Raw genomic sequence first — 230,686 nt, 5'->3', positions numbered from 1 at the left:
GAGCCTGCGTCCACCACATAACGGCGGACGCCGGCGGACTCCAGCACGCCGCAGACCAGGTCCACCAGCTGCCCCTTTCCGGCGGCACCAATATCGAATGTCACCGGAGCGGAAGTGCGCACCGTCACGCCCGCCCCGGAACCGCCCGCCCCGGAACCGCCCGCCCCGGAACCGCCCTGAGCCTCGGTCCAGGACACGGTTTCCGCCCACGCCGCTGCCGGCAGGGACGGTCCCCAGACACGGAAGCTGTACGCGGCGTCGTACCCCAAAACCTCCAGGGAACGCCCGACGAGGGGATTCACTGCGCCGTCGGTGAGCCGGTTCAGGGCGTCGAAAAGACGCAGCAGCCCGGCAGCGGACCCGGGCAGCTCAAAACTGCCGGCACCGTCGGCCATCCGCGCCACCGTGGAGTCGCTGCGGAAGCGGGACCAGGTCCGGTCATAGTCCTGGACCAGCTCCGCAACGGCAGCCTGCACGGAGGCTTCCAGGGGATCCGGCGTGGACAGCGTCCACGCCGTGCCGATCGCCTGGAAGCCCACGGTATGCATCGGCGGTACCTAGGATCCCGCCACGGAGCGGATCGCATCCAGTGCGCGGTTGAAGCCTTCACTGGTCAGCGAGGATCCGGCCACCTTGTGCACATCGAGCTCATCAATGTTCTTGCCCACCACCTGCTCCTGCACGTTGGAGGTGAATTCGCGCTGGTACTGCTTGGAGGTGGGATTCTTCTGTGAAGTCTTCACTTCCAGTTCGGTCACCACATTGTTTTCCAGCCGCAGCGTCACATCCACGTCTTCGGAGGTGCCCGACGGCGGGATGTAGCTTCCGGTGCCGGAATACTCGCCGTCCGCGTAAGCGCCGGAAGCGGACGCATCCGCCGTGGCGGCGGGGGACGGGGCAGCGGACTGGCTGGCGGACGGGCTGGCCGGTGCTTCGGCAGCGTCCGCGCTTTCACTGTCTTCGCCCGCTGCGCATCCGGCGGCAGAGAGCAGGGACAGGCTGGCGGCGGCACACAACAGGGACTTGCTCGCTCGGTTCACGGTTCTCCTCGTTATTGGGGTTCCGGGGATTAGGGGAAGACTGCCAGGCCACGGCTGCAAGGAGCCGGCAAACGCCTTCCCCTTCATTACATCGCATCCACTTTCCCCTTTATTACACCGCATCATTACCCCCGGCGCTGGGCGTTCGCTGGGTAAGGCCTGTCATACACAACGAGGCCAGTGCCGCACCCGGCTATGCTTAACCGGTGACTCCTGAAGAACTTTCCTCCGCCGTAACTGCCTGCCTCCAAGACGCCATCGATGCCGGTGACTTCAGCGTCGAGCTGCCCGGGGAGGTCCGGGTGGAGCGCCCGAAGAACCGGGACCACGGTGACTGGGCCACCAACATTGCCCTGCAGCTGTCCAAGCAGGCCGGCATGAATCCCCGTCAGTTCGCGGAAATCCTGAAGGGCCGGCTGGAGAAGATCACCGGCGTGGCCAAGGTGGACATTGCCGGCCCCGGCTTCCTGAACATCACCCTCGACGCCGGCGCCGCCGGTGAACTGGCCAAGGCAATTGTCGACGCCGGGCCCGCCTACGGCACGTCCGAAATCCTCAAGGGCACGCGGATCAACCTCGAGTTCGTCTCCGCCAACCCCACGGGCCCCATCCACCTGGGCGGCACCCGCTGGGCCGCCGTGGGCGACGCCCTGGCCCGGGTCTTCGAATCCCAGGGCGCAGACGTGACCCGCGAGTACTACTTCAATGACCACGGCGCACAGATTGACCGCTTCGCCCGGTCCCTGCTGGCTTCCGCCAAGGGTGAACCGGCACCCGAAGACGGTTACGCCGGCGCCTACATCGAGGACATCGCCAACCGCGTGCTCGCCGCCGAGCCCGGCATCATGGAACTGCCCGACGCCGAGGCGCAGGAGCGTTTCCGTGCCGTGGGCGTGGACTTCATGTTCGGTGACATCAAGGAGTCACTGCACAACTTCGGCGTCGACTTCGACGTCTACTTCCACGAGGACTCCCTGCACGAAAACGGACAGGTGGACAAGCTCCTCGAGCAGCTGAAGGGCTCGGGCAACCTGTACGAAAAGGACGGCGCCTGGTGGCTGAACTCCAGCGAGTTCGGTGATGACAAGGACCGCGTGGTCATCAAGTCGGACGGCAACGCCGCCTACATTGCCGGCGACATCGCCTACATCCACAACAAGCGCGAGCGCGGCTTCGACTTGAATGTCTACATGCTCGGCGCGGACCACCACGGCTACGTGGCACGCCTGAAGGCCGCCGCCGCAGCCCTGGGCCACGACCCGGAGTGCGTGGAGGTCCTGATCGGCCAGATGGTGAACCTGGTCAAGGACGGCAAGCCGGTGCGCATGTCCAAGCGCGCAGGCACGGTAGTCACGCTCGAGGACCTGGTGGAGGCCGTGGGCGTGGACGCTGCCCGCTACACCCTGGCCCGCTTCTCCGCCGACTCCAACATTGACGTGGACCTGGACCTGCTGACCAAGCGCAGCAACGAGAACCCCGTGTTCTACGTCCAGTACGCCCACGCCCGCACACATGCCCTGGCCCGCAATGCCGAGGCGGCCGGCGTCGACGATTCCGCTTTCGATGCCTCGCTGCTGAACCACCCCACCGAAAGCGCCCTGCTCGCCGCGCTGGGCCAGTACCCCGGCGTCGTCGCCCAGGCCAGCGCCTTCCGCGAGCCGCACCGCGTGGCCCGCCACCTCGAGGTCATCGCCGGCACGTACCACCGCTGGTACGACGCCTGCCGCATTGCGCCGCAGGGCGACGAGGAAATCACCGATACCAACCGCACCCGGCTGTGGCTGAATCTCGCCGCACGCCAGGTCCTGGCCAACGGCCTGGGCCTGCTGGGAGTATCCGCACCCGAACGGATGTAACTCATGACTGCTTCACCCCTGGCCCCCGCCTGGCTCAGCCACCCGGAGGACCCGAATGCCCTGCGTCCGCAGATGTGGGCACGCGACGTCGCCCGGGGGGATAGCGGCGAGCTGGAAATTTCCGGAATCCCGGTCAGCCGGATTGCCGGGGAGTTCGGCACCCCGGTGTTCGTGATGTCCGAGGATGACTTCCGTGCGCGCGCCCGGGACTTCAAGGACTCCTTCGACGCCGCGTTCGCCGGCCTGTGCGGGGGAGTGGACGTCTACTACGCAGGCAAGTCCTTCCTGTGCACCGAGGTGGCCCGCTGGGTCTCCTCGGAAGGCCTGCGCCTGGACACCTGCTCCGGCGGCGAGCTGGCGGTGGCCCGCCGCGCCGGACTGCACGGCAGCCAGCTGGGCCTGCACGGCAACAACAAGTCCGTGGCTGAAATGACCCGCGCCCTGGACATGGAGCTGGGACGCATCGTGGTGGACAGCCTGGGCGAACTGGAGCTGCTGGGGAACCTCGCAGCCTCCCGGGGCGAGCGCGCCAACGTGATGCTGCGCCTGACCCCGGGAGTGCACGCGTCCACCCACGAGTTCATTGCCACCGCCCACGAGGACCAGAAGTTCGGCCTGTCGATGGTCGCGGATCCGGACTTGGACGGGCGCTCCCCGGCTATGGCCGCCGTGGAAAACGCGCTGAAGCACGACGGCGTGAACCTGGTGGGCGTGCACTGCCACATTGGCTCGCAGATCTTCGAATCCGCCGGCTTCGAGCTGGCTGCCCGCCGGCTGCTCGGCTTCCTGGCCGAGGTGAAGGAGGGGTACGGCGTCGAACTGGCGGAGCTGGACCTGGGCGGCGGCTACGGCATCGCCTACACCGAGGCCGACGCCCCGCGGCCGCCGGCCGAGATCGCCAACGCCATGGCCGCCGTCGTCGGCAGTACCTGCGCCGAACTGGGCCTGGCCGTGCCGCGGATCTCGATTGAGCCCGGCCGCGCCATCGTGGGCCCGAGCACGTTCACGCTGTACCGCACCGGCACCACCAAGACCGTCCGGGTGGACACGAACGGCGGCGGCACCTCGCCGCGTCGCTATGTCAGCGTGGACGGCGGGATGAGCGACAACGCCCGCCCGGTGCTGTACGGCGCCGACTACTCCGCCGTGCTGGCCTCGCGGGCCTCCAAAGATGACGCGGTTATGTCGCGCGTGGTTGGTAAACACTGCGAGAGCGGGGACATAGTGGTCCGGGATGCCTACCTGCCCGGGGACGTCACGGCCGGGGACCTGCTGGCCGTTCCCGGCACCGGCGCCTACTGCTGGGTGCTTTCGAGCAACTACAACTACATTGCCCGTCCGCCCGTAGTCGCCGTGCGGAACGGCACCGCCCGCCTGATTGTCCGCGGCGAAACCGAGGACGACCTGTTGGCACGCGACGTTTCCTAACCGTTAGAGGAGTTGGCACGCACCATGAAGACCCTGAAAGTGGCCCTGCTGGGATGCGGAAACGTGGGATCGCAGGTCGCCCGGATCCTCATCGATGACGCGGCCGACCTCACCGCCCGCCTCGGCGCCCGGCTGGAGCTGGCCGGCATTGCCGTCCGCAACCCGGACGCGTCCCGCGACGTGGAGCTGCCCGCGGACCTGTTCACCACCGACGCCGAGACACTGGTGGCTGGCGCGGACATCGTGATCGAGTTGATAGGCGGGATCGAGCCGGCCCGCACCCTGATTATGCACGCCCTGGGCAACGGCGCCGCCGTGGTCACCGGCAACAAGGCCCTGCTCGCCGCGGACGGCGCTGCGCTGTACGAGAAGGCCGACGCCGCCGGCGTCCAGCTCTCCTATGAAGCGGCAGTGGCCGGAGCCATCCCGATCCTGCGCCCCATCCGGGACAGCCTGGCCGGGGACCGGATCACCAAGGTGATGGGAATTGTCAACGGCACCACCAACTACATCCTGGACGCCATGGATTCCACCGGCGCGCAGTTCGCCGACGCGCTGGCCGACGCCCAGCGGCTCGGGTACGCGGAGGCGGATCCCACCGCCGATGTGGAGGGGCATGACGCTGCCGCGAAGGGTGCCATCCTTGCCTCCCTGGCCTTCCACACCGGCTTTGACCTTTCCGCCGTGTCCTGCGAGGGCATCAGCTCCGTGACGGCCGAAGACATCAGTGCGGCGCAGGACGCCGGGTTCGTCATCAAGTTGCTGGCCATCGCCGAAAGGTTCGCCGACGATGACGGCACCGAGGGCGTGAGCGTACGGGTGCATCCCACCCTGCTGCCGCGCCGTCATCCGCTGGCCGCCGTGCACGGAGCCTTCAACGCCGTGTTCGTCGAGGCCGAGAACGCCGGGGAACTGATGTTCTACGGCCAGGGCGCCGGCGGCGCACCCACTGCATCGGCCGTGATGGGTGATGTGGTGACGGCGGCACGGCGGCTGGTCCTGGGCGGACCCGTTCCCGCCGGCCGGCCTTCCGGACACCTGCCGGCACTGCCGCTTCAGAAAGTCACCACCAGCTACTCCATTGGCCTGGAGGTGGCGGACCAGCCGGGCGTGCTGGCCGCCGTCGCCCGGGTTTTCTCCGAACACGGCGTCTCCATTGAGACCATGCGCCAGACCATCCACGGTGAAGGGGCCAGCGCCGAACTGCGTTTCGTCACGCACCGTGCTTCCGAGGCCGCCCTGGCGGCCACCGTTGAGGCCATCAAGGACCTTGACGTCATCACGAACGTTAAATCCGTCCTGCGGGTAGAAGGAGTTTGAGCCGTGGCTCACCAATGGAGCGGCGTTGTCCGCGAATACGCCGACCGGCTGCCGGTCACCGACAGCACCGAAGTCATCACCCTGGGTGAAGGCGGCACGCCGCTGGTTCATGCCAAGGCCCTCTCGGAGCTGACCGGATCCACGGTCTACCTCAAGGTTGAAGGGATGAATCCCACCGGCTCGTTCAAGGACCGCGGGATGACCATGGCCATGACCGCCGCCGTTGAATCCGGTGCCAAGGCCGTGGTGTGCGCCTCCACGGGCAACACCAGCGCCTCGGCCGCCGCCTACGCCACGCAGGCCGGCATCACCTGTGCCGTGCTGGTCCCGGACGGCAAGATTTCCATGGGCAAGCTCAGCCAGGCCATTGCCCACGGCGCGCAGCTGCTGCAGGTGCGCGGCAACTTCGACAACTGCCTGGAAGTGGCGCGCAAGCTCGCCGAGGCCTACCCGGTGTTCCTGGTGAACTCGGTAAACCCGGCACGCATCGAAGGCCAGAAAACCGCGTCCTTCGAAGTGGTGGACGCGCTTGGGGACGCCCCGGACTACCATCTGCTGCCGGTGGGCAACGCCGGGAACATCACCGCGTATTGGAAGGGTTACTCCGAGTACGCCGCGCCTTACACGAACGTTGCCGGCGAGGAACTCGCGCCGGTGGCCAGCAAGACGCCGCACATGTGGGGATTCCAGGCCGAGGGCGCTTCGCCCCTGGTGAAGGGGCACCCGGTCAGCGATCCCGACACCATTGCCACCGCCATCCGGATCGGCAACCCGGCGTCCTGGGATGCAGCCATTGCCGCACGCGATGAATCCGGCGGGCTGATCGAGGCCGTCACCGACACCGAAATCCTGGAAGCGCACCGCTGGCTTTCCGCACGCGAAGGCGTGTTTGTGGAACCGGCCTCTGCTGCGGGTGTGGCAGGGCTGCTCAAGAAGCACGCCGCTGGCGAAGTTCCCGCCGGCAAAACCATCGTCATTACGGTTACCGGGCACGGCCTGAAGGACCCGCAGTGGGCCCTGCGCACCGCAGACGGTTCCGACGTCGAGCCCACCAAGGTGGATTTCGACGTCGTCAGCGTGGCCGCCGCGCTGGGCCTGGAAGCGGCTGCCCCGGCAGCCTCCGGAAAGTAGGTACGCGCGTGCAGGTGGAGCTGCCCGGTGCCGGTCTCGCCGGTGCCCGGACGCCGTCCCGGCCGGTGACTCCGGGCCAGGACATCAGCGTCAGGGTGCCGGCGACCAGCGCCAACCTCGGTCCGGGGTTCGACTCCCTGGGCCTGGCCCTGGGCCTCCATGACACCGTACGGGTCCGCACGGTCGAGGAGGAGGGCATCCTCGTCGAAGTGGCGGGGGAGGGCGCCGGAAACGTGCCGCTGGATTCCTCCCACCTGGTGGTCCGGGCCCTGCTCTCCACCCTGGCCGCCGCCGGATACACGGCTCCGGGGCTGCACCTGAGCGCAGCTAACGCCATTCCGCACGGACGCGGCCTGGGCTCCTCGGCGTCGGCGATCGTGTCCGGCGTGCTGGCTGCCAACACCCTGCTTCCCGCGGAGGCGCGGTTGGATGCCGCGGGCCTGCTGCACGCCTGCTCGGCGCTGGAAGGCCATCCGGACAATGTGGCGCCGGCCCTGGCCGGCGACCTCGCGATCTCCTGGGAAACGGGCGGACGCTTCCGTTCCGCCCGTGCGTCGGTGCACCCGGACGTTGTGCCGGTGGCAGCCATTCCGGCCACTGAACTGTCCACCGCAAGCGCCCGCGGGCTGCTGCCCGCCAGCGTTCCGCACCGCATTGCCGCAGCAAACTCAGGGCGTGCTGCCCTGCTGGTCCACGCCCTGACCCATGACCCGTCACTGCTGCTGGAGGGAACCCGCGACGAACTGCACCAGTCGTTCCGGGCCCCGGCCATGCTCCCCAGCGCGGAATTGATGGCGTCCCTGCGCGCAGCTGGCTTCGCAGCTGTGATCTCCGGGGCCGGCCCCACGGTGCTGTGCCTGGCCGCCGGGGTTGCGGAGGCGCGCGAAGCGGAGGGACTCATCACGGAACATCTGCTTGCCGCAGGAAGCCGCGAAAAGTGGCGTGTTCTCAGTCTTGGCGTTCAGCGAGATGGTGCTAGAGTGGAAGTGCACCAGCGGTACTAACCGTTCTAGTGCTCCCGCCGGCACGGCCGTCCATCTGGATTGTGATCTGGGTTTCAAATATGACCTGGGTAACAGATTTGTTGGGCCGCCCCGGGCTTTCGTTGAAAACACCTTGCCGCCGTCAGGTGCAGTTGCACCCGTACCGGCTGGTTGTCGATTCAATTGCCTGACCAGCGGAGGCACAGTCTTCGGTGTAGCCTTCATCCGGAACCGCCAAGAAGCGGCGCGTCCCACTGAATGCCGCGTGTTCGGCAGCAACGCTGGCCAAACTCCGCGTGGATTCTTCTTAAAAGGCACCCAGCAGATTCGCCCTTCTCCGGCCCTTGCCGGAAGCAGGCGAACCCTGGCCCAATGTCTGACCATGGGCCCAGGGCCAATCACCGCGGCCGGCAATGCGCCGGACCGCCCGACGAGGGGGAAGGATCCTTCGTGACAGACACCACCAGCCTGACTGCAGGCGTGGAATCCGTATCCGCCGGCTCCGCCGGCGAGAACACTTCAAAGAGTGCAGGCCTTGCAGGCCTTAAGCTCGCACAGCTCCAGGCACTTGCCGGCCAGCTCGGCATCACCGGCGGCTCCCGGATGCGCAAGGGGGACTTGGTTACGGCCATTTCCAACCACCAGCGCGGCGGTGCAGTGGCCGACCGCCCCGTGCGCGAATCCCGGGCCGGCGATGACGCTGCCAAGGGTGCCGTGACCGCACCGGAAGCTTCGGCTCCCGCTGCACAGGAGCAGGCCGCTGAGCGCCCGGCACGTACCCGGAACCGCAACCGGCGTGCCGCCAGTGACGGTGTAGTCACCTCCGCACCGGCCGAAGCTCCGGCAGAGGCACCGGCCCAGCAGGCACCCCAGCAGGCTGAAACCACCGAAGCAGCCGACAACGGCCGTCCGGCCCGCGACGAGAACCAGCGTGAGCGCGGCAACCGCCGCACGCGCAACCGCCGCAGCGACAGCGGTGAGACCAACGCCTCCTCCAACGGTGCCTCCTCCAACGGTGCTTCCTCCAACGGTGCGGAGGCACCGGATGCAGGCGAGAAGCGGGCCGAGGGCAACGGAGCTTCCAGCAACGGATCTTCCAATAACGCTGAGACCCGCTCCGACGACGAGCGCGGAGAGCGCCGCGAACGCCGCACCCGCGACCGCGACAACAACCGCGAAAACGGCAACCGCGAAAACCGCGAGAACGGCAACCGCGAAAACCGCGAGAACGGCAACCGCGAAAACCGCGACAACGGCAACCGCGAGAACCGCGACAACAACCGTGAGAACGGCAGCCGTGACAACAACGGCAACCGTGACAACAACGGCAACCGTGACAACAACGGCAACCGCGAGAACAACCGCGACCGCGACAACAACCGCGATGACAACGAAGAGAACGGACGCGGCCGCAACCGCCGCAACCGCAACCGGAATGACCGCAACGACCGCGGCGACCGCAACGACCGTTTCCGCGACCGCAACGAACGCCGCCGCAACCGCAACCAGAACCCCGAGGTTGACGACGTCGAGGTCACTGAGGACGACGTGCTGCTGCCCGTCGCCGGCATCCTGGATGTGCTGGAAAACTACGCCTTCGTGCGTACCTCCGGCTACCTCCCGGGCCCGAACGACGTGTACGTTTCCCTGGCCCAGGTCAAGAAGTACAACCTGCGCAAGGGCGACGCCGTGGTTGGCGCCATCCGCGCTCCCCGCGAAGGTGAAAACCAGGGCGGCAACCAGCGTCAGAAGTTCAACGCACTGGTGCGCCTGACCTCGGTCAACGGCAAGCCCGCCGAGGACAACAAGGACCGCGTGGACTTCTCCAAGCTGGTTCCGCTGTACCCCTCCGAGCGCCTGCGCCTCGAGACTTCCGCCAAGGTGATCGGCCCGCGCGTCATCGACCTCGTGGCACCGATCGGCAAGGGCCAGCGCGGCCTGATCGTCTCGCCGCCGAAGGCCGGCAAGACGCTCATCCTGCAGTCCATCGCCAACGCGATCACCATCAACAACCCTGAAGTCCACCTGATGATGGTCCTGGTTGACGAACGTCCCGAAGAAGTCACCGATATGCAGCGCACGGTGAAGGGTGAGGTCATCGCCTCCACCTTCGACCGTCCCGCCGATGACCACACCACCGTGGCAGAGCTCGCCATTGAGCGCGCCAAGCGCCTGGTGGAAATGGGCAACGACGTTGTTGTGCTGCTGGACTCCATGACCCGCCTGGGCCGTGCCTACAACCTGGCCGCTCCGGCGTCGGGCCGTATCCTCTCCGGCGGCGTGGACTCCTCCGCCCTGTACCCGCCCAAGCGTTTCTTCGGTGCTGCCCGCAACATCGAAAACGGCGGGTCATTGACCATCCTGGCCACGGCCCTGGTGGAGACCGGCTCCAAGATGGACGAGGTCATCTTCGAAGAGTTCAAGGGAACCGGCAATATGGAACTGCGTCTGTCCCGCAACCTTGCGGACAAGCGCATCTTCCCGGCCGTTGATGTCAACGCCTCGGGTACCCGCCGCGAAGAGAACCTGCTGTCTCCTGATGAAGTCAAGATCATGTGGAAGCTGCGCCGCGTCCTCTCCGGCCTGGATACCCAGCAGGCGCTGGAACTGCTGACCGGCAAGATCAAGGAAACGCAGTCCAACGTGGAATTCCTGATGCAGATCCAGAAAACCACCCTGGGCAGCAAGGACGACTAGCTGCCTTATCGAGCCGCTCATGCTCGGGTCCCGGCACCAGCCGGGGCCCGGGCCTGGGCGGCTTGTCCGTTAACCCGGTGCAGCCACCGGAGCACGGGATCCCCTGCAGGCCGATAAACTGCCTGTGGGAAACACAGTCGAAAGAGGAACCGAAAACATGTTTGAGTCCATTCAGGGTCTGTTGGATGAGCACGCAGAACTCCAGCTGCGCCTCTCCGATCCGGCAGTGCACGCGGACCAGGGCCTGGCCCGCCGGCTGGGCCGCCGCTACGCCGAGCTGAGCCGGATCGTGGATGCCTACAACCGGTGGCACGGACTCGAGGACGATCTGGCCGCAGCATCCGAGATGGCGGATGAGGATCCGGAGTTCGCCGCCGAGGTTCCCGTCCTGAAGGACCAGCTGGCCGACGCCCAGGAAAAGCTGCGCCGCCTGCTGATTCCGCGTGACCCCAATGACGGCCGCGACGTCATCATCGAGGTCAAGGGCGGTGAGGGCGGCGACGAAGCTGCTCTCTTCGCCGGCGACCTGCTGCGCATGTACACCCGCTACGCCGAGCACCGCGGCTGGCGCACCGAGATCATCTCCGCCACCGAGTCGGACCTCGGCGGCTACAAGGATGTATCCATGGCCATCAAGGGGAACTCCAACGACCCGGCCGAGGGTGTCTACGCCCGCCTGAAGTATGAAGGCGGTGTCCACCGCGTCCAGCGCGTTCCCGTCACCGAGTCGCAGGGCCGGATCCACACCTCGGCCGCCGGCGTGCTGGTGCTGCCGGAAGTGGATGAGCCCGAAGAGGTCGAGATCAACCAGAACGACCTGAAGATCGACGTCTACCGCTCCTCCGGCCCGGGCGGCCAGTCGGTGAACACCACCGACTCCGCCGTGCGCATCACCCACCTGCCCACCGGCATTGTGGTGGCCATGCAGAACGAGAAGTCGCAGCTGCAGAACCGTGAAGCAGCCATGCGCGTGCTCCGCTCCCGCATCCTGGCGCACGAGCAGGAGAAGATCGACGCCGCCAACTCGGACATCCGGAAGTCGCAGATCCGCACCATGGACCGCTCCGAGCGCATCCGTACCTACAACTATCCGGAAAACCGGATTGTGGATCACCGCACCGGCTACAAGGCCTACAACCTGGACACCGTGCTGAACGGTGAGCTGGAGGCCGTGGTGCAGGCCGCCATCGAAATGGATGAACAGGCCCGTCTGGACGCCATCGGTGACGAAAGCTAACCAGCCTCAGCCCGTGCCGGACACCCGGGACGGCGCCGAACCCCTACTGGCCGAAGCCCTGCGGGCCGCCGCGGCGGTGCTGGCAGCCGCGGGGGTCCCGTCGCCCCGGGTGGATGCTGAACTGCTTGCCGCGCACCTGCTGGGCAAGACCGCCGGCCGTGTGCGTGCCTTGGCCTTTACGGATGCTCCCACACCGGCCGGCTACGCCGACCTCGTGGCTGAGCGTGCCGCACGGGTGCCATTGCAGCACATCACCGGAAAGGCCCACTTCCGCTATCTGGAACTGGCCGTGGGGCCCGGGGTCTTTGTGCCCCGCCCCGAGACGGAGACCGTGGCGCAGTTGGCCATCGATGCCGCCCGCCGCGCCGCTGGTGCCAAGGTGGTGGACCTGGGCACGGGCTCCGGTGCCATCGCCGCGGCGGTGGCCTCCGAGGTGCCCGGCGCCGAGGTCCACGCCGTCGAGCTCAGCCCGCTGGCGTTTGCCTGGGCCGAGCGGAACCTGGCACCGCTGGGTGTTCGGCTGGTCCAGGGCGACCTGCGCGATGCGCTGCCGGGCCACAACGGCTCCTTTGACGTGGTGGTATCCAACCCGCCGTACATTCCCGCCGACGCCGTACCCAACGAGCCGGAAGCCGCCGAGCATGATCCGGCCATGGCCCTGTACGGCGGGGGAGCGGACGGGATGGAACTGCCCATGGCGGCCGCCCGTACTGCGGCGCGGCTGCTCGTTCCCGGCGGCTATTTCGTAATGGAGCATGCCGAAGTGCAGGCCCATGACATTGCCCGCCGGCTTGCGGCCGATCCCGCGTGGACGGACGTGCGTTCCCACCCCGACCTCAATGGACGCCCGCGGGCGACGTCGGCCATCCGGCGTGCGGCCGCCGAACCAGAACCTATGGCATCCCCTACCGAAAGAATGTTGCCGTGAGCACCAGTTATGACTGCACCAATCCAGAGGAACTCAGCGAGGGCCTGGCTGCCGCGCAGCGGGCGATCGCTGCCAAGGCCTGCGTGGTCCTTCCCACCGATACGGTCTACGGGATCGGCGCCGACGCGTTCTCGCCCCAGGCCGTAGCCACGCTGCTTGCAGCCAAGGGCCGCGGCCGCAGCATGCCGCCGCCCGTGCTGATTCCCCGGATGCAGACCATGGACGGACTGGCCACGGACATCCCCGAAGACGCCCGCAACCTGGCCCGTACCTTCTGGCCCGGCGGGTTGACCTTGATCTGCCACGCCCAGCCTTCCCTGTCCTGGGACCTGGGCGACACCATGGGCACGGTCGCCCTGCGGATGCCCGATGACCGCATCGCCCTGGAGCTGCTGGGAGTCACCGGCCCCCTGGCCGTGTCCTCGGCTAACCGGACCGGCTCGCCCGCCGCGCAGAACGCTGCCGAGGCGCAGGCAATGCTGGCTGAGTCGGTGGAGGTCTACCTGGAAGCGGGGCACCGCCCGGTTGCCGGGAGCGACGGCGTGCCCTCGACCATTGTGGACGCCACCAGCGAGCCCATGCGTGTTGTGCGGCAGGGCGCCGTCAGCCTGGAAGCCCTGCGGGAAGTGGTTCCCGGGATTCTGGGTCTGGGCGAAGAGCCGCCTGCTGAAGAAGCTGCTGCCGAAGATGCGGCCGCCGATACCGCTGCTGGTACTGCTGAGGCGCACGGCGGCACGGCACCGTCACTGGTCAAAGAGCAGGGCTAAGCCCGTCCGCCGGACGGCAGCGTGAGGATTTCTGCGCCGCCGTCGGTAATGGCTACAGTGTGCTCGCTGTGCGCGGTCCGGCAGCCGGTGGCGCTGCGCAGCGTCCATCCGTCGGCGTCGGTCACCAGTTGCGCCGTGTCCGCCATGACCCACGGTTCCAGGGCCAGCATCAGCCCCGGCCGCAGCTTGTACCCGCGGCCCGCACGCCCGGCATTGGGAACGTGTGGGTCCTGGTGCATGGTGGTGCCGATGCCGTGGCCCCCGAATTCGGTATTGACCGGATACCCGGCGGCGCCAAGCACCGACGCGATGGCGGCGGAGATGTCGCCGATCCGGGCACCGGGCACGGCAGCGGCAATGGCTGCGTCCAGTGCCTGTTCCGTGGCGCGGATCAGTGCGACGCTTTCGGGCGGGCGGGTTTCGCCCACAATGAAGCTGATGGCCGAATCGGCTGCCATCCCATCCTTGGTGATGGCGAAGTCCAGTTTCAGCAGGTCGCCCTCGGCCAGCGAATAGTCGTAGGGGAGGCCGTGCAGCACTGCATCGTTGACCCCGGTGCAGATGTAGTGGCCGAACGGGCCGCGGCCGAATGACGGCGCGTAGTCGACATAGCAGGAGCGCGCTCCCGCGGCGGCAATCATTTCCGCTGCCCACCGGTCAATGTCCAGCAGGTTCGTGCCGACTTTCGTCCGCGCCTTCAGGGCTTGCAGGATGTCCGCAACCAGGCGTCCGGTGACCCTGGCGCGGGCCAGTTCGTCCGGGTTCAGGATCTCGATCATGGGGTGGCTTTCATCAGCATCCACCCACCCTATCCGGCTTAGGTCCGGTTCCGGGTGCTTGGCCGCCGATTCACCCGTGGGATGCCTCCTGCAGCACGTCCTGCACCCGGGGGCGGGGAACGTTGTTGGTTTCTTCGGCCCAGCCCGGCTCCTGCCGCTGCCCGAACCACATCATCTCCACGCGGCGCAGCGGGCCGTGCAGGCGTTCACCGGCCAGCGAGGACAGCCCGTAGCCCAGGCGCAGCACAGCCCGGCAGAACCAGGCCGGCAGGCGGGCCGGCCGGCGTCCGCCGGCCGCCTCCAGGACCGAAGATACGGAAGCCTGCTCCCACGGCTGCAGTACTACCGCCGGCACGGGTCCGCGGTGTCCGGCTACCCTCAGGACAAAGTCGACGAGGGAATCCACGGAGCTCACCGGACTCGGTGCCGTGCCTGGCGAGGCCACGGAGGCCAGCGGCGAGGCGGCCAGCCGGGCCAGCTTGGCGGTGGTGGCGCGGCCGGGGCCCTGCACCGAAGTGGCGCGGACGGTGGTTACGCTGCAACTGCCGGCGGTACGCGCCGAGAGGGCCTGTTCACCCAGGGCCTTGGACCGGGAATAGGCCGAGAACGGTTCGACGTGGCTGCTTTCATCCAGGAACGGGCGGTGACCCTGCACAGCGGCGCTGCTCAGGTGCACAAACCGCCGGACCCCGGCGGCGTCGGCCGCGTCGGCGATCAGCAGCGGCAGCAGCGCATTGGCGCCGCGCAGTTCGGGGGAATCCCCGGCACCTGGAGTCGCCAGCCCGGCAGCGTTGATAACGACGTCGGCGCCGGCCAGCCCGGCGGTGAGCGAAGCCCGTTCGGTGTCCAGGCCGGCAGCCCGGTCCTTCAGTGCCTGCAGGTCCGTGCCGTCGGCGTGCAGTCGAGGTGCACGGACACTGCGGACCTCAATACCACGGGCGGCCAGCTCGGAGCGGATGGCTGAACCGATGAATCCGGTGGCGCCGACAACGGCCCAGACCGGGGAGTGCGGTGCGGGAACTGATGATGTGGATGCGGAGCTCAAACCTGTTGCTTTCGGGTGGCGGGCAGGGGAGGCATGGGGGACCAGGAACGGTCCTGCAGGATGCGCCGGGCTTCGCGCCAGCCAGCCCATAGGCGGCCGGCGCCGTGCAGTGTGCGCTCCACGGCGACCAGCCGCAGTATTTCCTTGCCTGCGGTCAGGACGGTGCCCAGGGCAAAGCCGGCACGGTTGTACCGTCCGTGGACCTGCAGGTAGCGGGCCGTGTGGCCTCGGTTGCGCATGGACGTGAACCGGCCCAGGTCGCTGGAATCGTTGAGGTGCCGGATGCCCAGATCAATCTGCTTCTGGGCGCGCACCTTGCGGATCACGAAATCGTTGACGTACGCCACCGGCCGGTCGAGGGAGGCCAGCCAGCCGTAGATCAGGTCATCGCCGTTGATGAAGTAGCGGGCGTCCGGCAGGCCGATGCGGCGCACCTGCTCAGCGCTGATGAGCATTCCCTCGAAGCAGCCCAGATTGGTTTCGAACACGGGCGAGTCGCGGAAAACGTTGCCCCGTACGGGGACGTGCACGCCGAGGAAGGGCACAAAGCGGTGCTGCCAGAAGAACGGAGCACCGGAGCCGTCAAGCCGACGGCCGTGGATGCAGTCGTAGCTGCCGGTCCATTTGCGCAGCGCAGCCACGGCGCCGGGCAGTACCTCGACGTCGTCGTCCATCAGCCACAGCCAGCCTGCGCCGTCGGCCTGCGCGGCTTCCGTTCCGGCCGCGAATCCGCCGGCGCCGCCGGTGTTGGTCTCCAGCCGGAGGACGGTCAGCGGAACCGGGAAGCCCTTGCGGGCCGCTTCGAGGACCTCGGGCGTATTGTCGGTGCTGGCATTGTCCACCACCACCACGGCGGCCGGAGCGGGATCAAGCGCCTTGATGCTTTCCAACAGCCCGGAAAGGTAACCGGCGCGGTTGAAGGTGGTGATGACAATTGTCAGCTCGGCTTCACCGGCAGGCTTCGCCATTGCTAGAACCCGAAGTCCGACGGCGGTCCGAAGCGGCGCCCGCTCATCCCGGCGGCGTAGGCGCGCAGCCAGCGGACGAAGCCCTTGGGGTCTTTCGTGCGGGCGAAGTGGATCGGGTAACCGGCGGCGTCGGCCACGAAGGACTTGACCCGGCCGTAACGCCGGGTGAGGTGGCCCCGGTTGCGGTAGAAGTAGAACTGTTTGAACGGCGTATCCGGGACCAGGACATGCATCCGGTCTCCCAGCACGGGCTGCACCTCCGACCATGCGGCGGGATGCGTCAGGGCTGCTGTGGTGACGGTGCCGAAAGCGACGCCGGCGCGGCGCAGCCTGATCATGAAGTCCGTCTCGTCGCCGCGGATGAACAGGCGCAGGTCCGGCAGGCCCACCCGGTAGAACACATCGGCCCGGATCAGCGCGCCGTTGAAGAAGTGGCCCACGTTGGGCAGGAACCCCCGGGCGGCGACTGCGGCGCGGTCGTGGGTCAGTTTCCCGTCCAGTCGGAAGTGGAAGGAGAGGGTGTCCGGGGCGCCTGGGGCCACCACCAGCGGCAGGACGACGTCGAGCCCGCGTTCCTGTGCGGCGGCGAGGAGCACGGCGAGGCACTGAGGGTCCTCGGGATGGGCGTCGTCGTCCATGATCCAGATCCACTCGGCACCGGAGGCCATGGCTGAAAGAATGGCCAGGGAGAAGCCCCCGGCCCCGCCCAGGTTGGTGTTCGAACGGATGTAGTTCACAGGTGCCGCAGAGCTTTCGGCAATCTCGGCAACCGGGCTCTTGCCGGAGTCCACCAGGGCCACGGATGTGATGTTGGCAGTCTGGGCAGCGAGTGCACCGAGGAGTGTCTTGACGTCATCGGGACGGTCGAAGGTGACTGCTGCTACGGCAACGGAGTCCGGCAAGATGATCCTTTCGCAGCCACCCGCAGGAACGGCCCCGTCTAAACAGCAGGGCCGGAACAGAACAGGGTGTGCAGTTAGTATGCTGAATAGATTCCAGTCTATTACACCGGATTCTTCCACCTGTTCTTCGCACCACCGAGAAGAGAGCCGGGTACCTACCCGTTGAGGACCATGAGGCAAAAACCTACGGAGACCGCCAGCCTTCCAAGGGAGGAAAAACCTGTCCTGTGGCTGTGGTCGCAGTACATGCTGGATTCCCTGGCCTGGATCGTATCCATCGTCCTGGCGCTTGTGCTGCGGTACGAGCTGACGGTTGAGCAGATCAATCCGGGGGGACTGGCCGTGTTCTGCGGCGTGGCAGTCCTGACCCAGCTGATCGTCGGGTATTCCTTCGCCCTCTACCGCGGGCGCTACAGCTTCGGCAGCTTCCACGAGATGCGCCTGCTGGCCGTGGTGACGCTCATAGTCTCCGCCATCCTGGTCCTTGCCAGTGCCCTGTTCGGCCTGGTGATCGACATCCCGCGAAGCACCGGAATGATCGCCTTCCCGTTCGCCTGCCTGTTCATGGCGGCCATCCGCTACGTGAAGCGGATGTACGTGGAGAGCCGGGCCCGTCCGGGCGAAGAGGCCCAGCGCACGCTGATCTACGGTGCCGGGTTCCTGGGCGGTTCCCTCGTGTCCCGGATGATGAAGGATCCCGGATCCCCGTATTACCCGGTGGGCCTGATTGACGACGACCCCGCCAAGAAGCACCTGCGGCTGGCGACTGTCCCGGTCCTGGGCAAACTCACCGACCTTGCCGAGGTGGTGCACCGCACCCGCGCCACCGTGCTGATTGTTGCCATTGCCGACGTCGAAGCCAAACAGGTGCGCGAGATTTCGGACCGTGCAGAGGGCCTGGACCTGCGCGTACTTGTCCTGCCTCCGCTCAAGGACATGCTGTCCAAAGGCGAGGGCGCCGGTCTCACGGAATTCCGCGACGTCGCGGTGGAGGACCTGATTGGCCGCCGGCCCGTGGACATCCGCGTTGAGGAGGTGGCCGGCTACCTGTCCGGCAAGAAGGTGCTGGTCACCGGTGCCGGCGGGTCCATCGGCTCCGAACTGTGCCGCCAGATCACCGCGTTCAATCCGGGGGAGCTGATCATGGTGGACCGGGATGAGACCGGGCTGCAGCTCACCCAGCTTTCCATCACCGGACGCGGGCTGCTGGACGGCAGGGACACGGTTTTGGCCGATATCCGGGATCCGCAGGCACTGGAGCGCATCTTTGCCGAGCGCCGTCCCGACGTCGTTTTCCATGCCGCCGCCCTCAAGCACGTTTCGCTGCTGGAGCAGTACCCGCAGGAAGCATGGAAAACCAATGTGCTGGGCACCTCAAACGTGCTGGCCGCTGCCCGCAAGGCGGGCGTGCGCCACTTCGTGAACATCTCCACTGACAAGGCAGCCAACCCCACCACCGTACTGGGGCACTCCAAGCGGGTAGCCGAGAAGCTGACCGCTTGGATGGCGCAGGCCACCGGCGAGCAGTACGTGTCGGTGCGGTTCGGCAACGTCATTGGCAGCCGGGGGTCCATGCTTCCCCTCTTCAGCGAGCAGATCCGCCAAGGCGGTCCGTTGACCGTTACGGACCCCGAGGTCACCCGCTTCTTTATGACCATTCCCGAGGCTTGCCAGTTGGTGATCCAAGCCGGGGCAATCGGCCGCGGCGGTGAGGTCATGATCCTGGACATGGGCGAACCGGTGAAGATCCTCGACGTTGCCCGCCGCATGATCGCCATGTCCGGCAAGGACATCGATATTGTGTTCACCGGCCTGCGCCAGGGTGAAAAAATGCACGAAATCCTGGTGGGGTCCGGTGAAGAGGATTCACGGCCGTTCCACCCCAAGATCTCCCACGCGTCCGTGGCGGTCCTCAATCCCGAGGACCTGGATCTGGCCGACTGGCTGCGGCGCTGCGGGATTGCCGGCGCGCCCGCTGTTGAGGGTGGGGCCGGGGTAGTACGGCTTTCCGGGGCCAGCCCCGAGGGAACGGATTCCCCCGTGGACGGCCGCGAACTGCACGGCGGCGAACTGGACGGCGGCGAACTGGACGGCGGCGACGCCTACCGTGAACGGCGGACCGGCTGATGCTGCTGGCCGTGTGCACGGCGGCGGCGTTCCTGATAAGCCTGCTGCTGCCCTTTGTTTTTATCCCGCTGCTGCGCCGGCTGGGCGTCCTGGATGTTCCAAACGAGCGGTCCTCCCACACCACCGTGGTGATCCGCGGTGTGGGCCTGACGGTCGCTGCCGGTGTCCTGGCGGGGCTGGTGCTGTCCCTGGCTACCGGACTCGTGTCCGTTGACCGGTCCATTGTCGCCATCCTCATTGCGGTCATCGGCCTGGCCTCGCTGCTTGGCTGGATTGAAGACTGGCGCGGTGTATCCGTCCGGACTCGTGCCGGCAGCCAGCTGGTTATCGGGCTGGCGGGCACCGCTGCATTGGCTTGGACCATGGAGCAGAGCTGGTGGTGGGTGCCGGTGGGCGGGGTGGCCATTGCGGCCTACATCAACGTGGCCAACTTCATGGACGGCATCAACGGCATTTCCGGCCTGCACGGACTGGTGGTGGGAGTGCTTTATTCCATCAGCGGCGTGCTGTCGGACCATGTCTGGCTGACTGTTGCCGGTGCCGTCACGGCTGCTGCGTTTGCCGCTTTCCTGCCGTGGAACCTCGGCAGGGGACAGGTGTTCCTGGGGGACGTCGGAAGCTATCTGCTGGGCGCTTCCGTTGCGGGTACCGCTGTGGCTGCTTTTCTTGCCGGCGTTTACGTGGAGTACCTGCTGTTCCCGCTCCTGGTGTACCTGGCGGACACGTTTTCAACGCTCCTGCGCCGGGTGCGCAGGGGAGAGCGGTGGTACACGGCGCACCGCCAGCATGTGTACCAGCGGCTGACCGACGCCGGACTGAGCCATGTCCAGGTGTCCCTGCTGGTGACCGGTTGCACCCTGGTGGTGGGCCTGGCAGGCCTGTTCACAGCGGGCGCGGGGGCCGGCGCCACGTTGGCCGGAGTCCTCTTCGCCGTCGCCGTGGTGGTGTTCTACCTCGCTTCGCCGGCACTCTTCGTGCGGCGCTACGCCCAGTAGCCGCGCAGGCGGTCCGGATGGAGGCTGCCTGCGCCGCGGCCGGGCCGGGGGCTTCTTCTATGTACTGTAGAATTCAAGGGTCGCGGTAGCCCGCGCCTTTTCCAGAAGTATCCAGGCGAACCATCCAGGCAAGGAAGACTGCCCACACATGAGATCCACAGACGGTTCCCGCACCAGCGGGTTCCTGACCCCGTCCGGGCCAACGAAGGCCCCCTGGCTGGGGATCCTCGGTCGGGCCCTTGCCGTCACCGGCGGCGCAGCCGTGCTGGCTGCGGCCTCGGCGGCAGTGTTTGCGGACGGATACGCTGCGGCAAGTTCTGTGCTCGGATGGTTCCTCATTGCGGCCTTCTTCGGCATCAGCCTCTTGGTTGGGCATTTTGTCGGCCGGAGGAATCCTTCGGGCGCAATTGGAATGTTCGTAGTTACCTATGCCATAAAAGTTGTGGGTTTCGCCGTCATTCTTTTCGGATTGGGTACGCCGGAATGGCTGCACCGTGAATGGTTTGCGTTGAGTGCTGTCGGCGCCGTGGTTCTGTGGCAGGCAACGGAGATCCGTGCCTTTGCAGCAACCCGGCACCTGATCTTTACCGAAGCAGCGGAACTTTCCAGCGAAGGAGCTTCGAATGCCTGAGAAAAAGCCCGCAGTTACCCCCGCAGCCTTCCAAGCTCCCGCGTCCAGGCGCCGCGCAGCACTGCAGTATGTGCTGGCGGGAATCATCGCCTTGGGTTTGATAGGGTGGAGCCTGGATAGTCTCCTGGGAACTCGCTGGATTTTACCGGCCGGTATCGTTCTGGGCGCGGTCAGCGGCTACTATGTGGCCGCCGCGCACAGGCAGGCCACGGATGCGGACCGACCCGCCAAGGGTGGAAAACAGCCGGATACGGATAAATCGAATTGATTTCACAAAACCTGTTTAGAGGGCGCACCTCGCGCGTGCCCGCCAATGATATGCCCAACGATGGACACAGCAGAGAGGAAACGCGTTGATCGCGCTTGCGCTTCCCGCCTCCAATGACGAGGGATTCGTTCCACCCACCCTCGAAGACATGCACCTCCCTGAGATCCTTCCCTGGGGCGCCGAAAGTGGAGAAGGATTTGGTAAGCAGATGCTGCTTATCCTCCTTTCCGTCCTCATTCTCGGATGGTTCTTCGTAGCCGCTGCCCGAAAGGGCCAGATGGTCCCGGGCCGGCTGCAGTTCCTGGGCGAGTGGAGCTACAACTTCGTTCGCAACTCGATCGGCCGGGACATCATCGGTGAAAAGGACTTCAAGGCCTTCACCCCGCTGCTGTTCTCGCTCTTCTTCTTCATCCTGATCAACAACCTCTGGGGCAGCATCCCGCTGGCGCAGCTGCCGACCACGTCCCACGTGGGCACGGCTTACGCCCTGGCCGGCATCGTGTACTTCACCTGGATCATCCTCGGCATCAAGAAGCACGGCATTGCCTACTTCAAGTACGCCACGGTTCCGTCCGGCGTGCCGATTGCCATCCTGCCCCTCGTGGTGCTGATCGAAATCATCTCCACCTTCCTGGTCCGTCCGATCACGCACAGCCTGCGACTCTTCGCAACCATGCTGTCGGGCCACCTCATCATCATGCTGGCGGGTGCCGGAACCTCGTTCCTGCTGCTCGAGGCTGAGGGACTGCTGAAGCCGCTGGGTGCTCTCACCCTGATCGGCGGCGTCGCTATGTTCCTGTTCGAAGTCTTGATCCAGGTCCTGCAGGCCTACGTCTTTACCCTGCTGACCGCGATCTACATCCAAGGCTCAATCGCCGAGGAACACTAAACCTCCCCTCTCCGGGGGAAACCCCTGAACCACACAACCTGCCCTCCGGGGCATCTTGAAAGGAACAAGCCAAATGATTGGTGAAATCAACGGCAACATCAACCTCGTCGGCTACGGTCTGTCCGCCATCGGCGGCGCCATCGGCGTGGGTCTGGTCTTCGCTGCCTACATCAACGGTGTAGCCCGTCAGCCGGAAGCCCAGCGCGTCCTGCAGCCCATCGCCTTCCTGGGCCTGGCACTGACTGAAGCACTGGCTATCCTTGGTCTGGTTTTCGCGTTCGTCCTCAGCTAACTTCAGCGCGTATTTTCCTAACCAAGTAGATAGGACGGATTGAAATGAACGAGGCACTAATCCTCGCCGCTGAAGAAGGCGCGAATCCTCTGATCCCAAACATCTGGGAGATCCTCGTAACACTGCTTGGCTTCGCTGTGCTGATGTTCATCGTGGTCAAGTTCGTCGTCCCGATGTTCGAGAAGACGTACGCAGAGCGTACCGAGGCCATCGAAGGCGGACTCAAGAAGGCCGAAGCCGCACAGGCTGAGGCCAGCGCGGCCCTGGATGAATACAAGCAGCAGCTGATCGATGCCCGCACCGAGGCCAACCGGATCCGTGAGGAAGCACGCGCCGAAGGCGCCCAGATCCTCGCTGATCTCAAGGCCAAGGCAGGCGCCGAATCCGCCCGCATCATGGAACAGTCCCACGTCGCCATTGAGGCGGAGCGCCAGGCAGCTGTCGTTTCCCTCCGCAGCGAAGTGGGCACCCTCGCCACGGAGCTGGCAGGCAAGATCGTAGGCGAGTCCCTCGCCGACGATGCCCGTGCTGCCCGTGTAGTTGACCGCTTCCTTGACGACCTGGAATCCCAGAACGCAGGTGCGGTCCAGTAATGGCAGGTATATCGAGCGAGTCCCTGGCCGCGGCACAGACGAAGCTGGAAGGCATGCTTCCCGGCGCCACTGCGTCCCTGGCAGAGGAACTCTTTGGAATTCTTGGCCTGCTGGACAGCGACGCCGGTCTGGTCCGCGCACTGACGGATCCGGCTCGTGAAGCCTCCGCCAAGGCAGCCCTGGTCTCGAAGCTGGTAGGCGGCAAGGTTTCGACCAGCGCCGAGCAGCTTGTTGCTTCTCTGGTGGAGTCGCGGTGGCGCACTGCGCGTGACCTCGGCGATGCCCTGGAAACCCTGGGTGCAACGGTTGTTTCCGCTGTAGCGGAAAACAAGGGTCCCGGCCTGGCCGGGCTCGAGGCCCTGGAAAGCGAACTGTTCCGCTTCAACCAGGCCGTTGCAGCCAACCATGAGGTGCAGCGTGCCCTGCAGGAACCGCAGGCTTCGGCCGCAGCGCGTTCCGAACTGGCGCTGAAGCTGGTACCGGGCGCGGGCGCTGAAGCAAAGGTGCTGATCAGGCAGGCAGTGACCGCCCCGCGCGGCCTGCGGCCCTCGGCACTGGTCACCCGCTTCATGGAACTGGTAGCTGCCCGGCAGCAGCGGTGGATTGCCGAAGTGCAGTCCAGCCGTCCGCTGACGCAGGAACAGCAGAAGCGTCTGCAGTCCTCTCTCAACGGACTGTATGGCCGCGAGCTGAAGATCAACGTCAACGTGGACCCGGCGATTCTGGGCGGCATCCGTGTCACAGTGGGGGATGAAGTAGTTGATTCCACCGTTGCAACACGCCTGACTGAACTTCGCCGAAAGCTCGCTGTCTAGTCACGTCACGGCCGGAAACGGCCGGAGAAACAATTGAGTACCAATCACGGTCATCGGCTTTCAAGCGATGATCACAACATAGGAGAGCAGGGACTGCAGATGGCCGAATTGACCATCAACGCCGACGACGTCCGTAATGCGTTGAATGAATTCGCGGCGTCCTACGAACCCGGAAACGCAGAGCGCGTTGAAGTTGGCCGCGTAACCACCGCCAGCGACGGCATTGCCCGTGTGGAGGGCCTGCCCTCCGTTATGGCGAATGAGCTGCTTCGGTTCGAGGACGGCACGCTGGGCCTGGCCCAGAACCTTGACACCCGTGAAATCGGTGTCGTTGTACTTGGCGACTTTGCCGGTATCGAAGAAGGCCAGGAAGTTCACCGCACCGGTGAAGTCCTGTCCGTACCCGTAGGCGATGCCTTCCTGGGCCGCGTTGTCGACCCGCTGGGCGAGCCCATGGATGACCTGGGCCCGATCCAGGCCGAGGCACGCCGTGCCCTGGAACTCCAGGCACCGGGCGTTACCCAGCGCAAGTCGGTCCATGAGCCGCTCCAGACCGGCCTCAAGGCAATCGACGCCATGATCCCGATCGGCCGCGGACAGCGCCAGCTGATCATTGGTGACCGCAAGACGGGTAAGACCGCCATTGCCGTGGACACCATCCTGAACCAGAAGGCCAACTGGGACTCCGGCGACGTGCAGAAGCAGGTTCGCTGCATCTACGTCGCCATCGGTCAGAAGGCTTCCACCGTCGCTGAAATCAAGCGCACGCTGGAAGACAAGGGCGCCATGGAGTACACCACCATTGTGGCCTCTCCGGCATCCGACCCGGCCGGCTTCAAGTACCTGGCACCGTACGCCGGTTCGGCCATCGGCCAGCACTGGATGTACGGCGGCAAGCACGTCCTGATCATCTTTGATGATCTCTCCAAGCAGGCCGAAGCCTACCGCGCCGTGTCGCTGCTGCTGCGCCGTCCGCCGGGACGCGAAGCCTACCCGGGCGACGTCTTCTACTTGCACTCCCGCCTGCTGGAGCGTTGTGCCAAGCTCTCCGACGAGCTCGGTGCAGGCTCGATGACCGGCCTGCCGATCATCGAGACCAAGGCAAATGACGTCTCGGCCTACATCCCGACCAACGTCATCTCCATCACTGACGGCCAGATCTTCCTCCAGTCGGACCTCTTCAACGCCAACCAGCGCCCCGCCGTCGACGTCGGTATCTCCGTGTCGCGTGTTGGTGGCGCCGCACAGCAGAAGGCCATGAAGAAGGTCTCCGGTACGTTGAAGCTGGAACTGGCCCAGTACCGCGACATGCAGGCATTCGCCATGTTCGCTTCGGACCTGGATGCGGCTTCCCGCCAGCAGCTGACCCGCGGCGCACGCCTGATGGAACTGCTCAAGCAGGGCCAGTACGCCCCGTACCCGGTGGAAGACCAGGTCGTATCGATCTGGATGGGCACCAACGGCTACCTGGACGACGTTCCCGTTGAGGACGTCCGCCGCTTCGAGGCCGAGTTCCTGGAGCACGTACGCCACTCCTCGTCCGTCATGACCGTCCTGGCCGAGACGAACAAGCTCGAGGACTCCACGGTTGATGAGATGAAGACCCTCATCACCAACTTCAAGCAGGGCTTCTTCGGCGAAGGTGACAACCGCATGGTTGCCGCCGGCCACGAAGAAACCTCCGCCTTGGACGGGGAAGCCGTAGACCAGGAAAAGATCGTCAAGCAGAAGCGCTAACGGCTTTGGACCTCCGCTGCCGGGCACACCGCCCGGCAGCGGACCCTTGGCCCTTGCCTTAGCCCCTAGTTCGAACGCTAGGAACTGAAAGGAAAAGTATGGGAGCCCAAATTCGGGTCTACCGCCAGAAGATCGCGTCGACCACGTCGATGCAGAAGATCTTCAAGGCGATGGAGCTGATTGCTGCCTCTCGCATTGGAAAGGCGCGCACCCGTGTGGCTGCGTCACTGCCTTACTCCAATGCGATCACCCGTGCCGTTTCTGCTGTGGCATCCCAGTCGGAGATCGATCATCCGCTGACCACCGAACCGGAGCAGATCCGGCGCGCAGCCGTGGTCATCATGACCTCCGACCGCGGTCTTGCCGGATCATACTCCGCCGGTGTCCTCAAGCAGGGCGAAGCACTTAATGAATTGCTCCGTGAAGAGGGCAAGGAAGTTAAGACCTACCTTGTCGGACGCAAGGCGCAGGCGTACTACGACTTCCGCAACCGTTCCGTGGAACGGGTTTGGACCGGCGGTACCGACGCACCCGAGTTCGAAACAGCCCGAGAAATCGGCAAGGCACTCCTCGATGACTTCAATACGGCCTACGAAGACGGCGGCGTGGACGAAATCCACATCGTGTACACGCGCTTCAAGTCCATGGTTATTCAGGAACCTGCGGTCATCCGACTGCTGCCGCTGGAGGTAGTAGAGGAAGAAGCCCAGTCAACCGCTGAGTTCCTGCCTCTCTACGAATACGAGCCCGAGCCGGAAAAGGTCCTGGACGCACTGCTGCCGCGCTACATCGAGTCGCGCATCTTCGCAGCCATGCTCCAGGCCGCAGCTTCCGAGCTTGCCGCCCGCCAGCGCGCCATGAAGGCCGCAGGGGATAACGCCACGGACCTGATCAAGAAGTACACGCGACTTCGCAACAACGCCCGTCAGGCTGAAATCACCCAGGAGCTTTCGGAGATTGTCGCCGGAGCAGACGCGCTCAGCGCGTCCTAACCAGCAGCAACCGCCGCAAGAAGCTCCAACGCAAAACAAAACTTAGTCCACACGCCATCTAACTGAGTGAAGTGAGAGAGATGACTGCCCAAACTGCCGAGCACGGAGCAACCTCCGTAGCACCGGGCGCCACAGGCCGTATCGCCCGTGTCATTGGCCCGGTTGTCGACGTCGAATTCCCGGCTGACGCAATCCCCACCATCTACAACGCCCTGACCACCGAACTGACGGTCAACGGCGAAACCCGCACCATCACCTTTGAGACCTCCCAGCACCTGGGCGACAACCTCATCCGTGCAATCTCCCTGCAGGCCACTGACGGCCTGGTCCGCGGCGCAGCCGTGGTCGACACCGGTGCCCCCATCTCCGTGCCCGTAGGCGACGGCGTCAAGGGCCACATCTTCAACGTGCTGGGCGAGCCCCTGGACGTTCCGGCTGACAAGCTGGAAATCTCCGAGCGCTGGCCGATCCACCGCAAGGCACCGAACTTCGCGGACCTCGAGGGCTCCACCGAGATGCTGGAAACCGGCATCAAGGTGATCGACCTCCTGACCCCGTACATCAAGGGCGGCAAGATCGGCCTGTTCGGCGGCGCCGGCGTCGGCAAGACCGTTCTGATCCAGGAAATGATCACCCGTGTTGCTCGCAACTTCGGCGGTACCTCGGTATTCGCCGGTGTTGGCGAGCGTACCCGTGAAGGCAACGACCTCTGGGTTGAAATGGAAGAGGCAGGCGTCCTGAAGGACACGGCCCTTGTATTCGGCCAGATGGATGAGCCGCCGGGAACGCGCCTTCGCGTGGCCCTCTCCGGCCTGACCATGGCGGAATACTTCCGCGATGTGCAGAACCAGGACGTGCTGCTCTTTATCGACAACATCTTCCGCTTCACGCAGGCAGGTTCCGAGGTTTCCACTCTTCTCGGCCGCATGCCTTCCGCCGTGGGCTACCAGCCGAACCTGGCTGACGAGATGGGTCTGCTGCAGGAGCGCATCACGTCCACCAAGGGTCACTCGATCACGTCCATGCAGGCCATTTATGTCCCTGCTGACGACTACACCGACCCGGCCCCGGCCACCACGTTCGCCCACCTGGACGCGACCACGGAACTTTCCCGTGAAATCGCATCCCGCGGCCTGTACCCGGCCGTGGATCCGCTGACCTCGACGTCGCGCATCCTCGACCCGCAGTACGTCGGCCAGGCGCACTACGACACGGCTATCCGCGTCAAGCAGATCCTCCAGAAGAACAAGGAACTGCAGGACATCATCGCCATCCTCGGTGTCGACGAACTCTCTGAAGAGGACAAGATCGTCGTGTCGCGTGCACGCCGTATCCAGCAGTTCCTCTCGCAGAACACCTACACCGCCAAGCAGTTCACCGGCGTCGAAGGCTCCACGGTTTCCGTCAAGGACACCATCGAGGGCTTCAAGGCCATCTGCGACGGCGACGTGGACCACATCGCCGAGCAGGCCTTCTTCAACGTCGGCGGCATGGATGATGTCGAGCGTCAGTGGGCGAAGATCCAAGAGCAGACCGGGAAGTGAGCCCCATGGCGGACACTGCTGAACTCCAGGTTGAGATTGTCGCAGCCGACCACTTCGTGTGGTCCGGTGCGGCGAAGATGGTCAAGGCCCGCACCAGCGACGGCGAGATCGGGATCCTTCCCGGCCACTCGCCGGTGCTGGCTATCCTTGCTGAGGGTGGACTGGCCATTGAGCCGGTTTCCGGCTCCCGCATTGAGGTGAGCGTCGACGGTGGTTTCTTCTCCGTGGACAACAACCGCGTGGTCATTGTGGCCGACAATGCGAAGGTGACCAACGAAGCAACCGCCGGGATCCGCTGACCCCCACCAATGGACGGTTCTTACGTGTTCATTGCGCTGGCTGCCCTGTTCGGGCTGCTTGTCCTCGCAGTACTGCTTTTCTGGGTGCGCCGCAGTCAGCTGCGGCGCACCCTGGGGACTCTTGATGCCTCCATCTGCTTCCCGCCCGGCGGGTGGCGGATGGGGGTTTGCCGTTATACGGACACCCACTTGGAGTGGCTGCGGCTCGTATCACTGAGTCCGCGCCCGCCCTACCGTTTCCTGCGCAGTTCGCTGGAAATGGGCGGCTGGCGCGAACCCACCGAGGCCGAGCGCGCACGCATCCAGCCGGGCGCCGTAGTGGTACGGCTGAATTACGAGGGCAGCGCTGTCCTGGTGGCCATGAACTATGAGGCCTACACCGGACTGTCGTCCTGGATCGAAGCCGGCCCCGTAGTTGGCATCGGCACCTGGCGGTAGCACCGGCCGGCCAAAGCCCAAGCATCAAAGGCACAGGGATTCCCCTGTGCCTTTTGTGCTGTCCGGGCACTGTTGGCGGCCCGGACGGTGCGCCGGCTCCACCTAGAATGGAGTAATGGAAGACGTCATTGTTGTTACCGGTCCGTCCACCCTGCGCGGCGCCGTCACTGTTCCCGGCGCGAAGAACAGCGTCCTGAAATTGATGGCCGCAACCCTGCTCGCGCAGGGGCGGTCGGTCATCACCAACGTGCCCAACATCCAGGACGTCTGGATCATGGCCGAATTGCTGCGCCGGCTGGGCTGCACAGTGGACTACGACGTCGACGCCGCGTCCGTGGCGGTGGATGTGCCCCGGGAGCTGGGCCACCAGGCCGACTATGACCTGGTCCGTGCCATGCGGGCCTCCATTTCCGTACTTGGCCCGCTGGTGGCCCGGTGCCGGCGCGCCGAGGTGGCGTTGCCCGGCGGCGACGCCATCGGTTCCCGCGGACTGGACATGCACCGTTCCGGACTCGAGCTGATGGGCGCCTCGATCGGGATAGACCACGGCTACCTGGTGGCGTCGGTGCCGGAAGGCCTGCATGGCGCGGCTCACATCCTGGACTTCCCCAGCGTGGGTGCCACGGAAAACCTGATGATGGCAGCCACCCTGGCCCGCGGACGCACGGTGATCGACAACGCTGCGCGCGAACCGGAGATCAGTGACATTGCGCAGATGCTCAATGCGATGGGTGCCCGGATCACCGGCGTGGGTACCAACACGCTGGTCATCGAGGGCGTCGACGCACTGCATCCTGTGGTCCACCGCACCGTGCCGGACCGGATTGTTGCCGGAACGTGGGCGTTTGCGGCGGCGATCACCGGGGGCGAAATCGAAGTACGGTCCGCAGATGCATCGGCTCTGGCCGTGGTGCTGGACAAACTGGTCCAGGCCGGCTGCGAGGTCAGCACGGGGGAGGACTGGTTCTCCGTGAAGGGTCCGGCCACGCCGGAACCGATCAATGTATCGACCCTGCCTTATCCGGGTTTCCCCACCGATCTGCAACCGTTTGTGGTGGCCCTGAACGCGGTGTCAGCCGGTTCGGGAATGGTGACGGAGAATGTGTTTGAAGCGCGCTGGGGCTTTACGTCGGAATTGGCCCGGTTGGGGGCAGTGGTCCGGCTGGACGGCCACCACGCCCTTATCCAGGGCGTGCCGATGCTTTCCGCTGCGCCGGTTGTCGCCAATGACATTCGTGCCGGAGCTGCGCTGGTTATTGCCGGTCTTGCGGCAGACGGAACTACCGAGGTGCGCGGCGTGGAGCATATCGACCGCGGCTATGAGAACTTTATGGAAAACCTTCGCGGCCTGGGCGCCAATGTGGTGCGCCGCCGCGGATAAAGGACGAATCCTCGAAAACGTAAAAGCCCCCGGCAGCTGCCGGGGGCTTTTACGTTTTCTGCAAAACTGTTGTCCCGAAGGGGACGCGGTCCTTAGAGGGCGGTGACGCCGGTGGCCTGGGGGCCCTTGGCGCCCTGGCCGATTTCAAAGGAAACGCGCTGGTTCTCGTCGAGGGTCTTGAATCCGTTGGTCTGGATTTCGGAGTAGTGGACGAAGACGTCGCCGTCGGAGTCGTCCGGGGTGATGAAGCCGAAGCCCTTTTCGGCGTTAAACCATTTGACGGTACCCTGAGCCATTGTTTCTCCTCATAAATGGAACTTACCTGCACGCTTCGTGCCGGGTTATGTTACTGAAGCAAGAAAGCCCAAGTTCTTGCCGTTCAGCAGTTCCTTGAGGAGCTTCTCGCTCGCAACGGTCTTGCGAGCATGAAATACACCTACACAAAGACTTGGTAATAGAGTGGCATAACCGATTTCCGGGGTCAATGCCGGAAACGAAATATTTTCAACTATTTTTCCCAGTTTTCGGAGTTTCCGGGGCGTCCAGCCAGGAGCCGAGCCGCAGCACCGCGTGCAGCTGAAGATCGGGTGTAAGCACCAGTGCGTCGGCGCGCAGTCCCCGGCGAAGTGCGCCAACCTCGTCCGCCAGCCGGAGCACGTCGGCAGGCACCTCGGCTGCGGCGCGCACGGCGTCGTGCAGCGGCACGCCCGCAGCCACGGTCCGCTGCAGGCACTGCAGCAGGGTGGCCGTGCCGCCGGCAATTGATCCACCCCCGGCCAGGCGGGCGGTACCGGCACGGACTTCCACGGCCAGGTTGCCCAGCCGGTAGCTGCCGTCCTGCAGACCGGTAGCTGCAATGGCATCACTGACCAGGGCTATGTTGCCGGCGCCTGCCAGCTCGAAGACGGTCCGCACCATGGCCGGGTCCATGTGCACGCCGTCGGCAATTACCTCGACCACGGCGTCGCCCTTCCGTGCGGCCCGCAGGCAGGCAGTGGCAGGCCCGGGGGAGCGGTGGTGGAGCGGCGGCATTCCGTTGAACAGGTGCGTCACGGTGGGGCGGGGTGCGTAGCCGTCAAACCCGGCCTCGTCCATCTCGTCACGGGCCCACGCAAGCGACGCCGCGGCGGTGGCGTCGTCGGCGTCGGTGTGGCCCAGGGAGGGGGTGACGCCCCGCAGGATGAGCCGGTCCACCAGGTCCTCGGCCCCTGGAAGCTCCGGAGCGTAGGTCATGGTCACCAGCTCACTGTCGGAAGCCTCTACCAGCGCATCCACGAAATCCGGATCGGGAGCGAGCAGGTACTCGGGGTCCTGCGCACCCCGGCGCACCGGCGAGAGGAAGGGCCCCTCGGCGTGGATGCCCGCAATGAGCCCCTCGCGGGCCAGGGCGCCCAGCCGCTCCGCGGCCGCCAGGAGGGACTGGCGGGATCCGGTGACCATGCTGGCCAGCAGGGAAGTGGTCCCCGAGGCGTGCAGGAAGGATACCGCCTGCCGGATCCCGTCGGGGCCGGCGGTGGCGAAGTCGGAGCCCAGGGCGCCGTGGCAGTGCAGGTCCACGAGGCCGGGAATGATCAGCGCACCAGGGGGGACCGCCACCGGGTCCGGCCACCCGGCGTCATCAAATCCGGACGCTGGTCCGGCATACACAATCCGGTCGCCCTCGAAGGCCAGCACGCCGTCGGAAACCGGCTCGTCGGGAGTGAGGACGGTGCCCCGGAGATAGCCGCGGGTGGCGGAAGGCGCAGTAGGAGTCATGCACCGATTCTAGGCATGCCCTGAGCCGGCGGGGCAGCAGCGCAACTGCAGGCTCAGAAAAGACGGGAGTCCCGGTCATCCACTCCGCGCATGGCATCGTAGTCCAGGGTCAGGCAGGAGATGCCCCGGTCTTCGGCCAGCACCCGGGCCTGCGGCTTGATCTGCTGGGCGGCGAAGATCCCCTTGACCGGAGCCAGCAGCGGATCCCGGTTGAGCAGTTCAAGGTAGCGGGTCAGCTGCTCGACGCCGTCGATGTCGCCGCGGCGCTTGAGCTCCACGGCCACCGTGGCACCGGAGGAATCGCGGGCCAGGATGTCCACGGGACCGATGGCCGTCATGTACTCGCGGCGGATGAGGGTGTAGCCCTCGCCCAGGCGGTTGATCTGTTCGGCCAGCAGCCGCTGCAGGTCCGCTTCCACGCCGTCCTTGATGAGTCCGGGGTCAACGCCCAGGTCATGGGAAACGTCGGAGAACCGCTCATGGATGCTGATCACCAGGCGGTCGTCGGTCTTGGCGCTCTGGACGTTCCATACTTCCGTGACACCGGCTTCGGCATCCGTATCGTCCGGTTCCACGCTGCGCATGGTGGCCGGAGGGCTCATCCAGTTCAGCGGCTTGTAGGAGCCGCCGTCGGAATGGATCAGGACGGAACCGTCGGCCTTGACCATCAGGAGCCTTACGGCCAGGGGCAAATGGGCACGGAGGCGGCCGACGTAGTCAACGGAGCAGCGGGCTATTACTAAACGCACAGTTGCACTTTACCGGCTCATCTGCGGCAAAATGACTTACATGCCCCGTTCCAACCGTCCCCGCCGCGCGCCCGCCGCCGGCAGCCCCGCCGGAAGGAATGCCCGGCGCAAGTGGGCCGCTGCGGCCCCGGACATGGATCTGGAGCGTACCCGCGCCGGAATTCCGCACCATGAGAGCGGCCCCGACGGAGAATGGTCCGTGCGGCAGATCACCGCCAAGAACGCTGCCAAGGACTATCGGTGCCCCGGCTGCGGGCAGGTCATTCCGCCCGGAACTCCGCACCTGGTGGTCTGGCAGGAGGACTCGCTGCTGGGCCGGCAGGCGGCAGTGGAGGGCCGCCGGCACTGGCACAGCCACTGCTGGCGGATCCGCCGCCGATACTAGTGGTGGTCCTGGCGGGCGATAAAGACTTCCTTGAGCAGCAGCAGGATCGCAGCCGCAGTGGGAATGGCGATGAGTGCGCCGAGGACGCCCAGCAGGGTGCCGCCGGCGATCACCGCGATGACGGCCACCGCCCCGGGCACCGCCACGGCGCGCTGCATCACCCGCGGCGAAACAAAATACGCTTCGAACTGCAGGTAGGCCATGTACAGGATGGCGAACACGACAGCCGTCTGCCACCCCACGGTCAGTGCCACCAGTGACACCAGGACCAGCGCGATGGGCGGACCCACCAGCGGGATGAAGGCCAGCAGCGCCACCAGGAACGCGAGCAGCACCGAGAACGGTACCCCGGTAATCGTCATCACAATGAACGCGTAGGTGGCGTCGAGGAGGGCTACGAATCCCTGGCCAATCACGTAGTTGCCCACGCTGCCGGTGATTTCCTCGGACAGGGCTTCCACCCGCCGGCGGCGGCTGCGCGGGGCGAGCCGGTAGGCCCACTTCTTCATGGAGGGCAGGGAGGCCAGGAAATACAGGGTCAGGACCAGGATGATCAACGCGCCGAACAGGCCGTTGGCAATCACGGTGCCAACGCTGAGGACCCCGCCGAACACCCCGCCCACGGCATCACCGTTCGAGAAGAACTTCGTGACCTCCTCGTCGATCCGGTCACGTACCTTGAACTGCCGGTCAATGTTAATGAAGAAGTCCGAGGCCAGGAAGTTATCGACGTAGCCCGGCGCCTTGGAAATAATTTCCGAGGTCTGGCTGACGATTGTGGGAATCAGTGTTGCGAAGAAGGCGGCGACGACGCCGGCCAGCACCAGCACCGTGATGGCGATGCCTGCGGGACGGGGGATGCGCCGGGCCGCGAGCCAGCGGACCACCGGGTCCAGCCCCAGGGCAATGAAGAGCGCGGCCCCGATCCACACCAGCAACTCGCCCACGTTGGTGATGACGAAGTACAGCAGCAGGGCCAGCCCCACGCCCACGGTGAGCATAAAGCCGAAGTAAATGGGATGGGTACGCAGGCTGTGGACGTCGGGTTCGGCATGCTCGGCACCGCTGATGCTCAGGCGTTCATCCGGCAGCCGGACCTCTGGATCCACTACGACTTCGGGCGTTTCCTCCGGCGGAAACTCGAAGCGCCGCCGGGGCCGGGCGCCCGGCACTCCGTGGCGCAGGCTGTACCGCACCCGGTCCGATGCCGTGGAGAGGAACCCGGGCATCCGCGTCCGCCCCGCTGCCCCGCGGGTACCGCCGGTCTCCGTTGAATCGGGGTTTGCCGTGCGGGGTCCCTTCGCAGCCGGTCCGGGGAGCGGTGCGTGGACAGGCACGTCCTCGTTCTCGCTCATTTGCGTACGCTCTCCCTCTGCTGTTTTTGCCTCTTGGTACGTTGCGAAACCCTATCAGCCGTGGCCCTTTGCGGTCCGTTCCTCCCGCATCCTCGGCGGCATCCCCGCACCCGGACAGCAGCGGGCGCCGGCGGCGCGAATGGGAGGTGGAACGGGATTTCGTTACCATTGGGTTATAAAGTGCCAGGACAACTAATAAACCGCCGCGCCGGGGCCACCGTATATGAGGCCCCGCTCCCGCCTGCCCGGGGCAGGGATGCGGCCGCCCAGAGATGTCGTTGACTGAAGATAGGTAAGTTGTGCGAAACAAATTTGCAGTTCCGCTGATCGTCCTTGGGGTGTTGCTGATGCTGGTAGGCATTGGGCAGCGCACCATTTGGGCGCCCCCGGAGACCGAATCGGCGTCCGCTGCCGTCAGCGACGCCAAAGCACCGGTGACCGTCCTCGACGCGGAACTGCTGGCCGGCTATCCGGACGGCGTGGAAATCACGGTCCGCCAGGATGCCCCCTTCACCTTGGCGGTTGGCCGGGCCAACGACGTCGAAGCGTGGGTAGGCGAAGCCGCCGCCAACCGGCTGGAAGCCGCAGACGGCGACGAGCTGGCCGCAGCCTCCGAACAGGGCGAGGCGAAGACCCCGAATCCTGCCGGTTCCGACCTCTGGGTAGTAGAGGAAGCAGGGGAGGGCGAGCTGTCCTATGACTGGAAGGCGCCGGCTGCGGGCGATTGGGAGATCCTGCTGGCCACCGACGGCACCGCTGCTGCTCCCGGCGACGTGACGCTGACCTGGGAAAGTGACGCCAGCCGGCCGCTTGCCGTTCCGCTGATTGTGCTCGGTGCACTGCTGGCGGTCCTCGGCCTTGCCCTGGGCTTCCTGCGCAGCGGTGACACCCCGCGCCGCGGCGGCCGCCGCAGCGCCGGCCCGGACAACCGTTCTGTTCCCGCCGAAAAGTCACCCAGCTCCACCTCTGCTTTCACCGCCCATGCCCCCGCACGCCGTCGTCCGGCCATGGCGGCAGCTGCCGCCGCGGCGCTGGTACTTGTGGCCACCCCCGCCCCCGCGTTGGCGGAAGAGGGTTCAGCAGGCACCCGCCCGGTTGTGCTGGATTCGCAGCTGGAACGCATCCTTGCCGACGTCGCCGGCACCGTTGAGGCCGGCGATGCGGCGAAGGACGCGAACGCACTGGCACCCCGCGTCGGCGGCTCCGCCTATGCCCTGCGCGAGGCGAACTATGCGGTGGCTGCGAAGGCTGCCGATCACGAAGCTCCGGTTCCGGTGGCTGCGCAGACTCTGCGGACCCAGTCAGTTGCCGCCACCGACAGCTGGCCCCGGACCATCGTCGCCGTCACCCAGGGCGAGGCCAACCCTGTGCCGCAGGCGCTCCTGCTGGTCCAGGCCTCGGCACGCGAGAACTACAAGCTTGTATCAGCCGTCCAGATGCTTCCGGCGAGCACGTTCCCTCAGCCCCCTGCCGCCGGAACCGGCGCTGACCAGATTCCGGCCGATTCCGCCAACGGTCTCCTGATGAGCCCGCAGCAGGCCGTGGCCGCCCTCGCCGATTCGCTGACCAACCCCCAGGGCGACAACAAGGCAACATTCGCCGGAAACCGGTTCACCGAGGACGTAGTGAAGTTCCAGGAACAGGTCAAGACCGACCCCAAGAACGAGTTCGCCACGAACACGTTTACGCACACTGCCGAGCCCTCGGCTACGCACGCGCTGCGCACGGCCGACGGCGGGGCCATCGTTTTCGGCTACCTCGCCAACACGTTCTCCAGCACCCCCAAGGAAGCCGGCGACTCGATCAACTTGGAAGGGACCGTGTACCAGTCGCTCACCGGCCAGGCCAACACCGATGCAGGCATTGACGTGCGCCACGGTGAAGCGGTGATGGTCTACGTTCCTGCCGCCGGGAGCAACAGCCAGGCGCAGGTGGTGGGTGCCGCCCAGCAGCTGTTGGGCGCAACCCTGAAGTAGCTGCGGAGGCGGCGGAGCGCAAGGGATCCGGGGCAAGCCCCGCGCCGCCGGCAGGGATGCGGGCACGGGCTTGCCGGTGACGGGGCGCGGCGTAATAAGGTGAAGAAATGAGCACACCGAACCACCGCCCGTCGCCGGCGGCCCCCTCACCTGTGAACCTGCGGGGTGCAGTCGACCTCTCCGCCCTCAAGGCCCGTTCCGCCGCCCCGCCCGCTGCGGCAGCCGCCGCCCCTGGCTCCGGCCCGGCAGCTGGAGCCGCGCCCGCTTCCTCACCCTTTGTTGTGGAGGTTTCGGAGCAGACCTTCCCGCAGGTGGTGCAGCTTTCCGCTGATGTGCCGGTGGTCATCGACCTGTATTCGCATGCCAGCGCCGAGTCGCAGAATGTTTCAGCGGTCCTGGCCGCCGTCGCCGTCGAGCAGAACGGCAGGATGCTGCTTGCCCGCGTTGACGTTGACGCCTATCCGCAGATTGCCCAGGCCTTCCAGGCTATTGCGGTTCCCACCGTCGCAGCCGTGCTCAAGGGCCAGCCGGTGCCCCTGTTCGACCGGGCCCTGCCCGAAGAACAGATCCGCGCCGTCGTTGCCGAACTGATGCAGGTTGCCGCTACCAACGGCGTCAACGGCGCCCTGGACGGGGCTGCCCCTGAAACGCCGGCCGAAGAGGCCCCGCTGCCTCCGCTGCACCAGGAAGCCTTCGACGCCATCAATGCCGAGGACTATGACGCCGCCGCGGCCGCCTACCGCAAGGCGCTGGCAGAGCAGCCTGCCGACGCAGAAGCCAAGGCCGGCCTGGCACAAGTGGAGCTGATGGCCCGCCTGCGCGGGGTGGACGCCGACGGGATCCGCCGTGCAGGTGCAGAGGAGCCCGACAATGTGCAGGCCCAGCTGGCCGTGGCGGACCTGGACATTGCCGGCGGGCACGTTGAGGACGCCTTCCGGCGCATCACCGGCCTAATCGGGCGGGTGCGCGGCGAGGACCGGGAGACAGCCCGGCTGCGGCTGCTGGATCTCTTCGAAGTAGTGGGTGTATCCGATCCGCGGGTCACTAAGGCCCGTTCCGCCCTCGCCCGGGCACTGTTCTAGGAGGGGCGCTTTTTCCGTGGATACACCATCGCTTTTTGACCCGATCACCCTGCGCGGTTTGGAGCTGGCCCACCGCGGCTGGGTCGCCGCCATGTGCCAGTACTCAGCTGACGCCGTGAATCCCGCGGACCCCGCCAACGCGCCGGGTGTGCCCAATGACTGGCACCTGATGCACCTGGGTTCCTTTGCCGCCGGCGGTGCAGCCCTGATTATCACCGAAGCTGCTGCCGTCAGTCCGGAGGGCCGGATCAGTCCGCAGGATGCCGGCATATGGAATGACGAGCAGGCTGCAGGCTGGCGCCGCATCACCGACTTCGTGCACCGGCACGGTGCCGTGGACGCACGCATCGGCATCCAATTGGCACACGCTGGCCGGAAGGCCTCCACCTATGCTCCCTTTGCGGCCGGGCACGGCAGCGTTCCTCTCGGGGACGGCGGTTGGCAGACGGTGGGTCCCACAGCGGACCCGTTCGGTACCTACGCCCCTCCCGCCGAGCTGGACGAGGCCGGCATCCGCCGGGTCATCTCCGATTTCGCCGACGCAGCGGTCCGCGCGGTGGACGCCGGCTTCGACACCATCGAAATCCACGGTGCACACGGCTACCTCCTGCACCAGTTCCTCAGCCCGCTGGTCAACACACGCACCGATGCATGGGGCGGCAGTGAAGACGGACGCAACCGGCTGACCCTGGCGGTCATTGACGCGGTGCGGGCGGTCATCCCCGAGTCCATGCCCCTGCTGCTGCGAATCTCTGCCACGGACTGGATGCCCGGGGGAGTGGATGCTGAATCTTCGGTGGTCCTGTCCCGGCAGGCGCGGGAACACGGAGTGGACCTCATCGACGTTTCCACCGGCGGAGCGGTTCCGGGTGCCGCTATTCCCGTAGGACCGAACTACCAGGTGGAATACGCGGAGGCCGTCCGCCGCGGAGCGTCCGTTCCCACGGCCGCCGTCGGGCTTATTGACACCGGCGCGCAGGCCGAGCAGGTGCTGCAGGCCGGCTCGGCGGATGCCGTCCTGATTGCCCGGGCCGCCCTGCGCGACCCGCATTGGTGGATGCGAGCCGCGGCCGAGCTGGACGCGAAGCTGCCCTGGGTGCCCCAGTATGAGCGGGCCGCCCGGCCCGGCGGCTTCTAGGGCACGCCGCCCGCCCGGTGCATCCAGATCAGCCGGCGCAGGTAGTCCCCGGGAGGGAGCCTCCCCCGGGGACACGGGCGTGAATCTGGTCCTTTGTGCGGAGCACTCCGGCCCGTCCCGGCGTTAATCTGGTCCCATGACCCAAACACCAGGACCGGCCCCCGCCCTGGCGGTGCGTGGCCTCGCGAAAAGATTCGGCGGCAAGGTGGCCGTGAACGGCATCAGCCTGGACGTGCCCGCCGGTTCGTTCTACGGGCTGGTGGGCCCCAACGGCGCCGGCAAAACCACCATGCTGTCCCTGGCCACCGGGCTCCTCCGCCCGGACCAGGGCACTGCGGCGGTGCACGGCACCGATGTATGGGCCCACCCCCTGGAAGCCAAGCGGCTGATGGGCATCCTGCCGGACGGCGTGCGGCTCTTCGACCGGCTGACCGGCGAGCAGCTGGTGGCCTACGCCGGCCTGCTGCGCGGCATGGACCGGGACACGGTGGCTTCGCGCACCAAGGACCTGCTGGCCGCGATGGACCTCACCGCGGATGCAGGCAAGCTGGTGGTGGACTACTCCGCGGGCATGACCAAAAAGGTGGCGCTTGCTTCCGCGCTTATCCACGCACCGCGGCTGCTGGTCCTGGACGAACCTTTCGAGGCGGTGGATCCGGTCTCCGCCGCCAACATCCGCGACATCCTCTCCGGTTACGTCTCCTCCGGCGGAACCGTAATTGTGTCCAGCCATGTGATGGACCTGGTCCAGCGGATGTGCGACCACGTTGCGGTGGTGGCCAACGGAAACCTGCTGGCGGCGGGCACCGTGGATGAAGTACGCGGAGGCACCAGCCTGGAAGAACGTTTTGTTTCCCTCGTGGGAGGCCGTACACACTCGGAGGGGCTGGAATGGTTGCGCACCTTCTGAGACTGAAGCTGCTGCTGCTGCGCAACTCGCTGCACCGCAGCCCGTGGCAGCTGGTAGGGATCATCCTCGGCGCCCTTTACGCCCTGGGGCTGCTGGCCTTCCTGCTGGCCGCACTGTTCGTGGTCGGCGCGGACCCGGCACTGGCGCGCACCGCCGTCGTGCTTGCCGGTTCCGCCGCCATCCTTGGCTGGGCGCTCATTCCGGTCGTTTTTTCCGGGCTGGATCTGACCCTGGATCCGGCCCGCTTTACCACGTACGCCGTTCCCATGCGGCAGCTGCTGGCGGGGCTGGCCGTGGGCGGGCTCATCGGCATCCCCGGCGCCGCCACGGCGTTGGCCGTACTGGCACAGGCATTGAGCTGGTACCGTTCACCGGCCGCCCTGGCCGCAGCACTGGTGATGGCCGCGGCCGCGTTGTTCACCTGCCTGGTTGCAGCGCGCGTCACGGTTTCTGCAGCGGTGTCCCTGACCGGTTCGCGCCGGTTCCGCGAAGCGAGCACGATGCTCCTGATCATCCCGCTGGTCCTGCTGGGTCCCATCATTTCCGCTGTGGGGGAGGGCATTGCCTCCAGCGGGGACTTCCTTGTCCGCCTGGCGTCCGGCCTGTCCTGGACACCGCTCGGAGCCGTGTGGTCCGTGCCCGGCGACGTGGCCCTGGGCAACTACGGCGCCGCGGCCGCCAAGGCCCTCATCGCTATAGCCTTCCTGGCGGCGCTGGTAGTGGCCTGGAAGCTGCTGCTGCAGCGCGCCCTGGTCAACCCGCCGCAGGCCGCAGCGGCCCGGGGCAAAGCCGGCGGGCTGGGATTGTTCGCCCGGTTCCCGGGCACGCCGTCCGGCGCTGTTGCCGCCCGGGCCATGATCTACTGGCTGCGCGACCCGCGGTACAGCGCTTCGCTGCTGGTTGTGCCGCTGCTGGCCGTGGTCCTGGTCTTCGGATCCAACAGCTACGAGGGCAACGGCACCTGGCTGGTGACCTTGCTGCTTGCTCCGCTGATCGGGTTCCTACTGGGCTTTTCGCTCCACGCCGACGTCGCGTACGACAACACCGCCTTTGCCCTGCACCTGTCCACCGGCGTGAGCGGCCGGGCGGACCGGGCAGGCCGCGCCCTCGCCTGCGCCGTGTTTGCCGTGCCGGCGGTTCTCCTGGCGGCGGTGCTGCCCGGGTTCCTGACCGGCCGGCCGGAGCTGGTGCTGCCGTCCCTGGGCGTGGGGCTGGGCGCGCTGCTGGCGGGCTTGGGCGTGTCCAGCGTCGTTTCTGCGCGGTACACCTACAACGTGCCGCTGCCGGGTGAAAACGCCTTCAAGACACCGCCGGGGTCCACCGGTCGGTCCCTGCTGGTCCAGGGCGTCTTCAGCATGGTCCTGTTCGCCCTGCTGCTGCCGGTGCTGGCACCAGCGGGTGCCGCGGTGGTTACCGGCAGTACGCTCTGGGGTGTTGTGACACTGGCCGCAGGGCTGGTGCTGGGCGGCGGGCTGCTGGTTGCCGGGATCCGTGTAGGTGGCCGCTGGCTGGACGCGCGGGGTCCGGAACTGCTGCAGCAGGTCTCCGTCAACAAGTAGGTGCCGGGTACTAAGATGGTGTCCATGAGCCTGCCCCCAGATCCTTTCGAGAACGATCCCCGCCGCCTGGATGACAACGGGACCTCCACGGCCACCATCGAGCGCGAAGAACTGCGTGAAGAGCTGGAGCCCGGTGACAGCGAACGCTTTGCCCACTACGTGCGCAAGGAAAAAATCATGGAGTCCGCGCTGTCCGGCGAGCCGGTTATTGCCCTGTGCGGCAAGGTCTGGACCCCGGGCCGGGATCCGCAGAAGTTCCCGGTGTGCCCCACCTGCAAGGAAATCTATGAGGGCCTGCGCCCCGAGGGCGACAACCCCAAGGGCAAAAAGTAATACGTCCGTCCGGCCGTCTTGACCGCCCGTTTCCCAGCCTTCTTCTGCTGAAGGCAGTTAGTCCTGATGCCTGCATGACCTATGTGTTGACGCCTGCCCCTGCCGGCAGGTGCTTTGAGCTGTCCCCGTCCGGCGCCCGTACGGCAACAACCAATCGAGAAACTGGAAAGGTTGCGTTCCCAGCGTGAGTTCCGAAACGCTTTTCGGCGCCGGCGCCGGCGCCTCCCTGCCGCCCGCCTATCCTGAACGTGCCGCCTGGGGTACCGCCCCGAAGCTGCGCCAGTGGCAGGCCGAAGCGCTGGAGAAGTACTTTGCTTCCAATGCCAGCGATTTCCTGGCCGTGGCCACCCCCGGCGCCGGTAAAACCACCTTCGCGCTGCGGGTGGCCAACGAACTTGTCGAACGCGGCATCGTTAACCGGATTACCGTCGTCGCGCCCACCGATCACCTGAAGCGGCAGTGGGCCGACGCCGCCGCCAAGGTAGGCCTGGCCATCGACCCGAACTTCAAGAACGCCGACGGCCGGCACGGCCACGGGTTCATCGGTGTCGCCGTCACCTACGCCCAGGTGGCGTCCAAGCCCATGCTGCACCGCGCCAAGACGGAAGCGGCCCGCACCCTGGTGATCCTGGATGAGGTCCACCACGGCGGCGACGCACTGTCCTGGGGCGACGGCATCCGCGAGGCCTTCGAACCGGCGGCCAAGCGGCTGTCCCTCACCGGTACGCCGTTCCGTTCGGACACTGCCGCCATTCCGTTCGTGGAGTACGTCGAAGACCGGGACGGGATCCGCCGGTCCAAGGCGGACTACACCTACGGCTACGGCCAGGCGCTCAAGGACCATGTGGTCCGGCCGGTGATGTTCATGGCGTACTCCGGCCAGATGCGCTGGCGCACCAGCGCCGGAGACGAGATGGCGGCGTCGCTGGGCGAGGCTGCCGTCACCAAGGACATTACGGCCCAGGCCTGGCGCACGGCACTGAACCCCACCGGAGAATGGATTCCGGCCGTGCTCGCCGCGGCTGACCGGCGCCTCACCGAGGTCCGCCGGTCCGTGCCCGACGCCGGCGGCCTGGTGATTGCCACGGACCACGACGACGCGCGGGCCTACGCCGGCTGGTTGAAGAAGATCATGGGGGAATCTCCCACGGTCATCCTTTCCGACGATGCCAAGGCCTCGGAGAAGATCGAAGAGTTCTCCGCCGGTACGCAGCGGTGGATGGTGGCGGTGCGGATGGTGTCCGAAGGCGTGGACGTGCCGCGCCTCGCCGTCGGGGTGTATGCCACCTCCACGGCCACCCCGCTGTTCTTTGCGCAGGCCGTGGGCCGCTTTGTGCGTGCCCGCAAGCGCGGGGAGACCGCCTCGGTGTTCCTGCCCTCGGTGCCGAACCTGATGGCGCTGGCCAACCAGATGGAAGTGGAACGCGACCACGCCCTGGACCGGCCGGACAACCATCTGGAGGAGGAAGGCTTCGGGCTGGAGGACAGCCTGATGGAGGCCGCGAACCGGGAGGAGAAGGCGTCCGGTGAGCTGACCAAGCAGAAATTCGAGGCTCTGGAGTCCCAGGCGTCGTTTGACCGGGTGCTTTTCGACGGCGGCGAGTTCGGCACCGGCGGGGCGCTGGGCAGCGAGGAGGAACAGGACTTCCTCGGGATTCCCGGATTGCTGGATGCAGACCAGATGAGCACGCTGCTGCGCCAGCGCCAGCATGAGCAGCTCTCGCGCAGGGGCCGCCGTTCCGGGGCGGCCGAGGCGCCGCCGGCGGAAGCCCCGGAGGTGGTGGACCACCGCCGGCTCACCGAACTGCGGGGAGAACTGGCCAAGAACGTTTCCGCCTGGTCCGCCCGTTCCGGCATGCCCCACGGGGTGGTGCACAGCGAGCTGCGCCGGATCTGCGGCGGACCGCCCGTGGCCCAGGCCAACGAGGAGCAGCTGAACAAGCGGTTGAAGAAGCTGCAGGACTGGTTCATCGGGCGCAAGTAGCGCCGTGTACGCGTGGAAGGGCCGGACGCATATGCGTCCGGCCCTTCCACGTGTGTGTGCTGCTAGAGGTCGATGATCTCGACGCCGGCGTCTTCCAGTTCCGCCCAGGCGGCCATGGTGGATTCCCGGTTGATGCCGCGGGAAAGTTCCGGAATGACTGCGGTGGTGTAGCCGGCGGCCACTGCGTCCATGGCGGTGGCACGTACGCAGTAGTCGGCGGCCAGGCCCAGGACCACCACCTCGTCCACATCGTTGTCGCGCAGCCAGTCATCCAGGCTCAGCGTCTCTTCGCCGCTGTCCGGTTCCGCTTCGGGCTCACCCAGGGGAACCTCGACGTCCGGGGCCAGCACGCCCTCGAAGCCGGAGTAGGCCGCCTCGTACTGGCCCTTGCGGAAGAAGGCGTCCACCAGTTCGGTGTCCAGGTCAGGGTGCGGCTGGGCCCCGCGTGTGCCGGCCACGCAGTGCCGCGGCCAGGAATTGACCATGTCCGGCGTCTCGGAGAAGTGCGCTCCGGGATCGATGTGCCAGTCCTGCGTGGCGGCCACCAGGTCATAGCGGCCAGCGGAAGTTTCCACGTAATCGGTGATCTCACCGGCAAGGTCGGCTCCGCCGGAGACGGCCAGCGAGCCGCCTTCGCAGAAGTCGTTTTGTACATCGACAATGATCAGGGCACGCGCCATGCTTACTCCTCGTATTCGGTGGGGATTGCCGGTTCGCCGCGCTGCAGGCGGTTTACCGAGGTGGGCAGTTCGGCCAGGGATTCTGCGTGCCGCCGGGCGGCACGCGTGACGGCCTCGGGCCCGGTCCAGCCGGGCAGGATCTCTCCATCGGCAACGAACTGGTGCAGCAGCGGACGGTCGTTGCCGTCGTCGGCCGGGGCGTGGCCGATTCCCACCACCTCGGCGGTTGCCGTGCCGTGTTCGTTCAGCCGGCGCATGGCGTACTTGCGCCCGCCGCGCGAAGCCTTGTTCTTGGCCGCCTTGGCCACGGAAACAAACTCATGGTCATCACCCTCGCGGCTGACCAGTTTGTAGACCATGCCGGCGGTTGGCGCGCCGGAGCCGGTGACCAGGGAGGTCCCGACGCCGTAGGTGTCCACCGGCGCCGAGGCCAGGGCCGCGATGGCGTACTCGTCCAGGTCGGAGGTGACCATGATGCGGGTGCCGGTGTTGCCCAGGTCATCGAGCAGGTCCCGCACCCAGCGGGCCTGCGCCACCAGGTCCCCGGAATCAAGGCGGACGCCGCCCAGCGCCGGTCCGGCCACTTCCACCGCGTTGCGGACGCCCTGTTCGACGTCGTACGTGTCCACCAGCAGCGAGGTGCCCATGCCCAGGGCGGCGGTCTGCGCCGTGAAGGCTTCCTTCTCGGAGTCGTGCAGCAGGGTGAAGGAGTGCGCCGCCGTGCCTACGGTCTTGAGTCCGTAGCGCAGGCCTGCTTCCAGGTTCGATGTGCTGTTGAAGCCGGCAATTACCGCGGCCCGGGCTGCGGCCACGGCTGCTTCCTCATGGGTGCGGCGCGAGCCCATTTCAATGCAGGGGCGGCCGTCTGCGGCCGAGGTCATGCGGGAGGCGGCAGAGGCGATGGCACTGTCATGGTTGAGCATGGACAGCAGCATGGTTTCCAGGATGCACGCTTCCCCGAAGCTGGACTCGACAATTAGCAGGGGCGACTGCGGGAAATAGGCTTCGCCCTCGGCGTACCCGTAGATGTTGCCCGAGAAACGGAAATCCGCCAGCCAGGCGAGGGTGCGCTCGTCCACCACGTTGGTGCGGGCCAGGAAATCCAGCTGCGGTGCATCGAACCGGAAGTTTTCCAGGGCTTCCAGGATGCGGCCGGTTCCGGCAGCAACACCGTAGCGGCGGCCGTCGGGCAGGCGCCGGGCGAAAACCTCGAAGACGGAGCGGCGGGAGGCCGTGCCCGAATGCAGGGCGGCCTGGAGCATGGTCAGCTCGTAATGATCCGTATACAGGGCGGAGTTTGGGGAATGCCAAGCGGCGGGACTGTTCACAGGCAAAACTCTAACCCGCTTATCCCGATTGGGGAGAAGACGCCGCCGCGGCAGTTCGGCACTGAATCCTCACTACAATTGAAGCCATGGCTACCAGCACTGCACCCGGCACGGACACCCTGATACGTGAGGAGACCGAATCCCTTACCGCCGTGGACGTCCCTTGGGTGGTGATCGTGTGGAATGACCCGGTGAACCTCATGAGCTATGTCAGTTACGTCTTCCAGAGCTACTTCAACTACTCGGAGGCCAAGGCGCACCGGCTCATGATGGAGGTGCACCAGGCCGGAAAGTCGGTGGTGGCCACCGGCTCCCGGGAGGCCGCTGAACGCGACACACTGGCGATGCACTCCTACGGGCTGTGGGCCACCTTCCAGAAGGCGGATGCAGCTTAGCCGGCTCCCGGGCCCTTAAACAGGCACCGGTACTTCAACAGCTGCTGACGAAACGCACAACAGAACGGATATCGTGGCAACCGGATTCAAGCTCACCCGCAAGGGCATCACCGCCAACCTGGAACCGGGGGAGCGGGACCTGCTGCGCAAGCTCTTCGCCGATGTGCAGTCCCTGCTGGAACCGGACACGGCAGCGGACGCAGATCCCCTTGCGGCAATGGTGGGGATCGATCCGTCCGCCGTTGCCCCGGAGGACCCGGCGCTGCTGCGGCTGCTGCCTAACGGCACCGAGGCGGAAGACGACGCCCTGGAGTTCCGCCGGTTCACCGAACGCAGCCTGCGCGAATCGAAGCAGGCGGCCCTGCGCGCGGCTGCCCTGCAGCTGGAAACCGGCCCGCTGCGGCTGGACGCGGAGCAGGCCCGGCTCTTTGCCCGCGCCCTGAACGACGTCCGGCTGGTGCTGGGCGACCGCCTGGGCCTGGCCGACGATGAGGACGCTGAACGGCTGCACGACATAACGGACCCGTCCAAGGCACAGGACGTGGACGGCTACCTGGCCCTGGTGTACAACTTCGTCACATGGCTGCAGGAAACACTGATGCAGGCGCTGCTCGACACCCTGAACTGACGCTGAACTGGCGCTTTACCGGCCCGCAATACCGGCTTGGGCTGTGAGCAACGGCACGCGTCGGTGAATGTGCGGGCGCCGCGGGGAGGACTATTGTCGTTACATTATGAGTTCGAACCGGGTCGATCCGTCCGCTGCAGCACAACCGTCTGGGAAGTCAGAGGGCAAGTCGGACGCACCCATCGGCATTTTCGACTCCGGGGTGGGCGGCCTGACCGTGGCACGCGCCGTCCTGGACCAGCTGCCCAACGAAGCCATCATGTACGTGGGGGACACCGCCAAGGGACCGTACGGGCCGCTGCCCATTGCCGAAGTGCGGGCCAACGCGCTGGGCGTGATGGACGAGCTGGTGGACTCCGGCGTCAAGCTCCTGGTCATTGCCTGCAACACTGCCTCCGCCGCCGTCCTGCGTGACGCCCGTGAACGCTACACCCGCCGGTACGGTATCCCGGTCATAGAGGTCATCCAGCCGGCCGTCCGCCGCGCCGTCGCGGCCACCCGCACCGGACGGATCGGCGTCATCGGCACCGCCGCCACCGTGGGCTCGCGGGCCTACGACGATACTTTCGCTGCCGCGCCGCACCTGACGGTCTCCTCCGTGGCCTGCCCCGCTTTCGTCGAGTTCGTGGAGGCCGGCATTACCTCCGGCCCGGACGTGCTCGCCACCGCCGAGGAATACCTCGCTCCGCTGCGGGCGAAGGACGTGGACACCCTCGTCCTCGGCTGCACCCACTATCCGCTGCTCACCGGCGTGATTTCCTACGTAATGGGCGACGGCGTGACCCTGGTGTCCAGCGCCGAGGAAACTGCCAAAGACGTCTACCGGGCCCTGATTTCCCACGGCATCGAACGCCGTTCGCAGACACCCCCGCAGCACACCTTCGTCGCAACCGGGGATTCGGCTTCCTTCGAGCTGCTCGCCCGGCGTTTCCTTGGCCCCGAGGTCCTCAGCGTCCAGCACGTTGACCACGTGGCAGCGCATTACCCCACCGGCAGCATGGCGCGGGTCACCCCGCAGATGATTGCCGCAGCACGGGCAGACGCCCCCGAACACATGGGGGCGCAGAGCGGCGCCTCCTGGAACGGCACCGCATGAAACTGACCATTGTGGGCTGCAGCGGCTCCTTTCCCGGCCCCGCCTCGCCGGCGTCGTGCTATCTCGTGACCGCCAACGACGGCGTGCGCGACTGGCGGATCCTGCTGGACCTGGGCAACGGGTCCCTGGGGGCCCTGCAGCGCTACATGGACCTGCGGGACATTGATGCCGTCCTGCTGACCCACCTGCACCCCGACCACTGCATGGACCTGTGCGGGCTGCACGTGGCGGTGCACTGGGATCCCTCGGGCTGGAACCGGGACCGGATCAAGGTGTGGGGACCAGCGGCTACCGCAGACCGAATGGCTACCGCCTACGGCCTGGAGCTGGATCCGGGGATGCACGAGGACTTCGAGTTCAGCAACTGGACGCCGGGCGGCACCGTGGAGATCGGGCCCTTCAGCATCACCCCGTATCCAGTCCGGCACCCCGCCGAAGAAGCCTACGCGCTGCGGGTCGAAGCCCGCAGCTTGGATGCCGACGGCGTATCCACCCTGCGGACCCTGGCTTATTCCGGGGACACTGACTCCTGCCCTGGGCTGGAAGCAGCTGCCCGGGACGCCGACGTCTTCCTCTGCGAAGCTGCCTTCCACGAGGGCCGCGACGACGCGATCGAGGGTGTGCACCTGACCGGGCGCCGTGCTGGGGCTGCGGCCACTGCCGCCAATGCGCGCCGGCTGCTGCTCACGCACCTGCCGGTTTGGAATGACGCCAGCCTCAGCGTGGCCGAGGCCCGCGGCTCCTACACAGGTGACCTCGCGGTGGCCGTGGCCGGGGTGTCTTACGACGTCGGCAGTCCCTTCGCGGAGCCGTTGGCGGTGCAGAAGGCGCGCAGCGTCTAGCCGCAGTCCCGGCGATAGACTGAAGCCATGACTACCGCCTCCACTCCCGTCCCGTCCGCCGGCCTCGTGCGCGCGGACGGACGTACCCCGGACCAGCTGCGCAGCATCACCATCACCCGCGGCTGGTCGAAGCAGGCCGAAGGCTCGGCCCTGATCGAGTTCGGCAACACGCGCGTGCTGTGCACCGCGTCACTCACGCCCGGCGTGCCGCGCTGGCTCAAGGGCGAAGGCAAGGGCTGGGTCACCGCCGAATACGCCATGCTTCCCCGCGCCACCAACACCCGCAATGACCGCGAGTCCGTGAAGGGCAAACTGGGCGGCCGCACCCATGAGATTTCCCGGCTGATCGGGCGCTCGCTGCGTTCCATCATCGATACCAAGGCACTCGGCGAGAACACGATCGTGCTGGACTGCGACGTCCTGCAGGCCGACGGCGGCACCCGTACCGCAGCCATCACCGGGGCCTATGTGGCCCTCGCCGACGCAGTGGCCTGGGCCAAGGACAACAAGCTTATTGCCCGCAACGCGTCCCCGCTGCTGGACACCGTTGCCGCCATCAGCGTGGGCATCATCGACGGCGTGCCCATGCTTGACCTGCCCTATGTCGAAGACGTGCGGGCGGAAACCGACATGAACGTTGTGGTCACCGGCTCGGGCAAGTTCGTGGAGGTGCAGGGAACCGCCGAGGGCGCTCCCTTCGACCGCGCCGAACTGGACGCGCTGCTGGACCTGGCGCTGCAGGGCACCGCCGAACTGGCCGCCATCCAGCGGCAGACCCTGGGTACGGCATAAATGGCACAGGCACGCCTGGTCCTGGCCACCCGCAATCCGGGCAAGCTGCGTGAACTGCGCGAACTGCTGCGCGGGCAGGTGCCCGGGCTCGACGTGGACACGCAGGTGATCGACGCCGCGGCCGCCGGGGTTCCCGACGTCGCCGAGACAGGCGTGACGTTCGAAGAGAACGCACTGCTCAAGGCCCATGCGGTTGCCGCCGCCACGGGCCTGCCCGCGGTGGCGGACGATTCCGGCCTGTCCGTGGACGTCCTGGGCGGAGCGCCGGGCATCTTCTCCGCCCGCTGGTCCGGCCGGCACGGCGACGACGCCGCGAACCTGGACCTGCTGCTGGCCCAGTTGGGGGACATTTCCGCCGAGCACCGCGGGGCCGCCTTTGTGTGCGCCGCGGCGCTGGCCGGCCCGGACGGCTCGGAAACCGTGGAGCGGGGCGAACTGCGCGGAACCCTGCTCACCGAGCGCCGGGGGGACGGCGGTTTTGGCTACGATCCCATCCTGGTTCCAGCCGGTTCCGAGCGCAGCTGCGCGGAACTGAGCAGCGCGGAAAAGAACGCCATCAGCCACCGCGGCCAGGCCTTCCGTGCCTTGCTTCCGGCATTGGTCCGCACACTGGCTGCGGAAGGGTAGCCCGTCTCCGAATCCCGGGGCCACGGTGTGTGATGTGTCCCAAACACGCCGGGGAGGGGTCCCGGGATTCTGCCCGGCGCAGGGGGCTGGGGCAGAATTGAGCGCGAGATGACTATTACTGAAGCCGTTCCCGCAGCCACCTCCCCGACTTTCTTCGAGTTCTCCGCCGGCACCGCCGTCGTCGAGCCTCCTGCCGCTCCCGCCGCCGTCGTCGAGCCTCCTGTCGAAGGGCAGGTTGCCGCGGAGCAGGCCGCAGCGGAGCCCTCCGCCCTTGGCGGGGTCGCAGACTGGGCTGTCGGCATGATGGAAAGCATCGGTGCCCCCGGTGCAGGCCTGGCCATTGCGCTGGAAAACCTGTTTCCGCCGCTGCCGAGCGAAATTATCCTTCCGCTGGCCGGCTTCACCGCCAGCCAGGGAAGCTTTTCCCTCACGGCTGCCTTGTTCTGGACCACGCTGGGTTCGGTTCTCGGCGCGCTGGCCCTTTACGGGCTGGGTGCCTGGCTCGGCCGGGACCGGATGCGCCGGGTGGTGGCCAAGGTTCCCCTGGTGGACCTGGAAGATGTGGACAAGGTGGAGGCCTGGTTTGAACGCCACGGCTATAAAGCGGTGTTCTTTGGCCGGATGATTCCGCTGTTCCGCAGCCTCATTTCCATTCCCGCAGGCATTGAACGGATGGGCCTGCTGACCTTTTCCGCGCTCACTACTGCCGGCAGCCTGATCTGGAACACCATCTTCATTCTGGCCGGCTACTATCTGGGCGAAAGCTGGCACCTCGTTGAGGCCTACGCCGGTGTTTTCCAGAAGATCGTCATTGCAGCGGTTGTCATTGCGGCTGTGTGGTTCGTTGCTGCCAAGGTCCGCAGCTCACGGCGGAAGCCGGTGACCGGCGAAGATGCTTAACGCGGGACTGAACTTCACCGCGATCGACTTTGAAACCGCCAACGGATTCCGCGGTTCACCGTGCTCGGTGGGCCTGGTCCGGGTCCGCGGCGGACAGGTGGTCGAAGAGACTTCCTGGCTGATGCGGCCGCCCGAGGGGCACGACTACTTTGACCGGCGCAATGTGCGCATCCACGGCATTGAACCGGAGATGGTGGCCGGAGCTCCCCGCTTTGGCGAGCTTTTTCCCGAGATCGGGGCGTTCATCGGGGATGACCTCCTGGTGGCGCACAATGCGGCCTTCGACATGGGGGTGATCCGGTCCGCGCTGGAAGTATCCGGGCTGGCCGGCCCGGCGTACGACTACACCTGCACGGTGGTCCATTCCCGCCGCACCTACCAGCTGCCCTCGCACTCGCTGCCCTTCGCCGCAGAAGCGGCAGGCGTTCCGCTGCTGAACCACCACGACGCCACAGAAGACGCCCGTGCCTGTGCCGGAATCATGGTGGACATTGCCCGGCGCTGCGGGGCCTCCTCCATGCCGGACTTTTTCCTCCGCCAGGGCATGCAGGCTTCCAGGCTGCCCGCCTATGTGCCGGGCCAGCATGAGCTGTCCAAAGCCACCCGTGACGCCATGGCTAAGGGCACCGGGACGGCGGCTGCAGCGGGGACTGCCTGGACCGGATGGCCGTCCGAAGGGGAGAACCCGCCGCCCAACCCGCTCGCGGACCCCGCCCATCCCTTGTACGGGCAGACCGTGGTCTTCACCGGAAACCTGGGAATGGCCCGCCAGAGCGCCAAGGACCGTGCCGCGGAGGTAGGCGCCCGGACGGCCAGCAACGTCACACGCGCAACCACGGTGCTGGTGGTTGGCGACGGCTTCGAACCGGCGGACCTTCGCAGCGGACGCCTGACCGGCAAGGCCCGGCGCGTCCTGGACCTGCATGAGCGGGGCCAGCGGATTGAGGTCCTCTCCGAAGCGGAGTTCCTCCAGACTCTCGGCGGGATTTGGCCCCGGGCTTCGCAGTAGGGGGAGGGCGGCGCGGCCGTCCGTCTGGTGTATCGCCGCGCCGGGTGTCCTGTACCTGTTTGTATAAGTACTTTGTCCACAGGCTCAAAAACACCTGTTGTTGCGAACTTTTGCGGTTGTTATTATCGAACACATGTTCGAATCATTGCGAGTGGCGGAGTGCTTGCAGCCCGACCCCTCGGGTCCCCGACCGGCGCCTGTTTTCCGCCTTGCGCCCGCGAGTGCCTCCGCTGCGGCTCCGGCAACGGCGTCGAAGACGAAGATGAAAACGAGCGCAGGGGCAGAGGCAGAGGCAGGTGCAGGTGCAACGGCAAGGACGCCGTCCTCGTCACCAGGGCCTGGTCCGGCAGTGTGTGAACGGCCTGTGGGCCAGACCGGCCGCCTAGCCCCGGGCGAGGACGTTGCATCTGTTGTTGAGTTGGCCTCTTGGTCCCGGGCGCTCGCCTCCGGGGAATCCCTGGCCGCGATTGCTGCTGATTCGGATGCAGGGCTTGTTGACCGGCTCCGTGCTTTGGAGGAGCTGAAGGCTGCTGCGTGTGCGGCGCAGGCCCGTGCCGCGGCGGCGTTGGACGTGTCCGTGCGTGCGGCTCATGCCCGGGCCGGACTGCCCGCGGAGAAACAGGGTGTGGGCGTTGGAGCGCAGGTGGCGTTGGCGCGGCGGGAGTCTCCGGCCCGCGGCGGCCGGATCCTGGGCTTCGCGAAGGCCTTGACCCGGGAGATGCCGTGCACGCTCAAAGCGTTCTCGGAAGGCCACATTAGTGAGTGGCGGGCGACCCTGCTGGTCCGCGAGACCGCCTGCCTGTCCGTGGAGGACCGGCAACTGGTAGATCAGGAAATCGCCGGGGATCCTGCCGGGCTGGACGGATTGGGGGATCAGCGCCTGATAGCGAGGATCCGGAAGATCACGTACCGGCTTGATCAGGCCGCGTTGGTGCGGCGGGCGGCGAAGGCGGAGGCGGACCGGTTTGTGTCCTGCCGTCCGGCTCCGGACACCATGACCTACCTGACGGGTCTGCTGCCGGTGGCCCAGGGGGTTGCGGTGTATGCGGCACTGAGCCGTGCTGCGGATTCGTTGCGGGCCCGAGGTGATGTCCGCGGCCGGGGCCAGATCATGGCCGACACCATGGTCGAACGCATCACCGGCCAGGCAAAGGCTGAGCAGGCGCCGGTGGAAGTGCAGCTGGTAATGACGGACCGAACCCTGCTGGCCGGGGATCGGGAGCCGGCACACTTGACCGGCTACGGAATAGTGCCGGCGCCGTGGGCGCGGGATCTGGCAGGTAAGGGCGCCCGTCGAAGGGCTCAGAAGACAGGGAAGCCGGGGGAGTCCCCGACAGATGCCTCCCATGGCTCCGGAGATCCTTCAAGCGGTTCTACCGCCAGTGCGCCTGGCCCGACCGGCAGTGCGCCTGGCCCGACCGGATTCTGGCTGCGCCGCCTCTACACTGCCCCGAGTTCCGGGGAGCTGCTGGCTATGGACTCGAAGGCGCGTTTCGTACCTGTGTCCCTGGCCCGATTGGTCACGGCTAGGGACCAGGCGTGCCGGACCCCGTGGTGTGATGCGCCGATCCGGCACCAGGACCACATCCGGCCGCACCGTGATGACGGTCCCACGGAGGCAGCCAATATCCAGGGGCTGTGCGAGGCGTGCAACCAGGCCAAGGAAGCGCCAGGGTGGAAAGCGGCCGTCATCGGGGCGTCCGGTACTACCGGCCACCCGAGATCGCGGGTCCGGAAGGCCACTGCTGCTGCCCGTCGCCACACCGTGGACATCATCGCGCCAACCGGCCACCTCTACCGGTCAACCGCCCCACCCTTGCCGGGTACGTAGCTGCACTGCACCGGGAAAGCCGGGACAGAGCTAAGGGGCAATGGTCGTTGCCGCGAAAGCACCAGCGATTTTCTCGATGGCGCTGTGCTCTCGGAGGGCGTCGGCATCGGGCAGCGCCGACGGTCCATAAAGCGTTCCAAGCATGCTGCCGGCGACCACGGCGGCTGGCGCGCCGCCACGGAGGGCAGCCTGACGGACAGCGGCCGGCACTATGGCGCCGGCGGAGTCAGGAACCGAACTGTCAGCGGCAGCGAGGGCGATCTCCAGCCCCAGGGCAAGTGCGTCCTCTGCTGCGGCTGGCCGGGTATCTTCTCCGGTGACGGTGCCATCCACAGATGTGCCGGCCAAGACGGCCTGCAGTCGCTTCACGAGCTCGGGGGAGCCGCCGTCGTCGGACGCAACCAGTGCGGCCTGCTCCGTGGCCGCCTCCGCTGCGCCGCGCAAGGTAGCCCCGGGAGCCAGCAGTCCGTGCACCGTGGAGGCAAAGACCGCCGCGGCATGTCGGGACGCCGGGTGCCCGTGGGTCAGCGACGCTGCATCCAAGCTCAGCTTGTAGACCGTTTCCGCACCCACATAGGGCAGCAGTCCGAACGGAGCTGAGCGGACCAGGGGTGCAGCGGAACTGTTTTCGGTGTTGACCGGACGCTGCCGGGTTGCCATTTCCCCCGTGGACAGGGCCGCGAGCACTTCCGGATCCGCGCCGGCAGCATCGGCAGCGCCGTCTGCAGAGCGAAGCAGCGGTTCGGCGTCTATGGCGCGCGGCTGAGGCACCAGGCCCGCTTCGGGCAGCGGCAGTCCCCGGCTGCGGAGCCAGCGCAGGTACGCCAGCCAGATGCAGGCTGTCTCATCGGCTCCCAACCCCTGATTGGCCCACTCGATGGCTTCCTGCAGGCCATCCAGCGAGTAGAGGGCCAATTGCGTATCCGCTGTAATCCCCAGTCCCGCTGCATCCCGCGGCGGCACCGGATTCGCGAAGGCGTCGCCGAGGGCACCGCCTAACAGGCATCCCCGGATCTTGCCGGACAAAGATGCGAAGGAAGCGGACACGGGAACGGAATGCGGTTCGGAACTCACCACTCCAGCATAGGTGCTGGGCGCTTCCTGGCCCGGAGCCGGAAGGCTGGATGCACAGGGGATATTCAGGGAGTTAACAGACTGCACTGAAACGGTGGGGTAGTTTGTTGTGAGTTCGAAAACATGTCTCTGTACCGGCGGCTGCATGCCGGCGGCACCAACCACACGTTAGGAAATCTTCTTCCATGTCATCTGAGTCCTTACCCCTGAGCGGTGCGCGGGCAGTATCCGCCCGCGAAGCAGCGCCCGCAGACCGCGGCTACGACTACGGGTTTGTGGGACGCTCCGTGGCAGAGGCCATCGGATCGTTCCTGCTCGTTTTCGTTGGTGTGGCGGTCGCCATCTTCGCCACCGGCACGGGCATCACGTCCCCGCTGGCTTTCGGACTGGCGCTGGCCGCTGCCATGGTGGCCTTCGGCTACATCTCCGGCGGGCACTTCAACCCGGCCATCACCCTCGGCAGTGCCGTGGCCGGGCGGACGGCATGGAAGTACGTCCTTCCCTACATCCTGGCCCAGCTTGTGGGTGCCATTCTCGGCGTCGCCATCCTGTGGGTGGCCATCAACGGCCATGACCAGTTCGGTGCACAGACGAAGGAATTCTTCCTCAGCGCCTCCAACGGCTACGCGGAGAACTCGCCCACCGAATTCCCGCTGCCCAGCGCGCTGCTGCTGGAAGTTATTTCCGGCGCCCTGCTGACAGCCGTCTTCCTTGGTGCGACCGCCCGCCGTTACGGTGCGGTGGCAGCAGCCTTCGCCGTCGGCGTGACCTATGCAGTGCTGCTGACCATGCTGGCCCCGGTCACCGGCGGCGGCATCAACCCCGCCCGTTCCACCGCCACCGCCATCTTTGCCGGAGGCAGCGCGCTGGAGCAGCTCTGGCTCTTCTGGGCTGCACCCCTGCTGGGCGCAGTTATCGCAGGACTGATCTTCCTCAGCGTTGATATGACGGTCGAATCCCGCCGCGGCACCCACGACCACGTCCGCGCGGAAACAGCAGAGCATGTCGAGACCGCCACGCCGGCCGCGGCCAATTCCGCCACGGCGAACCCGGCAGCAGCCAAGCCCGTCACCGGCACCTCGCCGGTGGTGGACGAGGAAACCCGCGGTTTCTTCGACAAGCCCTCCGCCCGTTCCACGGATGAGGACCGTCCGCAGGACGGAACACCGGGCGGCCGCGCCTAGCACCTAAGAACCGGACAATATCGACGGGGGCAGTGGCGGACGCCGCTGCCCCCGATCCGTTAACTGTCGGACCCGGCAGGTAGCTTTGAAGACATGCGCATACTGCACACTTCAGACTGGCACCTGGGCAGGTCCTTCCACGGCGTGGGAATGCTGGATGCCCAGGCGGACTTCATCGATGCACTGGTGGACACCGTCCGGGAACGCGGCGTCGACGCCGTGCTTATTGCCGGAGACGTTTACGACCGTGCGCTGCCTGCGGTGGACACGGTCCGCCTGCTGGATTCCGCACTGGAGCGCATCACGGGTGCAGGCGCCGCAGTGGTGCTGTCCAGCGGCAACCACGACTCCGCTGCCCGGCTGGGATTCGGCAGCGCCTTGTTTGAGCGTGCCGGGGTGCACCTGCGTACCCGCTACCAGGACATTGCCCGTCCGGTGCTGCTGCCCGCCGCCGGCGGCACGCTGGCGGTCTACGGCATTCCCTATCTGGAACCGCGGCTGGCCGCGCCGGAGCTCGGCGTCCAGGAGCCGAACCACTTCTCCGTCACCGCTGCTGCTGTAGAACGCATCCGGCAGGACATCCGCACCAGGCAAGAGGCCGGCGCCCCCGTGACCTCCGTGGTCATGGCGCATACCTTCGCGAGCGGCGGCATCAGCAGCGACAGTGAGCGCGACCTCGCCGTGGGCGGGCTGGGAGCTGTTCCGCTGGATCTTTTCGACGGGTTTTCCTACACCGCGCTCGGGCACCTGCATGGACGGCAGCAGCTCAGCCCCACCGTCCGTTACAGCGGTTCGCCACTGCCCTACTCCTTCTCCGAGGCGCGCCAGGCCAAGGGCGGCTGGCTCCTGGAGTTCGACGGCGACGGGCTGGTTACCGCCGAGGCCGTCACCTGGCCTGCGCCCCGCCGGCTCGCGGTGCTGCGCGGTAAGCTTGCCGATCTCCTGGCGGACCCGGCACTTGCCGATGCCGAAGACGCCTACTGCCAGGTGACGCTGACGGACAGCCAGCGGCCGGCCAAAGCCATGGAACTGCTGCGCACCAGGTTCCCGGACACTCTGGTGCTCACCTTCGACCCCGAAGGCGGGGTCCGCGGGCCGGCCCAGACTTACAGCCAGCGGCTGGCGAAAGCCACGGATGACCTGGACATCTGCTGCGGCTTCCTGGAGCACGTGCGCTCCCGCAGCGCCGCAGAGGAAGAGAAGGACCTCTTTAGGGAAATCCTGGACAAGGTCCGCGAATCGGAGGCAGCACAGTGAGGATCCACCGCTTGGAAATCCAGGCCTTCGGCCCGTTTGCCGAACGCCAGGTCATCGACTTCGACGAGCTGGGCGCACACGGCCTGTTCCTCCTCAACGGTCCCACCGGTGCCGGAAAGACCAGCGTGCTGGACGCTGTTTGCTATGCCCTGTACGGTGCCGTCCCCGGCGCCAGGCAGCAGGCCCGCCGGCTGCGCAGCGACCACGCGGACCCGGCAACCGCTCCGGAAGTGGTGTGCGAGTTCAGCTCCGGAACCCGCCGCTTCGAGGTGGTCCGCAACCCCCAGTGGGAGCGTCCGGCCAAGCGGGCCGGCGGCCGGAGCACTGTTGCCGAGCAGGCAAAAACGCTGCTGCGCGAATACACCGGCGGAGCCTGGGTGGAAAAGTCTTCCCGCAATGATGAAGCCTCCACCGAGATCACCGAACTGCTCGGAATGAACCGGGAACAGTTCACCCGGGTGGTGATGCTGCCGCAGGGAGACTTTGCTGCGTTCCTGCGGGCTGACGCCGCCTCCAGGGAAGCGCTGCTGCAGCAGCTCTTCGGTACCTCACGGTTCGAGGACATCGAGCGCCAGTTGAAGGCCGAGCTGACCGAGGCGGAACAGCGCTTCGAAGCAGCCCGGGCACAGTCCGAGCACGTCCTGCGCCGGGCACGGGATGAAATCAGCCGTTACCGTGACGAGTTCGGCGCCCTGGCCGGGGAGGCGGACGACAATACGGCGGTGCCGGCCGAATCCGCGGCAGCCAGCGCGGGGATTGAACAGCCCGAACAGGAAATCGCCGCCTTCCGTGCCGAGCTGGGCACACGGACCGCTGCTGCCCGGGACGAGCTGGCGCAGCTGCGGGCAGTCCGGGAACGTGCCGAGAAGCACCTGCAGGACCTGGTTCACCTGCGGGCACGCGGCCTGGCCCTGGCGCAACTGGTCCGGGACGAAGCCGACCACGAAAAAACCGGAGCCGGGCTCCGGGAGCAGCGAAACGCGCTGGCAACCCATACTGCCGCTTCCGCGGTGGCCGGCTACGTGCGGACGGTGGACGCAGCGCAGGAACGCGCCTCGTCTCGGATTACCGCATGGGAGGCCGCGTGGACGGAGCTCACCGCCCACCCGTTGGCGGCCGCCTACCAGATGCCGTCCGTGGACCCGGTCCCCGATCCTGCTGCTGCGCTGCCCGAAGGACTTGTTGCCCGGACCGGGGCGGACCTGGCCGCAGCGAACGCCGCGCTGGAAGACGAAGAGCGCATCCATGCGCTCCTGGCCCGCGCAGCGACGGAGGAAGCCACTGCTGAAACCCGGCGCTCGCAGGCAGCCAAGGCAGGGGACACGGCGGCGTCCCTGCGCGAAGAGGAAACCCGCCTGTCATCCGAAGCAGCGGACCTGGACCGGCTGGCTGAGGGGGAGTCCCGGGCAGCCTCAGCTGTGACCCGGGCCGAAGAACTGGTCGCCACCATCCGCAGCTACGCCGACTCCCGCGAAAAGGCAGGGTCCGCTGAACAGGCCGCCGCTGATGCCCGGCAGCAGTACCAGGACCTTCGGCAGGCTTGGCAGGACCTGCTGCAGGTGCGGCTTGAGCAGGCAGCAGCGGAACTGGCACAGGAACTGGCGGACGGGGCTGCCTGCCCGGTGTGCGGTGGTCTGGAGCATCCGGACCCTGCAGCTCTGCCCCCGGGCCAGACCGCAGTCACCCGGGAAGCTGAACAGAACGCCAAGGCCCGTGCCGAGGCAGCCGAGGCAGCCTTCGACGCCGCGGCGCGCGTTGCGGGCACTGCCGCCGAAGCGGCAGCTGCCCTGCGGGCACGCGGCGGCGACGGAGATCCAGCCTCCGCGCAGGAACAGCTGGACGCTTCCCTGGCAGCCTTGGAAGAGGCCCGCGCCGCCGGCCGGAAGCAGGCAGAGGCTGCCGGCAGGCTGGAGCGGATCGCTGCGGATCTGGCAGCGCTGGATACGGAGCGTTCGGGGAGTCTCCTCGAAGCGGCACAGGCACAGTCCCGGGCCGAAGCTGCCCGGGAACAGGCCGCCGAGCTGACCGCCCGGGTGGCGGCGGCATTGCACGGCTTCGAGAGCATAGCCGAGCGGGTGCAGTCGCTGACGCTCCTTGGCGGTCTCGTCCGCGCCGCGCGGGAAACCGCGGCTGCCGCCGAGGCCTCCCGGGAGGAACTTGTCCGCGTCAGCGCTGAACTCCGGGATGCCCTGACCGGGACCGCTTTCAGCTCGGGCACGGAAGTCAGCGGAGCCCTGCTTGATGCCGCTACGGCCGATGCCTACCGTTCCGCACTGCAGGAATGGGAAGAGGAAGGCCGCCGTCTGCTGCTGCGGCGGGAAGGGCAAGAGGCTGCCGCGCCGGAAGACAACACCGGAGAACTGCTGCCCGTACCCGATGAGGAAGACGTCGAGGAAGCCTCCGAGGCGGCGGCACTTGCCCGCAAGGAGCAGGAGGAAGCTGCCCTGCTGGTCCGGCTGCTGGAAGGATCGGCGGTCCGGCTCGCGGAGTACTCGACGGAGCTGACCCAGGCACTGGAACGGACAGCACCTCTGCGGGCGCGCAGGGACCTGCTGCAGTCTGTGGCCGACACGGCCCGCGGCGGTGGCGAAAACGAGTACAAGATGACCCTCAGCACCTACGTCCTGGCTGCCCGCCTGGAACAGGTGGCCGCAGCGGCTACCGAACGGCTTGCCGCGATGACCGGTGGGCGGTATGCGCTGGTGCACAGCGACTCCAAGTCCGGCAACCGCAAGGCCGGGCTGGGCCTGCATGTGACGGATGAATGGACCGGCCAGCACCGGGACACGTCAACGCTCTCCGGCGGCGAAAGCTTTATGGCCTCCCTGTCCCTTGCCCTGGGGCTGGCAGATGTTGTGCAGCAGGAAGCGGGGGGAGTGAACATTGAGACCCTGTTTGTGGACGAGGGCTTCGGCAGCCTCGATGAACAATCACTCGAGCAGGTGATGGACGCACTCGAGGGCCTCCGCGACGGCGGCCGGGTGGTGGGCCTGGTCAGCCACGTCGCCGAGATGAAGCTGCGGATACCGGCCCAGCTGCAAATCCTCAAGGGACGCAACGGCTCTACCGTGCACTACACCGCGGGAGAGGCAGCCATAGCCTGATCCGCCCGGCGGCATCCGTTGCGTGGGCCGCCGGTTAGGCAGCACGCCCCGGCGTGGGTAAAATCGCGCTAGTAACAAGGGTTGTGCGCACCGGGAGGGGGGACGGTGTGCGGTTCGACGTACTTGGATACCGCACCATGACCCACAACAGTTCCTCTTCCGACCCCTCACACCCCGGCGCAGCCAAGCCGGTGCCCGCCCCGGAAACGGGCCGCTACCAGGCGATTTTTGCCCTGGCCGGACGTTCCTTCTTCACCATCGGTTTCCTTGCCCGCCTGCCGCTGGCCATGCTGACCGTGGGCGCCCTGACCCTGATCACCGAAGTATCCGGTTCCTATGCGCTGGGCGGGTTCGCCGCCGGCGGCGTCGGAATCGGTTCCGCAACCGGAGCCCCGCTGCTGGGGTACCTGGCCGACCGGATCGGCCAGCGTCCCGTCCTGTTGTCTACTGCGGTGCTGAACCCGGTGGCCATCGGGCTGTTCCTGCTCTCTGCCGCCCTGCTCGAACCGTCCGGTGCAGCGTTCTGGATGCTGGCCGCTGCGTTCTTTATGGGTGCCTCCTGCCCGCAGGTCGGGCCCATGGCCCGGGTCCGCTGGATGGCCATGACCGCCGGCCGCCCGCAGGGACGCGAGATGGACACTGCGCTCTCCTACGAAGGGACCGCCGATGAGCTCACCTTCGTGCTTGGACCGGCGCTGGTGGGCCTGCTCGCGGCAGCCGTCGCCCCGTGGCTGCCGCTGGCGCTGGCAGCCGTGCTCACAGCCGGGATGGTCTCGGCCTTCGCCGTCCACCGGACGGTGGAATCCGTGGTCCCGGCCTCCCGCCGCCCGGCCTCCCGCAAGGGCAACGCCGCAGCCCCCGCCGGTGCCGCCGCTTCCACAGCACCGGGGGTCACCCGCCCGAAGACGCAGTGGCTGGTCATTATGCTGCCCGTCCTGGGCATGGTCGCCATGGGGACCTTCTTCGGATCGACCCAGACCAGCCTGACGGCCTTTGCCGGAAGCTTCGGCGTAGCGTCCTCCGCCGGACTGCTGTACGCCGTGATGGGACTCAGTTCCGCCGTGGCAGCCCTGTCCGTAGCCTTCTGGCCGGAGCGTTTCGGACCGGCGGCCCGCTGGATGCTATGCGCGGCAGCTATGACCGCCTTTTCCCTGTTGCTGTTCCTGCCCGCCGACATCGCCACCATGCTGGTGGTCCTGCTGGTCCTGGGCATCCCGGTGGGGCCCACCATGGTGAGTATTTTCGGTATCGGCGCCATTGTGGCCCCGCGCGAACTGATGGGCACTGTCATGACCATGCTGGCCAGCGGGGTGGTAACCGGAACGGCGCTGGGCTCGGCGGTTTCCGGCCGGCTGGCCGATTCCTTCGGCTACGGCCACGCGTTCATTGTTCCGACGGCCGCGGCCGCAACACTGCTGCTGCTCAGCTTGGTTGCCTCGCGGGCAGCAGCGGCCCGCCGCAAAGCCGCAGCTTGAACCACCCGCAGGTGTCGGGTGCGCCACGGTTGGCCTAGTATCGGATAAGTAGTCCCGCGAGCACCACTAAGGAGAAATACGATGGGAAATACCGAAAAGGACGCCGGCCGGGGGGATCAGCAGGAGACAGGATCACAGGGACCCGAAGGCACCATCCCGCAGAGCGAGGACGGTATTGCCGCTGGGAGCACCAACGAAGCCTCCAACTTTGAGCCCGAAGAAGACGAAGCAGCCGACGACGGCAAATAAGCGAGTCTCTTGGACAAACGGACCGGCCCCGAAGGGCCGGTCCGTTTTGCTGTGGTGTGCTTTCCTACCCGAGGCTGGGAGCGTGGGCCGGAGGGGCGGGAATGTAGATGTTGCCGGTGGTGATCCCGCCTGTGCTTCCGGATTCACCGGTGACCGGTTCACGCAAAGCTGTCTCGACTGCGGCAGGCGAGGGAAGATCTGGTCCGTCCAACAGGAAGGCTTCGGATGCCAGGTTCCGCAGCGTCAGGGCCACCTCGTGGGCTTCGGGACGGGCATCGACCAGCCGGGAGGTCATGGCCCGCAGGATTTCCGTCCACTCGGGCCCTACCGACTCGGGAATCGCGGGGTCACGAAGGAGGCGGGCCACGGCGGCCTCCACGATGGGGCCCGGGAAGGCCTTTTCTCCGGTCAGGCATTCCAGCAGCACCAGGCCAAGGGAGTAGATGTCCGTGCGGGGGTCCACAGCGGCGCCCTGTGCCTGTTCCGGGCTGAGGTAGTTGGCCGTGCCGATGGTCGCGCCGTGCGCGGTGGCCACAGTGGCCTCGACCATCCTCGCAATTCCGAAGTCGGTCAGCCGGGGGTATAGCCGGGTGTCCTGGTCCTCCTGCGGAAAGAGCAGGATGTTGGCCGGCTTCACGTCGCGGTGAATGACGCCGTTGCTGTGCACATAGTTCAGGGCATCGGCCAGGTCGGCGCCGAGGGCAGCCGTAGCCGAGGAGGAGAGCGGGCCCTCCTTGAGCTTTCCGCGCAGGTCGGGGCCGTCCACCAGTTCCATCACCAGATAGCTTGCTGCCCGGCCCTCGTCGTCCACGCTGATGCCGGCATCGAGAAGCGTCACCAGTCCGGGATGGTTCAGGGTGGCAAGCAGTTGCATCTCGGTTTGCTGGCGGCGGGTTTCATCATCCTCGTTGACCGAGACTGCAAAGAGTTTGACGGCCACTTCGCGCCCCAGGTTCTCATCCACGGCACGGTACACCGAGGCGGCACCCCCGGAGCCAATGAGTTCGGTGGTGCGGTATCGGTGCCCTAGGAGTACATCCATGGGTGTCCTCCCTTGAGCGTGAAAGTGAAAGCGGGAACAAGCCTCAAACCATCAGCAGGCTGATTAATCTCAGGCTAGCCCACTAGCCGTTCCATCCTAGCCCGCGACAGGCCGCAATCCGGGCATATTCGAATGGACGTGACCAACTCGTAATATGGCCGCGCCGCGCCCCGGCTGGGGGTGGCTACAGCGGGCTACCCCTTGAGGAAGTCCAGAGCTGCGCTCTTGAAAGCGCGCGAGGTGACCGCATTCGCATGGGTGCGCGCCGGCAGTTCCAGCAGTTCGGCCCGGCCGCTCAGCGCCGCCAGCTCCGGTGCCGTGGCAGCAAGGTCGTCACGGTCTCCGGCGACCAGCAGCAGCGGCATGGCCGGCACAGCCGCCTCGGGGTTGAACGGTTCCTCCTTGATGGCCTCGACCATCCGGAACAGTGCGGCGAGGTTGTTTCCGGGCACCAGCTGCGCCATCCGGAGCAGTTCTGCGGTACGGGGATCCGCTACCGGCGCGCCCCCTGCTGCCGCTTCCCGCGCAGCGTCCAGGTCGAATTCCGCCAGCGGGTCTGCACTGCCCGGACCGCCCAGCACCATCCGGTGCACCAGTTCGGGTTGGGTTGCCCCGAATTCCCAGGCCAGCCGGGATCCGAGCGAATAGCCCACCACGTCCAGCCCGCTGGCCGGGTCGCCGTCGGCGAGGGGGCGGACGCCTGCGTCCTGGGCCACCTGGAGCAGGTCAGCACGGATACGGCTGGGCCGGTAGGAATCCAGGTCGGCCGGGGCGGCGCTGGCTCCGTGGCCGGGCAAGTCAACGGTGATGACCCGCCGTCCGGCCGCAACCAGGGCGCTGACCCACCCCGCGTCGTGCCAATTCAGCTGGGAGTTGGAGGCGAAGCCGTGCAGCAGCAGCACCGGGCGCAGACCGGCGTCGGCAGCGGCGCCGCCGTCGGTGCCCGGGAACTCCCGGACGTCCAGCCGGGGGTCGGTGCCTTCCACCAGGGAACCGTAGCCGGACACGGGCCTAGTCCTCGTCCAGGGCGGCCGTGAGCCGTACCCGGCGGCGCGCGGGCGCTTCCTGCGGCACGGTGCCGACAATGCCGGCGGTGTTGTCGGGCACCTCGAACACAATGAGCGGCTCGCCAACGTTGATCTTCTCGCCGGGCCCACCGTAGATCCGGGCAACTTTGCCGGCCTGCGGGGAGGGCAGTTCCACCGCGGACTTGGTGGTTTCCACCTCCACCAGCGGCTGGTTGCGCTCCACCTGGTCGCCTTCAGCCACCAGCCATTCCAGCACTGTGGCCTCAATCAGCCCCTCGCCGAGGTCGGGAAGGGGAAAGGAAATTTCAGCCACGCCGGTACTCCAATACTCGCTGGATCCCGAACAGGATGCGGTCAATGTTCGGGATGTATTCGTCTTCAAGGTCTCCTGACGGATACGGTACGTCGAATCCGGTGACCCGCCCAACCGGGGCGCGCAGGGTGTCGAAGCAATGTTCGGTGATCAGTGCGGCCACCTCGGCGCCCAGCCCGGAGGTCAGGGGTGCCTCATGCACGATGACGGCGCGCCGGGTCCGGCCCACGGATTCGGCCAGGGCGGCGGCGTCGATCGGCTTGAGCCAGCGCAGGTCCAGGACCTCCACCTCGATGCCGTCCTCCGCTGCCAGTTCCGCGACCTGCAGGCACCGGGCCACCATGGCGCCCCATGCCACCAGTGTGACGTGCTTGCCCGGGCGGACCACCTTCGCACCTTCGACGGCGCCGGCGTCGTCCAGGTACACGTCGCCCTTCTGCCAGTATCGGGACTTGGGTTCCATGAAGATCACCGGATCCGGCACCGCTACCGAGTGCTTGAGCAGGTGGTAGGCCTCGTGCGGGCTGGAGGGGGAGACCACCTTGAGCCCGGGAACGTGCGCGAACAGCGCTTCCAGGGACTCACCGTGGTGTTCGGGCGCACGGATGCCGCCGAAGCTGGGAACCCGGAGTGTCACCGGCATGGGCATGGTGCCGCGGCTGCGGTAATTCATCCGGGCCAGCTGGGTGATGATCTGGTTCACCGCCGGGTACGCGAATCCGTCGAACTGCACCTCGGGGATCGGGTGGAAGCCGGCCATGGCCAGGCCCACGGACATGCCCAGGATGCCGGATTCGGCCAGCGGGGTGTCGAAGACCCGTTCGGCGCCGAAGCGCTGCTGCAGGCCGTCAGTGATGCGGAAAACTCCGCCCAGCCGGCCCACGTCCTCACCGAGGACCAGTGCCTTGGGGTCGCCGGCGAGGATTTCGGCCAGCGCCCGGTTCAGCGCCTGCTGCATGGACAGGTGCTGGACCGGACCGTCGGCGGCGGGCACGGGTACTGCCCGCGCGGACTGCTTCGTGGCGGCGGCGGTTTCGGCGTTGGCTGCCGCAGCGTCCAGATCGGAGGAAGCGGTCGCCTCGGTGAGCTGCTCAGACATGTTCGGATTCCTCCCGCCAGGCACGGGCCTGGGCCTTCAGTGCTTCAGTGGGCTCGGCGTAAACGAAGTCGAACATTTCCCGGCCCGGCCGGACGCCGAGTGCTTCAACGCCCTCCCGGACGCGTTCGGCATTGGCCTTCGCGTCGGCAAGCGCGGTGTCCAGAAAGTCGGAGTCCGCGATGCCCTCTGCCAGGAGGCGGTCCGCCAGCAACTGGACGGGGTCCGTGCCGGCGTCGCGCCGTTCTTCCTCCAGGCTCCGGTAGCGGCCGGGGTCATCGCTGGTGGAGTGCGGGCCGCGGCGGTAGGTCATTGCTTCGATGAGGACGGGGCCGTGTCCGGCGCGGGCATGGGCGGCGGCCTCACGGGTGGCCAGGACGACGGCGGCGGCATCGTTGCCGTCCACCGTGATGGCGCGCATGCCGTACCCGGCGGCGCGGGCGGCGACGGTTCCGCCGGCCACCTGTGCTTCGGTAGGCAGCGAAATGGCCCAGCCGTTGTTCTGGACGAAGAAGATCACCGGCGCCTTCAGGACACCGGCAAAGTTCATGGCCTCGTGGACATCGCCCTGGGAGCTGGCACCGTCGCCGAAGTAGGTCAGGGCGACGCCGCGGGTATCCCCGCCCGAGAGGGTCTGGCCGTGGGCCCAGCCGACGGCGTGCAGCACGGATCCGCCCACCACTGCCTGGATGGGCGCAAGCCTGGTCTTCACCGGGTCATACAGTCCGCCGTGCCAGCTGGCTTTGTGGGTGGACATATAGGCGGTCATATCTACGCCCAGGGTCAGGGCCACGCCCATTTCCCGGTAGGTGGGGAAGATGAAGTCCCGCTGCGGGTCCATGGCGAAGGCGCTGCCCACCTGTGCCGCTTCCTGTCCCAGTTCGGGTGCGTAACCGGGAATGATGCCCTGGCGCTGCCAGGCGATGGCAGCGAGGTCCAGCTGCCGGACGGCGGTGACGAGCCGGTAGAGCTCGCGCAGTTCGTCCGCGGGCAGCGCTGCCGGTTGCTGAGTAGTGTCCATAACCGCAACCTAGTGTGTCCCGACACCTTGAGCAAACTTACCGCCAAACGTTGCACACTCTGTACAAATGTGTGACGTGCGCCGCGTTTACCCTAGGCAGTTTGCGCAGGAAGCGTCCCGCCGTGCTCCCGCCGTGCCCGTACAGCACATTCATTGGGAAGGGGGTGGAATCGGGCGGCATTGGGCGTAACGTTCGACGGACCTATCCCATGGTGAGTTAGGAGCCGGACATGTCAGGAAAGTCCCCGCAGGGATCCACTTCCAAGAAGCACGGCAAGGCACTCAAGGAGAAGCGGGCCGAGAAACGCGCGAAGAGCGCCGTCGAGTCCGAATTCCTGCCCAAGCGCCGCAAGGGCCGCTAGGCAGTTCCGACCGAACGCAGCCGGCCCGGCATCCTAGGCTGCCGGGCTAGTCTGCCGGGCCGGCTGCCGGCCGGCGCCGGGCACTGCGCTGTTCGAACCGCCACGCCAGCAGGACCAGCACGGCGCTCAGTCCCGCCGTTGCGAGCAGCTGGACGCGCACGGCGTCGTCGAAGAAACCAAGGACCACAATGCCTGCCAGCAGGGCCAGGGCAAAGTAGGACAGCCACGGGAACGCCCACATTTTGAAGGTCAGTTCGGTGCCGGCCGCGTCGGCCCGGCGCCTCAGGATGATCTGGGAAACAATTGAGATGCCCCAAACCACCAGGCAGCTGGAGCCCACCAGGTTGAGCAGGATCATCAGCACGGTGTCCGGGTAGAGATAGTTCAGCACCACGCCTATAAAGCCGAACGCCACGGAGGCCAGGACGGCCCGGCGGGGAACGCCGCCGGAGCTCAGGCGGCCAAGGGCTGCCGGGGCCCGTCCGCGCTCGCCCAGCGAGTAGGCCATCCGCGAGGCACCGTAGAGGTTGGCGTTCATCGCCGAGAGCAGGGCGATCACGATCACCACTGCCATCACGGTATCGGCGCCGGGAACCTTGGCAGCGTGGAGCACGGCCACGAACGGCCCGGTGCTCAGCGCTTCACTGTCCCAGGGCAGGACGGTGACCATCACCAGCACGGAGCCGATGTAGAAGACCAGGATCCGCCAGATCACGGAGCTGATGGCGGCGGCGATGTTTTTGGACGGTTCTTCAGTGTCTGCGGCGGCGATGGTGATGATTTCGGTGCCGCCGAAAGCGAACACCACCAGCAGCAGCCCGGAGGCGACGCCGGTCATCCCGTTGGGCATGAACCCGCCGTTGTTGAAGAGGTTGTCCACTCCCGGGGACGCCACGCCGGGCAGCCAGCCCGCAATGAACGCTACTCCGACGCCCAGGAAAATGATGATGGCGGCTACCTTGAGGATCGCGAACCAATACTCGAATTCACCCAGGCTTGCCGCCCCGGCCAGATTGACCGCGGTGAAGGCAATGATGAAGGCCAGTGCCAGGACCCACTGTTCGACGCCGGGGACCAGTGACGCCGTAATGGCCGCCGCCGCCGTCGCTTCCGCGGCAATCACGATCACGATCTGGAACCACCACAGCCAGCCGACGGTGGTGCCCGCGGTCCGCCCGAGCGCCTTTTCGGCGTAGACCGAGAAGGCCCCGCTGCTGGGGTCTGCGGCGGCCATTTCCCCCATCATCCGCATGATGAGGATGACCATGGTGCCGGCGATCAGGAAGGAAATCAGCACGGCCGGTCCGGCAGCGGCAATGCCGGCGCCGGAACCCACAAATAATCCGGTGCCGATGGCGCTGCCCAGGCTCATCAGCACCAGGTGGCGCGGCTGCATCTTCCGCGGCGCAGAGGAATCCGCAGCCCCGGCGGGCGCTTGGGTGCTGGACGGGAGGGCGGATTGTGGCATGGAAAACAGGGCCTTAGAACGTTGGACTGGCTGCCGGTGCCGCCCGCCGGCCCCGTTCAGGCGGACGTGGCAGGTCTGTACACCGCATTCCATCTTAGAGCCGGTCTGTGTACCAGCTGGTCCGGGCCCCTGCCCGAGTGGTTCTACAATTTGTACACTGCCGCCTTTCTGTTAGCCCTCTAACTGCCTCGTAACTGCCCCGAAAGGACCCCATGCCAACCGACGCGCTGGACGCCCGCATCGTGACCCTTTTCACCGACAACCCCCGGATGTCGGTGCTGGAGGCCTCCCGCCGGTTGTCCGTTGCCCGTGCCACTGTGCAGGCCCGCTTGGACCGGATGCAGCAGACCGGGGTGATCGCCGGCTGGGGTCCGCGGATCGACGCCGAGGCCCTGGGCTATGACGTGGTGGCGTACTGTTCGCTGACCATCCGCCAGGACACCGGCCATGATGCGGTGGTAGCCGCCCTGTCCCGCATCCCCGAGATCCAGGAAGTGCACACCGTATCGGGGGAGAGCGACCTGCTGGCGCGGGTGGCAGCACGCTCCAACTCGGACCTGCAGCGGGTGATCGATGCCATTGTGGCTACCAATACCGTGCTGCGGACCTCTTCGGTGATTGTGCTCAACACGCACTTTGAGGGCCGGATGCTGCCGCTGCTGAATGCGGCCGCCGTTCCCGAGAGCTGATCCGCCGTGCCGCAACTGTAGGGGACCGGGTCCGCCTGCTGAAGTGGCCTGCGCCACAGTGCGGTTACACTCGGCCCATGCTTAGCGACACCACCCCACGCACAGCCCCTGCCACAGCACTGCGCACCGGCCTCGAGGCTGCTCCCAAACTGGCCCGTCTCCTGACCTTCCGAACGGTCTCTTCGCGCGTTCCCGAAGAGATGGAACCGGACCAGTTTGTTGGTTTCATCGCCGCCCTGCCCGAGCTGTTTCCCCGCGTCCACAAGGAGCTGGAAGTGGAGCGGATCAACGGCCTGGGCCTGCTGTACCGCTGGCCGGGCAGCGACACGTCGGGGAACGACACGGCAGGCCCCGCAACTGCAGACCCGGCAACCGGCGGCTCCCGGGGCCCGGTGGTCCTGATGGCGCACTACGACGTCGTCCCGGTTGAAGATCCGCAGCAGTGGGACCATCCGCCGTTCGCGGGCACCGTCACGGAGACGTCCATCTGCGGCCGCGGCGCCCTGGACGACAAGGGCGCCCTTGCCGCCGTCCTGGAAGCGACCGAACAGCTTCTCGCCGAGGGCTTTGCCCCGCAGCAGGACCTCTACTTCTCATTCGGCAACAACGAGGAAACTGCAGGCGACACCGCTGCCGCCGCCGCGGATCTGCTGGCCCGGCGCGGCATCCGTCCCTGGTTGGTGCTGGATGAGGGCGGCGCAGTGGCATCCGGAGCGTTTCCGTTCGTGTCCGCACCCCTGGCCGTGGTGGGCGTGGCCGAAAAGGGGATCCTCGACGTCGAACTGGCCACCGAGGACCAGGGCGGGCACGCCTCCACACCCAACCGGATGGGCGCGACGGCGAGGCTGGCCCGGGCGGTTGTCCGGCTGGACCGCCGTCCGTTCCCGGCGGCCCTGCCGGACGTCACCGTGGAAATGATCGAGCGGCTCTCCGGGTCCGCCCCGTTGCTTCCCCGGCTGGTGCTGGGCAAGGTGCGGCGCCTGCGACCGGTGCTGACCCGGGTGTTCGGGCTGCTCGGCGGCGAACCCAATGCCATGACCCGCACCACCGTGGCCGTCACCCAGCTGCGCGGCAGCAAGGGCTCCAACGTCCTGGCCACCCGGGCCACGGCCAACGCGAACATCCGGGTAGCCGTGGGCTCCAGCGTGGAGTCCACACTGGCACACCTGCGCAAAATCATCAGCGACCCGAAGGTGTCCCTGCGGGTGGTGGAAGGCAATGAGCCCTCCCCGGTATCCGCTACGGACAATGCCCAGTTCGCGCTGCTGGAGGCCAGCATCCGCAGCAGCTTTCCCGACGCCGTTCCGGTGCCCTACATCATGCTCGGCGGCACCGATGCCCGCCGGTTCACGAACATCTGCGACGCGGTGTACCGGTTCGCGCCGTTCCGGATGAGCGCCGCGGACCGGGCAAGCATCCACGCCGACAACGAAAAAATAGGCATCGAAACCTTCGGTGAGGGCATCTTGTTCTACCGCACCCTGATGGGCGCGCTCTGATGCCGGCGGTGCCAGCCGCGCCGCCCGCCGGGCTGCGGATGATCGGCAGCGTCGTCGGCTTCCTGGTGCTGGTGGAACTGACCAGCGGCATCCTGCAGGGCTATTACACCCCCATGCTCACCGACATTGCCCGGCACCTGGGGATCGACGACGGCGATGTCAACTGGTTTGAATCCGCCCAGTTGATGCTCAGTGCCCTGGCTGTTCCCATCCTTGCGAAGCTGGGGGACATCTACGGCCACAAACGCATCCTGCTGGCCTCCACGGTGCTGACGGCCATCGCTTCCTGGGGCGTCGCATTTGCCCCGGATTTCTGGACCTTCCTGGCTGCCTGGTCGCTGCAGGGTTTCTACGTGGTCTGGCTGCCGATGGAAATCGCCCTGATCTTCAGCCGGCTGCGGCAGCAACCCAACCGCGCCGTGCTGACCCGCAAGGCGGCGGGGATCCTGGTGGGCGCGCTGGAACTGGGGGTCATCGGCGGCGCACTCGTGGGCGGGATGCTGGTGGAACAGTTCGCTGGCATGCTCTGGCTGACGCTTTCCATCCCGGCACTCGCTGTCACACTGTGCATTTTCGCCGTGCAGTTCGGGGTCCCTGAGTCCACCGCCCTGGACGGCGGCACCGTGGACCGGACGGGTTTTGCACTGCTCGCCTTCGGACTGCTGACGCTGACCTCGGGACTGACCTTCCTGCGGATCAACGGTCCGGAAACCTGGTGGGCCTGGGCTGTGCTGGCAGCCGGCGCGGCGGTTTTCATCCCGTTCGTCCGCTACGAGTCGGGGCGGAAGGATCCGCTGGTGGACTTCGCGATGCTGCGCAGTCCTGCCATGTGGCCGGTGCAGCTGACCGCCGGTCTGTTCGGCATCTCGGTGCTGGGAGCGCAGGCGCCCATGTCCACCTTCGCCCGCACCGACCCCGGCCAGTACGGCTACGGGCTAGGCCTGGAGGCCTCCCAGGTGTCCATCATTATCGGAAGCTATGTTCTGGCCCTGCTGGCCGGGGCGCTGCTCTTCCCGGCGGCGGCACGGCGGACCACCCCGCGCAATACCCTGGTGGGCGCGGCTGTGCTGGTCGGCGTCGGCTACGCCCTGTTCCTGCCCTTCCACGACACCCTGCCGCAGACGCTGGCGAACATGGTGGTGGCCGGGCTGGGATCCGGTGCCCTGGTGGCGGCGCTTCCGTCAGCTGCCGCGGCGGCAGCTCCGCTGAACCGGACCGGCATGGCCACCGGCCTGACCAACACCACCAAGACCATCGGCGGGTCCTTCGCCTCAGCAGTGTTCGGCATTGCCCTGGCCAGCGCGGCCGTGGATGCTCTGTCTCCGGCCGGTGCAACCGCCACTGCGGCACCGCTGGAGGGGTACCTGACGGTCTGGACGGTGTGCTCCGTGACGGCGTTCGTGGCGGCCGCGGTCCTGCTGATGGTGCCGCGGCTCGCATTTGCCGACCCGCCGTTGACGGCGGAGGAAGCGGCCGCCTGATCCCGCTAGTCCTCCAGGCTCGCCAGCACCTTATCCGTGAGTTCCTTGAGCCGGACCAGCTCCTCACCGTCCAATGCGGGGGTGAGGAGCTCGTGGATGCCGCGCACATGGATCCGTCCCAGGCGGCGCTGCACCGCCCGGCCTTCATCCGTTAGCGACAGTTCGACGCCGCGCTGGTCCTGTTCCGCCGGCCGTCGCTGCACCAGGCCCCGGGCCTCGAGCCGGTCCACCATCCGGCTGAGGCTGGGCTGGCTGATCAGCAGGTGCTCGTTGAGCTCATTTAGCCGGCTCCAGCCTCCGGGGCACCGGGTGAGGTTGAACAGGACGTCGTACTCGCGCATGGTGAGGTCCCGAAACTCAGGATCGCGCTGGAGGCGACGCATCACCCCCACCTGGACGCGGAAGAGGGATTCCCAGGTTTCGGCTGCCTGCTTCACGCTGGCGTCGTTGGAGGAGTGCATGCTCCCAGCCTACTGAACGCCGGCAGCGGCCGCCGACGGTGACGGTGCGGATGCCGGGACTGCACCGGCTGCATCGTTGCGGGCGGCCGCGCGTGCGGCGTGCGTGGGGCCGTCCGGAACGCCCGCGGGGCGTCGGCTGTCGAGTTCCTTCCGCAGCTCCGGCAGGACGTATTCGCCGAAGAGGTCCAGCTGTTCCAGGACCGTCTTGAGCGGCAGTCCGGCGTGGTCAATCAGGAAAAGCTGGCGCTGGTAGTCGCCGAAGTACTCCTGGAACGTCAGCGTCTTCTCCAGCACCTCCTGCGGGCTGCCGACGGTCAGCGGGGTTTGGGCGGTGAAATCCTCCATGGTCGGGCCGTGCCCGTACACCGGGGCGTTGTCGAAGTAGGGCCGGAACTCGTTGATTGCGTCCTGGGAGTTCTTCCGCATGAAGAACTGCCCGCCCAGTCCCACAATGGCCTGGTCTGCGCGGCCGTGGCCGTAGTGCTCGTACCGTTCGCGGTACAGTCCGATGAGCTGCATGTAGTGCTCCTTCGGCCAGAAAATGTTGTTGGCGAAGAAGCCGTCACCGAAGTAGGCGGCAATTTCGGCTATCTGCGGCGTGCGGATGGAGCCGTGCCACACAAAGGGCGCGACGCCGTCGAGCGGACGCGGCGTGGCGGTGAAGTTGCGCAGCGGGGTGCGGAACTTGCCTTCCCAGTTCACGGTGTCCTTGTCCCAGAGCTGGCGCAGCAGGTTGTAGTTCTCCACGGTCAGTTCCACTGAATCCTGCGGATCCTTGCCGAACCACGGGTACACCGGGGCAGTGTTGCCCCGGCCCAGGACCAGGTCCACGCGGCCGTCGGCCACGTGCTGGAGCATGGCAAAATCCTCGGCGATCTTCACCGGATCGTTGGTGGTGATCAGCGTGGTGGTGGTGGAGAGGATGATCCGCTCGGTCTGGGCGGCAATGTAGCCCAGGAGGGTGGTGGGGGAGCTGGCATAGAAGGGCGGGTTGTGGTGCTCGCCGGTGGCGTACACGTCCATGCCGATCTCTTCGACCTTGCGGGCGATGGCCACGGCTGCCTTGATCCGCTCACCCTCGGTGGGGATGCGGCCGGTGACGGGGTCGCGGGTAATGTCGCTGACGCTAAAGACGCCGATCTGCATGTTGGCCTCCGGAAGTTGGAATGGTCCTCAAAGTATATGCATACGCATACATTTTCCTTCCAACGGTTACCTGCCCCGGTTCATTCCCGGCTCCGGGCTGCGGCTAGGCATGCATCTCTGCCGTGCGCTCCCTGCGCAGTTGGCGCTTCTCGCGGGAACCCTCAACCAGCCGGTAGAGCACCGGCACCAGGATCAGCGTCAGGGCGGTGGAGGAGATCAGGCCGCCAATCACCACAATGGCGAGCGGGCGGGAAATGAACCCGCCCTCGCCGGTGACGCCCAGTGCCATCGGGGTCAGGGCGAACACCGTGGCCAGCGCGGTCATCAGGATCGGCCGCAGGCGCTGCCGGGCACCGCGGAAAACAGCGTCCTCCACGTTCATGCCCGGCCTGCCGTCCCGCGGCTGCCGGTACTGGTTGATCAGGTCCATCAGCACAATGGCGTTGGTCACCACAATGCCCACCAGCATCAGCATGCCTACCAGGGAAGGCAGGCCCAGCGGGACGCCGCTGACCAGCAGCAGCAGGATGGCGCCGGTGGCCGCGAAGGGAATGGAGACCAGCAGGATCAGCGGCTGCAGCAGGGACTTGAAGGTGGCCACCATGATCACGTACACAATGGCGATGGCAGCCAGCAGCGCCAGGCCGAGCTGGGTGAAGGACTCGTTCTGCTGGGTGGCGGCGCCGCTGAGTTCGGCGGTCACGCTGGCCGGCAGGTCCACCTCCGCCAGCCGGGCCTGGACTTCGGTGATGGCCGCACCCAGGTTGTCGCCCTCGGGGGAGACGGAGACGACGGCGGTGCGTTCGCCGCCGGAAGAGGAGACCGACGTCGGCACGGAGACCTCCTGGACGGTGGCCAGGTCGCGCAGCGGCACCGGACCGGAACCGGTCGGCACCGCGACACTGTTGAGCTGTTCCAGGGAAGTGATGGGCGTGCCCTCACCGATGAGCACCGGCAGGTCATCCGTGCCCAGCCGGACCGTGCCGGCCGGCAGCGGGCTGACGGTCGATGCCACCAGCCCGGCGATTTGCTGCTCATTGAGGCCGGCGGCCACTGCCTTCGCCCGGTCGATGGTCACCTGGACCACCGGCTGGGAGGAGGAAAGGTTGCTGCTGGCCTCGGCGACGCCGGGCAGGTCGGACATGGCCGCCACAAGCGCGTCGCTGGCCGGCTGCAGATCAGCCGGGTCGCCGGCGGAGAGCTCAATGTCCACAGTGTTCGACGTGCCGAAACCGCCGCCCGTGCTGCCCAAGGTGACGTTGCCGGCGTCGTCCGCGTCCTCGATGGCCTTCCGGACGGTGTCGCGCAGTGCCACCTGGTCCACGCCCTCCTCGGTGATGACCGTGAAGTTCGCTACCGACGAGCCGCCCGCCGTGAACGCGGCCAGCCCGGAGGTTGAGGTGCCCATGGTGACCTGCACGTCCTTGACACCGTCGATGCCGGAGAGGATGTCCTCCACCTTGCCGGCGGCCTCGGATGTGCGCTCCAGCGATGTGCCGGCGGGCAGTTCCTGCCGCACGCTGAAGTTGTTCTGGCCGGTGTCGCCCAACAGGTTGGTCGGAAGCAGCGGCGTCATTGCCGCCGTGGCCAGGAGGATGATCAGCCCGGCAACCACGGTGTACACCGGGTGGCGCTGGGTGGTGCGCAGGACCGGCAGGTAACCGCGCTGCAGCATGGTCCGGGATTCGCGTTCCTCGGCTTCGGCACGGTACGCCTCGGGGTCGGCCACCGGCGGGGAGGACTTCAGGAACCAGTAGGCCAGCACCGGCACAATGGTCAGGGAGACCAGCAGCGAGGCCAGGAGGGCCAGCGTGGTGGTGACAGCGAAGGGCCGGAACAGCTCGCCGGCGAGGCCGCCCACAAACGCAATGGGAGCGAACACCGCCACGGTGGTGAGCGTGGACGCCGTCACGGCGCCGGCCACTTCCCGCACGGCGGTGAGGATGGCCGTGCGTTTGTCCTCGCCGTAGCCCAGGTGCCGCTTGATGTTTTCGATGACGACGATCGAGTCGTCCACCACCCGGCCAATCGCGATGGTCAGGGCGCCGAGGGTGAGGATGTTCAGGGAGTAGCCGAAGGCCAGCAGGCCGATGAAGGTTACCAGCAGGGACAGCGGAATGGAGACCGCGGTGACCAGCGTGGAGCGGATGGAGAGAAGGAAAACCAGGATGACCAGCACAGCGAAGCCCAGCCCGAGCAGGCCTTCGGTGGTGAGGTCGGAAATGGACTGCTCAATGAAGGGCGCCTGGTCAAAGACCACGGTGAATTCCGCGCCGTTGCCCAGTTCCTCCTGCAGCGACGGCAGCAGGTCCATGACCTCGTGCGAGATGCCGACCGTGTCTCCGGCCGGGGTCTTGGTGACGGACACGGCCAGCGTCGCTTCGCCGTTGGTCCGGGTGATGGAGGTGGCTTCATCTTCGGTGATGTTTACGGTTGCCACGTCGCCGATGGTGACCGGTGCGCCGTCGCCGTTGCCGCCGGCGGACTCGACCGGGAGGGCGGAAATCTTCTCCAGGCTGTCCAGCGGTGCGCCCACCTGGATGGAGAGGGTCCGGCCGTCCTCATTAACGGTTCCGGCGGGCAGCAGTGCGCCGCTGTTTTCCAGCGCATCCACTATGGCGGCGGGCGTGACGCCCAGCCGGGCGAGGGCGGCGTCGTCGGGAAGGATGGCGACGTGCCGGGTGGATCCGCCGGTGACTTCTGCTGTCCGGACGCCTTCGATTTTCTGCAGGCGGGGAACGGTCAGGCGCTGCAGGTCCGCATTGAGCTCGGCCAACGGTTCATCGGAGGACACCGCCAGATAGACGATGGGGAAATCACTGATGCTGCCGGCCAGCGACTGCGGATTGGCATCCTCGGGCAGCAGCTGCCGGGAATTGGAGATTGCACGGTCCACCTGCCCGCGGGCCCGGTCCAGGTCCGTGCCGTAGGCAAAGGTGAGGCTGATGGTGGAGATCCCGGAACGGGACGTGGCCGAGGAATCTTCCAGGCCTTCGACGGCGGTCAGCGCCCCTTCCAGCGGTTCGCTGACCTGGGCATCCACCACCTCGGGGGAGGCGCCGGGCAGGGCAGTTATGACGCTGATCTGCGGGAACTCCAGCGACGGGATCAGCTCCTGCTTCAGGGAGCTCATGGAAATGACGCCGAAAACCGCCACGAACACCGTGATCAGGGCAATGAGCGCCCGGTTGGAGAGGGACAGCTTGGCCAAACGGTCCATGATCCTGCCTTAGGAAGGGCGAACTGGAGAAGGGGAGGTGGTGCAGCGCCGAATGCCCGGCGCCTGAAACAGAGTGCGGCGCAGGCCCGCCGTGAAGGCAGGCCTGCGCCGCGGTGCCGTTCCTAGGACAGGCCCAGGACCTTGCTCGTGTCGGCGTTGATCTCTTCCATCAACCGCTCGTTTTCGTTGAGCTTGACGCCGTAGCCCGGGATCATTTCCTTGATCTTCGGTTCCCAGCCGTCGAATTGGCGGGGGAACGCACGCTTGAGCAGGTTGATCATGATGGGCGGTGCCGTGGAGGCTCCGGGGGATGCGCCCAGCAGGGCGCCGATGGAACCGTCTGCGGCGGTGATGAGTTCGGTGCCGAACTGCAGCACACCGCCCTTCTTCGGGTCCTTCTTGATGACCTGGACGCGCTGGCCCGCTGTGATGAGGTCCCAGCCCTCGGTCTTGGCGGAGGGCATGAATTCCTGCAGTGCGGCCGTTTTGCCTTCGCGGGTCTTCAGGACTTCGGTGACGAGGTACTTGACCAGGCTCATGTTGTCCTTGGCCACGCCCAGCATCGGCACGAGGTTGGACGGCCGGACCGAGAGCGGCAGGTCCAGGTAGGAACCAGTCTTTAGGAACTTGGGCGAGAAGCCGCCGTACGGGCCGAACAGCAGGGAACGCTGCCCGTTGACGAACCGGGTGTCCAGGTGCGGCACGGACATGGGCGGGGCACCCACGGAAGCCTGGCCGTACACCTTGGCGTTGTGGCGGGCAATGATGGACTCATCCGTGGAGCGCAGGAACTGGCCGGAGACGGGGAAGCCGCCGAAGCCCTTGCCCTCGGGGATGCCGGAGGCCTGGAGCAGGTGCAGTGCGCCGCCGCCGCCGCCGATGAAGACGAACTTGGCGCTGACGGTGCGGGCGGTGCCGGTGGCCAGGTCCTTGACCTTGACGTCCCAGCCGCCGGTGGAGGAACGGGATACGTTGCCCACTTCGTGGCGGAAGTGCATGTTCACCCCGTTGGCGCCGAGGTAATTGGTCAGTTCGCGGGTCAGCGCACCGAAATCGACGTCGGTGCCGCCGACCACGCGGGAGGCTGCAACCCGCTGGGAGGGGTCGCGGCCTTCCATGATCAGGGGGGCCCACTCCGCCAGCTTGGCCGGATCCTCGGAGAATTCCATGGTCTTGAAGAGGGGCTGCGCGCTCAGCGATTCCCAGCGGCGGCGCAGGTACTCCGAATGCGCGTCGCCCCAAACAAAGCTCATGTGCGGCAGCGGATTAATGAAGTTGTTGGAGATGTGGCCTGCAGAGACCAGATGCGACCAGAACTGCCGGGAAACCTGGAACTGCTCGTTGATGCCCACCGCCTTCGCCGGGTCAACGGAGCCGTCGGCTGCGGCCGGGCTGTAGTTCAGTTCACAGAGCGCGGCGTGGCCGGTTCCCGCGTTGTTCCACGGGTCGGAGCTTTCCAGCCCTGCGCGGTCGAGGCGCTCATAGAGGGAGATGTCCCAATCCGGCGCCAGCTGCTTCAGGAACGCCCCGAGGGTCGCGCTCATGATGCCGCCGCCGATCAGCAGTACATCTGTTTTCGTTGCGGAATTATCCGCCGGGCTATTTGCAGTCAACTTCGTCTCCAGTCGCGTGGGCGCTAGCCATAGAAGCGTATCCCTGAGCAGGTGGCTTCCTAAAATTATCGCCTACTTGCACTGCTTTGCCGGGGCAAACCGCAACCGGTCCGGTAAAGGCCCCGGCGCCTCAGCGGTCCGCGAGGGAGATTCGGTTGAAGACTTCGTGGAGGACGGGGCTGGTGGGGTAGGACGCGACGCGGGGGGACAGCGCCAGGGCAGAGATGGGGAAGGCGAGCGGGATAGCCGGTACGCGCTCGGAAATCCGGTTGGTAATCGCGTGGTAGGCGTCAGTTTGATCCTGGCCCTCGCCCAGCGTGCGCGCCTTCTCGACGCCGGTGAATACTTCCGGGTCGTTGAACGCGAATTCCTCGGTGTAGCGCCCAAAAAGCGTGCCGACAAAGTTGTCGCCGGCTTCGTAACTGCCGGCCAGCCCCAGCAGGTGGAAGGCCCGGTCTTCCTTGCCATGCACCTTTTCCAAGTAGCCCTCGGACCAGTCCACCGGGACCGGGCGGATGTTGAAGCCGGCAGCGGTCAGCTGGCTGCTGAGCCGGGCATAGACCTTTTCGGGCGTGGGCAGGTAACTGCGGGTAACGTGCCGGGGATAGTAGAACGGCAGCTCCCGGCCGTCATACCCGGCTTCGATGAGCAGTTCCTTGGCCTTCTCCGGTTCGTAGCCGTAACCGGTGGCCGAGTCGGACGTCAGTCCCAGCTTTTCCGGCAGGAACTGGTTGGCAGGCTTGGTGCCGTTGAGGAACAGGCCGTCCAGGACGGCAGGCTTGTCGATGGCGTGCGCCACCGCACGGCGCATCAGGACGTTGTCCAGTCCGGGGAAGCTCTGGTTGATGCCCAGGTACAGGATGGAATACGGATCGCGCTGCTGGATCTGCTGGCCGTTGCGCGCCAGTTCGCCGACGTCGTTCACCGTAACCAGGTCGTAGCCGTCCACCTCGCGCTTCTTCAGGGCACGCAGGCGGCCCTCGGGGCTGTTGATCGTCCTGAAGACCACGGTCCCGATCTGGCCGGGTTCGCCCCAGTATTCCGGGTAGGCCGTCAGTTCAATGGTGTCTTCGTCCCATGTGCCGAAGCGGTAAGGGCCGGTGCCTACGGGATGGACGCCGTAGGCGGAAATCTTGCGCCCGTTGAGTTCCCGGGTCAGCTCGTCCGCGCTTGCCTCGGCCAGTGCCTTCGGTGATGACATGGCGAACGCCGGTGCTGCGAGGGCGGGAATGAAGCTCTCCAGAGGCTCGGTCAGGATGACCCGGACGGTGTATTCGCCTACCGGAACGCAGTCCTTGTAGACGGTGAGGGCGGGCGTATCCGAGTAGCCCCGGAATACCGACTTGTACATCAGCGAATCGGTGCGCACGGACTCGGGCATGTTGTACCAGCGTTCAAAGTTCCGCCGTACGGCTTCGGCGTTGAAGGGCTCACCGTCGTGGAAGGTCACGTCCTGCCGCAGTTCGAACGTATAGGTCCTGCGGTCCTCGGACTGCGTCCAGCTTTTGGCCAGCAGGGGTGTGGGGGCCGAGGTCAGGGCGTCCACGCCCACCAGCCCCTCAAGGACCTGCCGGGTGACCCGGTAGGACTCAGTGTCGGAGGCGAGGGCCGGATCAAGGGTGACCGGACGCGCCGCCGTCGCGAAGGTGAAGCGGGCGGAAGGGCCGGTAGGTGCGGTCGTGCCGGCTGCAGCCGTGGGCTTGTCTTCGGCGGCTTCGGCCGTGCAGCCGGCAAGCATGAAGGCTGCCGCTGCTGCCCCGGCCCTGATGATGGAACGGCGGGAGAGGGAAGGACCGCTGGGGCCGGAACTGGCCCGGGCTGGTTCCCGTCCGGGTTCTGCTGTGCCGGGTTTTACTGGGTCGGATCGGGTCACGGTGATACTCCTCCGGGACGCTCCATCCCTCCGTTTTGATGATTTCCCATTCTAAATGATTAAAAACCGGTAAACACCGGTGAGACACGCGTCACAAGAGGTGCCGGTGGGGCAGGATGGGGAAATGACTGATTTGAGCGCTGATACGCCCCTGCTCGAGGTGAGCAACCTCGCGGTTAATTTCCGCACCATGGACGGCGAAGTGTCCGCCGTCCGCAACGCCGGGTTCTCCTTGCCCGCAGGCAAGACACTGGCCATTGTGGGGGAGTCCGGCTCCGGGAAGTCCACCACGGCTATGGCCGTCATCGGCCTGCTGCCGGGCAACGGTACAGTGGCGTCGGGCAGCATCCGCTTCGACGGTCAGGAACTGGTGGGACTGCCCGAGGCGAAAATGCGGGCCATTCGGGGCCGGTCCATCGGCCTGGTGCCGCAGGACCCGATGTCCAACCTGAACCCGGTGACCAAAATCGGAACCCAGGTTGCCGAGACGCTGCTGGTGCACGGCATGGCCACCGCGAAGGACGTGGACCGCAAGGTTGTGGAGGTCCTGACCGCCGCCGGACTGCCCAACGCCGCTGAACGAGCCAAGCAGTACCCGCATGAATTTTCCGGCGGCATGCGCCAGCGGGCCCTGATCGCCATTGGCCTGGCCTGCCGTCCCCGGCTCTTGATTGCCGATGAACCCACGAGTGCGCTGGACGTAACGGTCCAGCGGACCATCCTTGACCAGATCGACCGCATGACGGAAGAACTGGGCACGTCGGTCCTGCTGATTACCCACGACCTCGGGCTCGCGGCCGAGCGTGCCTCCGAACTGGTGGTGATGCACCGCGGTGAAGTCGTGGAGACCGGACCGGCGCGCCAGCTGCTGGAGGACCCGCAGCACCCGTACACCCAGTCATTGGTCCGGGCCGCCCCCAGCGTGGCGGCGGTCCGGCTCCGCCCGGGCGCCTTCAGCGCGGCGGGGGATGCGGAGGAGAGTGGAGCTGCCGCCGGAACGGACACAGCGGACGACGCCGCCCCGGACAACATTGTCGAATTCCGGGACCTCACCAAGGTCTTCAAGATCCGCGGCCGGGCGGATGATTTTTATGCGGCCCGGAACGTTACCCTGGACATCCCGCGCGGCCGCACCGTGGCTATTGTGGGGGAGTCCGGTTCGGGGAAGACCACCACGGCGCGGATGCTGCTCAAGCTTATTGAGCCCACGTCGGGAACCATGACCTTCGACGGGATGGACGTTGCGTCGCTGAACAAGGTCCAGCTGCGCGACTTCCGGCAGCGGGTGCAGCCTATCTTCCAGGACCCGTACTCCTCCCTGGACCCCATGTACACCATTGAGCGGATCCTTGAGGAGCCGCTGAAGACCTACCGCCGCGGCAACAAGGCCGAGCGGCAGCAGCGCGTCCGGGAACTCATGGACCAGGTGGCACTGCCGCAGGAGATGCTGCACCGCTATCCGGCCGAGCTTTCCGGCGGGCAGCGCCAGCGCGTGGCTATCGCCCGTGCCCTGGCGCTCAAGCCTGAGCTGATCGTCTGCGACGAGCCGGTCTCCGCGCTGGATGTGCTGGTCCAGGCCCAGATCCTGCAGCTGCTAGGGGACCTGCAGCGCGAGTTCGGGCTCAGTTACCTCTTTATCTCCCATGACCTGGCCGTGGTCCGGCTGATCTCCGACTACGTCTGCGTGATGAAGGACGGGGAACTGGTGGAGGCAGCGACGTCGGAAGAGGTCTTCTCCAACCCGCGCCACCCGTACACGCGCAGGCTCCTGGCCTCCATTCCGGGCAATGAACTGAACATTGAGGACAAACTGGACGTGGAAGGCGAGCTGGCTTCCTAGCCATGGGAGCAGGACGGGCTGCGGAAGAAGCAGCATTGGAAGCGGAACTGGAGCAGATCCTTGCTGCCCGGAACCGGGAGGCGATGGAGCCGACCATCAGGGCCCTGCTCGACGTCGACCGGCGCTTTCCGGAGAACCCGCGCGTTCTCTACGAAGTGGGGGGTGCCTATGACACAGCGGGGGAGGAGGACACTGCAGCAGGCTTCTACGAGCGTGCGCTCGCCGGCGGCCTGGACGGCGATGTCCTGCGGCGGTGCTATCTGCAGTACGGGAGCACCCTGCGGATCCTGGGTCGGGTGGAGGAATCCCTGGCGGTGTTCGCCCGGGCCCGCCGGGAATATCCGGACTCGGTGGCGCTGGGGGTCTTCGAGGCGCTGACGCTGCATGCCGGCGGCCGGGCGGACAGCGCGCTCGCAGGCATGCTGGAACTGGTGGCGGACAACGTTTCCGCCGCGGAGCTGGACCGGTACAAACCGGCGATCCGGGGCAATGCCGGGTATCTGCGGTCCCTGGACAGTGAGTAGTAAGGCAAGACAGTGAGTAGCAAAGCAAAAGGTCCCACCCGATGCGGGTGGGACCTTTTGCTTTACTGCCGGGCTACTTCCGGCGCGTCTTGGGATCCAGCGCTTCCCGCAGGGACTCGCCCAGCAGGGTGAAGCCCAGCGCGGTGATGGCAATGCAGATGCCCGGCAGGAACGCCAGCTGGGGCGCCACGCCGAGTTCGGCCTGCGCATAGGTGAGCATCCGCCCCCACTCCGCGGTCTGCGGCAGTCCGCCGCCGAGGCCGAGGAAGGACAGGGCTGCAGCGTCGATCACCGCAGTCGCGAGTGTCAGCGTCGCCTGGACAATCAGCGGTCCGGTGCTGTTGGGCAGCAGGTGGCTCATGGTGATGGTCCGCCGGCTCAGTCCCAGCGTCTGCGCCGAGAGAATGTAGTCGGCGCTGCGCTGGGAGATCATCGAGGATCGCAGCAGCCGCGCGAAGATCGGCACCTGGGACACACCGATGGCGATCATGATCGCAGCGGAGCTCTGTCCCATCATGGCGGCGATACTGACCGCGAGCAGCAGGTTCGGAACCGACAGAAGGATGTCCACGAAGCGCATGATGACGCTGTCCACCCAGCCGCCCAGGCCGCCGGCAAGGACACCGAGCAGCATTCCGCCCAGCAGGCCGAGGGCGGTGGAAACCACACCGATGATCAGCGACGCGCGGGCGCCCCAGAGCAGCTTGGACAGCACATCTCCGCCGAAGCGGTCCAGTCCAAGCGGATAGCCGTCGATGGCGCCGGGTCCCGGAATGCTGGTGGGGGTGATGTTCGTGCGGCCGGGCAGGTCATTGCCGCCGTACGGAGCCAGCAGCGGGGCGAGAAGTGCCACCAGGATAAAGAGACCGACAATTACGGCACCGGCAACGGCGGCCGGATTGCGGCGAAGCCGGCGGAAGGCATCTTTCCACATGCCGCTTTCGGCGGCCGGCTTGGCGGTGGGTGCACCTTCGGGAAGAACGGACCCGCCTGCTGCGGGGGGCAGAGTAGTACTCACTGGACACGCACCCTTGGATCGATGAAGCCGTAGGACACGTCAACCAGCAGGTTGATCAATGAGTACGCCACGGCAATGAAGACGATGAATCCCTGCAGCACGGGGTAGTCGAGGGCAAAAATTGCGTCCCTCAGGAATTTTCCTATCCCGCTGAAGGCAAAGACGGTTTCGGTCAGCACTGCGCCGGAGATCAGCAGCCCGGTCTGCAGGCCGATGGTGGTGGTGACCGGCAGCATGGCGTTGCGCAGGATGAACCGTCCGCGGATGGTTTTTTCCATCAGCCCCTTCGCCCGGGCCGTGCGGACGTAGTCCGCACCCTGGACTTCCAGGACAGACGCGCGGGTAATGCGCACAATAATCGCCAGCGGGATGGTGCCCAGGGCGATCGCCGGCAGCACAAGGTGCAGGATGGCATCCCAGGAGGCGTCCCATTCCCGTGTCAGCAGCCCGTCCAGTACAAAGAAGTCCGTGACGTGCGTGGCATTGATCCGCGGGTCCTGACGTCCGTCGGTGGGGAACCACCCCAGCTGGATGGCCAGTACCCATTTGAGAATGAAGGCCAGGAAAAAGACCGGCACGGTGATGCCGATGAGCGAGAGGACAACGGAGGAGTGGTCCCAGAAACGTCCGTAATGCCGGGCGGCCAGGTAGCCGAGCGGAATGCCGATGCCGATGGCGAAGATCAGCGCAACGACGGCCAGTTCCACTGTGGCCGGGAAACGGGTGCCGAATTCCTCCAGGACGGAACGCCCGGTGACGATGGAGGTGCCGAAGTCGCCCTTGAGGAGCTTCCCGACGTAGGTGAAGTACTGCTCGATCAGGGGACGGTCAAATCCGTAGGCCTTATTGATGTTCGCAATGGCTTCCGGTGAGGCCTTGTCTCCGAGCAGGGCCGTGGCCGGACCTCCGGGCAAGTTGCGTACCCAAAGGAACAGCAGGATGGACAGGCCTATGAGGGTGGGAATCAGCATAAGCAGGCGTTTGCCGATGACTCGTAGCACGAGCGTCCTTTCCCAGCCGTGGAAGCTGGAGGATCTGGTGGGGAAAAAGACTGGAACACGCGTAAAGGCCGGGGACCACTGGGGTCCCCGGCCTCCGGTGCGTTACTTGGTGAGCTTGATCTGGTTGAACACTTCGTCGTTCACCGGGCTGGCGGGGTAGGACTCAACCCGCTCGGAAAAGGCGAGCGACGGCGCCGGGTGTGCCAGCGGTACGGCCGGCACAAACTGGGCGATGTCCTCGTTGATCTGCTCGTAGAGCGGGGTCTGCTCGTCGAGCTTGGAGACCTGGCGGGCTTCTTCCAGGGCGTTGAAGATGTCCGGGTTGTTGAAGCCGAACTCCGGCTTCTCCTGGCCGAAGAAGACGCCAACAAAGTTGTCGGTGTCGTTGTAGTCGCCGGTCCAGCCCAGCAGGTGCAGGCCGTGATCGGACCCGGCCTGGACGCGGTCAAGGTAGTCCGGGGACCACTTGTTCGGCTGCGGGTTGACCTTGATGCCTACCTCGGCCAGCTGGGCCTGCAGGTTGGTGAAGACCTGTTCAGGGGTCGGCATGTAGGGGCGCGAGACGCCGGTGGGGTAGTTGAAGTCCACGGTGAAGCCGTCCGGGTAGCCGGCCTCGGCCAGCAGGGACTTTGCCTTCTCCGGATCGTAGGCGTACTCGGTGACCTCGTCGTTGTAGCCGTTGACAACCTCGGGGATGAACTGTGTTGCCACCTTCGTGCCTTCGGGCAGCGTCTGGGACACCAGCGCTTCCTTATCGATGGCGTAGGAGATGGCCTGGCGAACCTTCACATCGGCCAGTTCCGGAACCTGCTGGTTCATGCCCAGGTACAGGATGGTGAACGGATCCCGGGGGATCACCTTGAAACCGGCCGCGGCCAGCTGCTCGGTGTCGGCCGGAGCCACCAGGTCATAGCCGTCAATGTCGCCGGCTTCCAGCGACTGGCGGCGTGCCTGCGGATCATCGATGACGCGGAAGATGATGTCGGTGACCTGTGCTTCCTCATCTCCCCAGTAGTCCTCGTTCAGGTCAAGGGTGATCTGGTTTCCTACGTCCCAGGCATTGAACTTGTAGGGCCCGGTGCCGGTGGGGTGGGCCTTGGCGTATTCGGTCAGCTCGGGTGCCTCGGCCGTGCCGGAGGACTCGTTGGCACCGAACTCCTCCATGGCCGAGGGGCTCTGCATGGCGAACGCCGGCAGGGACAGGGCGGCAACGAACCCGGCGAACGGCTTGTTCAGCGAGATCACGGCTTCGGTGTCCGAAGACGCCTCGCAGGACTTGTACGTCGCGGTGTCCGGGCTGTCGGAGAAGCCCTTGAACAGCATGCCGTAGTAGTAGGCCTGGCTTTCTGCCTGCTGGATACCGGAGAAGTTGTACCAGCGGTCGAAGTTTGCGCAGACGGCTTCAGCGTTGAAATCCGTTCCGTCGTGGAACGTGACGCCTTCCTCCAGGGCGAACGTGTAGGTCATGCCGTCTTCGGAGACTTCCCAGGACTTGGCCAGCAGCGGAGCCGGGTCGGCGGTTCCGGGTTCGACCCCTACCAGGCCTTCGAAGATCTGGCGGCTGACCCGGAAGGACTCACCGTCGGAGGCGAAGGCGGGGTCAAGGGACTTGGGATCGGATGAGGCGGCGAAGACAAACGTGCCGTCGACGTCGCCGGAGCCACCGCCGTCGCCCTCTTCACGGTTGCTCTGGGCGCAGCCCGAGAGCACAAGAGCGCTCAGGGCAAGGCCTGCGGTAAGGGCGGACGCGCGCTTCTTCGCGGTGCGGCCTTTCCGGACTCTGTCTGCTGGGAACATGTTTCGGTACTCCTCTGGGGCGGATGAACGCTAAGCGAGTGTTGCCTGCTGCCGGCTAACCGGCGTGAATGTGTCCTGGAACACAAACGTATGGACAGAGCCTAATGGCGAAGTGTTTCTGTTACGTGAAATTGGACACCCCCGGCGCGGTCACGATTTGGTCACGCCGGAGCGGGCCTTGGGCCGGCAAGGGATGCCCGGGGATGCCCGGGGATGCCCGGGGAACACAAAAAGCCCCGGTCCGAAGACCGGGGCTTTTTGCCGTGGACGCCCTAAGCGGGGCCGTTTGTGCGCGAGGAGGGACTTGAACCCACACGTCCGAAGACACTGGAACCTAAATCCAGCGCGTCTGCCAATTCCGCCACTCGCGCGTGGTTTCTGCCGCCGGCCGGGGGCCAGCGGGGAAACCAGCCTCCAGTGTACCCGAGGTCAGTCGAGCCCCAGATCACGCCGGAGCTTGGCAACATGGCCGGTGGCCTTGACGTTGTACTGGGCGAGGGCAACCGTGCCCTCGGGGTCAACCACCACAGTGGACCTGATCAGCCCTTCGTAGGTGCGGCCGTAGTTCTTTTTCTCGCCCCATGCGCCGTAGGCTTCGGCCACCGCGTGGTCTGGATCGGAGAGCAGCGGGAAGTTGAGGTTCTCCGCTGCGGCGAACTTTTCCAGCTTCGTAACCGGGTCGGGGGAGATGCCCAGGACCGTGTAGCCGGCGCTCTTGAGGCTGTTCAGGTTGTCGCGGAAGTCGCAGGCTTCCTTGGTGCAGCCGGGCGTGGCTGCCGCGGGGTAGAAGTACACAATGGTGTTGCTGCCGCGCGCGTCGGCCAGGGAAACACTGCTCCCGTCGGCGGCGGGCAGGGTGAAGTCCGGGGCGGTTTCGGCCGGGCTGAGGCGTGGCATGGGAATCTCTCCTGGAAATGGGTTCTGGCACGCGGTACGACTCAAACGCGACATTCCCGCGCGGGATGGCTATCCTAGTCTGTGGACAGATGCATCATCAGCCAACTGACTGTTTGCTTAGCCGTCCAGAGCCTAGAGGAAGAGTCTTATTTTATGCCGGATATGGAGCGCTGGCCCACCGGTCGTCTGCTGTCAACCGCTGCGCGCCTGGTGGAACACGCCTGGAACGAACGCCTGGTCAGCATCGGCCTGACGCATGCAGGCGTGATCGCACTGGGTGTCCTTGATTCGCAGGGACCCATGACACAGGCCCGCCTGGCGCAGTTGGTGCGCGTCCAGGCACAGACTATGGGCAAGACCCTGGCCCGCCTGGAGACCCACGGCCATGTCACGCGGGTCCGTAATGATCTGGATAAGCGCAGCCACATGGTCACCATTACCGAGCGCGGCGCTGAAGCCCTGCACGAGGCGCAGAACATTGAGCGCACCCTGCTTGACGGCGGCGAGCTGATGTCCGAAGCGCTGCGCAGCCAGCTGCGCAAGGTCATCACCGAACTGGGCAGCCCCCGGTGGCAGACTGCCGTGGACGTTCCCGGACTGCCCATCCCGCCCGAAGCCGGGCTGGAAATCCTGCCGGAGCCCGCGGCAGACGGCCGCTGACAGCAGCGTCACACACATCGACAAAGCGTCACATCCACCGACAAGAGGCACATCCACCGGATGTGCCTCTTGTTTTTAACTCCGCCGGCGGCAGGTCCGCCGGCCACATGGGCAAGGGCAGGCACATGGAACAAAGAGTGAGCGAAAAGTACCTTAACTTTGCGGGCGTCATTGATGACGCCACATTGGAGCAGAACAGGCGCACGGCGCAGATGCCGTTCATCTACCCGCACCTGGCTTCCATGCCGGATGCCCATCTGGGCAAGGGTGCCGCCGTGGGCTCGGTGATCCCGACCCTTGGCGCGGTGATCCCGGCCGCCGTCGGCGTCGATATCGGCTGCGGGATGATCGCGGTGCGCACCGGGCACCGGGCCGCGGACTTAGCCGGACTGGACCGGCGGAAGCTGCGGACATCGATCGAGGGCGCGGTTCCCCTCTCCGCCGGGCACAGCAACAAGTCCCTGACGGACACTGCACGCCGCCGCGTCCAGGTCCTGTCCGACGACGCCGCTGCCGCCGGCTTTGATCCTGGCGCCTACCTCAAAGGCTGGCAGCTGCAGCTGGGCACACTGGGTTCAGGCAACCACTTCATTGAGGTTTCCCTCGATGAAGAGGATACGGTCTGGCTGTTCCTGCACTCCGGATCGAGGGGAGTGGGGAACAAGATCGCCCAGCAGCACATCTGGGCTGCGCAGAATTACTGCGGCAAACGCGCCATCGAGCTGCCGGACCGGGACCTGGCCTACCTGGAGGAAGGCACTGAGGAGTTTGACCGTTACATTGCGGAGCTGATGTGGGCGCAGAAATTCGCCCTGCTGAACCGGGAGGAAATGATGGACAGGGTGATGGCCTGCTTCCGGGAGTGGACCGGCGGACCGGTGCAGGAAGCAGAGCGGATCAACTGCCACCACAACTACACCGAGGTGGAAGAGCACTACGGAAAAAGGGTCTGGCTGTCCCGCAAGGGAGCCATTGATGCTTCCCCCGGCCGCCCTGGACTCATTCCCGGATCCATGGGTACCGCGTCCTACGTGGTGGAGGGCAAGGGCTACCCTCCGTCCCTGAACTCCGCGCCGCACGGGGCAGGCCGGCAGTACTCCCGCACCCGGGCACGCAAAACCTTCAGCCAGGAACAGCTGCGGAAGGCAATGCGGGGAATCGAGTACCGGGACACTCCCGCGTTCATCGATGAAATCCCGGCGGCTTATAAGGACATAGACGCAGTGATGGAGGATGCCGGGGACCTGGTTTCGGTGCGGCACGTGCTGCACCAGATTGTGAACGTCAAGGGAAACTGAGTCTGGGGCGGACCACGGTAGGGTGGCCAGTCATGACCACTTCAGCAGAGCTTCTTGCCGCCTATGACCGGCAGCTGCGCACGGACGCGGAGACTCCGTCCGCCCTCGACGTCGAACAGCTTGGACCGCTGCGCCTGGTGACGTTCGACGGCGGACGGGGATTCATCACCTATGCCGGCCTGGACGGCGCCGACGCCGGCACCATAGCCGGCTGGGTGGCCGGCGCCCTCGAGTATTACCGGAACAATCCGGCGATCCGGCACATCGAGTGGAAGTCCCGCGGGCATGACTGGGCTCCCGGACTGCATGTTGCACTGGTTGGTAACGGGTTTGAGCCGGAGGAATCCGAGTCCATCATGATCGGCCGCGCAGCGGACCTCGCCGTTGACGTCCCGCTGCCTGTTGGCGTTGCCCTCCGGCAGGTCACCGAAGAGGAAGATGTCCGTGCCATGAGTGCAATGGCGGACGGGGTCTTCGGGGATCCGGTTTCCACCGCAACTGCGGACTCCCTCCTGCGCCGGCTGTCCCATGCCGACGGAATGGAACTCTGGGTGGCCGAATGCGGGGCAGAGATTGTCAGCGCCGGACGCCTTGAACCTGTTCCCGGCACGGACTTTGCCGGCATCTGGGGTGGCGCCACCCTGCCGGCGTGGCGGGGCCGGGGTATCTACCGTGCCCTCACCGCAGCCCGCGCGCGGTCCGCCCTGGCAATGGGTAAGACACTGATCCACAGCGACTCGACACCGTACTCCCGGCCCATCCTTGAGCGCTCCGGTTTCGTGAAGGTCTCCACCACCACGCCATATATTTGGCGTGCCCCGGCCTAGACACAAAAAACCGCCCGGCAGGAGAATCTCCTGCCGGGCGGTTTCCGGTTGGTGCACCCCCCGGGACTTGAACCCGGAACCCATTGATTAAGAGTCAATTGCTCTGCCAATTGAGCTAGAGGTGCGTGCTGATGCGGTCTGGCATCCGGCGCCGTGGGGCGCGGTTTGTTCTCCGCAACGACATGAAACACTACCACGTCTGCGGCCGCTGCGCGAAACGGTGCCCCGTGCGGCTGCGTCCCCCCGGCACAACAAAAAACCGTCCGGCCAGGCGAAGCGCCTGACCGGACGGTTTTGTTGGTGCACCCCCCGGGACTTGAACCCGGAACCCATTGATTAAGAGTCAATTGCTCTGCCAATTGAGCTAGAGGTGCGTATTCACTGCTGTTTTCAGGCGAATTTTCTCCGCCGTTGGCATCAGCAACGACATGAAACACTACCAGCACTTTTGCCGCGGAATGAAATCCGGGCCGGTTTTGTGGTGCGTTTCACTTTGTGCCGCCGTCCTTGGGGGACCGGGACCGGGGGAGGACCACCAGTTCCCCCGGATTTCCGTCCCAATCCGCGCTGTTGTCCACTACCCAGGTGCGCGCTGGAAGGTTGGCGGCCGGGTCGGCAGTGGTCACCGTCGTGGGCGTAGCCGGGCCCGCCGCCGAAACGGTCCGCGGTACGCGAGTTCCCGCTGCGGCGCCGCCGGACGCCAGCCGGACGGCGTCGTTATCCGCCAGCCGGTGCAGTTTCCGGGCCGCCCACACTGCTGCAGCGGAACCGATGCCAAGGGCGGTGAGGTAAACCGATGTTCGAGCCACAAGGGGATCCTTCGGTCGGCGGAAGGCACAATTCGACGGTACGGCCGCCGCTTTCCCCTGTCCATAGCCGGTGCACTGCCGGGCGTCCGCCGCTACGCTGGCTGGCATGGACCGTTCCGAAGCCCGCCCTGTCCGCACCGTCACCGTTCCGACCGCCGCACTCCTGGACGCGCTGCAACCGCTTCCCGAGGGAATGCGGGCCGCGGTATGGGATCTCGAGGGGGAGCCCGACGGCGTTGACTACGCGGACATAGATGCCGTGGTCCTGCCCTACGCATCCGGCACCGCGTACCGCTCCGCGCTGGAGCGGGTCCCGCAGCTGGCCCTGCTGCAGGCCCAGTCCACCGGCTATGACGGCCTGCCCGAACTCGTTGGACCGGGCACGGCCATTGCCAGCGCCGCCGGCGTGCATGCGGCGGCAACAGCGGAAATGGCACTGACCCTGATCCTGGCCGCGCAGCGGGGGATCGACTCCGCGCTCCGCGGGCAGCATGAGGGCACATGGGAGCAGGTCCGCTGCCCCGGACTGGCCGACCGCCGCGTGCTCCTGGTGGGGGTGGGAGGAATCGGCCGGGAGATTGCCGCACGGCTGCGTCCGTTCGACGTCGAACTCACCCGCGTGGGCAGCACGGCCAGGACGGACGACGACGGCGCCGTGCACGGAAGCGGGGAACTTGCGGAACTCGCGGCGGCAGCAGAAATCCTGGTGGTGATCACGCCCCTGAATGAGCAGACCCGGCACTTGATCGACGCGCGGATCCTGTCGGCCCTACCCGACGGCGGGTTGGTGGTCAACGTGGCCCGCGGCGCCGTCGTGGACAGCGAGGCGCTCACCAAAGAGGTGGTGTCAGGGCGGCTGCGCGCCGCCGTAGATGTTTTCGATCCCGAACCCATACCGGAAGACCACCCCCTGCGGCAGGCGCCCGGTGCCATCATCACCCCGCACTGGGGCGGGAATACCGACGCCTTCGAACCTCGGATCCGGGAGTTCCTGCGCCGCCAGGTCCGCCGGCTGGCCCGGGGTGAGGAACCGTTGAATATGGTCCGGCCGGGCCCGTGGGCCGGCAGGTCCGGTGAAAGCTAGGCCAGCTCCAGGTAGGAGTCCACGAAGGAACGGAAGTCCTCCCAGTCCGCGGCCTGCTCCAGCATCCGCGTCCCGGCCCCGGGCAGTGCTGCCTGCGGCTCCACGCTGAACCGGAAGATGCGTCCGGTGTTGGTACCCACCTCATACGCGTCCGCAGCCAGTTCGTCAGTGTGGCTGAGGTTGGTGGTGTTCACCGCGGTGGGGGCCTCGAGGCCGGCCAGGGAATCGACGTCGAACGGGGCGAAGACCAGTTCGGCTGGACGCCAGCGGTAGCCCAGGACGTAGAAACCCGGCTCCTCGTCCCCGGCGGGAGTGGCACACACCAGGTTGTAGTCCCCGTAGTTCGGGATCTGGGATTCGAAGACGCGGCGCAGCACCAGCTTCATCTCGTCGCTGTCCGTTGCCGTGCTTGACTCTTTATATGGGTCTAAGCCTGGGTTTAAGTCTGGGTTCGTGTCGGGGGAGCCTCTGTCCGATGTCATACCCCCAGTCTATGAACAGGGTCCCCCCATCCGGGAAGCACGGCCCGTCCGCGCCATAGATCTTCATCTGGTGTTCACGGGCCGTAACAACGGAAGCCGGTGTCCGTCACATGGGCGGAACGCGCAGGCTTAAGTCCTAGGATTTAGCCATGAGCGGAGAAAACACACCCGATATCAAGCCCCGCAGCCGAGTGGTCACGGACGGCATCCACGCAGCGCCCGCCCGCGGCATGTTCCGCGCCGTGGGAATGGGTGACGACGATTTCGCCAAGCCGCAGATCGGCGTCGCGAGTTCGTGGAACGAGATCACCCCCTGCAACCTTTCCCTGAACCGCCTGGCCCAGGGTGCCAAGGAAGGCATCCACGCCGGCGGCGGCTTCCCCATGCAGTTCGGCACCATTTCCGTCTCCGACGGGATCTCCATGGGCCACGAGGGCATGCACTTCTCCCTGGTGTCCCGCGAAGTCATTGCCGACTCGGTGGAGACCGTCATGATGGCTGAACGCCTGGACGGCTCCGTCCTCCTGGCCGGCTGCGACAAGTCCCTGCCGGGCATGCTGATGGCCGCCGCGCGCCTGGACCTCTCCAGCGTCTTCCTCTACGCCGGCTCCATCATGCCCGGCTTCGCGAAGATGGAGGACGGCAGCGAGCGGGAAGTGACCCTTATCGACGCCTTCGAAGCCGTGGGCGCCTGCGCCGCCGGCAAGATGAGCCTGAAGGACCTGGACTCCATCGAGCGGGCCATCTGTCCCGGCGAAGGCGCCTGCGGCGGCATGTACACCGCCAACACCATGGCCTGCATCGGCGAGGCCCTGGGAATGTCCCTGCCCGGCTCGGCGGCGCCGCCCTCGGCCGACCGCCGCCGCGACGAATTTGCCCGCAAATCCGGCGAAGCCGTGGTCAACCTGCTGCGCAAGGGCATCACCGCCCGCGACATCATGACCAAGAAGGCCTTCGAAAACGCCATCGCCGTCACCATGGCCTTCGGCGGCTCCACCAACGCCGTGCTGCATCTGCTCGCCATCGCCCGCGAAGCCGAAGTGGACCTCACACTGGAGGACTTCAACCGCATCGGCGACACCATCCCGCACCTGGGCGACCTGAAGCCCTTCGGCCGGTACGTAATGTTCGACGTCGACAAGATCGGCGGCGTCCCGGTGATCATGAAGGCACTGCTCGACGCCGGCCTGATCCACGGCGACTGCCTCACCGTCACAGGCAAGACGGTCGCGGAGAACCTGGCCGCCATCAATCCGCCGGACCCGGACGGCAAGGTGCTGCGCGCCATCGACAACCCCATCCACAAGACCGGCGGCATCACCATCCTGAAGGGCTCCATGGCCCCCGAAGGCGCAGTGGTCAAAAGTGCCGGGTTCGACGCCGACGTGTTCGAGGGCACCGCACGTGTCTTCGAACGCGAACAGGGTGCCCTGGATGCCCTCGATGCCGGGCAGATCCACGCCGGCGACGTCGTCGTGATCCGCTACGAAGGTCCCAAGGGTGGCCCGGGCATGCGCGAAATGCTGGCCATCACCGGCGCCATCAAGGGAGCAGGCCTGGGCAAGGACGTCCTGCTGCTCACCGACGGCCGGTTCTCCGGGGGCACCACCGGCCTGTGTATCGGCCATGTGGCACCCGAAGCCGTCGACGGCGGCCCCATCGCCTTCGTGCGGGACGGGGACCGGATCCGCGTGGACATTGCCGCTCGCAGCTTCGACCTGCTGGTGGACCCGGAAGAGCTGGAAGCCCGGAAGGCCGGTTGGCAGCCGCTGCCGGGGAAGTTCACCACCGGTGTGCTGGGCAAGTACACCAAGCTGGTGAACTCCGCCTCCACCGGCGCTTACTGCGGCTGAAAACTCGTGGACTCGGTTTTCTTACGAGCCGCCGAGGCGGCAGGGCTTAATAAGGCTGCAAAGGCCTGAGGGGCCCCGACGACGTCCGCTCTCGGCGGGCGTCGTCGGGGAGGCCTGTCAGCCGCGAGACACATGTCCAGATAGTGAGACGCGCGTCTCATACAATTGACACCCCCGCAGGGGAACGCGAGACTGAACGGTATGCAGATCGTACCCGTCGTCCTTATCAAGCGCGTGGCGTAACAGCCCCGACTTGTAAGACGTCACGCGCGAACCCCTACGGAGCCAACCGGCACGAGGGGTTTTTTTTATTGGCTTCGCAGCTTCACCGCTTCGCTGGGCACAGAAGAAGCCGGAACGGGCACCACCCGCACCGGCCGCCGCAATGACCATGGATCAGTATCCGCACAAAGGAAGTTCCAATGAGTAAGGGATCGCCAATCAGCCCTTCGCTGATGGCCTCAAAAGCCAATGCCGCCGCACGCGCGGCAGCGGCCAAGACCAAAGATGTAGCCACTTCTGTGTCCGCCCATCCCGACGCCGTGGATGAGCGCATCCAAGGCCCGGGCAACGTTGTTCCGCCCACCCAGATGACCGGTTCCCAGGCCATCGTCCGCTCCCTTGAGGAGCTCGGCGTCGACGAGGTCTTCGGCCTTCCCGGCGGGGCCATCCTGCCCACCTACGATCCGCTCATGGATTCTCCGAGGATCCGCCACATTTTGGTCCGGCACGAGCAGGGTGCCGGCCACGCAGCCGAAGGCTATGCCATGGTCACCGGGCGCGCCGGTGTGTGCATTGTGACCTCGGGTCCCGGGGCCACCAACCTGGTCACCGCCATTGCGGATGCGCACATGGACTCCGTTCCGATGGTGGCCATCACCGGCCAGGTGTCCAGCGCCTTCATCGGCACCGATGCCTTCCAGGAAGCGGACATCGTGGGCATCACCATGCCCATCACCAAGCATTCCTACCTGGTCACCGATGCCGCGGATATCCCGCGGGTGCTCGCCGAGGCGTTCCACATTGCGACGTCGGGCCGGCCCGGTCCGGTGCTGGTGGACATCGCCAAGGACGCCCAGCAGGCAAAAACCACCTTCTCCTGGCCGCCGAAAATCGACCTGCAGGGTTACCGGACCGTGGTCCGCGGCCACTCCAAGCAGGTCCGTGAAGCGGCCCGGCTGATTGCCGAATCCCAGCGTCCGGTGTTCTACGTGGGCGGCGGTGTGCTGAAGGCCAATGCTTCGGAAGAACTGCTGGAACTGGCCGAACTGGTGGGCGCCCCGGTGGTCACCACCTTGATGGCCCGTGGTGTTTTCCCCGACTCGCACCCCCAGCACGTGGGTATGCCCGGCATGCACGGATCGGTTTCGGCCGTGACCGCACTGCAGCAGTCTGACCTGCTCATCACGCTCGGTGCCCGCTTCGATGACCGCGTCACAGGCGTGCTGAGCTCCTTTGCGCCCGGTGCCAAGGTCATCCACGCCGACATCGATCCGGCCGAAATCTCGAAGAACCGTCCTGCCGATGTCCCGATCGTGGGTTCGGTCCGGGAAATCATTCCGGAGCTTGCCGACGCCGTGCGCGGCCAGTTCGAAGCCGACCGTCCGGACATTTCGGCTTGGTGGGCCGTACTGGACCGGCTGCGCGAGACCTATCCGATCGGCTACGCCGAACCCGAAGACGGCCTGATTGCCCCGCAGAAGGTCATTGAACGCATCGGCGCCATGACCGGCCCCGAGGGCGTGTACGTGGCCGGGGTGGGACAGCACCAGATGTGGTCGGCGCAGTTCATCAAGTACGAACGCCCGCGCGCCTGGCTGAACTCCGGCGGACTCGGCACCATGGGCTACTCCGTCCCGGCGGCCATGGGTGCCAAGGTCGGCAACCCGGACCGCGTGGTCTGGGCCATCGACGGCGACGGCTGCTTCCAGATGACCAACCAGGAACTGGCTACCTGCCTGATCAACAACATCCCGATCAAGGTCGCCATCATTAACAACTCCTCCCTGGGCATGGTCCGGCAGTGGCAGACCCTCTTCTACGAGTCCCGCTACTCCAACACGGACCTGAACACCGGGCACGACACTGTGCGCGTGCCGGACTTCGTGAAGCTGGCGGAAGCCTACGGCTGCGTGGGCCTGCGCTGCGAACGCGACGAGGACATTGACGCCACCATTGCCAAGGCGCTGGAAATCAATGACCGCCCCGTCGTCATCGACTTCGTGGTCAGCCGCGACTCCATGGTGTGGCCGATGGTCCCCACCGGAGTGTCCAACGACCTGATCCAGATTGCCCGCAACATGACTCCCACCTGGGAAGAGGAGGACTAGGACATGGCCCGCCACACCCTTTCCGTGCTGGTAGAAGACGTACCCGGCGTCCTGACCCGGGTCGCGTCGCTGTTCGCCCGCCGGGCATTCAACATCAATTCTTTGGCCGTGGGCCCCTCCGAGGTGCCGGGCATGTCCCGCATCACCGTGGTGGTCGACGCCGAAGGTGACCTGCTGGAGCAGGTCACCAAACAGTTGAACAAGCTCATCAACGTCATCAAGATTGTCGAGCTGGTTCCCGATTCCTCCGTGCAACGAGACCACATCCTGGTCAAGGTTCGTGCGGATGCCGCAACCCGGCTGCAGGTAACCCAGGCAGCCGAGTTGTTCCGTGCCTCAGTGGTGGATGTGTCCATCGACTCGCTCATTGTTGAGGCAACAGGCACCGCCGAGAAGCTCAACGCACTGCTCTCAGTGCTTGAGCCCTTCGGCATCCGCGAAATAGTCCAATCCGGAACACTGGCCATTGGCCGCGGCTCGAAGTCCATGAGTGACCGCGCGCTGCGCAGCGCCTGAGTTCCAACCCCAGACCCTTATCCAGGAAACCAGTAGGAGATAACCACAGTGACTGACATGTATTACGACGACGACGCAGACCTGTCGATCATCCAGGGCCGCACGGTCGCGGTCATCGGCTACGGCAGCCAGGGCCACGCCCACGCCCTGAGCCTGCGCGACTCCGGCGTCGACGTCCGCGTCGGACTGAAGGAAGGCTCGGCATCCCGTGCCAAGGCCGAAGCCGAGGGCCTGCGGGTCCTTTCCGTGGCTGACGCCGTGGCCGAGGCGGACCTGATCATGGTCCTCACCCCGGACCAGGTCCAGCGCTTCGTCTACGCGGAGGAAATCGCCCCGAACCTGCAGTCCGGCGACGCCCTGTTCTTCGGGCACGGTTTCAACATCCGCTACGGCTACATCCAGCCCCCGGCCGACGTCGACGTCGCCCTCGTTGCCCCCAAGGGGCCGGGCCACATTGTGCGCCGCGAATTCGAAGCAGGCCGCGGTGTCCCGGACCTGATCGCCGTGGAGCAGGACGCGTCCGGCAAGGCCAAGGAGCTGGCACTGTCCTACGCCAAGGCCATTGGCGGCACCCGCGCCGGCGTCATCGAAACCACCTTCACCGAAGAGACCGAAACCGACCTCTTCGGTGAGCAGGCCGTGCTCTGCGGCGGCGCTTCCCAGCTGATCCAGTACGGTTTCGAGACGCTGACCGAGGCCGGCTACCAGCCGCAGGTGGCGTACTTCGAGGTGCTGCACGAACTCAAGCTGATCGTGGACCTGATGGTGGAAGGCGGCATCGCCAAGCAGCGCTGGAGTGTTTCCGACACTGCCGAATACGGCGACTACGTCTCCGGCCCGCGCGTCATTGACGAGAGCGTCAAGGAAAACATGAAGGCCGTCCTCGCGGACATCCAGAACGGCGCCTTCGCCAAGCGCTTCATCGATGACCAGGATGCTGACGCCCCGGAATTCAAGGCGCTGCGTAAGAAGGGCGAGGACCACCCGATCGAGGCCACCGGCCGCGAACTGCGCAAGCTCTTCTCCTGGATCAAGAACGAAGACGATTACACCGAAGGCTCCGTAGCCCGCTAGAAGGTGACGCCCGTAACAGAAGCACCGAATCGCGCCGCCTCCGCAGGCAGGCGTTAGGCTCGAAAGGCAAGCCGAATCGGCAAGGAGGCCGGACCCGTCTGGGTCCGGCCTCCTGCACGAAAAACCCCACCTGAATCTTCCACAGCTAAAGAGGTAACCGGTGTCTGCCACCAAACCAGTCGTACTCCTCGCGGAGGAACTCTCGCCCGCCACCGTCGAGGCCTTGGGTCCGGACTTTGACATCCGCTCCACTGACGGCGCCGACCGCTCCCAGCTCCTTGCCGCGATCGCCGACGTCGACGCCATCCTGGTGCGCTCGGCCACCCAGGTGGACGCCGAGGCCATCGCGGCTGCGAAGAACCTGAAGGTCATCGCCCGCGCCGGCGTGGGGCTGGACAACGTGGACATCAAGGCTGCGACCCAGGCCGGCGTGATGGTGGTCAACGCCCCGACGTCGAACATCATCTCCGCCGCGGAACTGACGGTGGGGCACATCCTGTCCCTGGCCCGGAATATCCCGCAGGCCAGTGCGGCGCTGAAGAACGGGGAGTGGAAGCGCTCCAAGTACAGCGGCACCGAGCTGTTCGAAAAGAAGATCGGCATCATCGGGCTGGGCCGCATCGGCGCCCTCGTGGCCGCCCGCCTGCAGGGGTTCGGCACCGAGATCCTCGCCTATGACCCGTACATCACCTCGGCCCGGGCAGCGCAGCTGAACGTGCGCCTCGTGACGCTGGACGAATTGCTGGAAGAATCCGACTTCGTCACCATCCACATGCCCAAGACTCCGGAAACGCTGGGCATGCTCGGCGCCGAAGCCTTCGACAAGATGAAGGACACCGCCTACGTGGTGAACGTGGCCCGCGGAGGGCTCGTGGACGAAACGGCCCTGTTCGACGCGCTGCAGTCCGGGAAGATCGCCGGTGCCGGCGTGGACGTGTTCGTCAAGGAACCCAGCACCAACCTGCCGTTCTTCGCGCTGGACAACGTGGTGGTCACCCCGCACCTGGGCGCCTCCACCGATGAGGCACAGGAAAAGGCGGGCATCTCCGTAGCGAAATCGGTGCGCCTGGCCCTGGCCGGGGAACTGGTCCCCGACGCCGTGAACGTTGCCGGCGGCGTCATTGCCGAGGACGTTCGCCCGGGCATCCCCCTGATTGAGAAGCTGGGCCGCATCTTCACCGCACTGTCCTCGGACTCAGTGACCGCCGTCGACATCGAAGTGGCCGGAGAAATTGCCGCCTTGGACGTGAAGTCCCTGGAACTGGCAGCACTGAAGGGGATCTTCACCGATATCGTCTCCGAGCAGGTCTCCTATGTGAACGCTCCGGTGCTCGCCGAGCAGCGGGGCATCGAGGTGCGGCTGCTGACCACCCCGGACGTGGATGATTACCGTAACCTGCTGACCATCCGCGGCGCCTTGTCCGACGGCACCCGCCTGGAGGTCTCCGGCACCCTGACCGGGCCCAAGCAGATCCAGAAGCTCGTAGGCGTCAACGGTTACGATCTGGAAATCCCCATCAGCGAGCACCTCATTGTGCTGATCTACCAGGACCGCCCCGGCGTCATCGGCGCCCTGGGACGGATCTTGGGGGAGAAGGACATCAACATCGCCGGTATGCAGGTGGCCCGGAACACCGAAGGCGGCCAGGCGCTGTCCCTGCTGACGGTGGACTCCTCCGTCCCGCAGGATGTCCTGGAAGCACTCAAACTCGAAATCGGGGCCACGGTTGCCCGCGAGGTGGACCTGCAGGACTAGTTGACGGCAAAACTCCGCTGCCCCCGAGTAGACTGCTCGCGTTACCGGTGCGCTGTGCTCCGGACGCGACGGGGGTAGCGGGAATGTCAGTGGAATACGCGGGGGCGGAAAACAAACCTTGGGACCCTAAGGAGAGGCCCGTTCAGCCGGGCCCGTTGCGGCGGGGCCGGATCGGGCCCGCGCTCCTGGTGGTGTGGCTGGGTGTCTTACTATCCATGTTCGGAATGGGTTTCGACAGCTATGCCGGGTGGGCTCTCTGGGGCACAGCGGGGTACACGCTGACCGCGGCACTTGTCGGGCTGCTGATTTTCGGTCCCGTGGGCGTACCCGGGCTGCGTAACCGCGTTCTGGCCTACGCGGTCCCTGTCCTCCTTGTCTGTGCGGTGCTGCCATTCACCTCGGGGGCCCTCGCCGCGGTGGCCAGCGCCTTCCTGCCTGCCTGGGCGCTGGTCACCGCTCTGTATGGGGTGCGCGGGGGCCTTGCCAGAGGCGCCGGAACGGCCTTCACAGTGATGCTGGGCGGGATTGCCGGGGTCGGCGCAGCGGTCGGCCTGCTTTTCCTCATAGTGAGCCTGATGTTCGATGGATATGAATCGATTCCGTTGGTGATCTGTTTCCTTCCCCTTCTGCAGCCGGTGGTGCCCTTTCCGCGCGGCGGCTGGCAGGAGATCCGTAAACGCGGGATGGAGCTGGGCCTTGCGGTGCTAGTGGTTCTCGTGGGCAGCGGCTGGTTACTGCCGCTGTTCGGGGAGAGCTCGTCTACAGACGCGGTGTTGAGCAGCATGATGGGGGGACTGGCCTACATGGTTGGCGCCTTCACGGCGGGTGCAGCGGTTAAGCGGGCTGGGTGGGCATGGGAAAAGACAGTGGAGTACCCGGCGTACCCCCGCCCAGGCGACACGGCCCGGGCAGCCGAATAGTGCGAGGGGCGGAGTGCAGAACCACGCCCCTGGACCGCAGCTGGGTTACCGCATCCATGCTGTTGGTGTGGTTCGCCGCCTACGCTGTTTCCGGCGCCTCGGGTCTCCCGATACCGAGCCAGGCCGGACGTGCCCTGGCCTGCGCAACAGCGGGGGTATTGGTTGGGCTCGCGGTGTTTGTGCCTGCCAACCCCTCCGCCCTTGGCCGGCGGGTGGCGGTCTATGCGGTTCCGGTACTTGCCCTGACCCTGCTGATGGCCGCATCAACAGAAGACTTCTACACCGTGGGGGTCATGACCTACATCGTCGCTGTGGTTCCCACTGCAGCTGTGGTGACCGTGGGCCGGATTTAGGACACCGGACAGTACCAAAGCGACACGGCCCGGTAAAACAGGGTAATTTTCTTATGTGACTTCAACCGACTCCAAGACCCCGTTCTACATCACCACCGCTATCTCCTACCCGAACGGCGAACCCCACATTGGGCACGCCTACGAGCACATCGCCACCGATGCCATGGCCCGCTTCAAGCGCCTCGACGGCTACGACGTGTTCTTTATGACGGGTACGGATGAGCATGGCCTGAAGATGCAGCAGTCCGCGGATAAGGAAGGCATCACCGCCAAGGAACTCGCGGACCGCAACTCCGCCGCCTTCCAGCAAATGGAAGCGGACATGGGCACCTCCTATGACCGGTTCATCCGTACCACCGACGCGGATCACTACGCTGCCGCGCAGGCCATCTGGAAGCGGATGGAGGAGAACGGTGACATCTACCTCTCCAAGTACTCCGGCTGGTACTCCGTCCGGGACGAGGCGTACTACACCGAGGACGAGACCGAAGTCCGCGAGGACGGGGTGCGCTACTCAAAGGAGACGGACACCGAGGTGACCTGGACGGAAGAGGAGAGCTATTTCTTCCGCCTTTCCGCCTACCAGGACCGGCTGCTGGCCCTCTACGAGTCCCAGCCGGATTTCGCTGCGCCGCGCTCGCGGTTCAACGAGGTCATCAGCTTCGTCAAGGGCGGGCTGGAGGATCTGTCCATCTCCCGCACCACCTTCAACTGGGGCGTGCCGGTGCCGGGCAACCCGGACCACGTGATGTACGTGTGGGTGGACGCGCTGACCAACTACCTCACCGGCGTCGGCTTCCCCGACACCGAGAGTGAGGCGTTTCGGAAGTACTGGCCTGCCGACGTCCACGTCATCGGCAAGGACATCTCCCGCTTCCACGCCATCTTCTGGCCGGCGTTCCTGATGTCCGCGAAGCTGGAACTGCCTCGGCGGATTATGATCCACGGCTTCCTGCACAACAAGGGCGTCAAGATGTCCAAGTCGCTGGGCAACGTGGTGGCGCCCAAGGCTTGGGCGGACCAGTACGGCCTGGATTCGGTGCGGTTCTTCCTGCTGCGCGAGGTCCCGTTCGGTGCGGACGGTTCCTACAACCACGACGCCGTTGTGGGCCGGATGAACTCCGACCTCGCCAACAACCTGGGCAACCTGGCCCAGCGCTCCCTGTCCATGGTGGCCAAGAACTGCGGGGCCGCCGTGCCGCAGCCGGGGGCGTTCACGCCCGAGGACACCGCACTGCTCGAGGCCGCCGGCAACCTGCTGCAGATCTCCCGGGAAGCCTATGACGTGCAGGATTTCCACGGCGCGCTCGAAGCCACCTGGAAAGTCCTGGGCGACACCAACGCCTACTTTGCCGAGCAGGCCCCCTGGGTGCTGCGGAAGACCGACGTCGACCGCATGAATACCGTGCTCTACGTGACCCTGGAAGTGCTGCGGATCGTGGCCATCCTGATCCAGCCGGTCATGCCGGGCAGTGCCGCCAAGCTGCTGACCGTGCTGGGCCAGGACGACGACGCCGCGCGTCAGTTCAGCGCTATTGGTACGCCGCTGGTGCCGGGCACTGAACTGCCGGCACCCACGCCCATCTTCCCGAAGTACGAAGAGCCGGCCGAATAGCGGGCCATAACAAAAACACCCCCCGGCTATCCGCCGGGGGGTGTTTTTGCTGCTGGGTACGTTAGGCCTCAGGGTCCGTGGCCAGGAACCGTTCCACGGCCGTTTTTTCCATCACTTCCGCCACCGCTTCCTGCTGCCCGCGGGCCATCTCGACCAGTTCCTGCAACCGGGCCGTATTAAACCGGTGATCGGTGCCCGAAAGCACCAGCAGGGTTCGCCACAGGGATTCCTTCATCCTTACCAGCGACTGCAGGAATTCAAGTTCCAGCTGGCCGGTGGTGCCGCCGCCGGTGCTCAGCGGATTGAGCGGACCCAACTTGCCGGCTGCTGCTCCCACGGCTGCTGCGGCGGCCTTCACCTTGCTCCGGGAGTACCCCAGCGCGTGGATCAGGGACTCCAGCTCGTCGCGTTCGTCGGAGATTTCCTCCACCAGCCGGGCGAAGGTCTCCTCGAACGGGGATCCTTCCCAGGTCCGCTGTGCCGCGGTGAACAGGCGGACGCCGGTCTCCGCGCCCACCAGGTGGTCATCGAGATAGGCGGCCAGTGATTCACGGCCTGGGGTAAAGGTCCCGGGTGTAGCTTCCGTCATGCTGATCTCCTTACGGCTGCAGCCTGCCGGATCTTTCCATCCGGCATAAGCCTGCTTAGTAATTTGTCCTTCCCTGTATCCTTGCAGATCTGCGGCCCGACCGCGAGGCAGGTGCCCCGCAGCCGGACCGCGGACAGGCCGGGCCGGTGCTGCCGGTCAGTCGGCGGCCAGCCCCGCTACCGGAGAGAGCCGTGCCGCGCGCCGGGCCGGAAGGACCGACGCGGCCAGGCCGGCCAGGATGGCGACGGCGAGGACCGCGGCCAGCTGCAGCCAGGGCAGGGACGGGGCAACGGATGTAAAGGCGCCCAGCGCGGATTCAGCTCCGAGCCAGCCATACAGCGAGCCCAGCACCGTGCCCATCAGGGCGGCTACGCCGGCGATCAGTACGGCTTCCAGGGCAAGCATGCCGCGCAGCTGGTTACGGGTCAGGCCCAGCGCCCGCAGCAGAGAGGATTCCCTGGTGCGTTCCAGCACGGACAGCGACAGCGTGTTCGCCACACCTACCAGGGCAATAACCACCGCGACTCCCAGCAGGCCCGTGACCACCATCAGCAGGACGTTGATGACCTGCTCGAAGGCACCGCGCTCGATGGCCGAGCCGGATACTTCGTAGTCCTCCACACCGGCGGCTTCAGCCACGTCGGTGCGCAGGTCCATCAGCGCGCTTGTGTTAAGCCCGTCCTCCACGGACAGCCACAGCTGGGGCATGGGCGGATACTGCTCGTCACCGGCGGGTGCGGGACCGCCGATGGACTCCGCAGTCTGTGCAGTGATCAGCGGCAGCATCTGGCTGCTCTCGGAGACCACTGTCTCAAGCTCGACGCTGGAGGTTGCACCCTTCACTGTGAGGGTCTTTTCCGGGGTGTTCTGCGGTACCAGAATGGTGTTGTCTTTCAGGACCAGGGACGAATCCTGGAGCACCTTGGCGGCGTCGGCCGGATCCAGTGCGTACACCCCGAACTGATCTCCGTTTTCAGTCTCGGCCGTGGCAGAGACCGGAACGAGAACGGCTTCCCGTACCCCTTCCACTTCACGGACCGCGTCGGCATCAGCGGCGGTGACGGATTCGTCCTGACCGGAAACCGCCACATCCACGGGGTACTCCGCGGCCAGGACATCGTCCAGGGACGTTCGGACGGTTGCTGCGCCGGTCATCATCATCGTCACCAGGGTGACGCCGATCAGCAGGGCGGAAGAAGTTGCCGAGGTGCGCTGGGGATTGCGGACCGCGTTCACCGCAGCCAGTTTGCCCGGGACGCCCAGCGGTGCGGCAATCCGCCCGACCGTGCGCACCAGTGACGGGACAAACAGGGTTGCGCACATCAGCACGCCCACAAAACTGAGCATGCCGCCGGGAAGGGCGATAAGGAGATTCCCCCGGACCGCACCGACTGCAAGCAAGGCAGCACCCACGGCCAGCAGGACCAGGCCGATACCCAGCCGGGCCCGTCCGCGACGGGTGCCGGCGCGGACATCGTCTGCCGGACGCAGTGCAGCCAGCGGGGCCACTGCGGTTGCTGCCCGGGCCGGAACCAGGGCTGCGAGGACCGTCAGCAGGATGCCGGCGGCCAGACCGGCCACCACTGAGAGCGGGGAGACGGCCATGGTGGCAAAACCGCTGTCCGGCAGGGTCTGCAGGTAGGCGATAATACCGCCCACGAGGGCGATTGCGGCCGCTACACCGGCCAATGAAGCCACAACGCCGACGATGAGTGCTTCCACAATCACCGAGCGCCGGATCTGTGACCGGGCTGCACCGATGCAGCGCAGCAGGGCGAGTTCACGGGTGCGCTGGGCCACCAGCACCGAGAAGGTGTTGGAAACCACCAGGGCGCACACCAGCAGTGCCACAGCGGCGAAGGCCAGCAGGATAGTGGTGAGGATGTCTTCGCCGCCGGTGAAAGCGGACACCATGGCATCGGTTTCTTCCCGCGCGGTGCGGACCGTGATGCCCTCGTGCCCTTCGAGCTTTTGCTCCAGGGCGGTACGGACCTGCTCCACGCCGGCGCCGTCCGCCAGCGCCACCTGGATGTTGCTCAAGCCTGCCTCGGCCTCAGCGAAAAGGGCTGCCGTTGCGGTGGTGGAGTACAGCTGCGGTGTGCCCATCACCCGCGGGTTCTCGGAAGGCGCCACCACTGCCGTGACGGTCAGCTGGACTGTCGGCTGTTCAACTTCCGGATCGGCGAAGGCGTTGGTGACGGTCAGCACCGATCCCCGGGCCAGGTCCTGCCTCTCGGCGGTGTCACGGTCAACGGCCACCTCGTTGTCGGAGACCGGGAGGGTGCCTTCGAGCACATCAACCGGGAACAACTGCGCGTAGTCCGAGGTGTTGCCCAGCTCGGCAAACACCCTCTGCTTGCCCTCGCCGAAGTTAACGTAGCCCGTCTGCGCGGCGTACGTTCCAGCCACTCCCGCTGTGTCACTTACCAGGGCTGCGTCGTCGGACATCAGCGGTTCGGAGTCCGGATCGGACATGTCCCGGGTGAGGACCAAATCGGCGTTCCGGTATGACTCGCCCACGCTCTGCGCCAGGGACGCCTTGGAAGAGGAATTGATGATCAGGGTGGCGGTCAGGAACCCCACCGCAATCAGAACCGCCAGGGAAACCGCTATAAAGCGGCGGGCGTTCAGGCGCACCTGCGCCAGCGCTACCTGCAGCACGGCCTACGCCCCCAGCTTGGTCAGGGCAGACAGCACGGTGTCCGGAGTGGGGTTGGCCAGTTCGCCTACCAGTGCGCCGTCGTTCATCAGCACCACCCGGTCCGCATAGGAAGCGGCAACGGGGTCGTGGGTGACCATGATGATGCTCTGGCCCATTTCCGCGGTGGAGCGGCGCAGCAGCGAAAGCACCTCTGCGCCGGACTTCGAGTCCAGGTTGCCGGTGGGTTCGTCGCCGAACAGGACATCCGGGCGGGTCAGCAGGGCGCGGGCGACGGCGACGCGTTGCTGCTGGCCGCCCGAAAGTTCGTGCGGGCGGTGCTTCAGGCGCCCGGTGAGGCCCAGGGTTTCGGTGAGGCTGTCCAGCCATGCCCGGTCAACGGTCCCGTTGGCCAGGGCGACGGGCAGCGTGATGTTCTGTTCAGCCGTCAGCGTGGGAACCAGGTTGAAGGACTGGAAAACGAAGCCCACGGAGTCCCGCCGCAGCCGTGTGAGGGCGGCGTCGTTCAGCCCCGTCAGTTCGGTGCCGCCAATCCAGATCCGACCTGAGTCGGCGGTGTCCAGTCCGGCCAGGCAATGCATCAGGGTGGACTTGCCGGAGCCGGACGGACCCATGATGGCGGTGAATGTCCCGGTTTCGAAGCTGACGTCCACGTCCCGAAGGGCGTGGACCTGGGTTTCGCCCTTTCCGTAGGTCTTGTTCAGCTGCTGGGCGGCAGCGGCCAGGCGGGTCCCCGTGTTGGGAACAGGATTATGCTCTGCGAGTGTTTTCATACCCCCCACACTATTTTCGACCGTACCCCTGCCGCATCGGGCGGGGGGACGGTCCCTGGCCGGCGGGTCTCATACCGTGGGTGGAAGCTGGCTGCCCCTAGGGGGCGACAATCCCGGTCGCGTAGGCAATCACTACGGCTTGTACGCGGTCCCGGGCCTCCAGCTTGGCAAGGATGTGTCCCACATGGGTTTTGACCGTTGCCTCCGAGAGGAAGAGCTTCGTCGCGATCTCCGGGTTGGAGAGTCCCTGCGCGATCAGGCTAAAGACCTCATGTTCGCGCGGGGTCAGGGAGGCGACGGCGGCGGCGTGCGGACTGCCCGGGCTGCCGGCCGTGCGCAGCAGGGGAGCAACGTGGTCCAGCAGGCGCCGGGTGGTGGAAGGGGCAATCACGGCGTCCCCGCGATGCACCGTGCGGATGGCCTCCAGCAGCTCCTCCGGCGGGGCGTCCTTGAGCAGGAAGCCGCTGGCACCGGCCTGGATGGCGGAGAGCGCGTACTCGTCCAGGTCGAAGGTGGTCAGCACCACCACCTTCACATCCTCGTTGCGGACGCCTCCGGCTCCCAGCAGCTTTTCCGTCGCCTCGATCCCGTCCATGCCCGGCATGCGGACATCCATCAGTACGACGTCGGCGCCCACCGCAGCCAGCGCGGCGAGGGCCTCGCTGCCGTTGCCCGCCTCTGCGACCACTTCAAGGTCCGGCTGGGAGTTGATCAGCATGCGGAACCCGCCGCGGACCAGCTGCTGGTCGTCCACCAGCACTACGCGGATGGGATCGCCGGTTGTCCCGGCAGCATCGGATTCGGGTGTCGAGGGGGATGGGGGCACGTGCCTACGCTTCCGTATAGGGAATGAATGCTTCAACGCGGAATCCTCCGCCGGCCGCGGGGGCCGCTTTCAGGGTTCCATCGTAGAGGGCAAGGCGTTCACTCATTCCGGTGATGCCCTGGCCCAAGCCGTCCGTGGAGAGCCCGGCCGCGGCGCCGTGTCCGTTGTCGCGGACGGTGATTGCGAGGCCTTTGGCAGACCACTGCAACACCACTTCTGCGCTGGCACGCGGTCCGGCGTGCTTGAGGACGTTGGTCAGGGATTCCTGGATGACCCGGTAGGCGCTGAGCTCCGCACCCTGCGGAAGCGGGCGGCGCGGTGTTCCCTGCGTCTGGACCGAAACATCCACGCCGCCCCGCCGGACCGAGTCCACCAGAGCGTCAACATCTGCGAGGGTGGGCAGGGGTCGGGTGGAGGCCGCTTCGTCGCCGCGGAGGACGCCCAGCAGCCGGCGCATCTCCCGCAGGGAGCCCCGGCCGGTCTCGGCAATCACGCCGAGCGTCTTCGGTGCTACTTCCGGGTCCTCGGCGCTCGCATACCGTGCGCCGTCGGCCTGGGTGATTATTACGGAGAGCGAGTGCGCCACAATGTCATGCATTTCCCGGGCAATGTGGCTCCGCTCGTCGGCGGCGGCCAGATCCCGTTCCTGCTGCCGTTCCACTTCGAGCCGGTGTGCACGGTCTTCGAGCGCCTGTACGGCGAGGCGCCGGGTGCGGGTCAGGTCGCCGAACGTCCATGCCACCAGGATCACCGCTTCGAAGGCGACGAGGTCGATGGCGGCGATGACGGAAGTGCTGATCTGGACGATGTCGGGAAAGATATACCGGATCAAAAAGAGTGCCCCGCCTGCCATGGCCAGGGCCAGCCCGGCAAGGCTCGCCCAGCGCGGTGCGAAGGCTGCCAGGGAATAGACGGTGACCAGCACGAAGATGTCCGCCGGCAGGGCAGTGACCGGGACCAGGAACAGCTGGAGGATGCAGGCGGCGGCTTGGACGGCGGCGCTGGCGACGGGACGGCTGCGCCGCCAGGCCAGCGTCATGCAGATGACGGCGGACAGGGCGAATTCCATGAGGCCGCGGCCGCCCCCGGACCCGAGCAGCAGGAAGGGCACGGCGAAGATGAGCGTGGCAGCGATTGCCTGCCAGAGGTTCACTTTCCCGGGGTTCGCCTGGATCCAGGCATAGATACGTCTGTGCACGAGCATGATTACCAACTCTAGGGCTCCCCGGCCGGTCCGCGCGTCATACCGGGGGTGGACTCCTTGCCCGCGGTGACCAGCATGTGAGATGCCTTGTTCGCCATGCGGACCCTCTTCCTAAGATGGGGTCATGAGCGAGACACAGCCCACAAGCATTTCCCTGGCCGTCATCCCGGGTGACGGTATCGGCCCGGAAGTTACCGCTGAAGCGGTCAAGGTCCTCGAGAAGGCGACGGCGGCCAGTCCCGTCACATTCGAACTGACGGAATACGAACTCGGGGCAGAGCACTGGCTCGCTACCGGCGAGACCCTCCCCGATGCCACGCTCGAGGCGATCAAGACGCACGACGCCATCCTGTTCGGCGCCGTCGGGGCCGCACCGGGGGACACCACTATGCCCTCCGGGCTGATCGAGCGCGAACTGCTCCTGAAACTCCGCTTCAGCCTGGACCACTACGTCAACCTCCGCCCCTCCCGCCTGTATCCCGGCGTCGAAAGCCCCCTGGCCAAGGCCGGAGAGGTGGACTTCATTGTGGTCCGCGAAGGAACCGAAGGTCCCTACGCCGGTAACGGGGGAGTGCTCCGGGAAGGAACCCCGCAGGAAATCGCCACCGAGGTGTCACTGAACACGGCGCACGGCGTCGAACGCGTGGTTCGGGACGCGTTCCGCCGCGCCTCCCAGCGGCCCCGGCGCAAGCTCACCCTGGTCCACAAGCACAATGTGCTGGTGAACGCCGGCCGGCTGTGGAAGCGCACCGTCGAGAAGGTGGCCGAAGAGTTCCCGGAGGTCACCCATGACTACCTGCACGTGGACGCGGCAACCATCTTTATGGTGAGTGATCCCTCACGCTTCGATGTGATTGTCACCGACAATCTCTTCGGCGACATCATCACGGACTTGGCGGCGGCAATCACAGGCGGCATTGGCCTGGCCGCTTCCGGAAACCTCAACATGGACCGCACCTATCCCTCCATGTTCGAGCCCGTCCACGGTTCTGCCCCCGACATTGCGGGGCAGCAGAAGGCGGACCCCACTGCTGCCATCCTTTCGGCGGCCCTGATGCTGCGGCATTTGGGCTTCGAAGCCGAGGCCGGCCGGGTGGAGGACGCTGTGGCGGCGGACATTGCGGCACGTACCGGTGCGCACCGCTCGACGTCGGAGGTAGGCGATGCCATTGCTGCCGCGGTGTCATAAGCTCTGTACCTAACAACCAAGTAGTCGTAGAACGGGTTTTTGCCGTTCACCGTGGAGGAATCATGACCGTCAGCGCACTGGAATTCACCCAGGAGCTTTCCACCAACCCGAAGTCCGCCTCCGAGCGGGCCACCATCCTGGCCAACCCCGGATTCGGCGACTACTTCACAGACCACACCGCCGTTATTGACTGGAAGGCGGCCGAAGGCGGAGACGCCCAGTGGCAGAATGCCCGCATTGAGCCCTACGGACCCATCTCGATCGATCCGGCAGCCGGCGTCCTGCACTACGGCCAGGAGATCTTCGAAGGACTGAAGGTATACCGGCACGCCGACGGTTCCGTAGTGAGCTTCCGCCCGGAGGCCAACGCTGCCCGGCTGAACCTGTCCGCCCGCCGGCTGGCGCTGCCGGAACTGCCCGAGGAACTCTTCCTGGAGTCCATCCGCCAGCTGGTGGCCCTGGACAAGGACTGGATCCCGGACGGCGACGGCGCAGCGCTGTACCTGCGCCCGTTTATGATCGCCACCGAGGCGTTCCTGGGGGTCCGTCCGGCACGCGAAGTCTCCTACCGCGTCATCGCTTCCCCGGCCGGAAACTACTTCGGCGGAGAATTGAAGCCCGTCTCCATCTGGCTCTCCACCAAGTACGCCCGCGCCGGCCGCGGCGGCACGGGTGAGGCCAAGTGCGGCGGCAACTACGCGGCATCGCTGATCGCCCAGATGGAAGGCGAAGCCAACGGCTGCAAGCAGGTCCTCTTCCTCGACGAGTTCAATGACAATGCCGTGGAGGAACTGGGCGGCATGAACGTGTTCTTCGTCTTCAAGGACGGGCGCCTGGTGACCCCGTCGCTCTCCGGCACCATCCTGCACGGCATTACCCGCTCATCGGTTCTGCAGCTGGGCCGGGACCGGGGCATGGATGTCCAGGAACGCAAGATCACCCTGGACGAATGGCGCGACGGCGTGGCCTCCGGTGAAATCACCGAGGTCTTCGCCTGCGGCACCGCCGCCGTCATCACTCCGGTGGGCCAGCTCAAGTCCGAGACTGAGGTAATCGGCTCCGCCGATGCAAAGCCCGGCGAAGTCACCATGTCCATCCGCGAGCAGCTGCTCGGCATCCAGAACGGCACCGTGGAGGATACCCACGGCTGGCTGACCCGTCTGGCCTAGGACCGGCATGCCCGCCTCCGCGCTTCCGGAATCCGGACTGGTCCGCAGCAGTGACTTGACCCGTGTGCGCCTTGCGCCGAACCCGGGACCCATGTCGCTGGATGGAACCAACAGCTATGTGCTGACTGCCCCGGAGTCCGGAAGCACGGTGGTGGTAGATCCGGGACCGCTGGATGAGGAGCACCTGCAGGCACTGGCCTCGGCGGGAACGGTGGAGCTGGTGCTCATAACCCACCGGCATGCCGACCACACCGAGGCAAGCCGCAGGTTCGCGGAACTGACCGGTGCACCGGTGCGGGCTTTCGACCCTGCGTACTGTGTTGCGGGGGAGCCCCTGCGCCCCGACGAAGTGATCCGGGCCGCCGGAGTGGAGATCCGGGTGCTGGCAGCGCCCGGGCATACCTCGGATTCGCTTTGCTTTTTCCTTCCCGACGACGGCCCCAACGGGTCCGTCCTGACGGGGGACACGATCCTGGGCCGGGGCACCACCGTGCTGGACTTCCCGGATGGAACACTGGGCGACTATCTGTTGACGCTTTCCATGCTCTCGGACCTGGGCCCGGCCACCGCGCTTCCGGGCCACGGGCCGGTCCTGCCGGATCTGAGTTCAACGGTCCTGACCTACCGGGACCACCGGGAGGAGCGGCTGGAACAAATCCGCGCCGCACTGGAGTCGGCCGGCCCGGACGCCGGAACAGCTGAAGTAGCCGACCTGGTCTACTCCGATGTGCCGGCCAATGTCCGGGCTGCCGCGGAATTGTCCGTGGCCGCGCAGCTGGCCTATCTCCACGGCGAGTAGGCGACTGGGCAGGGGTGCGGCAGGTCACTTCGAAACGGTTTGCGGGGACCGGGCCGGGTGTGCAAAGATAGACGAGTCGCCGCGGCCGGGACGCTGAAATAAGCGCCCGAAGCATGGCGGCCAAACCCACCAAAAAACAGAGTTTCTCTGGTGCGCCCTTCACGGGGCCGGCAGGAAAGACTCCGGCTTTTTGCTGGGCCGGAACGGCGGTTGACACGCTTTCCCGGGCTTCCGATAAGGAAAACCGGGAATTGCGGAAAACGCCGGAATGGAATAAGATGGAAAACCTTGCAGCGAAGAAGAAAAGGAAAACATTGTTTTCCCGAGTATTTTCGGATTGCGTCTGTTGTTTGAGAACTCAATAGTGTGCCAAGTTTATTGATACCAATTTATTTTAATTGGTTGAATCGACTGTTCCGCCCACCCCGTGGGCTGGAATGGTTTTTTTAGCTGGTTTCGAATTTAGTGCAGTGCCTGGCGGCCAATTTTCCTTGGCCCCGGCATTGTGTCTGTATGAACATTTACGGAGAGTTTGATCCTGGCTCAGGATGAACGCTGGCGGCGTGCTTAACACATGCAAGTCGAACGATGACTTCTGTGCTTGCACAGAATGATTAGTGGCGAACGGGTGAGTAACACGTGAGTAACCTGCCCTTGACTTCGGGATAAGCCTGGGAAACCGGGTCTAATACCGGATACGACGGACCACCGCATGGCGGTTCGTGGAAAGCTTTATGCGGTTTTGGATGGACTCGCGGCCTATCAGCTTGTTGGTTGGGGTAATGGCCCACCAAGGCGACGACGGGTAGCCGGCCTGAGAGGGTGACCGGCCACACTGGGACTGAGACACGGCCCAGACTCCTACGGGAGGCAGCAGTGGGGAATATTGCACAATGGGCGAAAGCCTGATGCAGCGACGCCGCGTGAGGGACGAATGCCTTCGGGTTGTAAACCTCTTTCAGCAGGGAAGAAGCGAAAGTGACGGTACCTGCAGAAGAAGCGCCGGCTAACTACGTGCCAGCAGCCGCGGTAATACGTAGGGCGCAAGCGTTATCCGGAATTATTGGGCGTAAAGAGCTCGTAGGCGGTTTGTCGCGTCTGCTGTGAAAGCCCGGGGCTCAACCCCGGGTCTGCAGTGGGTACGGGCAGACTAGAGTGATGTAGGGGAGACTGGAATTCCTGGTGTAGCGGTGAAATGCGCAGATATCAGGAGGAACACCGATGGCGAAGGCAGGTCTCTGGGCATTAACTGACGCTGAGGAGCGAAAGCATGGGGAGCGAACAGGATTAGATACCCTGGTAGTCCATGCCGTAAACGTTGGGCACTAGGTGTGGGGGACATTCCACGTTTTCCGCGCCGTAGCTAACGCATTAAGTGCCCCGCCTGGGGAGTACGGCCGCAAGGCTAAAACTCAAAGGAATTGACGGGGGCCCGCACAAGCGGCGGAGCATGCGGATTAATTCGATGCAACGCGAAGAACCTTACCAAGGCTTGACATGAACCGGTAAGACCTGGAAACAGGTCCCCCACTTGTGGCCGGTTTACAGGTGGTGCATGGTTGTCGTCAGCTCGTGTCGTGAGATGTTGGGTTAAGTCCCGCAACGAGCGCAACCCTCGTTCTATGTTGCCAGCGCGTTATGGCGGGGACTCATAGGAGACTGCCGGGGTCAACTCGGAGGAAGGTGGGGACGACGTCAAATCATCATGCCCCTTATGTCTTGGGCTTCACGCATGCTACAATGGCCGGTACAAAGGGTTGCGATACTGTGAGGTGGAGCTAATCCCAAAAAGCCGGTCTCAGTTCGGATTGAGGTCTGCAACTCGACCTCATGAAGTTGGAGTCGCTAGTAATCGCAGATCAGCAACGCTGCGGTGAATACGTTCCCGGGCCTTGTACACACCGCCCGTCAAGTCACGAAAGTTGGTAACACCCGAAGCCGGTGGCCTAACCCCTTGTGGGAGGGAGCCGTCGAAGGTGGGACCGGCGATTGGGACTAAGTCGTAACAAGGTAGCCGTACCGGAAGGTGCGGCTGGATCACCTCCTTTCTAAGGAGCACCTCGAAGCGGATGTCCTTCCACAGTGTTGGATGTGTGCTTTGCAGGAGATGCCCATGTCGGAAGCATATGTTTTCCGGTGGGTGCTCAAGGGTGGAATATCAATGGATAGGCGCCGGCATGATTGCCTGGCATCAGTGAGTACGTTCCCTTTGGGGTTCTGGAAAGCGGTGCGGGCAGGTTACCGGTTGACCGTTTGGCACACTGTTGGGTCCTGAGACAACAGGGCTGTGGGGCTTCTTCCCTCTTTGAGGGGGTGGGGGTGTTCATGGTTGTGGTTTGTTTCTGTTTGTTCCTGCGCATGCCGGGTACATCACGGGTGCCGGTTCCCTTTGGGGGGCTGGTTGGTGGTGGGGATGGGTGTGACGGGGTTGTTGTTTGAGAACTACATAGTGGACGCGAGCATCTTAAAAATTATTAAGTGCAATTTCAGATAAACCTGGTGACCGGTTTTTACCGGCCTCCATGGTTTTCTCGATAGCGATATTAATTATTGATCTTTGTGGTCAAGTTTTTAAGGGCACACGGTGGATGCCTTGGCATCAGGAGCCGAAGAAGGACGTAGGAATCTGCGATAAGCCTGGGGGAGTTGATAACCGAACTTTGATCCCAGGATGTCCGAATGGGGAAACCCCGCCCGGCGCGCGAGTGACCGGGTGACCCGCATCTGAACACATAGGGTGCGTGGAGGGAACGTGGGGAAGTGAAACATCTCAGTACCCACAGGAAGAGAAAACAACAGTGATTCCGTTAGTAGTGGCGAGCGAACGCGGAAGAGGCTAAACCAGTGGTGTGTGATAGCCGGCGGGCGTTGCATCACTGGGGTTGCGGGACTTTCCGTACCGATTCTGCCGGATTGGTGAAGTGAGTGCAGGTGCATAGGTGAACTGGTTTGAAAGCCAGGCCGTAGAGGGTGTTAGCCCCGTAACCGGAATGTATGCTGCCGCTTGGAGAGGATCCCAAGTAGCACGGGGCCCGAGAAATCCCGTGCGAATCTGCCAGGACCACCTGGTAAGCCTAAATACTCCCTGATGACCGATAGCGGACAAGTACCGTGAGGGAAAGGTGAAAAGTACCCCGGGAGGGGAGTGAAATAGTACCTGAAACCGTGTGCCTACAAACCGTTGGAGCAGCTCTGATTGCTGTGACAGCGTGCCTTTTGAAGAATGAGCCTGCGAGTTAGTGTTACGTCGCGAGGTTAACCCGTGTGGGGAAGCCGTAGCGAAAGCGAGTCTGAATAGGGCGATGCAGTGGCGTGATCTAGACCCGAAGCGGAGTGATCTACCCATGGCCAGGTTGAAGCGACGGTAAGACGTCGTGGAGGACCGAACCCACTTCAGTTGAAAATGGAGGGGATGAGCTGTGGGTAGGGGTGAAAGGCCAATCAAACTCCGTGATAGCTGGTTCTCCCCGAAATGCATTTAGGTGCAGCGTTGCGTGTTTCTTACCGGAGGTAGAGCTACTGGATGGCTAATGGGCCCTACAAGGTTACTGACGTCAGCCAAACTCCGAATGCCGGTAAGTCAGAGCGCAGCAGTGAGACTGTGGGGGATAAGCTTCATAGTCGAGAGGGAAACAGCCCAGACCACCAACTAAGGCCCCTAAGCGTGTGCTAAGTGGGAAAGGATGTGGAGTTGCCCAGACAACCAGGAGGTTGGCTTAGAAGCAGCCACCCTTGAAAGAGTGCGTAATAGCTCACTGGTCAAGTGATTCCGCGCCGACAATGTAGCGGGGCTCAAGTACACCGCCGAAGTTGTGGCATTCAGATATTAGATAAGCCTTCGTGGTTCAGTCGTCTGGATGGGTAGGGGAGCGTCGTGTGGGCAGTGAAGCAGCGGTGTAAACCAGTTGTGGAGCCTACACGAGTGAGAATGCAGGCATGAGTAGCGAAAGACGGGTGAGAAACCCGTCCGCCGAATGATCAAGGGTTCCAGGGTCAAGCTAATCTGCCCTGGGTAAGTCGGGACCTAAGGCGAGGCCGACAGGCGTAGTCGATGGACAACGGGTTGATATTCCCGTACCGGCGAAAAACCGCCCATACCAAGCAGGGGACACTAACCGTCCGGAGCCTGCCCGAGCATCCTTGTGGTGTGAGGGTTTTGGCCGAGCACGGGACCTGATCCTGGGAGGTAAGCGTATTAACAGGTGTGACGCAGGAAGGTAGCCGGGCCAGGCGATGGTTGACCTGGTCTAAGGATGTAGGGTCCGTGATAGGTAAATCCGTCACGGTGTCTTTGATGACGTGCCTGAGATCTGACGGGACTCCCTCACGGGGGGATCCGGTGATCCTATGCTGCCTAGAAAAGCATCGGCGCGAGGTTTTAGCCGCCCGTACCCCAAACCGACACAGGTGATCAGGTAGAGAATACTAAGGCGATCGAGAGAATTATGGTTAAGGAACTCGGCAAAATGCCCCCGTAACTTCGGGAGAAGGGGGGCCCCAACCTTGATGGACACTTGCTGTCCGGAGGGGATCGGGGCCGCAGAGACCAGGGGGAAGCGACTGTTTACTAAAAACACAGGTCCGTGCGAAGTCGCAAGACGATGTATACGGACTGACTCCTGCCCGGTGCTGGAAGGTTAAGAGGACCGGTTAGCCCTTACGGGCGAAGCTGGGAATTTAAGCCCCAGTAAACGGCGGTGGTAACTATAACCATCCTAAGGTAGCGAAATTCCTTGTCGGGTAAGTTCCGACCTGCACGAATGGAGTAACGACTTCCCCGCTGTCTCAACCATAAACTCGGCGAAATTGCAGTACGAGTAAAGATGCTCGTTACGCGCAGCAGGACGGAAAGACCCCGAGACCTTTACTATAGTTTGGTATTGGTGTTCGGTGTGGCTTGTGTAGGATAGGTGGGAGACTGTGAGACCCGGACGCCAGTTCGGGTGGAGTCATCGTTGAAATACCACTCTGGTCATACTGGATATCTAACTTCGGCCCGTAATCCGGGTCAGGGACAGTGCCTGATGGGTAGTTTAACTGGGGCGGTTGCCTCCTAAAGAGTAACGGAGGCGCCCAAAGGTTCCCTCAGCCTGGTTGGCAATCAGGTGTCGAGTGTAAGTGCACAAGGGAGCTTGACTGTGAGAGAGACATCTCGAGCAGGGACGAAAGTCGGGACTAGTGATCCGGCGGTACATTGTGGAATGGCCGTCGCTCAACGGATAAAAGGTACCTCGGGGATAACAGGCTGATCTTGCCCAAGAGTCCATATCGACGGCATGGTTTGGCACCTCGATGTCGGCTCGTCGCATCCTGGGGCTGGAGTAGGTCCCAAGGGTTGGGCTGTTCGCCCATTAAAGCGGTACGCGAGCTGGGTTTAGAACGTCGTGAGACAGTTCGGTCCCTATCCGCTGCGCGCGCAGGAAATTTGAGAAGGGCTGTCCTTAGTACGAGAGGACCGGGACGGACGAACCTCTGGTGTGTCAGTTGTACTGCCAAGTGCACCGCTGATTAGCTACGTTCGGATGGGATAACCGCTGAAAGCATCTAAGCGGGAAGCCCGCTTCGAGATGAGATTTCCATACACCTTGTGTGTGAGAGGCCCCCAGCCAGACCACTGGGTTGATAGGCCGGATGTGGAAGCGGGGACTAAAGACCCGTGAAGCTGACCGGTACTAATAGGCCGATAACTTACACCACATCAACACCTGGGGAAACACGACTTCAAACGGTTTCCCAATGTAGAGGGTGTTGTGATCATGCTGCTTGCGTCCACTATGTGGTTCCCGGACAACAACCCGTCAAGGGTTGTTCCCCTGGGAACAATAACTGAATATTACTTACGTCTGATTTTTTGATGTTCGTGACCATTGTTTTCCCCACGCACACTGTTTTTGGGTGTGTGGTGCGGGTGGAAGGGTTACGGCGGTCATAGCGTGGGGGAAACGCCCGGTCCCATTCCGAACCCGGAAGCTAAGACCCACAGCGCCGATGGTACTGCATCCGGGAGGGTGTGGGAGAGTAGGTCACCGCCGGACAAATTGTGGGGTGAGGCCCGTACCAGTGTTGGTACGGGCCTCACCTGTTTAACCCGCCAACCCTGGTTGCGGCCTACAGGGGCACTGCTCCAGGGGTGCCCATGCCGGCATGGGCTGATTCTCCACTAGGCTTGTATCCATGCGTATTGCTCGATTTGTACAGGACAGCGACCCGGCGTTCGGCGTGGTCGGCGGAGAAGAAGGCAGCGAAGAAATTGCCGTCATCAAGGGAGACCCGTTCTTTTCGGGGATCCAGCTCACGGGGGAGCGGCACAAGCTCGAAGACGTTCGGCTGCTGGCGCCGATTATCCCGCGCAGCAAGGTAGTGGGCATCGGCCGCAATTACGCGGACCACGCCAGCGAGATGGGCAACGAGGTGCCGGCGGCACCGCTGATGTTCCTCAAGCCCAACACCTCGGTCATCGGCCCCAATGATCCCGTGGTGCTGCCCTCCTTCTCGGACGAGGTCTCATACGAGGCCGAGCTCGCCGTCGTTATCGGCCGCATCTGCAAGGACGTCCCCATCGAACGGGTGGACGAAGTGATCTTCGGGTACACCTGCGCCAACGACCTCACTGCCCGCGACGTGCAGCGTACCGATGACCAGTGGGCGCGGGCCAAGGGCTTTGACACCTCCTGCCCTCTGGGCCCGTGGATTGAAACCGAACTGGACCCGGAAAGCACCGACGTGCGCGGTTTCCTGAACGGCGAGCTCGTTCAGGACGGCAACACGAGCTCCATGATCTGGGGTGTCAAGGAACTGGTGTCCTACGTGTCCCAGGCCTTTACCCTCCTGCCGGGCGACGTCATCCTCACCGGAACCCCTGCAGGAGTAGGCATCATTACCGACGGCCAGCGCTTCGAGGTCGACATCGAGGGCATCGGCCGCCTGGTTAACACCGTCCGCAGCTGATGTCCTTCGGGGCTGCCAGGCAGGAAGGCCAGGGCACGTTCGCCGTGCCGGCGGCACTATGGTCCGCCATCCTCCTGGCTGCCCCGTTCCTCAGCTTCGCACCGGCTGCCGCATGGCCGTGGGGCTTAGGAGCGGCACTGCTGCTGGGTGTGTTCCCCACCGTACTCATTGCCACTCTCCGGCGCCGCGGCGACCTGCGTCCGCTGCCGCCGTCGTCCCTGCCGCCCGCTGTGCTGGGCGCGGCCGCACTGGCGGGCATGACGCAGTGGGCAATTCTGTGGCTGGACGGTCCGTTGGCGCTGTCCGCCGCCGCTTTCGGGCTGATCACTTCCGCCGTCGTCTTGATGATCGCGAACTGCTTTGCATCCTGGGACTGGCTGGACGTGTCCCTGGGCGCCGGCGTCGTCATCACCGCGGCGGAGGCCTACCTGCTGCTGCCGAGGGGTTACGGCCCGGCGGCTGCAGTGGTCCTGGCAGCAGGGCTGGGGGCCGCAGTGGCCCTGCGCGTCCGCGAAGCGGCGCCGCACCACAATTACCGGTTCCGGCGCCTCGCTGCTGCTGCTGGCGGCGCACTTGCCGGGGGAGGAGTGTTCCTCTGGCTGCTCTCACATGCCCGGTGAGGGCCCTGCGGGGCAGAAGCGACTAAACTGGGAAGCATCATGACTAATGCGCCCACTCCCTTAGCTGACCTGCCCACCGTTACCGATGACACGCCCGTGCGCGTGCGGTTCTGCCCGTCTCCCACCGGCACCCCGCACGTGGGCCTGATTCGGACAGCCCTGTTCAACTGGGCCTATGCCAAGCACACCAAGGGCACCATGGTGTTCCGCATCGAGGACACCGATACGGCCCGCGACAGCGAGGAAAGCTTCCTGCAGCTGCTCGACGCGCTGGACTGGCTGGGCATCACCTGGGACGAAGGCGTCAACGTGGGGGGTCCGCATGAGCCGTACCGGCAGTCCCAGCGCGGAGAGATCTACCAGGACGTCATCGCCAAGCTGCGCGACGCCGGCTACCTCTATGAGTCCTACTCCACTCCCGAAGAAATCGAAGCCCGCCACCGCGCTGCAGGCCGCGACATCAAGCTCGGCTATGACAACTATGACCGGGACCTGACCCCGGAGCAGATCGAAGCCTTCAAGGCCGAAGGACGCTCGCCTGTGCTCCGCGTCCGGATGCCCGATGAAGACATCACGTTCACCGACCTGGTCCGCGGTGAGATCACGTTCAAGGCCGGCACCGTTCCCGACTTCGTGGTGGTCCGCGCCAACGGCGCCCCGCTGTACACACTGGTGAACCCCGTGGACGACGCCCTGATGGGCATCACCCACGTGCTGCGCGGCGAGGACCTGCTCTCCTCCACCCCGCGCCAGGTTGCGCTGTACCGTGCATTGATCGACGTCGGAGTGGCGAAGTACATGCCGCTGTTCGGCCATCTGCCGTACGTCATGGGCGCCGGCAACAAGAAGCTCTCCAAGCGCGATCCCGAATCCAGCCTCTTCCTGCACCGGGAGCGCGGCTTCATTCCGGAAGGCCTGCTGAACTACCTGTCCCTGCTGGGCTGGTCGCTCTCGGCTGACGAGGATATCTTCAGCGTTGAGCAGCTGGTGGAGAACTTCGACATCCACAACGTGCTCGCCAACCCGGCGCGGTTCGACCTGAAGAAGGCCGAAGCCATCAACGGTACCCACGTGCGGATGCTCGAACCCACTGACTTCCGCAACCGCCTGGTGCCCTACCTGCAGCAGGCCGGACTGGTGGGGGAGACACTCACCGGCCGTGAAGAGCAGATCCTCACCGAAGCAGCCCCGCTGGTGCAGGAACGCATCACCCTGCTCGGCGAGGCCCCGGATATGCTCGGCTTCCTGTTCAAGGCCGACGACGCCGTGGACGTTGCCGATGACGCACGCAAGGGACTGCCGGCGAACCTGGCCGAAGTGCTCGACGCAGCGCTGGGTGCACTGGAACCGGTCACGGACTGGACTGCCGAGAACATCCAGGCGGCGCTGCGCCAGGCCCTCGTGGAGGACATGGGCATCAAGCCGCGCCTGGCCTTCGGCCCCGTGCGTACCGCTGTTTCCGGCCGACGGATCTCGCCGCCCCTGTTCGAGTCGATGGTCATCCTTGGCCGCGATGCCTCGCTCGCGCGCATCCGCGCCTTCCGCGACGCCGCGTAGGAGCACCTGATGGGCAGGTCCATTGATGCGGTGCTGTTCGACATCGATGAAACATTGGTTGACCTGCAGGCTGCCATGGGCAGTACTCTGCAGGCAGTAGGGGCCGCGGATCTGACCCATTTCACGGCGGCGGACTGGGACGCGTATACCGCCCTGTTCGCCGCCGACCCGCAGGGCCACTACGAGTCCTATCTTGCGGGACGGCTGGACTTTGCCGATCAGCGGGTGCTGCGCCTGCAGCACGCTCGCGAGCAGGCGGGCCTGGCGCCGCTGGACAGCGACGCCGCCCGCGCCTGGAACGACGCCTACGAGCAGGCCCTGCCGCGCTACTTCCGGGCGTTCGACGACGTCGTGCCCCTCCTGGATGCGCTGGACGCCCGCGGGATTTCCTACGGGGCGGTGAGCAACAATGTCCACGACTACCAGCGGGCCAAGCTCGACGCCGCCGGACTGGAGCGCATCAAGGTCCTGGTGGGCATAGACACAGTAGGCGTCTCCAAGCCGGACCCGATCATTTTCCATGAGGGTGTCCATCTCCTGGGCGCCGCGCCTGAGCGCACCGCCTATGTGGGGGACAACCTCCGGGTGGACGCGGCAGGAGCTGTCGCTGCCGGGCTGCTGGGGGTATGGCTGGACCGCACGGACAACCCGTCACCGGTCCGTGAAGACAGCATGCCCGTGCCGGCAGACGTGCACACCATCGGTTCGCTGGCAGAGCTGCTGGGCCTGCTCTGACAGCAGCCGGAGAGGGGTGAAAGAGCCCGTTTTGTACTTGCTCCGGAACCCGTGTATAGTAATAACTCGTGCTGAGGGGTTGAAGCCCAAAGGAACGCGGCAGGGAAACCGGCCAAACGCGTCGGCTGAAGCACAGTGGGATATGGTGTAATTGGCAACACATCGGTTTCTGGTACCGACATTCTAGGTTCGAGTCCTGGTATCCCAGCGGTAACCAACAAGGCATCTGCCGGTTGGTCTCCACTGAAAGAGTATGAAATACTCTTTCAGCCGGTTCTTCGAAACCGGCAAAGGAAGTGCGCAGGCTAATCCACCCGTTGTAACCAACGGCTAGATCCATGCTTGCGGCACTGTACACGGCCCCATCGTATAGCGGCCTAGTACGTCGCCCTCTCACGGCGATAACGCGGGTTCGAATCCCGCTGGGGTCACCAGTAACCGGCTCCGGACAATATGTCCGGGGCCGGTTTTGCATTTAAGCCCCGGACGAGGCGAGGGGCAGCGGGGGCGGCGTGATAATTTCGAATCCGCACTCCTTCCCCATACCCCCACTGAAAACCGAGGAACAGACTGTGCCCAACGAGGCCCTGACCGTGGACCAGCTCGACGAGAAGGCACTCCTGGCCCGGATCTTCCCCCGGCTGGGGCCGGACACGGCACTGCTGGGTCCGGGCGATGACGCAGCGGTGATTGCGTCGCCGGACGGGCGGACGGCCATTTCCATCGACACCCTGGTCCAGGATGCGGACTTCCGCCTGCTGTGGCCTTCGGGCTACCGGACCACCGGATTCGACGTTGGGTGGAAATGCGTGGCGCAGAACGTTTCCGACATCCGCGCGATGGGAGCCGTTCCCACATCCCTCGTCGTCAGCCTCACCCTGCCCGGCACCACGGCGGTGTCCTGGGTTGAGGATCTGGCCGAGGGGCTCGCAGCCGGCATCTCGTCCCTGGCCTTCGAACAGTGTTCAGTGGTGGGCGGTGACCTCGGCCGCGGGGACCAGATAGTGGTGACGGCGGCGGTAACCGGCGATTTGCAGGGCCGCCGGCCGGTACTGCGCTCGGGTGCACGCGCCGGGGACGTCCTGGCCCACATCGGTGCCTTGGGCCTGGCTGCAGCCGGCTTGGCTGTACTGGAGGGCAAAGTCGACATGGCGGATCCCGAAGCGGCTGACGACCAGGAGCTGGCGGGGTTGGCTATGGCCCAGCTTCGTCCGCGGCCGCCGCGCGCCGGTGCCGGTCCGGAGGCGTCCCGTGCCGGCGCCACGGCCATGCTGGACGTCTCCGACGGGCTGGTACGCGACGCGGGCCGCATTGCCCGGGCATCCGGCGTGGGCATTGACCTGGACGCGGAATACCTCCTCGCGAAGGCGGCGTCCCTGGCCCCGGCAGCTGCACGCCTGGGCGCCGATCCGCTCGTGTGGGTCCTGGGCGGGGGAGAGGACCACGGTCTGCTGGCCGCCTTCCCGCCGGATGCTGCCCTTCCGGAGGGCTTTGCGCGGATAGGGCAGGTGCACGACGGCGAGGGCGTTACCTTTGGCGGACAGGTCCCATCGGCCACGGGCTGGGACCACTTCGCCGGCTGACGTGCCGACGGGCTAGACGGCTAGCGCAGGATATGGCGCTCCCGTATGCGCTGCGACAGTGACTGCAGCTCCTCCCGGGACAGGTCGGGCAGGTGTTCCAGCTCATCGAGCAGCCCGTTCAAGGAATCCCGGGAACGGACCCGCAGGAGTTCGTTGTAGAACCCCACAATGATGCCGGTCAACAGCGCGACCACCAGGATGCCGTACAGGGCCACCACCACGGTAATCAGCCGCCCCATGGGCGTGACGGCAACAAAGTCACCGAATCCGATGGTCGTAAAGGATCCGAAGAGATACCAGAGACTGTCTCCCAGCCCGGGAATGGCCGATTCGAACAACGGGATTAGCAGGGTGGCCACACCCAGGACGATGAGGAAGCCGTAAATGATGTAATCCGCGTTGGTGACCCGGACGATGTTCCAGAGCACGCGCATCCGCTTCATCATGCCTCCCGTGCATCGGAGACTCCCAATATAGGCTTAGTCGGCGTTCTTGCGCAGGGCTTCCGTCAGCTGGGCGGCTGCCTTGGCAACGACTTCGGCGTGGATGCGGCCGGGCTGGCGGGTCAGCCGTTCAATGGGCCCGGAAATAGACACGGCGGCAATCACCCGGCCGGACGGACCGCGCACCGGAGCGGACACCGAGGCGACCCCGGGTTCACGTTCGCCAAGGCTCTGGGCCCAGCCCCGGCGTCGGACGCCGGCCAGGACGGTGGGAGTGAACCGTGCGTTGTGCAGCCCCTCGAGCAGCCGGTCATGGTCCTCCCATGCAAGGAGGCACTGGGCTGCGGAGCCGGCCTTCATGGACAGCTGGGTGCCTACCGGGATGGTGTCCCGCAGCCCGATGGGCCGTTCGGCGGAGGCGACGCAGACCCGCCATTCGCCCTGTCGGCGGAACACTTGGGAGCTTTCGCCGGTGATGTCGCGCAGCTGCAGCAGCACGGGTCCGGCCGAGGCGATCAGCCGGTCCTCGCCGGCTGCGGACGCGAGTTCCACCAAACGGCCGCCGAGGACGAAACGGCCCTGGATATCCCGTCCCACGAGGCGGTGGTGCACCAGCGCCAGGGCCAGCCGGTGAACGGTGGGCCGGGCCAGTCCCGTGGCCGAAACCAGCTGCGCGAGCGTGGTGGGGCCGGCCTCCAGTGCATCCAGCACCATGGCCGCTTTATCGATGACTCCTACGCCGCTTGCCGTGTCCATGCACTGATACTGCCGTCTCACTATCTGAGATGCAAATCCAAAAGCTGGCGCGGCGGTACGGCGTGCTGGTTCCCTTAAGGCATCAGCAGTGAATCGTTAAGGGGTATCGGTATGGGTGAGCATGTGGCAGGCAGGACGCTTGCACAAAAAGTCTGGGACGAGCATGTCGTCCGCAAAGGCGAAGACGGCGCTCCGGACCTTCTCTACATCGATCTGCACCTCGTCCACGAAGTGACCTCCCCGCAGGCCTTCGAGGGCCTCCGGCTGGCGGGCCGCGGCCTGCGCCGCCCCGACCTGACCATTGCCACGGAGGACCACAACACGCCCACGCTGGCCATCGACCGGCCGATTGCGGACCCGGTCAGCCGGACCCAGATCGAAACCCTGCGCGCCAACTGTGCTGAGTTCGGTGTGCGGCTGCATTCGCTGGGGGATGCCGAGCAGGGCATTGTCCACGTGGTAGGACCGCAGCTGGGACTGACCCAGCCCGGCCTGACCGTTGTGTGCGGCGACTCGCACACCTCTACCCACGGTGCCTTCGGCGCCCTGGCCATGGGCATCGGGACCTCCGAGGTGGAACACGTGATGGCCACCCAGACACTGTCCCTCAAGCCTTTCAAGACCATGGCCATCAATGTCGAGGGCACGCTGCGGCCGGGAGTCACCTCCAAGGACATCATCCTGGCCGTGATCGCCAAGATCGGCACCGGAGGGGGACAGGGCTACGTGCTGGAATACCGGGGTTCCGCCATCCGCTCCCTGTCCATGGAAGCGCGGATGACCATCTGCAACATGTCCATCGAGGCGGGTGCGCGGGCCGGAATGGTTGCCCCTGACGAGACCACCTTCGCCTACCTCAAGGGCCGCCCGCACGCGCCGCAGGGGCGGGACTGGGATGCCGCCGTCGAGCAGTGGAAGTCCCTGGCCACGGACGAGGACGCACAGTTCGACGCCGAGGTGTTCCTGGACGCCGACACGCTGGAGCCCTTCGTCACCTGGGGCACCAACCCGGGGCAGGGTGTGTCGCTTTCGGATGCCGTGCCGGCGCCCGCACACTTCACCGACGGGAACGCCCGGGCGGCAGCAGAGCGCGCGCTGGCCTACATGGACCTGGCCCCCGGAACACCCATGAAGGAGATCCGGGTGGACACGGTGTTCCTGGGCTCCTGCACGAACAGCCGCATCGAGGACCTGCGCATTGCGGCCGACATTATCCGCGGCCGGCAGAAGGACCCGGCGGTCCGGATGATGGTGGTGCCGGGTTCTGCCCGCGTGCGGCTGGAAGCCGAAGCCGAGGGGCTGGACCGGGTCTTCAAGGACTTCGGCGCCGAATGGCGGTTTGCCGGCTGCTCCATGTGCCTGGGCATGAATCCGGACCAGCTGGAACCCGGGGAACGCTGCGCCTCCACGTCCAACCGCAACTTCGAAGGGCGGCAGGGCAAGGGCGGACGCACCCACCTGGTCTCGCCGGTGGTGGCCGCCGCTACCGCCGTGCGCGGAACCCTCAGTTCACCCTCGGACCTGGACCCGCTGCCGGGTGCCGCCGTCGACGCCGCAGCTGCTGCCTAGGAGAGACCCCATGGAAAAAATCACCACCCACACCGGCATCGGTGTTCCGCTGCGCCAAAGCGATGTGGACACAGACCAGATCATCCCAGCCGTTTATCTGAAGCGGATCACCCGGACCGGATTCGAGGACGCACTGTTCGCCGGCTGGCGCAAGAACGAAGACTTCATCCTCAACCGGGAACCGTACAGTCGCGGCTCCGTCCTGGTGGCAGGGCCGGATTTCGGCACCGGTTCCTCGCGGGAACACGCCGTCTGGGCGTTGAAGGATTACGGATTTCGGGCCGTGCTTTCCTCCCGCTTCGCGGACATCTTCCGCGGGAACTCCGGCAAGCAGGGGCTGGTGGCCGCCCAGGTGGCCCAGGACGACATCGAGCTCATCTGGAAGGTGCTGGAAGACTCTCCCGGCACGGAAGTCACGGTGGACCTGCAGGCCCGCACGGTCCTGTGCGGCAGCGTCAGCGCCGGTTTCGAGATTGACGAGTACACACGCTGGCGGCTGCTCGAGGGCCTGGATGACATTGGGCTGACCCTGCGCCACGAGTCGGAAATCACCGGTTTCGAAGCGCAGCGGCCTTCCTACAAACCCGTCACCCTCCCGGCCCTGCCTTAGGAGGCAGGCAGCCGCCGGTTTGCCCCCGGCAGCGTTTCGTGCACCTAACCAAATCCCTATATCATTGACAGGCCCCGTCCAAGCGGGGCCTGTCCGTTTGTCCGGGCGGTGCAACGTGTCGGGAATCACCCCGACGAGGGGCCATGGCAAGGCGGCGTTATTTCAGTAAGCAGACGCTTCCTCCTATGCTTGGTTGCAGTCTCTTATTGCTTTTGGGGCCCAACTAGTTAAGAAATCAGGTGTTCATGGGTAGCGTTCTCACCATCCGAGGCGGTGTTCCTCTATCGGGGAAGGTACCGGTCCGCGGGGCGAAGAATCTGGTCCCCAAAGCCATGGTTGCGGCCCTGCTTGGCAACGGCCCGTCCCTGCTGCGCAACGTTCCGGAAATCAAGGACGTCGAGGTTGTCACCTCCCTGCTGAAGCTGCACGGCGTAGAGGTCACCAAGGACCCGGTAACCGGCGACCTCACGATGGATCCGAAGAACGCGAAAACGGCGGCGTCCAAGGACATTGACGCCCATGCCGGGGACTCGCGCATCCCGATCCTGCTGTGCGGGCCCCTGATGCACAGCCTTGGCGAGGCTTTCATTCCCGACCTTGGCGGCTGCAAGATCGGTGACCGCCCGATCGACTACCACCTGCAGATGCTGCGCAACTTCGGTGCCGTGGTGGAAAAGCGCCCCGGCGGCATTTCCATCTCCGCACCGCGCGGCCTCACCGGTGCCAAGCTTGAACTGCCGTACCCGAGCGTCGGCGCCACCGAGCAGGTGCTGCTGACCGCGGTTAAGGCCGAGGGCATCACCGAACTGCGCGGCGCTGCCGTGGAACCGGAAATCCTGGACCTGATCGCGATCCTGCAGAAAATGGGCGCCATCATTTCCGTGCAGACGGACCGCGTCATCCGCATCGAGGGTGTCACCGAGCTGACCGGGTACAACCACCGGGCGCTGCCGGACCGTAACGAAGCGGCGTCCTGGGCTTCCGCTGCCCTGGTCACCAAGGGCGACATCTATGTTGAAGGCGCGGACCAGAAGGACCTTACCGCCTTCCTGAACACCTACCGCAAGATCGGCGGCGCGTTCGACGTCGACGACGGCGGCATCCGCTTCTATCACCCCGGCGGTGCCCTGAACCCGCTGGTGCTGGAAACCGATGTACACCCCGGCTTTATGACGGACTGGCAGCAGCCCCTCGTAGTTGCGCTGACCCAGGCTGAGGGCGTCTCGATTGTGCACGAAACCGTGTATGAGAACCGCTTCGGTTTCACCGATGCACTGGTTCGCATGGGCGCCAACATCCAGGTCCACCGCGAATGCCTGGGCAGCGTCCCGTGCCGGTTCGGCCAGCGCAACTTCCTGCACTCGGCGGTTATCGCCGGCTCGGTGCAGCTGCGCGGCGCAGAAATCGACATTCCGGACCTGCGCGGCGGTTTCAGCCACCTGATCGCCGCGCTGGCAGCAGAAGGCACCTCCCGGGTGACCGGCATCGAGCTGATCAACCGCGGCTACGAGCACTTCCAGGGCAAGCTCGAGGGCCTCGGGGCGGACTTTGACGTCACATCCGGTGTATCTGCCGGACTCCGGTAGCCTGACGCCATGAAGGAATCGACTAGGTCACGGGTAGTTTTCGCATTGCTGGCCGGGACGCTGCGGCCCGTGTTCAATGTCTTCCTGAAGAAGCACTGGCAGGGGGCGGAGAACCTGCCGCAGGATTCGGGCTTTATTGTGTGCCCGAACCACGTGACCGAAGTCGATCCCGTTGTGGTGGGGCATTTCCTGTACAACCAGGGCCACCCGCCGCACTTCATGGCCAAGGCCTCGCTGTTCAAGGCTCCCGTCCTGGGCCCAGCCTTGAAGTACAGCAACCAGGTCCCGGTGGAACGCGTAACCACCGGCGCGGCCGGGTCCCTGAATGCTGCGGGGAAGGCCTTGGCGGCCGGACGTGCGCTGGTGATTTATCCCGAGGGGACACTGACCCGTGACCCGGACCTGTGGCCGATGAAGGGCCGGACCGGTGCGGCGCGGCTGGCCCTGCAGACCGGGGTCCCGGTTATCCCGGTTGCCCACTGGGGTTCGCAGGACCTGCTGCCCCGCTATGCCAAGCGTCCGTCGCTGTTTCCCCGCAAGGAGGTGCACCTGGTAGTGGGCAAACCGGTGGACCTCTCGGAGTTTGCGGGCCGTCCCATCACGAAGGCGGTGCTCGACGCCGCCACTGACCGGATCATGTCCGATCTCACCGACATGGTGGCCAAGCTGCGCGGGGCCCAGCCGCCCGCCGAACGCTGGGATCCCGTGTCCAAGGGCCAGAAACAGATTGGCCGTTCCTTTGAAGTAGATAAACCGAAAGAGGCTGGACAGTGACCGCCAGAAGTGAGCACCCCGCCGTCGTCGCCGTGCTGGGCGCCGGAAGCTGGGGCACTGCCTTCGCCAAGATCGCCGCGGATTCCGGCGCCGGACGCGGCACCGAGGTCCGCCTCTGGGCCCGCCGGGCCGAGGTGGCCCAGGATATCAACGGCAGGCACCGCAATACGCAGTACCTCAAAGACACCGTCCTGCCCGATAACCTGCGTGCTTCAACAGATCTCGCCGAGGTTCTTGCCGGAGCGGAACTGGTCGTCCTGGCCGTGCCCGCGCAGTCGCTGCGCGCCCAGCTGCAGGACGTTTTGCCCCTCATGCCCGCCAACGCGGTGGTGGTGTCCCTGATGAAGGGCCTGGAACGCGGTACCGACGCCCGGATGAGCCAGGTCATTGCCGAGGAACTGGGCGTTCCCGCCGAGCGCATCGCGGTGGTTTCCGGGCCGAACCTGGCCATGGAAATCGCCCGTCAGGAACCCACCGCCTCCGTGGTGGCCTGCACCGACCTGGATACGGCCGCATGGATTGCAGAGGCCTGCACCGCGCCGTACTTCCGGCCTTACACCAACGCCGATGTGGTGGGCACCGAGATAGGCGGCATCGTCAAGAACGTGATTGCCCTCGCCGTGGGCATCTGCGACGGCAAGGGCATGGGAGACAATACCAAGGCCTCGGTGATGACCCGCGGGCTGGCCGAGACCACGCGCCTGGCCCTGGCCCTGGGCGGCAACGCGGAGACCATGGCCGGCCTGGCCGGCATGGGCGACCTCATTGCCACCTGCTCGTCCCCCCTTTCGCGCAACCACACCGCGGGAACGCTGCTGGCGCAGGGCCTGAGCCTGGCCGAGGTCAACGCTTCCATGACCCAGACTGCCGAAGGCATCAAGTCCGCCCAGGCCGTCCTGGACCGGGCCACCCAGTTGGGCGTCTACATGCCCATCACCGAAAACGTCGTCGCCGTACTGCAGGGCGTAATTACTGTGGAAGAACTGGGCCCGCGGCTGCTGGCCCGTGAATTGAAATCCGAAGGTGTGTCCGCCCCGTGACTGTTGAACCCCTGCCCACCACTGCCGAAGAGCCCGGCCGTGCCGCCCGCCCCCGGGTGGCCGTCCTCTTCGGCGGACGATCCAGCGAGCACGCCGTCAGCTGCGTAACGGCTGCCGGAGTGCTGCAGGCCATTGATACGGCCAAGTACGACGTCGTTCCTATCGGCATCGCCAAGAACGGCCAATGGAGCCTGGTTGACGCAGATCCCGCCTCCTGGTCGCTGCGCTCCAGCACGCTGCCGGAGGTGGCCGTCTCCGACGACTCCGTGGTCCTTTCATCGCAGGACGGCAGCAGCGAACTCGTGGCCCACGAGCCCGGCAGCCTGCCGCGCAGCTTGGGCCGCATCGACGTCGTGCTGCCGCTGCTTCACGGACCATTTGGTGAGGACGGAACCCTGCAGGGCCTGCTGGAAATGGCCGATGTCCGCTACGTGGGCGCGGGCGTCCTGGCTTCGGCCGTGGGCATGGACAAGCACTACATGAAGGTGGTTTTCGCGGCCGCCGGGCTCGAGGTCGGCCCCTACGAAGTCATCACCGACAGGCAGTGGCGGCGCGACCCGCAGGCCTGCCTGGCCCGCGCCGGTGCGCTCGACTTCCCGTTGTTCGTCAAACCGGCCCGCGCCGGTTCCTCCATGGGCATCACCCGGGTGACCGATCCGGCGCAGCTGCCCGCCGCCATCGAAGCGGCCCGGCTGCACGACCCCAAAGTGGTTGTCGAAGCCGGGATCACCGGCCGGGAAATTGAAGTGGCCGTGCTGCAGGGCCGCGGGACCCAGGACCCGCGGACCAGCCAGCCGGGCGAGATCGCGGTGCGCGACGGCGGCCACGAATGGTACGACTTCGAGGCGAAGTACGTTGACGGTGCCGCCGTCGACCTCAGCTGCCCGGCGGACCTTCCGGCGGACATTTCCGCCCGGGTGCGTGACCTGGCCGGGGCCGCATTCGAAGCTGTCGGCGGCGAGGGCCTGTCCCGGGTGGATTTCTTCTACACGCAGGACGGCAAGTTGATCATCAACGAGATCAACACCATGCCCGGCTTCACACCGGTCAGCATGTACCCGCAGATGTGGGCCAAGTCCGGGTTGCCGTACACCGAGCTGATCGACGAACTGATCACCCTGGCCCTGCAGCGGCCCACCGGCCTGCGGTAGGCGGCCGCCCGGCGGGGCGGCCGGGCCCTGTCTCCGGGTAGGGTCCGCAAGTTTTCGGGTATGCCTTCCGTGGTTATTCTCAGGACCCGTGTGCCCCGTGCTGGCTACACTCGCATGTCTAGGACCGACCACGGACCCTGATGCGAGGACCGGCTATGCGTACGCACCCCTCTCCAGTTGCCCCATCCAAGGAACCCCCATCCAAGGAACACGGCCGCCGGAGGGTGGCCGTTAGGCGCGTGCGGAACGGGCTGTGGCTTGTGGCCAGCGTTGTCCTGGCCGCGGCACTGGTCCTGGGCGGCTACCTCTGGTCCTTGGCAACTGCCTTCGACGGCGGCAGGAACACCATTGTGGGGGCGCTCCCCTTGGACAAACCGCCGCGGCCTGCTGCCGCGGAAAAGTCACTGAACATCCTGCTGATGGGCAGCGAAGCAGGCAATTCCGGCAGCGCCGAGGCGGCACCGGACATGATGATGCTCCTGCACCTTCCCGGCGACCGAAGCGGGGTCTATGCACTGTCCATCCTGCCCGGTACTTCCGTGGACGTGCCCGGCTACGGCGCCCGCCGGCTCGATTCGGCCATGTCGCTTGGCGGGGTCCCCCTGACCGTGGCAAGTGTGCAGAATATGTTCAACACCCCGGTCGACCATGTAGCCGTCATCGATTTCGAAGGCTTTCGGGGGCTCACGAGCGCACTCGGCGGAGTCACTGTGAACAACGGGGAGGCATTCTCCTCCGGGGGAGCCAACGGCGACTATTTCCCCTCCGGGCCGATCACCTTGGAAGGGGATGCTGCGCTCAACTACGTCCGGACCGGTCAGGGTTTCACGGATGGCGACATACAGCAGGTGAAGAACCAGCAGGCATTTGTTGCAGGTATCGTCGACGGGATGCTGACCCGTGGTCCGCTCAACAACGCCGTGACCGCGCGGGGCGCCATCAGCGACTTTGCTCCTTTCCTCAGCGTCGATGCAGGCCTGGACTCCCGCACGCTGGGAAGCATGGCAGTGAGCCTGCGGAGCATGCGGTCCCAGGACGTGCACATGTTCGCCCTGCGGACCAGCATCGGTGCCGGGGCGGACGGCGGGCCGGTACAGATCGCGGATCCCGGCCAGCTCGCCGGTATTTCCGGTGCCTTGGCTTCGGATACGGTTGCGGACTATGTCCAGGCAGCGGGAAGCGGCGCCGACTAAGCCGGAGGCTATCCGTCCAGTTCCAGGGTGTCCTCCGGGCTGAGGCACTGCGAGGTGGGCTCGATCTTCGATACCGCGTTCTGCAGTTGGACCAGGATGGTGGAAGAAGCCACTTCGTTGGGGTTAAAGACCACCTCCACGGCCGGTTCGCGGCCGTATGTTGTGGCGGTCCAGGTGTCTTCGTTTTCGCGCAGCACCCAGTCCACGCCGTTGACCTCGGCACACGGGTCCGTGGTGGGCCCGGGCACGGGCACGCCGCACCGGAGGATCGCCTTGGACGGATCGCCCCAGGCCGCCGTTGACTGGCTGGCGGTGTCCCGCAGCCGGTAGCCGGCCATTTCATCAGGCAGGGCCACCATTACGGCGGCGCAGTCTGGATTGGCGGCATCCGGGGCGGCATCAACATTGGCTGTCGCAGTGCAGGCCGTGGCGGAGACGGCCACCAGCAGCAGTACCGCGGGCAAAGCGTAGGACTTCATGCATCAAGGGTATCCGGCACGCCGAGGGGGACCGGAATCGGTCCCGGGATGCCCATGTATATACTTCGAACCCCGACGAGCGGAGGACGACTGTGAGCGAGCACCGGCTACCACCCGAATCTGACGCTAAGCATCCCGTACGCACCGCTTTGACCGTGATGCTCAGTGTTGTACTGGTTGCCGCCCTCACGGCCGGTGGCTATCTGTGGCACCTGGCCCGGACCTTCGACTCGGGGAAGCAGACGCTTACCGGTGCCCTGCCTGCCGGCAGCCCGCAGAAGGACCCGGCTGCCGGGGATTCGCAGAATTTCCTGTTGATCGGCAGCGACAGCCGCGACCCGGGCTCGGACAACGCACGGTCCGACACCATGATGCTGGTGAACATTCCGGCGGACCGGAGCGGTGTCTACGTGATGTCGATTATGCGTGACACGTGGGTGGACGTACCCGGCCACGGCGCGAATAAGATCAACGCAGCCATGGCGCTGGGCGGTGTTTCCCTCACGGTGGAAACCGTCCAGGAGCTTTTCGACGTCCCGATCGACCACGTGGTGGTCATTGATTTCGAAGGATTCAAGGGGCTCACGGACTCGCTGGGCGGTGTCACGCTGGAAAACCATACGGCCTTCACCTCGCGTGAACCGGGCGCAGAGTATTTTGCGGCCGGAAGCATCCGGGTGCAGGGAGAGTCCGCATTGAAGTACGTACGGGAACGGTATGCCTTTGCCGACGGCGACTACCAGCGGGTGCGCAACCAGCAGGCTTTTGTGCGGGGCCTCCTGAACGGGATCATGGCCCGGGGGACGCTGCTGAATCCGGTGAAGGTCAATGAGATCGTGGGCGGAATGTCGCCGTACCTCAGCGTGGACGAGGGCCTGGACGCGGTGGCAGCCGGGCGCCTGGGCGTGAGCCTGCGCAAGGTAGGGCCGGAGGATGTGCACATGTTTACCTTGCCTAACGAAGGGGTGGGCACCTCACCGGACGGACAGTCCATTGTGCTGCCTGACTACGCTGCCATCGCGGAAATAGGGGCAGCCCTGGACGGTGGCACTATGGCCGGGTACCCGGGAGCCTCCGGCGCAGGGAAAGGGTGAATTGTTATCGGTTCTGTCACCGCCCTGCGGTAGGCTTCCTAATGACATAAACGGTTAGCGGCAAAGACGGCGAAGACCGGACGGGACGGGCCCCAGATGAGTGGCACAAGCAGGAAACGGGACTACTTTGCAGACTAAGATCACCGCCAACGCGCAAGCGCTGAAGCGATGGTTGAGCAACGCAGAGGTGTCCCTTGGCAACCACAGCGACCGCCTCAATGCCATCAACATTTTTCCGGTGGCCGACGGCGACACCGGCACCAACCTGTACCTGACACTTTGCGCCGCCGCCAAGGCAGCTGCCGAAACCGATACAGCCGACATCGGCGAACTGCTGGGAACCGCAGGCCGCGCCGCCATGGAAGATGCCCGCGGCAACTCCGGCACCCTGTTTTCGGTCTTCCTCACGTCCATGGCCGAACCCCTGGCCGGCGCCGTCCGGTTGTCCGCCCCGCTGCTCGCCTCTGCTTTGCAGCGCGCCCAGCTCCGGTCCTGGTCGGTGCTCAGCGATCCCGTCCCGGGCACCATGCTCTCGGTCCTGGAAGCGGCAGCCCATGCAGCCTCGGACAGTGAGGCCGCCGTCACCGGCGATGACAGCAACGTAGGCCTGGCAGTGACTCTGCGGGCCATGCTGGACGCTGCCCTTGCCGCCGTCGTCCACACCGAAAACCAGCTGGACGCGTTGACGGAAGCCCGGGTGGTGGATGCCGGCGGCGTCGGCTTCCTGCTGGTGCTTGACGCGCTCCGAGCCGCAGCCCTGGGCGAGGAGCTGCAGGAGGAACTGCTGGACGGCCTGCACGGCTACGATGTCCAGGATCCGCACATCCACGCGCATATGCCCCGGATGGAGGGCGTCGAAGTTATGTGCACCATCAATCTCAGTCCGCTGGACGCCGCCACCCTGCGGCTGCAGCTGGATGAGCTGGGCGACTCGGTGATCATGAGCGCCGTCAGCCCCGTTGCGGACGGTTACCGCTGGCGGGTGCACGTGCACACCCCGGAGGCCGGCGCCGCCATAGAGCTGCTGCGCGGGCTGGGCGAGCCGATGAACCTGACCATCACGGAGCTCTCCGCGGACGGACACGAAACCAAGGAGATCCCCGAGAACCAGGAAATCCCCGGGGCGCATGGACTCTAGGCTTCCCGCAGAACTGGATTTCCCGCTCGACCGCCGCATCGGCAAGCCGTCCGCCACGAAGCTGGACAAGCAGCTGGGCCTCGAGACGGTCGGCGACCTGCTGCACCACTTCCCCCGGCGCTACCTCGAACGCGGGGAGCTCACGCCCATTGCCGAAATACCCTTCGACGAAGATGTCACCCTGATAGCCCGGGTGCAGAGCAACAACCGGCGGCAGATGCGCGCCCGCAAGGGAATGATCGTGGAGGTGGTGGTCACCGATGACACCGACGGCAGCCTCGGCCAGCTGCACCTGACGTTCTTCAACGGATTCAACGCATCCAAGGAGCTGCCCGTAGGCACCCGGGCGATGTTCTCCGGCAAGGTGGGCGCCTACAAGGGCCAGCTGCAGCTCACCAACCCCAGCTATGTCCTGCTGGATGAAGACACCGTGGACGAGGAAGAGCTCAAACGCCCCATTCCCGTGTACCCGGCCACAGCCAAACTCGCCAGCCCGCAGATTGCCAAGTCCGTGGCCATGCTCCTGGACACCATGGAGACGGACCGGCTGCGCGATCCGCTCCCCGCCGCAATCCGGAGCCGGGAACGTTTTCCCGGCCTGGTAGAGGCGTATAACCGGATCCACCGCCCCGCCACCATGGAAGAGGCCTACGCCGCACGGCACCGGTTCCGCTACCAGGAAGCCCTGGTGCTGCAGACCGCGCTGGCCCGCCGTCGGGCGCTGACCGCTGAGGAAGAAGCCACGGCCCGCCCTGCCGTGCCCGGCGGCCTGCTGGACCGGTTTGATGCCTCCCTGCCCTTCACGCTCACCAACGGGCAGGCCGAAATCGGCCGGGACCTTTCCCGGGAACTGGCCGGAGACCACCCGATGAACCGGCTGCTGCAGGGCGAAGTGGGGTCGGGCAAGACCCTGGTGGCGCTGCGGGCCATGCTGCAGGTGATCGACGCCGGGGGACAGGCCGCCCTGCTCGCCCCCACGGAGGTACTGGCAGCCCAGCACTACGAATCCATTACCGCCATGCTTGGCCCGCTGGGCCGTGGCGGACAGTTGGACGGTGATCCGGACGGCACCCGGGTGACCCTGCTGACCGGTTCCATGAACACTGCGGCACGCCGGGCGGCACTGCTGGATGCGGCCAGCGGAGCCGCGGGAATCATCATCGGCACCCACGCGCTGCTCTCGGAGCACGTCTCCTTCGCCGACCTCGGCCTGGTGGTGGTGGATGAACAGCACCGGTTCGGCGTGGAGCAGCGGGACGTGCTGCGCACCAAGGGGCACAGCACCCCGCACCTGCTGGTGATGACGGCAACCCCTATTCCGCGCACCGTCGCCATGACCGTGTTCGGCGACCTTGAGGTGTCCACGCTGACCGAACTGCCGGCCGGGCGGGCACCGATTTCCACGTTCGTCTCTCCGCTGGCCGAAAAGCCGCAGTGGGAGCAGCGGATCTGGGCCCGCGCACGGGAAGAAATCGACGCCGGGCGCCAGGTCTACGTTGTGTGCCCCAAGATCGGAGACAAGGAAGAAGAGCCGGGCAGCGAGCTGGCGCTCTTTGACCCTGCCGAACCGCCGGCCGGCGGCGAACGGGCGCCGAAGCAGCAGTTGGCCTCCGTCACGGAAATGACGGAGTACCTGGCCACGGTCCCCGCCCTCGCCGGAAAAACAGTGGCGGCGCTGCACGGCCGGCTGGACCCGGCGGAGAAACACGAAGCGATGGCGGCCTTCAATGACGGTGACGTGGACGTGCTGGTCTCCACCACCGTCATCGAGGTGGGCGTGGATGTTCCCAACGCCTCCCTCATGGTGATCATGGATGCGGACCGGTTCGGCATCTCCCAGCTGCACCAGCTGCGCGGCCGGGTGGGCCGCGGCGGGTTACCCGGCACCTGCCTGCTGGTCACCAGCCTGGAACCGGGCCATCCCAGCCGGGAACGGCTGGAAGCGGTTGCCGCGACCACCGACGGCTTCGAGCTCTCCCGCAAGGACCTGGAACTGCGCCGCGAGGGCGACATCCTGGGTGCCAGCCAGTCCGGCGGGCGCTCCACACTGAAGCTGCTGCGGGCGGTGCAGGACGAAAAGGTCATCGAAAAGGCACGGGCTGATGCCGTCGCCCTGGTTGCGGAGGACCCGGACCTGCGGGAGTATCCGGCCCTGGACGAGGCGATCGAGGCGTACCTGAACCCCGAGGCCGAAGCCTTCCTGGAACGCGGATAAAGTGAAGGCATGAGCCGCATTATTGCCGGGACCGCCGGCGGATCCACCTTGTTCAGCGTTCCGGGCGACGGAACCCGTCCCACCACGGACCGGGTCAAGGAAGCACTGTTCTCCCGCCTGGAATCCTACGAGGTGCTGCAGGGCGCCCGGGTACTGGACCTGTTCGCCGGTTCGGGAGCACTGGGTGTGGAAAGCGCCAGCCGCGGAGCCGAGGCCGTGGACCTGGTGGAGCTTGCCGACAAGGCCGCGGCCACCTGCCGGCGCAACGCAGAACTGGTCAACAAGCTGCTGGGCTCCAACCGGGTGAACGTGCACCGGGCCAAGGCGGAAACATTCCTGCTGCGTGTGCCCGAAGAAGTCCGGTGGGACCTGGTCTTCATCGATCCCCCCTACGCCCTGACGGAGGCCGAACTGGAAACGGTCCTGGCGCCGCTGGCGAAACACCTGTCCGAGGGCGCCGTCGTGGTGCTGGAACGATCCACCCGCTCCGATGAGCCGGTCTGGCCGGCGGGGCTGGAACGCTTCAGCGAGCGTAAGTACGGCGAGACCACCCTGTGGTTCGCCGAGCCCGCGCAGCAGGCCGGTTAGCCGCGCCCGCTAGGATCCCGAGGCAAACACGTCCAGGTCCTCGCCCGTGAGCACCGCAGCAGGATGCGGGCCGGCGGCCAGCAGCTGCCGGGTCCATTCCTCCGGCCACGGGAACGGGGTTGCCGCCAGCACGATGTTGCCGGGGTAACGGCCGGTAAACATGTCGGCCGGGCCCAGCGCGGCCACCGCTCCGCGGCCGGCACGTTCCAGGCCTGCCGCCAGTTCGCGGATCTGCCTGCGGGCGAACGCCAGCGGCGGATCGTCTCCCACATTGACCAGCAGCACGCCGTTGGGGGAGAGCAAGGCGGCCAGCTCCGCGTAGAAGTCCGACGTCGTCAGGTGCCCGGGTGCATCGGCGCCGGCAAAGATGTCCAGGACAACGGCGTCGAACTCCTGCCCGGTAAAGCGGTCCAGCGATTCACGGGCATCACCGATCACCGTCTGCAGATCCGTTCCCTCCGGCAGCGGAAGGTGGGCCAGGACAAAGTCCAGCAGTTCCCGTTCCAGCTCCACTGCGGCCTGCCGGGAACCGGGACGGGTGGCCTGCAGGTATCGGGCAAGGGTCAGGGCGCCGGCACCCAGATGCAGGGCGCGCACCGGCTCCCCGGCGGGCCGAACCAGGTCCAGGACGTTGCCCATACGGCGCAGGTATTCATAGAAGATCTCCCCGGGCCGGGCCAGGTCTACGTGGGACTGTTCCGCCCCGCCGATGCTCAGCACATAGGCGCCCGGCGTGAAGCCGTCTTCCGTGATGGTGGCGTGGGCTCCGATGCCGCGCAGTAGCCGTGAGGCGTTCACAGGGCACCGCCCAGCCCGGCCAGGCGTTCTGATGCCTGCTCCAGAACCTCGAACTTTTTGCAGAACGCGAAGCGCAGCAGTGAGCGTGTGCGCTGCGCGCCGTCCGCGTGGCAGAACACTGCCACCGGGATGGCCGCCACACCGATCAGCTCCGGGAGCCGGCGGGCAAGCGCAGTGGCGTCCGTGATGCCCAGGGCGGAGGTATCCGCGGTGAGGAAGTAGGTTCCGGAGGAAGGCAGGACGGTCATGCCCGCTGCGCGCAGCCCCTCGCCAAGGAGGTCGCGTTTGGCTTTCAGGGTAGCCGCGGTCTCCGTGAAGTAGGCATCGGGCAGGCCCAGGCCAACCGCAACGGCGTACTGGAACGGGGTGCCGGAGGTGTAGCTCAGGAAGGTCTTGACCGTCCGGACCGCGGACACCAGCGGTGCCGGGCCGGTGAGCCAGCCGATCTTCCAGCCCGTCACGGAGAACGTCTTGCCGGCGGAGGAAATGGTCAGTGTCCGCTCGGCCGCCCCCGGCAGGGTGGCGACGGGGATGTGCTGCGGCCCGAAGGTGAGGTGTTCATACACTTCATCGGTGACGATCACGGCGTTGTACCGCGCCGCCAGGTCCACGACCTGCTGGAGCACTTCGCGCGGCAGGACGGTCCCGGTGGGGTTGTGCGGGTTGTTCACCAGCACCACCCTGGTGCGCTCGCTGAACGCGGCCTCCAGCGCGCCGTCGTCAGGCAGGAAATGCGGGGCCTGCAGGGCAACGGTGGTGTGCGTGGCGCCGCTGAGGCCGATCACGGCACCGTAGGAATCGTAGAACGGCTCGAAGGTCAGCACTTCGTCTCCCGGGCCAGCCAGCGCCAGCAGTGCCGATGCGATGGCCTCGGTGGCTCCGGTGCTGACAATCACCTCGGTTCCGGGATCCACGGCCAGGGAGTAGAAGCGGTCCTGGTGGGCGGCGATGGCCTCGCGCAGCACCGGCAGTCCCTGGCCCGGCGCGTACTGGTTGGCGCCGGAAGCAATGGCGGCGCGGGCGGCGTCGAGCATTTCCGCCGGGCCGTCCTCGTCCGGGAACCCCTGGCCGAGGTTGATGGCGTTGTGCCGGCCGGCCGTGGCGGTAATTTCTTCGAAGATGGTCACGCCCAGGTTGCCGTCTGCTGCGAGCAGGTTGGCGCCGGCGGCGGTGCGCTGCCAGGGCGCGGGGCCGGCTGCCTGCCGGGAGCGGAGCAGGGACGCGGGGGTGGAGAAACTCATTCTTCCAGTATTACCCTGCCGGACCCGGTAGATTCGACTTATGCGACGCGCTGTATGCCCAGGTTCCTTTGACCCTATCCACAACGGCCATATTGAGGTCATTGCCCGCGCGGCAAGCCTCTTTGACGAGGTCATTGTGGCGGTGTCCACCAACTATGCGAAGAAGTACCGTTTCCCGGCCGGGCAGCGCCTGGAACTGGCGGCCGAGGCACTGGGCTCGCTGCGCGGGGTATCCGTGGTTCCCATGGGGGAGGGGCTGCTGGCGGAGTTCTGCCGCGAGCACGGTGCCGGCGCCATAGTAAAGGGCCTGCGGTCCGTCCAGGACTACCAGTACGAACTGCCGATGGCCGTGATGAACCGGCACCTCACCGGCGTCGAAACCGTCTTCCTGCCCGCCGAGGGAAGCTATACCCACCTCTCCTCCTCCCTGATCAAGGAGGTCGCCGCCCTGGGCGGAGACATCAGCGGATTTGTCCCGGCAGCCGTGCTCAAGCGCCTGCTTGCCGCCGATTAGCTCTTGGCCCGCAGGCGGGTAAACTGGACCTCGGAGTTCCGTGCATGCGCGGGCTCCGTGGCTGCAGCGCAGCCGCAGTTTGAGAGATTCCGGCAAGTCAGGCTAAGATGATATGTCGGTCTATGTTCTACAGGAGTTCTCATTAGCGAATTTTCGCGGTCCAATCCGAATACACCCCTGGCAATCAACGTCAGGGACCTCGGGCGCAGCCCGGGAACGATGCGGACCTTGCATGAACATGTACCGGCACCGAAAGACTTCGGTGTTGCGCTTATCGGCGTTCCGGAAGGATCCGAGCTCGAGGTTGACTTGAGGTTGGAGGCCGTGCACGAAGGGATTCTGGTATCCGGCGTAGTCATCGCTCCCGTAAGGGGCGAATGCGGCAGGTGCCTGAAGCCACTCGCGTACGACCAAGAAGTCGATGTGCAGGAACTCTTCTACTACGAGGACGCTGAGTCCTTCGAAGAAGACGAGGAAGAAGAGCAACGCCGGATCGAGCGAGATGTCATCGATCTTGAGCCGGTATTGCGGGACGCCGTGGTTCTTACCATGCCGTTCCAGCCGGTGTGCCGGGAAGACTGCCCAGGCCTTTGCTCCGAATGCGGAGCGCGCCTAGAGGAGGATCCGGGTCACCACCATGAAGCAGTGGATCCTCGCTGGGCAGCCCTCGCAGGGTTGACCGGCACGGCCGCAGAAGATACTGCGGCACCAAGTACAGAGTCAGACGAGAGAGAAGAGAGTTAGCCGTGGCTGTTCCGAAGCGGAAAATGTCCCGCGCGAATACACGTGCACGCCGGTCCCAGTGGAAGGCGACCGCGCCCAACCTGGTGAAGACCGTGGAGAACGGCCGCGTCACCTATAGCCTGCCGCACCAGGCCAAGGTCGTCACCGATTCCGCCGGCACCGCGCTGTTCCTTGAATACAAGGGCCGCAAGGTCGCGGACGTCTAAGACCAGTGTTCGGCCCTGCCATGCACACCTTTAGGGGAACCGCTGCCAGGGCCGTGAATACTGCTTTTCGGGTTGTATCCAAAAAGTGAAGAATACTGAAGAGCTTATGAAGCGTCTCGGTGTCGATATCGACGCCGGGACGCTTCGTCTTGCGCTCACGCACCGCTCCTACGCTTACGAGCAGGGCGGCATCCCCACGAACGAACGCCTCGAATTCCTTGGCGATTCCATTCTGGGGTTCTCGGTAACCGATGCGCTCTACCGGGATAATCCTGACCTTTCCGAGGGGGAGCTGGCCAAGCGCCGCTCCGCCGTCGTGAGTACCCGCGCCCTGGCCGGCATTGCCCGCGACCTGGGGCTGGGCGAATACATCCTGCTCGGCCAGGGTGAAAAGCTCACCAACGGACGCGACAAGTCCTCCATCCTCGCGGACACCACGGAAGCCGTTATCGGCGCCGTATATCTGGACCACGGGATTGAAACCGCACGCCAGATGGTGATGCGGCTGGTGGGACCGCTCCTCTCCGACGCCGATGCCCTGGGCGCCGGTACGGACTGGAAAACGAGCATCCAGGAGATCGCCGCGAGCCGGAAAATGGGCGACATCGAATACCGTGTCACCGGTTCCGGCCCGGACCACTCACGCAGCTTCGTTGCCGTGCTCCATATTGGGGATACGGCCTTCGGCACGGGTACCGGCCACTCCAAGAAGGAAGCGGAGCAGGAAGCTGCCGCCGCGTCCTGGAAGATGATCAATTCCAGGGAAGCCGACGCCGCGGCTGCCGGTTCCTAAGCGGTTCCGCCGTGCCTGAGCTTCCCGAAGTCGAGGTTGTCCGGCGCGGACTCGCCTCCTGGGTCCGCGGCCGGACCATCACCGGCGTAGAGATCCTGGACGCCCGCTCCGTGCGGCGCCACGCTGCCGGTCCCGAGGACCTGGCAGGCAACCTTGAGGGCGCTGTGGTCACCGACGTCGTGCGGCGCGGCAAGTTCCTGTGGCTTCCGCTGGTCGAGGAGGATCACGACGGCGTGCCGTCTCTGGCGCTCATGGCGCATCTGGGGATGAGCGGCCAACTGCTGATGGAAGACTCCGCGCTGCCGGACGAGAAGCACCTCAAGGTGCGCTTTTCGCTCAGTCCGGCGGTCGACGACGCCGGTGCGGCCATGCCCTCCGAGCTGCGGTTCGTGGACCAGCGGATTTTCGGCGGCGTGTTCCTCACCGACCTGGTGCCGACGCCCGACGGCGCTCCCGGCGGCCTTTCCGAAACCGGACTGCCGCTGGTGGCGCAAGAGGCCGCGCACATTGCCCGAGATCCGCTGGATCCGGCCTTTTCCTTCGATGACTTTTACCGCCGGCTGCGTGCCCGGCGGACCGGGATCAAGCGTGCCCTGCTGGACCAGGGGCTGGTGTCCGGGGTGGGGAACATCTATGCGGATGAATCGCTGTGGGCTGCGCGGATGCACTTTGCCCGGCCCACGGACACCATGCGCCGTGCGGACGCGCTGCGGCTGATTGAAGCGGTGCAGGACGTGATGACCCGGGCGCTTGATGCCGGCGGGACGAGCTTCGATTCCCTGTACGTGAATGTCAACGGGGCGTCCGGCTACTTCTCCCGGTCCCTGAACGCCTACGGCCGGGAGGGGGAGCCGTGCCTGCGGTGCGCTTCCCTGGGGCGAAATACGCTGATCCGCCGGGATTCCTTTATGAACCGGTCCTCATACAGCTGTCCGGTGTGCCAGCCGCGGCCGCGGAACGGGCGCTGGTAGCCAACACTACCGACGTTCCACGAACTGGAGCGGATGTCCGTCCTGGTCCTCCACGAACGCCACCCGGAGCCTTCCGTCCAGGAACGGGTGGGGACCCTCAAGGTCCTTTGCGCCGGCGTTGAGGGCCTTGGCATAGGCTGCAGCGACGTCGTCGGTCCAAAGGGTGAGGCATGCCCGGTGACCCTTGGCCACCGGGGTGTGTTTATGTGCCTGGGCGGCGGGTCCGGGCAACGCCAATCCGAGTTCGAAGCCTTCCAGCGACATTTCGATTTTGAACGGCGTCGAGTCCGGTCCTGCTGCCCGGAACTTCTCCACGAAGCCGAGGGCGGCGTAAAAGCGTGCTGCCCCTTCCGTGTCGGCCACGAACAGGATGATCTGCGGGTCGAAAATCCTCACGAGTGTCCTTTTGTTGTATGCGCATGGAATACATCCGTGCGGAAGGTGGCCAGCGCGTCGGCCAGCATCCGATGTCCCTGCCGCTCGAACGCATGGTCGCCGGTTTGGTAGGCCCACACCGCGGTGGAGACTGCTTCGCGCAGCAGCGTCATATGCCAGAGTTCCATGTCGCTGTCATCTTCCCGCACGCCGTCCCCGAGGCCTGCACCGTAGCCTGCCACGAAGGCATCCTTCAGTTGCGGGTGGGTGCGCCATTGCTGCGCTGCCAGGCGGCAGAAGTCCGTGACAGCCGGGCGGAACGCAAACCGGCCGAAATCGATGATCCTCAGTTCCGCGCCATGAAGCAGCCAGTTGCGCGGCTGCCAGTCGCCATGGGTTGGCACCACCGCCACCGGCTTTGGCGAATAGGCGGCAAGGATGGTCCTGGCGTCTTCCACGTGGGACTTCTCGATGCGGTGTGGCCGTTTCAGCCAAGACAGCGCCTTGGCCGTTGCTGCGCTCTCATAGCCCTTGTTGGTATGCGAGGTCTGATCATGGAACTGACGCAGCAGCGAACCCGCCTGGTGATGAACTTCCGGGTCATGCTCGGCCGTGGTCCCCTCCGCCAGCGATCCATCGAGATATTCCGTGACGAGGACCGTCTGGGCGAGGTCCGAGCGGACGAGCCGCGGTGCACGGTTCTGCCGGCTCCATACCCGCGTCCATGATTCATGCGCCGCGATCTCGCGTCCTATGTGGTGGTTGGAAAGACCGGCGGCTTTGACGACGTACCGGCGCTCCCCGGATTCGACTTCCAGTACCGCTGTGTCCGAGAGGGCCCAGGAGAGATCCCGGATGAGGCGAACCCCCGGCAGCCACTGTTGCACAAGCTCACCCTGGCTCATGCTCAGTTGGTTCCGGTGCCAGGTTTCCATTCCAGCAGGCTAGCGGCTCTGTTGTCCGGATCTGCGTATATCCGTATGTGCGGCTTAGCATCGGAGCATCGGCCTCCCGGGCTGAGTGGCCGCGAACAGAGCAAAAACAGGTAGCGGAACAGGTACTTCTGCCCTGTTTTACCTCTGCCCCGCCGCCTAAAATCGAATACATGTTCGAATACTTGTCGCCTCAGGAGCACCGGCCGGCCGGCACTGCCGTAGCTGGCAGCGCCATGGTGCATGGCTGGGTGGAGGTGCTGGTTGACCAAGCTGGCCTGGTGTCGGGAGCGGAACCGGAGGACAGCGAACTCATCGACCGGATACGGGCACTCGAGGAACTGAAAGCCGCCGCTTCAGCCGCCCAGGCCCGCGCCTCCGCAGCGTTTGATGCTTCCCAGCGCCGGAAGCAGACCGCAGCAGGAATGCGCCGTGAGGATGTGGGCCGCGGGGTCGCTTCACAGATCGCCTTGGCGCGCAGGGAGTCCCCAAACCGTGGCGGGCGGCTGCTGGGCTTCGCAAAAGCCCTAACGTGCGAGATGCCGTGCACCTTGCAGGCCTTGACCACCGGCGCTATCAGCGAATGGCGGGCAACGTTGCTCGTTCGGGAGACGGCGTGCCTCAGTGTGGAGGACCGGCAGCGGGTAGATGCAGAAGTTGCCGGAGACCCCCGCGTGCTGGAAACACTGGGTGACCGCCAGATCATTGCCCGGGCCAGAGGCGCCGCCTACAGGCTGGATCCGAAGGCCGCCGTAAACCGGGCAGCCAAAGCCGCCTCCGAGCGGTTCGTCTCCTGCCGCCCTGCTCCGGACACCATGACCTACCTGACCGGGCTGCTGCCCATGGCCCAGGGAGTCGGCGTTTATGCGGCCTTGTCCCGTGAAGCGGATCGTCTCCGTGCGGCGGGGGATGCCCGGGGGCGGGGCCAGATCATGGCCGATACCCTCGTGGAGCGGATTACCGGCCAGACCGATGCGGGCCAGATGAAGGTGGAAGTGCAGCTGGTCATGTCGGACCGGACGCTGTTGCGCGGAGAATCGGAGCCCGCACTTGTCCCGGGGTATGGTCCCGTGCCGGCGCAGTGGGCCAGGGACCTGCTGCGGGGGAGCGGGAGAGACGGGGACAGGGGAGGGAGCAGCCCCGGGGACGGGGATAGCGGAGGGGGCAGCCCCGGGGACGGGCACAGTGAAGGGGGCGGCGCCGGAGACGAGGACAGCGGAGGGGGACGCAGCAGGAACACCGGCGCCGGCCAGTCAGGGCGGGGGCAGTCGAAGCGGGACAAAAGCGCAGAACGCTGGATCCGGCGGCTCTATGCGGATCCGTCAAGCGGGCAGCTGGTCGCAATGGACACCCGTGCCCGGCTGTTCCCTGAATCGATGGCCCGCTTCATCGCTGCGCGGGACCAAACCTGCCGCATGCCGTGGTGCGGGGCACCGATCCGGCAGATCGACCATGTACATCCGCACAAGGACGGCGGGGTCACCAGTATCGTGAATGGCCAGGGACTGTGCGAGGCATGCAACCAGGCCAAGGAAGCACCTGATTGGCGTGTCCGGCCGGTTCACCAGCCGGGGCCGCACGTGGTCGAGACCATCACCCCAACGGGGCACACCTACCAGTCCACGGCACCGCCGCTGCCCGGATCGCCTCAAGACCGGATGCGGAACGGGCCCGCCGTGGATCCAGGGCCTCCGCGCTTCGCAGGCGGAACCTTGGAAGCCTGCGTTGTGGACTACCTGAGGGCGGCTTAGCCGGCGCGCTAGTGGTCTGCGAGCTCCGCCAGGACCGCATCAGTCAACGGAGGCCAGACCTCGGCAGCCCACGGACCGAAGTCCCGGTCAGTGAGGCAAACGGCTGCTGCGCGGGCTTCGGGGTCTACCCAAAGAAAGGTACCGGACTGACCGAAATGGCCGAATGTCCTCGGGGAGCTGTTGGCACCGGTCCAGTGCGGAGACTTGCGGGCGCGGATTTCAAAGCCGAGACCCCAGTCGTTCTCCTTCTGCCGGCCGAACCCGGGAAGTACCCCCGCCAAGCCCGGGAAGACCACATGGGTCGCTTCCGCGAGCCGGCCCGGATCAGTCAGCGTGGGGGACTGAAGCTCTGCGGCAAAGCGGGTCAGGTCGGCAGCAGTCGATACCGCTCCGGCAGCGGGGGATCCCTCCAAGCGGGTGGACGCCATGCCCAGCGGGCTCAGCACACCTTCACGCATGTAGTCGGCGAATGAAATATCGGTTACTTCTTCCAACGTCTCGCCGAGCACTTCGAAGCCGGCATTGGAATACAGCCGCCGGGTACCGGGGGCATACCGGACCGTGCGCTCGCCAAAATCGTACCCGCCGGAATGGGCCAGCAGGTGCCGTACGGTGGAACCCTCCGGTCCCGCCGGCTGGTCAAGCTCCAATGCGCCCTCATCCAGGGCAAGCAGGAGCGTGTAGGCGCTGAGCAGTTTGGTGACGGACGCCAACCGGTACGGACGGTCCTGGTCGCCGGCAGTGCCCAGCACTTCGCCGTCCGCTCCGAGGACAGCTACGGAAACATTGTCCACCGGCCACGATTCAACCGCAGCGAGACTCCTCACCGGGCCACCCCGCCGCCGTAATGGAGCGCAAGCCGGGCCATACCGTCTTCGATCGACACCTCAGGCGTCCAGTCCAGCACCTCCCGGGTTTCGCGCTGGTCAAACCAGTGCGACGTCGAAAGCTGCTCGGCCAGGAAACGCGTCATGGGGGGCTCGTCGTGAACCAGCCCGCGGCGCCCTGCGGCCAGCCATACACGTTCGATGACGCTGCCTGCCTTGCGGGCAGCCACGCCGGGCACGCTCCAGCGGGGAGCGCTTACACCGGCGGCGGCACAAATCCCGGCGATCAGCTCACCGACAGGACGCGGCTGGCCGTTGGTCACCACCAGCGCCTTGCCCCGGGCAGCGTCCATCCGTTCCAGTCCCCGGACGATCGCGGAGGCGGCGTTGTCGATGTACGTGGTGTCGATCAGGGCTGCACCGGCGTCCAGCAGCGGCAGTCGGCCGGACCGTGCACGGTCAATGACCCGTTCCACCAGCTGGGTGTCACCAGGGCCCCAGACGATGTGCGGCCGGATGGCTGCCACCCGGAATTCGGCCGAATTCGCGGCCAAGGCCAGCAGTTCGGCCTCGGCCTTGGACGAGGCGTAAAAACCGCGGGCCCTTTCGGGGTCGGCCTTGCCTGCGCCGGCGCCGGCAATTGGTTCACCAAAATGGGCCACGGACGGAGAGGAAACGAAGACGACGTCGCGTACCCCGGCTTCCCGGGCTGCCTTGAGCAGTATCTGGGTTCCGAGGATGTTGGTTTCTTCGAACTCCTGCCATTCGCCCGTGAAGGACACCTTGGCGGCAAGGTGGATGACGGCGTCCATGCCCTCCACGGCACGGGCAGCAGCCTTGGGATCCGCCACGGACCCGGCCACGAAATCCGTTCCGGGCAGCCCGGGACGGCGCTGCAGGGTGCGTACCTTGTGTCCCTTGGCAGCAAGCAGCTCAGCGACGGCGCCGCCAAGCAGACCGCTGGCACCGGTCACCAGGACGTTGCTGGGCGCCAGGTTGCCGGAGGTGCTCATTGGGAAGCCTCCTCAAAGACAGGCAGCGATCCGGAGCCGCCGGCGGTACCGGCTGAGGAACCGTCAGCGCCCGCAGAAGCAGGAACCCCGGGACCGCCCTTGCCGTGCTTGCTCTGCTTTCCAAGCTTTGGCACCGGCCCCCCGGCCAGCAGCTGCGAGGCCCAGCCGGCCAGCGCGGTTCGGTCGATCTTGGAGTTGTGCCGGATGTCGGTGGGCATCGCCGGCAGCACCAGCACCGCGGCGAGGTCAATGCCGCACAGCTCCAGTACCTGTGACCGGACCTTGGCGGACAGATCCGCAGCGGCCGTTCCAGCCCGCCGGACCGGCGGCGAGGTTTCCAGTACGGCAACAGGGACCTGGGCCCCGGCCGGTCCGACGCCGACCACGGCCACCCGGCCCACGCCGTCGACCGACTCGGCAGCCTGCTCAGCGGCTACCGGCGTGCGGACGCCCTCTGCGGTGGTGAGGATGTGCCCCAGGCGGCCCTCCACCCACAGCCGTCCGTCCCCGTCGAGGTGGCCGACGTCGCCGGTGCGGTGCCAGCCGGTAATCGAAGAACTGTGGCGCTCGGTAATCCAGAGCCTGTCATACCGGTCCTTCACATGCGGGGCACGGACAAGGATTTCGCCGGTACGGTTCGCCGTGGTCAGCGGGTCGCTGCCCACCGAACCATCGGGGAACACCTCGGCAATGGCCACCTTGGCACGGGACACCGGGGTGCCAACACAGACGCCGTTGCCGGAGCCCGCAGCACGGATGCCCGCCAGGCTGATGTCCGTCACCGGCAGCGCCTCGGTCATACCGTAAGGCGTGTGCAGCGACGCGTTGGGCACCAGGTCCTGGACCATGGCCAGCAGTTGCTCGCCAATGGGAGCGCCGGCCGAAAGCAGCAGGTCCACCTGTCCCAGCGCTGTCCGCTGCGCGGCGTCCAGCTCACCGGAAGTTGCTGTCACATTGGTCAGCGCGGCGGGGGAGGCGAAAACGGTGGTGGCATTCACGGCCACTGCGGCGTCGGCAAGGGCCGAAGCGGTCAGCGTACGCGGGGAGGTTACATCCATGTCCGGAGTCACCGACGTGGCGCCCAGGGCCGGACCCAGCAGGGCAAACGGCGCGAAGCCTGCCACCAGTGAGGTGCCTGCGCGCAGGTTATAGGTGTCCTTGATCGCATCGCGCATGGCGGCAAGCTGGCGGTGGGTGTACACCACACCCTTGGCCGGACCGGTGGACCCGGATGTGAAGAGGACAGCGGCATCGGCGTCCGGTTCCGCGGGGAACCACGGCACCTCGGCTGTGCTGCCGCCGGCAATGAGCTCGGCCACCGAATGCTTGACGCCCAGCAGCCGTTTACGGGCCGGGGCCAGTTCGGTGACGCTGATCCGCGTGCCGGGCCAGCCCAGCGCCCGCGCTCCGATGAGCGCACGGTCGATTCCGATTAGGAACGCGGGACCGGCGCCCTTGATGGCGCGCCCCAGCCCCTTGGTGCCCAGACCGGCGTCGGCCACCACAATCACGGCGTTCAGCCGCAGGCAGGCGTAGATCAGCGAGGTCAGTTCAATGCCCGGCGGTACCAGCAGGTTCACCCGGGTGCCGGGGTGCACCCCGGCGGCGGCCAGTCCGGCGGCCAGGGCGTTGACCCGCTCGGCCAGCTCGGCCCAGGACAGTGTGCGCGGCTGTGCATGCGTGCCTGCTGCCCCCAGCGGGGCCATATCGACGACGGCGGCGCTCGTGTCGTCGGCGCGCTCGTCGAGTTCGGCGAGCATGGGCCGGAACGGCTCGCTGCGCCGCAGCGAGGTGTCGGCCGGGGCCTCCACGGCAGTCCGCAGCCAGGAGAACACCGGTGAGGCAATGTCCACGTCTTCGTGCAGCAGATGACCGGCGCCCTCGAAGCGGTGCACCGAAGAAGCCGGCAGCCGCTCCAGCAGGTCGCGCAGGTACCGGTCGGAGAACACCGGGTCCTTGGGTCCCCAGAGCACCAGGGAGGGAACGTTGAGACGGCGGATGCCGTCGGCCACAGTGTTCAGGGTGCGCCAGCTCGGATGCGTTTCGTCGGCCGGAATGTCTGCCACGAAGTTGGCCACGCCTTCCCGGCGGGCCGCGCTGCGGTAGGGCAGGGCGAAAGCGTTCTTCACGTCGGCGGACAGCGCCGGCTGGGCCAGGGCATGGGTGACGCGGATGAACGCGTCGGTGCTCCGGGTTCCCCACGGGTGGACGGCCGGGTGCAGGGCCAGTTTCAAGGCCGGCGGCAGGGAGAAACCTGCCGGGTGCACGGCGGTGTTGGTCAGCACTACGCCGGCAAGCTGGCGGCGGTGCCGCAGTGCCCAGCCCAGGGAAATGACGCCGCCCCAGTCGTGTCCGGCGGTGACCACCTGGCCGCTGATGCCCAGCGCGTCTGTCAGGTTGCCAAGGTCGGTGATCCGGTCCTCAAGGCGGCGGAAGGTGCCCGTCCGCTGGGAAAAGCCCATGTCCAACTGGTCGACGGCCACTACCCGCCACGGCTTCTGCGCCGTTGCGCCGGCGGCCAGCATGCTGCGCCAGAGGTAGGACCAGGTGGGGTTGCCGTGGACGCACAGCAGCGTGCCTGCCGGTTCGACGCCGGCGGCGGCCAGATCAGGACCGTTGTCCAGCACATGCCACTTGTGTACGGTGCCGGGACGGTCGACGGCGGCGGTTGAGGGTACGCGGACAAACGAGGACCAGGCGGGGGAAACGCCGGGCCAAAGCTCCTCTACCACGCAATCTCCATCATGGTGGTGTTCAGGCCGGACCCCACTCCCATGCACAGCACACGGTCCCCGGGGTTGAGGGTCTTGGACTCCTGCGCCAGGGTCATCGGCAGCGACGCCGGGCCCACGTTGCCCCAGGTCGGGAACGTGATCGGCACCTTGGAACGGTCCAGGTCCACGGCCTTGATGATGGCGTTGGTGTAGGAGTTGGACACCTGGTGGGTGACATAGCGGTCCATGCCGCTCCAGTTCCAGCCGTTTTCCTGCGCTTCATTCCAGCCGTCGACTACCAGTTCCAGGCCGCCGTCCAGCAGGCCCTTGGTGTCGGTGTACATGCCGTCCACGCCGCCCACGCACAGCTCATGGTGCTGGGTGCCTGCACGGGAGACACCGCCGAGGATGCGGTGCGAACCGGGGTGTTTGTCGGCGCGGCCGATCACGGCGGCCGCGGCACCGGAGCCCAACGTCAGGGTGGCGAATTCCCGCAGGTAGTCCTGGCGGGTGGAGTCCGGGGCGTTCAGCCGGTCGAACGTGGCCTCCTGCACGCCCTGGGAATCTTCGCCGGCAACAATCAGGGCGTAGTTGATCTGCCCCGAGTCGATCATGTTGGACGCCAGCGTGATGCCGTTCACGAAGCCGAGGCAGGCATTGGCCAGGTCGAAGTTCATGGCGGAAGAAGGCAGGCCCAGCCCGTTGTGGATCTTCACCGCAACGGAAGGCTCAAGGTTGCGGCGGGTCACCGAGGTGTTGATCAGCAGGCCTATCTCGGAGGCCTCGATCCCCGCCTCGGCGAGGGCCTTGGCGCCCGCCTCGATGGCGCCGTCGTCGAACCCTGTTCCAGGGGCCCACCAGCGCCGCTCGCTGACGCCGGCAACCCGTTCCAGCAGGCGTTTGGAGAGACGCAGCCGCTTGAGCGATGGCTCAAGCCGCTGGTCGAATTCACTTGAACTCATAACCATCGGAGCTTCGACGCTGTTCACGCTGAGGATGGCCGAATTGGAGTGCTGGAAGTTGAAGTTCCCGGTCAAAATGCCTGCCTTGTCTGCTGCTGAAACTATCGCGCTGGCGGCCGCCGTGAAGCCTGCATCCACGCCCTAAAATCATATGACTCTTTTAGAAGCCTACTTTCCGGCGCGGCGAATCAGCAGGGAAATGCCGGATTACGCTCTCCGAGTAGAGCGGAATTTTGACGCTAACCGCGTAGATTTAGGGAATCAACCCCGGCAGGAAAGATTAACCCCCGTGCACCTGAAAACCCTGACCATGCGAGGATTCAAGTCCTTCGCATCGGCCACCACCTTCGAGTTCGAACCCGGCGTCACCGCCGTGGTGGGCCCCAACGGGTCCGGGAAGTCCAACGTGGTGGACGCCCTGGCCTGGGTGATGGGCGAACAGGGAGCCAAGACACTGCGCGGCGGGAAGATGGAGGACGTCATCTTCGCCGGCACCTCCGGCCGGGCGCCGCTGGGCCGGGCCCAGGTGTCCCTGACCATCGACAACGCCGACGGCGCCCTGCCGATCGAATACTCCGAAGTCACCATTTCCCGCACGCTCTTCCGGGCCGGCGGCTCCGAGTACGCCATCAACGGCAGCCCCTGCCGGCTCCTGGACATCCAGGAACTGCTCTCGGACTCGGGGCTGGGCCGTGAGATGCATGTCATAGTGGGCCAGGGCCAGCTCGACAAGGTGCTGCATGCCACTCCAGAGGAGCGCCGCGGTTTCATTGAGGAAGCCGCCGGCATCCTCAAGCACCGCCGGCGCAAGGAGAAAACCCTCCGCAAGCTGGATGCCATGGCCGCGAACCTGGCCCGCGTCACCGACCTTACGGCCGAACTGCGCCGCCAGTTGGGGCCGCTGGGCAAACAGGCCGCCGTCGCCCGCCGCGCCAAGACGGTGCAGCAGGACGTCCGGGACGCCCGCTCCCGGCTGCTCGCCGATGACCTGGCCACCCTCACTGCTGCCTACGAGAAGGAAGCCGCAGACGAATCCGCCCTCAAGGCCCGCCGCGTGGCGGTGGAAGCCGCCGTCGCCGCAGGCCGGGAACGCCAGGCCGAGCTGGAGGCGCTGGCAGCCCGGGCAGCTCCGGAACTGAATGCAGCACGGGACACCTGGTACGAGCTGTCCTCCCTGCAGGAGAGGTTCCGTTCCCTTGCCGCCCTCGCTGCCGAACGTGCCCGGCTGCTGGGGACGGCTGAACCCGTTGCCGGCACCGGCCGGGACCCTGAACAGCTGCAGGCCTCGGCGGACCGGGTGCGCGCCGAAGCCGCCGCCCTGGAAGCGGACATCGAGGACCTGCGGGTCCGGCTGGAAGACGCTGTGGAGATCCGCGAAGCGGCTGAAGAGGACGCAACCGCCGAAGAGCGGCGCTACGCCGCCCTGCTCCGGGCCGCAGCGGACCGGCGTGAAGGGCAGGCACGGCTGGCCGGCCAGGTGGAAGCAGCCCGCTCCCGCCTGGCCTCCGCGCGCGCCGAGGCTGGACGCCTGCGGACTTCCATCGCGGCAGCCGAAGAGCGGCGCGCCAAAGCGCAGGAAGCCTTTGGCCGGCTGGAAGGAACCGCTGCCGGTGCCGAGGCCGGGGAAGCGGACCTCGACGCAGAGTTCGAAGCTGCGCAGGCAGACCTCGACGACGCAGCGGCGGCCCTGCAGCAGGTGCAGGTTGCCGAGCGTGAAGCCGTCCGCGAGACGGAAACCCTGACAGCGCGCCGCGAAGCGCTCGCCGTCGGACTGGACCGCCGTGACGGCAGCACAGCGCTGCGGGACGCCGGGCTGCCCGGGGTGCTGGCACCTTTGTCGATCAGTGTTAAGCCTGGCTTTGAACGCACCGTTGCCGCTGCCCTCGGCACAGCTGCCGACGCCGTGGCCGTAGCGGACCTTGACGCCGCCGTCCGGGCGCTGCAGTACCTCAAGGACACGGGGGAGGGGCAGGCGGATCTCCTTCTTGCCGGGTCCGGTCCCGCCGGGGAAAACGCTACGGGCGCCGTCGTCCCGGCAAGGCAGGCCGTGCTGCCTCCCGGCGCCGTGCCGGTGCTGTCCCTGATCAGTGCCGAGGACCAGGTGCAGGCGGCCCTGAATGTCCTGCTGGCCGATGCCGTAGCGGTGGATAGCCTGTCGGCTGCCGCCGTCCTGCTCGCGGCGGATCCCGCTGCCCGGGTCATTACCGCCGACGGCGACGTGCTGAGTGCCTACAGTGCCCGGGGCGGCTCGGCCACGGCTCCCGGCCTGCTCGAAATCCAGGCTGCGGTGGATGAAACTGACGCCCGGCTGCAGGCTGCACGCACCAGGGCGGAGGAAGCAGGGGCAGGGATCGGGTCCGCCGCCGCCCGGGTGGCTGCAGCGCGAACCCGTGCAGAGGCCGCGCTGGCCGCCCTGCATGAATCCGACGCACGGCTGGCAGCCACCGCCGAACAGTTGGGCACCTTGGGCTCAGCCGTGCGTGCTGCAGCCGGAGAAGCCGAGCGCCTGGCCGGACTGGTGGCTGCAGCGGACGCCAACGCCGCCGCGGAAGAAGAAAAGCTCGCGGCAGTGACCGAACGTCTGGCGGCGGCAGGAGAGGACAACGCCACCGAGGAAGAACCCTCCGCCGGACAGCGGGATGCGCTGGCGCTCGCAGCCTCCGCCGCACGGCAGGCGGAAATGGACGCCCGCCTGGGCCTGCGCTCGGCCGAAGAGCAGCTCAAGGCAGTTGCCGGGCGTGCCGAGGCGCTGGAACGCTCCGCCGTCGCCGAGCGGCGGGCACGGGAAGCCGCAGCGGAGCGGGCCCGCCGCCGCGCAGTGCAGCGGGAACGCGCCGTTGCCGTGGCGGCTGGCGCGGATGCGGTGCTGGCGCACCTGCAGGTGTCCCTGGTGCTGGCCGCCGCGGAACGGGACCGGGCCGAAGAATCCCGGGCGGCCCGCGAAACCGAACTGGCAGCAGTCCGCAGCGCCAACAACGACGCCGCCGCGGAGCTGGCACGGCTCACCGACTCCGTACACCGGGACGAGCTGGCCAGGGCCCAGCAACGGCTGCGGATCGAGACGCTCGAGGCCCGGGCGCTGGAGGAGCTGGGCATGACGGCCGAGCACCTGGTGGCCAACTTCGGACCGGACCAGCCGGTTCCGGTGCCGGCCGATGCTGCGGACGGGAAGGGTGCGGACAAGTGGGCCGCCCTGCACACCCCCGTGGACGAGCACGGCAACCCCCTGATGGAGGGCATCCCGTACGTCCGGGCCGACCAGGAAAAACGCCTGAAGCGCGCTGAACGCGATCTGGCCGCACTGGGCAAGGTGAACCCGCTGGCACTGGAGGAATTCGCGGCACTGGAGGAACGCCACCAGTTCCTTTCCACCCAGCTGGAAGACCTCAAAGCCACCCGCAAGGACCTGCTGGACATCATCGCCGACGTTGACCGCCGGGTGGAGGAAGTGTTTACGGCCGCCTACCGGGACACCGCCGAGCAGTTCACGCATGTGTTCGCGCGGCTGTTTCCCGGCGGCGAAGGCCGGCTGGTGCTCACCGACCCGGACAACATGCTCACCACCGGCATTGAGGTCCATGCCCGTCCTGCGGGGAAGAAAATCAAGCGGCTGTCCCTGCTCTCCGGCGGGGAACGGTCCCTGACCGCCGTCGCGCTCCTGGTGGCAATCTTCAAGGCCCGGCCCTCGCCGTTCTACGTGATGGACGAGGTGGAGGCAGCCTTGGATGACACGAACCTGGGCCGGCTGATCACCATCTTCGAGGAACTGCGCGAGTCCAGCCAGCTCATTGTGATCACGCACCAGAAACGCACCATGGAGGTGGCGGACGCACTGTACGGGGTGACTATGCGCGGCGACGGCGTGTCCACCGTGATCAGCCAGCGCATCGAGCGCGGGACGCCCGGGCAGGACGGGGATAACCCCTAGCGGGCGTACCGTGCGGTGAAGTTCGCCAGGATGCGCGGCGGCACGTGTACTGCCGAGCCCCGCACGGCATCCATCACGGTCTCTGCTTCCTCCGGCGGGAAATATCCTGCGTTCCGGTACACAGAGATCCGCGTCAGCAGCCCGGCCACGTCCAGCTCGGGATGGAACTGGGTGGCGTACAGGTTGGTCCGGACCCGGAACATCTGCACCGGGCACGTGGCCGAGCCGGCAAGGTTCACCGCGTTCGGAGGCAGCTGCGCCACCGCCTCCTTGTGGCCGACATAGGCCGCGAAGGTCTCCGGGATGCCCTCCAGCAAGGGATCCGCCCGGCCGGCCGGCGTCAGCGCAATCTCCACCGGCCCCACGGGCTCGCCGTACGTGCGGTCCACCACGGCGCCCTGGTGCCGGCCCAAGGTGCCCACGCCGTAGCAGGCGCCGAAGAACGGGAAGTCCCGCCCCGCAACCTCGTCCAGCAGCGCGGCCATCTCGGCCTCGACCCGCAGCTGCACGGCGGACTTGGATTCTTCCGGATCACTGGAATTGAACGGGCCGCCGCCCACAATCACACCGCTGTAGTCAGCCAGGTCCACCGGCGGCATGGGGCCGGACTCCAGGCGTACCCGGTGCAGCTGCTCCTCGCCCAGCCCGCCGAAGCGCAGGAAGGAGGCATATTCCTCATCGGCGGCGTCGTCTTCGGCCCGGGTGGCCAGGAGCAGGAAAGGCTTCATTCCTCGATGGTAGTGCTGGCCGGGGCCGCTTTCCGGGCGGGCAGGGTTTCCCGCGCGGCCAGCCACGCCACGAAGCCCAGCGCCATAATGCCCCCGGTCACTCCGAACGCCCAGGAGTAGCCCAGGCGGTCCGCCAGCATACCGGCCAGCACGGGGCCGGCAATGGCACCGGTGTCACTGGCCATCTGGAAGGTGGCCAGCACCTTGCCGCCGCTGCGCCCAGTGCCGATAATGTCGCCCACGGCGGCCTGCTGGGCAGGGTTCAGCAGACCGGTGCCCATGCCTGCAATGGCGGAAATGATCAGGAATTCCGGAACGCTGGAACTGAAGCCGATCAGTGCGGTGGCCACCGCATTGATGGCCAGTCCGAGCAGGATCATCGGCCGGCGCCCCCAGCTGTCGGCCAGCCGGCCGGAGAAGGTCAGTACGACGGCGGTGCCCGCAGCGAAGGCGGTCAGCGATATGCCGGCCACTTCCGGGCCCGCGGACAGGGCCGCGGCCGCGAACAGCGGCACCAGCGCGTTGCGGACGCCGAAGGAAGACCACCCGTTGGCGAAGGATGAGGCAAGGGCGCCCCGGTAGGCGAAGTCCTTCAGTGCTTCCCGGACCGTGAGCACCGGCAGCTTCGGGGCGGCACTCTCCTCGGCACCGGCCACCGGACGGGTGTCTTTGAGCCGCAGGAACACCACGCCGGCGGCCAGGACCAGGGCGGCGGCATAGACCAGGAACGGGATCCGCAGCCCGAAACCGGCCAGCAGCCCGCCGAGCAGCGGCCCGCCGATGTTGCCCAGCAGGAAGGACGAGGCATAGGCGCTGGAGACCCGGCCGCGTACCTCCGGGGGAGCGAGCCGGATGATCAGGGCCATGGCGGAGATGGTGAACATGGTGGACCCAATGCCGCCCAGGCCGCGGAAGACCAGCAGCTGCCAGTAGGACTGCGCGAAGGCGCAGGCAGCGGTGGACAGGGCCACGATCAGCAGCCCGGCGATGTACACCGGGCGTTCACCGAGTTTTTCCAGCAGCACCCCGCCGGCCGGGGCGAACACCAGCCGGGTGAACGCGAACGCGCTGACGATCACTGAGGACGCAGTCACGCCGACGTCGAAACTCAGGGCAAACTGCGGAAGGACCGGAGCCACCAGGCCAAAGCCGAGGGCAATGACGAAGGCAGCGGCGATCAGGACTTGGATTTCCTGCGGGATTCGGATTCGGGGAGTGCGCACCATGATAAGGCGATTCTCTCAGATCTTCGGATAGTCAAAGAGCCGTCTGTGAGAAGCTTGGAAGCGTGAATGAGACCCTATCGATAGTGATCTACGTCCTTGTCGCCTTGGCTGTGGTCGGCTCTGTCGCTGCGCTGCTGGTACGGACCCGGCGCACCCCCAAGAGCATGTACCCCACCCGCCGCGACGCCAACGACCCGGTCACCGGATCCGGTGCCGGCACTGACACGCTTGATGCACCGCCGGGTGAGACCGGCGTCGTTGTTCCCGACGATCTCCGCGACCTGGAGGAAGCCCCCGCCCCGCAGGCACCAACCGTTGAGACGCCCGAACCCGTCCAGGGCCGTCTGGCCCGGCTCCGGGCCCGTCTGGCCAAGTCCAACAACGCACTGGGCAAGGCGCTGCTGGCACTGCTTTCCAGCGACCGTATTGACGAAGACGTATGGGATGAAATCGAAGAAACCCTGCTCCTCGCGGACCTCGGCACCGAACCCACCATGGAACTGGTGGACGCCCTGCGCGCACGCGTCAAGGTTTCCGGCAGCCAGGACCCGCAGGAAGTCCACGCAATGCTGCGCGAGGAACTGATCAAACTGGTGGATCCGTCCATGGACCGCTCGCTGGCTGTTACCCGGCACGCCGAGACCCCCGCCGTCGTGATGGTGGTGGGCGTCAACGGCGTCGGCAAGACCACCACGGTGGGCAAGCTGGCCCGCGTCCTGGTGGCCGAAGACAAGGACGTGGTGCTGGGCGCCGCGGATACCTTCCGTGCAGCCGCAGCCGAGCAGCTGGCCACCTGGGGCCAGCGCGTGGGCGTGCCCACCGTGCGTTCCGAAATCGACGGCGCCGACCCGGCGTCGGTGGCGTTTGAAGCGGTCAAGGCCGGCATCGACGGCGAAGCGGACGTGGTCCTGATCGACACGGCCGGGCGCCTGCAGAACAAGGTCGGCCTGATGGATGAGCTCGGCAAGGTCAAGCGGGTCATCGAAAAGCAGGCCGCCGTGGACGAGGTCCTGCTGGTGCTGGACGCCACCACGGGCCAGAACGGCCTGACCCAGGCGAAGGTCTTCGCCGACGTGGTCAACATTTCCGGCATTGTGCTGACCAAGCTGGACGGCACCGCCAAGGGCGGAATCGTCGTCGCCATCCAGCGCACCCTGGGTGTGCCGGTGAAGCTCGTGGGACTGGGTGAAGGCGCGGACGACCTCGCCCCGTTCGAAGCCGAAAGCTTCGTGGACGCCCTGCTGGGCTAGTACCCGCCGCAGCTCAAAGCCCCGTCTCCCGGCAAGGGAGGCGGGGCTTTTGCGTACCCGGAAACGCAATGGAAACCTCCCCGTCACCGCCCTTTTACCGGACCTGCGTGTTTGTAACCTCCCGGCAACACCCCCACGCCCGGCCGGAAATCTGGCCCCGGCAAAGTTCATGGTGCGGGAGATGCCCGCCAAACGCGAAGGGACGTGAAGATGGATCTGTCAGCAGGTCACGTCTGGGTAATGGTTTCGGCAGCTCTGGTGCTGCTTATGACACCGGGGGTGGCGTTCTTCTACGGCGGCATGACCCGCGCCAAGGCCGCTCTGAACATGATGATGATGAGCTTTGTATCCATCGGACTCATCGGTGTGGTCTGGGTGCTCTGGGGCTTCTCCATGACCGGCGGGGACGGCATCGCCGGACTGTTCGGCAACCCCTTCACCTCCTTCGGCCTAGAAGACATCGTGGGCAGCGAAGACCTCATCACCGCCGGATACGGGGCAACGTTTGCCATCATCACCGTGGCCCTGATCAGCGGGGCCGTTGCGGACCGCACCAAGTTCGGTGCATGGGCGGTCTTCGTCCCGATCTGGGTGACCCTGGTCTACTGCCCGCTGGCCTTTATGGTCTGGGGCGGCGGACTGCTCGGCGCCGACGGCGCGGTGGGTTCCGTGGTGGGCGAGGCCATCGACTTCGCCGGCGGCACCGTGGTCCACATCAACGCCGGCGCGGCCGGACTGGTCCTTGCCCTGATCATCGGCAAGCGCAAGGGCTTCGGCAAGGACCCCAGCCAGCGTCCGCACAACATCCCCTTCGTGATGCTGGGCGCCACCCTGCTCTGGTTCGGCTGGTTCGGATTCAACGGCGGCGCCGCCGGTACTGCTGAAGAGGCGGGCCTCATCTGGATCAACACGCTCGCCGCCCCCGCCGCCGCCATGCTCGGCTGGCTGCTGACCGAACGGATCCGCGACGGCCGGGCCACCTCGCTGGGAGCCGCTTCCGGCGTCGTCGCCGGCCTGGTGGCCATCACCCCGGCCTGCGCCAACGTCAGCCCGCTGGCCGCGGTGGGACTGGGTGTGGTTGCCGGTGTCCTTTCCGCCCTGGCGATCGGCCTGAAGTACCGGTTCGGCTATGACGACTCCCTCGACGTCGTAGGCGTCCACCTGGTAGCCGGGCTCGTGGGCACCCTCGCCTTGGGCTTCATCGCCCTGCCGGCCGACGGCGCCGGCGGCGGCCTGTTCTACGGCGGCGGTCTCGGGCAGCTCGGCGCGCAGTTGGCCGCAGCCCTGATCACCATCGTCTTCTCGGCCGTGGTGACCCTGGTCATTGGCCTGGCGATCCACAAGACCATGGGCTTCCGGATCTCCGAAGAAGACGAGATCAACGGCGTGGACCTGAGCGAACACGCCGAAACGGCCTATGAATTCGACGGGCTCGGCACGGGCGGCGCTTTCACGCCCTTCCCGGATACGGCACGCACCACCACCACCAAGGAGACGGTCAACTCATGAAACTCGTAACCGCTATTGTCCGGCCCGAGAAGCTCGACGCCGTCCGGGGCAGCCTGGAAAGCTACGGGGTGCAGGGACTAACCGTCAGTTCCGCGAACGGCTACGGCCGCCAGCGCGGGCACACCGAGGTCTACCGGGGTGCGGAGTACACCGTGGACCTGCTGCCCAAGGTGCGGGTGGAGGTGCTGGTGGCCAATGAATGGGTCAATGACATTGTTGATGTGCTGGTTTCCACCGCCAACACCGGCCGGGCCGGCGACGGCAAGGTGTGGGTAGTCAACGTGGAAGAGGCGCTGCGGGTGCGTACCGGCGAACGCGGGGACAGTGCACTCTAGCTACTCCCTACAGGTCCGCCCGGCTGGTATTCCAGCCGGGCGGTCCCTGTGTTCCGGCAGGGTAGGACTCCATCGGGACCTCGTCGGAGGCCCATGCCTGCAGCACCGGATCCACGATCCGCCAGCACTCAGCGGCTATGTCGGCACGGACCGAAAGCAACGGATCGCCGTTGAGCACCGATTCGATCACCTCGCCGTACGGGGTCAGGTGCGACACGTGGGTGGGTCCCTTCAAGCCCGTGCGTTCAAGCCGGAACACGCTCTGCGGTCCGTTGATGTTCAGTTCCAGCTCAATTTCCGCCGGGCCGAAGGAAATCCGCAGCCGCGAAGGCAGGTCGGTGATCCCCGTGAACCCCTCCGGCAGGTGGCTGACCGGCCGGAACGTCACCAGCACCTCCTTGCGGGCACGGCTCATGGCCTTGCCGGAGCGGAGGATAAACGGAACCCCGGCCCAGCGGTCATTGTTGATCCGGATGTCCACCTCGGCCAGGGTCTCGGTGCCGCGGGAGGGATCAACACCGGGGGAGTCCGCATAAGCCTCGATCTCCCGTCCGTCCACGCTGCCGGCGGTGTACCGGGCACGGCGGCTGGCGGCCGGGTCGGCGACGGAGGCGCGCAGCGTAGCCGCCACCAGATCGCGCAGGTCGCGCTCGCCGAGGGTGGCCGGTGCCTCGATGGCCATAAACGCCATGATGTGAAGCAGGTGGCTCTGGATCATGTCCTTCAGGGCTCCGGCGGAGTCGTAGTACTTCGCCCGCCCTTCCAAGCCCAGCTGCTCGTCGAAAACGATCTCCATCTTCTCGATGTGCAGGTTGCTCCACGCCGGTTCCAGCAGGCGGTTGGTGAACCGCAGGCCCAGGATGTCCATGACCGTGGTCATGCCCAGGAAGTGGTCCACCCGGAATATATCCTCTTCGGGAACCAGCCGGGCGAGGGCCTCGTTCAAAGCAACGGCGGACGCCTGATCGCTGCCGAAAGGCTTTTCCAGCACCAGCCGGGTGTCCGGCGGCAGGTCGCCGGCCTGCAGTTTCCCCACGGCCTGCACCGCCAGGGCAGGAGGCAGCGCGAAATAGACGGCCAGGGGAGGCTCCAGGTCCCGGATCCGATCTGCCAGCTCGGCGCCCTTGGACAGGTCCAGCTGCAGGTACCGGCCGCGTTCCACCGTGTCGGCCAGATACTCGGCGGCGGATTCATCGGCAGCTTCGGAGGCTTGGGCGAAGCATGCCCGCATGCGGTCCTGCCACTGCTCCCGGGTCCATTCCCGGGACCCGGACCCGATAACGGTCAGCCCGGGCGCGCGTCCGCGGCTGACCACCCGCGCAAGGCCGGGCAGCAGCAGGCGCTCGGCAAGGTCTCCGGTGCCGCCAAGGATGAGAAGGGTCCGCACACGCTGGGGATCGGCCATGACTCCAGCGTCCCACCGCCGCGGCCGCGGAGGTAGGGCAGGGGAGGCAAATAGGCGGAGCGGCTTGGTACCCTTAACAGCTGGGCCTGGCAAACAAGGCGAAGAAACTGACGAAAGAAGTGCGCGGCACGTGTTTAATTCACTGTCTGACCGGTTGACTTCAACCTTCAAAAACCTGCGCGGCAAGGGCCGGCTCACCGAGGCCGACGTCGACGCCACCGTGCGCGAGATCCGCCGCGCCCTCCTGGACGCCGACGTCGCCGTTCCCGTGGTGCGTGCGTTCACCGCCACTGTCAAGGAACGTGCCCTCGGGTCCGAAGTTTCCCAGGCCCTGAATCCGGGCCAGCAGGTCGTCAAGATCGTCAACGAAGAGCTCAAAGCTATCCTCGGCGGCGAAACGCGGCGCCTGCGCCTGGCGAAGAACCCGCCCACGGTCATTATGCTCGCAGGCCTCCAGGGTGCCGGTAAGACCACCCTCGCCGGCAAGCTTTCCAAGCACCTGAAGTCCCAGGGCCACAGCCCGCTGCTGGTCGCAGCGGACCTGCAGCGGCCCAACGCCGTCCGCCAGCTCCAGGTCAACGGCGAACGCGCCGGCGTGCCGGTCTACGCACCGCACCCCGGCGTGTCCTCCGAGTTCGAGGCCGCCACCGGTGATCCCGTAGCCGTGGCCCGCCAGGGCATCCAGGAAGCCCGCACCAAGCTGCACGACGTCGTTATCGTAGACACCGCCGGCCGCCTGGGCGTGGACGCCGAACTGATGCAGCAGGCCGCGGACATCCGCGCCGCCATCAACCCGGACGAAGTCCTCTTCGTGATTGACGCCATGATTGGCCAGGACGCCGTGAACACGGCCCAGGCCTTCAACGAGGGCGTGAACTTCACCGGCGTTGTCCTGACCAAGCTCGACGGCGATGCCCGCGGCGGTGCCGCGCTGTCCGTGGCCTCGGTGACCGGCAAGCCGATCATGTTCGCCTCCACCGGCGAGGCCCTGACGGACTTCGAGATCTTCCACCCGGACCGCATGGCCAGCCGCATCCTGGACCTCGGCGACGTCCTGACGCTCATCGAGCAGGCGGAGCAGAGCTGGGACAAGGATGAAGCCAACCGGATGGCGAAGAAGTTCGCCGACCAGGAAGACTTCACCCTGGACGACTTCCTCGCCCAGATGCAGCAGATCCGCAAAATGGGTTCCATGAAGAAGATGCTCATGATGATGCCCGGTGCCGCCGGCATGCGTGAGCAGCTGGAGAACTTCGACGAACGCGAGATCGACCGGGTCGAAGCCATTGTCCGCTCCATGACTCCGCACGAGCGCGTGGCCCCGAAGATCATCAACGGCTCCCGCCGCGCCCGCATTGCCCGCGGCTCCGGCGTGCACGTCTCCGAGGTCAACGGCCTGCTGGAACGTTTTGTCCAGGCCCAGAAGATGATGAAGAAGATGGCTGCCGGCGGCGGCATCCCCGGCATGCCGGGTATGGCAGGCCCGGGCGGCTTCGGCGGTGCCCGCAAGAAGCAGCAGGCAGCCAAGGGCAAAAAGAAGGCCAAGTCCGGCAACCCGGCCAAGGCCGCCCAGGAACGGGCGGAAGCAGAGGCGCGGGCCGCCGGTGCCCGCAAGGCGCTTCCGACCGGCAGCGCCTTCGGGGCCCAGGACGCGGACTTCGACCCGGCGTCGTTGAACCTGCCCAAGGGCTTCGATAAGTTCCTCGGCAAGTAAGCTCTGCACCTGAACAGCCGTACACCGCCGGACACTTGTCCGGCGGTGTGTGCTTTAACCCGCGGGCTGGCCGTGGAGAACGGGAGTCCCATGCTTCGGCAACGAGTGGTTTTTGTGCACGGAGCCGGCAGCTTCGGTGCGGCCGCCTGGCCCAAACAGCACGGGCTCGCCTTGGACTATGACGCCTTGTTCCTCCGGCGCCACGGCTACGGCGCTGCCGCCGGGCCGGTGCCGCCGGACCTGGAGGCAGATATTGCCCTCATCCGCGGAGAACTGGGCGAGGGCGGGCACCTGGTGGCGCACTCAACCGGCGCGGTTCCGGCCATGCTGGCCGCACTGCGTTACCCGGGCAAGGTTTTTTCCCTGGTCCTGTGTGAGCCGGCGGTGTTCTCACTGACCCGGGACCTGCCCGTCACCACAGCGCACCGGGCGCTGCTGCAGCCGCACTCAGATGCCGCCCCGGAGTGGGACGCACCGCTGGACATTGTTCCCGGTGTTCCCACACTGGTCCTCACCGGAGGTTGGGAACCGCTGTACGAGGAAGTGGCGGAATTCCTGGTGTCCACCGGCGCGGAACACCTGCAGGTGGGCGGAAACCACCGTCCGCAGGACACGGATGCCGGGGCGCGGGCCATCCGGGCGTTCCTTGCCCGCCGGAAGCGAGACAGCTGATGAACGCCGCTTCCGCCCGCGGCAGTGCTGCCTGAGTTCGCTGCTGCGCGGTGCATCCTGGTGGCCGGACGGCCGCCTGCTGGCTTTGCCCGACTGGAGGAAGTTGACCGGCAGGCCCACCTTGAGCAGCTTTCGGTCCACCCCGACGCCGCCGGCGCGGGACTTGGGCGGGCGCTGGTGGAGGCTGCCATGGCTTGGGCGCGGGAACAGGGATACACGTACATGACGTTGTGCACGTTTGTCGATGTTCCGTTCAACGCCCCGTTCTACGCCAGTTGCGGCTTTGAAGTGGTGACTGCGCCCGAAGGTGAATTGGCGGACGTGCGGCGCCATGAAGCCAACGGCTGGGCAATACGTGAAGCTTCAAGTAAGCTCAATACATGAATCTTCAAGTAAGCGACTTGCTGCCTGCAAACCTGGCCATGGGCACAGTGATGCTCAAGGTCGGCGATCTGGCCACGGTCTCCGCCTATTACCGCGGGGCCTTGGGCCTGGAGGTGATCGCAGAAGCGGACGGGGGGCTGTACCTGGGTCGCGGCGCTGTGCCGGTGGTGCATCTGGCCCCGGCGCCGGGCCTGCAGGTCGCCTCCCGCGGGGAGGCGGGGCTGTTTCACACCGCCATTCTTTTCGAAGACCGGGCGGCACTGGCCGCGGCCGTCGCTTCGGCGGCGCAGTATGACCCCACGGCATTCGCAGGGTCGGCGGACCATCTGGTCAGCGAAGCCTTTTACTTCACCGACCCGGAAGGCAACGGCATCGAACTGTATTACGACAGGCCGCGGGATGCCTGGGAATGGGATAACACCGGCGCAGGCCGGCAGGTAAAGATGGCTTCGCTGGCCCTGTCCCCGCAGGCCTACCTCCGGGAACACCTGACCGAAGCGGCACTGGACGGACTGCGGGGCTCCGCGGCCGCCGTCGGGCACGTCCACCTGCAGGTGGGGGACACGGCAACTGCCGAAGCCTTCTACGTTTCCACGCTCGGCTTTGAGCGGACCGCCGGGTTCCATGGGCAGGCGCTGTTCGTTTCCGCCGGCGGCTACCACCATCACATGGCCATGAATGTGTGGAACAGCCGAGGTGCCGGGCCGCGCCGCGACACCTTGGGATTGGGGGAGGTGCTGATCAGCGTCCCGTCCGCGGACGACGTCGCAGGGCTGGCCGACCGCCTGAAGACTGCGGGCGTTGCCAGCCACCACACGGGTGCCGAACTGGTCTTCGAGGATCCGTGGCGCAACCGGCTGCGGGTCGCCGCGGGTTGACCGGGACCGCCGGGGAACCGCTTTGGGCCCGCCGGCGCCGTGAGTCGCAAAACGAGGAACCATCTGGCACAATGGTCAGGTACTCGATCTGCGCGGCCCCTCTCTCCGTGCATGCATCTTGTCCTTTTGAACCCCAACGTTATGGCCCGCCCCACGGGAGCAGAAGTACGGGTTCGCCCCATTTCAGATCAGGAGTGACCACAAAAGTGGCCGTAAAGATTCGCCTTAAGCGCCTTGGCAAGAAGTTCTCAGCACACTACCGCGTTGTTGTCATGGATTCCCGTGCCAAGCGCGATGGCCGTGCCATCGAGGAAATCGGACTGTACCGTCCGACCGAGGACCCGTCGTACATCGACATCAAGTCCGACCGCGCCCAGTACTGGCTCGGCGTCGGCGCCCAGCCGTCCGAGCAGGTCGCAGCACTGCTGAAGATCACCGGTGACTGGCAGAAGTTCAAGAACATCGACGGCCAGGAAGGTACCCTGCGTACCAAGGCCCCGAAGGAAGCCTTCGTGGCTCCCGAAAAGAAGTCCGTGATTGTCCCCGAGGCAATCACCCCCAAGGCCAAGAAGGAGGAAGCTCCCGAGGCTTCCGCCGAGGCTGAGGCTGAGTAAATTGCTCGCTGAAGCACTGGAGCACCTCGTGCGCGGAATCGTTGACAACCCTGAGGATGTCAACGTTTCCGCCAAGAGCAACCGCCGTGGGGAAACCCTCGAGGTTCGGGTTCACCAGGAAGATCTGGGCCGGGTCATCGGCCGGCAGGGACGGACGGCCCGCGCACTGCGCACGGTCATCGCCGCCCTTGCCAACGGTGAGCAGGTCCGGGTTGACGTTGTGGACACCGACCGGCGCCGCTGATAATCAACGGCGCAGCGGAAGCGGACAGTTCTTCCTTGCAGTACCAGCAGTAAAAGCAGTACACAGGATCCGGCCCCGACACCAGATAATGGTGCAGGGGCCGGATTTTTTGTGAGGCGGGTTCCCGCCCCACCATCCCAGGCGAGACAACCCCGACAGAGGAGATTCCATGCAGTTACAGGTGGCACGCATCGGCAAGCCGCACGGCATCCGCGGCGAAGTGACCGTCCAGGTGCTGACCGACGCGCCCGCGGACCGCTTTGTCCCCGGCACCGAACTCACCGTGGAGCCGGCCTCCAAGGGGCCGCTGACAGTGATCAGTGCCCGCTGGAACAAAGACATCCTGCTGCTCGGTTTCGAGGAAGTAGAGGACCGCAACGGCGCCGAGGAACTGCGCGGCGTCAAGCTGTTCATCGATACCGAAACCGCCGACGAAGATGACGACAACGAAGGCTGGTATGAGCACGAACTGGTGGGCCTGAAGGCGCGGGTGGGCAACGACGTCGTTGGCACCGTCAGCGGGCTGCGGACCCTTACGGTCCAGGACCTGCTGGTGGTCGAAGACACCAACGGCGCGGAAATCCTGGTGCCGTTCGTTGAGGCCATCGTCCCTGAAGTGAACGTCGAAGGCGGCTACGTGCTGCTCACTCCGCCCGAGGGTCTCTTCGAGCTGAACAAGCCCGAAGACAACAAGCCCGAAGACAAGAAGCCCGAAGACAAGAAGCCCGAAGCCGGCGCGGCCGACACGAAGGAAGCCGGACAGTAAGTGCGTATCGACGTCGTCAGTATCTTCCCGGAGTACCTCGCCGCCCTTGAGCTGTCCCTCATCGGCAAGGCCCGGCAGGACGGACTGCTGGACCTGTCCGTGCATGACCTGCGGGACTTCACCACCGACCGGCACCGCACCGTGGATGACACCCCCTACGGCGGGGGAGCGGGAATGGTAATGAAGCCCGAACCCTGGGCGGCGGCGCTGGAATCGGTTGCCGGCGACGGCGAGGAACGCCCCGTCCTGATTGTTCCTTCGCCGGCGGGCGCGGTGTTCACCCAGGCCATGGCCTACGAGCTGGCTGAGGAGAAGCACCTGGTCTTCGCCTGCGGCCGCTACGAAGGAATCGACGAACGGGTCCTGGAATGGGCCGGGGAACACTTCGACGTGCGTCCCGTCAGCCTGGGCGACTATGTGCTCAACGGCGGGGAAGTGGCTGTGCTGGCCATGGTGGAAGCCGTGGGCCGGCTGGTGCCCGGCGTCGTCGGCAACCCCGAGTCGCTGGTGGAGGAATCCCATTCCGACGGGCTCCTGGAATACCCGGTTTACACCAAGCCCTCCGACTGGCGGAACCGGCCCGTCCCCGAAGTCCTGCTCAGCGGCAACCACGGGAAAATCGCCCGTTTCCGGCGGGACGAGCAGCTGCGCCGCACCGCGGCCCGCCGCCCGGACCTGATCGAAAAGTTCGACGCCGCTGCCCTGGACAAAGCGGACCTGGCCACCCTGGCCGCCCTGGGGTACGAAGTGCGCGGCGGCCGGATCCTTCCTCCGGCCTGATGCCCCGCCCGATCCGCTCCAGCTGATTGGTGGTGCCGGGTCGGATATGGCAAAATAAAGCATTGTGCCATCTGGGTCCGTACCTGCCACAGGGGGAACGCGGCCAACAGCCAGGCACGCCGGCAGCCCAACTTCGGGTTCCTGCCGGTCCTTTACCTTCGACAGCATCCGTGCGGCCCCGGTTTCGGGACGCATTCTTGCTGCCGTTACCAAAGTGGATGACCTGTGGCGTCCACCAGGAGTGATAAACAAATGCACATCCTAGATTCTGTTGACGCAGGCTCCCTGCGTACGGACATCCCCGAGTTCCGCGCCGGTGACACGGTCAAGGTTCACGTAAACATCATCGAAGGCAAGAACACCCGTGTTCAGGTCTTCCAGGGCTTCGTGCTCAAGCGCCAGGGCGACGGCCTCCGCGCGACCTTCACGGTCCGCAAGGTCAGCTTCGGCGTCGGCGTGGAGCGTACCTTCCCGGTACACTCCCCGGTCATCGACAAGATCGAGGTTGTATCCAAGGGCGACGTCCGCCGCGCCAAGCTGTACTACATGCGCGACCTGCGCGGCAAGGCAGCCAAGATCAAGGAAAAGCGCGACTTCCGTCCCGCCAAGTAATTTACTTGTCTGCAGCATCCGCCTCCGGGGACCCCTCCGCGAAGCACACAGAACGCCGGCCCCGGATTGCGGGCTGGCGTTTTGTGCTATGTGCTCTCGCTGCGGCGGTCATCCTCGCCGCCCTTGTCCGGGCCTTCCTGTTTGACGTTTTCTACATCCCCTCGGATTCCATGCAGCCGCTGCTCGAACCCGGAGACCGTGTGCTGGTGTCCCGGATCGCGTATGCGTCGGAGGACATCCGCCGCGGCGACGTCGTGGTCTTTGACGGCCGCGGCTCGCTGGCACCCCTGCACAGTGGACGTCCCGCCCTTGAAGAGGCGGCCGTCACCGTGGCCCGCTGGGTGGGCCTGGCCGGCAGTGACACCGTGTACGTGAAGCGGGTGGTCGGTGTGGCGGGGGACCGTGTCAGCTGCTGCAGTGACTCAGATCCCCGAATCACCGTTAACGGAACTCCGGTGGATGAGCCGTACGTTTATGAAGGTGACGCCCCCAGCGAGCAGCCGTTCGACGTCGTCGTTCCCGAGGGCCGCCTGTGGGTCCTGGGGGACCACCGCTCCGTTTCGGCGGATTCCCGTTCGCTGCTGGGGGCACCGGGCGGCGGGCTGATCTCCACCGAAAGGGTGATTGGGCAGGCCCAGCGGATTCTTTGGCCGCTTGGACGCAGTACCAATATTGACCGGCTATCCTTAGGAGCCGAGTGGACAACGGAGAAATAAGAGGAAACGCAATGTCGCAGCAACCGGACCAGTCCCCCGACGGGACGCCCGGCTCCGGGGAGCAGCGGGACCACGCCGCCCACGCCATGGCACCCAAGCAGAAGAAGCGGGGGCTCGGGGCGTGGCTGCGGGAAGTGCTGACCATCGTGGTGATAGCCCTGGTGCTTTCCTTCCTGATCAAGACCTTCCTTTTCCGGGCGTTCTATATCCCCTCGGGGTCCATGGAAGAGACGCTGGAGATCAATGACCGGATCTTCGTCAACCTGCTGGTGCCGCAGCCGATAGACCTGAACCGCGGCGACGTGGTGGTGTTCAAGGACACCAAGGGCTGGCTGCCGCAAACAGTTGAAAAGCCGGCGAATCCGGTACGCGAGGCGCTCACCTTCGTGGGGCTGCTCCCGGATGAATCCCAGCAGCACCTGGTCAAGCGGGTCATCGGCACCGAAGGCGACCACGTGGTGTGCTGCGATGCGGACGGCAAGATCACCGTCAACGGCGAAGCCCTGGACGAGCCGTACCTTTACCCCGGCGCCACTGCCTCTGACATTCCCTTCGATGTGGTAGTCCCTGAGGGCAAGGTCTGGGTGATGGGGGACCACCGCAACGCCTCCGCCGATTCGCGCGAACACCAGGCCGGTGAGGGCGGCGGCTTCGTCGACGTAGGGGACATTGAGGGCAAGGCTGTAGTGACCGCTTGGCCGTTGAACCGGATCGGCGGAGTCAGCAGCTATTCCGAGGTCTTCGAAAACGTTCCGGAACCCGAAGGAAGCAGCAGCAAGTGAGCACTGCCGTAAGAGCTTCCGCGGCGTCCAAGGCACCCACCCTGCGTTTTGAACGGACCTTCGCCGCGCAGGGGCACCAAATCCTTGCCGGCTGCGACGAGGTGGGGCGTGGTGCCCTGGCTGGCCCGGTGTCGGTGGGGCTGGTGGCCGTTGACCTGGCCACGGTGCGTTCCCTGAAAGGCGTCAGGGACAGCAAACTGCTCTCCGTGGCGGACCGGAACGCCCTGGTGCCCCAGATCAAGAAATGGGCGCTGGCCTGGGGCGTTGGACACGCTACCGCTGCGGAGATCGACCTGTTTGGGCTCACGGCGGCGCTGCGGCTCGCCGGAACGCGGGCCTGGGATCAGGTGTGCCTCACCCGGCGGCCCGACGTCGTGCTTTTGGACGGCAATTACAACTGGCTTTCCCCCGAGCGGCAGGGAAGTCTCTTCGACGGTCTGGAGGCAGCCGGCGGCGTCGGCGGCGTCGGCGGTCCCGCGGCGCTGGCCCCAGGCGAGGGCTGCGACGCGGAAGTCCACACCAGGATCAAGGCAGATATGCAGTGCCTGAGCGTAGCGGCTGCCAGTGTCCTGGCGAAAGTGGAACGCGACGCCATGATGGTAGAGTTTGCCGCTGCTAACCCGCACTACGCGTGGGAGATCAATAAGGGCTATGCCACCGAGTCGCACCGTGCGGCCATCGATACCCATGGACCTACGCCGCTGCACCGCATGTCCTGGCATCTGGGCTCCAAGCCGAGGCCCGGGGAAACGGCGGCGGTGCCGGGGGACGACCTAAGCCCAGTTGGGGGGATGATAGGAACATGAGCGCCGAAGACCTTGAGAACTATGAAACGGACATGGAGCTCCAGCTGTACCGGGAGTACCGCGACGTTGTCGGTCTCTTCAGCTACGTGGTGGAAACCGAACGGCGGTTCTACCTGGCCAACCATGTGGACCTCCAGGCGCGCTCCGCCGACGGCGAGATCTACTTCGACCTGACGCTCCAGGACGCCTGGGTATGGGATGTCTACCGCTCCGCCAGGTTTGTGAAGAGCGTCCGCGTGATCACGTTCAAGGACGTCAATGTGGAGGAACTGACCCGCAACGACGACCTCACACTGCCCAAGGCGGACGAACTCTAGGCGTTACTCCACGCCCGCCGGCACGGACGGCAGCCGCCGTGCTGTGTCTGCCCAGCTGGCCGCCGGCTCCCTAGAATCACCGTTGGCCAGGGTGGAAATCCAGCCTTCAACCATCTTGCCGCGGTGGTTTAGCAGATAGGGAACGGCTATCGGTGCCGGAAACCCGCAGCGCCAGACCGTTTTGTAGCTGCCGGCGTTTCCGGCGTTCGCGCTCCAAGTCACCACGTCCCAGCCCAGCTCATCGAAGGCGTGGCCGAGTACCAGCCGCACGGCGCGGGACATCAGGCCGCGGCCGCGGAATTCCGGTGACGTGACGAAGCCCAGGTTGCCCGAGTTCGCACCCTGGAAGCGCAGGTCAATGGTCCCCGCGTAGCTTCCCCCGGTTTCCAACGCCCAGGACACGGCATTTTCCTGCGGCACCGAAATGCCCGCAAGATACTCCCGCGCCATCTCCGGCGTATAGTCCAGCGGGACCGTGGTCCATTTGATTGTGAGCGGGTCCAGGCACCGGGCGTAGACTGCGTCGAGGTCGGCAGGAGTATGCGGGCGCAGCGCCAGCGGGCCGTCGACCAGCCGGGGGATTTCGAAAACCATCCCCACATCCTAGGCACGGAGGACCGGTCTAGACTGCTGACATGCCCGAGCACCGCACCGGTTTTGATGCCAACCGGCGGCTGTATGCCCAGATGCAGCCCGACGCTGGCTCGCTGGCGCATCTGCTCGCCCTGCGGGATTCCCTGACCTCGGGTGCGCCGCGAGGGACCCGTCCGGTGCCGCGCGGCCAGCTGCACTTGACACTCATCCATTTCGGTAAAGTGCTTGACGTGCACCGGGTCATCAGTGCGGCCACGGGCATCAGCCTGCCTGACTACGGGCAGCTGCTGGCGGGATACATCGAGCGGACAGAGGCCCTCCTGCCCGAGGACTCCTTCCGGCTGCAGCCCGTGCACCTGACCGGATTCGGCGCGCACGGACGGACCCTCGTGGCGGAATACGCTCCCACCCCGCAGCTTGCCGCGCTGCACGCAGCCCTGCTGACAGAGCTGACCGGGTTCCTGGCCGCCTGCGGGATTGGGGACACTGCCGGGTTCATGGCGGGCGACCCGAACTTCATGTTCGCGCAGACGCTGCGCCCGCACATCACCCTTGCCCGCGGTTACACGGGGGAGCCGCCGGCGCTGCCGCTGGCGCCGGTAACGCTTACACCCATGCCGGTGGTCTACCCCGGGCACTGACCGCGTGCTGACGCGTGCTGTGCGAGGATGGCCGCGTGAATACCGATCAGCTGCTCGCCGGACCCAGGGGCCGCCGGCTGTGCCTGTCCCTGGCCGCGGAACTGGAGCCGCGTATCCGCATGGCCGTCTTCAACCTGGGCTATGAGCTTGACCCGGGCAAGGGGGTTTCGGTTGTCCGGTTCGGAACGGCTACCGACGCCGGGGGAGCCACCGACCTTCCGGCCGCTTCGCCGGAGGAGCTGGGTGCGCTTCTTGCTGCCGTGGACGTGCCGGATCTGGCCGAGATGCCGGTGCTAGCTGCCCTCGACGCAGCCGTGGCCACAGCCAGGTACTGGCAGGCACCGGACGGTGAGGACGTCCTGGCAGCGCTGCCGGTCATCCGGGAAGCGCTGCGTCCCGTGGCGGACCGGGTCAGGGCGTCACCGGGAGCGGGCTGGTGGGAGCAGCCCCGTGCCCGGGAACAGTGGGCCGTCGACTGGCGGGATCCGGATGCTCCCGCACCGTTGGGGCAGGACCTGCGCACGGTGCTTGCGGAGTGGGCACGGAACACACGTGCCGAGGAGCTCAGAGCGTTGGAAAGTTTCCGCTACGCCTCCGGTTCCTGGTGGTCGATCCCCGTTGGCCTCCTCGGCACGATCAGAGCGCTCCCCGTCGGATTGGACTTGGTGGAGGACGCCCCGGGGTGGCGGGAGGCCACCGCGATTCCGGTTCGAGGGGACGGCCGGACCTACGAAATCCGTACCGCGGACGACTGGGCGCAGCTGTGCCGTGCGTTCCCGCTGGAGGTCACGGCCTCCCGCCGGCGCGACTGGTTCCAGGTCACCGGCAGGGACGGCCGGTGGGTGATCCCGGACTGGGAACGCGTGGGCACGCAATGGGATGCCGTCCACCTCACGGTCCTGGGATATCTGGCCTGTGCCGGCCGGGCACTGACCGTGGACAGCGACACGGAGTCGGTGATAGCCGGTTGGGACCCGGACCGGACGATCTGGCTCACCGACGTCGTACGCGAGACCGGTGGACAGCGGCAGTCGTGGCACCGTTCCCAGCCTGGTGATGCCTGGCAGGAGCAGGCTTAGTCCCCTCCTCCCCAACGCCGCCTTCAGCGGCCGCGTCCGCCCGGGACTGCACACGGCGGATGAACCGCGGCAGGGCTGTGCGCGCCGGCGCAAGGATGGCGACATGAAAGCCAAAGACATCCTGGGCAGCCGCGGCGAGGAGCTGGCGGCCCAATACCTGGCCGCCGCAGGAATGACCATCGTCGACCGGAACTGGCGCTGCCCCGAAGGAGAGATCGACCTGGTGGCCGTGGACGGCGCCACCCTGGTGGTGGTGGAGGTCAAGACCCGGTCATCCCTTGCCTACGGGCACCCGTTTGAAGCCATTACCCCGGCGAAACTCGCCCGGTTGCATGGTCTGTCCGCGGCTTGGGTGCGCGAACATGGACGGTATTTTGCGCACCGCCGGATCGATGCGGTGGCGGTGCTCGACGACGGCACGGGGCGGCCGCTTGTAGAACACCTGCAGGCAGTGGGCTGATACCGCCCGGCGCCGTCGTATGATGAGCCCCGGCACTTAGGGGGACGGCGGGATGAAAGACATCGTAAACAGCGGACGGGAAGACCATGGGCTGGAAGCGGAAGCGGACAGGGGATTGGGCCCCGGCTTGAGACCCACTTTGAGTCCCGGTTTGGAGCCCTTGACCTTTTCGGTTTCGAAGATCCGTGTTCTCGGACTGGGCCTCATGGCACTGTTGTTCGCCGCGGGATGCGCGGCGTTGGTAGTGCATGGATTCACCGGCCATCACCATCACGGCAGCGGCCGCGTTGGCGGCGGCTTGGCAGAGGTGGTGGCAGGCTTGATCGGTGTGGCCTTCTTCGGCGGGGGCGCTTTTTTCTTCGTTTGGAAGAAACTGCGGGAGCCGGAACTGCTGACGCTCACCGAGCAGGGCATCATGGTGGCGTCGGGAGGCTTCATCCCCTGGGATAACTTCGCCGCCGTCGGCATCGGCCGGACCATGGGCGGCCCGGGCGGTGCCAAGATCATCGGAATTCGGGTGAAATCGCAGGAGCGCCTGGTCGCGACCATGTCCCCGGGCGATATCCGCGCGGTGCAGGGGGTAGCCAAGGCGGGCAGATTATTTGGCCGGATCATGCCTGGCAGGGGATTGCGCGGGCAAAGGGAAGCCTTGGGCGCTTTGCGCTCCGTGCCCCAGCACGGCCCGGTGGCCACTTTCCAGTGGACGCGCGATGTGTCCGGCTGGGACGTGAGCTGGTCCCCGCTGGTATTCAATCGCCGCAGCGCCACCGTGGTGCGGATCATTGAGGATTACCACCGGGCAGTGTTGAAGCTCCGTCCCTAGCCCAGGGCCTTTTCCTCCACAGACCCGGGATTCCTGTTCCCGTTGCTGCGCCGTCCACATCCGTGCGGCGGGCGCGTGCCCGCCGCACGTCACCGGGACATGGTGGAGGCATGAGAGCCAGTGAACCCCGCAGAGGGTGCTACCCGATCCCGGTGTTCCCGTGAGCCTGGGACGGACGTACGGAGTGGGACTGGTGGGCCTGCACGGCAGGATCGTGGAGGTGGAAGCGGACATCGGCCAGTCGCTGCCGTCCTTTGTCCTGCTGGGCCTGCCGGACGCATCGCTGAACGAGGCCCGTGACCGGGTCAAGTCTGCCGCCAAGAACGCCGGGCTGCCGCTGAGCCGGCGCCGGATCACCGTCAACCTCATGCCAGCCGATGTGCCCAAACACGGCTCCGGGTTTGACTTGGCCATTGCTGTGGCCGCCCTCTGCGCAGGCGGCACGCTGAGGAGCCCCGGACGGTGCGTCTTTCTCGCCGAACTGGGGCTGGACAGCAGGCTCCGCCCCATCCGTGGCGTCCTCCCGGCCGTCATGGCTGCTGTGGCTGCCGGGTTCACGGACATTGCCGTGGCTGCGGAGAATGCTGGCGAAGCAGCGCTTGTTCCCGCCGCCCGTGTGCGCGGCTACACCTGCCTGGCCGAGGTCGCCGCAGACCTCGGTGCAGACCCGGAGCAGCTGGTCTTTCCCCCGCCGGCCAGCCGGGCAGCGGATGACTCGCCGGCAGGGGAGGAGACGGACCAACCCGCCCGCCTTCCGGACCTTGCCGATGTGGCGGGGCAGCAGGAGGCCCGGTTTGCAGTGGAGGTCGCGGCGGCCGGCGCCCATCATCTGCTGATGACCGGCCCGCCGGGTGCAGGCAAGACCATGCTCGCCGAACGGCTGCCCGGGATCCTGCCGGATCTTCCCGACGATCAGGCAATGGAGGTTACGGCCATCCATTCCCTGGCCTGGCAGGGAAGGCCCTGCCGGCAGCTGCTGCGCCGGCCGCCGTTCGAAAGCCCGCACCACACCGCCTCCCCTGCGGCAGTGATCGGCGGGGGCAGCGGAATACCCCGGCCCGGGGCAGCCTCACGGGCGCACCGCGGAGTGCTGTTCCTGGATGAGGCTCCCGAGTATGAGCGGCGGGTCCTGGACGGGCTGCGTCAACCGCTGGAAAGCGGGCAGCTGGTGCTGCACCGGGCTGCGGGCACAGCGGTCTACCCCGCCCGTTTCCAGCTGGTCCTCGCCGCGAATCCGTGCCCGTGCGGGCTGGCAGCCGGGAAGGGAATTGACTGCACCTGCACCCCGCAGCAAAGACGCCGATATTTCAGCAGGCTTTCGGGTCCCCTGCTGGACCGGGTGGACCTGCAGCTTACGGTCCAGCGGGTGTCGCTCGGCGACTATTTCGGTTCCGATGCGGCGGAGGGAAGCGGGGCGGTCGCTGCACGGGTACGGCAGGCGCGGAGCCTGCAGCGGGAACGTCTGCTTCCGCTGGGGTGCGAAACGAATGCCGAAGTAACAGGTTCGCTGCTGAGGGATGTCCTGCGGCCGCCCTCCGCGGCCACAACGGCACTGGACCGCGCCATGGAGCGGCAACTGCTGACCGCCAGGGGATATGACCGGGTGCTGCGGGTGGCTTGGACCATCGCTGACCTTGCCGGTCACCCTGTGCCCGGGGCCGACGACGTCGGGCAGGCGCTGGCTTTCCGCAGGCAGGGAGCGGCAGCAGCATGAGCACCGTGGAAGAGGAATTGCTGCTGGCCCGTGCGGCGCTGTCCCGGCTGTTCGAACCCTCAGACACCGTGGGGCTGGCGCTGGTCTCAGCCGCCGGACCGACGGCGGCCCTGCGGATCGCCTCGGGTGAGGTTCGGCTGCCGCCTGAGGTCGCTGCCGGCATCGGGCAGATGCTGGGGCCTGCGGGTATGGCATCAGGTCCCGGAGTGTTCACTGAGGCATTGGGCCGGTGGACGCCGCGCGTGGCAGACCTGGCCCCGGGCCGGGACCTGGAAACCATCCGCCGGCTGGGCGGCGAACTGCTTATCCCGGAGGATCCCCGCTGGCCCGAAGCACTGCGGCACCTGGAAGCGGGTATGCCGCTGTGCCTTTGGGTACGCGGCAACCCGGAGGCCGCTTTTCCTGAACTGAACCGGACCGTTGCGGTGGTGGGCTCCCGTGATGCCACCGGATACGGGCTGTCGATCACCGGAGACATCTCAGCAGGGCTGGCCAACCGCGGATACACCATTGTTTCCGGCGGTGCCTACGGCATCGATGCCCAAGCACACCGTGCAGCGCTCGCAGCTTCCACCGGCAACAGCGCAGCCACCATCGCCGTGATGGCGTGCGGGGCCGACAGGTTCTACCCGGCAGGCAACGAAGACCTCCTGCGCAGCGTCGCCGACCGCGGACTGCTGCTCTCCGAGGTGCCGCCGGGGTCGGCGCCCACTCGATGGAGATTCCTGCAGCGCAACCGGATTATCGCGGCCCTGAGCGCCGCCACCGTAGTGGTTGAAGCTCGATGGCGCTCCGGTGCGTTGAACACGGCCCATCACGCCGCCGGCCTGGGACGCGAGGTAGGAGCGGTCCCGGGGTCCGTGTACTCAGCCAACTCAGCCGGATGCCACCGCCTGCTGCGGGACGGCAGCGCGGTGTGCGTGACCGACGCGCAGGAAGTCGCCGAACTTGCCGGTCCGCTGGCGGACTCCCGGACGCCGGACTCGTTGGGCCCGGCGGCTCCCTTGGAAGACCACGACGGCCTGACCGTCGAAGACCTCCTGCTCCTGGACGCCCTGCCGGTCCGCAGCTCCACCACTATCGACAAACTCGCCCGGGTCGCCGGACTGTCAGTGCCCGGAGTGCGCGCAGGCCTGGCGCGGCTGGAATTGGAAGGTCTGGCCATCCGGCCCGGCCCCGACCAGTGGCGCAGGGGGCACCGGTGACGGCACACCGGCTGCCACATCACACAGATCCATCACCAGTTACCGCTAGCGAAAGGAAACACCCGGAAATGCTCACCCATAAGATCATCACTTCTCCCCTGGGAGTGCTCACGCTCGTCGCCTTGGACGGGATCCTGACTGCCGTCCGGCTGGGAGCGCCGGCGTCACCTGCAGGTGCCGGAACCCCGTACGGGCTCGCGGCCGAGGACGGCTTCGAAGAGGCCGAACGGCAGCTCGCAGAATACTTCGACGGCCAGCGGTGCTGCTTCACGCTGCCAACCAACCCAATGGGAACCTACTTCCAACGCAGCGTGTGGGCCTTGGTCCAATGTGTCGGGTACGGCAGCACAGCCAGCTACAAGCAGGTAGCGGTGCTGCTCGGCGACGCGGCGAAAGCAAGGAGCGTGGGCGCCGCCTTGGCGCGCAATCCCCTGAATATCGTGGTCCCCACCCACCGGGTGCTGGGCTCACGAGGGGCCTTGACCGGCTATTCCGGCGGAGTGGAAGCCAAACGCTACCTGCTGGAGCTGGAGCAGGCACCGGAAACCGAACACCTGAGACTCACCTGCCGGCCGGCGGATACCGATAACGTGCCGGCCTGACCGGCGGGCACGGGCGTCCCGTCGGTCAAACCGCCCACAGAGGCTGAGCGGACCGGTGTCCCGCGAGCCTGCTTGAACGGCCGGGGTAAAGGTAGAACAGTGAGGAGGTGACATCCAAGACATCGGCAGACGGGGCACCGGAGACCGGTGCCGCCGGCACTGCTCCGGGCCCATCCGCCTGGCCCGTGGAATTCCATGCAGCCGTTGAAGGCTTTTGCCGCTACCTGGCCGCCGAACGGGGGCGTTCGGAGCATACGGTCCGCGCCTACGAATCGGACCTCTCTCAGTTGCTCGACTACGCGTTGGCTTCAGGCGCGGGGAAGCTGCAGGATCTGGACCTCGGGATCCTGCGCGGCTGGCTCGGCGAACTTAGCGCCTCCGGACAGGCCCGCGCCACGCTTGCGCGGCGTGCAGCAACGGTACGGAGTTTTGCCAACTGGGCGCTGCGGGAAGAACTGATCTCGGAGAACCCGGCACTGCGGCTGAAGGCTCCAAAGAAGGAAAAGACGCTCCCGGGCGTGCTGCGCACCGGCCAGCTCGACGAACTGTTCGCATCCCTCAAGGCAGCAGCCGCCGAAGGCGAGCCGGTGTCCCTGCGGGACCGTGCCATGGTGGAGCTGCTGTACGCCACGGGCATCCGCGTGGGGGAGTTGTCCGGACTGGACGTTGATGACCTTGATCCGGACCGGAGAACCCTCACCGTGATTGGCAAGGGCAACAAGGAACGCACCGTGCCCTACGGACTGCCGGCAGCACTGGCAGTAGACGACTGGCTGCGCCGAGGCCGCCCGGCACTGGCCGGCGCGGACAGCGGGCCGGCGCTGTTCCTGGGCAAGCGCGGGCGCCGGGTGGACCAGCGCCAGGTCCGCAGCGTCGTTGCCGTACTACTGGATGCCCTGCCGGACACCTCCGCCACGGGCCCGCACGCCCTGCGGCACTCCGCGGCAACACACCTGCTCGACGGCGGGGCGGACCTGCGGGCGGTCCAGGAAATCCTGGGCCATTCCTCGCTGGCAACTACGCAGCTGTATACCCACGTCTCCGTGGACCGGCTGCGCCAGAGCTACAGCCAGGCACACCCGCGCGCGTAGGCGCAACAGCGGCAGGTTCCACAGGCGCCGCAAGTTTCAACACGGCCCCGCAGGCCGCATTGGCACAAACCGGTAACTTGCGGCACAATGATTCACAGCGGGACGCTGGAGCCGGATATCCGCCCATGCAGCAGGTCGTTGGGGAAGACGCACCTACAGCTATGGAGGATGGAATGTCTGTTGTGATGGCGCGCGGAGTACTCTTTGTGCACTCTGCCCCTTCCGCGTTGTGCCCTCACATTGAGTGGGCCATCGGATCCGTCGTGGAAAAGCGAACGGATCTTCAGTGGACCCCTCAGCCGGCCGCGCCCGGCATGGTGAGGGCCGAGATCGCCTGGACCGGACCGCAGGGTACCGGTTCCCTCCTTGCCTCGGCCCTGCGCGGCTGGGCCCACCTCCGCTACGAGGTCACCGAGGAACAGAGCCCCGGCGCCGACGGCAGCCGCTGGGCCCACACCCCGGAACTGGGTATTTTCCACGCCGCCACCGACGTGCACGGCAACATCATGATCTCCGAGGACCGGATCCGCTACGCCTACGAGAGCGGCGCCGGAGACCCCTCCGCCGTCTACCATGAACTTTCACTCGCCCTGGGCGAGGCCTGGGACGACGAACTGGAACCGTTCCGGCATGCAGCGGACGGCGCGCCCGTCCGCTGGCTCCACCAAGTCGGCTGACTCTCTTTACTCCATAGCAAAAAGCAGGCGTCCGGTCCCCGCGGGGACCGGACGCCTGCTTTGTTTCCCGACGGGAACCGGCGTTGCCTAGTGGTTGCGCAGCACGGCGACGGCGTTGTGCCCGCCGAAGCCGAACGAGTTGCTCAGGGCGACAATGTCGCCGTCGCGCAGCTTGCGGCTGGACGTAACCACGTCCAGGGGAATCTCCGGATCCTGGTTGTCCAGGTTGATGGTCACCGGGGCCTGGCGTTCATATACAGCCAGTGCAGTCAGGACCGCTTCAACCGCACCAGAGGCACCAAGCAGGTGTCCCATCTGGGACTTGGTGGCAGAGACGGCCACGCCGTCGAGGGCGTTGCCCAAGGCGGCCTTCAGCGCGGTGTACTCAGGCTTGTCACCCACCGGGGTGGACGTGGCGTGGGCGTTTACGTGCACTACGTCTTCCGCCTGGGCGCGCGCATCAAACAGGGCCGCCTTCAGGGCCCGGGTGGCGCCAAGGCCCTCGGGGTCAGGTGCCGTGATGTGGTAGGCGTCAGCAGTAACGGCAGTGCCGGCCAGTTCGGCGTAGATCCGGGCGCCGCGTGCCCGGGCGTGCTCTTCGCTTTCCAGGACGAGGGCGCCGGCGCCCTCACCCATCACGAAACCGTCGCGGTCGCGGTCGTATGGCCGGGAGGCGCGTTCGGGATCGTCGTTGCGCTTGGACAGGGCCTGCATCGAGGCGAAGGAAGCCAGGGGCATCGGGTGAATGCAGGCCTCCGCACCGCCGGCCACCACAATGTCGGCCTTGCCGGAGCGGATCAGTTCCAGCCCCTGGTGCAGGGCCTCGGTACCGGACGCGCAGGCGGAAACCGGGGTATGGGCGCCGGCCCGGGCGCCAAGGTCAAGGCTGACCGCAGCGGCGGGACCGTTGGGCATCAGCATCGGCACGGTCATGGGCAGGACCCGGCGAGGGCCCTTCTCGCGGAGGGTATCCCAGGCGTCCAGCAGGGTCCAGACTCCGCCGATGCCAGTGGCAAACGTGACCGCCAGGCGGTCCTGGTCCACGTCTTCCAGGCCGGAGTCGGCCCAGGCTTCGCGGGCAGCGACGACGGCGAACTGGGTGGACGGGTCCATCCGCTTGGCTTCGACACGGGAAAGGACTTCAGAGGCGGGATTCGTGACCCGCGCCGCGAAGGTGACGGGCAGGGAGTACTTCTCAACCCACTCGTCTTTCAACGTGCGGGCGCCGGAGACACCCTGCAGTGCGTTCTTCCACATGGTTGGGACGTCCCCGCCGATAGGCGTGGTCGCACCAAGGCCTGTGATGACTACTTTGCGGGCCATGATTCACTCTCTTGAAGCAGTTGCTGTTGGGGTGCCGGCATCCCGGCGGTACCGGGCGGCCGCCGCAGGGCGGCGGCCGCCGGCTGGTTACGCCTGGGCGTTGGAGATGAAGTCCACGGCGTCGCCGACGGTCTTCAGGTTCTTGACCTCTTCGTCCGGGATGCGGACGCCGAACTTCTCTTCGGCGTTGACCACGATGGTCATCATGGAAATGGAGTCGATGTCCAGGTCATCGGTGAAGGACTTGTCCAGCTCAACGGCTTCGGGGGCCAGACCGGTCTCTTCGTTGACGATCTCGGCGAGGCCGGCCAGGATTTCTTCGTTGCTAGCCATGGTGGCTCCTTTTCTAGTAGTGCCGGTACGGGACCGGTCCGGTTTTCCAACCGCCGCAGCGGTGTGGTTTCAGGGCCGTGCGGGTCCGGAAGGATCCGCCCGGCGGGTGGTGCAGCCTAAGGGAGGACAACTACCTGCGCGCCGAAGACCAGCCCGGCACCGAATCCGATCTGCAGCGAAAGCTTGCCGCTCAGTTCCGGGTGTTCCTTCAGCAGCCGGTAGGTGGCCAGCGGAATGGACGCCGCCGAGGTGTTGCCGGCGTCGGCAATGTCCCGGGCAATGATGACCGATTCAGGCAATTTCAGCTGCTTGGCCATTTCGTCGATGATCCGCATGTTGGCCTGGTGGGGCACGAAGGCGGACAGGTCGTCGGCGGTGATGCCGGCGGCGTCGAGGGCCTGCTGGGCTGCTTTCGCCATTTCCCACACCGCCCAGCGGAACACGGTCTGGCCGTCCTGGCGCAGCGTCGGCCAGAGCTTGGTGTCCCGGGCGGCGAGGTCCGCGGGGCTCATCCCGCCGTCGGCCTCGGCGGCCAGGGACAGCTCGCGCACGTCAAGCATGGAATGGGTCATGCCGATTGCTCCGGACTTGCTGCCGTCCGAACCCCAGATCGAAGGTGCAATGCCCGGAGTTTCGGACGGACCAACGACGACGGCGCCCGCGCCGTCGCCGAGGAGGAAGGAGATGGTGCGTTCGGTGTTGTCGATGAAGTCCGAAAGCTTCTCCACACCGATGACCAGCACGTAGTTGGCCGCACCGGAACGGACCAGCGCATCCGCCTGGGCCACGCCGTAGCAGTAGCCGGCGCAGGCGGCGGAAACGTCGTAGGCGGGTGCCGGGGTGGCCCCCAGCCGTTCAGTGATCTGGGTGGCGGCGGACGGGGTGGCGAACGGGTGGGTCACGGTGGAAACGATGACCGCCCCCAGCTGTGAGCCGTCGATGCCGGCGTTCTGGAGCGCTTCCCGTCCGGCAGCTTCGGCCATGTCCACCACCGAGGTGCCCTTGTCCGCACGGTGCCGGGTGACGATGCCCGTACGCTGGCGGATCCATTCGTCCGAGGAGTCGATCCACTGGCACACGTCGTCATTGCTGACAATGACGTCGGGGCGGAAAGCGCCGATGCCAAGGATCCGGCTGAACTCGTTGACGGGGGATTGCTTCAGGGTGGGCGTGCTCACGCGTTACCTTCTCCGGTTGGTGCGCCGGCACCGGAATGTTCACGGATGAACTCCCGGGCGGCAGATATATCTTCTGGGGATTTCAGGGCCATGGTGGGAACCCCCTTCATGCCCCGGCGGGCCAGCCCGGTCAGGGTTCCGGCCGGCGGCAGTTCCAGGAGCCCGGTGACGCCCATGGCCAGCATGTTCTCCATGCACAGGTCCCAGCGTACGGGCCGGGAAACCTGGGCGATCAGGCTGTCGAGGTTCGCTTCGCCCGAAACCACGGCAGCGCCGTCGTGGTTGGAGAGGAGGGTCGGCAGGGGAGCTTGCGGAGAGAGGGAGGAACGCAGCGCCTCGAGGACGGTGACGGCCGGTGCCATGTGGGCGGTGTGGAAGGCGCCGGCAACCTTCAGCGGGATCACGCGCGCCTTGGCCGGTGGTGCGGCGGTGAGGACTTCCAGCTGGTTGTGCGTTCCGGCAGCCACAACCTGCCCGCCGCCGTTGGCATTGGCGGCGGTGAGCCCGGCGGCTTCCAGGACGGCGGCAACGTCGTCGGGATCCCCGCCCAGGATGGCGCTCATGCCTGTGGGCTCAACGGCGGCGGCGCGTGCCATGGCGTTGGCGCGCTCCCGCACGAAAACCATGGCGTCTTTCTCCTGCAGGGCCCCGGCGAGGGCGGAGGCAGTGATCTCTCCGACCGAATGTCCGGCCAGCACGGTGGAGGATGTCAGCTGCGACGGGTCCAGCAGCAGGCGGGCTGCCATCAGCCCTGCCGCGACAATCAGCGGCTGGGCCACCGCGGTGTCCTTGATGGTGTCCTCGTCGGAGACCGTGCCGTGGGCAATGAGGTCCAGCCCGGCAAGGTCACTCAACGCGGAAAGATGTTCCCGCACTCCGGGCAGTTCCAGCCACGGCGCGAGGAATCCTGGTGTTTGGGACCCCTGGCCGGGGCAGACAATTGCAAGCACGTATACAGCTTTCCAAACTTAGGGGACGGGACCGGGTGTTTGCGTAGACCAAGCTCCCGGGACGGGGTTGTAGGAAGTCTACAAGGCAGGATCGGCGCTTGGACAAGTTTCAGGCGCGTGCCGGAGGCTTTTCCGGCGTGGCTTTGCCGGCCGGGGCCAGCCGGCCGACCACCAGTGCGGTCTGCAGGACAAAGGCCTCGCGGGGCAGCATGGGGTCCCAGCCGGTGACGTCGCAGACGCGGCGCAGCCGGTACCGGACGGTGTTGGCATGGACGAAGAGTTCCCGGGCGGTGGCTTCCAGGGAATGGCCCAGCGAGAGGTAGGCGCTCAGGGTGTCCGCCAGCCCGTTGGAGGCCCCGAGCAGCGGGGTGTAGATGCTTTCCACCAGGGCATTGCGTGCGGTGTCATCGCCGGACATCACCCGTTCGGGCCACAGGTCGTCCGCAGCCACCGGACGGGGCGCGGCAGGCCAGGCCCGGGCTGCGGTCAGGCCGGCAAAGGCCGCCTGTGCGGACGGGCCCGCCTCTACCAATGACGAGGCCGGGGGACCGTAGACCACCGGCCCCGGCCCGAAGAGGTCCGAGAGCCGGGTGTAGGAAAATGCCTTGTCTTCCAGACCGCCCAGGACCAGGATCAGCCGCTCGCCCTGAATGCCCACGAGGGTGTCCTCGGCCAGCCGGCCGGTAGCCCGGCGCAGTTCGTTGACGAAGGTGGCGTTGGCTTCGGCCGGCGAGCCGCCCACCATCACTGTGACCGGCGCCGTCGAAGTCCACCCGACGGCGGCGATGCGGGAACGCAGCGCGTCGGAGCTTTCGCCGCGGAGGATCGCGTCAACCACCAGCGCCTCCAGCCGCGTGTCCCATGCACCGCGGGTCTCCGCCGCGCGGGCGTAAACGTCAGCAGCGGCGAACGCCACCTCGCGGGAGTAGCGGAGCACCGCTTCACGCAGCTTCGACTGGACCTCGTTGGCAGCCAGTTCAGGCACGCGGTCCTCCACGACCTGGACCACTACGCGGATCAGCTGCAGTGCCTTCTGAAGGCTGATCGAGCGGGTGAGCTCGGTGGGGGCGGTGCCGAACACATCGCTGAGCACCCAGGCCGGGGATGCCGGGCGCTGGTACCAGTTCACAAAGGAGGCAATGCCTTTCTGGGCCACCATTCCCAGGGCCGAGCGTTCGTCCGGGCGCAGTCCTCGGTACCAGGGCAGCGAAATATCCAGCTGCTGGAGGGTCGCCGTGGAGAGCTTGCCGATGTTGGCCTTCAGGCGCTCCACGGTGGACTGGTCTGCGGCCGGCGGCTTCTGCGTCGAGGCAGCGGACGTGCTGGGACTCATTGGCATACCTGCGAGCTTACGGCCTGCGTACCCGAACCACCATTTTGTGTGAAGGCTACAACTTCGCTAGGCCGGCAGCTTGGGCTTCACGCCATTGGTGTAGACACCCTCCAAAGCGTCGGCCAGGTCGGTGAGCGTAGCCGGCAGGGAGACCCAGGCGTAGTTCTGCCGAAGCCGGTTGCTGACCCGGTGTGTGGGGGAGCATGGCCGCACGGAGCTTTAAAGGCGAAGGAACCGCCGCGGGTGCGGCGGTTCCTTCGTTTTATGACGCCCTTCTGAGGCGTCATCCGGTGCTGCGCTTAGGCGTCGCCGCCCGCGTTTCCGCTGGTGCCGGCATTGACGTCCAGCAGGTGGTACTTCTCAATGGCCTCCTTGGGGGCATTGGCGTCGACTTCGCCGCGGCGCGCGAGCATCTCGAGTGCACGCACCACCATGGAGTGGCTGTCGATCTTGAAGTAGCGCCGTGCTGCTGCGCGGGTGTCCGCGAAACCGAAGTCGTCGGCGCCAAGGGTGGCAAACTCGTTCGGCAGGAACTGGCGGATCTGGTCCGGGACGGCCTTCATGTAGTCCGTGGACGCCACGATGGGACCGGTGGCCCCGGCGAGCTGCTGGGTCACGAACGGCACGCGGGGCTCCGAACCGGGATTCAGGAACGCTTCCTCTTCGGCGGCAAGGCCGTCCCGGCGGAGCTCGTTCCAAGAAGTTACGGACCAGACATCGGCCGAAACGCCCCAGTCTTCAGCCAGCAGCTTCTGGGCTTCCAGTGCCCACGGTACGGCAACACCGGAGGCCAGCAGCTGCGTGCGGGGCCCGTCGATCTTCGCCGGCGCGAGCAGGTAGATGCCCTTGATAATGCCCTCAACGTCAAGGTCCTCGGGGGCCTTGGGCTGCTGGATGGGCTCGTTGTAGACCATGATGTTGTAGATGAGGTTCGGATCCTTGGAATCCGGTCCGTACATCTCCTCGAGGCCGTGGCGCACGATGTGCCCGATCTCGTAGCCGTAGGCCGGGTCGTAGGTCTTCACCGCGGGGTTGGTGGAGGCCAGGATCGGCGAGTGGCCGTCAGCGTGCTGCAGGCCTTCACCGGTCAGGGTGGTGCGGCCGGCGGTAGCCGAGATCAGGAAGCCGCGGGCCATCTGGTCGGTGGCTGCCCAAATGTAGTCGGCCGTGCGCTGGAACCCGAACATCGAGTAGAACACGTAGACCGGGATCAGCGGTTCACCGTGCGTGGCGTAGGACGTGCCCGCAGCGGTGAACGCGGCAATGGAACCGGCCTCGTTGATGCCCACGTGCACAATTTGCCCCTGCGGGGATTCCTTGTACGCCAGGACCAGGTCCCGGTCCACGGACAGGTAGTTCTGGCCCTTGGGGTTGTAGATCTTCGCCGTGGGGAAGAACGAGTCCATGCCGAAGGTGCGGGCCTCATCGGGGATGATCGGCACAATGCGCTTGCCGAATTCCTTGTCCCGCATCAGATCCTTGAGCAGGCGGACGAAGGCCATGGTGGTGGCTGCCAACTGCTTGCCGGAGCCGCGGTTGGCTACTTCGTAGGCCTTTTCGTCCGGCAGGTGCACCGGCTCGTGCTTGACCCGGCGCTCGGGGACGTTGCCGCCCAGTTCGCGGCGGCGCTCCAGCATGTACTTGATCTCCGGAGCGTCGGGACCCGGGTTGTAGTACGGCGGGGTGTACGGATCGGCTTCAAGCTGTTCGTCGCTGATGGGGATCCGCAGGTGGTCGCGGAAGGCCTTCAGGTCATCCAGGGTCAGCTTCTTCATCTGGTGGGTCGCGTTGCGGCCCTCGAAGTGCGTACCCAGGCCGTAGCCCTTGACCGTGTGGGCCAGGATGACCGTGGGGGCACCCTTGAACTCCATGGCGGCCTTGTAAGCGGCGTAGACCTTGCGGTAGTCGTGCCCGCCGCGCTTGAGGTTCCAGATTTCCTCGTCGGTCAGGTTGGCGACGAGTTCCTTGGTTTCCGGGCTCTTGCCGAAGAAGTGGTCGCGGACGAAACCGCCGGACTCGGCCTTGTAGGTCTGGTAGTCGCCGTCGGGGGTGGAGTTCATGATTTCCACCAGCGAGCCGTCCTTGTCCCGCTGCAGCAGGTCATCCCACTCGCGGCCCCAGACAACCTTGATGACGTTCCAGCCGGCGCCGCGGAAGAAGGCTTCCAGTTCCTGCATGATCTTGCCGTTGCCGCGGACCGGGCCGTCGAGGCGCTGCAGGTTGCAGTTGACGACGAAGGTCAGGTTGTCCAGCTTGTCATTTGCGGCGAGCTGGAGCAGGCCGCGCGATTCCGGCTCGTCCATTTCGCCGTCGCCCAGGAAGGCCCAGACGTGCTGCTCGGACGTGTCCTTGATGCCGCGGTTGTGCAGGTAACGGTTGGACTGCGCCTGGTAGATGGCGTTCATCGGGCCGATACCCATGGACACCGTGGGGAACTCCCAGAAGTCCGGCATGCTGCGCGGGTGCGGGTAGGAGGAAAGGGCGTGGCCCTCGCGGGACTTCTCCTGGCGGAAACCGTCCATGTCCTCTTCGGACAGCCGGCCCTCGAGGAAGGCGCGCGCGTACATACCGGGGGAAGCGTGACCCTGGAAATAAATCTGGTCTCCGCCGCCCGGATGGTCCTTGCCCCGGAAGAAGTGGTTCATGCCGACTTCGTACAGGGTTGCCGCGCCGGCATAGGTTGAAATGTGGCCGCCGACGCCGATGCCCGGGCGCTGCGCCCGGTGCACCATGATGGCCGCATTCCAACGCAGCCAGGCGCGGTAACGCCGTTCAATCTCTTCGTCGCCGGGGAACTCAGGTTCCTGGTCCACGGGGATGGTGTTGACGTAGTCGGTGGTGGTTACCATCGGCACGCCCACGCTCTGGGAACCGGCACGCTGGAGCAGCGATCGCATGATGTACTGCGCGCGTTCGGTGCCCTGCGAACGGATCAGCTCGTCGAGCGACTCGATCCATTCTGCGGTTTCCTCAGGATCACGGTCCGGTAGCTGGTTTGTTAACCCGCTCAGGATGTCCGTTGTGTCTTCTGCGGCCACGGCCAACCTCTCTTTGTACAGATTGTGTCTGCCAGATTCTTCGTGTGGACCCGGCTGTTGTCCGCCGGATCGTCGCTTGCGCGTATGCGCGCCTGGGCGCCCAAATCTGCTTTTCTTCCACTCTAGTCCCGCGCCGCCGATGTTGCGTAGCCTGCCTTGGGCCGCATCGCTGAAGGCGTACCCGCCTCCGGGCCTTGTCCGCTGCCGTATTTCGGTGTTTCGTTGACTCTTAGACCGCGCGAATCCGGCAAATGTGTGATTCCCTTGTATTTATGCAGTCAACCAGGAGGAGTGAAGTGAGCGAGGCCGAAGCCGTCACTGAGGAAAACGTGGCGAGCAGATTGGGTTTCAAGGACGGGGACCTGGTTCAGGAGTTCGGCTACGACGAGGACGTGGATTTCGATTTCCGCGAAAACCTCGAGGACCTCATCGGGGGCGAGCTGCTCACCGAAGATGACCACGACGTAGTGGACGGTGTTGTCCTGTGGTGGCGGTCAGACGACGGCGACCTTGTGGACGCGCTGGTTGACTCACTGACAACCCTCGACGACGGCGGCGTGGTCTGGGTCCTGACCCCCAAGTCCGGCCGGGAGGGCTACGTACCGCCGGCAGACATCGAGGAAGCCGCACCCACTGCGGGCCTGCACGTGACCACGTCCCCCGCGGTATGCGAGGACTGGGCCGCCACCCGCCTGGTGAGCCGACGCAAGAAGTGACGAAGCTCGCAGGCCTGCCCCGGGTAGGTGCTGCGGCTCCGGATTTCATTCTCCCGAACCAGTTCGGCGAGCAGGTGAGCCTCACCGGCCTTCGGGGTTCCGGCGTCGTGGTGGTGTTCTTCCCGTTTGCTTTCTCCCGGGTGTGCCGCGGTGAGCTGGCAGCGCTGCAGGGCGAGCGGGCACAGTTTGAAGATGCGGATGTTCGGCTGCTGGCGATCTCGTGTGATTCGAGATATACCCTGCGTGCCTGGGCTGAACAGGAGGGTTTCGAGTTCGACCTGCTTTCGGATTTCTGGCCCCACGGCGCCACCGCGCGGTCTTACGGAGCCTTTAATGATGCGCAGGGCCTGGCAGAACGTGCCAGCTTTGTGATTGACGGATCGGGCAGCGTTAAGGCGCTCATCCGTTCCGCGCCGGGTGAAGAGCGCCCGCTTCAGCAGTACCGGAACGCCCTGGAGGCACTGTGAGCGTACAGCGTGAGGAAGAACCCCGCCCCGGGCTGGGGCTGACCGGTTTCGCCAGCGGCAGCGCGCTCGAAGCGGTGCCTGAGCCCAGCGCGGAAGAAGAGCGGCAGCTGGAACGCGCTGCCGGCTATCTCGGCGGACGGCGCATTGCCCTGCTGACCGGCGCCGGCCTCAGTACCGATTCCGGCATCCCGGACTACCGCGGCCCGGACGCCCCGCCGCGGAATCCCATGACCTACCAGCAGTTTGTAGGCGACCCGGACCTCCGCCGGAGATACTGGGCGCGAAACCATATCGGTTGGCACCACCTGCGCCATGCGGTGCCGAATCCCGGGCATGCCGCCGTGGTCCGGCTCGAGCGCCGGGGCCTGCTCTCGGGCTTGATTACCCAGAATGTGGACCGGCTGCATACCGATGCCGGCAGCGAGAATGTCATTGACCTGCACGGCCGCTATGACCGGGTGGTGTGTTTGAACTGCCGCACCGAGTTCTCCCGCGCCGACGTGGCGGTACTGCTGCAGGAACTGAATCCGGGGTACCTCGAGCGGGTACGGTCGGACGGCGGAATTGCTCCTGACGCCGACGCCGAGATTGCCGATACGGATGACTTTGTCGTGGCAGACTGCCCGGTCTGTGGCGGGATGCTCAAGCCGGACTTTGTGTACTTCGGGGAGAACGTACCCAAGGACCGGGTGGCCGAGGCGTTTGCAGTGGTGGACGCGGCCGGTGCGCTGCTCGTTGCCGGCTCGTCCCTGACAGTGATGAGCGGACTGCGCTTTGTCCGTTACGCCGCGAAGGCCGGCAAACCCGTGGTGATCGTTAACCGGGGCACGACACGGGGGGACCCGCTGGCCGACCTGAAGATCGACATGGGTGTGAGCACTGCCCTGACCTGGCTCGCCCAAAACCTTCCGGACCTGCCGCCGGCCGGGACCGCACCGGAACAGCCCTCCTCCGGAATCGCCGATTAGGCAGCGTCCGGATCTTGCGGTAATGTAATTCCTCGTGATGCAGGGCCCGCGGGGGAATCCTCCCGGACCGGCAGCACCTCTTGAGGGTCTTTAGCTCAGCTGGTAGAGCGCCACGTTTACACCGTGGATGTCATCGGTTCGATCCCGGTAGGACCCACCAAGCGGCCGCCGTTGCCTTTCGCAGAAATTGCGGAGGACAACGGCGGTTTTTTGCGTTAAGTTGACCCTCCCCGCCGGCGGCGCGCCCCGTGCAGCATCACGGGGCACAACTCAGGAAACTTTAAAACTCCGGTGCTACATCTGGTTAGGTAGGATCCCCGGCCCCGTGAGGGTCCGCGGAACGGTTCACGCAGGCGGAAGAGGTGGTGGAATGGCGGCAAAGGCGAACTCCTTCGCGGGCGCAGCGGCGGTTGTACTGATTCTGCTGTCCGCCGCAGGCTGCGCCGGACACCCGGCTACCGGGGCAAACGCTCCGGCTGTAGTGCCCCCGCCGGCCGCGGCGGCGGCTCCGGCGGGTCAGCCCGAATCCGCCGACGCTGCGGCCCTGTCTGCGGCCCTCGACCAGCTGGCAGAGGAGCGGGACGCGGATATCTCCGTGGCGGTGCTGGACAACGGTACCGGTGAGTCCTGGAGCTACAACCCCGAAGCCCGTTACCTCGAAGCCAGCCTCGTAAAGGTACCCATCCTCCTGACCCTGGTCCGCGAAGCCAGCGAAGAACAGCGCAGCTTCACCGAGGAGGAGGAGGCGCTGGCGGTGCAGATGATCGAGTACAGCGACAACGATGCCACCACGGCGCTGTACGGCATGCTGGGCGGACGGCCCGAACTGAACCGCACCTATGAACTGATCGGCGTCCGGGACACCGAAGCGGGAGAGACATGGGGTGCCACCGAAACCAGCGTTGAGGACCAGTTGAGGATCATCCGGACCGCCGCCTGCGGCGCCGACTGGCTGGACCCGGACCTGCTGGCCTTTGCGGTGTCCCTGATGGAAAACGTGTGCCCGGAGCAGAGCTGGGGAGTCAGTGCCGGAACCGATGAGGCCCAGGTGGCGCTGAAGAACGGCTGGCTGCAGGACGACGACGCCGTGTGGAACGTCGGCAGCGCCGGTATCGTGCGCGGCTGGGATAAGGACTACAGCATTGTTGTGCTCAGTTCCCGCAATTCGACGCTTGACGCCGGGATAGACGTTGTCGAGGGGGCTGCCTCGGTGATCAACGGCTACCGGCGTTAGCGGCGCGTCGGGCACCATGTGGCGGCAAGGCGGCCAAGAAGCATAGGCTGGAGCCTGAACACGGCGCAGGTCAGCCCGCGCCGGCCCCGTGCCCGCTGGGCACCCGAAAGATCCTTGGAGAGAACTTGAGTGCACAAATTGGTGTAACCGGCCTTGCCGTCATGGGCGCTAACCTTGCCCGCAATCTCGCCCGCAACGGTTACACGGTGGCCCTGCACAACCGTTCCATCGAAAAAACCGATGCCCTGCTGGCAGCGCACGGCGATGAAGGCGACTTTATCCGCACCGAGTCACTGCAGGAACTGGTGGACAACCTGGAGAAGCCGCGCCGGGTACTGATCATGGTCAAGGCCGGCGGGCCCGTGGACTCCGTTATTGACCAGCTGGTGCCCCTGCTGGAGCCGGGCGACATTGTGATCGACGCCGGCAACTCGCACTATGAGGACACCCGCCGCCGCGAGGCAGCCCTGGCCGAAAAGGACCTGCACTTCGTGGGCGTCGGCGTTTCCGGTGGCGAGGAAGGTGCCCTCCTGGGCCCGTCCATCATGCCCGGCGGCTCCCGCGAGTCCTACGATTCCCTGGGCCCCATGCTGGAAAAGATCGCCGCGAAGTACGACGGCGAACCATGCTGCACCTGGATCGGCACCGACGGCGCCGGCCACTTCGTGAAGATGGTCCACAACGGCATTGAGTATGCCGACATGCAGGTAATCGGCGAGGCTTACGACCTTCTGCGTTCGGCCGCCGGGATTGAACCCGCCGAGCAGGCCAAGATCTTCACCGAATGGAACACCGGGCAGCTGAGCTCCTTCCTGATCGAGATCACCGCCGAGGTCCTCGGCCACGTCGATGCGAAAACGGGCAAGCCGTTCGTGGACGTAGTGGTGGATTCCGCGGGACAGAAGGGCACCGGCCGCTGGACCGTGGTCTCCGGCCTGGACCTGGGTTCACCGGTCTCCGCCATCGCCGAGTCAGTCTTTGCGCGGGCCCTGTCTTCCCAGCGCGACCAGCGCGCCATCGCGCAGGGAACGCTTGAAGGCCGGGAATCCGCCGTCGAGCTCCCCGACACGTTTGTGGAAGATGTCCGGCAGGCGCTCTACGCCTCCAAGCTGGTCAGCTACGCCCAGGGCATCGACATGCTGGGCGCCGCTGCCAAGGAATACGGCTGGGACTTGAAGCTGGACGAAATCGCCTCGCTGTGGCGTGCCGGCTGCATCATCCGTGCCGAACTGCTCGATGACATCATGAAGGCCTACGCCGACGGTGAGGCTCCGGCCAACCTGCTGTTCGCTCCGGCCTTCGCGGAGTCCATTGCCGCCGCCGTTCCGGCCTGGCGCCGCGTGGTTTCCGTAGCCGTGCAGCTGGGCATTCCGGTGCCGGTGTTCTCCTCCTCCCTGGCCTACTACGACGGCCTGCGCCGCAAGCGCCTGCCGGCGGCGCTGACACAGGGGCTGCGGGACCTGTTCGGTGCGCACACCTACCACCGGGTAGACACCGAGGGCACCTTCCACACCATGTGGGGCGAGGACCGCGCCGAGGTCGAAGCAGTAGACACGCACTAGCAGCAGGAACCTGATTAAACGCAGAAGGCCCGCAGCAATGCTGCGGGCCTTCTCTTTGTCCCGGACCTGACCTGTTCCGGAACTTACGGCTTAGATGTAGATGGCCGGATCCACGTATTCCGCCGGGTCGACGGCCGGCTGCGTCATTTTGGTGTCCCGGTGGCGCCACTTGGCCGGGATGCCGGTGATGATTGAATCCGCCGGCGCATCCTTGACCACAACGGCGTTGGCACCCACGGCACTGTTGGCTCCGATGGTCACCGGACCCAGGATCTTCGCACCTGCCCCAACGGTGACACCGTCGCCGATGGTCGGGTGCCGCTTGACCTTGGCCAGTGACCGGCCGCCCAGGGTGACCCCGTGGTAGAGCATCACATCATCTCCGATTTCGGCGGTCTCGCCGATCACCACTCCCATGCCGTGGTCAATGAAGAACCTGCGGCCCACGGTGGCACCGGGGTGGATCTCGATGCCGGTGGCAAACCGTGCCAGCTGCGACAGCACCCGTGCCGGGAAGCGAAGCCCGGGCCGGGCCCACATGCGGTGGGTCAGCCGGTGCATCCAGATGGCGTGCAGGCCGGAATATACAACGAGGTTTTCGAGCGAACCCCTGGCCGCCGGATCATGCGATGCGGCGGCGTCGAGGTCTTCGCGTAGTCGGGCTAACAGACTCACAGAGGGCTTTCTGCTCGGGGGTACCGCCCCGCCGGGGGCGGTACGCGGTACTAGCCGCGGATGTCGTCGTAGAGGACTGTGGAGATGTAACGCTCTCCGAAGTCGCAGACGGTGGCAACAATCAGCTTACCGGCGTTCTCTTCGCGCTTGGCGAGTTCCAGGGCGGCCCACACAATCGCACCGGAAGAAATACCGCCCAGAATGCCTTCCTGGGTGCCCAGAGCACGGGCAGTAGCAACGGAGTCCTCGATGGAGGCGTCGAACACCTCGTCGTAGACGGTGGTGTCGAGGATCTCAGGTACGAAGTTCGCGCCAATGCCCTGGATCTTGTGCGGTCCGGGGGAGCCGCCGTTGAGGATGGCGGAGTCCTTGGGCTCCACGGCCACGATCTGCACGCCCGGCTTGCGCTTCTTCAGGACCTGTCCGACGCCGGTGATGGTGCCGCCGGTGCCGATGCCGGCTACAAAGATGTCCACCTTGCCGTCGGTATCTTCCCAGATTTCCTCGGCCGTGGTGGCGCGGTGCATGGCGGGGTTGGCTTCATTGGCGAACTGCTGCGCCCAGATGGCGTTCTCGGTGGTGGCAACAATTTCCTTGGCCTTGTCCACCGCTCCGCGCATGCCTTCGGCACCGGGGGTCAGGACAATCTCGGCTCCGTAGGCGCGCAGCATGACGCGGCGCTCGGTCGACATGGTCTCGGGCATGGTCAGGATGACCCGGTAACCGCGGGCAGCGCCGACCATGGCCAGGGCAATGCCGGTGTTGCCGGAGGTGCCCTCCACAATGGTGCCGCCCGGCTTCAGGGCGCCGGCCTTCTCAGCGGCATCCACAATGGCCACGCCGATGCGGTCCTTGACACTGTTGGCGGGGTTGTAGAACTCAAGCTTCACAGCCACCTGGGCCGGGAGGCCGGCCGCGAGCCGGTTCAGCCGGACCAGCGGAGTCCCGCCCACAAGCTGGGTCACATCGTCATATATACGAGCCATGTTTTCCTCAATTCCTCAAAATTCATCGAACAATGCCGGACGGACATTTGCCCGTTCCAGCCTATCGGCGCCGATGGCCGCGCTTAATCCTGCAGCCACCCGGAGTAATACTTGCGTGCCTTGCCCAGCTTCGGGTTGATAATCACCTGGCAGTACCCGGTACCCGGGTGCTTGGCGTAGAAATCCTGGTGGAAGTCCTCCGCCGGGTAGAACCGCGGCAGCGGCACGATTTCCGTGACGATGGGGTCCTTCCAGTTCTCCTGTGCACGTTCCAGCGAAGCTTCGAATTCCTTGCGCTGGTCCTCGTCGCGGTAGAACATCGACGAGCGGTACTGGGTGCCGACGTCGTAGCCCTGGCGGTTCAAGGTGGTCGGATCGTGCTGGGAGAAGAACATGTCCAGAATGATCTCGCCGGGAATGACATCCTCGTCGAAGGTCACGGCCACCACTTCTGCATGGCCGGTGGTGCCGGAGCATACGCTGTCGTAGTCGGGGTCGGGCAGTGCGCCGCCGGTGTAGCCGGACACCACATCGGTGACACCGCGGACCTTGCGGTATAGGGCGTCGAGGCACCAGAAGCAGCCTCCGCCAAGTACGTACGTCTTCATGTCCTTAACAATGCGTCCGGGCCCGCTTTGATTCCCGCGGACCGCCGACGGGCGCTTTGCCGGCCCGGACGCACAGTGTTCCCTGCGTCACGGCAGGTGCGGCGGAATTGAGCGGGGCAGGGCATCGGGGTAGAACTAAACGTATGGAAGCGGAGCACCCCCACGAGCGCGCCGGCGCAGATACTGCCGGCCACCAGGCACCCGAAGCCGATGTTCCCACGCTGGGGGACGTCCTGCTGGCGGCCGAAGAACTATGGCCCGAATCGCTGGCAGAGAACTGGGATGCCCCGGGATTGGTGGCAGGCCGGGCCGATAGGGAGGTCCGCAAGGTCCTGTTTGCGGTGGATCCCACCCGGGAGGTCATTGACGAGGCCCTGGAATGGGGGGCCGACCTGCTGCTCACCCATCACCCGCTGCTGCTGAAGCCGGTGAATTCCGTGGCCGCCTCCAGCTTCAAGGGTGAGGCTGTGCACCGGCTGATCGAGGGCGGCTGCGCCCTGCTGACCGTGCATACCAACGGTGACAGCGCGGTGGGCGGTGTGTCCGATGTGCTTGCAGACGCCTTCGGGCTCCGAAACGTTTCTCCGCTGGTCCCGGCTGCCGAGGGGCTGCCCGAAGAGGGGATAGGCCGCGTCGGTGAACTGCCCGAGGTGCTCAGCCTCGCTGACTTCGCTAAGCTGGTGTTCGGCCTCCTGCCTGCCGTTGCAGGCGGGGTCCGTGTGGCAGGGGACGCCGACGGCCTGGTCCGCCGGGTAGCCGTGTGCGGCGGCGCCGGGGACAGCCTGTTCGACGCCGTGCGCTCCGAGCGTGCCGACGTGTACGTCACGGCCGACCTCCGACACCACCCGGCGTCGGAACTGCGCGAGCGTGCCCTAGGCGGCAACGGCCGGCCTTACCTTATAGACGTCTCGCATTTCGGCAGTGAGTGGCTGTGGCTTACCCCCGCCGCCGCGGCGCTGGAGAACGTCCTGAATGACCAGGGCTTCACTGCTGAGGTGCGGGTCAGCGGCGTGAACACCGATCCGTGGGACTTTGTACTGACACCCGGGCTGAAGTGATGCCGCGCGGTGGCATAGGCTTAGGAGAGCCGGGCCAGGCAGGTCCGGATATACACGGAGGTTTTCGGTGGCAAAAGCATCGCCCGCGGAGCAGCTGAGGCTGCTGGATCTGCAGGCCCTGGACAGCAGGCTCAAGGCCCTGCGCAACCAGGTCCGCAACGTTAGCAACAATCCCGAGATCGCTTCCCTGGCCGATTCCGTTGCTGCCGCCGAAAAGGCACGCGTGTCCGCCGGCACCGAGGTGGCCGACATTGAACGCGAGCTCACGCGCGCCGAAGCCGACGTCGCATCCGTAGTGGCCCGGATGACCCGCGACCAGCAGCACCTGGACAGCGGTAAGGGCGGTTCCAAGGAACTGACGGCCCTGCAGGCCGAAATCGTCTCGCTTGAGCGGCGCCGCTCCGATCTTGAAGACGTGGAGCTGGACGTGATGGAACGGCTCGAAGCCGCCCGCACGCGGCAGGGCGAGGCCGGAACCGCGCTGGAGGAACTGCACGCCAAGCGCCGTGAGCTCGAGGAAAAGCGCGACGCCGAACTCGCCGTGATCGAGGCGGACAGCGCCGACGCACAAGCACGCCGCGAAGAACTGGCCGACACCTTCGAGCCGGCCCTGCTTGCCGTTTATGAAAAGACCCTGTCCAAGCACGGCATCGGCGCGGCCCGGCTGTTCCACGGCACCTCCGAGGGGTCGGGCATGCAGCTCAGCCCGGGCGACCTCGCGGACATCCGCAAGGCAGCCGCGGATGACATCGTGTTCTGCCCCGACTCCGGGTGCATCCTGGTCCGCTCGGACGAGTGGAGCAGCTGAGCAGTGACACTGTTTGACCCGGAGCCCGACTCCGGCGCGCAGTCCACGGCTGCCCGCACCCCGGCCGGCGGCCAGCGCCGCACCCTGATTGTGGAAGCCGACGGCGGCTCCCGGGGCAACCCCGGGATTGCCGGTTACGGCGCGCTCGTACGGGACCCGGACACCGGCCGCATCCTCGCCGAGAAAGCCGAATACGTGGGCCGGGTGTCCAACAACGTGGCCGAGTATTCCGGCCTCATAGCGGCGTTGGAGCTGGCCCACGGGATTGATCCCGACTGCTGGATCCTGGCCAAGATGGACTCCAAGCTCGTTGTGGAGCAGATGAGCGGCCGCTGGAAGATCAAGCACGCCGACATGCAGAAGCTGGCGGCGAAAGCCCGCTCCATAGTGAACCCGCAACGGGTGAAGTACCAGTGGATTCCGCGTGAGTTGAACAAGGACGCGGACCGGCTCTCCAATGAGGCCATGGATGCCGGTACTGCCGGCGTGCCGTGGAAACCGCGGGCAGACTCGGTTATGGCGGCCGGTCAGGCACCGGCAGCCGCCCCGGACACGGCAGCCGCCCAGGAATCTGTAGCCGCCCAGGAACCTGCCCCGGCGCCGGCCCCCAAGGGACGGCTGCATCACGCGGAGGTTTGGGTCAACGACTTCCCGGCCGCCGAAAAGTCGCTGGGCTGGCTGCTGGAGCGGCTCGGCTACGTCCGCAAGGACACCTGGGACACCGGAGCCAGCTGGCAGGGAGCGGACGGCTACATAGTGCTGGAGTCTGGTCCCGACGTCGAGCGCGGCCCGTACTCCCGGCGCCGTCCGGGCCTGAACCACCTCGCGTTCGCCGCAGGCACCGAGGCCGACGTCGAGCTGCTGGCCCGCCGCGCTGCGAGCCACGGGTGGAGCATGCTTTTCGCTGACCGGCATCCGCACGCCGGCGGGCCGGACCACTATGCCGCCTACCTCGAAAACGATGAGGGCTTCGAAGTCGAACTGGTCGCTGCGCGGCAGTAGTTACTGCTCGGGCAGGATGATGTTGAGCTGATAGGGCTTCCGGCCTGCCGGAGCCACCAGCTCGGCCTCCCACTTCTCAGCGGCGGCCGCCAGCAGCTCCTGCGGCGTGGCCGGCTCGGCCCCCTGACGCACCAGCAGGTGCCGGGCCAGCTCGCCGCGGGTGTGCTTGGCGAAATGCGAGACCACTTTGCGTTTGCCGTCCCGGATCTGGAACACGTTCACCGCAGCGGTGCGCTGCGGATCCGGCGCCCAGGCCGCGGCGTAGGTACTGGACCGGCAGTCCACCACCAGTGAAGTCCCGGCGTATTCGTCCAGGGGCCCGGTCAGATGCTGTTTCCAGAACGCGGCCAGGCGGCCCGTTTCCGGCAGCCGGACGGACATGGACAGCCGGTAGGCCGGAATGGGATCGGCGAAGCCCAGGGCGCCCCACAGAGCCGACATCACCAGCACTGCGTCATCTGCCCGGCGCTGCGATGCTGCCGGCAGCGAGGCATAGCCCAGGGCGTCGTACAGAACACCGGTGTACACCCGGTGCGCGGGCGCGCACGGCTGCTCCGCCAGCACGGTATTGCGCTGCACTTCCGCGGCCAAGGTGGCACCGACTCCCAGCACTTCCAGCGCCGCATCGGACCGGCTGGTTTCGGCCAGTGCTTTCAGGACCAGTCCGCGCGGTTCGGACAGCAGAGGAAAGTGCAGGCGCGACAGGTCCAGGGCCGGACCGGCCGGCGCCGGAGTTTTGCCTTCGGAGGGCGGGAGCAGAATCAGCACCGGTTAATCCTACGCGAGCCGGGCGGCGGGTCCGGGTCGGGTCCGCGGGGACGGTAGAGTTGACCGTGGACGGGTTGGCCAGGCAATCGCGTCGGTGCGGCTGCCTTCGGGACGCCGCTGCCGCCGAGGAAAGTCCGGGCTCCGCAGGGCAGGGTGGTGGGTAACGCCCACTCGGGGAAACCCGCAGGCCAGTGCCACAGAAAACAAACCGCCCGCAGACCGGTTTTGCCGGTCCGCAGGTAAGGGTGAAAAGGCGGTGTAAGAGACCACCAGCGTCCCGGGTGACCGGGACGGCTAGGTAAACCCCACCCGGAGCAAGGCCATACAGGACACGTTTGAGGGCTGCCCGCCCGATGTGTCCGGGTAGGCCGCTTGAGGCCGCCGGCAACGGCGGCCCTAGATGGATGATTGCTCCGTCCGGCCCGGTAACGGACCGGACGCACAAAACCCGGCTTATCGGCCAACCCGTCCACCCCCGCCCGCATTTCCCCGGGCCGCCCGGGAAACCGCTTAAGTGCTCAACAATGGCGCACCTTTTGCCGGGGTTTCCTGCAATTGGATTCGGTTTGGGCCGCAACGGGTTGGATTAATCGGGCGCTGGGCTATTCTGTGGCAATGTCCCAAACCGAGGCAGCCCGGAAACCTTTGGTTATCCGCAACGCCAATTTCCGGAGGTTGTGGATTTCTTCGACTGCCGGAATTTTCGGCGGTGCCGTAACCAGCGTTGCCCTGCCCGTTATTGCGGTGACTGAACTGGACGCGTCGAATTTCACCGTAGCGGTCCTTGCGGGCATGACTTTCCTGCCCTGGCTGCTCTTCGGTTTGCCCATAGGAGTGCTGGTGGACCGGTACCGGCGCCGGCCCATTATTGTGGCCTCCCTCGCTGTCAGGACACTGCTCCTGGCCAGCCTGCCCGTGGCCTGGTGGCTGGACCTGCTGACCGTGGTCCAGCTTTTCGCCGTTTCTTTCGGCGCCGGGCTTGCCGCAGTGTTTTTCACCCTCGCTGAGCAGGCACTGGTTCCCAGCGCCGTGGCCCGGGAAGAACTGGTCGAGGGCAACGGACTGATGACCGGTTCGGGTGCCTTCGGCGACGCCGGCGGGCGGGCCCTGGGCGGCTGGGTCACCGGCGCGTGGGGCGCTTCCAATGCCCTCCTGCTGCAGGTTGCGGCCTCCCTGGGCTCACTGGCTGCCATCCTGCGCCTGGACATCCGTGAACCCCGGCCCGACCGGCCGAAGGACCGGCGGGTGCTCCGGGACATGGGGGAGGGCGTGCGTTATGTCTTCAGTACGCTGCCGCTGCGCATGCTCCTTGTGACGGGGGCGCTGTGGAACCTGGGCGGAAACATCGTGGTCTCGTTGCTGGTCCTTCTGGTGATCCGGTCCCTGGGGGAGACGCCGGGCATGCTGGGCCTGCTGACTGCGGCCACGGCGGTGGGCGGCACCCTGGGCGGACTGTCCGTCAAACGGATAGCCTCACGCGTCGGCTCGGGCCGGGTGTGGCGGTATTCCATGTTCCCGGCCGTGGCCGGTTACGCCAGCCTGCTGCTGATTTCACCTGGATGGGGAATGACTGCCGGCTTCATCGGCCTCTTTGTGGCGGGGTTCGCCATTTCCCTGAACATCGTTGTGTCCACCACGTTCCGGCAGCGGGCATGCCCGCCGCAGATGCTCGGACGGCTTGGGTCCGCCCAGCGGATGATCACTTGGGGAATGCTGGCTTTGGCGGCGTTCGCCGCCGGCATCCTCGTGGAGCTGGTAGGCATCCGGGGTGCCATATTGACCGGCATCCTGGTGGCCGCCCTCGCGCCGCTCGCCGCGGCCCTGGGGCCGCTGCGCCGGGTCCGGGACCTCGAGGACCTGGAACCGGAGGGCACGGCGGGGAAACCGGCCGGCCAGGAAGCGTCCCGGCTCCGCCCCTCCTGAGTGTGACGAACGTCTCCGGGAGGCGTCCGGCCGGTGCGATGTGTCCTAATACACTTAGAGGCATTACTGCCAACCGGCACAACGCAGTGCCGGCTGAGAAAAGGATGTGAAGATCTGTGAGTTCCAACTCCGATACGTGCCTTGACACTTGGATGGACCGGGAAGCCCTCGCCGAGGCCATGATCCCGCTGATCGGACGGCTCTACCGGGAAAACAGCGTAGTGACCTCGGTGTACGGACGTCCGCTGGTGAACAAATCGGTGATCGAGATCCTGAAGGCGCACCGGTTTGCGCGCCAGATCGACGAAGCGGAGCTGCCCGTCTCGGAAACCTATCCGCTGCTCAAAGCCCTGACCGAGCTGGAACTCGGAGCCGCTTCCGTTGACCTCGCGCGGATGGGCAACAAGTACAAGGAGAAGGGCGGGGACCTGCACGAGTTCCTGCGGGCCGAACTGGCCGACGTCGCCGGCAAGCGGGGTGCCGATGAACGCACCAGCACCGACGTCGTCCTATACGGCTTTGGCCGCATCGGGCGCCTGCTCGCCCGCATCCTGGTGGAAAAGGCCGGCGGCGGGCAGGGCCTTCGCCTGCGTGCCATCGTGGTGCGGAAAGGCTCCGACAACGACCTCATCAAGCGTGCCAGCCTGCTGCGCCGCGATTCCGTGCACGGGGCCTTCAACGGCACCATCACCGTGGATGAGGACAACAACACCATCCTGGCCAACGGCACTCTCATCCAGGTGATCTACTCCAACGATCCCTCAGCCGTGGATTACACCTCCTACGGCATCAATGATGCCGTGGTGGTGGACAACACCGGACGCTGGCGGGACGAAGAAGGACTCTCGCAGCATCTGGCCGCCAAGGGCGTGTCCCGCGTCCTGCTGACCGCGCCGGGCAAGGGAAACCTGAAGAACATTGTGCACGGCATCAACCACGGCGCCATTACGGACGAAGACCGGATTATCACTGCCGCCTCCTGCACCACCAATGCGATTACCCCGGTGCTGAAGGTCCTCAATGACAAGTACGGAATTGTAAACGGGCACGTGGAAACGGTGCACTCGTTCACTAATGACCAGAACCTGATCGACAACTTCCACAACGGGGACCGGCGCGGCCGCTCCGCTGCGCTGAACATGGTCATCACCGAAACCGGGGCCGCCAAGGCCGTGGCCAAGGCGCTGCCCGAACTGGCCGGCAAGCTCAGCGGCAACGCCATCCGGGTGCCCACCCCCGATGTGTCCATGGCCATCCTGAACCTGAACCTCGAAACGGCCACGGACAAGGAAGAGGTCAACGCCTACCTGCGGGAGACGTCGCTGAACTCGCCGCTGCACAAGCAGATCGACTACATCGATTCCCCCGAGGTGGTCTCCAGCGACTTCGTCGGTTCCAAGCGGGCCGGGATCGTGGACGGCCTGGCCACCATTTCCAACGGCACAAACCTGGTGCTGTACGTCTGGTATGACAACGAGTTCGGCTACAGCTGCCAGGTGGTCCGGGTGCTGGAGGAGATGGCGCACGTGAATCCGCCGGCATTTCCCTTGGCACAGTCCCTGGCCTCGATCGCCGGCTAGGACCGACCGCTGACGCAGGAGGGCCCGCAGGATATCCTGCGGGCCCTCCTGCGTTGCTGTCCGCCCTAGTGGCCGAACGGGTCCGGATCCACGCCCGGCATCCAGCTGTGGCCGGGGACGGTCCAGCCCTGGGCCTTGATGACCTTTCGGGCCTTGCGGCTCCAGCGGTCGTTGAGCCGGTCCACGTAGAGCTTGCCGTCCAGATGGTCATACTCGTGCTGGATCACACGGGCAAACCAGTCCGTCGCCTCGAACTCGACCGGGGTACCGTTTTCGTCGAAACCGGATACCTTGACCCATTCCGCCCGGTTCACCGGGAAGTTCTCACCGGGAACGGAGAGGCAGCCCTCGGAGGTTTCGTCCGGGTCCGGCGCCGCGCCGGGAACCTTGGAAGTGATCAGCACCGGATTGATGAGCACGCCGCGGTCGGGAGCGTCGTCGTCGTTCTCATAGGCGAACGTGAACAGGCGCAGGCCCACGCCCACCTGCGGGGCGGCCAGGCCCACGCCGTTGGCGACATCCATGGTCTCGTACATGTCCGCGACGAGGGTGCGCAGTTCGTCGTTGAACTCCTCCACCGGCAACGCCCGGCGGTGCAGTACGGGTTCGCCGTGGATAACGATGGGACGTACGGTCATTGCTGTCTTTCTTTCGTCTGGATGGGGGAGGGCGGCCGGGGCCGCGGCGGTGCTAGCGGACGATGCCGCGTCCGATGACTTCCCGCATGATTTCGCTGGTGCCGCCGAAGATGGTCAGCAGGCGGGCAGCCAGGAACGCCTGGGCCACCGGGTATTCGAGGATGTAGCCGTAGCCGCCGTGCAGCTGCAGGCACCGGTCCGTAATGGACTTGGCCCGCTCACTGGCCCAGAGCTTGGCCTTGGCGGCAGAAACGGCATCCAGCTTGCCTTCGTTGAAGGCGGTGACGGCGGAATCCACGTACGCTTCGGTGGCTTCGACTTCGGTTTCGATGTCGGCGAGGGCAAACCGGCTGTTCTGGAAGTCGGCGATCCGCTCCCCGAAGGCGTTGCGCTCCTTGGTGTACTCCACCGTGGCTTCGAAAATCCGGCGCGCAACTGCGGAGGAGGCAACGGCAATGGCCAGCCTGCCCTGCGGCAGCTGCCCTTCGGCGTATTCCAGGCCGCGGCCGACCTCGCCCACGAGGTTCACCGACGGGACGAACACATCATCGAAGAACAGCTCGGCGGTGTCCGAGGCCTTCAGGCCCATTTTGTCCAGCTGCCGGCCGGTGCTGTAACCCTCGGTTTTCTCCACCATGAACATGCTGAAGGAGTCCCGCTGCCCGCGGCCCGTCCCGCCGTCAGTGCGGGCCAGGACCAGGGAGGCGTCTCCGCTGATGCCGTTGCCGATGAACGTCTTCTGGCCGCTGATGCGCCAGCCGCCGTCGTCGGTGCGTACAGCCTTGGTGCGGATGCCGCGCAGGTCGCTGCCCGCGCCGGGTTCGGTCCAGGCGACGGAGGTGACCTTGTCCCCGGAGACCATGCCCGGCAGCCAGCGTTCCTTCAGTTCATCGGAGCCGTAGGCGAGCAGGTGGGGGAGGACCATGTCGTCATGCAGGTGGAAGGCCAGGCCGACGGCGAGATGGTTGGCACGGGCGAATTCCTCGTCCATCACCGCGCGGAAGCGGTAATCCGGCATGCCCGCCCCGCCGAACTCCTCGGGGACAGCCAGGCCGAGCAGGCCCTGCTCGCCGGCAGCCTTCCACAGCCGGCGCGGCATCATGTGCGCGGCGTCCCAGTCCGCATACCCGGGGGCGACTTCGCGGGCGTCGAATTCCCGGACGACTTCCCGGAACAGCTCATGGTCCTCTTCGAACAGTCTGCGCTCCAAGGCGGCGCCTCCTCATTGATAAGCCACGCGTAGGCGTAGGGGTTGTTGCCGGGCTGTGCCCGCAGCGGCAGTGATCGCCCCTGAGGCTAACAGTCAAACACACACAGGAAAGGCCGCCCCGGAATCATCCGAGGCGGCCTTTCGAAGCTGTAACCGCCAGCCTCATTGGGGTGAGTAACGGGGGTTGAACCCGCGACCTCCTGGACCACAACCAGGCGCTCTGCCAACTGAGCTATACCCACCATGTGCCTCAAACGTTCATCCGCGAAGTCCAGGCGAGTGGTCTTGCGGACTCATTTATCTGAGGCAGCGGAATCAAGCTTACACGGTTTTTTGAGTGCTTCTGACACAACCGGCACCGGAGGCCGGTTTTGTGACGGAGCTAACTTCCGATTCCCGCGGCGATCTTCTTGGCCGTGGCGGAATCCGGCCCCGGAGCGGGCACGAAAACTGCCTCGCGGTAGTAGCGCAGCTCGTTGATGGAATCGCGGATATCGCCCAGTGCCCGGTGGCCGCCGTTCTTGGCCGGGGCCTGGAAATAGGCGCGCGGGTACCAGCGCCGCGCCAGTTCCTTGATGGTGGAGACATCGATTATCCGGTAGTGGAGGTAATTGATGACCTCGGGCATGTCGCGGGCGAGGAACATCTTGTCCGTGCCTACGGAATTGCCGGCCAGCTGCGCCTTTTTGGGTTCCGGCACCCACTTGGTGATGTATTCGATAACCGCGGCCTCGGCCTCAGCCATCGAAATACCGTTCGGCAGCTCGTCCAGGAGCTTGGAAGTGGTGTGCATCTGGCGCACGAAGTCGCCCATCTGGGACAAAGCGGCGTCGTCCGGCTTGATCACCACGTCTACGCCGTCGCCGAGGATGTTCAGCTCGGAGTCAGTGACCAGGACGGCCACCTCAATGAGGGCATCGGATTCAATGTCCAGACCGGTCATTTCGCAGTCGATCCAGACCATACGTTCATTAGTTATTGGCACGAATCCAATGTACCGCGTCCGCCGCCCGGCAGGCGGGAAACCGGAGGAGCCGGCGGGCGGCTACAGGCTGGAGTGGCTCCGCTGGCGGCGGTCCGGCAGCTCTGCGTCCGCCGTCACGAGGGGAGCGGGCGTTCGCGCAAGGTAGGGCTGCAGCGGGATCTGGCCCGTTTCCGGGGGGCCGAAGGTGCGCGTCCACCGGCTGGGTTCAGCCGGCATCTCATGAACAACCGGCATGGCGGCTGCACGCCGCCCGTGCGGGGCAGGACGGTCCATCCGCGCCGGCTGCGGGGCGGGGCGCAGTGCGGGGGAGGGCTGTATTGCGGAGGGCTGCAGTGCAGGGGAGGGCCGCAGTGCCGGGCGGGTTGGTGCGGCAGTGGCAGCGGTGCTGCGGGAAGCGGGTGTGGCGGCGCCCGTGGCGGGGGTGGGAACGGGTGCCTGAACGGAAACCGCGGGCGGCGCAGGGATGGAATCCGTTGCGGGAGCCGGTGCAGGAGCCAGGGCAGGTATCGAAGAACCGGTAACAGCGGCCGGGGAAGCCGGCGCGGGGGAGAAGCACCATGCGACTCCAAAGGCGAAGAGGAGCAGCGATGACGTCACCGCAACCGCGGACGGGGGTACCTCCACCCACACCATGGCGGCTGCTCCTATCAGTGTGAGGAACAACCCCCAGCCCAGCAGTTCCGGGCTGCGGCGCTGCTGCGTGTGGTTTCGGCCTGCCCGGCTGTGTTCTTTGCCTGCTTTGCCTGCTTTGCCCGGGTGGCCCGGGTGCCCGGCCGGGGCATCCCGGGTTGCGGCACGTGCGGGAACGGTCCCCGACGGATGCGCGGGTTTAGTTACAGCTTTCCTTACAGGTTCTGCCCGGTGGCGCCCCACAGCCTTTACCGCCTTGCCTTTTACTTGCATCAAAAATCACATCTGGAGCTTCAGTCTAAGCGACGCTGTGTCCGGGCCCGGGATTGACTTCGCCGCGTCGCGCGCGCCGGGTTTGCCCGGGCCGCGATGCTAATATCAGCCTATTGACGGTGCCCGGGCTCTATGCTGCCCTGCTTTAGGGTGAGGCGCCGCCCTGTCCGCCGCCAGGCCCGCAGGAATCGTGTTCACCCCAGAGATTGGAACCACGTAGATGACCGCGCAGGTCCCCGCGACCGAGCCTTCGTCTCCGGGCCCGGAGATAGCTAAAGCCGACCGTCCCAACATAGCGATCATTCAGGGGTTCATCGGCTCCCTCATGATGCTCGCTGGATCCTTCGGGGTGGGCTGGCTTTCACTGGCATCTGCCAGCCTGCGAAGCAACCCGGTGATCATTTGGATGCGTTTCGACGAGCCCTTCGGTGCCATCGTCGCCGTGCTGCTCCTGTCCACGGGCGGCATGCTGCTGGTGCGCTCCTGGCTCCGGCTGGGCCAGCGGATGAAAGGCTGGGGCCCGGAGTCCCGGCCGGTCATCCTGAAGGCGGTCATTGCCTGGGCGGCGCCCCTGTGCTTCACGCTGCCGCTGTTCAGCCGCGATGTGTTCGCCTACATCGCCCAGGGCCTGGTGATGGTCAGCGGTTTGAACCCGTACAAGGACGGCTACTCGCAGATCTCCAACTACCTGCAGATCGGCGCCGACGATCTGTGGGCACAGAGCCCCACCCCGTACGGTCCGGTGTTCCTCTGGCTGGAGCAGCTGGTGGTTCTGGTAACGAACGGCCAGACCGAGTTCTCCATCCTGCTGTTCCGGCTGATCGCCGTCATCGGTGTGGCAATGTGCGTGTATTTCGTGCCGAAGCTGGCTGAACTGCACGGGATCAATCCCAACCGCGCGCTGTGGCTCACGGCAGCGAACCCGCTGTTCCTGACCAACTTCATCGCCAGCATCCACAATGACGCCCTGATGATCGGGTTGGCGCTGGCCGGGCTCTACCTTGCCGCCACCAAGCGTCCCGTAGCCGGCATCCTGCTGGTCACACTGTCGATCGGCATCAAGCCGATCACCATCATCTTCCTTCCGTTCATCGGCCTGCTGTGGGCCGGCAAGAACGCATCCTGGCGGCGCAGGTTCACCTACTGGTTCATCACGGCCGCCATGTCACTGGGGCTGCTGTGGATCATGGGCCTGATCAACGGTTTCGGGTTCGGCTGGGTGGGTGCCCTGAGCACCCCGGGCAGTGTATGGATCTGGTACGCGCCGGTCGGTTTCGCCGGCATGCTGGTTGCCACCCTCGGCAACGCGCTGGGACTGCCCGGCTGGACCATGGCCGATGTTGTCCACACCATCGGACGGCTGGCATCCGTGGGAATTGTGCTGTGGCAGATGTTCGTGGGTGAGTACAGCCGGCTGATCCGCCGGCTGACCCTGGCCTTCGCCGCCATCGTAATGCTCGCGCCCATGATCCAGTCCTGGTACGTGGTCTGGCTCATCCCGCTCTTCGCCGTGACCGGTATCCGCGATGACTGGCAGGCCAAGACCCTGTACCTGTTCGTGTCCTTCTTTATGGTCTACGCGATCAGCGACCAGCTCGATATCTGGCCCTACTTCGAGTTCAGCCTCAGCGCGGCCCGGCAGATTGCCGCCGTGACGGCACTGGGCTTCGCGCTGTACCTGATCTTCCTGGACCCCAAGACCAAGGTCCTGTTCCGCAAGAAGCTTACGGCGCCTGCTCCGGGAGAACTGCGGCACTGACCCGGTTCCCGCCGGCGCGGGTCAGGGTGATGACCCGCGCCAGCGCCCAGCCGAACAGCACCAGCAGCAGGACGTTGCGGGCGGTCAGCAGCAGCGCCACGGCGATGTTCAGGTCGTTGTACAGGGCTGCGTAGAACATCGGATAAACCAGCGTGGTCAGGGCGGCGATGGCCAGCATCAGGATCCCGGGCACTTTCCAGTCCCTGCCCTCCCATGCCAGCCCCACCGCCGTGACGGCACCGAGCCACAGCATGAACTGCGGTGATCCAACCTTGTTGAAGACAATAAATGCGGCCACCAGGGCCAGCGAGCCGGAGATCAGCAGGGAGCGCGGATCGGCGCCGCGGCGAAGCGCCCAAATCAGCAGTCCGACGACGGCGAGGGCGGCCAGTGCGAGCAGCGGCGTCATCAGCGCGGCCACCGGCTCGCCGAGGGCACCGCGGACCTCGCGGGTATTGATGATCTTGTCCTCGTAAATATGGGCATCCGATGAACCCAGGATCGCCTGCCACAGCCCCGGCGTCGTGAACGGCGCCTCCATCTGCATCCCGCGGGCCCCCTGTTCGCCGAAGAAACTCAGCAGGTGCCGCAGGCCGCCGCCTAGGGCGACGGTGACGGCAACGGCAGCGGAGACGGCGGCACCGGTGGCGAGCAGCGTGAGCCGCTTCTTCCAGGCGACCAGCACCGCGAGGATAACGGCAGCCGGCCAAACCTTGATCCAGGTGGCCACGGACAGCAGCGCCGAGGCAAGCACCGGTCGGGTGGCCAGGAAGAGCAGGCCCATGATCACCAGGGGAGCGGTCAGCCCATCCACGCGCCCCACCGCCACGGGCCCCAGCAGGGCAGTGGCCGCGAGCCACCAGTACGCGGCAGCGGTGCCGCCGGCTCCGGCCCGGCGGGCCAGGACGGCGACCGCGCCGGCGTTCAGCGCCGTGAACAGCAGGAACCAGACGAACTGGTACGCGCCGAACCCGAACAGCGCCGCAAGCACCATGGGGGCCAGCGCGAGGACGGGATACACCCACGCAGTGTCAAAGACCAGCCAATGGCCATGGCTCAGGCCGTCAAACGCCCACTGCCGGTAGAAGTTCACATCGCTCAGCGCCCCGCCGTCGAGAATCAAGGGAGCCAGGGCGGCGAGGAAGCCCAGATGGACCACGGCAAACGCCGTCCAGAGGGCCGACGGGCTCAGTAACCGCCGCTGAAAGGTTGCCGGAATCCGGGACATGCGAGGGTGGTGCTCCTTAGCTCAAACCGTTGCCGTGCCGCACGCGGGCACAGCGATAAGGCTACCGGCGTCCGGTGCCCGGCATGCAATCCGGCGCCGGACACGGGATACTGGAACCATGACCGACCTAACTGAAGAAGTGATCGTGGCGGATTTTGACGTTTCGGAGTGGGAACCCACCCCCTATCAGGTGGAGGGAACCAACAGTGAACTGTCCACCGTCCGGGCCGTGAAGATCTTCGAGGGAGACATCACCGGCACCAGCGTCGCGGACCTCATCATGGCCGGCAACACGGTAGGGGCGGGTTATGTCGGGTCCGAGGTGTTTGCCGGCACCGTCGCCGGCCGGACGGGAACCATGGTCATCCAGCACTGGGGCCTCGCCGAAGGTACGGCCACGGCCAGTTCCGGCCATATCATCCCCGGCTCCGGCACCGACGGGCTTGCCGGTATCTCCGGGAAGGCAATTTACACCCAGGAGGAGGACGGCCAGCACCGGCTCGAATTGCGGGTAACCTTCCCGGAAATCCAAGCGTAGTACGGGCCGGGCACTTACCGCCCCGGCACCGGAAGGACCGTCAGCGCGGCGTACAGTGCTGCGGCCGCGGCAGCGGCGATCACCAGCGCGAAGCCGGCCAGCCACACGGCAGCGGGTATGCCGGTGCGCCGGGCGAGGATAAAGGCGTCCGAGCTTTCCAGGTTTCGCCGGCGGGTATGGACCCGGACCACGTTCAGCCAGTCCCGCACGGCACCCACCAGCAGGGCAACACCGGTGCACACGGCCGCATAGCCAGCCGTCACCGGCGAGGAGAACCACACCAGCAGTACGGAGACCAAGGCGCTGCCAAAGGCGATGGCGAAGCCCTGGACATTGCGGATAAACAGCAGCGCCGCCAGCAGCACCAGCGCACTGGCGGACAGCGCGGTCCCCGCCCAGCCGTACAGCGCCGCCAGAATGAGCCCGGCGCCCACCACCGCGGGCACGGGGTAACCCCAAAACCCCGCCCAGGCAGCAGGGAACCCGCCGCGGCCCAGCGAACGCATGTCGCCGGAATGGTCAAAACGCAGCCGGATGCCCTTCACCACCTGCCCGGTCATCAGGGCCGCGAAGGCGTGTCCGAGTTCGTGGACAAAGGTCACGAACAGACCAAACCAGCGCCAGGTGCTCCGCGGGATGCTGAGCAGGGCGGCTGCGGCAACAACAAGCAGCAGCACCGCCGGAGCCGGGTCGAGGGCCGGCCCGCGGCTGAAACCCTCCAGTACCCTGGACCACCACTCGGAGGCAATCCCCGGAAGGGAGCCGGGCACGGCGTCAGCCACGTGCGCCGCCGGCCCGTGCGGCCGGGTCAGGGTTCCAGCACGCCGCGCAGGATTGAATCCCCGGAGTGCGTGGGGTTGCCGTCGAACGGTTCATCGGAGATATCAACAATGGGGTACTCATTGAGGTCAAGGTTAGCCGGAATGGTGAACCTGCCCTCCGTCCCCTCCATGGTGCCCAGGCTGACCATCCGTTCAATATCGGGGGCTATCAGCCACACTTCACGGAAACCCTGCGCGTCCGCACCGCTGGCCGTCACCACCAGTTCCCGTCCGCCGTCGGCCCGCTGGTCCACCTCTGCGCGGCCACTGTCCTGATAGGCCGGCAGTGGTGCCAGGTCAACGGCAGCAATTACCTCGGTGCGGTCGGCCAGGATCCGGGAAATACCCCAGGTGCCGGCGGCGGCGAGGACTACGGCTGCCGCTGCGGCGGCCAGGATCTGCGGCAGGCGGCGCCGGTTGCGGCGGCTACGGGCTGCGTCCAGGGCAACGGGGGAAGCCTGCGGTTCCGCCGCGGGTGCGGACTGTTCCCGGGCAGGGCCGGATCCCGCCGCGCCTGAGGCAGGGGGCGTATCGAAGGGGTCCCGGCGTACGGCGTCGCCGAGGCCCAGCGAGGAATGGATGCCCTCCCAGACCGAGGCCTGCGGATGCGGCAGGGCGCCGGCAGCAGGGGCACGTCCTGCCGTCACAACGCGGCCCAGTGCTTCCACTTCGGCCGTGCACTGGGTGCACTGTTGGAGATGCGCGGTTTCTTCGGCCGTGCCCTCGCCCAAGGCGTTCAGGGCCAGCGCTTCAGATGACAGATGCTGCATCGCTGACCTCCAATCGCTGGCGTAGTTGGACAAGGCTTCTTCGGATATGGCTCTTGACGGTACCCAAGGGTAGTTTCAGTTTTTCCGATATCTGCTGGTGTGTCAGGTCCTCGTGGAAAGCGAGCCGGAGGATGGATCCCTGTGGTTCCCCGAGCCGGGCCAGCTCGGCATCGAGAACCACCCGGTCAGCAACGCCGTCGGGGTCCGGCCCGGCCGGTTCGGTCCGCTGCCCGTGGGGCAGGACCGGTTCGTCCACCAGGGTTTCGGAGCTTCGCTGCTTGGCCGTGGCCATTCCGGCCGCGACGTTTCGTCCTATGCCGACAAGCCAGGCCGCGAGCGTCGAGCGTTCCGGCGAATAACTTTCCCGGTATTTCCAGGCCCGGATGAATACTTCCTGTACCGCGTCGTCGGCAGCGCCCTGGTCAAAAAGCTTCCGCAGCGCCAGCGCACGGATCAGGGGCGAAAAGCGGCGGTAGGCATCCGCCAGCGCCGTTTCGTCGCCCGCAGCGAAGGCGTGGTCCATCGCGGCGTCGGGCTCCGTGGCGCCGGTGGGCATCAGTGCCGTTCTCCTGCCGTACTCGTGCGGGACCGGACCAGGTACGGGCCGGCTCTCTTGGGTTGCCACTATGGTACGGGCACCGCAGTGAGTACAACGTTATCTTCATAGTCTCCGACCGAGTCGAGCCACTTGCCGCCGCAGGTTACCAGCTCGAGCCGGGGTGCGCCGCCGCGGTCGAACAGATCGAACTGGTCCAGGGAAGCCTTGGGGATGTTCTTCACCTCTTGGGTGGTGTATCTCAGGACGGAGCCGTCGCTGCGGGTCACGGTAAGCGGCGTGCCTGCGGGCACCTCGTCCAGGCCGGCAATGGGAAGCTGTTCGGTACGCGAGTCCACATGGGCTGCCAGGACGGCGGCGCCGCGCGAAGATCCGGGTGCCGGTCCGAAGCGGTACCAGCCGGCCTGGTAATGGTTGTTGGGCAGGGTCATGGCCCCGTTGGGTTCCTGGCCCACGGGAATGACTTCCAGTTCGATGCCGGTACCGTCCACGCTGATGCCGACGGGATCCGGAATCTCCTCAGCCGGGGTGGGGGTGGCCTGGCGAATCGGTACCGGCTCTGCCGCGGCGGAAGGGGCTGGCGACGACGCCCCCGGCGCGGCGGTTACTGATGCGTCCGGTCCGGCCGACGGCGGCTGGCTGCCTCCGCAGGCAGCAGTGCCGGCAACAGCTGCCGAGAGGAATACTGCCGCGGCGAGCCGGCGGAGGGGAGCTGAGGGCATGGATGGTTCCTCCGGGAAGGGTGAACCCGGTGCTGCAGCGCGGAAAGGGGCGGGAGAGCGCTGCAGCACCGGGGGGTTGGGGTGGTCCGTACTACTTGCTGCCGGCTGCGGTGCGGCGGCGAAGCAGGACGGCGCCCAGGGCGAGAAGGGCGGCACCGCCGGCAGCGGCGGCAGCGACCGTGCCCTGCTGGTCCTGGCCTGCCTGCTCCAGTGCACCCGGGACTGCGTGCGGAGCCGAGGCCATCCCGTCGATGGTCTGGGTAGCCAGGGCCAGGTTTCCGGCCTCCAGCGATCCCCAGGCGTAGACGATGGTGTTGGTGCCCTCACCCAGCGCGAGGTCTGCCGGACCGATAACCGGATCGGTAGTTCCGGCGGCGGCAACGGAGGCGGAGATGGTTCCGGGGTCGACGGTGAGGACCTTTTCATTGGGATTGGTCAGGCCCTGGATCACAGGGGAACCGTTGGCCAGGACATCCACTGCGGGGGCGGCAGCCACATGGCGGACCGTGAGCCGGGACTTGCCGGCTTCCACCATGGACGTGTCGTTGGTGAAGAGGATGGCCGTGGGTTTGCCCGAGGCGTCCAGATTTGCCGTGGCAGTGTAGTTTCCGCCGGCCGCGAGGTCTGCGGAGATCGGGCCGATGATGGGCGCGGAGGCATCCGGCGCATCCGCGGCGGTGATGGCAAGCTGGTAGTTGCCGCCAGGCAGGTCCAGCGGCCCGGCCATCTGGCCTGGCATGAAGTTATCCAGGGTGAGCGTTCCGTTGACGTACACGTCAACGGTAGTGTCCGGCACAGCGTGCAGGACGGAGAGCTTAGCCGTGTCGGTATCGGCGGCGGAGGCCGGTACGGCCGAGAACGCTGTTGCGGCGCCTACGCCGAGGGCCGCGATAGCGGTTGCGGTCTTACGCATGGTCTGTGCTCCTTTTAGTTGCCGCACCCACCGGTACGGGTTTTTGACTTACACCCCTACTACTTCCGGGGCAGGCGGAATGGATGCACGGAATTCGAATTCTTTTTTTGGCGTGGCTTCCGCACGGGGGCGGGGCTGCGGCGGGAAGGCCCAGGGGCAGGGCGGGGCAGGGTCCGTAGTATCATCGTGTGGTTGCCCCCGTAGCTCAATGGATAGAGCAACGGCCTTCTAATCCGTAGGTTGCGCGTTCGAGTCGCGCCGGGGGCACTTTTTTGTGTCCGCTCCCTTACGCCATGCCCGGCACGCGCTGCGCGTGCCGGGCATGGCAGCGTAGGCTCAGGCCGGTCAGGACAGGCACGCTCAAAGGAGCTGCAGTGCCAGCCGGTTACCTCCTCACCGTTTTGCTGCTCGGGCTCAGCACATATTGCGCACTGTGGCCGCCGGGAAAGGGGAGGTCCCGGCTCTCGACCGGCGCGTACATCGTCGGAATGACCTTCAGCGAAGCTCCGGTTTTCCCGCTTCTGCTGGGTGCAGCCGCGACGGCGCTGGCGGTGGTGGAGGGGGACACGTCCACACCTGCCGGCGCGGCGGGCGCTGCCGGCATGGTCCTGGTCGCGGCGGGGCTCCTGCTGACGGGATGGCGTGCGGTCCGCAGCAGCACCGCTCCCGTGCAGGCCTTGAACGAAGGCCTTTCGGCCGGCGGGCACCGTTACTCCACGGGGCCTGAGCATGCTCCCTTCGGGCTGCGGGATGTCTTGGCCGGGATCTTCCTGCCCTTCCGGCGCCGCCTGCACGGTGTCAGGCACATCCGCAACCTGCAGTACGGACCTGCGGGGAAGGACAACACCCTTGACCTTTACCTGCCCTGGGGCGGGCCGCAGGCAGGACCGGTCTTTGTACACTTTCACGGCGGGCGGTTCGTCTCCGGGGCAAAGGACCGGGAAGCCCTGTATCTGCTGTATTTGCTGGCCTCCCGAGGTTGGAGCTGTATCAGCGCCAACTACCGGCTCGCACCCGGGGCGCAGTTCCCGGACTATGCGGTGGATGCCAAACGTGTCATTGCATGGGTGCGCACCCAGGGCGCCCAACACGGTGTGGGCACCGGACCGCCGGTTGTGGCGGGGAGTTCCGCCGGTGGCTTCCTGGCGGCATTTGCAGCTCTGACCGCCAACCGTCCGGAGCTGCAGCCCGGTTTCGAGGAAACCGACACGTCCGTAGCGGCGGCAGTATGCCTGTACGGCTATTACGGCCGGGTGGCTGGGGAGGACCCCGGCAGCACACCGGCAGCGTACGCCCGGCCGGACGCACCCCCGTTTTTTATCCTCCACGGATGCAAGGACAACGTAGTGCCCATTGGCCACGCCAGGGGCTTCGCGGACATGCTGCGGGGAGTGTCCCGCCGTCCCGTGGTCTGGTGCCCGCTTCCCGGGGCCCAGCACTCCTTTGATTACTTCGCTTCGGTTCGTTCCCGCGCGGCGGCAGCGGCTATCAGCGACTTTGCCTGCTGGGCCCTGGCACAGAATGAACCGCCGGTTTGACGCAGGGACAGCCTTTCCTCCACAGGATCCCCGGGAGGTCCTGCATCCGTCCGGCGTCCACACGTGCCCGTCTGGAGGCGGACCGGGACGGTGCAGCGGAGAAGACTGGCCGGACCCAACGACCCGAAGGCAGGACCCTATGAGTGACACCATTACGCTCCGCGGCTATGTAGCCACCGAACTGCGCCAGAACACCACCGACAACGGACTGGCCGTAGCCAGCTTCCGGATGTGCACCACGGAGCGGCGTTATGACCGGGACGCGGGCAGCTGGCTGGACGGCCAGACCAACTGGTACGCCGTAAGCCTCTTCCGCCAGCTCGCCACCAACGCGGCGTTCAGCATCCACAAGGGAGACCGCGTGGTGGTCACGGGGCGGCTCCGGCTCCGACAGTGGGCAACGGAGGACGGGCGCAGCGGTACCAGCGCCGACATTGATGCAGACACCGTGGGCCACGACCTGATGTGGGGAACAGCCAGCTTCCGGCGCACGGTCTCCGGAACAAGCGACCGCGCCGACGCAGGGTCCCGCCCTGACGGCTATCCGGTTGGAAGCCCCGATGCGGCAGCCAATCCGTTCGGGCAGGACACGGACCTCACCGATTCGTTTGGCCGGTTGGCGGATCCGCTGACCGGTGAACTTCCCGATGCAGACCAGGATGCGGATTCCCTCCAGCCCGGCGGAAGGGACGAATCACCGGGCCGAGGAGATGCTGACGCAGACGCGGACCAGCCGGAACGGGACCGTGCCGCCGCTCCGTTCTAGCGCGTTGACGTTCAGCGGGTTCGGTGGCCACTTCCTGTGCTGCATGACACAATCGCCCGGTGACACATGACCCGAGCCGAACGCCCTCCCTGGTGCCCACGGCACCCGGCACCTTCCTCCGGGTACCGGCCGTGCTCCTGTTAACCATGGCGCTCGCCGTCGGGGCAGTAGGCTGCGGGGCCGCTGCGGGGGAGTCCGGCCAGCCGGTACCGTCCGGGGCCGGCACCCAAAATGCCGGCGCCCAAACTGAGGATCCAGCGGCCCGGCAGGCCGGGGACAGCCCGGAAGCACTGGCGCTGAAGGCCCGGTTGGAAGAGTTGGCCGGGGCGGAACCGTCACCTGACCGGAGCGGCATCATGCAGGCTTTCGTGGCCGCCGGTTTTGCCGAGCCGAGCGTGGAGGTGTCCGCGGACCGAACGCCCACCGGCCTGGACGTCGATGCCATCCAGGGGGCAGCGGTCGAGGGCGGTGAATGTATCTTCGGCGAAGTCCGGGACGGCAAGGTCACGGTCAGCGTCCTGCCGGTCCTCGCCGGCGGACGCTGTTTCGTGGGGAACTGACCGATACGGATGCGTCGGGGCGGCCCGGTTGTCGTGCCGGATCCGGATAAATGGAATATATCGGCGCTGACACATTAGCCTTGTAGATATGGCGGAATTTATCTACACGATGACCAAGGCCCGCAAGGCCGTTGGCGACAAAGTAATCCTCGACGACGTAAGCATGTCCTTCTACCCCGGTGCCAAGATCGGCGTGGTGGGTCCCAACGGTGCGGGTAAGTCCACCATCCTGAAAATCATGGCCGGATTGGACACCCCCTCCAACGGTGAAGCCCGGCTCAGCGCCGGCTACACGGTGGGCATCCTGCTGCAGGAGCCGCCGCTGAACGAAGAAAAGACCGTCCTGGGCAACGTCCAGGAAGGCGTAGGCGAGATCTACGGCAAGATCCAGCGCTTCAACGAGATCTCTGAAGAGATGTCACAGCCCGACGCGGACTTCGACTCCCTGCTGGAGGAAATGGGCAAGCTGCAGGAAGCCATCGACGCCGCCGATGCGTGGGACATCGATTCCCAGCTCGAACAGGCCATGGACGCGCTGCGCTGCCCGCCGCCGGACGCCGACGTCACCCTCCTCTCCGGAGGTGAGCGCCGACGCGTGGCGCTGTGCAAGCTGCTGCTGCAGAAGCCGGACCTGCTGCTCCTCGATGAGCCCACCAACCACTTGGACGCCGAGAGCGTGCTGTGGCTCGAACAGCACCTCTCCTCCTACCACGGCGCCGTACTGGCCGTGACCCACGACCGGTACTTCCTGGACCACGTGGCCGAGTGGATCGCCGAAGTCGACCGCGGCCACCTGTACCCGTACGAAGGCAACTACTCCACGTACCTCGAAAAGAAGCGCGCGCGCCTGGAAGTCCAGGGCAAAAAGGACCAGAAGCTCGCCAAGCGCCTCACGGACGAACTGGACTGGGTGCGGTCCAATGCCAAGGGCCGCCAGACCAAGTCGAAGGCCCGCCTGGCACGCTACGAAGAGATGGCAGCCGAAGCGGACCGCACCCGGAAGCTGGACTTCGAAGAAATCCAGATCCCGCCGGGCCCGCGCCTGGGTTCACTGGTGCTGGAGGCCAAGGGCCTGCAGAAGGGCTTCGGCGACCGGCAGCTGATCGACGGGTTGTCCTTCTCCCTGCCCCGCAACGGCATTGTGGGCGTTATCGGCCCGAACGGCGTGGGTAAGTCCACCCTGTTCAAGACCATCGTTGGGCTCGAAGAGCTCGACGGCGGCGAGCTGAAGATCGGTGACTCGGTAAAGATTTCCTACGTGGACCAGTCCCGCGGCGGCATCGACCCGGAGAAGAGCCTCTGGGAGGTCGTCTCCGAAGGGTACGACTGGATCCAGGTGGGGCAGGTGGAGATGCCGTCCCGTGCCTATGTGTCCGCCTTCGGTTTCAAGGGTCCGGACCAGCAGAAGAAGGCCGGGGTGCTTTCCGGCGGTGAGCGTAACCGGCTGAACCTGGCCATGACCCTGAAGCAGGGCGGAAATCTGCTCCTGCTCGATGAGCCCACCAACGACCTGGACGTGGAAACCCTCTCCAGCCTCGAGAACGCGCTGCTGGAATTCCCCGGCTGCGCCGTGGTGGTCTCGCACGACCGCTGGTTCCTGGACCGGGTGGCCACCCACATCCTGGCCTTCGAGGGCACCGAGGAGGATCCCGCGAACTGGTACTGGTTTGAGGGCAACTTCGAGTCCTACGAGCAGAACAAGATTGAACGCCTCGGCCCCGACGCGGCCAAGCCGCACCGGGTGACACACCGCCGCCTGACCCGCGACTAGGTCTGCCGGCAGGACAATAAAAGAGCTCCGCTTCCCGGACGGGAAGCGGAGCTCTTTTTTGCGGCGGTGTTACAGCTGCGGCACCCGCACCATTCCTTCCTGCGCCACGGTGGCTACGAGCTCGCCGCTGCGGTTGAAGATCCGCCCGGTGGAAAGGCCGCGGGCGGCGGACGCGCTGGGGGACTCCTGCACGTACAGGAGCCAGTCATCCACGCGCAGCGGACGGTGCCACCACATGGCATGGTCGAGGCTCGCGATGCTCATGCCGGGCGTGGTCCAGGACAGGCCGTGGCCGCGCAGCACCGGTTCAAGAAGGGTGTAGTCGCTGGCATAGGCCAGGGCCGCGCGGTGCAGGTTCTCGCCGTCGGGCATCGGCTTGAAGGTCTTCATCCACACCGCGTTGTGCGGGGTCTTCTCCCGGCCGGCCCGAACATACACCGGGTCCATGACGTGGCGGATGTCCATGGGCCGGCGGTGCGACCATGCATCGGCCACCGGGTGGTCGAAGCCCTTCAGCAGTTCGGCGGTGGTGGGGAGGTCCTCCGGTTCCGGAATGCCCGCCGGCATTTCCTCCTGGTGGTCAATGCCCGAGTCGGGAATCTGGAAGGAGGCGATCATGGACAGGATCGGCTTGCCGTTCTGGTAGGCGTGGCTGCGCCGGGCGGAGAAGGACCTGCCGTCGCGCAGCCGCTCCACGCCGAAGGTGATGGGAACTTCGGTGTCTCCCGGCCGGAGGAAGTAGCCGTGCATGGAATGCATCACGCGGTCCTCGGGAACGGTCCGGGCCGCGGCGATGAGCGACTGGCCCAGGACCTGGCCTCCGAACACCCGCTTGCGCGGTTCGTTCTGGGAACCTCCGACGAAGATGTCCTCGTACGTCTTCGCACCGCCGGCGGAGCTCAGGTTCAGCAGTTCCAACAGGGAAGCGGTGGGATCGAAGGGTTCATCAATGGACATGCGGGACTGTCTCCTAGCAGAAAGGGGCGGCACCGCCCCAGGCGGGGCCGCAGAATACTCTTACGTTAAAAATACCGGGCGGTAACCCGGTTTCCCGCCGCGGGGCGGCTGCCGCGGCGTTTTAGGGCAAAGCTCACTGTCTGGGAGGATGGAAGGCATGCATCGTTTCCCCGTCCACCTGCGTTTCGGCGACCAGGATCCCAACGGCCACATCAACAACGTCCGGTTCGTCCAGTTCCTGGAGGAAGCACGGGTCCGGCTGGGGATGCTGCCGCTGGCTGCGCACGCCGGCGGTCCGGGATCCTTCAGGGATCTGACCGGTGACCGGACAGCCGCCCTGGTGGCCCGGCAGGAGATCGAGTACCGGGCCCCGCTCCTGCACAGGACCGAGCCGGTCTGGGTGGACATCTGGGTCACCCGCGTTGGCTCCTCGAGCCTGTCCTACGGTTTCTGCGTGGCAGACGAGGACCGCGGCACGGTTTATGCCTACGCGGAAGCGGCCATGGTGCAGGTGGACGCGGCTTCCGGCCGGCCCACCCCGCTGACGGACGGCCAGCGGCTGGTGCTGCAGCACTGGCTGGGTGAACCGGTGCCGTTCCGGGCAGCCGCGGCAGCTGCCGCCGGAAAGGTCAACTGACGTGGACAGCGAACTGCAGTTGGCCGATCCCCAGGTCAGCGCCGACTTCCGGAACTTTGTGGTGCGTGCCCGGGCTGCCGACGACGGCGCGATCCGGCTGCAGGCGGTAGGCGGGGTGCTGGCCGCCTACGTCTGCGTCCTGCGGCCGCGCATCCTGGGGGAGGATACCCCCACGGTCCTGGGGCTGCGGACCATGCCGCTGGCCGCTCCCGCCGAGCTTGACGTTACGGTGCAGCTGGCCGCGGTCGGGGACAGGCTGGCCCGCCTGGCCGGCACTGCGACGGAGCTGCAGATACCGCCGGTGACGGTAAGGGAGACGTGGGCAGGCATTACGGCGCCGCGCTCAGGCTGGCAGCCGGCAGGAGCAGTTCCGCTCCAGCTGCTGGAGCAGACCGCCCACCGCGGTATCCGGGAAGTGGCGGCGCTGCTGCCGGCAAGTCCGGGCGCCGCCGTCGTGCACAGCGCACGCACCCGGGTCTGGTCCCAGCCCATGGGCGGAACACAGGTCCCGGTTCCGGCGGGGGCGGCGTTCGCCGCGCTCTCGCTCGGCTTCCTGCCTGCCGGCCCGGAGGGGCAGGACGGCGACGCCGCGCTTTTCCGCAACGGCCGCTGGCTGCGGCTCAGCACGCCCCGGGGGCACGTGCTGACCCGGATGCCGGCCGTCCTGTAGGGCTAGGCGTCCTACCGGGCTAGGCGGAGTTGACCATCGAGTGGGCTGCCCGCTCCAGGTAATCCCACAGGGTTTCTTCATGCAGCGGGGCAAGGTCCAAGGCGTCGACGGCGGCGCGCATGTGCCGCAGCCACGCGTCCCGGGCTGCGGGGGTGACCAGGAAGGGCATGTGCCGCATCCGCAGGCGGGGGTGTCCACGCTGCTCCCCGTAGGTCTTCGGCCCGCCCCAGTACTGCTCCAGGAACAGCAAAAGCCGTTCCTTGGCCGGCCCGAGGTCCTCTTCGGGGTACATGGGCCGCATTAGCGGATCTTCGGCAACACCTTCGTAAAAAACGTCCACCAGTTTCACGAACGTCTCGTGGCCGCCCACGGCCTCGTAGAAGTTGTACTGCGGTGTGGTGAATGGCTGCTGGCCGGTTGGCTGCAGCGGCAGGGAAAAGCCCGGCGCCGGGTCCGGGGTTGGATCACTCACTTTTAGCCATTCCGTCGTTGATTGCTCCGGCGGTGCCGGGTTCGGGCTCCGGTGTTGCCTCCACGTCGCCGGTGTAGCTGCCCTGGGAGCGGTTGCCGATCTTCGCGATTTCGCCGTTGCGGATGTACCAGATCACTCCGCGCTCATCGGTGATCCGGGTAATGCGGATACCAACGGAATGCACCGTTCCCACCGTGTCACCCACCTCAATGACGTCGCCGATCCCATACTGGTCCTCGATGGTGATGAAGAACCCGGCCAGCGCGTCGCGGATCAGCTCGCGGGCACCGAAGCCCAGGGCGATACCCACGATACCGACGCTGGCCAGCAGCGGTGCGATGTTGATGCCCACGGCATCCAGCACCATGATGATCGCCACGGTCCAGATGGAGACATTCACGGCGCTGCGCAGCAGGGCCCCGATGGTGTCCGCGCGCTGGGCGCGGCGCTTCTTATCCAGATTGCGCATGACCGGCTGCGCCCATTTGAGCCTGGAGGAATGGAAGAGCGAATAGCCTTTCTGGGCGCGGGAGACCAGGCGGTTGATGACGAAACGGGCAAAGAACCAGACCACGGAGGCGGCCACGACTATTACCGCGGCTTCAATCAGGCCGGACCAGTCGAAGTCGCCGACGGTCACGGAGGAAAGGTCTATTTCGGAAGCTGAAACCACGGGCTGTTGAACATCCTTCGCTTTAGCGGAACAGGGAACTTCTTCCGGTTAAGGCTACCCGGGCGCGGGGCCGGAAGGCCGCACTTAGCTTCCCGGCAGCGTCACGGGCTGGTGGTCCACCGGGAAGTTCACGCTTCGGGCGATGAAGCACAGGCGGTTCGCTTCGGCATGCATGGGGCCGGTGGCCAGTTCGACGGCGTCGGCTCCGGCGGGCGGCGCCAGGGTGACCCGCGGGCGCAGGATGACCGAAGTGAATTCCCCGCTGCCGTCCCGGTTCAACCGGAGGGTTCCCTCGGGGGAGTCGGCATAGGCGGTAACGCGCAGTCCGTTCCGGACCGCGACATGCAGGTAGGAGAGCATGTGGCACTGGGCCAGCGCAGCAAGCAGGAGCTGCTCGGGGTTCCACCGGTCCTTGTCGCCGTGGAACGTGGGATCGGCGGTGCCCGGCAGGTCCGGGAGTCCGGCGGCCCGGATGATGTGGTCGCGGCCGTAGCTGCGGTATCCGGCGGTACCGCCGCCGCGGTTCCCCGTCCATTCCAGGTCCAGCGTGTAACGGTGCTCAGAGAGATTCACGCTCTCCAAGGTACCGTGCGCGCTGCCCGCAGGAGGGGGAACCGCGGGAAACCGCGGCAGAAACGGCTAGTGGTCCGCCGCCTGGGCCTTCAGGGCGCGCACCACGCCGTCGCGGTTCTCCAGCACAAGCCGGCGGAGGGACGGCGCATCGTCGCCCAGCTCGGCCAGGAACGCATCCGTCCGGTCCACGGTGTCCTGCCGGGCCAGCCGCGCTGGATACAGGCCAACGGCGATCTGCTGGCCTATCTCATGGGTGCGGCCTGCCCAGACATCACGGATCGAGTCGAAGTACTTCTGCGCGTACGGTTCCAGCAGGTCCGTGTTGTGCACCCGCATGAAGCCGGCGATGGCCGAGCGCTGGGCTGCGTTGGGCATGTCCGAACGCTCCACGATGGCTTCCCAAGCCGCGGCCTTGGCTTCGGCGGTGGGGATCGCGGCGCGGGCCATGGCCGCAGCCAGGGCGCCGGTTGCCGTGGCATCGCGCTCAAGCTCGGCAGCGATCTCCGCCTCGCCCATCCGGCCGCCGGCGACCAGGCCGGTCAGCAGCTCCCAGCGCAGGTCTGCATCGATGGACAGCCCCTCCAGGGTCCGGCCGCCGTCAAGCAGGCCCGCCAGGGCATCCAGGTGCTCATCCGAGGAGGCATGGGCGGCGAAGGCCTTGACGAACTGCAGCTGCGAATCCGAGCCGGGTTCCGCAGCGGAGGCCAGTTCCCACAGGCTTTCCGCGGCGGCCACGGTCATGGGGTCGCGGTCCTCGGGGTTCACGTAGAAGGCCAGCGTGGTGGCCAGCTGCCGCAGGAGGACCTGGACCACGGTGGAATCGGACTCGGACGCGATGTTCTGCAGTACCAGTTCCACATAGTTCCGGGCCGGGATCTCGGCGTCGCGTGCCGCGTCCCACGCCGCGGCCCACACAAGGGTGCGGGGCAGGGAATCGGCGATGTCGCGCAGGCTCCGCGTGGCGGTGCGCTGGGAGACGTCGTCGAGCCGGATCTTGGCGTAGGCGAGGTCGTCGTCATTGAGCAGCAGCAGGGCCGGGCGGGACTGTCCGGCCAGCTCGGGCACCTCGGTGCGTTCGCCGTCGACGTCCAGTTCCACACGGTGGGTGCGCTGCAGCAAGCCGTCCTCGTCCGGATTGTAGAAGCCGATGGCGAGGCGGTGCGGCCGCAGGACCGGGTATTCCTCGATGGCGCTCTGCAGTACGGCGAAGGAGGTGATGGTGCCGTCCGCATCGGTTTCGAACTCCGGGCGCAGGGTGTTGACCCCGGCAGTCTCCAGCCACTTGGCGGACCAGTCCTTCAAGTCCCGGCCGCTGGCCGCTTCCAGTTCGGACAGCAGATCGGATAGTTCGGTGTTCTGCCAGGCATGCTTGCCGAAGTATTCGCGCACACCGGCCATGAACTTGTCCTGGCCCACCCAGGCCACCAGCTGCTTCAGCACCGAGGCACCCTTGGCGTAGGTGATGCCGTCGAAGTTGACCTGCACGTCTTCCAGGTCGCGGATCTCGGCGACGATGGGGTGAGTGGTGGGCAGCTGGTCCTGACGGTACGCCCACGCCTTTTCCAGCGAGGCGAAGGTGGTCCAGGCCTGCTTGAATTCGGTGGCCTCGGCGGCGGCGAGGGTGGACATGAACTCGGCGAAGGACTCGTTGAGCCACAGGTCGTTCCACCAGCGCATGGTGACCAGGTCGCCGAACCACATGTGCGCCAGTTCGTGCAGGACGGTGACGGCACGGCGTTCAACGGTGGCTTCGGTCACCCGGGAGCGGAAGACATAGCTCTCCAGGAAGGTGACCGCGCCGGCATTTTCCATGGCGCCGGCATTGAACTCCGGCACAAAGAGCTGGTCGTACTTTTCGAAGGGGTACGGGGCGCCGAACTGCTCTTCGTAGAATGCAAAGCCCTGCCGGGTCAGTTCGAAAATGTTCTCGGCATCCATGTACTGCATCAGGGAGCGGCGTGCGAAAACGCCCAGCGGAATAGTGCGGCCGTCCGAGCTTGTGAGCTCGCTGCGCACGGACTGGTAGGGTCCGGCGATCAGGGCGGTGATGTAGGAGGAAATCCGCGGCGTGGGGGCAAAGGACCACGTGGAGCTCGGCTTGGAATCTGTAAGGTCGCCGGCCGGGACGGGCTCCGGGGTGGGGGAGTTGGAGATAACGTCCCAGTGCGACGGCGCCGTCACGGTGAAGCGGAACGCAGCCTTCAGGTCCGGCTGCTCGAACACGGCGAACATCCGCCGCGAATCGGGCACCTCGAACTGGGAGTATAGGTAAACCTCATTGTCCACCGGGTCCACGAAGCGGTGGAGCCCTTCGCCCGTGTTCATGTAGCGCGCGTCGGCGTCCACAATCAGCTCGTTGGACTCGGCCAGGTTCGGCAGCGAGATACGTACGCCGTCGGATACCTCTGCCGGGTCCAGCGCCACCCCGTTGAGGGTGACCCGGCGGACCGTGTCCGTGACGGCATCAATGAAGGTGGAGGCGCCCGGGCGGGCTGTAAACCGGACAACGGTGGTACTGCCGAACACCTCGTCCCCGCGGGTCAGGTCAAGATTGACGTCATAGGACTCTACGCTGATGAGTTCTGCACGTTCACGGGCTTCGGAGCGCGTGAGATTCATACCTGGCAAGGTAAGGCCTTTCGAACGGAAAAGGAGGCCGGCAATTTATATGGATGGCACGGGAATTGCCGGACACTGTTGATCTACTGAATATCATCTCATTACTAAGCAACCTGCCAAGCGCAGAACGGCGGATTGCTATGCAGCAATCCGCCGTTCAGTGTTGTTTTTTTGCCGCTCGGCTATTTCCAGGCGATGCGGCTGCCCCCGGTGGCGGACCAATGGATGGTGCCCCGCTGGAATTCCTGCGAGGCCGTGTTCGGGGCCGTGGTCTTCTCGCCGCCCACCGGGAAGCCCAGGTCACCTGACGGTCCGCCGGCGCCGAGGTACATGGCCCGGATGGCGCCGAATGCGGTATAAGCGCCGGTTGCCGGGGACCACAGGATGGACCCGCCCTGGAAGTCCTGGATCACGCCGCCTGCGGTTGGCCGCTCATTGGTTGTCGGGTAGCCGAGCGAACCTTTTTCGCTGTTCTGCTGTCCGTAGGTAACCTTCACCGCGCCTCCCACAAACTGTGCCCCTGTGGAGGGAGACCAGTACATCGTTCCGTACTGGAAGTTCTGGGTTATGCCCGAACCGATGGAAGCGGTTTCCTCGCCGGTTGGGAAACCGTAGGGGCCGGCTGGACCGTTGGCGGCCGCGAAGGCGCCGTCGACCGCGCCGAAGAGCAGCCGGGCCCCTGATGAAGGCGACCAGGCCATCCGCCCGCGCTCGAAGGACTGGATGGTCCCGCCGGCTACGGAAGCCGGGTTGCCGGTGGGGTAGCCAAGCCCATTTTCGGCCCCGGCCTTTCCGTAGGCGTCCAGGGGCGCGCCCTTCATAACGGCATAACTGCCGGTAGCTGCGGACCAGTAGAGGTTGCCCTTCTCGAACGCCTGGAACACGCCGCCCTTGGCAGCGGCGGTTTCATCTCCCACCGGGTAGCCGAGACTTCCACCGGGCCCGCCCAGGCGGGCGTATCCGCTGTCCATGCCGGCATAGACCGTTCGGACGCCTGAGGCAGCCGTCATGGTGACGCGTCCACCCTCGAAGGACTGGCTGGATCCGCCGCCGATGTTCACGGTGGACGCGGTGGGATAACCGAGGAAGCTGGCTTCAGCGCCCTTGGCTTTATATGCGTCCCGCACCGGTCCGTTCAAGACCGGGGCGCCTCCCGTCCGAGGGGACCAATAGATGGCGCCCTTCTGGAATTCCTGGGTAGCACCGGCCCGGGTCGCGAGGCCCTTTTCTACCCCTATCGGGAAGCCGAGCGCGCCGCCGGGGCCGCCGTGGTTCATGTAAGAGGCAGCCATACCCTTGTAGAGGTGCTTGCCGCCGGTTTCGGGCGACCAGGCAATGGCGCCGCCCTCGAATGTCTGAATAACACCGCCGCCTCCGGAAATCTCGTCCGAGGTGGGATAGCCCAGGAACCCGGCTTCGTAGCCCTGCGTTCCGTAGTAGGTCTGGACTGCGCCGCCGATAATGTGCGCACCGGTGGACGGTGTCCAGTAAATGGCACCCTTTTGGAAGGCTTGGACAACCCCGCCGCGGCTTCCGAGGGACCATTCGTTGCCCACCGGGAACCCCAGCGGACCTGCGGGTCCGCCCTTATTGATGTAGGCGCTCCCAATGGCGCCCAAGACGTAGCTTGCGCCGGTGTTCGCTGACCAGAAGATGCGGCCGCCCTGGAAGTCCTGGGCTGCGCCGCCGGCCACACCGTATTCGTTGCTGGTTGGATAGCCCAGGAACCCGTCCTGGTAGCCGGTGGTCCCGTAGAAGCTGCGGATGCCGCCGAAGGATATACGGGCGCCGGTGGCATCAGACCACAGGATGACGCCGTTCTGGAAGTTCTGGTAGGCGCCGCCGTTGCGCAGACCGCCGGTGACCTCGGACGTGGCGCTGCCAAGTTCCGGGTGGGCTGCCCGCATTTCCTGGATGGGAGCCAGCGCCCGTGCAGTTGCTCCTCCGCTGACGGTGACGGATGCCGACTCGTTGTCGATCCAGTTGATCTTTACCGTGGTGCCGGTATGGGCAACGAAGGTCTGTCCTGCCTGCCAGGTGCTGTTCGCGTTGGTGTAACCGGCAAAGTCGCGGGTATTCGGTGCGATGACCAGGGAATTGACCGCCCAGTTGTTGGCAAGGTCGGCCTTGACAATCTTGACTCCGCGGTTTCCGCCGACTGCCGTGGAGGAGTCATTGCCAACGGGGAGCCGCAGTTCCAGATAATAAGTCTCTCCGGAGGTGTCACGGAACTTCACGGCCCGGTTTGCGGACGATCCCGCCCAAGGACGCAGGATATAGGTCGCGGACTGGGCGGGCGTGCCCGCGTTGTAGATTTCGTCACCGCGGCCGAACGCCCCGGAGTCCCAGAAATAGGAATTGATCATCGGCAAGCTGTACTGGGCGTAGCCCATCAGGTCCGAAGTGTCGCCGTACTCGCGGGAGGTGCACTGCGGATCGGCCCAACTGCCGTTGGCTACCCAGATATCGGAGCGCCCGTTGTCGCACTTGAGGCTGTTGGCGTGGAGCAGTCCGAGGACGTGTCCCAGTTCGTGTGTGACCACGTTCTTGGAAAAGTTCGACGGCCGCGGCATCACCACGGTGCCGCCGGTCCCGTTGTTGGTGGTCCATCCGCCGCCCAAGATGCCGCCGTAGCCGCCGCTGCGCAGATCCGCGGCGGGTACGTAGACCACCAGCGCCGTGTAGGCGGTGTCCCTCCATCCGATGTCCCTTTTCAGCTGGTCCATCATCACCGAGTAGTCCATGCCGGAATTGGCGTTGCTGTTGATGCTGTATGCGTTGGCGATGTTGATACCGAGACGCTGGTTGGAGGCATTGCGCCAGTAGGTGTCGGCAGCCAGCACCGAGTGCCACGCCGCGTCCTGGTCTACACCGTTGCGGTTATCGGTCAGGGTTGCGTACACCAGTGTCACCTGGATGGTGCCATTGCGGGCTGCTGCTCCGCCGGCCGTGGCGGCGCCGCCGCTCCGGGAGCTGAACGTGCCCGCTTCCTGGCCGTGCACGGCCGTGATATCGGTTTCGACGGCGGAACGGACGGTACCGTCCGGATCCGTCACCATGGGGGTATTGGGGCCGGGTACGGGGAAGCCGCCGCCAACCACCGGGTCGTACCCTCCGTCAGCCGCCGGCTCCGCAGCGGGCGCCGTCGCCGGAGCGGGCGCCGTCGCCGGAGCGGGCGCCGTCGCCGGAGCGGGCGCCGTCGCCGGAGCGGGCGCCGTCGCCGGAGCGGGCGCCGTCGCCGGAGCGGGCGCCGCGGGGTCAGTTGCCGGAGCCGTCACCGGCGCCGTCGCGGGGTTCGCTGCCGGAGCCGTCATCTGCTCAATGACCTCGCCTGGAGTCGGGGACTGCACAGGATCAACGGCCGGAGCCTCTCCTGACCCGGCAACGTCCGTGGGTGCCGGCTGCGGCACTTCGAAGGGGGCCTGGGCAGGCAGGCTGCCGGCCGTCAGGGTTGCTGCCAGTACGGCCAGCATGGCGAGTTTTGCACTTTTCAATGGAAATCCTTGTAGGCGAGACCTGGGGGCGCGGCGCACAGGTGCTGCTGCTGGCAGCAACCGGGCCCGGGAATGGGCGTGGTTGTCTGCCTGGGGGCGAAATAGTCCTACTTGCCTTATCGGCAACGGCAGCGCGGAGGTTAGCGCCTAAGCATGTTTTCACGAATTTTCAGCCCCTGCAGAGGCTGAAGCTACGCTGGAAGTGTCATCTGGCCCCAACACCGAATGGACTTACCTAGAATGCGCGTGCACATTGCAACCGACCACGCGGGCATGGAACTCAGTTCCCACCTGATTGGACACCTGCGGGAGAACGGCTACGACGTGGTGGACCACGGTCCGCAGGAATACGACGCCAACGATGACTACCCCGCCTTCTGCATCAACGCCGCACAGGCGGTGGCGGATGACCGGGAGGCCGGCGTCGATGCCTTGGGCATTGTCCTTGGCGGTTCCGGCAACGGTGAGCAGATCGCCGCCAACAAAGTCCGCGGCATCCGAGCCGCGCTGGCCTGGAACCTGGATACGGCCAGGCTGGCCCGCCAGCATAACGACGCCAACGTGGTGGCGGTGGGCGGGCGGCAGCACACCGTAGACGAAGCCGCGGAAATCATCGATGCCTTCCTCGCCGAGCCGTTCAGCGGAGACGAACGCCACGTTCGCCGGATCGGGCAGATCGCGCGCTACGAAGCCACCGGCACCACCGCCTGATGCCCGAAGGGCACTCCATCCACCGGCTGGCCCGGCAGTTCTCCTCCGCCTTTGCCGGTGCCCGGCTGGCGGTCAGCAGCCCGCAGGGGCGTTTCGCTGCCGGAGCCGCCCGGCTGGACGGCCATGTCCTGGAAACTGCTGAAGCACACGGCAAGCAGTTGTTCCTGCGCTTCGACCATGACCTTTACCTGCGTATCCACCTTGGCCTGTACGGTGCCTTCGATTTCGGCGGTGATGAAACTTTTGCCGGTGCTTCCAGCATCGGCGCGCCCCGCCGGGTGGGGGAGCGGGAAGTCGCAGGTGACGACGACGGCGCGGGGTACGCCGGCCCGCCCGAGCCCAAGGGTGCGGTGCGGGTGCGGCTGGTGTCGGAGCACGGCTGGGCGGACCTTCGCGGACCGACGGCGTGCGAGGTCATCACGGACTCGGAACGTGCTGCTGTCCTGGCTCGACTGGGACCGGATCCGCTGGGACCGGACGCCTCTGCGTCCGCAGCGGTCCAGGAATTCGTGCGGCGGGTCCGCGGCAAGGGCTCACCCGTGGGGCTGCTCCTGATGAACCAGGAGATCCTGGCCGGGGTGGGCAACGTTTACCGGGCGGAAGTGCTGTTCCGGCAGAGGATTTCGCCCTGGCGCCTCGGCCGGGATGTGACTGTTGCCGAGGCGGAAGCCCTGTGGGCCGACGTCGTGGCCCTGATGAACGACGGCGTGCGGCAGGGCCGGATCATCACCACCGAACCGCAGGACCGGGCAGACCCGGCCGAGCCCGTCCCGGTGGCCGAGGCGCACTACGTGTACAAGCGGACCGGACTGCCGTGCCGGCGGTGCGGCACCGCAGTGGCGGGGACCCAAATGGGCGCCCGGAAACTATATTGGTGCCCGGCCTGCCAGGCGGACTAGGGGCTGGGTGCGGCATTAACGCAAGAAGGGCCTTTCCCTGTGGAAAAGGCCCTTCTAAGGTGGAGGGGATGACGGGAATCGAACCCGCGTAATCAGTTTGGAAGACTGAGGCTCTACCATTGAGCTACATCCCCGGCGCCGTAAGGCAGGTTTTACCTTAGCACGGGAAAACCTGCCCTGAGTAATCGGTGCGGAACAGTGTTGCCGGTCAAGTGCCGGGCCGGTCCCTGGCCGGGCCTTGCACCGGACCAACACCGGAATCGACAGCTGCGGAATTCGTCATACCCGCTTTCGGGCAGGTAGGCTGTCAGGTGCACTGACGGGGTGTAGCTCAGCTTGGAAGAGCGCCTGCTTTGGGAGCAGGAAGT

General features: G+C 66.1%; 211 protein-coding genes, 10 tRNA genes, 3 rRNA genes and 1 other RNA gene (2 of these 225 only partly in view). 144 read left to right on the top strand and 81 right to left on the bottom strand.

The features are described 5' to 3' along the window. Window positions 1–548, bottom strand: the 5' portion of a protein-coding gene (locus tag QNO06_RS11770) for an FAD:protein FMN transferase (RefSeq protein WP_227913829.1). Its footprint begins 364 nt before the window's first position; 548 of the gene's 912 nt are visible here — the first part of the coding sequence; the start codon lies at window positions 546–548; the stop codon falls past the left edge of the window. 9 nt (window positions 549–557) lie between these two features. After that, window positions 558–1,040 (bottom strand): FMN-binding protein, encoded by a 483-nt coding sequence (locus QNO06_RS11765; RefSeq protein ID WP_227913830.1) that lies wholly within the window; start codon window positions 1,038–1,040, stop codon window positions 558–560. 206 nt (window positions 1,041–1,246) lie between these two features. Here QNO06_RS11765 and argS point away from each other — a divergent pair, with 206 nt between their 5' ends. The 9 genes from argS (at window position 1,247) to QNO06_RS11720 (ending at window position 13,387) form a co-directional block, all read left to right on the top strand. Continuing rightward, on the top strand, window positions 1,247–2,896 hold the full coding sequence (argS, locus tag QNO06_RS11760; RefSeq protein ID WP_227913831.1) for an arginine--tRNA ligase: 1,650 nt from the start codon (window positions 1,247–1,249) through the stop codon (window positions 2,894–2,896). 3 nt (window positions 2,897–2,899) lie between these two features. Then, entirely contained in the window at window positions 2,900–4,324 is a 1,425-nt protein-coding gene (lysA, locus tag QNO06_RS11755; protein WP_227913832.1) for a diaminopimelate decarboxylase, read from the top strand. 24 nt (window positions 4,325–4,348) lie between these two features. Then, window positions 4,349–5,644: a homoserine dehydrogenase gene (locus QNO06_RS11750; RefSeq protein WP_227913833.1), complete on the top strand. Its 1,296-nt coding sequence runs from the start codon at window positions 4,349–4,351 to the stop codon at window positions 5,642–5,644. Window positions 5,645–5,647: 3 nt separating this feature from the next. After that, a complete protein-coding gene (gene thrC, locus QNO06_RS11745) occupies window positions 5,648–6,775 on the top strand; it encodes a threonine synthase (RefSeq protein ID WP_227913834.1) in 1,128 nt (375 codons plus the stop codon). Between the two features lie 8 nt (window positions 6,776–6,783). Then, window positions 6,784–7,779 (top strand): homoserine kinase, encoded by a 996-nt coding sequence (thrB, locus tag QNO06_RS11740; protein ID WP_442860183.1) that lies wholly within the window; start codon window positions 6,784–6,786, stop codon window positions 7,777–7,779. A 429-nt stretch (window positions 7,780–8,208) separates the two neighbouring features. Beyond that, the gene (rho, locus tag QNO06_RS11735) at window positions 8,209–10,455 is read left to right on the top strand and encodes a transcription termination factor Rho (protein ID WP_227913835.1); all 2,247 of its coding nucleotides are present in this window, start codon (window positions 8,209–8,211) and stop codon (window positions 10,453–10,455) included. A 157-nt stretch (window positions 10,456–10,612) separates the two neighbouring features. After that, a complete protein-coding gene (gene prfA / locus QNO06_RS11730) occupies window positions 10,613–11,692 on the top strand; it encodes a peptide chain release factor 1 (RefSeq protein ID WP_227913836.1) in 1,080 nt (359 codons plus the stop codon). Window positions 11,693–11,705: 13 nt separating this feature from the next. Next, the gene (gene prmC, locus QNO06_RS11725) at window positions 11,706–12,620 is read left to right on the top strand and encodes a peptide chain release factor N(5)-glutamine methyltransferase (RefSeq protein WP_227913837.1); all 915 of its coding nucleotides are present in this window, start codon (window positions 11,706–11,708) and stop codon (window positions 12,618–12,620) included. Then, on the top strand, window positions 12,617–13,387 hold the full coding sequence (locus QNO06_RS11720) for an L-threonylcarbamoyladenylate synthase (RefSeq protein ID WP_227913838.1): 771 nt from the start codon (window positions 12,617–12,619) through the stop codon (window positions 13,385–13,387). The genes prmC and QNO06_RS11720 overlap by 4 nt, the downstream gene beginning before the upstream one ends. Here the strand turns inward: QNO06_RS11720 and map are convergent. The 4 genes from map to QNO06_RS11700 form a co-directional block, all read right to left on the bottom strand. Next, on the bottom strand, window positions 13,384–14,166 hold the full coding sequence (gene map / locus QNO06_RS11715) for a type I methionyl aminopeptidase (protein WP_227913883.1): 783 nt from the start codon (window positions 14,164–14,166) through the stop codon (window positions 13,384–13,386). The two genes, QNO06_RS11720 and map, sit on opposite strands and share 4 nt — an antisense overlap. Window positions 14,167–14,236: 70 nt before the next feature. Continuing rightward, window positions 14,237–15,211 (bottom strand): NAD-dependent epimerase/dehydratase family protein, encoded by a 975-nt coding sequence (locus QNO06_RS11710; protein ID WP_227913839.1) that lies wholly within the window; start codon window positions 15,209–15,211, stop codon window positions 14,237–14,239. Beyond that, window positions 15,208–16,179, bottom strand: coding sequence for a glycosyltransferase (locus tag QNO06_RS11705; protein ID WP_227913840.1), 972 nt, complete (start codon window positions 16,177–16,179; stop codon window positions 15,208–15,210). Before QNO06_RS11705 ends, QNO06_RS11710 begins: the two co-directional genes overlap by 4 nt. A 2-nt stretch (window positions 16,180–16,181) precedes the next feature. Beyond that, window positions 16,182–17,081 carry a glycosyltransferase gene (locus QNO06_RS11700; RefSeq protein ID WP_227913841.1) on the bottom strand — a complete coding sequence of 300 codons (900 nt, stop codon included), beginning with the start codon at window positions 17,079–17,081 and terminating at the stop codon, window positions 16,182–16,184. A 171-nt stretch (window positions 17,082–17,252) separates the two neighbouring features. On the opposite strand from QNO06_RS11700, the gene QNO06_RS11695 reads away from it, so the two are divergent. The 14 genes from QNO06_RS11695 (at window position 17,253) to murA (QNO06_RS11630) (ending at window position 30,082) form a co-directional block, all read left to right on the top strand. Beyond that, complete coding sequence (locus QNO06_RS11695) at window positions 17,253–19,208, top strand: polysaccharide biosynthesis protein (protein WP_227913842.1); 1,956 nt, start codon at window positions 17,253–17,255, stop codon at window positions 19,206–19,208. Beyond that, window positions 19,208–20,203, top strand: coding sequence for an MraY family glycosyltransferase (locus QNO06_RS11690; RefSeq protein WP_227913843.1), 996 nt, complete (start codon window positions 19,208–19,210; stop codon window positions 20,201–20,203). Before QNO06_RS11695 ends, QNO06_RS11690 begins: the two co-directional genes overlap by 1 nt. A gap of 148 nt (window positions 20,204–20,351) precedes the next feature. Beyond that, the gene (locus QNO06_RS11685) at window positions 20,352–20,834 is read left to right on the top strand and encodes a hypothetical protein (RefSeq protein WP_227913844.1); all 483 of its coding nucleotides are present in this window, start codon (window positions 20,352–20,354) and stop codon (window positions 20,832–20,834) included. Further along, window positions 20,827–21,102, top strand: a complete 276-nt coding sequence (locus QNO06_RS11680) for an AtpZ/AtpI family protein (RefSeq protein ID WP_227913845.1) — start codon at window positions 20,827–20,829, stop codon at window positions 21,100–21,102. The genes QNO06_RS11685 and QNO06_RS11680 overlap by 8 nt, the downstream gene beginning before the upstream one ends. An 85-nt stretch (window positions 21,103–21,187) precedes the next feature. Beyond that, window positions 21,188–21,991 carry a F0F1 ATP synthase subunit A gene (gene atpB / locus QNO06_RS11675; RefSeq protein WP_227913846.1) on the top strand — a complete coding sequence of 268 codons (804 nt, stop codon included), beginning with the start codon at window positions 21,188–21,190 and terminating at the stop codon, window positions 21,989–21,991. A 73-nt stretch (window positions 21,992–22,064) separates the two neighbouring features. Beyond that, on the top strand, window positions 22,065–22,283 hold the full coding sequence (gene atpE, locus QNO06_RS11670; protein WP_227913847.1) for an ATP synthase F0 subunit C: 219 nt from the start codon (window positions 22,065–22,067) through the stop codon (window positions 22,281–22,283). Window positions 22,284–22,327: 44 nt separating this feature from the next. Then, entirely contained in the window at window positions 22,328–22,876 is a 549-nt protein-coding gene (locus QNO06_RS11665; RefSeq protein ID WP_227913848.1) for a F0F1 ATP synthase subunit B, read from the top strand. Beyond that, window positions 22,876–23,691: a F0F1 ATP synthase subunit delta gene (locus QNO06_RS11660; RefSeq protein WP_227913849.1), complete on the top strand. Its 816-nt coding sequence runs from the start codon at window positions 22,876–22,878 to the stop codon at window positions 23,689–23,691. The genes QNO06_RS11665 and QNO06_RS11660 overlap by 1 nt, the downstream gene beginning before the upstream one ends. A 99-nt stretch (window positions 23,692–23,790) precedes the next feature. Next, window positions 23,791–25,428, top strand: a complete 1,638-nt coding sequence (atpA, locus tag QNO06_RS11655; protein ID WP_227913850.1) for a F0F1 ATP synthase subunit alpha — start codon at window positions 23,791–23,793, stop codon at window positions 25,426–25,428. A gap of 98 nt (window positions 25,429–25,526) precedes the next feature. Next, window positions 25,527–26,420 (top strand): F0F1 ATP synthase subunit gamma, encoded by an 894-nt coding sequence (locus tag QNO06_RS11650; RefSeq protein WP_227913851.1) that lies wholly within the window; start codon window positions 25,527–25,529, stop codon window positions 26,418–26,420. 80 nt (window positions 26,421–26,500) lie between these two features. Next, window positions 26,501–27,964 (top strand): F0F1 ATP synthase subunit beta, encoded by a 1,464-nt coding sequence (gene atpD, locus QNO06_RS11645; RefSeq protein WP_227913852.1) that lies wholly within the window; start codon window positions 26,501–26,503, stop codon window positions 27,962–27,964. A gap of 5 nt (window positions 27,965–27,969) precedes the next feature. Continuing rightward, a complete protein-coding gene (locus QNO06_RS11640) occupies window positions 27,970–28,263 on the top strand; it encodes a F0F1 ATP synthase subunit epsilon (protein ID WP_227913853.1) in 294 nt (97 codons plus the stop codon). Between the two features lie 9 nt (window positions 28,264–28,272). Next, entirely contained in the window at window positions 28,273–28,701 is a 429-nt protein-coding gene (locus tag QNO06_RS11635) for a DUF2550 domain-containing protein (RefSeq protein WP_227913854.1), read from the top strand. A 115-nt stretch (window positions 28,702–28,816) separates the two neighbouring features. After that, complete coding sequence (gene murA, locus QNO06_RS11630) at window positions 28,817–30,082, top strand: UDP-N-acetylglucosamine 1-carboxyvinyltransferase (protein ID WP_227913855.1); 1,266 nt, start codon at window positions 28,817–28,819, stop codon at window positions 30,080–30,082. Between the two features lie 92 nt (window positions 30,083–30,174). Here murA (QNO06_RS11630) and QNO06_RS11625 read toward each other — a convergent pair whose 3' ends face one another. From QNO06_RS11625 to nucS, 3 genes are all read right to left on the bottom strand, one after another. Then, on the bottom strand, window positions 30,175–30,378 hold the full coding sequence (locus QNO06_RS11625) for a cold-shock protein (protein WP_146361532.1): 204 nt from the start codon (window positions 30,376–30,378) through the stop codon (window positions 30,175–30,177). Between the two features lie 208 nt (window positions 30,379–30,586). Next, the gene (locus QNO06_RS11620) at window positions 30,587–31,837 is read right to left on the bottom strand and encodes an N-acetylglucosamine-6-phosphate deacetylase (protein WP_227913856.1); all 1,251 of its coding nucleotides are present in this window, start codon (window positions 31,835–31,837) and stop codon (window positions 30,587–30,589) included. A gap of 53 nt (window positions 31,838–31,890) precedes the next feature. Continuing rightward, window positions 31,891–32,586 carry an endonuclease NucS gene (gene nucS, locus QNO06_RS11615; protein ID WP_227913857.1) on the bottom strand — a complete coding sequence of 232 codons (696 nt, stop codon included), beginning with the start codon at window positions 32,584–32,586 and terminating at the stop codon, window positions 31,891–31,893. Window positions 32,587–32,626: 40 nt separating this feature from the next. Here nucS and QNO06_RS11610 point away from each other — a divergent pair, with 40 nt between their 5' ends. After that, on the top strand, window positions 32,627–32,971 hold the full coding sequence (locus tag QNO06_RS11610) for an Rv1322 family protein (protein WP_227913858.1): 345 nt from the start codon (window positions 32,627–32,629) through the stop codon (window positions 32,969–32,971). On the opposite strand, the gene QNO06_RS11605 is transcribed toward QNO06_RS11610, so the two are convergent. Continuing rightward, window positions 32,968–34,326 carry an AI-2E family transporter gene (locus tag QNO06_RS11605; RefSeq protein ID WP_442860184.1) on the bottom strand — a complete coding sequence of 453 codons (1,359 nt, stop codon included), beginning with the start codon at window positions 34,324–34,326 and terminating at the stop codon, window positions 32,968–32,970. The two genes, QNO06_RS11610 and QNO06_RS11605, sit on opposite strands and share 4 nt — an antisense overlap. A gap of 299 nt (window positions 34,327–34,625) precedes the next feature. Here QNO06_RS11605 and QNO06_RS11600 point away from each other — a divergent pair, with 299 nt between their 5' ends. From QNO06_RS11600 to QNO06_RS11570, 7 genes are all read left to right on the top strand, one after another. After that, window positions 34,626–36,302 carry a DUF8094 domain-containing protein gene (locus QNO06_RS11600; RefSeq protein WP_227913859.1) on the top strand — a complete coding sequence of 559 codons (1,677 nt, stop codon included), beginning with the start codon at window positions 34,626–34,628 and terminating at the stop codon, window positions 36,300–36,302. 107 nt (window positions 36,303–36,409) lie between these two features. Further along, the gene (locus QNO06_RS11595; protein WP_227913860.1) at window positions 36,410–37,384 is read left to right on the top strand and encodes a co-chaperone YbbN; all 975 of its coding nucleotides are present in this window, start codon (window positions 36,410–36,412) and stop codon (window positions 37,382–37,384) included. A 16-nt stretch (window positions 37,385–37,400) separates the two neighbouring features. Beyond that, window positions 37,401–38,522 carry an NADH:flavin oxidoreductase/NADH oxidase gene (locus QNO06_RS11590; protein ID WP_227913861.1) on the top strand — a complete coding sequence of 374 codons (1,122 nt, stop codon included), beginning with the start codon at window positions 37,401–37,403 and terminating at the stop codon, window positions 38,520–38,522. A 136-nt stretch (window positions 38,523–38,658) separates the two neighbouring features. Further along, complete coding sequence (locus tag QNO06_RS11585; RefSeq protein WP_227913862.1) at window positions 38,659–39,432, top strand: ABC transporter ATP-binding protein; 774 nt, start codon at window positions 38,659–38,661, stop codon at window positions 39,430–39,432. Continuing rightward, window positions 39,414–40,991 carry a transporter gene (locus QNO06_RS11580; protein WP_227913863.1) on the top strand — a complete coding sequence of 526 codons (1,578 nt, stop codon included), beginning with the start codon at window positions 39,414–39,416 and terminating at the stop codon, window positions 40,989–40,991. The genes QNO06_RS11585 and QNO06_RS11580 overlap by 19 nt, the downstream gene beginning before the upstream one ends. A gap of 24 nt (window positions 40,992–41,015) precedes the next feature. After that, entirely contained in the window at window positions 41,016–41,324 is a 309-nt protein-coding gene (locus QNO06_RS11575) for a DUF3039 domain-containing protein (RefSeq protein ID WP_227918249.1), read from the top strand. 184 nt (window positions 41,325–41,508) lie between these two features. After that, the gene (locus QNO06_RS11570; protein WP_227913865.1) at window positions 41,509–43,308 is read left to right on the top strand and encodes a DEAD/DEAH box helicase; all 1,800 of its coding nucleotides are present in this window, start codon (window positions 41,509–41,511) and stop codon (window positions 43,306–43,308) included. A gap of 62 nt (window positions 43,309–43,370) precedes the next feature. On the opposite strand, the gene QNO06_RS11565 is transcribed toward QNO06_RS11570, so the two are convergent. Both QNO06_RS11565 and QNO06_RS11560 read right to left on the bottom strand, forming a co-directional pair. Next, complete coding sequence (locus QNO06_RS11565; RefSeq protein ID WP_284162459.1) at window positions 43,371–43,988, bottom strand: isochorismatase family protein; 618 nt, start codon at window positions 43,986–43,988, stop codon at window positions 43,371–43,373. 2 nt (window positions 43,989–43,990) lie between these two features. Further along, entirely contained in the window at window positions 43,991–45,316 is a 1,326-nt protein-coding gene (locus tag QNO06_RS11560) for a nicotinate phosphoribosyltransferase (RefSeq protein WP_227913866.1), read from the bottom strand. Window positions 45,317–45,402: 86 nt separating this feature from the next. Between QNO06_RS11560 and clpS the strand changes: the two genes are divergently transcribed. The 9 genes from clpS to QNO06_RS11515 all read left to right on the top strand — a co-directional run bounded on the left by clpS (window position 45,403) and on the right by QNO06_RS11515 (window position 53,436). After that, a complete protein-coding gene (clpS, locus tag QNO06_RS11555; protein ID WP_227913867.1) occupies window positions 45,403–45,711 on the top strand; it encodes an ATP-dependent Clp protease adapter ClpS in 309 nt (102 codons plus the stop codon). A gap of 73 nt (window positions 45,712–45,784) precedes the next feature. Beyond that, window positions 45,785–46,339 (top strand): DUF2017 domain-containing protein, encoded by a 555-nt coding sequence (locus QNO06_RS11550; protein ID WP_227913868.1) that lies wholly within the window; start codon window positions 45,785–45,787, stop codon window positions 46,337–46,339. A 106-nt stretch (window positions 46,340–46,445) separates the two neighbouring features. Beyond that, on the top strand, window positions 46,446–47,435 hold the full coding sequence (gene murI / locus QNO06_RS11545; RefSeq protein ID WP_227913869.1) for a glutamate racemase: 990 nt from the start codon (window positions 46,446–46,448) through the stop codon (window positions 47,433–47,435). After that, the gene (locus QNO06_RS11540) at window positions 47,432–48,277 is read left to right on the top strand and encodes an MBL fold metallo-hydrolase (RefSeq protein ID WP_227913870.1); all 846 of its coding nucleotides are present in this window, start codon (window positions 47,432–47,434) and stop codon (window positions 48,275–48,277) included. The genes murI and QNO06_RS11540 overlap by 4 nt, the downstream gene beginning before the upstream one ends. A 27-nt stretch (window positions 48,278–48,304) precedes the next feature. Further along, entirely contained in the window at window positions 48,305–49,069 is a 765-nt protein-coding gene (gene rph, locus QNO06_RS11535) for a ribonuclease PH (RefSeq protein WP_231708804.1), read from the top strand. Continuing rightward, complete coding sequence (gene rdgB / locus QNO06_RS11530; RefSeq protein WP_227913871.1) at window positions 49,070–49,696, top strand: RdgB/HAM1 family non-canonical purine NTP pyrophosphatase; 627 nt, start codon at window positions 49,070–49,072, stop codon at window positions 49,694–49,696. A gap of 108 nt (window positions 49,697–49,804) precedes the next feature. After that, complete coding sequence (locus tag QNO06_RS11525) at window positions 49,805–50,596, top strand: DedA family protein (protein WP_227913872.1); 792 nt, start codon at window positions 49,805–49,807, stop codon at window positions 50,594–50,596. After that, complete coding sequence (locus tag QNO06_RS11520; protein WP_227913873.1) at window positions 50,589–51,605, top strand: 3'-5' exonuclease; 1,017 nt, start codon at window positions 50,589–50,591, stop codon at window positions 51,603–51,605. Before QNO06_RS11525 ends, QNO06_RS11520 begins: the two co-directional genes overlap by 8 nt. Window positions 51,606–52,023: 418 nt before the next feature. Then, window positions 52,024–53,436, top strand: coding sequence for an HNH endonuclease (locus tag QNO06_RS11515; protein WP_284162458.1), 1,413 nt, complete (start codon window positions 52,024–52,026; stop codon window positions 53,434–53,436). Window positions 53,437–53,466: 30 nt separating this feature from the next. Here the strand turns inward: QNO06_RS11515 and QNO06_RS11510 are convergent, their stop codons facing one another. Then, window positions 53,467–54,510 carry an ADP-ribosylglycohydrolase family protein gene (locus QNO06_RS11510; protein WP_227914463.1) on the bottom strand — a complete coding sequence of 348 codons (1,044 nt, stop codon included), beginning with the start codon at window positions 54,508–54,510 and terminating at the stop codon, window positions 53,467–53,469. 185 nt (window positions 54,511–54,695) lie between these two features. Between QNO06_RS11510 and QNO06_RS11505 the strand changes: the two genes are divergently transcribed. The 5 genes from QNO06_RS11505 to QNO06_RS11485 all read left to right on the top strand — a co-directional run bounded on the left by QNO06_RS11505 (window position 54,696) and on the right by QNO06_RS11485 (window position 61,779). Further along, the gene (locus QNO06_RS11505; protein ID WP_227914462.1) at window positions 54,696–55,694 is read left to right on the top strand and encodes an aquaporin; all 999 of its coding nucleotides are present in this window, start codon (window positions 54,696–54,698) and stop codon (window positions 55,692–55,694) included. Window positions 55,695–55,787: 93 nt separating this feature from the next. Beyond that, window positions 55,788–56,951: an exonuclease SbcCD subunit D gene (locus tag QNO06_RS11500; RefSeq protein WP_227914461.1), complete on the top strand. Its 1,164-nt coding sequence runs from the start codon at window positions 55,788–55,790 to the stop codon at window positions 56,949–56,951. Continuing rightward, a complete protein-coding gene (locus QNO06_RS11495; protein ID WP_227914459.1) occupies window positions 56,948–60,055 on the top strand; it encodes an AAA family ATPase in 3,108 nt (1,035 codons plus the stop codon). Before QNO06_RS11500 ends, QNO06_RS11495 begins: the two co-directional genes overlap by 4 nt. A 137-nt stretch (window positions 60,056–60,192) precedes the next feature. Further along, window positions 60,193–61,530, top strand: coding sequence for an MFS transporter (locus tag QNO06_RS11490; protein WP_227914457.1), 1,338 nt, complete (start codon window positions 60,193–60,195; stop codon window positions 61,528–61,530). Window positions 61,531–61,611: 81 nt separating this feature from the next. After that, window positions 61,612–61,779, top strand: coding sequence for a hypothetical protein (locus QNO06_RS11485; protein ID WP_227914455.1), 168 nt, complete (start codon window positions 61,612–61,614; stop codon window positions 61,777–61,779). A 64-nt stretch (window positions 61,780–61,843) separates the two neighbouring features. On the opposite strand, the gene QNO06_RS11480 is transcribed toward QNO06_RS11485, so the two are convergent. The 5 genes from QNO06_RS11480 to QNO06_RS11460 form a co-directional block, all read right to left on the bottom strand. Next, complete coding sequence (locus tag QNO06_RS11480) at window positions 61,844–62,821, bottom strand: serine/threonine-protein kinase (RefSeq protein WP_227914453.1); 978 nt, start codon at window positions 62,819–62,821, stop codon at window positions 61,844–61,846. 194 nt (window positions 62,822–63,015) lie between these two features. Beyond that, complete coding sequence (locus tag QNO06_RS11475) at window positions 63,016–63,828, bottom strand: alpha/beta fold hydrolase (RefSeq protein ID WP_442860202.1); 813 nt, start codon at window positions 63,826–63,828, stop codon at window positions 63,016–63,018. Between the two features lie 4 nt (window positions 63,829–63,832). Next, window positions 63,833–64,162, bottom strand: coding sequence for a biotin/lipoyl-containing protein (locus QNO06_RS11470; protein WP_227914450.1), 330 nt, complete (start codon window positions 64,160–64,162; stop codon window positions 63,833–63,835). Further along, window positions 64,155–65,120 carry an alpha-ketoacid dehydrogenase subunit beta gene (locus QNO06_RS11465; protein WP_227914466.1) on the bottom strand — a complete coding sequence of 322 codons (966 nt, stop codon included), beginning with the start codon at window positions 65,118–65,120 and terminating at the stop codon, window positions 64,155–64,157. The genes QNO06_RS11470 and QNO06_RS11465 overlap by 8 nt, the downstream gene beginning before the upstream one ends. A gap of 133 nt (window positions 65,121–65,253) precedes the next feature. After that, a complete protein-coding gene (locus tag QNO06_RS11460; protein ID WP_227914448.1) occupies window positions 65,254–66,279 on the bottom strand; it encodes a thiamine pyrophosphate-dependent enzyme in 1,026 nt (341 codons plus the stop codon). Between the two features lie 230 nt (window positions 66,280–66,509). On the opposite strand from QNO06_RS11460, the gene QNO06_RS11455 reads away from it, so the two are divergent. Next, window positions 66,510–66,641, top strand: a complete 132-nt coding sequence (locus tag QNO06_RS11455) for a hypothetical protein (protein ID WP_269437464.1) — start codon at window positions 66,510–66,512, stop codon at window positions 66,639–66,641. Window positions 66,642–66,687: 46 nt separating this feature from the next. Here QNO06_RS11455 and QNO06_RS11450 read toward each other — a convergent pair whose 3' ends face one another. Further along, window positions 66,688–68,109: an amino acid permease gene (locus QNO06_RS11450; RefSeq protein ID WP_227914445.1), complete on the bottom strand. Its 1,422-nt coding sequence runs from the start codon at window positions 68,107–68,109 to the stop codon at window positions 66,688–66,690. Window positions 68,110–68,321: 212 nt separating this feature from the next. Here QNO06_RS11450 and QNO06_RS11445 point away from each other — a divergent pair, with 212 nt between their 5' ends. The 3 genes from QNO06_RS11445 (at window position 68,322) to QNO06_RS11435 (ending at window position 71,778) form a co-directional block, all read left to right on the top strand. After that, window positions 68,322–68,798 carry an Lrp/AsnC family transcriptional regulator gene (locus tag QNO06_RS11445; RefSeq protein WP_227914443.1) on the top strand — a complete coding sequence of 159 codons (477 nt, stop codon included), beginning with the start codon at window positions 68,322–68,324 and terminating at the stop codon, window positions 68,796–68,798. Window positions 68,799–68,875: 77 nt separating this feature from the next. After that, window positions 68,876–70,297: a M20/M25/M40 family metallo-hydrolase gene (locus tag QNO06_RS11440; protein WP_227914441.1), complete on the top strand. Its 1,422-nt coding sequence runs from the start codon at window positions 68,876–68,878 to the stop codon at window positions 70,295–70,297. Continuing rightward, window positions 70,297–71,778: an MFS transporter gene (locus QNO06_RS11435; protein ID WP_227914439.1), complete on the top strand. Its 1,482-nt coding sequence runs from the start codon at window positions 70,297–70,299 to the stop codon at window positions 71,776–71,778. The genes QNO06_RS11440 and QNO06_RS11435 overlap by 1 nt, the downstream gene beginning before the upstream one ends. Window positions 71,779–71,783: 5 nt before the next feature. Here the strand turns inward: QNO06_RS11435 and QNO06_RS11430 are convergent, their stop codons facing one another. From QNO06_RS11430 to QNO06_RS11410, 5 genes are all read right to left on the bottom strand, one after another. Next, a complete protein-coding gene (locus tag QNO06_RS11430) occupies window positions 71,784–72,239 on the bottom strand; it encodes a MarR family winged helix-turn-helix transcriptional regulator (RefSeq protein WP_227914437.1) in 456 nt (151 codons plus the stop codon). 9 nt (window positions 72,240–72,248) lie between these two features. Continuing rightward, entirely contained in the window at window positions 72,249–73,385 is a 1,137-nt protein-coding gene (locus tag QNO06_RS11425; RefSeq protein ID WP_227914436.1) for a CE1758 family FMN-dependent luciferase-like monooxygenase, read from the bottom strand. Window positions 73,386–73,488: 103 nt separating this feature from the next. Then, a complete protein-coding gene (locus QNO06_RS11420; protein WP_227914435.1) occupies window positions 73,489–76,605 on the bottom strand; it encodes an efflux RND transporter permease subunit in 3,117 nt (1,038 codons plus the stop codon). A gap of 122 nt (window positions 76,606–76,727) precedes the next feature. Further along, window positions 76,728–78,218 carry a malate:quinone oxidoreductase gene (locus QNO06_RS11415; protein ID WP_227914434.1) on the bottom strand — a complete coding sequence of 497 codons (1,491 nt, stop codon included), beginning with the start codon at window positions 78,216–78,218 and terminating at the stop codon, window positions 76,728–76,730. 130 nt (window positions 78,219–78,348) lie between these two features. After that, complete coding sequence (locus QNO06_RS11410) at window positions 78,349–80,091, bottom strand: ABC transporter substrate-binding protein (protein ID WP_227914432.1); 1,743 nt, start codon at window positions 80,089–80,091, stop codon at window positions 78,349–78,351. 124 nt (window positions 80,092–80,215) lie between these two features. On the opposite strand from QNO06_RS11410, the gene QNO06_RS11405 reads away from it, so the two are divergent. Continuing rightward, entirely contained in the window at window positions 80,216–81,931 is a 1,716-nt protein-coding gene (locus QNO06_RS11405) for an ABC transporter ATP-binding protein (RefSeq protein WP_227914430.1), read from the top strand. Window positions 81,932–81,933: 2 nt separating this feature from the next. After that, a complete protein-coding gene (locus QNO06_RS11400) occupies window positions 81,934–82,455 on the top strand; it encodes a tetratricopeptide repeat protein (protein WP_227914428.1) in 522 nt (173 codons plus the stop codon). Between the two features lie 73 nt (window positions 82,456–82,528). On the opposite strand, the gene QNO06_RS11395 is transcribed toward QNO06_RS11400, so the two are convergent. From QNO06_RS11395 to bcp, 5 genes are all read right to left on the bottom strand, one after another. Further along, the gene (locus QNO06_RS11395; protein WP_227914426.1) at window positions 82,529–83,473 is read right to left on the bottom strand and encodes an ABC transporter permease; all 945 of its coding nucleotides are present in this window, start codon (window positions 83,471–83,473) and stop codon (window positions 82,529–82,531) included. Further along, entirely contained in the window at window positions 83,470–84,474 is a 1,005-nt protein-coding gene (locus QNO06_RS11390) for an ABC transporter permease (RefSeq protein ID WP_227914424.1), read from the bottom strand. Before QNO06_RS11390 ends, QNO06_RS11395 begins: the two co-directional genes overlap by 4 nt. A gap of 102 nt (window positions 84,475–84,576) precedes the next feature. After that, a complete protein-coding gene (locus QNO06_RS11385) occupies window positions 84,577–86,271 on the bottom strand; it encodes an ABC transporter substrate-binding protein (protein WP_227914422.1) in 1,695 nt (564 codons plus the stop codon). Between the two features lie 289 nt (window positions 86,272–86,560). Then, window positions 86,561–86,642: transfer RNA gene (locus QNO06_RS11380), tRNA-Leu, on the bottom strand. 58 nt (window positions 86,643–86,700) lie between these two features. Further along, window positions 86,701–87,168, bottom strand: coding sequence for a thioredoxin-dependent thiol peroxidase (bcp, locus tag QNO06_RS11375; RefSeq protein WP_227914420.1), 468 nt, complete (start codon window positions 87,166–87,168; stop codon window positions 86,701–86,703). Window positions 87,169–87,321: 153 nt separating this feature from the next. Between bcp and QNO06_RS11370 the strand changes: the two genes are divergently transcribed. The 3 genes from QNO06_RS11370 to QNO06_RS11360 all read left to right on the top strand — a co-directional run bounded on the left by QNO06_RS11370 (window position 87,322) and on the right by QNO06_RS11360 (window position 89,953). Next, the gene (locus QNO06_RS11370) at window positions 87,322–87,828 is read left to right on the top strand and encodes a MarR family winged helix-turn-helix transcriptional regulator (RefSeq protein ID WP_227914419.1); all 507 of its coding nucleotides are present in this window, start codon (window positions 87,322–87,324) and stop codon (window positions 87,826–87,828) included. 125 nt (window positions 87,829–87,953) lie between these two features. Next, complete coding sequence (locus QNO06_RS11365) at window positions 87,954–89,126, top strand: RtcB family protein (RefSeq protein WP_227914418.1); 1,173 nt, start codon at window positions 87,954–87,956, stop codon at window positions 89,124–89,126. 32 nt (window positions 89,127–89,158) lie between these two features. Beyond that, window positions 89,159–89,953 (top strand): GNAT family N-acetyltransferase, encoded by a 795-nt coding sequence (locus QNO06_RS11360; protein WP_227914417.1) that lies wholly within the window; start codon window positions 89,159–89,161, stop codon window positions 89,951–89,953. A gap of 49 nt (window positions 89,954–90,002) precedes the next feature. Here QNO06_RS11360 and QNO06_RS11355 read toward each other — a convergent pair. From QNO06_RS11355 to QNO06_RS11345, 3 genes are all read right to left on the bottom strand, one after another. After that, window positions 90,003–90,078 (bottom strand) — tRNA-Lys (locus QNO06_RS11355). A gap of 173 nt (window positions 90,079–90,251) precedes the next feature. Next, window positions 90,252–90,327, bottom strand: a tRNA-Lys gene (locus QNO06_RS11350). Between the two features lie 114 nt (window positions 90,328–90,441). After that, on the bottom strand, window positions 90,442–90,762 hold the full coding sequence (locus tag QNO06_RS11345) for a hypothetical protein (RefSeq protein WP_227914416.1): 321 nt from the start codon (window positions 90,760–90,762) through the stop codon (window positions 90,442–90,444). 106 nt (window positions 90,763–90,868) lie between these two features. Between QNO06_RS11345 and QNO06_RS11340 the strand changes: the two genes are divergently transcribed. Beyond that, the gene (locus QNO06_RS11340) at window positions 90,869–91,846 is read left to right on the top strand and encodes a 2-hydroxyacid dehydrogenase (protein ID WP_227914415.1); all 978 of its coding nucleotides are present in this window, start codon (window positions 90,869–90,871) and stop codon (window positions 91,844–91,846) included. Here QNO06_RS11340 and QNO06_RS11335 read toward each other — a convergent pair. Continuing rightward, entirely contained in the window at window positions 91,843–92,232 is a 390-nt protein-coding gene (locus QNO06_RS11335) for a hypothetical protein (RefSeq protein WP_227914414.1), read from the bottom strand. The two genes, QNO06_RS11340 and QNO06_RS11335, sit on opposite strands and share 4 nt — an antisense overlap. A gap of 245 nt (window positions 92,233–92,477) precedes the next feature. Here QNO06_RS11335 and ilvD point away from each other — a divergent pair, with 245 nt between their 5' ends. The 8 genes from ilvD to metG all read left to right on the top strand — a co-directional run bounded on the left by ilvD (window position 92,478) and on the right by metG (window position 102,745). After that, complete coding sequence (gene ilvD, locus QNO06_RS11330; RefSeq protein ID WP_227914413.1) at window positions 92,478–94,181, top strand: dihydroxy-acid dehydratase; 1,704 nt, start codon at window positions 92,478–92,480, stop codon at window positions 94,179–94,181. 422 nt (window positions 94,182–94,603) lie between these two features. Beyond that, complete coding sequence (locus tag QNO06_RS11325) at window positions 94,604–96,511, top strand: acetolactate synthase large subunit (RefSeq protein ID WP_227914412.1); 1,908 nt, start codon at window positions 94,604–94,606, stop codon at window positions 96,509–96,511. 3 nt (window positions 96,512–96,514) lie between these two features. Continuing rightward, the gene (gene ilvN, locus QNO06_RS11320; protein WP_227914411.1) at window positions 96,515–97,027 is read left to right on the top strand and encodes an acetolactate synthase small subunit; all 513 of its coding nucleotides are present in this window, start codon (window positions 96,515–96,517) and stop codon (window positions 97,025–97,027) included. A 48-nt stretch (window positions 97,028–97,075) separates the two neighbouring features. Then, the gene (gene ilvC, locus QNO06_RS11315) at window positions 97,076–98,101 is read left to right on the top strand and encodes a ketol-acid reductoisomerase (protein ID WP_227914410.1); all 1,026 of its coding nucleotides are present in this window, start codon (window positions 97,076–97,078) and stop codon (window positions 98,099–98,101) included. Window positions 98,102–98,261: 160 nt separating this feature from the next. Next, window positions 98,262–99,857 carry a phosphoglycerate dehydrogenase gene (serA, locus tag QNO06_RS11310; protein WP_227914409.1) on the top strand — a complete coding sequence of 532 codons (1,596 nt, stop codon included), beginning with the start codon at window positions 98,262–98,264 and terminating at the stop codon, window positions 99,855–99,857. A gap of 224 nt (window positions 99,858–100,081) precedes the next feature. After that, window positions 100,082–100,777: a hypothetical protein gene (locus QNO06_RS11305; protein WP_227914408.1), complete on the top strand. Its 696-nt coding sequence runs from the start codon at window positions 100,082–100,084 to the stop codon at window positions 100,775–100,777. A gap of 56 nt (window positions 100,778–100,833) precedes the next feature. Beyond that, on the top strand, window positions 100,834–101,130 hold the full coding sequence (locus tag QNO06_RS11300; protein WP_227914407.1) for a hypothetical protein: 297 nt from the start codon (window positions 100,834–100,836) through the stop codon (window positions 101,128–101,130). 55 nt (window positions 101,131–101,185) lie between these two features. Further along, a complete protein-coding gene (gene metG / locus QNO06_RS11295) occupies window positions 101,186–102,745 on the top strand; it encodes a methionine--tRNA ligase (protein WP_227914406.1) in 1,560 nt (519 codons plus the stop codon). 61 nt (window positions 102,746–102,806) lie between these two features. Here the strand turns inward: metG and QNO06_RS11290 are convergent, their stop codons facing one another. The 5 genes from QNO06_RS11290 to QNO06_RS11270 form a co-directional block, all read right to left on the bottom strand. Next, complete coding sequence (locus QNO06_RS11290) at window positions 102,807–103,334, bottom strand: hypothetical protein (protein WP_227914405.1); 528 nt, start codon at window positions 103,332–103,334, stop codon at window positions 102,807–102,809. 156 nt (window positions 103,335–103,490) lie between these two features. Continuing rightward, on the bottom strand, window positions 103,491–105,995 hold the full coding sequence (locus QNO06_RS11285) for an ABC transporter permease (RefSeq protein WP_227914402.1): 2,505 nt from the start codon (window positions 105,993–105,995) through the stop codon (window positions 103,491–103,493). Window positions 105,996–105,998: 3 nt separating this feature from the next. Then, window positions 105,999–106,766, bottom strand: a complete 768-nt coding sequence (locus QNO06_RS11280) for an ABC transporter ATP-binding protein (RefSeq protein WP_227914400.1) — start codon at window positions 106,764–106,766, stop codon at window positions 105,999–106,001. A 97-nt stretch (window positions 106,767–106,863) separates the two neighbouring features. Beyond that, entirely contained in the window at window positions 106,864–107,592 is a 729-nt protein-coding gene (locus tag QNO06_RS11275) for a response regulator (protein WP_227914399.1), read from the bottom strand. Window positions 107,593–107,596: 4 nt separating this feature from the next. Then, window positions 107,597–108,796, bottom strand: a complete 1,200-nt coding sequence (locus QNO06_RS11270) for a DUF7134 domain-containing protein (protein WP_227914398.1) — start codon at window positions 108,794–108,796, stop codon at window positions 107,597–107,599. Between the two features lie 124 nt (window positions 108,797–108,920). Between QNO06_RS11270 and QNO06_RS11265 the strand changes: the two genes are divergently transcribed. The 14 genes from QNO06_RS11265 to thiL all read left to right on the top strand — a co-directional run bounded on the left by QNO06_RS11265 (window position 108,921) and on the right by thiL (window position 123,396). Further along, complete coding sequence (locus QNO06_RS11265) at window positions 108,921–109,985, top strand: 3-isopropylmalate dehydrogenase (RefSeq protein ID WP_227914397.1); 1,065 nt, start codon at window positions 108,921–108,923, stop codon at window positions 109,983–109,985. A gap of 62 nt (window positions 109,986–110,047) precedes the next feature. After that, the gene (locus tag QNO06_RS11260) at window positions 110,048–111,154 is read left to right on the top strand and encodes a branched-chain amino acid aminotransferase (protein WP_227914396.1); all 1,107 of its coding nucleotides are present in this window, start codon (window positions 110,048–110,050) and stop codon (window positions 111,152–111,154) included. Window positions 111,155–111,161: 7 nt separating this feature from the next. Continuing rightward, window positions 111,162–111,953 (top strand): MBL fold metallo-hydrolase, encoded by a 792-nt coding sequence (locus QNO06_RS11255; protein ID WP_227914395.1) that lies wholly within the window; start codon window positions 111,162–111,164, stop codon window positions 111,951–111,953. A gap of 113 nt (window positions 111,954–112,066) precedes the next feature. Continuing rightward, window positions 112,067–112,318, top strand: a complete 252-nt coding sequence (locus tag QNO06_RS11250) for a hypothetical protein (RefSeq protein ID WP_227912427.1) — start codon at window positions 112,067–112,069, stop codon at window positions 112,316–112,318. A 155-nt stretch (window positions 112,319–112,473) separates the two neighbouring features. Continuing rightward, window positions 112,474–114,001: ribosomal RNA gene (locus tag QNO06_RS11245) — 16S ribosomal RNA — on the top strand. A gap of 513 nt (window positions 114,002–114,514) precedes the next feature. After that, a 23S ribosomal RNA gene (locus QNO06_RS11240) occupies window positions 114,515–117,650 on the top strand. A gap of 221 nt (window positions 117,651–117,871) precedes the next feature. Beyond that, a 5S ribosomal RNA gene (rrf, locus tag QNO06_RS11235) occupies window positions 117,872–117,988 on the top strand. The 16S, 23S and 5S rRNA genes sit together here, the layout of an rRNA operon. A gap of 139 nt (window positions 117,989–118,127) precedes the next feature. Beyond that, complete coding sequence (locus QNO06_RS11230) at window positions 118,128–118,901, top strand: fumarylacetoacetate hydrolase family protein (protein ID WP_227911741.1); 774 nt, start codon at window positions 118,128–118,130, stop codon at window positions 118,899–118,901. Further along, window positions 118,901–119,521: a hypothetical protein gene (locus QNO06_RS11225; protein WP_227911740.1), complete on the top strand. Its 621-nt coding sequence runs from the start codon at window positions 118,901–118,903 to the stop codon at window positions 119,519–119,521. The genes QNO06_RS11230 and QNO06_RS11225 overlap by 1 nt, the downstream gene beginning before the upstream one ends. A gap of 39 nt (window positions 119,522–119,560) precedes the next feature. Continuing rightward, entirely contained in the window at window positions 119,561–121,078 is a 1,518-nt protein-coding gene (gltX, locus tag QNO06_RS11220; RefSeq protein WP_227911739.1) for a glutamate--tRNA ligase, read from the top strand. Window positions 121,079–121,087: 9 nt separating this feature from the next. Continuing rightward, on the top strand, window positions 121,088–121,813 hold the full coding sequence (locus tag QNO06_RS11215; protein ID WP_227911738.1) for an HAD family hydrolase: 726 nt from the start codon (window positions 121,088–121,090) through the stop codon (window positions 121,811–121,813). Between the two features lie 136 nt (window positions 121,814–121,949). Next, window positions 121,950–122,021, top strand: a tRNA-Gln gene (locus QNO06_RS11210). 150 nt (window positions 122,022–122,171) lie between these two features. Then, window positions 122,172–122,247 (top strand) — tRNA-Glu (locus QNO06_RS11205). Window positions 122,248–122,385: 138 nt separating this feature from the next. Next, window positions 122,386–123,396, top strand: coding sequence for a thiamine-phosphate kinase (thiL, locus tag QNO06_RS11200; RefSeq protein ID WP_227911737.1), 1,011 nt, complete (start codon window positions 122,386–122,388; stop codon window positions 123,394–123,396). Window positions 123,397–123,416: 20 nt separating this feature from the next. Here thiL and QNO06_RS11195 read toward each other — a convergent pair whose 3' ends face one another. Continuing rightward, entirely contained in the window at window positions 123,417–123,842 is a 426-nt protein-coding gene (locus QNO06_RS11195) for a potassium channel family protein (protein WP_227911736.1), read from the bottom strand. 33 nt (window positions 123,843–123,875) lie between these two features. After that, complete coding sequence (locus tag QNO06_RS11190; protein ID WP_227911735.1) at window positions 123,876–124,595, bottom strand: IclR family transcriptional regulator; 720 nt, start codon at window positions 124,593–124,595, stop codon at window positions 123,876–123,878. Between the two features lie 111 nt (window positions 124,596–124,706). Here QNO06_RS11190 and leuC point away from each other — a divergent pair, with 111 nt between their 5' ends. The 7 genes from leuC (at window position 124,707) to QNO06_RS11155 (ending at window position 132,518) form a co-directional block, all read left to right on the top strand. Continuing rightward, window positions 124,707–126,164: a 3-isopropylmalate dehydratase large subunit gene (gene leuC, locus QNO06_RS11185; protein WP_227911734.1), complete on the top strand. Its 1,458-nt coding sequence runs from the start codon at window positions 124,707–124,709 to the stop codon at window positions 126,162–126,164. Window positions 126,165–126,174: 10 nt separating this feature from the next. Beyond that, window positions 126,175–126,774 carry a 3-isopropylmalate dehydratase small subunit gene (leuD, locus tag QNO06_RS11180; protein ID WP_227911733.1) on the top strand — a complete coding sequence of 200 codons (600 nt, stop codon included), beginning with the start codon at window positions 126,175–126,177 and terminating at the stop codon, window positions 126,772–126,774. Between the two features lie 245 nt (window positions 126,775–127,019). Then, window positions 127,020–128,360: a UDP-N-acetylglucosamine 1-carboxyvinyltransferase gene (murA, locus tag QNO06_RS11175; protein ID WP_227911732.1), complete on the top strand. Its 1,341-nt coding sequence runs from the start codon at window positions 127,020–127,022 to the stop codon at window positions 128,358–128,360. Between the two features lie 9 nt (window positions 128,361–128,369). After that, the gene (locus tag QNO06_RS11170) at window positions 128,370–129,134 is read left to right on the top strand and encodes a lysophospholipid acyltransferase family protein (protein WP_227911731.1); all 765 of its coding nucleotides are present in this window, start codon (window positions 128,370–128,372) and stop codon (window positions 129,132–129,134) included. Further along, window positions 129,131–130,174 (top strand): NAD(P)H-dependent glycerol-3-phosphate dehydrogenase, encoded by a 1,044-nt coding sequence (locus QNO06_RS11165; protein WP_227911730.1) that lies wholly within the window; start codon window positions 129,131–129,133, stop codon window positions 130,172–130,174. Before QNO06_RS11170 ends, QNO06_RS11165 begins: the two co-directional genes overlap by 4 nt. Before the next feature lie 11 nt (window positions 130,175–130,185). Then, the gene (locus tag QNO06_RS11160; protein WP_227911746.1) at window positions 130,186–131,325 is read left to right on the top strand and encodes a D-alanine--D-alanine ligase family protein; all 1,140 of its coding nucleotides are present in this window, start codon (window positions 130,186–130,188) and stop codon (window positions 131,323–131,325) included. 239 nt (window positions 131,326–131,564) lie between these two features. Further along, window positions 131,565–132,518: an LCP family protein gene (locus QNO06_RS11155; protein ID WP_227911729.1), complete on the top strand. Its 954-nt coding sequence runs from the start codon at window positions 131,565–131,567 to the stop codon at window positions 132,516–132,518. An 8-nt stretch (window positions 132,519–132,526) separates the two neighbouring features. Here QNO06_RS11155 and QNO06_RS11150 read toward each other — a convergent pair whose 3' ends face one another. Further along, window positions 132,527–132,997, bottom strand: coding sequence for a DUF3515 domain-containing protein (locus QNO06_RS11150; RefSeq protein WP_227911728.1), 471 nt, complete (start codon window positions 132,995–132,997; stop codon window positions 132,527–132,529). A 92-nt stretch (window positions 132,998–133,089) separates the two neighbouring features. On the opposite strand from QNO06_RS11150, the gene QNO06_RS11145 reads away from it, so the two are divergent. The 4 genes from QNO06_RS11145 (at window position 133,090) to rsmD (ending at window position 138,032) form a co-directional block, all read left to right on the top strand. Further along, on the top strand, window positions 133,090–134,091 hold the full coding sequence (locus QNO06_RS11145; protein WP_227911727.1) for an LCP family protein: 1,002 nt from the start codon (window positions 133,090–133,092) through the stop codon (window positions 134,089–134,091). 160 nt (window positions 134,092–134,251) lie between these two features. Then, on the top strand, window positions 134,252–135,229 hold the full coding sequence (locus QNO06_RS11140; RefSeq protein ID WP_227911745.1) for a DAK2 domain-containing protein: 978 nt from the start codon (window positions 134,252–134,254) through the stop codon (window positions 135,227–135,229). Next, the gene (locus tag QNO06_RS11135) at window positions 135,219–137,444 is read left to right on the top strand and encodes an ATP-dependent DNA helicase RecG (protein ID WP_227911726.1); all 2,226 of its coding nucleotides are present in this window, start codon (window positions 135,219–135,221) and stop codon (window positions 137,442–137,444) included. Before QNO06_RS11140 ends, QNO06_RS11135 begins: the two co-directional genes overlap by 11 nt. A gap of 9 nt (window positions 137,445–137,453) precedes the next feature. After that, window positions 137,454–138,032: a 16S rRNA (guanine(966)-N(2))-methyltransferase RsmD gene (rsmD, locus tag QNO06_RS11130; RefSeq protein WP_227911725.1), complete on the top strand. Its 579-nt coding sequence runs from the start codon at window positions 137,454–137,456 to the stop codon at window positions 138,030–138,032. A gap of 9 nt (window positions 138,033–138,041) precedes the next feature. Here the strand turns inward: rsmD and QNO06_RS11125 are convergent, their stop codons facing one another. Together QNO06_RS11125 and QNO06_RS11120 are read right to left on the bottom strand one after the other, a co-directional pair. Beyond that, window positions 138,042–138,830 (bottom strand): spermidine synthase, encoded by a 789-nt coding sequence (locus QNO06_RS11125; RefSeq protein ID WP_227911724.1) that lies wholly within the window; start codon window positions 138,828–138,830, stop codon window positions 138,042–138,044. Beyond that, the gene (locus QNO06_RS11120; protein WP_227911723.1) at window positions 138,827–140,071 is read right to left on the bottom strand and encodes an aminotransferase class I/II-fold pyridoxal phosphate-dependent enzyme; all 1,245 of its coding nucleotides are present in this window, start codon (window positions 140,069–140,071) and stop codon (window positions 138,827–138,829) included. The genes QNO06_RS11125 and QNO06_RS11120 overlap by 4 nt, the downstream gene beginning before the upstream one ends. Before the next feature lie 40 nt (window positions 140,072–140,111). Here QNO06_RS11120 and coaD point away from each other — a divergent pair, with 40 nt between their 5' ends. The 5 genes from coaD (at window position 140,112) to mutM (ending at window position 143,299) form a co-directional block, all read left to right on the top strand. Further along, window positions 140,112–140,585 (top strand): pantetheine-phosphate adenylyltransferase, encoded by a 474-nt coding sequence (gene coaD, locus QNO06_RS11115; RefSeq protein ID WP_227911722.1) that lies wholly within the window; start codon window positions 140,112–140,114, stop codon window positions 140,583–140,585. A 177-nt stretch (window positions 140,586–140,762) separates the two neighbouring features. Next, window positions 140,763–141,329, top strand: coding sequence for a YceD family protein (locus tag QNO06_RS11110; protein WP_227911744.1), 567 nt, complete (start codon window positions 140,763–140,765; stop codon window positions 141,327–141,329). Window positions 141,330–141,331: 2 nt separating this feature from the next. After that, the gene (rpmF, locus tag QNO06_RS11105; RefSeq protein WP_146364453.1) at window positions 141,332–141,535 is read left to right on the top strand and encodes a 50S ribosomal protein L32; all 204 of its coding nucleotides are present in this window, start codon (window positions 141,332–141,334) and stop codon (window positions 141,533–141,535) included. A gap of 85 nt (window positions 141,536–141,620) precedes the next feature. Next, window positions 141,621–142,328: a ribonuclease III gene (gene rnc / locus QNO06_RS11100; protein ID WP_227911721.1), complete on the top strand. Its 708-nt coding sequence runs from the start codon at window positions 141,621–141,623 to the stop codon at window positions 142,326–142,328. Window positions 142,329–142,339: 11 nt separating this feature from the next. After that, entirely contained in the window at window positions 142,340–143,299 is a 960-nt protein-coding gene (gene mutM / locus QNO06_RS11095) for a bifunctional DNA-formamidopyrimidine glycosylase/DNA-(apurinic or apyrimidinic site) lyase (RefSeq protein WP_227911720.1), read from the top strand. A 6-nt stretch (window positions 143,300–143,305) separates the two neighbouring features. Here mutM and QNO06_RS11090 read toward each other — a convergent pair whose 3' ends face one another. Both QNO06_RS11090 and QNO06_RS11085 read right to left on the bottom strand, forming a co-directional pair. Beyond that, the gene (locus QNO06_RS11090; RefSeq protein ID WP_227911719.1) at window positions 143,306–143,695 is read right to left on the bottom strand and encodes a VOC family protein; all 390 of its coding nucleotides are present in this window, start codon (window positions 143,693–143,695) and stop codon (window positions 143,306–143,308) included. Continuing rightward, a complete protein-coding gene (locus tag QNO06_RS11085) occupies window positions 143,692–144,609 on the bottom strand; it encodes a phosphotransferase (protein WP_227911718.1) in 918 nt (305 codons plus the stop codon). Before QNO06_RS11085 ends, QNO06_RS11090 begins: the two co-directional genes overlap by 4 nt. A 170-nt stretch (window positions 144,610–144,779) precedes the next feature. Between QNO06_RS11085 and QNO06_RS11080 the strand changes: the two genes are divergently transcribed. Continuing rightward, complete coding sequence (locus QNO06_RS11080; protein ID WP_227911717.1) at window positions 144,780–146,357, top strand: HNH endonuclease; 1,578 nt, start codon at window positions 144,780–144,782, stop codon at window positions 146,355–146,357. An 8-nt stretch (window positions 146,358–146,365) separates the two neighbouring features. Here QNO06_RS11080 and QNO06_RS11075 read toward each other — a convergent pair whose 3' ends face one another. The 4 genes from QNO06_RS11075 to QNO06_RS11060 are packed head-to-tail and all read right to left on the bottom strand — an operon-like array spanning window position 146,366 to window position 151,948. Then, a complete protein-coding gene (locus QNO06_RS11075; RefSeq protein ID WP_284162457.1) occupies window positions 146,366–147,184 on the bottom strand; it encodes a serine hydrolase domain-containing protein in 819 nt (272 codons plus the stop codon). Further along, window positions 147,181–148,197 carry an NAD-dependent epimerase/dehydratase family protein gene (locus tag QNO06_RS11070; RefSeq protein WP_227911715.1) on the bottom strand — a complete coding sequence of 339 codons (1,017 nt, stop codon included), beginning with the start codon at window positions 148,195–148,197 and terminating at the stop codon, window positions 147,181–147,183. The genes QNO06_RS11075 and QNO06_RS11070 overlap by 4 nt, the downstream gene beginning before the upstream one ends. Continuing rightward, window positions 148,194–150,929 carry an alpha/beta fold hydrolase gene (locus QNO06_RS11065; protein ID WP_227911714.1) on the bottom strand — a complete coding sequence of 912 codons (2,736 nt, stop codon included), beginning with the start codon at window positions 150,927–150,929 and terminating at the stop codon, window positions 148,194–148,196. Before QNO06_RS11065 ends, QNO06_RS11070 begins: the two co-directional genes overlap by 4 nt. After that, window positions 150,923–151,948, bottom strand: a complete 1,026-nt coding sequence (locus QNO06_RS11060; RefSeq protein ID WP_227911743.1) for a 3-oxoacyl-ACP synthase III — start codon at window positions 151,946–151,948, stop codon at window positions 150,923–150,925. The genes QNO06_RS11065 and QNO06_RS11060 overlap by 7 nt, the downstream gene beginning before the upstream one ends. Window positions 151,949–152,162: 214 nt before the next feature. Between QNO06_RS11060 and smc the strand changes: the two genes are divergently transcribed. After that, entirely contained in the window at window positions 152,163–155,801 is a 3,639-nt protein-coding gene (gene smc, locus QNO06_RS11055) for a chromosome segregation protein SMC (protein WP_227911713.1), read from the top strand. On the opposite strand, the gene QNO06_RS11050 is transcribed toward smc, so the two are convergent. Then, on the bottom strand, window positions 155,798–156,529 hold the full coding sequence (locus QNO06_RS11050; RefSeq protein WP_227911712.1) for a glutamine amidotransferase: 732 nt from the start codon (window positions 156,527–156,529) through the stop codon (window positions 155,798–155,800). The genes smc and QNO06_RS11050 overlap by 4 nt on opposite strands. Continuing rightward, complete coding sequence (locus QNO06_RS11045) at window positions 156,526–157,755, bottom strand: MFS transporter (RefSeq protein WP_227911711.1); 1,230 nt, start codon at window positions 157,753–157,755, stop codon at window positions 156,526–156,528. The genes QNO06_RS11050 and QNO06_RS11045 overlap by 4 nt, the downstream gene beginning before the upstream one ends. A gap of 62 nt (window positions 157,756–157,817) precedes the next feature. Between QNO06_RS11045 and ftsY the strand changes: the two genes are divergently transcribed. From ftsY to QNO06_RS11030, 3 genes are all read left to right on the top strand, one after another. Further along, entirely contained in the window at window positions 157,818–159,005 is a 1,188-nt protein-coding gene (gene ftsY / locus QNO06_RS11040; protein WP_227911710.1) for a signal recognition particle-docking protein FtsY, read from the top strand. Window positions 159,006–159,215: 210 nt separating this feature from the next. Beyond that, a complete protein-coding gene (locus tag QNO06_RS11035) occupies window positions 159,216–160,514 on the top strand; it encodes an ammonium transporter (RefSeq protein ID WP_227911709.1) in 1,299 nt (432 codons plus the stop codon). Next, the gene (locus QNO06_RS11030) at window positions 160,511–160,849 is read left to right on the top strand and encodes a P-II family nitrogen regulator (protein ID WP_227911708.1); all 339 of its coding nucleotides are present in this window, start codon (window positions 160,511–160,513) and stop codon (window positions 160,847–160,849) included. Before QNO06_RS11035 ends, QNO06_RS11030 begins: the two co-directional genes overlap by 4 nt. 7 nt (window positions 160,850–160,856) lie before the next feature. On the opposite strand, the gene QNO06_RS11025 is transcribed toward QNO06_RS11030, so the two are convergent. Beyond that, complete coding sequence (locus QNO06_RS11025; protein WP_227911707.1) at window positions 160,857–162,254, bottom strand: glucose-6-phosphate dehydrogenase; 1,398 nt, start codon at window positions 162,252–162,254, stop codon at window positions 160,857–160,859. Window positions 162,255–162,384: 130 nt separating this feature from the next. On the opposite strand from QNO06_RS11025, the gene ffh reads away from it, so the two are divergent. From ffh to QNO06_RS10960, 13 genes are all read left to right on the top strand, one after another. Further along, window positions 162,385–163,968 carry a signal recognition particle protein gene (ffh, locus tag QNO06_RS11020; RefSeq protein WP_227911706.1) on the top strand — a complete coding sequence of 528 codons (1,584 nt, stop codon included), beginning with the start codon at window positions 162,385–162,387 and terminating at the stop codon, window positions 163,966–163,968. Between the two features lie 90 nt (window positions 163,969–164,058). Beyond that, on the top strand, window positions 164,059–164,640 hold the full coding sequence (locus QNO06_RS11015) for an alpha/beta fold hydrolase (RefSeq protein ID WP_227911705.1): 582 nt from the start codon (window positions 164,059–164,061) through the stop codon (window positions 164,638–164,640). Window positions 164,641–164,700: 60 nt separating this feature from the next. Next, window positions 164,701–165,024: a GNAT family N-acetyltransferase gene (locus QNO06_RS11010; protein ID WP_284162455.1), complete on the top strand. Its 324-nt coding sequence runs from the start codon at window positions 164,701–164,703 to the stop codon at window positions 165,022–165,024. Then, window positions 165,021–165,902, top strand: a complete 882-nt coding sequence (locus tag QNO06_RS11005; protein ID WP_227911703.1) for a VOC family protein — start codon at window positions 165,021–165,023, stop codon at window positions 165,900–165,902. The genes QNO06_RS11010 and QNO06_RS11005 overlap by 4 nt, the downstream gene beginning before the upstream one ends. A gap of 206 nt (window positions 165,903–166,108) precedes the next feature. Then, window positions 166,109–166,516 (top strand): 30S ribosomal protein S16, encoded by a 408-nt coding sequence (rpsP, locus tag QNO06_RS11000; RefSeq protein WP_227911702.1) that lies wholly within the window; start codon window positions 166,109–166,111, stop codon window positions 166,514–166,516. A gap of 1 nt (window position 166,517) precedes the next feature. Further along, window positions 166,518–166,760: an RNA-binding protein gene (locus QNO06_RS10995; protein ID WP_227911701.1), complete on the top strand. Its 243-nt coding sequence runs from the start codon at window positions 166,518–166,520 to the stop codon at window positions 166,758–166,760. Between the two features lie 169 nt (window positions 166,761–166,929). Continuing rightward, window positions 166,930–167,526, top strand: a complete 597-nt coding sequence (rimM, locus tag QNO06_RS10990; RefSeq protein ID WP_227911700.1) for a ribosome maturation factor RimM — start codon at window positions 166,930–166,932, stop codon at window positions 167,524–167,526. Then, complete coding sequence (gene trmD, locus QNO06_RS10985; RefSeq protein ID WP_227911699.1) at window positions 167,527–168,306, top strand: tRNA (guanosine(37)-N1)-methyltransferase TrmD; 780 nt, start codon at window positions 167,527–167,529, stop codon at window positions 168,304–168,306. It begins immediately after the preceding gene. A gap of 252 nt (window positions 168,307–168,558) precedes the next feature. After that, entirely contained in the window at window positions 168,559–168,918 is a 360-nt protein-coding gene (gene rplS / locus QNO06_RS10980) for a 50S ribosomal protein L19 (RefSeq protein ID WP_227911698.1), read from the top strand. Window positions 168,919–168,923: 5 nt separating this feature from the next. Continuing rightward, window positions 168,924–169,634, top strand: a complete 711-nt coding sequence (gene lepB, locus QNO06_RS10975; RefSeq protein WP_227911697.1) for a signal peptidase I — start codon at window positions 168,924–168,926, stop codon at window positions 169,632–169,634. Window positions 169,635–169,645: 11 nt separating this feature from the next. Continuing rightward, on the top strand, window positions 169,646–170,416 hold the full coding sequence (gene lepB, locus QNO06_RS10970) for a signal peptidase I (protein WP_442860141.1): 771 nt from the start codon (window positions 169,646–169,648) through the stop codon (window positions 170,414–170,416). Beyond that, complete coding sequence (gene rnhB / locus QNO06_RS10965; protein WP_227911696.1) at window positions 170,413–171,222, top strand: ribonuclease HII; 810 nt, start codon at window positions 170,413–170,415, stop codon at window positions 171,220–171,222. The genes lepB (QNO06_RS10970) and rnhB overlap by 4 nt, the downstream gene beginning before the upstream one ends. Further along, on the top strand, window positions 171,219–171,539 hold the full coding sequence (locus tag QNO06_RS10960; RefSeq protein WP_227901490.1) for a DUF2469 domain-containing protein: 321 nt from the start codon (window positions 171,219–171,221) through the stop codon (window positions 171,537–171,539). The genes rnhB and QNO06_RS10960 overlap by 4 nt, the downstream gene beginning before the upstream one ends. Before the next feature lie 3 nt (window positions 171,540–171,542). On the opposite strand, the gene QNO06_RS10955 is transcribed toward QNO06_RS10960, so the two are convergent. Next, on the bottom strand, window positions 171,543–172,133 hold the full coding sequence (locus QNO06_RS10955; RefSeq protein ID WP_227911695.1) for a GNAT family N-acetyltransferase: 591 nt from the start codon (window positions 172,131–172,133) through the stop codon (window positions 171,543–171,545). Between the two features lie 41 nt (window positions 172,134–172,174). On the opposite strand from QNO06_RS10955, the gene QNO06_RS10950 reads away from it, so the two are divergent. From QNO06_RS10950 to QNO06_RS10910, 9 genes are all read left to right on the top strand, one after another. Next, a complete protein-coding gene (locus QNO06_RS10950; protein WP_227911694.1) occupies window positions 172,175–172,774 on the top strand; it encodes a 2'-5' RNA ligase family protein in 600 nt (199 codons plus the stop codon). A 35-nt stretch (window positions 172,775–172,809) separates the two neighbouring features. Beyond that, window positions 172,810–173,853 (top strand): hypothetical protein, encoded by a 1,044-nt coding sequence (locus QNO06_RS10945; protein ID WP_227911693.1) that lies wholly within the window; start codon window positions 172,810–172,812, stop codon window positions 173,851–173,853. Between the two features lie 103 nt (window positions 173,854–173,956). Further along, window positions 173,957–174,313 carry a YraN family protein gene (locus tag QNO06_RS10940; protein WP_227911692.1) on the top strand — a complete coding sequence of 119 codons (357 nt, stop codon included), beginning with the start codon at window positions 173,957–173,959 and terminating at the stop codon, window positions 174,311–174,313. A gap of 52 nt (window positions 174,314–174,365) precedes the next feature. Further along, on the top strand, window positions 174,366–175,136 hold the full coding sequence (locus QNO06_RS10935; protein WP_227911691.1) for an STM3941 family protein: 771 nt from the start codon (window positions 174,366–174,368) through the stop codon (window positions 175,134–175,136). 160 nt (window positions 175,137–175,296) lie between these two features. Then, the gene (locus QNO06_RS10930; protein ID WP_227911689.1) at window positions 175,297–176,850 is read left to right on the top strand and encodes a YifB family Mg chelatase-like AAA ATPase; all 1,554 of its coding nucleotides are present in this window, start codon (window positions 175,297–175,299) and stop codon (window positions 176,848–176,850) included. After that, on the top strand, window positions 176,847–178,055 hold the full coding sequence (gene dprA, locus QNO06_RS10925; RefSeq protein ID WP_227911688.1) for a DNA-processing protein DprA: 1,209 nt from the start codon (window positions 176,847–176,849) through the stop codon (window positions 178,053–178,055). Before QNO06_RS10930 ends, dprA begins: the two co-directional genes overlap by 4 nt. A 68-nt stretch (window positions 178,056–178,123) precedes the next feature. Then, the gene (locus QNO06_RS10920) at window positions 178,124–178,657 is read left to right on the top strand and encodes a methylated-DNA--[protein]-cysteine S-methyltransferase (RefSeq protein ID WP_227911687.1); all 534 of its coding nucleotides are present in this window, start codon (window positions 178,124–178,126) and stop codon (window positions 178,655–178,657) included. A gap of 185 nt (window positions 178,658–178,842) precedes the next feature. Then, window positions 178,843–179,748 carry a tyrosine recombinase XerC gene (locus QNO06_RS10915; protein ID WP_227911690.1) on the top strand — a complete coding sequence of 302 codons (906 nt, stop codon included), beginning with the start codon at window positions 178,843–178,845 and terminating at the stop codon, window positions 179,746–179,748. A gap of 173 nt (window positions 179,749–179,921) precedes the next feature. Next, window positions 179,922–180,425, top strand: coding sequence for a DUF3145 domain-containing protein (locus QNO06_RS10910; protein ID WP_227911686.1), 504 nt, complete (start codon window positions 179,922–179,924; stop codon window positions 180,423–180,425). A gap of 87 nt (window positions 180,426–180,512) precedes the next feature. On the opposite strand, the gene fabF is transcribed toward QNO06_RS10910, so the two are convergent. The 6 genes from fabF to aceE all read right to left on the bottom strand — a co-directional run bounded on the left by fabF (window position 180,513) and on the right by aceE (window position 188,586). Beyond that, window positions 180,513–181,748 (bottom strand): beta-ketoacyl-ACP synthase II, encoded by a 1,236-nt coding sequence (fabF, locus tag QNO06_RS10905; protein ID WP_227911685.1) that lies wholly within the window; start codon window positions 181,746–181,748, stop codon window positions 180,513–180,515. A gap of 87 nt (window positions 181,749–181,835) precedes the next feature. After that, window positions 181,836–182,081, bottom strand: coding sequence for an acyl carrier protein (locus QNO06_RS10900; RefSeq protein WP_055240832.1), 246 nt, complete (start codon window positions 182,079–182,081; stop codon window positions 181,836–181,838). 116 nt (window positions 182,082–182,197) lie between these two features. Next, window positions 182,198–183,259 carry a beta-ketoacyl-ACP synthase III gene (locus tag QNO06_RS10895; protein ID WP_227911682.1) on the bottom strand — a complete coding sequence of 354 codons (1,062 nt, stop codon included), beginning with the start codon at window positions 183,257–183,259 and terminating at the stop codon, window positions 182,198–182,200. Next, complete coding sequence (locus tag QNO06_RS10890; protein ID WP_227911681.1) at window positions 183,256–184,209, bottom strand: ACP S-malonyltransferase; 954 nt, start codon at window positions 184,207–184,209, stop codon at window positions 183,256–183,258. Before QNO06_RS10890 ends, QNO06_RS10895 begins: the two co-directional genes overlap by 4 nt. A gap of 109 nt (window positions 184,210–184,318) precedes the next feature. After that, complete coding sequence (locus tag QNO06_RS10885) at window positions 184,319–185,548, bottom strand: PucR family transcriptional regulator (RefSeq protein ID WP_442860139.1); 1,230 nt, start codon at window positions 185,546–185,548, stop codon at window positions 184,319–184,321. Window positions 185,549–185,841: 293 nt separating this feature from the next. Further along, window positions 185,842–188,586: a pyruvate dehydrogenase (acetyl-transferring), homodimeric type gene (aceE, locus tag QNO06_RS10880; RefSeq protein ID WP_231700587.1), complete on the bottom strand. Its 2,745-nt coding sequence runs from the start codon at window positions 188,584–188,586 to the stop codon at window positions 185,842–185,844. Window positions 188,587–188,876: 290 nt separating this feature from the next. Between aceE and QNO06_RS10875 the strand changes: the two genes are divergently transcribed. The 6 genes from QNO06_RS10875 (at window position 188,877) to gnd (ending at window position 193,527) form a co-directional block, all read left to right on the top strand. Then, window positions 188,877–189,296, top strand: a complete 420-nt coding sequence (locus QNO06_RS10875) for a DUF3052 domain-containing protein (protein ID WP_227911678.1) — start codon at window positions 188,877–188,879, stop codon at window positions 189,294–189,296. After that, a complete protein-coding gene (locus QNO06_RS10870; protein ID WP_227911677.1) occupies window positions 189,293–189,763 on the top strand; it encodes a redoxin domain-containing protein in 471 nt (156 codons plus the stop codon). The genes QNO06_RS10875 and QNO06_RS10870 overlap by 4 nt, the downstream gene beginning before the upstream one ends. Further along, the gene (locus QNO06_RS10865) at window positions 189,760–190,731 is read left to right on the top strand and encodes an NAD-dependent protein deacetylase (RefSeq protein ID WP_227911676.1); all 972 of its coding nucleotides are present in this window, start codon (window positions 189,760–189,762) and stop codon (window positions 190,729–190,731) included. Before QNO06_RS10870 ends, QNO06_RS10865 begins: the two co-directional genes overlap by 4 nt. A gap of 84 nt (window positions 190,732–190,815) precedes the next feature. Continuing rightward, a tRNA-Val gene (locus tag QNO06_RS10860) sits at window positions 190,816–190,891 on the top strand. A gap of 210 nt (window positions 190,892–191,101) precedes the next feature. Further along, window positions 191,102–191,965, top strand: a complete 864-nt coding sequence (locus tag QNO06_RS10855) for a serine hydrolase (RefSeq protein WP_227911675.1) — start codon at window positions 191,102–191,104, stop codon at window positions 191,963–191,965. A 125-nt stretch (window positions 191,966–192,090) separates the two neighbouring features. Beyond that, window positions 192,091–193,527 carry an NADP-dependent phosphogluconate dehydrogenase gene (gnd, locus tag QNO06_RS10850; protein WP_227911674.1) on the top strand — a complete coding sequence of 479 codons (1,437 nt, stop codon included), beginning with the start codon at window positions 192,091–192,093 and terminating at the stop codon, window positions 193,525–193,527. A 90-nt stretch (window positions 193,528–193,617) separates the two neighbouring features. Here the strand turns inward: gnd and epsC are convergent, their stop codons facing one another. The 3 genes from epsC to msrA form a co-directional block, all read right to left on the bottom strand. Beyond that, entirely contained in the window at window positions 193,618–194,202 is a 585-nt protein-coding gene (gene epsC, locus QNO06_RS10845; protein ID WP_227911673.1) for a serine O-acetyltransferase EpsC, read from the bottom strand. Window positions 194,203–194,252: 50 nt separating this feature from the next. Further along, window positions 194,253–195,188, bottom strand: a complete 936-nt coding sequence (gene cysK / locus QNO06_RS10840; RefSeq protein WP_227911672.1) for a cysteine synthase A — start codon at window positions 195,186–195,188, stop codon at window positions 194,253–194,255. Between the two features lie 83 nt (window positions 195,189–195,271). After that, the gene (gene msrA / locus QNO06_RS10835; protein WP_227911671.1) at window positions 195,272–195,796 is read right to left on the bottom strand and encodes a peptide-methionine (S)-S-oxide reductase MsrA; all 525 of its coding nucleotides are present in this window, start codon (window positions 195,794–195,796) and stop codon (window positions 195,272–195,274) included. Between the two features lie 143 nt (window positions 195,797–195,939). On the opposite strand from msrA, the gene QNO06_RS10830 reads away from it, so the two are divergent. The 3 genes from QNO06_RS10830 to QNO06_RS10820 all read left to right on the top strand — a co-directional run bounded on the left by QNO06_RS10830 (window position 195,940) and on the right by QNO06_RS10820 (window position 198,664). Next, window positions 195,940–196,854 (top strand): Nif3-like dinuclear metal center hexameric protein, encoded by a 915-nt coding sequence (locus tag QNO06_RS10830; protein WP_227911670.1) that lies wholly within the window; start codon window positions 195,940–195,942, stop codon window positions 196,852–196,854. 67 nt (window positions 196,855–196,921) lie between these two features. Next, on the top strand, window positions 196,922–197,662 hold the full coding sequence (locus tag QNO06_RS10825; RefSeq protein WP_227911669.1) for a zinc ribbon domain-containing protein: 741 nt from the start codon (window positions 196,922–196,924) through the stop codon (window positions 197,660–197,662). Window positions 197,663–197,665: 3 nt separating this feature from the next. Beyond that, on the top strand, window positions 197,666–198,664 hold the full coding sequence (locus QNO06_RS10820; RefSeq protein ID WP_331461468.1) for a reverse transcriptase-like protein: 999 nt from the start codon (window positions 197,666–197,668) through the stop codon (window positions 198,662–198,664). Here QNO06_RS10820 and QNO06_RS10815 read toward each other — a convergent pair whose 3' ends face one another. Next, window positions 198,665–199,432, bottom strand: a complete 768-nt coding sequence (locus tag QNO06_RS10815; RefSeq protein ID WP_227911668.1) for a YaaA family protein — start codon at window positions 199,430–199,432, stop codon at window positions 198,665–198,667. It abuts the gene before it with no gap. 70 nt (window positions 199,433–199,502) lie between these two features. Here QNO06_RS10815 and rnpB point away from each other — a divergent pair. From rnpB to QNO06_RS10800, 3 genes are all read left to right on the top strand, one after another. Next, window positions 199,503–199,904, top strand: an RNA gene (rnpB, locus tag QNO06_RS10810) — RNase P RNA component class A. Between the two features lie 143 nt (window positions 199,905–200,047). Continuing rightward, on the top strand, window positions 200,048–201,355 hold the full coding sequence (locus QNO06_RS10805) for an MFS transporter (protein ID WP_227911667.1): 1,308 nt from the start codon (window positions 200,048–200,050) through the stop codon (window positions 201,353–201,355). A 116-nt stretch (window positions 201,356–201,471) separates the two neighbouring features. Continuing rightward, a complete protein-coding gene (locus QNO06_RS10800) occupies window positions 201,472–202,935 on the top strand; it encodes a glyceraldehyde-3-phosphate dehydrogenase (RefSeq protein WP_227911666.1) in 1,464 nt (487 codons plus the stop codon). A gap of 65 nt (window positions 202,936–203,000) precedes the next feature. Here the strand turns inward: QNO06_RS10800 and def are convergent, their stop codons facing one another. The 5 genes from def to QNO06_RS10775 all read right to left on the bottom strand — a co-directional run bounded on the left by def (window position 203,001) and on the right by QNO06_RS10775 (window position 206,401). Then, complete coding sequence (def, locus tag QNO06_RS10795; protein WP_227911665.1) at window positions 203,001–203,573, bottom strand: peptide deformylase; 573 nt, start codon at window positions 203,571–203,573, stop codon at window positions 203,001–203,003. A 52-nt stretch (window positions 203,574–203,625) separates the two neighbouring features. Further along, on the bottom strand, window positions 203,626–204,783 hold the full coding sequence (locus QNO06_RS10790; protein ID WP_227911664.1) for an acyl-CoA dehydrogenase family protein: 1,158 nt from the start codon (window positions 204,781–204,783) through the stop codon (window positions 203,626–203,628). Window positions 204,784–204,949: 166 nt separating this feature from the next. Then, window positions 204,950–205,025 (bottom strand) — tRNA-His (locus QNO06_RS10785). A gap of 140 nt (window positions 205,026–205,165) precedes the next feature. Further along, window positions 205,166–205,768, bottom strand: a complete 603-nt coding sequence (gene orn, locus QNO06_RS10780; RefSeq protein ID WP_227911663.1) for an oligoribonuclease — start codon at window positions 205,766–205,768, stop codon at window positions 205,166–205,168. 60 nt (window positions 205,769–205,828) lie between these two features. Further along, window positions 205,829–206,401, bottom strand: coding sequence for a hypothetical protein (locus QNO06_RS10775; protein ID WP_227911662.1), 573 nt, complete (start codon window positions 206,399–206,401; stop codon window positions 205,829–205,831). A gap of 490 nt (window positions 206,402–206,891) precedes the next feature. On the opposite strand from QNO06_RS10775, the gene mptB reads away from it, so the two are divergent. Then, window positions 206,892–208,430, top strand: a complete 1,539-nt coding sequence (gene mptB, locus QNO06_RS10770) for a polyprenol phosphomannose-dependent alpha 1,6 mannosyltransferase MptB (protein ID WP_227911661.1) — start codon at window positions 206,892–206,894, stop codon at window positions 208,428–208,430. Here the strand turns inward: mptB and QNO06_RS10765 are convergent. After that, entirely contained in the window at window positions 208,396–209,658 is a 1,263-nt protein-coding gene (locus QNO06_RS10765) for a glycosyltransferase 87 family protein (RefSeq protein WP_227911660.1), read from the bottom strand. The genes mptB and QNO06_RS10765 overlap by 35 nt on opposite strands. Window positions 209,659–209,776: 118 nt before the next feature. Here QNO06_RS10765 and QNO06_RS10760 point away from each other — a divergent pair, with 118 nt between their 5' ends. Beyond that, window positions 209,777–210,196, top strand: a complete 420-nt coding sequence (locus QNO06_RS10760) for a DUF3224 domain-containing protein (protein ID WP_227911659.1) — start codon at window positions 209,777–209,779, stop codon at window positions 210,194–210,196. Window positions 210,197–210,210: 14 nt separating this feature from the next. Here the strand turns inward: QNO06_RS10760 and QNO06_RS10755 are convergent, their stop codons facing one another. The 5 genes from QNO06_RS10755 to QNO06_RS10735 form a co-directional block, all read right to left on the bottom strand. Then, a complete protein-coding gene (locus tag QNO06_RS10755) occupies window positions 210,211–210,978 on the bottom strand; it encodes a M50 family metallopeptidase (protein ID WP_227911658.1) in 768 nt (255 codons plus the stop codon). A 26-nt stretch (window positions 210,979–211,004) separates the two neighbouring features. Continuing rightward, a complete protein-coding gene (locus tag QNO06_RS10750; protein ID WP_227911657.1) occupies window positions 211,005–211,787 on the bottom strand; it encodes an anti-sigma factor in 783 nt (260 codons plus the stop codon). After that, window positions 211,768–212,343, bottom strand: a complete 576-nt coding sequence (locus tag QNO06_RS10745) for an RNA polymerase sigma factor (protein WP_227911656.1) — start codon at window positions 212,341–212,343, stop codon at window positions 211,768–211,770. The genes QNO06_RS10750 and QNO06_RS10745 overlap by 20 nt, the downstream gene beginning before the upstream one ends. A 68-nt stretch (window positions 212,344–212,411) precedes the next feature. Next, window positions 212,412–213,065, bottom strand: coding sequence for a class F sortase (locus tag QNO06_RS10740; protein ID WP_227911655.1), 654 nt, complete (start codon window positions 213,063–213,065; stop codon window positions 212,412–212,414). Between the two features lie 91 nt (window positions 213,066–213,156). Beyond that, complete coding sequence (locus tag QNO06_RS10735; RefSeq protein ID WP_227911654.1) at window positions 213,157–213,978, bottom strand: DUF4397 domain-containing protein; 822 nt, start codon at window positions 213,976–213,978, stop codon at window positions 213,157–213,159. 194 nt (window positions 213,979–214,172) lie between these two features. Here QNO06_RS10735 and QNO06_RS10730 point away from each other — a divergent pair. From QNO06_RS10730 to ettA, 5 genes are all read left to right on the top strand, one after another. Continuing rightward, window positions 214,173–214,245: transfer RNA gene (locus QNO06_RS10730), tRNA-Arg, on the top strand. Between the two features lie 221 nt (window positions 214,246–214,466). Beyond that, a complete protein-coding gene (locus QNO06_RS10725; protein ID WP_227911653.1) occupies window positions 214,467–215,516 on the top strand; it encodes an alpha/beta hydrolase in 1,050 nt (349 codons plus the stop codon). A 139-nt stretch (window positions 215,517–215,655) separates the two neighbouring features. Further along, complete coding sequence (locus QNO06_RS10720) at window positions 215,656–216,282, top strand: single-stranded DNA-binding protein (RefSeq protein ID WP_227911652.1); 627 nt, start codon at window positions 215,656–215,658, stop codon at window positions 216,280–216,282. A 59-nt stretch (window positions 216,283–216,341) separates the two neighbouring features. Continuing rightward, window positions 216,342–216,842 carry a DUF6993 domain-containing protein gene (locus QNO06_RS10715; protein WP_227911651.1) on the top strand — a complete coding sequence of 167 codons (501 nt, stop codon included), beginning with the start codon at window positions 216,342–216,344 and terminating at the stop codon, window positions 216,840–216,842. 88 nt (window positions 216,843–216,930) lie between these two features. After that, a complete protein-coding gene (ettA, locus tag QNO06_RS10710) occupies window positions 216,931–218,613 on the top strand; it encodes an energy-dependent translational throttle protein EttA (protein WP_227911650.1) in 1,683 nt (560 codons plus the stop codon). 69 nt (window positions 218,614–218,682) lie between these two features. Here the strand turns inward: ettA and QNO06_RS10705 are convergent, their stop codons facing one another. Then, window positions 218,683–219,570: an acyl-CoA thioesterase gene (locus QNO06_RS10705; RefSeq protein WP_227911649.1), complete on the bottom strand. Its 888-nt coding sequence runs from the start codon at window positions 219,568–219,570 to the stop codon at window positions 218,683–218,685. A 157-nt stretch (window positions 219,571–219,727) separates the two neighbouring features. On the opposite strand from QNO06_RS10705, the gene QNO06_RS10700 reads away from it, so the two are divergent. Together QNO06_RS10700 and QNO06_RS10695 are read left to right on the top strand one after the other, a co-directional pair. Then, complete coding sequence (locus tag QNO06_RS10700; protein WP_227911648.1) at window positions 219,728–220,207, top strand: acyl-CoA thioesterase; 480 nt, start codon at window positions 219,728–219,730, stop codon at window positions 220,205–220,207. A 1-nt stretch (window position 220,208) separates the two neighbouring features. Then, complete coding sequence (locus tag QNO06_RS10695; RefSeq protein ID WP_227911647.1) at window positions 220,209–220,877, top strand: DUF8185 domain-containing protein; 669 nt, start codon at window positions 220,209–220,211, stop codon at window positions 220,875–220,877. Window positions 220,878–220,896: 19 nt separating this feature from the next. Here QNO06_RS10695 and QNO06_RS10690 read toward each other — a convergent pair whose 3' ends face one another. The 5 genes from QNO06_RS10690 to QNO06_RS10670 all read right to left on the bottom strand — a co-directional run bounded on the left by QNO06_RS10690 (window position 220,897) and on the right by QNO06_RS10670 (window position 228,708). Next, window positions 220,897–221,310, bottom strand: coding sequence for a globin (locus tag QNO06_RS10690; RefSeq protein ID WP_442860140.1), 414 nt, complete (start codon window positions 221,308–221,310; stop codon window positions 220,897–220,899). A 31-nt stretch (window positions 221,311–221,341) separates the two neighbouring features. Continuing rightward, on the bottom strand, window positions 221,342–222,022 hold the full coding sequence (locus QNO06_RS10685) for a mechanosensitive ion channel family protein (RefSeq protein WP_227911646.1): 681 nt from the start codon (window positions 222,020–222,022) through the stop codon (window positions 221,342–221,344). 84 nt (window positions 222,023–222,106) lie between these two features. Then, window positions 222,107–222,595, bottom strand: a complete 489-nt coding sequence (locus tag QNO06_RS10680; RefSeq protein ID WP_227911645.1) for an OsmC family protein — start codon at window positions 222,593–222,595, stop codon at window positions 222,107–222,109. Between the two features lie 66 nt (window positions 222,596–222,661). Next, window positions 222,662–225,214, bottom strand: a complete 2,553-nt coding sequence (gene pepN, locus QNO06_RS10675) for an aminopeptidase N (RefSeq protein WP_227911644.1) — start codon at window positions 225,212–225,214, stop codon at window positions 222,662–222,664. A 182-nt stretch (window positions 225,215–225,396) separates the two neighbouring features. Beyond that, entirely contained in the window at window positions 225,397–228,708 is a 3,312-nt protein-coding gene (locus tag QNO06_RS10670; protein WP_227911643.1) for a zinc-dependent metalloprotease family protein, read from the bottom strand. Between the two features lie 240 nt (window positions 228,709–228,948). On the opposite strand from QNO06_RS10670, the gene QNO06_RS10665 reads away from it, so the two are divergent. Beyond that, a complete protein-coding gene (locus tag QNO06_RS10665; protein ID WP_227911642.1) occupies window positions 228,949–229,419 on the top strand; it encodes a ribose-5-phosphate isomerase in 471 nt (156 codons plus the stop codon). Next, on the top strand, window positions 229,419–230,318 hold the full coding sequence (locus QNO06_RS10660; RefSeq protein ID WP_227911641.1) for an Fpg/Nei family DNA glycosylase: 900 nt from the start codon (window positions 229,419–229,421) through the stop codon (window positions 230,316–230,318). Before QNO06_RS10665 ends, QNO06_RS10660 begins: the two co-directional genes overlap by 1 nt. A 60-nt stretch (window positions 230,319–230,378) precedes the next feature. Here the strand turns inward: QNO06_RS10660 and QNO06_RS10655 are convergent. After that, a tRNA-Gly gene (locus QNO06_RS10655) sits at window positions 230,379–230,452 on the bottom strand. 186 nt (window positions 230,453–230,638) lie between these two features. Here QNO06_RS10655 and QNO06_RS10650 point away from each other — a divergent pair. Beyond that, window positions 230,639–230,686: transfer RNA gene (locus QNO06_RS10650), tRNA-Pro, on the top strand; it runs 26 nt beyond the window's last position.

It is taken from the genome of Arthrobacter sp. zg-Y20 (assembly GCF_030142075.1).
Taxonomy (GTDB): domain Bacteria; phylum Actinomycetota; class Actinomycetes; order Actinomycetales; family Micrococcaceae; genus Arthrobacter_B.
This window is presented reverse-complemented; position numbering and strand designations above follow the sequence as displayed.

Coding starts and splice junctions, on each gene's coding strand:
- QNO06_RS11420 (WP_227914435.1), bottom strand. CDS start 76,605: ATGGACCGTTTGGCCAAGCTGTCCCTCTCCAACCGGGCGCTCATTGCC.
- QNO06_RS11015 (WP_227911705.1), top strand. CDS start 164,059: ATGCTTCGGCAACGAGTGGTTTTTGTGCACGGAGCCGGCAGCTTCGGT.
- QNO06_RS11445 (WP_227914443.1), top strand. CDS start 68,322: ATGCCAACCGACGCGCTGGACGCCCGCATCGTGACCCTTTTCACCGAC.
- QNO06_RS11705 (WP_227913840.1), bottom strand. CDS start 16,179: ATGGCGAAGCCTGCCGGTGAAGCCGAGCTGACAATTGTCATCACCACC.
- ettA (WP_227911650.1), top strand. CDS start 216,931: ATGGCGGAATTTATCTACACGATGACCAAGGCCCGCAAGGCCGTTGGC.
- QNO06_RS11325 (WP_227914412.1), top strand. CDS start 94,604: ATGAGTAAGGGATCGCCAATCAGCCCTTCGCTGATGGCCTCAAAAGCC.
- rimM (WP_227911700.1), top strand. CDS start 166,930: ATGCAGTTACAGGTGGCACGCATCGGCAAGCCGCACGGCATCCGCGGC.
- QNO06_RS11050 (WP_227911712.1), bottom strand. CDS start 156,529: ATGAAGCCTTTCCTGCTCCTGGCCACCCGGGCCGAAGACGACGCCGCC.
- QNO06_RS11595 (WP_227913860.1), top strand. CDS start 36,410: ATGAGCACACCGAACCACCGCCCGTCGCCGGCGGCCCCCTCACCTGTG.
- leuC (WP_227911734.1), top strand. CDS start 124,707: ATGGGTGAGCATGTGGCAGGCAGGACGCTTGCACAAAAAGTCTGGGAC.
- QNO06_RS11360 (WP_227914417.1), top strand. CDS start 89,159: ATGACCACTTCAGCAGAGCTTCTTGCCGCCTATGACCGGCAGCTGCGC.
- QNO06_RS10900 (WP_055240832.1), bottom strand. CDS start 182,081: ATGGCTAGCAACGAAGAAATCCTGGCCGGCCTCGCCGAGATCGTCAAC.
- QNO06_RS10955 (WP_227911695.1), bottom strand. CDS start 172,133: ATGGTTTTCGAAATCCCCCGGCTGGTCGACGGCCCGCTGGCGCTGCGC.
- QNO06_RS11280 (WP_227914400.1), bottom strand. CDS start 106,766: ATGAAAACACTCGCAGAGCATAATCCTGTTCCCAACACGGGGACCCGC.
- QNO06_RS11080 (WP_227911717.1), top strand. CDS start 144,780: ATGTTCGAATACTTGTCGCCTCAGGAGCACCGGCCGGCCGGCACTGCC.
- QNO06_RS11455 (WP_269437464.1), top strand. CDS start 66,510: ATGTCAGGAAAGTCCCCGCAGGGATCCACTTCCAAGAAGCACGGCAAG.
- QNO06_RS11680 (WP_227913845.1), top strand. CDS start 20,827: ATGCCTGAGAAAAAGCCCGCAGTTACCCCCGCAGCCTTCCAAGCTCCC.
- QNO06_RS11650 (WP_227913851.1), top strand. CDS start 25,527: ATGGGAGCCCAAATTCGGGTCTACCGCCAGAAGATCGCGTCGACCACG.
- QNO06_RS10725 (WP_227911653.1), top strand. CDS start 214,467: ATGACCTTCAGCGAAGCTCCGGTTTTCCCGCTTCTGCTGGGTGCAGCC.
- QNO06_RS11170 (WP_227911731.1), top strand. CDS start 128,370: ATGAAGGAATCGACTAGGTCACGGGTAGTTTTCGCATTGCTGGCCGGG.
- QNO06_RS11585 (WP_227913862.1), top strand. CDS start 38,659: ATGACCCAAACACCAGGACCGGCCCCCGCCCTGGCGGTGCGTGGCCTC.
- QNO06_RS10660 (WP_227911641.1), top strand. CDS start 229,419: ATGCCCGAAGGGCACTCCATCCACCGGCTGGCCCGGCAGTTCTCCTCC.
- rph (WP_231708804.1), top strand. CDS start 48,305: ATGACTACCGCCTCCACTCCCGTCCCGTCCGCCGGCCTCGTGCGCGCG.
- QNO06_RS10940 (WP_227911692.1), top strand. CDS start 173,957: ATGAAAGCCAAAGACATCCTGGGCAGCCGCGGCGAGGAGCTGGCGGCC.
- QNO06_RS11460 (WP_227914448.1), bottom strand. CDS start 66,279: ATGGACACTACTCAGCAACCGGCAGCGCTGCCCGCGGACGAACTGCGC.
- QNO06_RS11085 (WP_227911718.1), bottom strand. CDS start 144,609: ATGGAAACCTGGCACCGGAACCAACTGAGCATGAGCCAGGGTGAGCTT.
- ilvN (WP_227914411.1), top strand. CDS start 96,515: ATGGCCCGCCACACCCTTTCCGTGCTGGTAGAAGACGTACCCGGCGTC.
- leuD (WP_227911733.1), top strand. CDS start 126,175: ATGGAAAAAATCACCACCCACACCGGCATCGGTGTTCCGCTGCGCCAA.
- QNO06_RS11195 (WP_227911736.1), bottom strand. CDS start 123,842: ATGATGAAGCGGATGCGCGTGCTCTGGAACATCGTCCGGGTCACCAAC.
- QNO06_RS10960 (WP_227901490.1), top strand. CDS start 171,219: ATGAGCGCCGAAGACCTTGAGAACTATGAAACGGACATGGAGCTCCAG.
- QNO06_RS11640 (WP_227913853.1), top strand. CDS start 27,970: ATGGCGGACACTGCTGAACTCCAGGTTGAGATTGTCGCAGCCGACCAC.
- lepB (WP_442860141.1), top strand. CDS start 169,646: ATGTCGCAGCAACCGGACCAGTCCCCCGACGGGACGCCCGGCTCCGGG.
- QNO06_RS11685 (WP_227913844.1), top strand. CDS start 20,352: ATGAGATCCACAGACGGTTCCCGCACCAGCGGGTTCCTGACCCCGTCC.
- QNO06_RS11255 (WP_227914395.1), top strand. CDS start 111,162: ATGCCCGCCTCCGCGCTTCCGGAATCCGGACTGGTCCGCAGCAGTGAC.
- QNO06_RS11440 (WP_227914441.1), top strand. CDS start 68,876: ATGCTTAGCGACACCACCCCACGCACAGCCCCTGCCACAGCACTGCGC.
- QNO06_RS11435 (WP_227914439.1), top strand. CDS start 70,297: ATGCCGGCGGTGCCAGCCGCGCCGCCCGCCGGGCTGCGGATGATCGGC.
- QNO06_RS11370 (WP_227914419.1), top strand. CDS start 87,322: ATGCCGGATATGGAGCGCTGGCCCACCGGTCGTCTGCTGTCAACCGCT.
- QNO06_RS10720 (WP_227911652.1), top strand. CDS start 215,656: ATGAGTGACACCATTACGCTCCGCGGCTATGTAGCCACCGAACTGCGC.
- QNO06_RS10950 (WP_227911694.1), top strand. CDS start 172,175: ATGCCCGAGCACCGCACCGGTTTTGATGCCAACCGGCGGCTGTATGCC.
- atpA (WP_227913850.1), top strand. CDS start 23,791: ATGGCCGAATTGACCATCAACGCCGACGACGTCCGTAATGCGTTGAAT.
- pepN (WP_227911644.1), bottom strand. CDS start 225,214: ATGAATCTCACGCGCTCCGAAGCCCGTGAACGTGCAGAACTCATCAGC.
- QNO06_RS11485 (WP_227914455.1), top strand. CDS start 61,612: ATGGGAAATACCGAAAAGGACGCCGGCCGGGGGGATCAGCAGGAGACA.
- QNO06_RS11045 (WP_227911711.1), bottom strand. CDS start 157,755: ATGGTGCGCACTCCCCGAATCCGAATCCCGCAGGAAATCCAAGTCCTG.
- QNO06_RS11005 (WP_227911703.1), top strand. CDS start 165,021: ATGAATCTTCAAGTAAGCGACTTGCTGCCTGCAAACCTGGCCATGGGC.
- mptB (WP_227911661.1), top strand. CDS start 206,892: ATGACCGCGCAGGTCCCCGCGACCGAGCCTTCGTCTCCGGGCCCGGAG.
- rplS (WP_227911698.1), top strand. CDS start 168,559: ATGCACATCCTAGATTCTGTTGACGCAGGCTCCCTGCGTACGGACATC.
- QNO06_RS10855 (WP_227911675.1), top strand. CDS start 191,102: ATGGCGGCAAAGGCGAACTCCTTCGCGGGCGCAGCGGCGGTTGTACTG.
- QNO06_RS11540 (WP_227913870.1), top strand. CDS start 47,432: ATGAAACTGACCATTGTGGGCTGCAGCGGCTCCTTTCCCGGCCCCGCC.
- QNO06_RS11270 (WP_227914398.1), bottom strand. CDS start 108,796: ATGCTCGTGCACAGACGTATCTATGCCTGGATCCAGGCGAACCCCGGG.
- QNO06_RS11300 (WP_227914407.1), top strand. CDS start 100,834: ATGCTGTTGGTGTGGTTCGCCGCCTACGCTGTTTCCGGCGCCTCGGGT.
- QNO06_RS11505 (WP_227914462.1), top strand. CDS start 54,696: ATGTCATCTGAGTCCTTACCCCTGAGCGGTGCGCGGGCAGTATCCGCC.
- QNO06_RS11450 (WP_227914445.1), bottom strand. CDS start 68,109: ATGCCACAATCCGCCCTCCCGTCCAGCACCCAAGCGCCCGCCGGGGCT.
- QNO06_RS11230 (WP_227911741.1), top strand. CDS start 118,128: ATGCGTATTGCTCGATTTGTACAGGACAGCGACCCGGCGTTCGGCGTG.
- QNO06_RS10910 (WP_227911686.1), top strand. CDS start 179,922: ATGTCTGTTGTGATGGCGCGCGGAGTACTCTTTGTGCACTCTGCCCCT.
- atpE (WP_227913847.1), top strand. CDS start 22,065: ATGATTGGTGAAATCAACGGCAACATCAACCTCGTCGGCTACGGTCTG.
- QNO06_RS10750 (WP_227911657.1), bottom strand. CDS start 211,787: ATGCAGCATCTGTCATCTGAAGCGCTGGCCCTGAACGCCTTGGGCGAG.
- def (WP_227911665.1), bottom strand. CDS start 203,573: ATGACCGTACGTCCCATCGTTATCCACGGCGAACCCGTACTGCACCGC.
- QNO06_RS10830 (WP_227911670.1), top strand. CDS start 195,940: ATGGAAGCGGAGCACCCCCACGAGCGCGCCGGCGCAGATACTGCCGGC.
- QNO06_RS11365 (WP_227914418.1), top strand. CDS start 87,954: ATGGAACAAAGAGTGAGCGAAAAGTACCTTAACTTTGCGGGCGTCATT.
- QNO06_RS11625 (WP_146361532.1), bottom strand. CDS start 30,378: ATGGCTCAGGGTACCGTCAAATGGTTTAACGCCGAAAAGGGCTTCGGC.
- QNO06_RS11335 (WP_227914414.1), bottom strand. CDS start 92,232: ATGAAGCTGGTGCTGCGCCGCGTCTTCGAATCCCAGATCCCGAACTAC.
- QNO06_RS11385 (WP_227914422.1), bottom strand. CDS start 86,271: ATGTTCCCAGCAGACAGAGTCCGGAAAGGCCGCACCGCGAAGAAGCGC.
- QNO06_RS11400 (WP_227914428.1), top strand. CDS start 81,934: ATGGGAGCAGGACGGGCTGCGGAAGAAGCAGCATTGGAAGCGGAACTG.
- QNO06_RS11030 (WP_227911708.1), top strand. CDS start 160,511: ATGAAACTCGTAACCGCTATTGTCCGGCCCGAGAAGCTCGACGCCGTC.
- QNO06_RS11500 (WP_227914461.1), top strand. CDS start 55,788: ATGCGCATACTGCACACTTCAGACTGGCACCTGGGCAGGTCCTTCCAC.
- QNO06_RS11575 (WP_227918249.1), top strand. CDS start 41,016: ATGAGCCTGCCCCCAGATCCTTTCGAGAACGATCCCCGCCGCCTGGAT.
- prfA (WP_227913836.1), top strand. CDS start 10,613: ATGTTTGAGTCCATTCAGGGTCTGTTGGATGAGCACGCAGAACTCCAG.
- murA (WP_227913855.1), top strand. CDS start 28,817: ATGGAAGACGTCATTGTTGTTACCGGTCCGTCCACCCTGCGCGGCGCC.
- QNO06_RS11290 (WP_227914405.1), bottom strand. CDS start 103,334: ATGACGGAAGCTACACCCGGGACCTTTACCCCAGGCCGTGAATCACTG.
- QNO06_RS10700 (WP_227911648.1), top strand. CDS start 219,728: ATGCATCGTTTCCCCGTCCACCTGCGTTTCGGCGACCAGGATCCCAAC.
- map (WP_227913883.1), bottom strand. CDS start 14,166: ATGATCGAGATCCTGAACCCGGACGAACTGGCCCGCGCCAGGGTCACC.
- QNO06_RS11610 (WP_227913858.1), top strand. CDS start 32,627: ATGCCCCGTTCCAACCGTCCCCGCCGCGCGCCCGCCGCCGGCAGCCCC.
- QNO06_RS10760 (WP_227911659.1), top strand. CDS start 209,777: ATGACCGACCTAACTGAAGAAGTGATCGTGGCGGATTTTGACGTTTCG.
- lysA (WP_227913832.1), top strand. CDS start 2,900: ATGACTGCTTCACCCCTGGCCCCCGCCTGGCTCAGCCACCCGGAGGAC.
- dprA (WP_227911688.1), top strand. CDS start 176,847: ATGAGCACCGTGGAAGAGGAATTGCTGCTGGCCCGTGCGGCGCTGTCC.
- QNO06_RS11525 (WP_227913872.1), top strand. CDS start 49,805: ATGACTATTACTGAAGCCGTTCCCGCAGCCACCTCCCCGACTTTCTTC.
- atpD (WP_227913852.1), top strand. CDS start 26,501: ATGACTGCCCAAACTGCCGAGCACGGAGCAACCTCCGTAGCACCGGGC.
- QNO06_RS10705 (WP_227911649.1), bottom strand. CDS start 219,570: ATGTCCATTGATGAACCCTTCGATCCCACCGCTTCCCTGTTGGAACTG.
- QNO06_RS11480 (WP_227914453.1), bottom strand. CDS start 62,821: ATGGATGTACTCCTAGGGCACCGATACCGCACCACCGAACTCATTGGC.
- QNO06_RS10665 (WP_227911642.1), top strand. CDS start 228,949: ATGCGCGTGCACATTGCAACCGACCACGCGGGCATGGAACTCAGTTCC.
- QNO06_RS10805 (WP_227911667.1), top strand. CDS start 200,048: ATGTCCCAAACCGAGGCAGCCCGGAAACCTTTGGTTATCCGCAACGCC.
- QNO06_RS11465 (WP_227914466.1), bottom strand. CDS start 65,120: ATGCAGCAGGCGCTGAACCGGGCGCTGGCCGAAATCCTCGCCGGCGAC.
- QNO06_RS10935 (WP_227911691.1), top strand. CDS start 174,366: ATGAAAGACATCGTAAACAGCGGACGGGAAGACCATGGGCTGGAAGCG.
- rsmD (WP_227911725.1), top strand. CDS start 137,454: ATGAGCCGCATTATTGCCGGGACCGCCGGCGGATCCACCTTGTTCAGC.
- QNO06_RS11035 (WP_227911709.1), top strand. CDS start 159,216: ATGGATCTGTCAGCAGGTCACGTCTGGGTAATGGTTTCGGCAGCTCTG.
- fabF (WP_227911685.1), bottom strand. CDS start 181,748: ATGGCCCGCAAAGTAGTCATCACAGGCCTTGGTGCGACCACGCCTATC.
- QNO06_RS11190 (WP_227911735.1), bottom strand. CDS start 124,595: ATGGACACGGCAAGCGGCGTAGGAGTCATCGATAAAGCGGCCATGGTG.
- QNO06_RS11405 (WP_227914430.1), top strand. CDS start 80,216: ATGACTGATTTGAGCGCTGATACGCCCCTGCTCGAGGTGAGCAACCTC.
- bcp (WP_227914420.1), bottom strand. CDS start 87,168: ATGCCACGCCTCAGCCCGGCCGAAACCGCCCCGGACTTCACCCTGCCC.
- QNO06_RS10885 (WP_442860139.1), bottom strand. CDS start 185,548: ATGCCAATGAGTCCCAGCACGTCCGCTGCCTCGACGCAGAAGCCGCCG.
- QNO06_RS10745 (WP_227911656.1), bottom strand. CDS start 212,343: ATGCCCACCGGCGCCACGGAGCCCGACGCCGCGATGGACCACGCCTTC.
- QNO06_RS11490 (WP_227914457.1), top strand. CDS start 60,193: ATGACCCACAACAGTTCCTCTTCCGACCCCTCACACCCCGGCGCAGCC.
- QNO06_RS10735 (WP_227911654.1), bottom strand. CDS start 213,978: ATGCGTAAGACCGCAACCGCTATCGCGGCCCTCGGCGTAGGCGCCGCA.
- coaD (WP_227911722.1), top strand. CDS start 140,112: ATGCGACGCGCTGTATGCCCAGGTTCCTTTGACCCTATCCACAACGGC.
- QNO06_RS11265 (WP_227914397.1), top strand. CDS start 108,921: ATGAGCGAGACACAGCCCACAAGCATTTCCCTGGCCGTCATCCCGGGT.
- QNO06_RS11750 (WP_227913833.1), top strand. CDS start 4,349: ATGAAGACCCTGAAAGTGGCCCTGCTGGGATGCGGAAACGTGGGATCG.
- QNO06_RS11340 (WP_227914415.1), top strand. CDS start 90,869: ATGGACCGTTCCGAAGCCCGCCCTGTCCGCACCGTCACCGTTCCGACC.
- QNO06_RS11520 (WP_227913873.1), top strand. CDS start 50,589: ATGCTTAACGCGGGACTGAACTTCACCGCGATCGACTTTGAAACCGCC.
- QNO06_RS11305 (WP_227914408.1), top strand. CDS start 100,082: ATGGGTTTCGACAGCTATGCCGGGTGGGCTCTCTGGGGCACAGCGGGG.
- QNO06_RS10765 (WP_227911660.1), bottom strand. CDS start 209,658: ATGTCCCGGATTCCGGCAACCTTTCAGCGGCGGTTACTGAGCCCGTCG.
- QNO06_RS11250 (WP_227912427.1), top strand. CDS start 112,067: ATGGCGGCCAAACCCACCAAAAAACAGAGTTTCTCTGGTGCGCCCTTC.
- QNO06_RS11120 (WP_227911723.1), bottom strand. CDS start 140,071: ATGAGTTTCTCCACCCCCGCGTCCCTGCTCCGCTCCCGGCAGGCAGCC.
- gltX (WP_227911739.1), top strand. CDS start 119,561: ATGACTAATGCGCCCACTCCCTTAGCTGACCTGCCCACCGTTACCGAT.
- cysK (WP_227911672.1), bottom strand. CDS start 195,188: ATGGCTCGTATATATGACGATGTGACCCAGCTTGTGGGCGGGACTCCG.
- QNO06_RS11695 (WP_227913842.1), top strand. CDS start 17,253: ATGAGGCAAAAACCTACGGAGACCGCCAGCCTTCCAAGGGAGGAAAAA.
- QNO06_RS11665 (WP_227913848.1), top strand. CDS start 22,328: ATGAACGAGGCACTAATCCTCGCCGCTGAAGAAGGCGCGAATCCTCTG.
- QNO06_RS11225 (WP_227911740.1), top strand. CDS start 118,901: ATGTCCTTCGGGGCTGCCAGGCAGGAAGGCCAGGGCACGTTCGCCGTG.
- QNO06_RS10775 (WP_227911662.1), bottom strand. CDS start 206,401: ATGGTGTGGGTGGAGGTACCCCCGTCCGCGGTTGCGGTGACGTCATCG.
- QNO06_RS11690 (WP_227913843.1), top strand. CDS start 19,208: ATGCTGCTGGCCGTGTGCACGGCGGCGGCGTTCCTGATAAGCCTGCTG.
- QNO06_RS11565 (WP_284162459.1), bottom strand. CDS start 43,988: ATGGCGCGTGCCCTGATCATTGTCGATGTACAAAACGACTTCTGCGAA.
- ilvD (WP_227914413.1), top strand. CDS start 92,478: ATGAGCGGAGAAAACACACCCGATATCAAGCCCCGCAGCCGAGTGGTC.
- QNO06_RS11150 (WP_227911728.1), bottom strand. CDS start 132,997: ATGAAGTCCTACGCTTTGCCCGCGGTACTGCTGCTGGTGGCCGTCTCC.
- QNO06_RS11425 (WP_227914436.1), bottom strand. CDS start 73,385: ATGCAGATCGGCGTCTTTAGCGTCAGCGACATTACCCGCGACCCCGTC.
- QNO06_RS11635 (WP_227913854.1), top strand. CDS start 28,273: ATGGACGGTTCTTACGTGTTCATTGCGCTGGCTGCCCTGTTCGGGCTG.
- clpS (WP_227913867.1), top strand. CDS start 45,403: ATGGCTACCAGCACTGCACCCGGCACGGACACCCTGATACGTGAGGAG.
- QNO06_RS11660 (WP_227913849.1), top strand. CDS start 22,876: ATGGCAGGTATATCGAGCGAGTCCCTGGCCGCGGCACAGACGAAGCTG.
- QNO06_RS10740 (WP_227911655.1), bottom strand. CDS start 213,065: ATGCCCTCAGCTCCCCTCCGCCGGCTCGCCGCGGCAGTATTCCTCTCG.
- QNO06_RS11260 (WP_227914396.1), top strand. CDS start 110,048: ATGACCGTCAGCGCACTGGAATTCACCCAGGAGCTTTCCACCAACCCG.
- rdgB (WP_227913871.1), top strand. CDS start 49,070: ATGGCACAGGCACGCCTGGTCCTGGCCACCCGCAATCCGGGCAAGCTG.
- msrA (WP_227911671.1), bottom strand. CDS start 195,796: ATGAAGACGTACGTACTTGGCGGAGGCTGCTTCTGGTGCCTCGACGCC.
- murI (WP_227913869.1), top strand. CDS start 46,446: ATGAGTTCGAACCGGGTCGATCCGTCCGCTGCAGCACAACCGTCTGGG.
- QNO06_RS11605 (WP_442860184.1), bottom strand. CDS start 34,326: ATGAGCGAGAACGAGGACGTGCCTGTCCACGCACCGCTCCCCGGACCG.
- QNO06_RS11135 (WP_227911726.1), top strand. CDS start 135,219: ATGGACTCTAGGCTTCCCGCAGAACTGGATTTCCCGCTCGACCGCCGC.
- QNO06_RS11430 (WP_227914437.1), bottom strand. CDS start 72,239: ATGCACTCCTCCAACGACGCCAGCGTGAAGCAGGCAGCCGAAACCTGG.
- murA (WP_227911732.1), top strand. CDS start 127,020: ATGGGTAGCGTTCTCACCATCCGAGGCGGTGTTCCTCTATCGGGGAAG.
- QNO06_RS10920 (WP_227911687.1), top strand. CDS start 178,124: ATGCTCACCCATAAGATCATCACTTCTCCCCTGGGAGTGCTCACGCTC.
- QNO06_RS11025 (WP_227911707.1), bottom strand. CDS start 162,254: ATGGCCGATCCCCAGCGTGTGCGGACCCTTCTCATCCTTGGCGGCACC.
- QNO06_RS11070 (WP_227911715.1), bottom strand. CDS start 148,197: ATGAGCACCTCCGGCAACCTGGCGCCCAGCAACGTCCTGGTGACCGGT.
- QNO06_RS11215 (WP_227911738.1), top strand. CDS start 121,088: ATGGGCAGGTCCATTGATGCGGTGCTGTTCGACATCGATGAAACATTG.
- QNO06_RS11580 (WP_227913863.1), top strand. CDS start 39,414: ATGGTTGCGCACCTTCTGAGACTGAAGCTGCTGCTGCTGCGCAACTCG.
- QNO06_RS11620 (WP_227913856.1), bottom strand. CDS start 31,837: ATGACTCCTACTGCGCCTTCCGCCACCCGCGGCTATCTCCGGGGCACC.